The sequence below is a fragment of the Ohtaekwangia kribbensis genome, assembly GCF_042676245.1.
GTDB classification, from domain to species: domain Bacteria; phylum Bacteroidota; class Bacteroidia; order Cytophagales; family Cyclobacteriaceae; genus Ohtaekwangia; species Ohtaekwangia kribbensis.
Genome location: NZ_JBHTKA010000001.1, coordinates 1,672,470 through 1,903,155, shown reverse-complemented (window position 1 = coordinate 1,903,155; position 230,686 = coordinate 1,672,470). Strand labels below are relative to the sequence as shown.

The following is a 230,686-nucleotide window of genomic DNA, read 5'->3' as shown; positions in this document are numbered from 1 at the left end:
AAGAAATATAAAGAGTATATATCTTTTCATGTTAGGATTGTGTTGGAGTATGGCAGGTGTTTACTTCAGCGCGCGCTGTTCAAATTTTTCTTTCTCCTGGTCGAAGCGTTTCTGGTCAGGTTTCAGGTATCCGAAATCGTGTAGATCGTCCTGGCTGTTCTGGAGTATCCAGAGGAGAAACTTTAATGCCTCCGGACGTTCATTGATTTTACTGATCGAGATATGCAGATGACCGATTGGAACATTCTTTACATCTTCTTCCTCCAATGCCTTCAATGCTGTATCAAGGTCACTATATATTCTTTCGCGCTCGTTGATCTTGTTGTTGCCATCGAGATCAACCGGTATAACCGCTACACCCGGCACCAGGTGGCGTGTCTTTAGGTCGTATAATAAAGATGGTGTGCTATAGGATATAGCGGTAGAGTCTTTTTGCAATGCTTTGATCAGGTGTTCATCGGCTCCGGCAATGGCTTTCCCTTTAATATTCTGTTGCGTGTAATCAAAGTGTTGTGCAAAGGTGGTGGGAGCACCTGCTTTCTGTAAGCGGGTATATATCGTGAAAGGTGCTTTAATTGTTTTTGCATCTGATTTGTCGGCCAGAATATCGTGAAAGTATATCTGTTTGATCAGGTCGTTGGTAAGTCCTTTTTCACGATATGTTTTAGCGAAAGCGGAGTTAGCGTTGGCTATCGGTACAACGGCATAGCGGGCAAGGTATAAATACTCGCGAGTCTCTTTTACAGCAGGCTCCGGCTCGTATGCTTCAATAAGTAAATCATATTTAGCAGGATCGGTTGTAGTGCGAGACTCAATAATAATTTCGGTCTGTGGATTAACTTCTTTATAGTCTTTAATCCATTTTTCCACTAAAGGATATGCGAATCGTACACCCGTTACAACGACTTTGTTTGCAGGTGCTTGTTGTGCCCAGGCGGCACTGGCCGAAAGTATCAGAAAATAGAAAGCTATTACTGAAATGAATGATTTCATAATTGTGTAATTAGTAAGATGTAGTGAATGCGTAAAGGAAAATAGGCGGCTACGGAATGCACCTTTATCTACAGACGTACCACCAATATGCCTGCTGATATTCGTGCATCCGAAAGCCATGTATAGAGACTACACTGCACTCAGGACAGTATAGAATGATTTGAGAATCAACAACGGCAACAACAGCTGTAGCCGATAAATGTAGGCGAAGAAAAATTTTTGTGCAGCCTATAGCTGTCTTCCCGATGAATAAACATCTCTTTGGTTTTCATGTAATTCAAATTTTATAGTTCCAATTTTATATTGGTAGGAGTTAGCACCTTATCAGTGGTGGATGACAGGTTGCTAGAAGATCATCGAGCCTATTCTCTCCCTTCTTCTGTATAAAATCAATCTGGTGGGAATTGATTATCTACTAAATCGATAGACAAAATTAGTTTTAAAGTATTACCCCACAAACAAAACTTGCTTTTTTTTAAATTTTTTAAAAAATGTGATGATAATTGAATAGAATGAAAAAGCGGGTCGCATCATCCGGTGCGACCCGCTCATTATTATTATCTATACTATATAGTGTGTTGTACTGCTTGTGGATTAGACAGCAGTTGGTGATTGTCCCGAAAACGTTAGTGAATAACGAGTTTTCGGTTTGCTGACCAGGCTGCAGATGTAATTCTGACTATATATACTCCACTCAGCAATGCGCTTAGCCGGAGGGTTGCCGATCCGGATTGAGACACTTGCAACTTTGTTTGTGCTACCTGGATACCTTGCGGATCGAGAATAGTGATGGTATATGCGCCATCCGGAACATCAATCAGGTCGACTGTAACATCATCGTCCTGGTTAACAGGATTCGGATATACAGATGCAAATGGTTCTGCCGGTCCATCGAATTCAATCCGTATAACTTTGAAGCGGACTGTGGTGCCATCCAGATCGGTCTGCGAGAGTCGATAGTAATATACTCCCGCCTTTGCTCCGTCATCTGTAAATTGATATTTGTTTGTAAGTTGTGATGTTCCACTTCCTTTTACGGTGCCGATCGTTATAAATTCTTCACCATTGGCCGAGCGCTCCAGGGTAAAATAATCGTTGTTGATCTCCGTAGCCGTTGCCCAATGCAATTCAATGGCATGTGTTTGCTCATTGTTCAATCCTTTAAAATATAGTAATGAAACAGGTAGTGGTGTATTGCCTGCACTGCCTATAATGCCGGAGTTTGCTGTACCGCTGGCTGTGCTTGCGCGTGTAGTACAAGTGTTTTCATTGCAGCCACCTGTTCCACTGGCCGTGGTGGTCGTTATATTTGTTGTGGGCTGTGCTGACGAGTATATTACAACGCCCTGGCCACCACCACCGCCACCTCCGTGCGATCGGGAGTCGTTTACAGTTCCTCCGCTTCCTCCGTTGGCGGCTACGGTTAATGTACAGCCTGATGCTATATTAAAAGTCTTAACGGCAAGCACTATACTTCCTCCTGCACCTCCTCCTCCGGCTCCATCATTGCCAGAGGTATTTGCGGCTGTGCCACCACCACCGTTGGCGGATATTGTAACGGTTCCACACGCGCCAGTGGTAGTTATCTGTTTAGCGTTAATAAGAATAATGCCGCCTCCATCTGCACCGGCAGTTGCAGTACTGTTGTTTTGCTGGCCACCGCCACCGCCACCTCCCATAAAGACGCGACTGGCACTTATACTTGTGCTTAACGATATACCCCCCTGGCCTCCTACAGGAGTTGACTCACATAAATATCCAGGGCCACCGTCACCTCCCGTAGTATAGTTTCCGCCACCGCCACCTCCGGCATTATGCAAATTACCTCCACCGCCACCGTTAAGATCTTTAGCACGACCATAAATATAGCCTGTCGATGTTATCTTATATATACTTTCTCCTTTTCTACCGGACGCCGCATTGTTGCTGGTAATCCATGTGGATGCATCACATATTACACTATTACCTATTCCCGAGCGTGTGCCGCCAATAAACCCGGCCTCATTGGCGGTGAGGTTATGAGCCAGGGTGAGTGTGCCTGATACTTCCATAGCAAGCACGCCACCAACATTTCCATTCCAATCCATGGCAGTCATGTTTGCAGTTGTAGTATAATCCGGATTACCATAGAGTCTGAACGATATAATCTGTACAGAGGAATTTGTGCCTATATTAAACGTATTACTGAGAGTTGCATTAAGTGTTATTGTGCTGGGAAGCCCGGAGCTTTCAGTGTGTGATGCGATTGTAGCTACTTCATATATACCGGCAGATTTAATGGAGCCCAATGATCCGAAAGTAGATGCGTTGGTAACATCACCAATGACATCATCCTGCATTTGCATAATGATAATCCTGTTGCCATCTTCAAAAGTGTGAAAGGTTTCCGTTACATTCGATAAGGTTAGTACTTTGCCCGAGATAGCTGTGACTTTTGCATAGGCGTTTACTTGCGCTGATACTCTTGTGCCCGTAAAATATGCCAGGCAAAATATTAGCAGAAATATCCGGTACTCAATTCTCATACTTCTCAAACGATAGCGATTAATACTACTTATAGATATATACAATCGTCAAAATTATGTATTAATCGTTAGGGCAATTGTTAGATGTATGAATACAGTAAATTTTTATACAGTCTTGTGATGCGTAAATAATTAAGGATTAGTTATGAATGTTTTTGTATACCTTTTAATTAGGTATTATAATTATTTGGAATACTTTTGATAAGACCAGTCAGAACGAAAGAGAGGATTTGCAATAGCCCGTTATTGGGTATGTATATTAGGCTGGATGTGTTTGTTTGATCAGTAAGCCCCCTGGTCTCTATACCCTAAAATCAGACGCCTTGAGTAATTTGATGCAAACTATAAAAAGAGCGATTCATTCCAAATTTGAATTCGTCAGTCTATTGTTATCTTCAAAAACGAAGATCTCCTCTCTGTTTCGAAAGCAGCTTCTTACTCCTTCCTCCTTACTTCTGGATTCTTAATTCGCCATAGCGCGATTTTCGAGTATTCTGTATATCTTGAAAGTAACAACCCATACTCATCTCCACCTCAATGAAGTACCCTGTAGAAATCGGATTCGGCAATGTTCGTGTCAGTGCTCATTTTATATTAGAGACGCTGGCCTTTATTATCGGCTTCCGGTACTTCCTATACCTCAAGCGTAAACAGTCAGACCCGATTCCTGAATCGAATCGTATCTGGATCATTATCGGTGCTGCTTTCGGTGCCTTTCTTTTTTCGCGCCTCCTCGGTTCGCTCGAAGATCCGCAGGCATGGGCACGGGCCGACAACCCGTGGCTATATTTCTATGCGAACAAGACTATTGTGGGGGGCTTGCTGGGAGGTTTGCTGTTTGTGGAGATTACTAAAATGTTTTTAAAAGAAAAGTCATCATCGGGCGATATGTTTACATACCCGCTTATACTGGCGATGATTATAGGTCGTTTAGGATGCTTCTCGGCCGGTATATATGAACCAACATTTGGTATAGCATCATCACTTCCCTGGGCGATGGATCTGGGCGATGGTATATTGAGACACCCGGTGGCGCTGTATGAAATCTTATTTTTGATGTTGCTCTGGTTCTCCCTCTATAGCCTTGAGAAATATACCCTGCTGGCCATGGGTGTGCGATTTAAACTATTTATGATTGCGTACCTCATGTTTCGTTTCATACTTGAATTTATAAAGCCTGTCCACCCCCTGGTGTGGTCGCTGACAACGATACAACTGGCGTGCCTCGGTGGACTAGTGTATTACTATCGCACCCTTGCACTTTTGTTTTATAATCCCGGTAAACTTGCCATGCATGAACAATAAACGAAACTATATTTACTACGACTATACCGTTAGCCTTTGTACGGTGTGCCATCGGCAGATTGATGCCAAAATTATTTTCGAAGACGAAAAAGTATTCCTTACCAAGCGATGCCGTGAACATGGTTCGCAGAAAGTATTGATCGCAGATGATATTCAATACTATAAGCAGATTCGAAATTATAACAAGGCATCCGAATATCCGCTGCGTCCGCATACGGCAACACATTATGGATGTCCGTACGACTGTGGTATTTGTCCGGATCACGAGCAGCATTCCTGTCTCACACTAATTGAAATTACAGACCGGTGCAATCTTACCTGCCCTACATGCTATGCAAGTTCGTCACCTACACATGGAAGACACCGCACGCTGGAAGAGATTGAGTTTATGCTCGATGCTATTGTGAGGAGTGAAGGTGAGCCGGATGTTGTACAGATCAGCGGAGGTGAACCGACTATACATCCCGACTTCTTTACCATACTGGATATGGCCAAGGCACGCCCCATCAAACACCTGATGGTAAATACCAATGGAATTCGTATAGCATCCGATCCTGCCTTTGCAGCACGGCTTGCATCGTACATGCCCGACTTCGAAATATACCTGCAATTTGATTCTTTCGAAGAGCATGCCTTGCAGCAGCTGCGTGGTAAGGATATGCGTGCAGTTCGCGAGAAAGCTATAGCAACATTAAATGCACTGAACTTGTCAACCACGCTGGTGGTAACATTGCAGAAAGGGTTGAACGACCATGAGATTGGTAAGACAATCGACTATGCTTTGCAGCAACGTTGTGTAAGGGGTGTTACGTTTCAGCCTACGCAAGTGAGCGGAAGATTGGAACATTTCGATCCTGCAGTAAACCGTTTAACCAATACAGAGATCAGACGAAAGATACTGGAGCAGACTGCGGTGTTTCAACCCAATGATCTTATACCGGTGCCGTGCAATCCGGATGCGCTGGTAATGGGCTATGCACTGAAGACGGATGCAGGTGTACACGGACTTACCCGACTTATTGATCCGGAATTCTTGTTGAATAATTCGCGCAACACCATCGTATATGAACAGGATGAGAAGTTGCATGGTCATGTGACGAAAATGTTCAGCACCGCTAATTCCATTGATTCACTTGAAAATGATTTTCATCATTTACTATGTTGCCTGCCTGACATTATAGCACCGGAGTTCTCCTATAATAATTTGTTCAGAGTTATTATCATGAACTTTATGGATGCGTATGATTTTGATGTGAGGGCAATCAAGAAATCATGTGTTCATATTGTTGATACATCGGGTAAAATAATACCATTCGAAACCATGAATTTGTTTTACCGCCCCGAGTTTAATGAGAAACTGAAACTGCTTCGCGAAGAAATACTATAGCTATGAGCAATATTAAGAAAATTGTAGGCATTAACTTATGTATTATGTTGGCGTACATGGTATTAATCAATATTACGTCAGTAGGTCAGGAACGTCAACTTGCCGTGTTGGTGTTTTCGGCTTTTGCTGTAGGTGTTCATGTAGCGATCAGCGTATTGGTAGCTATTATCTTTTTCATTCAGAAAAATCCACAGGCACAAGCATTTCTGTTGAGCGCAGGTCTTGTTTTATTAATTGGCTTTTCAGCGTGCCTGGGTAGTACAGCGCTATAATACACAGTGGCATTTGTTTTCATAGCCGGCATGTATACCCGAAATATAGGGTATACTTTAGTGGTTGTATGAAGTATGATGACTATGAATGTTTAATCATTAGTAGACGTTTATCAGATATACTGTTACCTTAGCATAAGCTAAACCAAACAAGTGATCATGATAGAAGGAATATGGCAGGGCGAATACGTTTATGATGAATACTGTAAAGTTCCGTTCCAGCAAGTTACTATACCTTTTACCTTGAGTATCAGACAGTCGGGAGTGATGGGAATGAGCGGTGGGCTTGAGGGGGTGTGGCAAGACGATTCTGCTATCAGCAATATTACCATGCCAGCCAATGTGTACGGCCTTGCCAAAGACAACTCGTTATTCTTTGTAAAACTGTATCCGAAAACATTCGGCTATGATGAAAGCGGCAATCTCTTTGTTGGTGATGAAGCGCATCCGGAAATTTTCTATACCGGTATGTTATGGAAGGATGATATCTTTCACGGCACCTGGCGTATCGAACGAACCTTTAGAAAAGTAAACGGAAGGTTATATCAGATACTGGCAGGGTCAGGGATGTGGTGGATTAAAAAGGTATAGCGGCTATTATATTATTGATTAAGTATAGGATTTAACCTCCTTATAGACATTGGTCATCATTACAGGAAATCCTTCGGTGAATAGCCGGAGGATTTTTTATTTGAAAGATGAGTGATCACCCTCTATCTCTCCGGTATTTTCCTGCCAGGTTAAATCAATGATTTTTTACAATTCTGCGTTTTCACTGCCGGCTAATTTTGATAAAAAATAACAGGAACGATGAACGCAAATAACAATCCGAAAGCGGGGCTATGCCTGATGGCGGCTTTACTGCTAACCACCGTGCTGAGTGTAGCACAGGGAAAAATAAATCATAATCCGAAAACTAAAACAAACAATGCCATGTCTTCCATTCAGCATAACAAGGAGGTAGTTCGTAAAATTTATGAAGAGTCGTTGAACAAACGAAATATAGCATTGCTGCACGATTTTATTGCTGATACATATACCGGCATTGATGGCGCCAATGGTGCAGATAGTTTTAACGGCCCGGTAACAGCCGTGATCAAAGCATTTCCGGATGCGCAATGGCATATTGAAGAACTTATTGGTGAAGGCGATCGTGTGGTTGTCCGGTGGAGAATAGAAGGTACGCACAAGGGACCGTTTCAAAATATACCGCCTACCGGTAATAAAGTGTCAGTTAAGGGAATGGGTATTTATGAACTGGAAGATGGTAAAGTAACGGCAACGCAAATACAAACCGATCGCTTTACGTTTCTGCAACAGCTTGATGTATTACCGGCAGATATAGCGGTGCTCCAACGCAGACAATCAAAAGACCGCGTTAGCTTTATTGACAAGTTTCTGATACCTGCCCCTGCCCGGCAGGAATTCTATGAGCGAATGAATATAAACCGAAGCTTCATTAAAACGCTTCCAGGCTTTATTGAAGATGCAGCTTACGAGTATACAGATGATCAGGGTAATTTAATTTGTGTAACGGTAGCCCTATGGGAAAATCGTGAAGCCCTTGCCAAGGCAAAAGATGCCGTGCAGGCAGAATACAGAAAGCAGGGCTTTGATGCTGCAGAAATGTTAAGGCGATTGAATATTACTGCAGATCGTGGCATCTATACTCCGGTGGCAAATCCATGAGGGGGGTGTTATCCGTTGATAGTTATCCGTTAATCTTTAATTGCCGACACAAAACGATGATGGCGAAAAGGACTATACATGGATATATAAAAACAAAAAAACTCAGGCTATTCTGTCTGAGTTTTTTTGTACTTACTAATTTATAGCGTGCAACAGTTCTTTATACTCTTACTTTTGCACGCGTAAGACTTTCCTGGAAAGCTCCTACCTTTTCGTTCTGAAGTTTCAGAATGTGCTGCAGTATATTAGTGGAATACCCTCCGCTGCCTTTGCTGCGGTTGTGTTCTTCACCATGCGCATAAGCTTCTTCCGCGAGTTTCTTATGTGGCATGCGGAAGCTTTTTAATATCGTACACAGCTCGAGTACAGCCTGTGCAGCTCTGTAATTTTCAGAAGAAGGCCGTTCCTGTATATTTTGTTCAATTACTGAAAGGAGCGAAGGTTTACCTTTAAAGCGATTATATATATCGCGGATGAAGTGCAGGTTGTACGGTAAATACCCTTCTTTGAAAGAAGTATATTCAGCATCCGTTGAGTCGCTGCTCCAGAGTAAATGATCGAATACAAACATAGGCATCTCCACGGCACCAGGGCCGATGTAGTCTTTGTTGTAATCAACTTTTATCGGATCGTAATAAAAGCGCAGTTCATTGGCAAATATAGCAGGCGATACATTACGCTTGGCGTGAACGATTCCTTTCACCATGGCCTCCATCTTTTCGCGCACTTCGCTGCAAATACGTACAAACGATGCTATGTCTAGTTCACGGTTGTGGAGTATTTCCATTTGTGTAATGGCCTCCATCAACTGCGGCATGGCAATCTTTACACTTTCAATGAGACATCTTTCATCGCGCAGACCAGTATAGGTTCGCATGCGATCACCATCCGGGTTCCACACGGTATAATGAAGCAAAGTATCGCGTGGTGGTAAATCAGTTTTTACCATTAGCACCAACAATACATATTCCAGTTCAGGAATAACCGCTACCGGTTCTATACCATGTTTCTTCAGTATACCGATAAATATACCCAGATCGCGCATAGCTGCTATAGATTCATCGTACGAATAACGATCCAGCGTATCCGGTATAGGAAGCGACCGGTATAGCAACTGAATGATCTCGTTCGTGTCAGCTGCGCGGTTAAGTTCGTGTAACACGGGAAGCTTCTCGTCAAAATTCAACGGATCGAGTGCGAGAATGCTTTCGCTGTTTCTAAGCCATTGTTGTACTATAAGACTGGTGTTGTGCATGGGGCTCTCAGCTAAGAATCCATTTCACACAATCTGTTTCGGAGTTGAACATGTTAATGCTCAGGTTTCCTACTTGTCCTTCCTTGTTTACTTTGTTTACCGTGGCAGCAGCAAAAACATCTTCGGCAACCACGGCACCTACTTTGCGCAATCCGACTTTCTCTACTTCCGGAAACCACTCGCGGGTGAGATAATCCTGAACTTCTTTTGAAAGCACTTTCAACTGGCGGTGGTCGCTGAGGTGACCGGTAATATCATTTTCTTTGATATACTTGGTCATGTAAGAACAACCCGTGCGAACATCTTCCGGCTTCAGAAAACCGATCCACTTTGCTACGAGAATATTATTCGATTTATTCAAATAAATTTCTGCGTACGGCTGTTTAAATAAACTTATGTTGCTCATAATGATTAAAAGGGTTTGAGTGCAGCAAATGTGCATTTCTATCCTAAAAAATAAAAGTGCACGTAGTAAATGTTGTAACGTTATCGAAGAATGATCTCTATACAATATGCACAACAACCTATGATAATAAATCAATGAAAGATTCCATTGAGAAACAGCATATGTGAATATGCTGCATGCGGACTTCAATTTCGTGTAGCCATAACGTTGTATCAGCTTGCAGAACAGCTAGTTGTAAAGTAGATGTTTAATCATGTATTATTCAGCATGATGAAAAATGTGTGAAGCTTACATTTGTATTGATTTCAACAGATTAACAACCGGCTTATTAAATGTAAAATGTACAATCATGAATTGCCGGTAACGGAGAATTAATAAAAAATTAAACGGATCTGCGTTCCCTGTTCCGGCCAGTAGGTACTCCGTTGTAAAAGGATGCGGCCGTCTGGCTGCGTGTGAGGCGCAGCTTTTTCGATAAAGCACGCGCTTTACAAATTGTCCAGCATTTTTTTATCCAGTGATGAAACGTAGAGCGCAATGGTGAAGATAACATTCTTCAAGGCGTTGGACCCATTATGCAACCCCCACGATAGCAGGAACTGATTGTCGGCTTTCAGAATAAGCCGGTCTACCGTAACAAAGAGGAACAGATTCAGACCAAAGTATATAAACACAGCAGTGTTGATCCAGAACATATACATGCGCTCGATGAAGGGCTCAGGCAGTTCGCGAATGAGCCTGTAGAAATAGAATATCGAATAAAGTACAAACACAATGCTTGAAATCGTAAACAGGTTTGTGTTGAACCCTGTAACGCCTTGAATAAAAAACAGGTTGATCACCGCAAAGATTGCAAACAGCACACCTGTTACGGAGATGATCTTTTTATAGGACGGTACACTAAAGGCTGTACGATAAATACTGCTTAATAAAATGAATTGTACACACAGGTATATACTAACGATAGTATTGGGATTTATACCGAAGTACTTATAAAGCAACAGGCATAGCATGTCAGACAATCCGGATGCGAGCAGGAGTGCACCGAGCAGCCATATACCTGTTGGTAATTTTTTTCTGTTTCGCGCGAAGATAAATACAGCTAACGGTATCAGGATTGAGTATACCGATATATCGCGCAAAATTCGAAATGTTTCTAAGTCCATTTACAGAGGATCTTTTTTTGGTGTTATCAGTTTGTAGGACAGTACGGAGGGCACGGGCTCGATGCATCAGCGATCAACCCCTGTGCAGAGAGCAGCGTTGCTCCTTCGGCATCATCCGGCCAGATGTTACTTCCATCTTCACGTGCTCCAACCAGCAGCAATTGTTTTTCGCCTTCATCATTACTTGCATAGTAAATGCGAATGCCAACGCACTCGTGCTGTGACAGGATCTCATCTATTATATTTAAGCCAAAGAAGCGCGCGCGTATACCTCCGTGCTGCGGATGTTTTTCATGGTAATTTTTAATCCAGCGCATCGCGGTTTCTTTTGAAATTGCTTTTCCTACTGTCGGACTAAGTCTGTAACTCATAGTATGTAAAATTTAGGTTTAAGTGTCAGGTTGCTATTGTTTATCATTAATTCGTGATGCTCCATTTCAGGGTTCAAGTATATAGCAGCCCAGGAATAAAAAATCAAAAAGTTTAAGGAATACACTACAGCGCGCGGTATAGTAAAAAAGTACTATGACAACTAGTATGATTGTACTATGACAGATGAATATTGCGGGCTCTTTCAGCGTTTTGCCAATCGGTATGCGCGAATAAAACGACTGTATGCAAGTTGTACCTTACATGCGCGCAGGGGGAGAGAGCTATATATTTCAAGATGAAACTACGTATTTATACGGACTTTGTCACCAGTAGTTTTAAATATAGCACAAGGTTGCTCATAAAAAAGCCTCCGGTCGGGAGGCTCTTTGAGATTCAGGCGTATTGCTTTTGCCTTATCGCTCGACCAGACTTTCCTGGTATATATTCTTTGGTTTGTGATCAGTTTGCGCGAACTCTTCCGGTTTGGGTCTTATGATCAGGCGCAGCGTTGGGTCATCGGTGAGGAACGACCAGGTCCAGTTAAACGTGAGCTTCAGTTTATTCCGGAATCCGGCAATCGGTATCAGGTGTATAAATAACCAGATGATCCAAGCTATAAATCCTTTTACAAATGCTTTTGGTAAATCTACCACAGCTTTATACTTCGCGATAATAGCCATGCTGCCTTTGTCGTTATACCGGAAAGATTTCATCGCACGATTTTCATGAAGTCGTTTAAAATTATCTGCTAGTAATTTTCCCTGCTGTATAGCTACCTGCGCTAACTGCGGGTGGCCGGATGGAAATTTAGCTTCGTGCAGGGCCAGGCTTATATCACCAAGTGCATATACACCTTCTATATCTTTTACCTTACAATATTCATCGACAAGAATTCTGCGGCCGCGTCCTAATTTTTCCGGAGGCAGTCCACGTACTTCACGACCAATTACACCGGAGGTCCAGATCAACGCATTCGTCTGAATCACTTCACCATTACTCAAAATTACTTTACCATCTACATAATCTTTAACGGCTGTATTGAGTTTAATCGTGATGCCCAGTTTTTCTAAAACCGTGTGAGCTTCCTGTTGTGCTTTAGTACTCATCGGGCCCAGCAGTACTTTGCCGGCTTCAATTAAATATATAGGTAAATTTCCGCCCGGCATCTCCGGATATTCTACCGGGCCAATCTTGTGCGCCATTTCAGCCAGCATACCGGCAACTTCTACTCCCGTAGGCCCACCACCCGCGATCACTATATTTAGCAGGCGTTTACGTTCAGCGAGGTCCAAAGTCTTTACCGCCTTCTCCATGTTCAGCAGTAAATGGTTGCGCAGGTTGGTGGCATCATTTATACTCTTCAATGCCCACGAATTCTTCTTCACGTTTTCCATTCCGAAGTAATTCGTTTCAGTACCCAGCGCCAGCACGAGGTAATCGTAAGCGAGTATATCAGTTTCTGTCTCGATGGTTTTATCTTCCCAGTTAACACGAATGAGACAGCCCAGATGAAAGCGCAGGTTCTTTTTCATCTGGAACATCTTCCGGAAAGGATAGCTGATGTTAGAAGGTTCGATGAATGCCATGCCTACCTGGTAAAGCAGAGGCGGAAAGAAATGATAATTATTGTTATCAACTAATGTGATCTGAAAGCGCATGTCGTTAGCCATGCGTTTGATAAAGTTAAGACCGGCAAATCCCCCGCCTACAACTATAATTTTTTTTGGTGCAGTGTTCATACGTAAAAACCGTTAGACTATGTATTCATTACCCGCGCGAACGCTTGCAGAGACTGTAGTGCTTTAATTAAAGATATAGTAAACTATTATGCCGTAATGGGGTTTGTACGGTATACACGCCTCTGTATGTGTTGTTGCGTGACTCGTGAATATATACGTATCGTAAAGCCATAACGATGTTAAAATCGTAGAAAAGAATTTACAAATTATACCCGGCAGGCAATCCTTTTACCATGCTATAATACAAGCAACACCGAACACGATTGCCCTGGCATGTTACGATATAGAGATACTGGCTGCCCCTCTATTCTGGGATTGCGGCCAACCGGTGTTTAAAAATTGGCAGCAACACTTTTTGCCTTGTGGACTTGCTGAAGCCTTGCAGGTATATCGTCCGGTAAAGACTATTCCAACGCTCAATAATCTGTATAGTACAAAGCGTGATGCTGTAACACAGTGTCTCAGTAGTGATGCGCCCCGGCAATTTTCGGTTGCGTTGGGGTGTGAGGTGAAACAAACGATCCGACAAAAAAAAGGGTATAATTCTAAATCGCCTCATAGCCACCGGTAAAATAGACGGCACGACTGTGACTATCTTTAACCCGACATTGGACATCAGCGACAAGATGCGCATAACATCATGAGAACGTTATCACAAGCTTTCCGGTAATCTCATCCTATGTTTATAGAGTGTCCGCTTTCGGAAAAAGGTTCCGGTTAGTTTGATAAAAAGCACGGTAGGGGTACCGTTGTATGGTATGCGTTGATAAAGCTACACCTGCTGAGTTATTCGTTTGTGAGTAATGATTTGATAACCAATGCTGTAAATCAGTAGGCTGTCCGTTGTGTTTTGTTGGCTGTCTCAAATCGGTCATTTTAGTCATGTATGTTCCGTGTCAAATTATTCATCAACTGCTAACCCGTTGTTCATTATCATCGAATACCCCATGCGTTGTATAGTATATACGCACATCACTGTTCCAAGTGCTCACACCGTTTTTGGGTATACTTACACTCCCAAAAAAATTAACACTATCGAAAATGCAATTACCCTTTAAAAAAGTGCTCAGCACCAGCGTTGTGTTTGCACTATTTGCTTCGCTTGTTTTATTCAGTTCCTGCGGTGGTGATGACGATGCCACCCCGGATACCACTGCTCCTGAGGTTACGATCGAGGGACTTACCAATGATGCCGCTGTAAATGGTACAGTAGTCGTATCGTTGGATGCAGATCAGAATGATCTCGATAAAGTAGAGATATACGTTGATGGTACATTGGTTACTACGTTAACAGGAAGTCCTTTTCAATATACCTGGGACTCTAACACGGTACAGGACGGTACGCATACGATCAAAGTGGTTGCTTACGACAAATCAGGAAATAAAACTGAACAACAGGTTTCCGTTGCTGTCACTAATACCCTGGTGAGCTTTAGCATCGCAGCCAACCAGCTCGAAACAGAAGAAGGCTATGCTGAGCGTGGCTTTGTATTTCTCTCGGATGAAAACGGAAAAGTAATTGCTTCTACCGAATATGAGAATGGCAAGAGCTATACATTGAAGAATGCTGAATTTAAAGGTGAGAAATTCTATCTGTCTGAAGTGCTAGTACGAACAGGTACAGAGTCAAGCCGCAGTCGCGTTTTTACTTTCGCGCAAATTGAGCGTGGTAAAAGCTGGAAGCTGATGTACGAACATGACAGCGATGAGACTTTTGTTGGTGAGGCTACTCTGAACTTTACAAATTTCGCGAACGGATATGCCTACTATGTTGAATCAAATGGAGACCAGGCATTCCCGGATACATATCATCCGAGCCAGGTTGTAGGTTTGCGTAAAAATCCCAGCAGCCTGTACGTTGAACGCCAGGATGAGTGGGCTACCGAAACTCCTACCTATCGGTTATTCACGAATATTACTACTGGCGCTAGTCATACAATCAACCTGACTAATGTAAATATACCGGTAACGAAGACTACCGTTGATTTGCCTCAGGACGCGTATTATGCGGAAGTCGAGGTCAGAGCTTTTGCTGAGTCAGGTGTTTACGAAAATGCTTTTAAACTGGGTGCATTCAGCTCTTCAGGATCAAAACTTACGTATCACTATCCCGGAACAGCCTTCCCATCTTACTATACACAAATAGAGCTCGAGGCAGATCAGTTTTACTATAGCCGCGGAAGCAGCGAAAAAATGTTCGACGTTAAATACCTTGAAAATGAAGTTTCGTTTGATTACAGCAGTAATAAATTGAACTATAGCGCTGTTGGTGATTTTGATTTGATTGCCGTTATTCTGGGATATGAGGAGAATACGTGGACTCTCGTTCTGCCAGAAGGTACTAACCAGGCTGTTCCTGTTTTAGAGTTGCCGGCATCATTGAGCGGATTTCAATTTCCGGAGTTGGGCCTTCCTGCAGAATATTCCCTTGTTGATTTTGGTGAAATCAATAGCTACGATGATCTGAAGAATTTCATTCGCAACTCGGAATATAGTGTTGATGATTTATTCGAAGATGGCAAGAATTATATAGAGATGAATTATGAAGGCCCTTCTTCCGGTGGAAGAAAGGCTAAAAAAGAAGACCATTTCAGCGCATTAAACTTGCGTAGTGAATAATGAAGAGGTATAGCTATGTTGATAAAAGGAGATCGAAAGATCTCCTTTTTTATTTATAAGAAGTAGCAAAGTATATATTGCCGGAGTGCTAACCAGGTATATCTATTTATACAATGCCTGATCCTTGATATAATCAATATCATGTTTCTTCAGGTAATCGATTCCCCATGTGCTGAGAAAATCAAACAACGGTGCGAGTGTTTTACCTTGTTCTGTTAAAAAATATTCTACGCGATAGGGCTTTTGAGACAATACATCTTTATCGATCAGGTTATCGCGTTGCAGTTCTTTGAGTTGCTGCATCAGCATTTTCTCGGATACTCCGGGTAAGTTATTCCGGATCTCGCTAAAGCCTTTGCGATTGAATTGATGCAGGTGCGACAGGATGAGTATCTTCCACTTGCCGCCTACCAGTCCGAGCGTTACATCTACGGGGCACGTATAGGTCTTGTCGTGTAGTTGAATCATAAGGGCTTACTTATTGGTAAGTTATTGACTTCTGTATACGAATGCTTCACTTTTACCAAAAACAAAACTATGAAAATATTATATGCACTCGTATGGAGTATAGTAAGTTGCACCGCCTTCGCGCAAACACAAACCACCATGAATAAAGATCAATCCTATTCCACTGAAATTATACGCTATAAAATCAGTGCAGAACAGCAAGCAGACTTTGAGGCAGCGTATACCAAAGCTGGCGAATTTCTAAAAGCTTCTCCCTACTGTCTCAGTTATGAAATATTGCACGGAGTGGAAGAACCCCAGCACTATATTATCCGTATTCACTGGACATCGGTTGACGACCATTTGCAAAAGTTCAGAAGCAGTGCCGAGTTCAAATCATTCTTTGCATTGGTGCGACCGTTCTATACAAATATTGAGGAAATGAAACATTATACAAACACTGGTATAGTATGGACGAAAAACTAAGTAAATCTGTTCCTACTCTTTTTGAATGGGCGGGTGGACAACCTGCCTTTGAAAAACTATTTGCCACATTCTATCAACGTGTAGCAGATGATGCCATACTGTCGCCTGTGTTTCGCAACATGTCGGCAGCGCATGCGGATCATGTTGCAAAATTTGTAGCCGAAGTCTTTGGTGGTCCGAAACTATATACCGGTACCAGCGGAAGCCATGCTACTATGGTAGCACATCATATAGGCAAGCATCTTACTGACACACAACGGAAGCGCTGGATAACATTGTTACTGGAAACTGCCGATGAAATTGGACTGCCTGATGATCCGGAATTTCGCTCGGCACTCGTTGGCTATCTCGAGTGGGGAAGTCGCATAGCCGTTATTAACTCCAGTGCTGCTGAAAACCCGATTCAACCCGATGCACCCATGCCAGTGTGGGGCTGGGGCGAAGTAAAGGGGCCATACCAGCCGTAAGTACCGATATATACTTCTCTATTATACTTTGGATTTTTGCAGCGTACCGAAGAGGCGATCCCACAGCGTGGTATAAAATCCAAAATTGAACTGCACATCCTGGTGATGTTGGTGATGAAATGTAGAAGTGCCGAAGTATTTTAGAAAGGCATTGGCGCGTATCTTTTCCGGTAGCGGTTCAATACCTAAATGTCCCAACATGCCGAAGATTACATTCGCCGTAAGGTAAAGTATAATGGCATATATATTGAACGAATATAGCTGTAGCAGTAGCAGCCAGAGGCCACCAAAGCAGAGTGTTTCTATCGGGTGCAGTACAAAGAGATCGATCGGTTTCGGATCAACCGCCTCGTGATGCAGGCCGTGCATGGCCTTGTATAAAAATGTTTTGTGAATGATGTAATGAAACATATACATCAGCAGGTCCATCGCCAGGAAGAGAATCAAAAAGTCCACTATAATAAAGAAGGAGACAGACATGTCCATTACCACGTAGCCGCTCTTCCACAACCAGAAGCCCGCATACGTAACAAGTGTATTGAGTATGTTGGTAACGGCACAGATAATCCACTCACGCGAAGTATAGCGGTATACTTTAACCGGTAACGATGAAAATCGTTGCTGCAGCAAGTTCCCGATCACCAAGACGGATATTGTGATGATTATATTTTCTGCCAGGAAGAGTATTGCTATAGCATACTCCGGCAGTTGTAGCAACTGATTGAGTAAAGCCTGTATAGCAGATGTTTCCATACGTGACATTAAATTATTTTGTGAATTCACGAGCCAGTAAATCCTGCTCCTGCAAAATTTTCTTTTCAAACAGTTCAGTTTTCCTAGCTAAGGAATCCTGCAGCGATTGCTTCAGTTCGGCTTCTTTGATAAAGCTATAGGTAATGCTGTTTCGTATATATTCTTTTATTTCTGCGTACGACACCTGCGGATAGCGCTTGGCTAGTAAAACGTATTGATGTACGAGATTGCTTCGCAGTATACCGGCATCGTCTGTCGAGATTACAATCGGCACATGATACTTACGGTACAACGAAATGGGATGGCTGTCTTCTTTTACCTGTAGTATAAATTCGTTGCTATACAGGTTAATTTCGATCGCGATCTTCTTTTCTTCCATGTGTCTCAACAGGGTGGCGTTGTCGCTTTCGTAAGCCATGTCCACACCGTGCCCGATGCGATTCGCCCCGGCTATATATACAGCATCCTGGATGTGAAAGGTGAGGTCTTCGGGCTTAACGAGTCCGAGCGTAAGTTCACCGGCATGCATCGAGTATTTTACTGTATTGTATAATTGACTGCAGTAGCGAAACATATACATGTGCAGTTTGTAATCGCGCATTGATACATCGCCATGCTCGGGCGAGAGAATGTTCACACCTGTTACAAGCGTATTGGTTTGAGCCGCTTCAAAGGCTGCGAGTAAGTCACGGAAAAATTTAACCGGCTCGTTCCTGCGGTTTACATACGTCTGATAGCGTATAGTCACCGCGTTGTTATCGGGTACATACTGGTTGTGAATAGCCTGAAGCTTTTCATTAAATGCCTTCACATCAGCCGAAAGATCAATGCTTCGGAATGCGGCCACAAGTGAATCCAGCATGGCATGCAGGCGCACGGTGTCGGAGTAGTCTACAAGTTTTAGTGATGACGTATAGTGGGCTTCATCTGTTACCATCTTGTCAGATGGAACGCTTCGTAACATCAACTCCAGGTACTGTACATTTTCGCGTGCTGCGCGGTACTGTAGTTCCTGTAGTCCAACGCCTGTCTCTTTCCATCCACCTGAAGGTAATTTTCCAAACGTATCAAAGAAGTGCTTATGTGATGGTATGCCCAGGTCAACATAATCTTTTACAGACCATGCCTGCAGTATACGTTGTTTGATATCGGCCAGCTTTTTTGCAGCGATCAGCTGTGTTGCTGATTTATACCTTCGGTAATCTCCTTTTTTGTTAACCAGTTTAATGCTGTCGTATTCAAAAGCCAGTGTTACCGTATCGAACCATGGTCGCATGCGCAGCAGATAGTTCCAGTATGTTTCGGCATATACCGAACCGGAAAAATGATTATGCAGATCACCGCCCTTGGGCATCTCGGAAAAGAAGGCGGTAAGCAATGCTTCGTTGTTCCGGATGGATTCAAAATAAGTATGAAGCCGTTGAGAGGACTTTTCGTTTTCGGATATGCAACCTTGTATAACGAGGGTTGATGAAACGATCAGCACGGTAACGATCTTTCGGACAGGCAATGCAAACGGGATCAAAGCAGTTAAGGTTAATGTAGAATGAGTTGCTCAAAGGTACAATTTTCTTTTCAACGTGTATTGTCCAATTCCGGAATCAGGCGGTCAAAGTATTTCATCAAGTGCGCTGCGCCCATAGTCCAAACGTTGCAATTAAACCACACAAGTGTGGAAGAATACCTCACTGTATATTTTCGAATGCTGTTATGCATCTGATTGCTATAACATTCAAAAAACAGTTCGTAATAATTGTTTTAAAGCTTTTTGGGATGTATAGCACGGAATATATGCCGTGAAATTTGGTACATGGTACTATGCTTTATAGCTGCACCGGTGAAAAAGTAAAGCTAGAAGGCGTATGAATAAAATTTTTTACTGTGTTGTGCTATGTCTCATATTGATAGCGCAAGGAAAAGCCCAGACTATATCCCCGGATAGTAGTCAACAGGTGAAGGGGCTTGTTGCTTCTGCAAACGATACACTTCCACTACCGGGAGTAAAGGTACTGATTCAGAATACAGACAGAAGTACGGTTACTGATTCAACCGGGCGTTATCAACTGGCACTGGCATCTTCCAGTGATACACTGGTTTTCTCTAAAGATGGTTTTGTTGGTGTTATTGCTTCTGTAAACGGACGCGAGTCTGTTAATATATTGTTACGGCCCGACACTGCATCATCCAGGCCTGCTGTCACACCAACGGATAGCACTGCCGTTGCAACGGATAGTACTACAGTAGCGACCGACAGCACGGTAGTAGCAACGGATACCACCGCTGGTCAATTCAAAGTGAGTGGTGTAGTAACCGGGGAGGACAGCACAGCCTTACCCGGTGTAAGTGTCCTGGTAAAGAATACGAGTATAGGTACGGTTACAGATACACAAGGTAAATATACCATTGGTGTAAGTTCCCCCGGCGATGTGCTGGTGTTCTCATTCGTGGGGCTTAAAACGCAGGAGGTGCCGGTAAATAATCAACAGGCTATAGATGTAAAGTTGCGTGAAGAAGGTGGGCAGGTGTTGAAGGAAGTAGTGGTGATTGGCTACGGTACGATTGATCGTGCAACATTAACAAGTTCAGTCTCAACGATAGGTTCCGAGATGCTGGATAAAGATCCGCTCCCCAGTGTAACACAAGCTATACAAGGAAAGGCCGGTGGTGTGCAGGTAACACAAAAATCAGGGAGCCCGGGTGGAGGTGTGAACATTCGCGTTCGCGGTACAACCTCCATCAATGCAAGCTCTGATCCGCTCTATGTGGTTGATGGTATACCGGTAAACAGCAATACCAACTTTGTGGGAGGTAGTGATTTTAACTTCGGTGGTGGTACACAAGGTATAAATATACTTTCGTCTATCAACCCAAGTGATATTGAGTCTGTGGAGATTCTGAAAGACGCAGCATCGTCTGCTATTTATGGTGCGCGTGCTGCCAATGGTGTAGTACTGATCACAACCAAACGCGGAAGACCGAATGAGACCAACATCAGCCTGAATGCTTATGCCGGTGTTTCTGAAATGCCGCGCGAGCGTAAGTATGATATGATGAATACGGATGAGTATATAGCATACATGCAGGACTTCTATAAGTATAAAGGAACCGCTGTGCCGGAAAGTATATTACGCACCGATGTAAATACAGACTGGCAGGATGAGATCTTCCGCACGGCACCTATGCAGAACTATGAGCTCGCTGCATCCGGAGGATCTGATAAAACTCAATATTATACTTCCATCGGATACTATAACCAGGATGGTATCATTCTGAATTCAGATTTCAGTCGTCTTAGTGGTCGCGTAAACCTGGACTATAAACAAAGCGAGCGTCTTAAACTTTCTACGAATATAAACCTGACGCGTGCAATCAATCATCGCATACAGGAAGAAAACTCAAAAGAAGGCTCTACCAAAAATGGTATAGTAACACCGCCCAACGTGCCGGTATATAATCCTGACGGAACGTTTGCCTACGACCCGGTAAACAGTGCGCGCGAAAACCCGGTAGCCATGTTAACACTGCCGGTGAATGAAGCTGAGACATTCCGTATACTCGGTAACATCTCTGCCGATTACCAGATTACGAAGGGATTGATCTTTAAAACTACCTGGGGCATTGACATGAGCTATATAGATGAAAATTTCTTTATGCCGCCAAAAGGAATAAAATCTTTTGTGAGTCAGGGTGGTATAGGAGCAACCCGCAGTACCAAAGATCAACTCTGGATCAATGAGAACACGCTTACGTACGATAAAACGTTTGGCGATCACTCGCTCAATTTACTCGGTGGTATATCTTTTCAGGAGTCGAAGTATTCATTTGTAGAAGCACGTAGAAGTAATTTTGCCAGCAATGATATATCGCTGATCTCCGCTGGTGGAACTCTGTCTGGTGCCAATGCAACGGTGCAGGAGTGGGCTATCGCTTCGTACTTTGCACGCGTAAATTATGGTTATAAGAATCGTTACCTGCTTACAGCCAATATGCGTGTCGATGGTTCGTCACGTTTTGGTGCCGATAACCGGTATGGTACATTTCCTTCGGTGGCCGCTGCATGGCGTATCTCGGAAGAATCATTCCTGAAAGGTTCCAAGCAAGTGAGCAACCTGAAGCTGCGTGCCAGCTGGGGTATTACCGGTAATCAGAATATTCCGAATTATGCCAGCTATACTTTATACTCAGCCGGAAGTAACTATCTGAATACTCCCGGTTTCTATCCAACATCGTTAGGAGATCCGAATCTCGGCTGGGAAACTACGGAACAAATTGATATCGGTGCAGATATAGGATTGTTTGACGATCGTATTACCGTACTCGCAGATTACTACGTAAAAAATACGAGCGACCTGCTCATCAGTGTACAAGTGCCGCGCTCATCCGGTTTCCAGAGTGCTTTTAGAAATGTAGGGGAGATACAGAATAAAGGATTCGAGTTTGAGCTGATCACACGTAATATAGTGGGCGATGATTTCCGCTGGACAACTTCACTGAACATGACGTTTAACCGGAACAAGGTTGTGTCGTTGCCGGAAGGTGATATATATGGCGGACTCGGTAACCTGAATATAGCACGCGAAGGTTTGCCTCTCGGTACATTTTACGGATGGGAGATGGTGGGCGTAAATCCTGAGACAGGTATGATCGACTTTACCCGCGCAGACGGTACAGTTGGTCCTCCTGATTTTGCTTCCGATAAAAAAATCATCGGTGATCCGAATCCTGATTTCTTCGGGGGTATCACCAATACATTTTCATACAAAGGTTTTGATCTCAGCATTATGGGACAATACTCGTATGGTAATGATATATTCAACTATAATCTCTTTACGATCTTATCCGGAAGCGGTGACAGTAACAACGGTTCGGCTGACTGGAACAGACGCTGGAGAAATCCGGGTGATATAACCGATGTACCACGTCCAACCCCAGCTGACCTGGACAACGGTACAGTGTCCGATCGATTTGTTGAAGATGGATCTTTCTTCCGCATCCGGAATATTACACTAGGCTATACCTTGCCAACCACCGTGCTTGAGAAGTTGAAGCTGAAGAGCCTGCGTATATATGCTACGGTACAGAATGCGTATGTGTTTACCAACTACCGTGGATACGATCCGGAAGTAAGTTCTTCTCCGGGCGGTGCCAACCAGGGACTGGTATATGGATTTGACTACGGAAGCTATCCGCAGCCGCGCATCTTTACCGGTGGTGTTAACCTTACTTTTTAAGAATCATTCAGAGTATATTTTATGAAAACGATCATATATTATATAGTAATTATAGTGGTTGCGGCATCGGTGTTCTCGTGCAGCGACTTTCTTGATAAAACGCCAATCGACCAGATTGCCGCTGACGAATATTTTACCGATGAAGCCAGTGCTGAGTCCGCCGTGCGTGCGATATACCGTTCACTGGAGTCTTCAACCTATTATGGTCAGTCGATGATCCTGATACCGGAGTTTGCTGCCGGCCATGTGCAGAACGTATATAATTACCCGGAGTTCGTAAACTTTGAGCAAAACGATATTCGTATCGATAACCCATGGGTGCTTAACATCTGGACGGCTTCATACTCCAGCATCAATGCTGCCAACAATGTAATTGCACGTGTGCCTGATATGACAGGTCAGATAAGCGATGAAAAGAAACAGCAGTTTGTGAATGAAGCAAAATTTATTCGTGCCCTGGTATATTTCAACCTGGTGCGAAGCTGGGGAGATGTACCATTGATTACAAGTCCTACCGATGCTTCTACTTCATTGGGTGAGCTTCAGGTGTCGCGCACACCGGAAGCACAAATATATACCCACATTATAGCCGACTTAACGGATGCTGCTAATTTACCGATGACCTATACATCGCTCGATCAAACCAAAGGAAGAGCCACACAGAATGCTGCGAAAGCTTTACTCTCAAAAGTATATCTATACCAGGGTGATTACGAACAATCAGCTTCCTTTGCAAAAGAGGTGATTGATAGCGGTGATACGCTTACGGCAGATTATCCATCCATCTGGCTGACGGAGAACAGTGGTGAATCTATCTTTGAATTGCAGTTCGATGCGCAGGCAACCAATCCATTTGCAACGGTAAGTAATCCTACCAGTTCAGCTTTGTTCTTTGCCAAGGACACCGTATATAAATTCTATGAAGAAGGCGACAAGCGTAGAGACTTTACATTGAATTTCCAGAACAACCGGTATTATATAGGTAAGTATCGTAATTATAACCCGGCAACTCAAAATGTACCGGTGATTCGGATGTCGGAGATATACCTGATCTATGCGGAGGCGCAGGCGCGGGTTAGTAACTCGCCAGCCGGTGAGCCCTATCAATACTATAAAGCCGTTCGCGATCGAGCTGCTATAGAAACACCTGCGGGAGATACATTTGATCTGAACAGTTTTATAACCGCAGTGCAACGTGAGAAGCGACTGGAACTTATGTTTGAAGGAGAAGCTTGGTATGACTACGCGCGCACCGATTTAGCATTAACCGAGATGATGACGGTGCCGGATGAGAAACGTTACCTGTTCCCGATTCCGCAAACCGAGCGCGAAATAAATCAGAACCTCGGGCAGAACGATGCCTACCAGTAACAAGCATACCTGGATTTACTATATACGAGCCGGAGTAGCGATGATACACGAACGGAGTATGCCGGGTATAACTGGCAGAAAAGATATACGTGGTGCGGCCTGCTCCGGCTTCATTTTTTTAGAGAGGCTAAAATTAATCCTATGCCGTAAGAATGACTGTCCGAACACTTGTGCGTACAAAAAAGACCGGAGTATATATATATTGACTTTCTGTAACCGTTTTGAACAAAAAAGCTATAAGTTTGTTCTTCCAATTATAATGATGAATTACGTATGAAAACACTTTCACTGGTATTGCTTATGGTTCTTTCATCGGCTGCTTCTATTTATGACTTTAAGTTGAACTCAATCGATGGCGAGTTGATTGACTTTTCAAAGTATAAAGGTAAAACACTTCTGATTGTAAACGTGGCATCGCAATGCGGCTATACGCCACAGTATGCTGATCTGGAGAAATTGCACGAGCAGTTTGGCGATAAGGTAACTATACTGGGTTTCCCGGCTAACAACTTTGGTGCGCAGGAGCCCGGCTCTAATAAAGATATTGCATCGTTCTGTCAGAAGAACTACGGTGTTAAATTTCAGATGTTCGAGAAGATTTCCGTAAAGGGCGAAGATCAACATGCACTTTACAAATGGCTGAAGGAGAAAACCGGCAGCGAACCTTCCTGGAATTTCTGTAAATACCTGGTGAAGCCTGATGGTACCGTTAAGTTTTATGCATCAAAGGTAAATCCGCTGGACAAGGAAATTATAAATGAGATTAATTAAGGTAACGATTGTAATTGCGGGCACGATGGGACTAGTTGCTTTTCTTTCTTCGAAACTTATATCGGGTGGCCGGCCCAGGCAGGTAAGCGGTTCGATCTATGATTTCAAGATGAAAGCACTCGATGGGCAGGATATAGATTTCAATCAATACAGAGGTAAAAATCTGCTGATCGTAAACACAGCTTCCAAGTGCGGATATACACCACAGTATGCCGATCTTGAAAAACTGCACGAGCAGTACGGAGACAAAGTTGTTGTGCTGGGTTTTCCGGCTAATAATTTTTTGTGGCAAGAGCCAGGCTCAAATGAAGACATTGCATCATTTTGCGAAAGAAACTACGGAGTAAAGTTCCAGATGTTTGAAAAGATATCGGTGAAGGGCCGCGATCAGCATCCGCTATACCAATGGCTGGAAGCGAAAACGGGTAAGGCACCTTCATGGAACTTCTGCAAATATGTGGTTGACAAGAATGGTGAAGTAAAGGGATTTTACGGATCGAAAGTAAATCCGCTGGATGATCAGATCGTCAGCAAGATCATTCAATAATATATAACGGATACGAAAAAAGGGTCGTCTTTCTTCCGGCAGGAGGGAAGACGATTTTCTTTTACCGGTGAGCAGCTGATAAAAAAAATGCACGGATGCATGCCTTAGAAAAACTGAAAGTATACTTTTGCAGAGCATGAACACAAAAGTCTGGCTTCAGGCCTTCCGGTTACGTACACTGCCGCTGGCACTGTCATGTATAGCGATGGGTGGTTTTCTGGCATCGGCCGCAGGTGCATTTCAATGGAATATCTTTCTGTTGTGTGTATCCACCACCATCTTTTTGCAAATACTTTCCAACCTGGCAAACGACTATGGCGATTCGGTAAACGGTGCAGATCATGCGGGGCGTAAAGGTCCTTCGCGCGCTGTGCAGAGTGGAGCCATTACGGCACAACAGATGCGCGCTGCTGTGATTATCTTTGTTATACTCTGCCTCATCAGCGGTATATCATTGCTGCTGGTTTCATTTGGTGTAAACTGGAATGCTATTCTTTTCTTCTTTGGACTTGGTGTGTTGAGTATAGTAGCAGCCATTGCCTATACCGTAGGTCGCAAGCCGTATGGCTATATGGGCCTCGGTGACATTTCCGTGCTCATCTTTTTCGGACTGGTGGGTGTGATGGGGTCATACTATCTTTTTACAAAACAGGTTACAGCTTACCAGGTATTGCCTGCATTGAGCTGTGGTTTGTTTTCGATCGCAGTACTCAATGTTAATAACATCCGCGATATAGAATCCGACCGCATGGCCGGTAAGTTTTCTATACCCGTTCGTATTGGCAAAGACAAAGCAGTAACATATCACTGGTTTTTGCTGATCGGAGGTTTGTTAAGTGCCGTGCTATATTGTGTGTTAACGTATAATGCTCCCTGGCAATTTCTTTTTCTGCTAAGTGCCCCGCTCTTTATTAAAAACGGTTTGGCGGTTAGTCGCAAGCCTTCGCACGAACTTGATCCGTACCTCAAACAAATGGCACTTTCCACGCTTGTTTTTGTTTTATTGTTTGGTATAGGACAATTATTAAGCTGATAACACGCTTTAAACCTATTGCCTCCTTTCGGTGTCTAAGCATTACGGAATGATAATTTATCATGTTCCGCTATCGTTTAGAATAAAAACAACCGACACTCATGAGACAATTACTGGTATGCGCAACGGTACTGGTGGCATTATGGTCGTGCCACCCGGAGCCGGATGATTATGATCTTCTTGACCAAATGGTGGTTTCCACCAACTACGACACAACGGTATATATAGGGGGCAACAGTATAGGTACGTATAAAACATACGCGCTTCCAACCGATACCATCGGCTATGTTTCCAATACCGATCGTAACGATACCATTCGTACTTCACCGCAATATGATCTGCCCCGCAAAGTGTTGCAGACTGTTGAAGCAAATATGAATAAGCTGGGATATACTCGTGTAGGCTTTCATGAAAGCCCGGATATAGGTGTAAATGTATATGCTGTAAAGGACCTGAATCTTTTTCAGCAGGTGGTATATCCAAACTATTATTACTCGGGCTACTATGGATACGGTGGCTATTATTACTATCCGTATGTGCAGACGTATGCCTATAACACCGGCTCGCTGGTGGTGGAGTTTGTTGATTTGAAAAATGCGGCTGCCAACCAGAAATACGAAGTGATCTGGAATGCCTATATGGGCGATCTGTTCAACGCAGTAAATCAACTCGATCAATCTATAGAGGCGGTTAACCAGGCCTTTGTTCAATCACCTTACTTAAAAGTACAAGAATAGGTTATGAGATACCTGATATTCACAATAGCATTGTTCGGTGCACAGGTTCTATATGCACAGAACAATTACTTCTATATAGCGCTGGACGTTAACACGCCTTTGGGCAACAAAGATTTTGTAGACGAAACCAGTGCCAGGGGCGGTCGCATGGGCTATCGCGCTTTTGTTACGGAAGACAGTCGGGTTTCGCTGGGCATTGATGCAAGTTGGACAACCTTTGATAAGTATAAACCAACAGAGACCTTTGAAAGTCATGGAGGTGCTATCACCACCGATTACTTCAACTATGTTTATCAATATGGTTTGGCCGTGAGCGGCCTGTACCATTTCAAGGTTGGCGAAAGCGAACGTTTCTTTCCGTATGCCGGCATTGGTATTGGTGCAAACTATAATGAGTACGCGCAATACTATAATATTTATTCAAGCGTGGAGAAGAAGTGGGGTTTTCTGGCGCGACCTGAAGCCGGTGTGCTGTTCCGTTTTACCCGAAACCGCGGGCTGGGAGCGATGGCTGCCGTGCACTACGACTACTCTACCAACAAAAGTGAAACCTTCAATGTAGACAAGTTTTCGTCAGTGGGCTTTCAGATTGGCCTGATTATCATGAATCGATATTAGAAAATAGAAACCGACTTCAGCCCGGACGTTGTAAACATCCTCGTTCAGGCTGAGGTCTGGTTCATTTGACCGGCTCTTTACTTTAAAGTAGAGAGCTTTTCGCGGTTTATTCTATTTCCTTACTTCCACCAAAAAAATCTCGGGTTATCTTTGCACCCATGCCGCAACAGATACTCATTTTAGATTTCGGTTCTCAGTACACACAGCTTATTGCCCGCCGGGTACGCGAACTCAATGTTTACTGCGAAATCCACCCTTTTAACAAGATTCCAACCATAACACCTGATACAAAAGGCGTTATACTCTCCGGAAGTCCGTGCTCCGTACGTGACGAAGGTTCTCCTGATGTTGATCTTCAGCAATTCGGAAACCTGCCCGTGCTCGGAGTTTGCTACGGTGCCCAGCTCATCGCCCACAAAAGCGGTGGCCAGGTACTGCCGTCACACGCCCGCGAATACGGACGTGCCAAACTCACTACAGTAGATCATCACAACACTTTGTTGAAAGAGATAGCACTCGATGGCCAGGTGTGGATGTCGCATGCCGACACCATTGCTTCGGTGCCTGATTCTTTTGAAGTGATTGCTGCCACGCCTTCCGTAAAGGTGGCGGCCTATAAAGTAAAGGACAAAGAGGTATATGGTATACAGTTTCACCCGGAAGTAACGCATACGCTGCAAGGCAAAGAGCTGCTCCGGAATTTTGTAGTACATATCTGTAACTGCAAGCAGGATTGGACTCCCGATCAGTTTGTAGAAACATCGGTAGCGGATCTTAAGAAAAAGCTTGGCGATGATAAAGTAGTTATGGCGCTCTCCGGAGGAGTTGACTCTACTGTGGCGGCTATACTCATTCATAAAGCGATTGGCAAGAACCTGCATTGCATTTTTGTAGATAACGGTTTGTTACGCAAGAATGAATTTGAGCAGGTACTGGATTCATACAAACACATGGGTCTCAACATTAAAGGTGTTGATGCAAAAGATAAATTCTATACGGCATTAGCGGGGCTTACCGATCCGGAAGCAAAACGTAAGGCAATTGGTAAGACATTTATAGATGTATTTGACGAAGAGTCGCACCAGCTCAGCGATGTGAAGTGGTTGGGACAAGGCACTATATATCCGGATATCATTGAATCTGTTTCTGTAAAAGGTCCTTCCGTAACCATCAAGTCGCACCACAACGTAGGTGGTTTGCCTGCGAAAATGAAACTGAAAGTAGTGGAACCGCTCAATACGCTCTTTAAAGATGAAGTGCGCGTGGTAGGTAAAACACTCGGTATAGATCCTGCTATACTCGGTCGTCATCCGTTCCCGGGCCCTGGTCTTGGTATACGTATATTGGGCGATATCACAGCCGATAAGGTAAAGATCCTGCAGGAAGTAGACAGTATATTTATAGGAGGATTACGCGAGCATGGTCTCTATGATAAAGTATGGCAGGCAGGTGCTATGTTGCTGCCTGTACAATCCGTAGGGGTCATGGGCGATGAGCGTACCTACGAACGTGTAGTGAGTCTTCGTGCCGTAACCAGTACCGATGGTATGACAGCCGACTGGGCACACTTGCCGTACGAATTCCTGGCGAACGTCTCCAGCGATATTATTAATAAAGTGAAAGGTGTTAACCGCGTGGTATACGACATCAGCTCGAAACCTCCGGCTACCATCGAGTGGGAATAAAATTATATACTTCAGCAACAGTGCCTGCTATAGCGGGCACTGCTGAAATATACTCCCGGCCCCCAGTAACTTTAGAATTATGAAGCACACGAGCATGATCAATAAGAAGCTTATACTTTGTCTGTTATTCTTTATCCCCGCCCTGGCATTTGCCCAGGTAACTGATTATAACCGACAATACTTCAATGCCAAGCAACTTTTCAGAGAAGGAAAGTATAATCTGGCAATGGAGGCTTTCAAACCTTTAATACCCTACGCATCCAACAACCAGTTTTCAGAATACGCTGCGTTTTACTATGCACTGGCTGCGCACAATCAAGGGTATAATGCGGTTGCAAAAGATATGTTCAACCAGTTGAAAACGCTTCATCCGGATTGGGACAAGATGGATGAGGTAAATTTCTGGTTAGGCAAAGTATACCTGGACAATAAAGATTACTTCCAGGGAATCAAGATACTCGCTTCCATTAAAGACAAGAAGATGGAGAAGGAGATCGAGGCGCTGAAAACAAAAGCACTCGCCCCGGTAACAGATGTAGAAACGCTCAAAATGATGCGCGAAGAATATCCAAAAGATGAAGTGGTGGGTAAAGCACTGGTAAATGCACTTGCTAAAGATATGGCTGATAAAGACAGTCGTGCTTTACTGGAAACACTCATCAGCCAGTATAATTTAAAGCGCTCGGATTATTTCCCGGAAACTCCCAAGACTATACATAAAGATACCTATACCGTTTCGGTGTTGCTGCCTTTTATGGTAAGTACACTCGAACCAACTCCGGGCCGTAAACGCAACCAGATCGTACTTGATTTTTATGAAGGTATGAAACTGGCAGCAGATACATTGGCAAAACAAAATGTAAAGATCAGTCTGCGTGCCTATGATACGGATCGTAATACCGAAAAGATCAAAACGCTTTTAAAGACGGATGAACTGAAGAGTTCTGACTTGCTGGTAGGTCCGTTCTTCCCGGAAGAGAATAAAGCGATACAGGATTTCTCATTGGAGAATAAAATAAATGTGTTCAATCCATTCTCGAACAACAGCGATGTTATTGGCACAAACCCGTATGCATTTTTATACCAGCCGTCTGTAGAAACCATGGGGCGGAAGTCGGGCGAGTTTATGGCGGCAAGTGTGCGCAAGAAAAATTGTATCGTGTTCTATGGTACATCGCGCAGAGATTCGTTGCTGGCGGCTACGTTCGTAGATAAAGCACGCGAAAGAGGTTTGAAGGTTCTCGGTTCGCATCGTATTACAAAAGATAATCTGGGCAAAGTTGTAGGTACACTGGCAACGGCTACAGAATACGATGAGTATAAGTACGCGAAACAATTTACTCTGCGTAAAGATAGTCTAGGAGGTATATTTGTAGCATCAGATGATGCGTTGATCTATACCAAAGTACTCGGTGCCGTAGATACCCGTGGTGACTCGGCTCTGGTGCTGGGCTCGGAAGACTGGCTCGAACAAACGGCTCTTGAATTGGACAAGTATAGTTCATTGCCGGTTGCATTTATAGCGCCCAACGTTTCATTAACCAATAATCCTTACCTTATCGCTTTCAACCGGAAATTCATCAGAACGCACGGACGTACTCCTTCACTATATGCGCGCATGGGATATGAGTTTATGCTCTTTGCCGGAAATCAACTGCACAAGAACGGAGCATACTTCCAGGAGAGCATGAACAAAGAGAAATATATACCGGGCTACCTCACGCAAGGTTTTAACTACGAGTTCAGTCGCGATAACCAGTTGATACCCTTCATTCGCTTCCGCCACGGCAAAGCAGTTCTCTTGGATAAACGATAATAAACTCAAAGCTCGCAGCTCACAAGTTGCAGCTTTTATATAAACGAAGTTCTATGGCTAACGATAGAAGCAAATCACTTTTTGAAAAAGCGAAACAATTTATACCCGGTGGTGTAAATTCTCCGGTGCGTGCATTTCGTGCCGTAGGTGGTAATCCGCTGTTTATGAAGAGCGCGAAAGGTGCCTACCTGTATGATGAAGACGGTAATACATATATAGACCTGATCAACTCGTGGGGTCCTATGATTTTAGGACACGCGCATCCTTCCGTAGAAGAAGCCGTAAAGGCTGCGTTGGTGGGATCGCCATCATTCGGTGCGCCAACTGCGCGTGAAGTTGAAATGGCCGAGCTCATCTGCTCGATTATGCCTTCCGTTGAAAAAGTGCGCATGGTAAATTCAGGCACTGAAGCAACGATGTCGGCTATACGTGTTGCACGCGGATATACCGGTCGAGACAAGATTATTAAGATGGAAGGGTGCTATCACGGCCACGGTGATTCATTTCTGATCGCAGCCGGAAGTGGTGCCCTTACATTCGGAACACCGGATAGCCCGGGCGTTACCAAAGGCACTGCGAAAGATACCCTCATAGCACCCTTCAATAGTCTCGATGCTGTTGATAAGCTCATCACTGAAAATAAAAATGAAATAGCGGCTATCATTCTTGAACCTGTTGTCGGTAACATGGGCTGTGTGCCGCCTCAACCCGGCTATCTGCAAGGGCTTCGTTCGCTTTGCGATAAGCACAGTATTGTGTTGATATTCGATGAAGTAATGACAGGTTTCCGCCTCGCACCCGGTGGCGCGCAGGAACTATATGGCGTGAAACCGGATCTTTCTACCATGGGTAAAATTATAGGAGGAGGACTCCCGGTAGGTGCCTATGGCGGAAGAAAAGAAATCATGGACTATATATCTCCGGCAGGTCCTATATACCAGGCTGGTACACTTTCCGGCAACCCGCTCGCCATGGCGGCTGGTATGGCAATGCTGAAGCATCTGCAGGCAAACCCGGGTATATATCAACATATAAACCAGATCACCACCAAGCTGGTAGACGGCTTGCGTAGACAAATTGCCGCGGCAGGTTTGAAATATACCATCAACCAGGTTGGCTCAATGTTCACGCTGTTCTTCACCGAAACTGTTGTAACAGATTTTGACACCGCCAAAACATCCGATACGCAGAAGTTTGCAGCGTATTTCCAATCCATGCTGGCGCAAGGTATATATATGGCACCATCGCAATATGAGGCGATGTTTATATCCAACGCGATCAGCAATGACGAGGTAAATGCAATTTTAAAGGCCAGTGAGGAGGCGTTGAGACACACCCGGAACTGATTTTTCGGTAAACTGTCCATTTAACTCTACAAACACCGGGAAGCAGGCTTTTAATAAGCCTGCTTTTTTTGCTTCTTAAAGCAGGCATAAGAATGCATATATGATAAGCATAACCAAAACTGGAGATCAAATGGAAACGAGTAAGAAAATGAGTAAGACCGAGTGGTTGATCGAAATGATCACCTGGGTCTCGCTGGGTTTGATTATAGTATATGCTTAGAAAATGACTACTGGTAAATATACTTCTTGAGGATTTGATCGACCTCGCTATAGAACAGTTCATCATTACCTTCTGATAGCGAGGCTGAATTAGTCTCACGTATCAGGTCAACAATGGTCTTGTAGTGGTCGGTATTTACCGGGGCAATCAGAAATTCCTTCAGATCACGTTTAATGAATTCTATTTTTACAGCCGTCAGTTCTTTCATGCCATACTTGTTGGCGATATAGTCTTTCAGAAAGCGCTCATCCAGAAAATCCTTGATCAGGTCATTCCGGACTTTACGTACCAGGTCAATAATATTTTCGTCCGTCCACGGGGAGGTAATATTGGCGATGTTTTGCATAGTTAAAAAAGTAAGGTTGAGGGGTTTTGTTTCCTAACTAGATTAGCGATACAATTTTATCGAAACTAATATGATTAGTAAAGATAAAACCGTTAAATATTTTACTCCATGCGTCTGTTCCTATAAGATACGATCTAATCGGTCACGATAAAAGCAATAGCATGCTGATTTTCAGTGATTAACATCTGCAATCGTAATAACAACGATTTTATGGCGTGAGAATTTCAGAGGAGCACGTTGTTTTTATTGAGAATTTTTAGTGCTTCGTTTTTAAAGTTCCTCCCGATCGGTATGTCCATTGTTCCAACACGCGCTGTAGTGGCAGTAAAGGAAGTTACTTTGTCCACGGGTATAATGAAGGAGCGGTGTATGCGCACAAATTTACCCTCCGGTAATTTTTGCTCCAGGTAACTGATCTTCTGGTAAGTAACAACCTGCCGCTGTGTTGTCTTGACACGTACATAGTCGCGAAGACTTTCAATGTACAGGATGTCGTTCAAATATACCTTTACCATCTCGCGATCTTCCCGGAAGTATATATAGGCGTCTTCGAATGATTTTACGGGGGCAGTCTGATCGTTGTCGGTATACGATTCCACCGGATGCTTCAACTGGTATACTTTGCTGATGCCGCGCAGGAAACGCTCGAATGATATAGGCTTCAGCAGGTAATCGATCACATCCAGATCGTACGCGTCAAAGGCATAACCACGATATGCTGTTGTAAGCACAACCCGCGGCCGGTCTTTCAGCGAACGCAGCAGATCGATACCGGTAATCTGCGGCATTTGTATATCCAGAAACATCAGGTCTATATGTTTCTGTTGCAGCGTGGTAAATGCTTCGATGGCATTCTCACAACTTTTTACGAGGTGCAAACCGTTTACACGCTGCACGTGCGATTCAAGCAATTGCCGCGCAAGCGGTTCATCATCAACGATCATGCATTTGATCATACAGTAACAAGTTGATCCGGTATAGTTATCATTTCCTGTAGTTCACTTTCGGTAAGCGTGATCTTGAGGATCGACAGATACGTTTCGTCTTCATCCATAGATTGCAGTGAATAACGGTTCGGGTATATAAGATCAAGTCGCTTTCGTACATTCTGCAGCCCGATGCCTGATACAGATTTCTGCTCCGGTATAAGGGCTATATTTTTACTGTTCTCTACTTTCAGCACGAGTATATCCTCCTGCAGAAGTATATCCACCCGTACCCAGCCACCCGAAAGTTGATTGCTCACACCATGTTTGAAAGCATTTTCTACAAAGGGTAATATTAATAAGGGCGCTATGCGAATAGAGTCCGGTACATCGTACACATTCAGCGACACATCGAGGCTATCGTATCGTACCTTCTCCAAAGCGATATAGTTCTGTATATATTGTATCTCCTTTTGCAACGGTACATCGGGCTGATTGCTGTCGTATAACATATAGTTCATCAGCTGCGAAAGTTTATATACCATCTCCGGAGCTTTGTGCGAGTTTTGCAGGGTTAGTGCATACAGGTTGTTAAGCGTATTGAAGAGGAAGTGCGGGTTGATCTGCGACTTGAGTAATTTCAGTTCGGCTTCGAGTTTTTCTTTTTCCAGTTGCTGTGCCGTGCGTTGTAAATACTGCGAAGCCTGCTGGTGCCGGTACCAATGCTTCATAAGGTGAAACGAAGCTACAATAGCCACGACAGAATATATACTGAAAATGCCGATCAGTATTTTAGGGAAGAACAACAGCGGTACCATCGTTGCTTGCGGCCAGTATAGCGGGTAAATGGTATGATAAGCCATGGTGCGTGCCAGTATGCCGAACACGGCCATCGACAACAAAAACGACATCACGAACATACTATACTTTTTCCGGATCAGCAGTTTATCAATCAATACATAGAGCGTAAAGTAAGTCGCCATGATTTTCATCGGCAGCTCTATAAACGATATAGTGATGCGCTGCAGGTATTGATCATCTACCATGCCGGAGATGAGACCTTCATACGCAATGAGACATAACCAGAAGATTGCGTGAAAGGTAATGCGACTTTGCAACAACAGTGAAGGGCTGATGGCCGCTTCAAACGGATTTCGTTTTTGTCTGGTTGCTTCACCGGTGTACATATAGTCTGAAGTACGTTAATTTTTTGTTAAATACGTTTCTTTTTAGACAAACAACGCATGTACCTCACTAACAACCAATACCGACTGACAAAAACGTCTGATACGATTACAAAGACAAGTAGCTGCTGTTGAGAGCAGTGATCTAATAAACCGGCACCGTATTAAAAAAGTAATCATGTTTGATACATGATTAACAAATTTACCATCCCCCGAAATATATACCGTGGTGTTTTGCAGGTCGTGCTGCTGCTATCGGTATTGTGGTCATGCGCCCCGGTGCGAACTGTACAGCTTGAATCGTATGTGCGGTCTGTTAACTTTTATACCGTAGGCAAGATACCGGTGATCAGGACACGGCTCAACGGAAAGCTGGCGCATTTCATTGTTGATACAGGCGCATCGGTATCCATACTCAACGAAGCCGAAGCTTCTCATTATGGATTTACCGTGATGAATGCCGATGTATATGCCACAACAGAAGTGTTGGGCTTTAACGGAAGCGCACCTACCGGAAGAGTAAATACATGCACCATCGAGATTGGTGACATGGCCATCAAGTACGGCAATTTCAGAAGCAAGAACATGCAGGACTTCGCCTATATCTTACAAAAGAATGAAAATATAAGACTGGCCGGTATACTCGGTGCCGACCTGATGAACCGCTATAGTATGCGGATAAATTTTATGGATAAAACAATTTCTTTTTAACGCTGCAAAATGCCTATGAAGCTTGATAATCTGTCAGACCTCGATCGAGAAAATTTACTACTTATGATTGCTGTGTTGCAGGAGAAGCTGAAACGTAAGAACGATCAGCTTCACCGCACACAGATAAAACTTAATACTGCGAAGGGTAAACTTACCCGTATGAAAGATACTGTAGCCTATCAGCGAAAGCGCCTCCTGGAATTATACCAGTGAAGCAACTTTACAACATATAAAAATTATCCTTCACAACTTTCGTCTGGTTAGCATTGGCTTTTACATACTCATAGTCGCGTATCATTTCACGGAGATCCTTTTCAATGTTACGGGCCAACGTTGTCATCGGTGTATCCGTAGCTTTGTTCTCGAACGGATCCTGTAAATGAATGGCCATTTTTTCAACCAGCAGGAACGAAGCCGAGATGAGTATAACCAGCAGCACCAGTATACTGCCCAGGTGTTCCGTAAGACCAAATGGCAACAGCACAATAAACAGGTATAGGGCAAAATTTATATACAGGCTATAGGTAGTGGGGAACACTGTATTCTTGATACGTTCACATTTACCCATGGCATCGCACAAACGTGTTATAGTTCTGTCAATCTCCACCTGTTGAAAAGGATTGAGCAGACCTTCTTCCAGCATATACTTCAGGTCGCGGTTGTGCAGCATCAGCAACGCATTGGGCACATGCATGTGGTTGCGTACAAACTTCAGGTCTTCGCGCGAAAGATACTGATCTGCATTCTTCAGTGGATCTTGTCCGCGCAACATCTGTCCTAAACTATAATTCCAGAACATCTGCCGTTTGGTGAAGTTCTCGGTAATTCGGCTTACGTCCACCGAAAACTCCGGATCGTTAATAAACGCTTGCAACTGGCGGATCAGTGTTCGCGAGTCGTTCACAATAGCACCCCATATAATGCGCGCCTCCCACCAGCGATCGTATGCCTGATTCGAACGGAACGCGAGCAGTAATGAAATGATGGTACCGATAATAGCCGGTATACTGAGCGGAATGGTTATGTGATGCAGGTTCAGATCTTCATGCCACAACCCGAACGCTATAGCATATAGCGCTACAGCCGTAATTTCCCACTTGATCTTTCCCAATATATACGTCCAGGGTATATTCTTCTTCAATAACATAATCGTTCCTTTCGTTTAGCTATACTATATATTCAATTTCTTACACCGTTAGCACCGGCAACCCGAGGTGACTGACATCCACGTATTCACCCGCAGTCTCATCGTTTCGCTTGGCTTGTACAATAAGATCCACGTTCAGCTGATCAACCAGCGTGTTCAGCGGTTGATGTTTGTGTTCCTGTATCATAGACTGGTGGATAACATGAAACGGAAGTTGCTGGAGCGAAGCCGACAGTGGCTGCGTTCGTTCGTCCAGGAAAAGCGCACGCTGTATTGTTTCACTGGGCTGTTGTTTTTCAGGTAATAACAGGAGCGGACAATCACTTTTATGCAACAGTTTCAACAACAGTTTATGTATATACTGTTTGCTTTGTTGAATAGAAGGCGGAGCGATAATGATATCCGCTTCAAATCCTTCCAATAATTTTTGCATTACCGGGCGCGACATACCAAACTGGTGATGTTCTTCTGCTGCCATGGAAATGTTATTCTCAATTTTATATTCTTTCCACGCGGCACGTAATGCATCGCGTTTGGTGGTGTTGATATGATCTTTCGCGGAAAGAAACAGGAGCTCCGTAATGGAATCAGAAATTTCAGAACTGCTGATCAGTACAATGCGGCCTTTGTTCTCCGTCATGTACGCAGCCATCTTCATAGCCTGCAGCGTGTCGGCTTCGAAAGTTGTTGGAATCAGTATGTTTTTCATAACCGTGTTCTTTTAGGTACAATACAAAAGAACGGAGCGGTTATTAGGGGGCTTTTAAGGTGAGATTAAAATGTGATAAGAATTATTTTAATCCGTTCTTAATCTCATGTTCTGTGGAAATTGGACAAAGACTTTCGTTCCTTCGTTCGGGCGTGAGTGTACTTTCATTTTCCCACCATGCAAACGGATGATGCGTGAAGCCAACGGGAGGCCTATACCATACCCGGTATACTTGGAAGTATTACTCGCACGGAAGAACGGTTCATAAATATGCTCCAGGTCTTTTTCCGGAATACCAATGCCGTAATCGGAAATGTTGATAAAGAAGTCGCTCTTGTTGAACGACAGCGTAACCAGCACCTCTTTATTGTCCGAATACTTGATGCTGTTCTGAATGATATTGGTGAATGCCAGTTCCATCCATATATCCGAGCACATAAAAGTATATATATACGGATTGTCTTCGGAGGGCTGCACCATGACTTTTACCTGGTTGCCCGGCATACGTTTGTCCAAATTTATCTTGATGCTCATCAGCAGCTCATCCAGTTGCAGCGGCTCTATCTTCTGCTTTTTACCTTCGTAACTGATCTGCGAAAGCCGTAACAGACTTGAGGTAACTTCTTCCAGTTTCAACGCTTCGTGGTGCATGGTGCCGATCGACTTTAAGTAGTCTTCGTTTGAGCGTGGCGCCTGCTGTATCACTTCGGCTTCACCCAGAATAGAAGTAAGTGGTGTGCGAAGTTCATGCGAGGCATTGCTGATAAAATTACGCTGCAACTCAAATGTAGTTTCGAGCCGGTCGAGCATGGAGTTGAAAGTGTTGGCGATTTCGGAAAGTTCATCTTTGCCATTACCACCGGGCACACGTTCGCTGAGGTTGGATGTAGTTATATCGTGCACCTTGGAGACAATGGCAGATATAGGTAGCATAATGCGCGTAGCAAATATACGTCCGAGTGCAAAGACGATGATACAGCTGAATAAAAAGCCGCCCAGTAAAACATTACGCAAAAAGGTGATGTGATTTTCAAAAGTCTCATCGTAGGCGGAAGCAATTACGAAGTTGCGTCCGTTGGCCGATGTATAGGTGCTGCCGGAGAAGTGCAGGAAGCCGTGATTATATTCTGCGAAGCCGGTTTGCTTTAAGGTTTTTATAAACGACTCGGGTATATGAGGCACTTGCTGCTGGACGTGTTCGAGGTAAAGCGAGTCATCGTAAATGAAATATTCTCGCTCGCGCGGTAGTCGTTGTAAGTGTCGCTCGCGGATTTCCTTTACTACGCTGCTGTTGATTTCCGTTACACCAAAATGACTTTCAGCCGCCAGCGATGCCCGTACTTTCAGGCGTGTAAAAAAAATAGTATGGGCATGTTGTATGGAAAGTATATATACGCAGGCGATGAACAGCAGCAGGATGGTACCTGTCATCAAGGTAAAGACGAGGGATATTTTGGTGCGGATTGTCATGTGCCGGTACTGGGTCGGAAAATATACAGGTATAAATATATAACGCTATGCCTGTTCCTCGCGTAGCACGTAGCCCATTCCAACCACCGTTTGAATAAGTTTTCTGTCACGTTGCTTGTCTACTTTTCTGCGCAGGTAATTAATATATACATCGACCACGTTGGTATTCATGTCAAAGTTAATATCCCACACGCGTTCCAGTATTTCCACACGTGTAAAAACACGGCCTTTGTTACGCGCCAGAAATTCCAGGAGATTATATTCTTTAGCCGTAAGCGTAATGCGATCATCGCCACGCTTCACGGTTTTTCCGCGGGTGTCAATAACGAGGTCGTCAATGGTAATAACATCGGGTGCAGTCTGGCCTGCAGCTCTTCGGGTTACAGCAGTCATGCGCGCCAGCAGTTCAGAAAATTTGAACGGCTTGATCATATAGTCATCGGCACCAGATTCCAAACCGGTCACTACATTTTCAGAAGTTCCCAGGGCCGTTAACATAATGATAGACGTTGGTATCTGCTGGCTGCGGATCTTCCGGCACAACTCAATTCCGTTCATGGAAGGCAGCATGATGTCGAGTATGATCAGATCCGGAGTGTTAGCCTGAATCATCTGCCAGGCTGTAACGCCATCCATCGCTACGGAAACTTCATGATTGGCTTCAATCAATCCCCTGCGAATAAATGATACTACATTCGGCTCATCTTCTACCAAAAGAACTTTCATAGGAAAATCGTAACGTCAAACATACGTCATAAAACGCAAACAATTAAATCACCGGAATGTTTGAAAACATACCGTGATTAACTGCATAGCATTCTAATGTATATTTAATGTATACTATAGGAGATAAAAAATGGATGTTGCTAGTAGCTTAACGCACCAGGATCAGCTCTTCATTGATCTTGTCGATTACCTTTTCAAGTGCTTCGTTTAATACCTGTGGTTCTTCCAGCATGGGGAAATGGCTGGTGCCGTGAATGATGTGTAACTCGTATCCGGCACTGGCATATTTACGCAGCAACTCTTCATTGGTGGGTATATAATCAACGTTGATCAGGTATATCTTGAAAGGTAATGATTGTAACAATTCGCGTTCGCGTGTCGGGAAGCTGAATACATCTTGCACCGAACGTATACCCATGGGTTGATACGCGTTTCGATAATCATTTATGATCGTGTGTGTAATTTTAGGATCTGTATCTGGCGACAGTAAACCTTGTTGTGCATACGTCTCTACAGTATCAGCAAAATTTGTGTTGAGTTGTTCGAGAATGGAGTCTACCTGCTGTTGTACTTCTTCATTCAGTTCTTCACCGGCATTCTTTAATGCATCGATCACAACAACACCAATGATAGAATCTTTTCGCATGGAAGCAGCCTCCAGAATAATATCAGCACCCATTGAGTGTCCAATCAAAACTACATTTGATAATTTCAGTGAGTCGATAATGCTCACGATATCCTTACCAAACTCATGTATAGTCCAGTTAACGCGGTCTCTTCCGGACTGACCGTGGCCGGGTAAATCGACAGCCACTACGGAATAATTCGTTTTGAAATATTCGATCTGTTCACGCCAATACTCTTTGTTGATAAAAGCGCCATGAACAAAAAGAAGGGTGATTTCACCATCACCAGCTTGCACGTAATCAATTACGGTTTCATTCGCGAGGATTGTCATAGGTTATGGGGATTGGAGGGACCTAAATAATTTTGGTAATTGTCAAAAAATCGTGCCCACTGTGCCCGATAGCTATGAGTTTAGCGCGAGGTAATTCTGCAAGTCAGGGTACTGTTGAATGAAGCAACATTGTGCGGAAGTATATATACTTTGTGTGTTACACCTTTTGGTAAAAAAAGAATGCACCCGCAGAGCAAGTGCATTCTTTATATGTATATAGTGTGATGCTGTATAGATCAGGCAGGTACCGTGTTGAGTCCCAACACTTCGTTGGTTACAGACCGTGCTTCCTGCAGCAATGCAGGGTTATCTGCCAAAGTCTGCCCGTATGATGGAATCATTTGTTTGAGCTTGGATTGCCATGCCTGTGATTTAAGTTTATCACCATAGCAACGCTGCAACAACGTAAGCATAATCGATACAGCGGTAGATGCTCCGGGAGATGCGCCCAGCAAGGCAGCTATACTTCCATCGGCAGCGCTTACTACTTCTGTTCCGAACTCAAGAACACCCACATGCTCTTTATCTTTTTTAATTACCTGCACGCGCTGTCCGGCAACTTCCAGTTCCCAGTCTTCCATTTTGGCTTCCGGGTAAAATTCCTTCAGCGCTTCGAGGCGATCTTCCGGAGACTGACGTACCTGGTTGATGAGATACTTGGTGAGCGGTATATTGTCTATACCCGCAGCCAGCATCGGTATAATGTTATCGTGTTGTATGGATTTGATCAGATCGAAGTACGATCCTTCTTTTAAAAACTTGGTAGAGAAACCTGCGTAGGGTCCGAAGAGCAATGCGCGCTCACCATTGATAATGCGTGTATCCAGGTGAGGCACAGACATAGGAGGGGAGCCCACGGCAGCTTTACCATATACTTTTGCCTGGTGTTGTTCAATCACGGCAGGGTTTGTACACTTCAGCCATTGCCCGCTTACCGGGAAACCACCGAAGCCGCGCCCTTCCGGTATATCTGATTTTTCGAGCAGGCGAAGTGAACCACCACCGGCACCGATAAATATAAACTTCGAACGTATTTTTCTCTTCTCGCCTGTGGCGCGGTTCTTTACTTTGATCTTCCAGTTACCATTGTCTTCTTTTTTCAGATCGCGCACTTCATGGTTAAAGTGCATGGTAACGCCTGGCATTTCCTGTAGCATGCTGAACATGCTGCGGGTAAGCGCGCCAAAGTTTACGTCTGTTCCCTGGTCCATGCGCGTAGCCGCGATTTTCTCCTGGCGATCGCGTCCTTTCATGATCAACGGTATCCATTGATCCAGTAGATTGGGATCTTCCGAGTAAACCATGCCCTTGAATAAAGGATTCGTCTGCAGGGCATCATAACGCTTACGCAGATAGTTTACATTCTCCTCTCCCCACACAAAGCTCATGTGCGGAATTGGTGTTATAAAACTTTCGGGTAATTGTATATGATTCTTCTGGATCAGGTATGCCCAGAATTGTTTAGAGATCTCAAACGACTCGGCAATTTTTATAGCCTTCGAAATGTCGATTGAGCCATCGGCCTTTTCCGGTGTGTAATTTAATTCACAAAACGCGGAGTGCCCTGTACCGGCATTGTTCCAGGCATCAGAGCTTTCGGCAGCCGCTACATCCAATCGTTCGTAAATTTCAATGGTGAGTTCAGGTTCGAGTTCCTTCAATAAAACGCCAAGTGTGGCGCTCATAATTCCGGCACCGATCAACACTACATCACAATCTTTATTCTGGGAATTACTCTTCGTAGACATGGTATAAAAAAGACGTTGCGTAAACTTATGAAAGTATTAACTAAAAATATAGAGGAAAAGTTGTCTCAAAAATTCTGTCAACGTTTTCGGAACGCACAAAAATGAAAAAAAAGTACAGGCATTGTTTTTTCCTTTTTGATGATAGCAAAATAATGTCTATGAGTTATGAATACCGATCGATGGTTAGGAAGTATAATATTCTGTACAATAGTTGCGTTATCCGCAGCCTGCAGCGATATAGGGATAACGGGCACTGCTAAAGGCGGTGAAGATATACCTACCATTGGCGAATCGCAGGTTACTGTTGTTGCTACCTCTACCAAGCAATGGACGGGCGTGGCCGTTTCGCAGCAATTCAGATTACCACAATTGAAAGTGTTTGCCAATTACCCGAACTGGTCTGCCGATCATTCTGTATCGGTAGTAAATATGACAAATCCCACAACGGCCATACCGTATCCGGATGTAAACTGGAATACATGGGCTCCCGGCTTAAAACCCGAAGAACATTTTATTTGTGTACAATCAGTATACGTAGATCGTAATGATTACCTGTGGGTACTCGATGCTGCGAATCCAAAACGCGAAGACCGCTATACCGGAGTTGTGGATGGTGGGGCTAAACTGGTACAGATCGATCTGGAGACCGATCGTATCGTAAATGTTATCGTATTTAAAGATCCGGTTATCAAACCCAATAGTTACCTGAATGATATACGCATTGATGAACAACGTGAAATAGGGTATATAACTGATTCTAATGAAGGCGCTATTATAGTGGTTGATCTTGATTCCGGTAAATCCTGGCGATTGCTGGATGCCAGCAGTTCAACCAAGTCGGAAAACCTGGTGCTGACCATAGATGGTGAACAGTATACAGATGCAGAAGGTGGCTACCCGGTAGTTCACGCAGATGGTATAGCGCTGAGTCCGGATGGATTATATTTATACTGGCGACCGCTTACCGGTAAAAGCCTTTACCGTGTAGAGACATCGTTGCTGATATATCCAGAGTTTTATGCAGGCAAGCTGGACGTGGAAGTCGAGAACCTAGGCAATTTCCCTCCGTCTGACGGAATGATATTCGATAAGGAAGGAAATCTATATATGGCCTCCATCGAGGAAAATGCCATTCGGGTATTCGATGGTAAATCCAGTCGCATTGTAGCGCGGAGCAAAGATTTAAAATGGCCGGATTCTTTTTCAGTGGGAGCAGACGGTGCTGTATATGTTAGTACATCGCAGCAGAACATCAGCAATCCTGTTGAACCATATCGGATTTTGAAATTTCAACCGGAGTCATCAGACTAGGTTGCTTTTTTAATTCAGGTGATTCATGAAATGCTGGACAGGCTGCTCGGGTTTTTCATATCCCGAGTGGAAGGGGTTATTTTATCCTGAGAAATTATCATCACGAAAATGGTTTGAGTATTACTGCGAGAAGTTTAATACGGTAGAATTGAATAATACATTCTATCGCTTTCCACAGGTTGAACATTTAAAAGGATGGTATGAGCGCAGTCCTGCGCAATTCAGGTTTGCCATAAAGGCTCCCCGCATCATTACGCACTATAAACGATTTAAAAACGCAGATGACGAACTGCAGCGTTTTTACGACACCGTATACTCAGGCCTGTCTGAAAAACTGGGAAGTATATTATTTCAGCTTCACCCGGCAATGCAATACAACGAAGAGAACCTGGAGCGCATACTCAGTACGTTGCAAAGTAATTTTACCAATGTTGTGGAGTTCAGGCATGTGAGCTGGTGGAATAATGATGTGTTGAAACAACTGAAACATCATCGCGTTACATTCTGCAGCATCAGTTATCCTGGTCTGCCGGAAGATATATATCAAACGGCACCTGTGGTGTATTACCGTTTTCATGGTATACCGAAGCTATATTACTCCGATTATGATGCCGATGCATTGAAAGAAGCTCATCACGCAATAGCAGTGCTAAAGCACGTGAAGGAAGCGTATGTATATTTTAATAATACAGCGCACGGGCATGCTTTGAATAATGCGCTATACTTTAAATCTCTCTGAGTTTATTTTATTACATCTTGTCGTATTTCCCTTGAGCTATAGTTTGCGAAGGAGAGGAGGTCGGTTAATCGCGCAAGCTTGTATTAAAATATATTCTGCGTAAATCTGCCCGATAGTCATCGGGGGAAAAGGTATAAAATAAAAACAGGCCCGGTATGACTAGCATCATCCGGGCCTGTAAACCTAACCTACTCTACCCTTGCCAACTATATATAAATTGCCGTGCCATCGGTTTTTAGGCTGTGTACCGGCTTTTTCAGCGAAAATTGTGGAGCGTATGCCTCAATTCTGTTTATTAATATCAGCAATACAATGTTTATATTGCCTGTGCATAATTTTTAAATATGACCCGATTCCTTCATACTCTTTTTCTCATTTTGCTGGTATCTATAGCTGCCAGCGCACAAAAACAGGCTTCCAAAAAAGAATGGATTAAACTTTTCAACGGTAGGGATATACGCGACTGGATGGTAAAGATCCACCATCACGATGAAGGTGTAAACTTCGGAAATACCTTTCGTGTAAAAGATGGCGCTATACAAGTTCGCTACGATCAGTATGGCGATTTCAATGATCAGTTCGGACATCTATATTACAAGCAGCCGTTCTCGTATTATCACCTGGTAATTGAATATCGTTTTGTTGGCGACCTGCAAAAAGGAGCTCCTGATTATACATTGCGTAACAGCGGTGTAATGTTTCATTCACAGGATCCGCGTACCATGCCGAAAGAGCAGGACTGGCCTATATCTATCGAGATGCAATTTCTCGGTGGTCTGAGCGATGGCAAACCGCGAACCACTGGTAACATGTGTTCTCCAGGAACAATCATTACCTACAATGGTAAGGTTGATGATCGGCACTGCATCAACTCTTCTTCAAAAACATACGATGGCGATCAATGGGTACGTGCTGAATTGATTGTACTGGGCGATTCGCTGATCAAACACGTAATCAATGGTGAACTGGTAATGCAATATAGCGAGCCGCGCATCGCTGGAGGTGTTGTACATAACTACGATCCGACTGTATGGCAGGAAGGAAAATTACTGAGTGAAGGATATATAGCATTGCAAAGTGAAGGTCAGCCGATCGATTTCAGAAAAGTAGAATTACTACCACTGAAAGGATGCATGGACCCGAAGGCACTGAACTATAAAGATTACTATCTTAAATCCGATCCGTCTGCATGCCGGTATAAAAGTGCAAAGTGAGTTGAATGTTATAGCTGGAACAACAAAACTGTAGTTATAAAAAATGCTCCCGGTTGGGAGCATTTTTATTTCAGCCATCTTCTGCTCAATCTCACTATAGATCAGAAAGTATATTCCTTACCGTTAATGGAAGCCTTTACCAATTCCGAACTTATACCCCAGCCGGAAATTCTTTTCACGAAGCCTATTCCCGGGGCGAGCACCGTACTATATTCTTCATCTGCCCATTGCTCAATGTCATAGCTGAAACTCTTGCAATCGTCCAGCTCGGTTTGCCTTACTTCCAGATCATCAATTTCATCAACCGTAATCGTAGCTTCTGTATCGTAGCCGGTCTCATATTTCCATGAATCACCGTCATCCGCGTAAAGTCTCATTGGATTTTCTTCCACGGTCGAGCTTTTTCTCCAGGTATATACATACCCTTGACTCGTAATGCGATAGTACGTAGTGTCGCGTGAAGTATTGTCACCGGCCTTGTAGATGTTCACGAGCTCGAAATACTCATTATTATTGAACGATACTACCCGGGTTACTTCGGTTCGCTGTGTATACGTTGCGGGTGGATACTCGGGTATATTAACAAACTCCCAATAGTTCCCGATCTTAAGAGGCAGATACGAGTTGGTAATACCTCCGTTGGAATCATCATCATCGCAAGCGCTAAAGGCAAATGCCAGTAACGCTATACATGCTATAGCAGTATGTTTAAATTTCATACAAAGTTTAACATTAAGTGTTACAGCTGTTAGACCCACAACGCAACAGAAAGGTTGGGAGCGATTCGATTTTTCTGGGAGCTATGCCTTAAACGTCAGATAAAATGTTGTTTTCTCGTGCGGCACAGAAGTTACTTTTATACTGCCTCCGTGCAAATTCATGATTTGTTTCGACAGACTCAGCCCAATGCCGGTGCCCTCTTTTTTAGTGGAAAAGAAAGGTATAAATATATCCTGCATTTCCTTCTCGCGTATACCCGACCCATTGTCCGTTATTTCAATAATAACGCGGTTCTCGTGTAGATAGGCCCCCAGGTATATATGTTTATCAGAAACCTGCTGTAACGCATATATACTGTTCGTGATTAGATTAATGATAACCTGCTCGATTAAATTACTGTCCAATGACGCCTGCAGGTTTTCATCAGTCACGTGCCATTGCAGTGCGATGTTGTGTCGCTGCATTTCGGGTTCCATCAGGTTGGCCATGGTCTTCAGGAAAGAATGTAGCCTCACAGGTTGTATGGCCGGTTTGGGGACGCGCGTAAGTGCGCGGTATTTCTCTACAAAGTCAAGCAGGCCCTCGCTTCGTTTATGAATGGTGTTTAGCGAGAAGCGAATGTCGCCTAACGTGTCCGTTGTAAGCGCTTCAATGCTTTTTAACTGGCCGCTTTTATCCGTAAGCATGCCTTGAATTGTTTCGGTGAGCGATGCTACAGGCGTTACCGAGTTCATGATCTCATGCGTAAGAATGCGGATCAGTTTATGCCAGGCTTCAATTTCCTTTTGCTCAAGTTCGGTGTGAATGTCTTGTATGGTGATGAGGCGATACGATTTGTCGAGTATAAATGTAGTGCTCACTTCAATGGTGAGGTGTGCAGTATTTTCACTTGTCTTGAACTCGATCAGTTTTCTGCCATGATCACCAACCGAATCTAACGCCTGGGCTACAGTCGGGTGTCTCAATTTAAGCAAGCTCCAGTTGCGATAACCTTCTATGTTAAGGAGCTTCTCCGCCGTAGCATTTATAACCACGATATCTTCCTCTGCAATGGAAATGATACCGATGGGTAGTCTTGTTACGAGTGCCTGCAGAAACTGGTACTGCGCTTCCTTTTCAATCTTTACCTGTTTATACGCCTGCAATATAGCGTGCATGCTGTCTTCCAGTTCGCGGAACGATTTTCCGAGATGTGCCTGGTGAAAGGTAATTGTAAAGTCTGCATGTTTGATGCCGAGGAGGAATCGTGATAACTCGCGGTTGGTCTGGTTAACAAAACGGATCAGCTCCATCACCTGGAGTATAAATATAGCCGCGAGCGTTAGTTGGTTAAAGAACATCTCCGGTCGTTGTATAACCCAGGCAAAAGCCAGTATAGTACCACACAGGAGCATGATGCGCAGAATAACCAATATGCTGAACCGCTTCAGAACCATAAGCAATCGGTAAGATATATACTATAAACCATGACGTTTCATTCTTCGGTAGAGTGCTGTGCGGGTTAACCCGAGCGCGCGGGCCGTGTTGCTTACGTTGCCCTGGTTTTGTTGTAGCGATTGCTGGATAAATACTTTCTCCATTTCATCCAGTGTCTGCGGCAGCATTTCTTTTTTTACAACATGCTGTATGCCGCTGATGAACAGTTCAGGAGATTCAATCACTTTGCCTTCATTCAGAATTACGGCACGTTCAATGGCATGTTGCAGCTCGCGTATATTACCCGGCCAGTGATACTTCTTCAGTTTATTCATAACGGATTTATCGATCTTCATACCCGCGCGTTTATACTTTTGTGCATAGCGTGTCAGAAAATGTTCGGCCAGTAAAGGTATATCATCCACGCGCTCGCGCAGAGAAGGAACGCGAATCTCCACGGTGTTGATGCGGTAAAGAAGATCCTGCCGGAATGTTTTCTCAAATACCATTTCATGCAGAGGCATGTTGGTAGCACAAATCAAACGGAAGTCTACCGGTATAGCTTTCGCGGAGCCTACACGTTGTACACTGCGGTGTTGTAATACCGTCAATAATTTTGCCTGCAGCGCCAGTGAGAGATTGCCGATCTCATCGAGAAACAATGTACCACCGGAAGCAAGTTCAAAGCGCCCGGCTTTATCCTGGCGCGCATCCGTAAAAGCACCTTTCACGTGGCCGAAGAGTTCACTCTCAAACAACGTCTCACTGATCGCACCGAGGTCAACATTAATAAATACATTATTTCTTCGCGATGAACGCTGATGTATAGCCCGTGCTACCAGTTCTTTACCTGTACCATTCTCTCCGAGTATAAGTACATCGGCATCCGCATCTGCCACGCGGTTTATGAGTTCGTGTACACGCTGTATGGCAGGTGATTCACCAATGAAATCCGCGTACGCATGGTTGATATCATCGCTTAATTTCTCCTGCGTCTCTTTCAGTTTTTCAACTTCCTTCTTCGACTTGCGTAACTGCAGCGCAGCAAGAATAGTGGCCATCAGTTTTTGATTCTTCCACGGCTTCAATACAAAATCCGTAGCTCCTTTCTTGATCGCCTTTACAGCAAGGTCTATTTCACCATACGCAGTTATCAGGATTACAACGGCCTGGGTATCCGCTTTCAGAATTTGATCGAGCCAGTAAAAACCTTCTTCACCATCGTTAACTCCTCGCTTGAAATTCATGTCGAGCAGAATAACATCATACTCGGTAGTCTTTAGCACTGCCGGTATTTTTTCAGGAGACTCTTCAATGTGTACAAGCGAGAACTCCTGCTTTAAAAACATGCGGGCTGTTTCGAGTACATCGCGGTCGTCATCAATTATCAATACCTTCGCGGGAATCATGTCTGGGTGTACAGATTGGTATGCCGGCAAAAGTATGGAATTGTATCGGATACAAACAGCATAGTGTATCGAAAGCGATACACATTATCGGATCAATTTTTTGTAATGAGTGTCTTAATGTTTGAAAATCAATATGATACACGTCTGGCACCGTCTTTGGATAACGGATGATGAAAAATAATGCGGTTAACACATGATCAGAAACTATCTCATCCTTACGTTCCGGAATTTTCTACGTAACAAGAATTACACGCTCATCAACATTCTGGGCCTTACCATTGGTATCACGGCTTGCATTATCATCTTCCTGCTCGTTACGTACGACCTGGGCTTTGATAAATTTCATACGCGATACGACCAGATATACCGGGTCGTAATGGAAAGCAGAACTGCCTCCGGTGAGAGCAATGGTTCCACTACACCATACCCGTTTGTAAAAGCTTTTCGAAATGATTTTGCAGATATACCCCTCGTAACACAACTGCATTACCAGGATGAAGTCATGCTGAAAATAGGGGACGAAAAGGTGAAAACGGAAAATATAGTCTTTGCTGATTCACTGTTCTTTGATGTATTTGATTTTAAAGTTCTCTCCGGAAATCCGCGCGAAGAACTGGGGCAGCCCGGTAAGGTATTTCTGACGAAGTCTCTGGCGGATAAAATCATGAAAGGCCGCGACCACCTTACAATCAAAATTGATAACCGCGTGGAAGTTGAAGTGGCTGGTATTGTTCAGGACCCTCCGGCAACTTCGCATATAACTTTTTCGATGATCGTATCGATGCCTTCCTTTACCGGAGATTTTCTGGGCGGCATGCCGATTGATCAATGGGGATTGACGGCTTCCGGTTATGCTTATTTTTCACTACCTGAAAATATAGCAGCTACAGATGTCGAGAAACGTCTCGGTCCGTTTGTAGCGAAGTATCATTCGAATGAAGATGCCCAGCGTAAAATGTATAAGCTGCAACCCTTGAAAGCTATACATTTCGATCAGGCCTATACCGAGAATCCGGGGCCAGCCTTTAATGCATCGTATACCGATCTGCTGGTGATGGGCATACTCGGTGCGTTTATACTGTTCATTGCCTGTATAAATTTTGTAAACCTTGCTACCGCACTGGCTATACGCAAGTCTAAAGAAATTGGTATCCGCAAAACACTCGGAGCAAAACGCGGTCAGCTTACGGTGTATTTTTTGGGAGAGACACTTTTGTTAACGAGTGTGGCAATTCTGATTTCACTCTGTATTACCGAATGGATTTTACCATGGCTGAATAGTTTCCTGGAACGCAAGCTGGATCTGAACCTGTTAGCCAATCCGTTGCTACTCATTTTTTTGCTGGTACTCCTTATACTGGTAACGTTCCTTTCCGGGTTTTATCCTGCTATGATCTTGTCGGGCTATAATCCTGCCATTGTACTGAAGAATAAAATTACAGCGCAGGGAAGCTCCGGTGCCGTGGTGCGCAAGACACTGGTTGTATTTCAGTTTATGATCGCGCAAGTGCTGATCATTGGTACACTCATTATTGCCGAACAAATGCAATATTTCCGAAATAAACCACTGGGGTTTGATAAGAACGCAGTGATAAATATACCGGTGCCTGATATAAAGGCAGAGCTGATGGAATCGCTTCGTAACCGCCTGGAGCGGAACCCTGCCATACAAAGCCTTTCGTTCTCGCTGGGTGCTCCTACATCAGACAATAACTTTGGGACAAATTATTTTCTGTCAGAACGAGGCCCTTCTGAACTATATAGTATTGGAGTAAAGCCGGTTGATAGCCATTACCTCGATACGTATGGCGTAAAACTGAAAGCCGGTCGCTGGTTTACCGAGACCGATGAAAAACTCGCTGACATGAATCTGAAAGATGAAGAGCAACACCATGTATATATAGTGAATGAATCGGCAGTTAAACGACTGGGTTTTAGCAACCCGGAAGATATACTGGGAAAAAATATAACCACCGGTGTATCTAAAATTAATGCGGAGGTTGTAGGTGTGGTGGAGGACTTCCATTCGTCTTCGCTTCATAATTCGATCGAACCGGTGGTGCTGGTCAACTTTCCATATTTCTATTACGACCTCGGGGTAAAAGTAAATGCGGCCAACTTCAGCGAAACGATAGCGTTCATTGAAAAAGAATGGAGTGCTGTATTTCCGGATTATTATTTCGAATATGAGTTCCTCGATGAGAAACTTGCCGATCTGTACCGTCAGGATGAGCGCACGTTTACGCTGTTTAAGATCTTTGCCGGTATATCCATCTTTATCGGGTGTCTGGGACTATATGGATTGATCTCCTTTATGGCGAATCAAAAACTGAAGGAAGTAGGTATACGCAAAGTGCTGGGCGCATCGGTGGGCAGTATCGTAATGTTATTTTCGAAAGAGTTTATAAAGCTTATCGTGATGGCGTTTATTATAGCTGCGCCACTGGCATGGTATTTCATGAACGAATGGCTTTCCGGTTTTGCATATCGTACGGGGATACATTGGTGGGTATTTTTACTGGGCCTGGTAGCAACACTTGTTATTTCATTGCTCACGGTGAGTTACCGGTCTATACGTTCGGCTGTGTCCAATCCGGCGGATACGTTGCGAACTGAGTAAAAACATATAGTATAATTTATTGGTAAGGCCAGTGCGGGGTGACGTGCTGGCTTTACCTGTTTATACAGGTATATATAATTGGAGTAACGATAGCTAATCCCGATAATAATTGTCATATTAGGTGACCCTTAATGTTTAGCAGTGAACCCTAACCAGTCACCCCCTCTGCAATATGCTTTGCTTTTGCTCATCCTGATGTTGTCGGGGTGTTCTGAGAAGAAAGCTGATCCGCGAACAAAAGATTTTGCGCTGATAAAAAAACTCGTGCCGTATGATGTAACGATGGATGCGCCCATGCAGGGCGACTGGCTTTTTGAACATGAAGAGCATGGACAGAATTTTGAACAGTACCGAAAGTCTGCACCGGTGTCGCCCAGTGCTATGCAAAAATATATATACCTTCAGCCCATTGGCACCTTTGCTGCTGACGAGGATAATTTAATACGGTATACAGCAGAATACCTGGAAATATTCTTTCATTTGAAAACGATCGTGTTGCCAACCATCCGTGACAGTACTATACCAGCCACGGCACGAAGAACGCGTGAGGAGGGATATGAACAATTATTGACGAGCTATATACTGGATCACATGCTGGCAAAAGCTATTCCGGAAGATGCTATTGTGATTATGGGCATTACACAGAAAGATCTATACCCTGCTGAAGCATGGAATTTTGTTTTCGGGCAAGCCCGTTTAAAAAAGCGTGTAGGTGTATCATCTTTCATTCGCTTTCATGAAGGCGCCCTGAATGATTCTAATTTTGGTCTGTGCCTCGAGCGATTCATCAAAACATCCTCTCACGAAATAGGACATATGTTCTCATGCCAGCATTGTACGCATGCCGTATGTGTAATGAATGGTAGCAATAGTCTATATGAAACAGACGAACGTCCTAACCGACTATGCTCAGAATGTCTGAAAAAATTATACTGGAACCTGGGCTTCGATGTAAAGAACAGATCATTGGCCCTGCAAACCTATTTCAAGAATCACAATCTTACCGAAGACTATCATCTAATAACCCGTGACGTGGGGGAATTGGAGGATTAGCGTGATTGGAAAATTGTAAAATTGAAAATTACAAGATTGCCTGCCTTCAATTTTCGAATTTTGCAATCTTCCAATTTTTCAATTTCTAAAGCAACAACGGCAATCGGATGACGCACTTGGTGCCTTTCCCTTCCTCACTCGTGATTTCGAAGCGGCCGTGGTTTACAAGTATGATGCGATCTACAAGCGAGAGACCAAGACCTGCTCCGGGTATACTGCTGACATTCGAGGCACGAAAGAGTGGTGAACGAATTCTGTTCAGTTCGCTGGCCGGTATACCGATGCCGTAATCCTGAACGGCTATAATTACTTCTTTTTCGTTGGTGGCCAGTGAAACATTAATCTTGTCCGAAGAGTATTTATAGGCATTGTCCAGAATATTTAACAATGCTGTTTGTAACAACTGTGCATTGCCCTGTATATATAGTGATGATGTTTTTCCTTCCTTGATTACCGGGCGCTCGGGGTGATGCATACTGAAGGCTGCGAGTGTTCTGTCTAACAGTTCGGCTACATCCAGGGAATCAAGTTCGGCTTTGCTAGCACTTTCTTCGAGACGCGCCAGAAGCAGTAGCCCTTGCGTTGTACTGGCCAGTCGTTCGGTTTCCTGTAGCACTACCTGAAGCGTACGTTGGTATTCTTCAGAAGGACGTTCGCGTGTAAGCGCCAGCTCTACTTCTGCCATGATCGCGGTGAGTGGTGTTTTCAATTCGTGCGAAGCATTCTGCACAAAGCGTCTTTGCGTAATGAATGCGCGCTCGATGCGGGTAAGCAGTGCGTTGAACGTAAGTATCAGTTCATCGATCTCGTCAATCGCGCTTTCTTCTTTGTCGATCTTGAGACGGTAACTCAGATTATCATGTGTGATGTGATTTACCTCCTGCACTACACGCTTCACCGGTTGCAAGGCATTGCCGGAGAAATATAGTCCGGTGAGATAGGAGAGCACAAGACTGATCGCCCAACCCACTACAGTTGCTTTCAGTAGGAAAATTAATTCGCGCTCACCGGGCAGATCTTTGTCCGAAACAAAAACAAGGTATAAATGTCCGTTTACAACATGCTTGCGTCCTACAGTAGTATATACACCGCGCTCGGCATTGAAAAGATCGTTGTCTCGTAAGAATGTTATCCATGTTTTCGGTACAATAAAATCTCCCTGGCGGTGCAGTAATTCTCCTGTCTCAGAAAATATAGAGGTAGAAGGATTCACCAGGTTGAATGTACCCGAAGGCATAATGTCTTTTACCTGCGGTGTAGCATAGTGCAATACTTCAAGACTCGACTGTTGTGTTAAGCGATCAACAAAATCAGAGTGAACAAAACCTCTTGTAAAAAAATAGATAATGATAAGAATGGCACCGGTAACCAGTGCACTTACAATTGTAAACCGCAGGGCGAGTCGCTGTCGTATTTTCACGCCTCCGGAAGTTTTAATATATACCCGAAGCCGGTCACCGTGTGAATCAGTTTCGGACGAAACGGTTTATCTACTTTGTTGCGTACATAGTTAATATATACATCGATAAAGTTTGTGCCGGTCTCAAAATTCAATCCCCATACCGATTCTGCAATTTCCAGTCGTGAGCGAACCTTGCCGGCATTCTTGGCGAGATACTCGAGCAGGGCATATTCTTTAGCGGTAAGTTGAATTGCCTTACCGGATCGTTTTACTTCACGCGCATCGAAATCAATCTCCAGGTCAGCCAGTACAAATTTATCCTGCTCACCGGATTCCGGCTGTGTAAAATGATCGGCATATATTTTCTTTCTCCTCGTAAGCGCTTTGATGCGTGCATATAGCTCGTTGAAGCGAAACGGTTTGGGAAGATAATCATCCGCTCCGGCTTCCAGTCCGGCAACGATATCATCGCTCATGCCGAGTGCCGTCAGCATCAGTACCGGGGTAACTTCATCTGTTTCGCGAAGTTGCTTGCACAGCTCCAGTCCGTTCAGCAACGGCAGGTTAATATCGAGGAGCACAAGATCGTAGCTTCCGCTTTTTGCCAGACGCAATCCGATCTGTCCATCGTATGCAACATCGGTTTCATAACCTGCTTCTGTCAGGCCGCGCTTTAATACTTCCGCGACTTTTGTTTCATCTTCAACTACCAGTAGTTTCATAGCAAAGCATTATAAACGCATTTTGTCTATGAATGCAAGCACATGCTATACATTCTATAGGTATTCTAATTTCTTTCTAATGTCCTAATTAAATTCTAATTCCACTGTAAGTGTTTCCTAATATCATAAGGCGTGACCTGTACGTAAAATTGTATCAGAAACAAATTACAAAAACGCTATGAAAAAGTTAGGCTTAGTCGTCATCCTGATAACCGGTGTAGCGCTTGCAGCGCAGGCTCAGGACACAGGTAAGACCGATAACTATCCTTACTGGACAGTATCTAAAGAAGTACAACGTATCCAGTTCAGGGATATTCGTTTTGTACCTGCAAAAATTACAACCGGTGATGTTGCCTGGAATGTATCCAAGGGCGTACAACAGATGAACGCAAGACGTTCAGCAAGACAGACGGGTGTTGTAGCCATGACTGGTTATCCTTCATGGACTATTTCAAAAGGTGTTGCCCGCATGCAATACGAAAAGAGCAATTAATAAAGTTGACTATATATAGCAACAAAACGATACTGGTCGATGTTTAGGTAAAGGTAAGTCGATTAAGTAAAGAAAGATAGAGGGGTAGGTTAGGTTAAAAAGCCGCGTGAAGTCTTCACGTGGCTTTTTTCATTTCTGGCGTTCCGTGAAGCCGGTCGGTGTTTGACGAGTCAAAATACTCCATAATCATCCCTAAACCTCCCACTTTATACCACCGGCATTTTAAAACCCTCAAAACAAAGCAGAAATCCATTATTTCGTCCGCTTAAAAAATTTCCTCAACAGCTAAAAACAGCTTTTGAGAGGCCAGAAATGTGCTTTTTTCGAAGAAAATGGAAAAAAGTGGTTGAAAGTGGTTGAAAGTGGTTTAAAATTACCTATGTTTGCTTAGGAGAAAAAGACAACCACTACACGTCTATGACTTTCTTCACCAGTGAATATGAGAGCAAACTTGATGCGAAGGGCCGCCTGGTGCTGCCTGCGCGGATCAAGGCACAATTGCCTGAGAACGAAGGCAATGTGCTCATGATCCGTAAGTCGCTCGATCCATGCCTCATAATCTACCCGATGGTGGAGTTCAACAAGGTCTTCTCGAAGATTTCGGGATTGAATGAGTTTAATAAAGAAGCTGTACCGCTGCAGCGCAGTTTTTTCGCAGGAACCACGGAGGTCGAAATGGATAACAACGGCCGCATCCTGATTCCGAAGAAGTACTTAGCGCATGCCCAGATCGACAAGGACGTAATCCTGGTCGGCATGGGAAACAAAGTAGAAGTATGGAATCCAACTCTGTACGAGAAGCACCTGATTCAAGATCCAAGTGAATTGTCTGAGTTGGCGCAGAAATACCTGGGAGAGCAATAGCGCTTGTTGCACGTTGCAAACAAGTATATATATACTCCTGAAGTTGTGCTGTTTGAAGTTCGTTGCTGGCTGCTGGTTTCTTGCCGCTGGCAAAAAGTGTTAGGTATATATGAAGGATTTTAAGAAGTTATTGATCTGGCAGAAGGGAATGGAGTTGATGGAAGAGACTTACCGGCTTGCTACGCTACTCCCTCATGAAGAGAAGTATGGACTAAGAAGCCAGCTTACACGTGCAGCAGTATCAATAGTTCTAAACATTGCAGAAGGCAGTGCAAAGGCAAGCAAGAAAGAGTATAAATATTACCTGGAGACTTCTCTTGGTTCTGCTTTTGAGCTTGAAACAGTTTTACTGGTAACAGAAAGATTAGACTTAATGGAAGATAAAGTCATATCAAAAGTAATGTCGGAAGTATTGCGTGAGCAACGGAAGATCAATGGCTTTATTAATAAAATAAATTCAGATGTCTGAGTCCAGCAGCCAGCAGCCAGCAGCCAGCGGCTATCACAAACCTGTGATGCTACAGGAATGCATAGACGCACTGCAGATTCAGGCAGATGGTATATATGTAGATGTAACCTTCGGTGGAGGTGGGCATAGTGCGGAGATTCTTCGGTATATCAAGGGTGGTCGGTTGATTGCTTTTGATCAGGACGAAGATGCGAAGCGCGAAGCCGAAAAAATAAACAGTAGTTCTTTTACATTTTGTCAGGCCAACTTCATGTACATGAAAAAGTATCTGAAGTTGAATGGAGTAACAAAGGTCAACGGTATACTGGCTGATCTTGGAATTTCTTCACACCAGATTGATTCACCCGAACGTGGTTTCTCAACTCGCTTTGATGGACCTCTCGATATGCGGATGGATCAGACTATATCGCTCACAGCAGCAAAGGTGTTGAATGAATATAGCGAAGATCAGCTGCATAAACTCTTTGGTATGTACGGAGAGTTGAAGAATGCAAAGACCGTTGCCCGACTCATTACCCAACAGCGCGTTAACCATCCCTTTGATCGTACGGAAGATTTAAAAGCAGCTTTAAGAACAGTTGCTCCGCGCGGTAAAGAGAATAAATATTTCGCCCAGGTGTTTCAGGCGTTACGCATCGAAGTGAATGCTGAGATGAAAGCACTCGAAAATTTTTTGCACCAGTGTGGCGAAGTGATGGAAACCGGTGGACGCCTGGTAGTGATGTCGTATCACTCGCTCGAGGACAGAATGGTAAAGAACTACATCAACAAAGGGAAAGTCTTTGGGGAAGTAGACAAAGACTTTTTTGGTAATGAGCTCAAACCTTTCGAAGCCGTATATCGCAAACCGATAGAAGCAACGGAGGAGGAGATCAGCGGTAACAGCCGCGCACGCAGTGCGAAACTTCGTGTAGCAGCGAAACTGGCAGAAATTAACCGTTAATCGTTAACCGTAACTATGTATAGCGATTAGGTAACCATTAACGATTAACTGACAACGAATAACGAGTAACGAAGATGGAGAACAAATTCAAAATCAAACCCGGCAAACCTGAGGCTTCTTCCACAAGGGCAAGCACAGGCAGTACGGGTAGTGGTATGTTCTCAGCTAGCGAAAAGCGTTTGAAGCTTGAAAGTTATTTTGAAGAAGGTTTCCCGGTGCAGTACCTGCCCAAGATACTCTTCGTGTTATTGTTAGGTATACTATATATCAGCAACACGCACTACGCAGAAAAGACGGTACGCGACATTAACGCGATACAGGCTGAAGTGGAAGACCTGCGCGCTGATTATACTACTTTGAAAGCAGACCTGATGTTTGCCAGCAAGCAATCGGAAGTTGCTAGAAAAGTAAATGGTTACGGATTAAAAGAAAGCTTTACACCACCTTATAAAATTGTTGTAGAGAAAGGTGAATATTAAGAAGTCCATATTATTAAGAGCAAGGATTGCATTTCTGTTTGTTGTTCTGTTTGCTGTCGCGGTAGTGATAAAAACAGGACATATTCAGTTTGTAGAAGGGGAGAAGTGGGCCAAGATGGGCGAACGTATTTCATTTGACTATAAACGTGTAAAAGCAACCCGCGGAAATATATACTCCGACAACGGAAGCCTGCTGGCTACATCGCTGCCATTCTACAAGATCGCTTTCGATGCTTCGCTTCCGAAAGAAGAAGTGTTCAATAAAGGTGTGGATTCTCTCGCATACCACTTGTCACGATTTTTTAAGGACAAGTCGAGAGAGGATTACAGACGCATGTTGATCGATGCTCGCAGATCACACAAACAGTATATTATACTCAACCGCAAGCGCATCGATTATCAGGACAAGAAGATGATGATGGACTGGCCTATATTTCGTGAAGGCCGGCTTCGGGGCGGTGCTATATTTGAAAAGGTGGATGTGCGATATCATCCCTTCTCAAACCTGAGCAGCAGAACGATCGGATTCATCAATGAAAATGACAAAGGTGCCGGACTTGAATTCTCGTTCGATAAGCAGCTTGGCGGTCAGGACGGTTATGCGTACTATCAGAAAATATCAGGTGGTATATGGAAGCCGGTATACGATGCCAACAACGTAAAAGCGGTAGATGGTCTTGATCTGCAAACTACATTGGACATTAACCTGCAGGATGTAGCGGAGACAGCTCTACACAAAGCCATGGTACAGCACGATGCAGACGATGGACTGGTAGCGGTAATGGAAGTTGCCACCGGTGAGATCAAAGCTATATCAAACCTGAGCAGCGATGGTCACGGTGGGTTCTATGAGAAATTCAACTTTGCTGCGGCAGGATTGTTCGAGCCAGGTTCAACATTCAAGCTGGTTACCATGATTGCATTGTTGGAAGACACCAACATGGAATTAAGTGACAGTATTGATGTAGGTGACGGAGAATTCACGTTCTACAATAAAACGGTACGCGATCACGAAGACCATGGTCTTGGTACTGTAACCATTAAAGAAGCCTTCGAGCATTCGTCAAACGTAGCGATGGCTAAACTGGTTGATAAACATTTCGGTTTGCATCCGCAAAAGTTTGTAGACTATATCGATCAGCTTAAACTGTCTCAACCGCTGGGTATTCAGATTGTTGGTGAACCAACTCCTAAGATCAAGCGCCCCGGACAGAAAGGCTGGAGCGGTATAAGTTTACCCTGGATGGCCTACGGGTATGGTTTTGAAATCACACCACTGCATACACTCGCACTGTATAACGCAGTAGCGAACAATGGTAAAATGATCAAGCCGGTGTTTGTAAGAGCAATCAAGCATGCTGATGAAGACGAAACGAAGTTTGAGACAGAGGTAATCAACAACAGTATATGTTCTGATAAGACATTGGATCAATTGAGACTTCTATTGGAGGGTGTAGTAGAGAATGGAACGGCTAAGAATATAAAAGGAACACATTACCGTATAGCTGGTAAAACGGGTACAGCCCAGATATTGGACAAAGGTCGCTATACGAAAAAATATGTTACCTCATTTGTTGGATACTTTCCGGCACACGAACCTAAATATAGCGCGATGGTAATGATCAAGAATCCGAGAGGCTGGTATCAGTACGGAAGCAGTGTGGCAGCACCGGTGTTTAAAGAGATCGCCGATAATATATACGCGCGTGATATAAACCTGCATCAGCCGATGGACATCAAGAAGTTTACGAAGACTGATGTACTGCCGGTGATACGTGCGGGGAACCAGCAGGAGTTAACGATGTTGTGTAATGAGTTGGGAGTGTCCAATCATTCACTTACTGAAAATGAATGGGTACGTTCATCACGTTCAGGCAATGGTGTTAACTGGAAAAAAGCAATTGAAGGAAAAGGCGTAGTGCCTGATGTAAAGGGAATGACTTTCCGCGATGCGATATACTTATTGGAGAAATCCGGCCTCAATGTTTTCTACGAAGGAAAAGGACGCGTGCAGGATCAATCTATAGCAGCGGGTGCGCGTGTCTCAAAAGGCGATCGCATCTATATACGGTTGAATTAGTATAAATGTGGAATTGTGAATAAAAATTGTGGATAACTCTGAAGCGTAAAAGGACGTGGCTGAATTAAAAGATATACTATATAAAGTTTCTCTCACTTCGAGCTACGGTAACATGAGCGTTGCCGTAAACGGAGTGTGCTTTGATTCGCGCAAAGCAAAGCCAGGCTTTTTATTTGTTGCTGTAAAAGGTACACTTTCAGACGGGCATGATTATATAACAACAGCCATCAATGCGGGTGCCGCCTCCGTTGTGTGTGAAAAATTACCCGGAGTGATCAACGAGTCTGTTACCTATGTTACTGTAAAAGACAGTGCGCAGGCACTCGGTATAATTGCTTCGAACTTCTATGGCAATCCATCCGAGAAAGTAAAACTCACAGGTGTTACCGGTACCAATGGCAAGACCACAACGGCTACCCTACTGTACCAATTGTTTACCAAGCTTGGCTATACGGTCGGACTGATCTCTACCGTTGAAAACAGAATAGCAGAAAAAATAATTCCAGCTACGCATACAACACCCGATCCGATACAGCTGAACGACCTTCTTAAAAAAATGGTTGAACACGGATGTTCGCACGTTTTTATGGAAGTGAGCTCACATGCCGTAGACCAGGAGCGTATAGCCGGGATAAAATTCGTGGGTGCTATATTCACAAACATCACGCACGATCACCTCGATTATCACAAGACATTCGAGAACTATATAAAAGCAAAGAAAAAGTTCTTTGACGATCTGCCGACCGATGCATTTGCCGTGGTAAATGCCGATGACAAGCGCGGCATGGTGATGCTGCAGAATACAAAAGCTACTAAGTATAGCTTTGGCCTTAAGAAGATGGTTGACTTCAAAGGAAAGATCATCACCAATTCGATCGAAGGTCTCGAAATTGAGATCGGAGGTAAAAATGTATGGTTTCAGATGATCGGTGACTTCAACGCCTATAATTTACTCGGAGTATACGGTGCCGCTGTATTACTCGGAGAAGATGCCGATGAAGTGCTCACACAGCTTTCATCGTTACGCGGTGCACCCGGAAGATTTGAACTGGTAATGCCTGGTTCGAAGATCATTGCTATAGTGGACTACGCACATACTCCGGATGCATTGAAAAATGTATTGGAGACTATAGCACAGTTCCGCACCGGCAATGAACAGGTAATTACGGTGGTTGGCTGTGGTGGAAACAGAGACAAGACCAAGCGGCCGCTGATGGCATCCATCGCCTGTCGCTTAAGTGATAAAGTGGTACTCACGTCTGACAATCCGCGTGATGAAGATCCGATGGAGATCATCCGCGAGATGCAGACTGGTGTAACCCCTTCTGAAACGCGCAAGACACTGGTAATGGCAGACCGTGAAGAAGCAATCAAGACTGCCTGCATGATGGCGAAAGAAAATGACATCATTCTGGTGGCCGGCAAAGGCCATGAAGATTACCAGGAGATAAAAGGAGTAAAGTATCCTTTTGATGATCGCAAGGTAGTGGAGCGGATGTTGAAAATGTTTAATAACTAGCCGCGCTGCAAAAAAGATTGAAACTAAAAGATATATAGTATACGAAAAATTTAGACGACCGAGATGCTGTATTATTTGTTTGATTATTTGAATTCACTGGATATACCCGGAGCCGGGGTGTTTCAGTATATATCATTCCGCGCAGGAATGGCAGCATTCCTTTCGCTTTTGATAACGATAACGTTTGGTAAGAACCTGATCAATTTCCTGCGTAAAAAGCAGGTGGGTGAAGATATACGTGATCTCGGTCTGGAAGGACAGATCCAGAAAAAAGGAACGCCTACTATGGGCGGTCTTATCATCATTGCTGCGATACTTATACCAACGTTGCTGTTCGCCAAACTGGACAATGTATATGTAGTACTGCTTATCGTTGCAACATGCTGGCTGGGTATTATCGGTTTCCTTGATGACTATATCAAAGTATTCCGCAAGAATAAAGAAGGTCTTGCAGGCCGCTTTAAAATTGTAGGACAGGTAGGTCTCGGGGTGATTGTGGGACTCGTGCTATATTTCAATGAGTTTGTAGTAGTGCGCGAAGTAAGTCCGGCATCGCTGGCAAGCATTGAGACAGTTGCATTTCAGCAAGATCCTGATTCACAGATTGAGTATAAAGATGTGAAGTCTACCAAGACAACCGTTCCTTTCGCAAAGAACAATGAATTGGACTACGGCAAAATATTTCCGTTCATTCCTGCAGAATATACCTGGGTAATCTATGTACTGGTAGTGATCGTGATCATCACAGCCGTGTCCAATGGCGCAAACATAACGGATGGTATCGATGGACTTGCTGCAGGTACTTCGGGAATCATAGGATTGACACTGGCTATACTGGCGTACCTCTCTGGTCGTATTGACTTCAGTAGTTACCTCAACATCATGTATATACCAAACCTGGCAGAGCTGGTAATTTTCTGTACAGCGTTTGTAGGAGCGTGCCTTGGTTTCCTCTGGTACAATGCATACCCGGCACAGGTGTTCATGGGGGACACCGGAAGTTTGACTCTCGGTGGTGTAATTGCTGTGCTGGCGCTCGCGGTGCGTAAAGAATTGCTGATCCCTGCGCTCTGCGGAATTTTCCTCATCGAAAATCTCTCGGTAATTATACAGGTATCATACTTCAAATATACCAAGAAGAAATACGGTGAAGGCAGACGAATCTTTTTGATGTCGCCCCTGCACCACCACTATCAAAAGAAAAATATACATGAAGCGAAAATTGTAACACGCTTCTGGATTGTAGGGATACTGCTGGCGATTATAACGCTGGCAACATTGAAATTGAGATAATGAGCGAACGCATCGTCATATTGGGAGCAGGAGAGAGCGGAACGGGAGCAGCATTGCTCGCGAAGCAGAAGGGCTTTGATGTTTTTGTATCAGACCAGGGTCAGATCAAAGACAAGTATAAAGCCGAGCTGCAGCAGCATGCTATTGCTTTTGAAGACGGCACGCACACGGAAGCATCTATACTCAATGCGCAGCTGGTGATTAAAAGTCCGGGTATACCGGATAAAGCGGAGATCGTTAAAAAGATCAAAGCTGCCAATATACCGGTGATCGATGAGATTGAATTTGCGTCACGCTATATCAACGGGAAGATCATTGCTATAACCGGAACCAACGGCAAGACTACCACTACACTGCTCACCTATCATTTACTGAAGAGTGCAGGGTATAATGTAGCACTGGCCGGCAATGTTGGTTTCAGTATGGCACGTCAGATCACCGAAAGAAGTTTTGACTGGTATGTGCTTGAAATGAGCAGCTTCCAGTTAGATGGTACCAAGAAGTTTAAGCCGGAGATCGGTATACTCTTGAATATTACGCCTGATCACCTTGATCGGTACGAGTATACCATGCAGAAGTATATCGACTCCAAGTTCAGGCTCATTCAGCAGATGGATGCGAGCCAGCACTTTATATACTATACCGATGACGCTGTGATAGCAACAGAGGTAGCCAGGAAAAATATACTTCCCAATCAGGTGAAAGTATCGCTGAAGAGCGATGCCAACACCAGGGCATACTTCGATGGCGAGAAGATGCGTTTTAATCTGAAAGACAGCTTTGCCATAGCGCAATCAGAAACAACGCTGAAGGGGCCGCACAACCTGATCAATACCATGGCGGCTGTTTCGGCTGCGTACCTCGCAGGCGTAAAACTCGAAGCCATTCGCGAGGGACTGAAGACCTTTATAAATGCACCACACCGACTTGAGTCTGTGGCGGTGATTAAAGGTGTTGAGTTTGTAAATGACTCAAAAGCAACCAATGTAGACTCGGTGGTATATGCACTGGGCAGCTATGAAAAACCGTTGATATGGATTGCCGGTGGTGTGGATAAGGGTAACGACTATAACATTATAAAAGAAGACGTACGCAAGAAGGCACGCGCACTGATCTGTCTCGGTAAAGAGAATGACAAGCTGAAGAAAGCATTTGGCGATGTGGTTCCAGTGATACAGGAAACTCAAAGCGTGCAGGAGCTTGTGCGTATGGCCCTGGCGTTGGCAAAGGCTGGTGATGTGGTGTTGCTCTCTCCGGCATGTGCAAGTTTTGATCTCTTTAAGAATTATGAAGATCGCGGAGATCAGTTTAGAAAAGCAGTACTGGACTTAAAGAAAGAAGCGGAGGCATAGTATGGTTAAATTCAAAGAATGGGCTGACAAGAATCTGCAGGGTGACAAAGTTATCTGGGCAGTGGTGTTTGCATTGTCGATGATCAGTGTGCTTGTGGTATATAGTTCCATTGGTACGCTCGCCTATAAACATGCCAAGAGTCCGGAGTATCTGTTGATCAAACATACCATGACGGTGCTGGCTGGTTTAACTGCGATGTGGTTCGCCCACAAGATTGACTATAGATACTATTCGAAGATTTCCAAGTTTGCCCTGTGGATCAGTATACCGTTGCTGATATATACTTTCACCAACGGTGTTACATTGAATGATGCTGCACGCTGGATACAAGTGCCGATCGTAGGATCATTTCAGCCTTCAGACTTTGCGAGTTTAGCGTTGATCGTGAACCTGGCGAGCATGTTGTCTAAACGCCAGCAGAATATAGATGATATCAAGGAATCATTGATTCCTATATTGTTCTGGTGCGGAATGATCTGCGGATTGATCGCACTCACAAACTTGTCTACAGCCGTGTTGTTGCTCATCACGTGTATGTTGATCATGTTCATCGGTCGCGTGCCAACCAAATATTTAGCGATGCTGGTATTTGTTGGATTACTGTTCGGTGCACTGGCGATCAAGTTTGGTAGTCGCGGTGAGACAGCAAAGAACAGGATCACCAACTTCATCAATGGAACAGAGCTTCCATTCCAGGCCAAGCACGCGCGCATTGCCGTTGCAACGGGTGGAGTAGTGGGCAAAGGTCCGGGTAACAGCGATCAGCGAAATATACTTCCGCACCCGTACTCTGACTTTGTATATGCTATCGTGATTGAAGAGTATGGTATGCTGGGAGGTATCGTTGTATTAGCATTATATCTGTTGCTATTGCATCGGGGAATGAAAGCGTCCTATAACAGTGAGCGAGCCTTCGGAGGTTTACTCTCGGCAGGGTTGTGTTTCGATCTCGTCTGTCAGGCCATGGTAAATATGGGGGTTGTGGTAGGGCTCGGGCCAATCACCGGACAACCTTTACCCTTAATATCAATGGGTGGTACATCCATGGTATTTACCGGCTTGTCTATTGGAATTGTATTGAGCGTGAGCCGCGGTGAACAGGATCGTGCATGGGCTGAGCAGACTGGTGAGGTAAATGAGAAAGACAAAGAAAAAGAACCGAAAAATGTGCCGGCAGCAAAAGCTGCAGCATAATATATAGTATAGATAGAATAGAAATATAGCTTGAAGCAACAGCAACCATATAGATTAATCATTAGCGGAGGCGGTACCGGAGGACACATCTTTCCAGCCGTAGCGATTGCGAATACTTTTCGCGAGCGTTACCCCGATGCAGATATACTCTTTGTGGGTGCACAAGGCAGAATGGAAATGACACGTGTTCCGGAGGCGGGCTATAAAATCGTTGGACTTTGGATCAGCGGTTTGCAACGCAAGCTTACGTTGTCCAATCTGTTGTTCCCGGTCAAGATGATCGTAAGCTATATGAAAGCGCGCGCGATTGTAAAACAGTTCAAGCCGCATGCAGTTATCGGAACGGGTGGTTATGCCAGCGGCCCGATCATGATCGCAGCAACACGTGCTAATATACCTTCTCTTATACAAGAACAGAACTCATTCGCAGGTCTTGCCAATAAACAAGTAGCGAATAAAGTAAGCAGGGTATGTGTGGCGTATGACGGTATGGAAAAGTATTTCCCGAAAGAGAAGATCGTATTTACCGGCAACCCGGTGCGTAAAGATATACTGAGCACAGATACAAAACGTGAGAAGGGAATAAGTCACTTCGGTTTCAGCGGCAATGTAAAAACTCTGCTGATCATCGGGGGAAGTCTCGGGGCAAGAACGATCAACGAAAGTATACTCGCAGGTATCGGTAAACTGGGTGAAGCACAGATACAGGTGATCTGGCAAACCGGTAAAGGATATTTTGAAACTTATAAGAATCGGCTCGGCAGCTATGATACGAAGAAGATCCGCGTTCAGGATTTTGTTCGCGAGATGGACCTGGCCTATGCTGCTGCTGATGTGGTGATATCACGTTCCGGTGCACTGGCTGTATCCGAACTTTGCATCGCGAAGAAAGCATGTATACTGGTGCCGTCTCCCAATGTAGCGGAGGACCATCAGACCAAAAATGCAAAAGCATTGGCGGATAAAGATGCAGCGATACTGATTCCGGATAAGGATGCAAACACAAGACTGGTAGATGAAGCGCTTCAGCTTTTGTTTGATGATAGCCGTGCTGAAAAACTTCGGGCTAATATTGCAAAACTTGCCAAGCCGAATGCCACGGAAGATATAGTAAATGAAATAGAAAAATTAATAGCGCATACGTAAGTGAAGATCGAACAATACGATAATGTTTTTTTTCTCGGTATAGGTGGTATCGGCATGAGCGCCCTCGCACGGTGGTTTATGAAGAAAGGCCTGAAGGTTTCCGGCTACGATAAGACATCTACCAAGCTTACAGAAGCGTTGCAGCAGGAAGGTATGCAGATACACTTTGATGATAAAGTTGAACTGATACCAACCGAAGTGCGCGAACAAAAAGATAAAACGCTGGTAGTATTTACTCCGGCTATTCCGAAAGATCACCAGGAGCACGCGTATCTCAAGGAGAAAGGCTATACCATTCTGAAACGCTCGGAAGTTTTAGGCCTGATCACCAAAGGATATAAAACCATTGGTGTAGCGGGTACCCATGGCAAAACAACAACGTCCTCCATGGTAGCGCACATTTTGAAATCGGCCGGTAGGGATATGGTTGGATTTTTAGGAGGTATTACAACCAACTATAATTCGAACCTGGTCATGCAGGGCGATGTAAATCCGGATACACTGGTAGTGGTGGAAGCTGACGAGTTCGATCGTTCGTTCCTGCGGTTGTTCCCGCAGATCGCGGTGATCACCTCAGCCGATGCAGATCACCTGGATATATATGGTGATCATAACAGTCTGATCACTTCGTTTAAAGACTATATCAAACAGATCAACAACGGAGGTTCGTTAATCATTCACGAATCAGTGGCAGAACTGCTGGCCAGTGATGTGAGCCACGTAAGTAAAAGTATATATAGCATGAGCCGGGGACAATTTTTTGCCGGCAACATTACCGCGATGAGTGGATTTTTTGAGTTCGACCTCCACGGATTTGGCAAGGTCGAGCACGTCAAGCTCGGTGTCCCTGGTTTTCATAACATTGAAAATGCAATTGCAGCTTCCATAGCAACACACTTGTGTGGTATAGATATAGCAACAATTGTAAAGGCGCTTGAAACATTTACAGGCGTAAAACGTAGGTTTGAATTTATTGTGAAAGGAAAGAAAGTTATCTATGTGGATGACTACGCACATCATCCGACAGAGATAGAAGCTTTCTTACGTTCCATGAAATCGATGTATCCTTCGCGTAAGCTTACGGTTATATTCCAGCCGCACCTGTACTCACGCACGCGTGACTTTGCAGAAGGTTTTTCAAAGAGCCTGAGCCTGGCGGATGAATTATACCTGATGGATATATACCCGGCACGCGAACTGCCGATACCGGGTGTTGATTCCGATATGATCTTCCAGGATATAACAAGTCCGGTGAAGTATCGCTGTAACAAAAGCGACCTGATGGAGAAATTAGGACACAGCGACCTGGATGTTATCGTAACGGTAGGAGCAGGCGATATCGATACATTTATTGAGCCTATAAAGGAATTGGTGCTGAGGAAGTATGAAGTTTAAGTTTAACCTGAAGCGTGAAGTCAAGATCGGTGCCGCTATACTTATTGTACTGGCGATCATTGCTTTTACCGAACGCAGAAGAGGCGAGGTTTCGATAAAGGATATATCGGTAAAGATCGACAACGTTCATGAGAATCATTTCCTGGACGAAAGCGATGTAATGAAGCTGATGCAGCTGAACCAGGAAAATCTGAAAGGTGCTGAGATCACCACGGTAAACCTGAAAGAAGTTGAGAAGCGTGTAAAAGCAGAACCCTTTATAAAAGACGCGCAGTTATATAGCGACCTGAAGGGAAATGTAGTAGTGAATGTAGAGTTGCGCAGGCCGGTAGCCCGGATCGTTCGCAACGATGGTCCGGACGGATATATAGCAGAGGATGGAAGAGTGATGCCGGTATCCGACAGATTTACGTCACGTGTAGTGCTGATCAGTGGTCCCTATATCCGTCAACTGCTGAAACAGAAAACTGTAGATGAAACGGAGGAAGGCAAGCAACTGCTGGAATTGATCAAAGCGATACGGGACGATGAGTTCTGGAGTGCACAGATCGCTCAATTGGACATAGACAGTAAAGCACGCGTTACCATGTTCTCGCAGGTAGGTGATGAGCGCATCGAGTTCGGTAAACCCGATAACCTCGAAATGAAGTTCAAAAAGTTGAAGATATTCTATAAAGAAATTCTTCCGCGAATGGGCTGGAACAAATACAAGCGCGTGAACCTGGAGTACGAAGGGCAGATTGTAGCAGAATAGAATTGAGACAACAAGACTGGAAACAGTATAGATCCCGAAAGGGAGATTTAAGAAGAAAGAAAACAACCACTATAAAAAAAGTTTACAACCATGGGACAGGAAAAAATAGTAGTAGGGCTTGACATAGGCACAACCAAGATCTGTGCTATTGTTGGCCGTAAGAATGAATTCGGAAAACTCGAAGTGCTTGGCATGGGTAAAGCTGAGTCTGAGGGTGTGGTAAAGGGGATCGTTTTCAATATAGATAAGACTGTATATGCCATTGAGAAGGCGATTCGTGATGCCGGTGATCAGGCAGGGATTGATATAGGTGTGGTAAATGTAGGTATAGCTGGTCAGCACATCCGTTCATTCATACAACATGGTGGTATAACCCGTACTTCCAAGGAAGATGAAATTACTGTTGCCGATGTAGAACGCCTCACACAGGATATGTATCGCATGGTGGTTCCTCCCGGAAGTCAGATCATTCACGTAATGCCACAAGACTACATGGTTGATTATGAAGATGGTATTAAAGAACCGGTGGGTATGTCGGGTGTTCGTCTGGAAGCAGACTTCCACATCATTACAGCACAAACCAACGCGATCAATAATATAAATAAATGTGTACGCAGAACAGGTCTGGAAATAGACGACCTGATCCTGGAACCACTGGCGTCCAGCCTGGCCGTGTTGAACGATGAGGAGAAAGAAGCCGGTGTATGTCTCATCGACATCGGTGGTGGTACTACAGATATAGCTATATTCTATGATAACATTATTCGTCACACAGCGGTGATCCCGTTTGGCGGTAACATTATCACCAATGATATCAAACAGGGATTGATGGTTCTGCCACAACAGGCAGAGCAATTGAAGACGCGCTTCGGAAAAGCTATAGCGGAAGAGGCAAGTCCAAATGAGATCGTTTCAATTCCGGGTATACGAAACCGTGCAGCCAAGGAGATCTCGGTAAAGAATCTTTCCAACATTATCGAAGCGAGAATGGAAGAGATTATCGAGATGGCGCATGCAGAGATTATAAGCTCTGGTTTTGAGAACCGGTTGGCTGGCGGAATTGTGATCACGGGTGGAGGTTCGCAGCTTGCAAACCTCAAGCAACTGGTAGAGTATATGACCGGTATGGATACACGGATTGGATATCCGAACGAACATCTGGGCAAGAGTAAAATTGAAGCGATAAAGAGTCCTATGTATGCTACGGCAGTAGGACTGGTGCTCGCTGGATTCCGGTCCTTGGACGAACGTGAAGACCGATACAAGGAAGCGCGCGAAGTAATAGCAGTGAAGAATGCAGCTGCTGTGAAACCGAAGAAGCCCGTGTCATCGAAAAGTTTCTTCAACGACATCTTGAATAAGACCAAGAGTCTGTTGATCGATGATCTTGACGGAAAGAATGAATATTAAAATGCGATCAGATGTAGGGCATTGAATATATAGTATATATTTTGCGCGCTGATCCGAAAAAAAGAAAACAACCACTAAAAGTTTATAATCATGTTTGAAACAGGATCCTACAAATTTGAAGTTCCGAAGCACAGCCAGACTCGGTCGATCATCAAGGTGATCGGTGTTGGCGGTGGCGGAAGCAATGCTGTGAATCACATGTACAAACAAGGCATTAAAGATGTTGAGTTTATCGTGTGTAATACGGATAACCAGGCGCTGAATGGCAGCCCGGTGCCGAGTAAACTTCAGATCGGTACCAACCTGACCGAAGGGTTGGGCTGTGGTGCAAACCCGGAAGTTGGAAAGAATGCTGCGCTTGAAAGCAAAGAGCAGATACGCGAAATGCTGAACGGTACAAAAATGGTTTTTGTAACAGCAGGTATGGGCGGAGGTACAGGAACAGGTGCTGCTCCGGTAATCGCCAAGATCGCGAAAGATATGGACATCCTTACCGTAGGAATTGTTACAGCTCCGTTCGGTTTCGAAGGAAAGAAAAAAACTGCGCAAGCCGAGCAGGGTATAGAAGCGCTGCGTCAGAACTGCGATACCGTACTGGTAATTTTGAATGACAAACTGCGCGAGATCTATGGTAATCTTTCGATCAACCAGGCTTTTGCACAGGCTGATAATATATTAACGACTGCTGCGAAAGGTATAGCAGAGATCATTACACTGGCAGGTTATGTAAACGTAGACTTCCAGGATGTGCGCACGGTAATGTTAAATGCCGGTGCTGCTGTTATGGGATCTGTTGAGACACGTGGTGACAGCCGCGCGAAGAAAGCAGCTGAAGGTGCTCTAGCCTCTCCGTTGCTTGACAATCGCGACATCATGGGAGCGAAGAAAATATTGCTTTCCATTATCTCGGGTGTTGAAGCTGAGTTGCAGATGGATGAATTGTCTGAGATCACAGAGTATATACAGGAGCAGGCAGGTGAAGAAGCTGAGATGATCTTCGGTCACGGTGTTGATCCTGATCTGGGTGACAGAATCCGAGTGACTGTTATTGCTACCGGTTTTTTGTCAGATTCAAGAGTGACGCCTCCTGCTAAAAAACAGGAAGATGTAAAGAAGGTCCATGACCTCGATCGTTCACAAGGCTGGTTGTTCAACGGTAATGTTGACAGCTCGGTTAATAATTCTATGAACGAGAAAAAGGATGTTGAACTGAAGAGCAAACAGCAGGAGCCTAAGCCTGAACGAAACGATGATAAGCCGATGGAACGTGAAGTTACATTCACAGGTCCGTTCAACAACAGAATGGATCCTCCTGCACGCACCGATGATGATGGCGAAGACAGTCTCTTTCGTGATGACGACTTTGATGTAACCTCTGTGCAGTATGGCGACCAGGTTATCAATGATGATGGTATGATGGAGCTTCGTACTACGAAGCAACGTCTGGAGCAACAGGCGAAAGAGCGTCATGACAAGTTGAAGCAAGTGCGTAAGCCTGAAATGACGAAGGAAGAGTTCAATGAAAAGTGGTCGCTGCCGGCATACCTCCGCAGAGGTGTTAAGATGCAGGATGTGCCGCATTCATCAGAACCTTTCATTTCGAAGTATAACCTGAATGATGATAACAACATCTTGGGTAACAACAAGTTTTTGCACGATAATGTAGATTAAGTAAGAGTACATCTATACTAAATGTAGGTATAGGTGTCTTAGAAGATATGGCACTTCGGCACGACAGGTCATTTACTCCATTCGTAGTGGTTGTTGGTTGTAAATATTTTTTGCCGGTGTCGGGTGCCAATTTTTTAAAGTGTAGTGGCGCGAATTTTTTGTCCTGACCCGGTTGGGATCGCGCAAGGCAGTGCCGGACGTTGACCACGTCCGGCATTTGTTTTTTTAGGATGCTGGGTTCTGGCGGGCTGGCTGCAAGAGGGTGTACGCGTGGTTAGCGTGCATCGGATGTAATTACAGCAATGTTCATTTTTTTTTGTGCATAGTACATTGAAGATTAATATATTTTGTTTTGATACATCATAATTCTATGTATATTCGTTCTATGTATTCGAAAGAACTGCTGAAAGGTACGCTCACGGCTATAATTTTGAAATTACTGGCGGATCATGAGAAAATGTACGGCTATGAAATTTCGCAGCACGTAAAGGAATTGACGGGTGGTAAGATTCATCTGAAGGATGGTTCGCTATATCCGGCCTTGCAGAAGATGACGGCCGATGGATTGCTTTCCTATAAAGAAGAGTATATAGGGAAACGCGTTCGCAAGTACTATTTCTTAACAAAGAAAGGGCAGAAGGAAAAAATAGCTTACCTCGAAGAGCTTAAGGATTTTATTGGTACACTGAACAAGATTGTTTTTCCGCAATTGAAATCGATATGACGCTGTCCGAAGAACAGGTAGAGTATATACGAAGTCGCGTGAAACATGGCGGTATAGGTATAAGAGCGCTGCAGGACGATGTGCTGGATCATTTATGTTGTGTGGTAGAGTTGAAGATGGAAGAAGATATACCGTTTGATGTAGCGCTCACGAAGGCGATACAGGAATTCGCCCCGGAGGGATTGGCAGAGATTGAACAGGAAACGCTTTTATTGTTAAACGCTAAACTGATGAACATGAAAAAGATTATGTATGGCATCGGATTCGCCTCTACGAGCGGTATGAGTATGGGTGTTACGTTCAAACTTTTACATATGCCGGGTGGCGATCAATTGGTAACGTATGGCTTTCTGACCTTCGCACTTATTTTCTTGCCACTGGCAGTGATCAATCATTTTAAAGTAAATCTTCAGGCTCCGTGGACAGATCGTGCCCGCATCATTCTGGGTATCTTAAGCGCACTTGCTACAGGCATGGCTGTTGTATTCAAATTGTTTCACCTGCAATGGGCCGATGTGCTTTTACTTACGGGAGCCGGGCTGTTCAGCTTTGGTTTTCTACCATTTTTGTTTTTTACGATGTATAAGAGGTCGATATCGTGATTGTACGGGGAGAATTTTAAAAACGAAGCGTGTATATTGGAAGAACATTCTAAATACCCCACGAATGAATTTCCCAAAATACTTTTCGCTGATCGTGGCAACAGTTTTTTTATTGGGTTGCAAGGAGGATGATGAAGTTGTGCCGGGCGGTGATGACGCTCGCCTCGTTCATGTGAATGTGGCTGATGCTGTGGTCATGTTCTCCGAAGAAAATCCTCAAAAACCAATTGAGGTTAAAGGACATGTATACCTTCATGAAACTTTATATAAAGTCGGAGCGACTGGATCATTGATAGAAGCGGGGTTTACCATTGAAGGAAAATCAAAGGGTGGATTTGATACCTATGTAGTTAACGATATCGATGATCAGTACTTTTTGATTTCATTCTACAGACGTGAGGAGTCGTACTTCATTAACAAGAAGACTGGTGAAGCGATCGAAACAAAATATATTCTTACAGATGAATTATCTTCGGAATATGCAATCTTCCAGGATAAGTACTTTTACTATGGTGATCTTGATAACAGGGAACACGTCATCACCAGGTATTTGCGTGAAGAGGCAACCGATGATGAAATAGTAATGGATGCATTCGATAAACTATATGTTGATAGAGAAGGGGTTCTTTATTATACTTTGCAGGATGAACTGTATGCATATGTTGACGGTTGGCCCGCGAAAGTAGTTGATAATTGCAAGTTGGTTTATAACGATGTATACGGAAATCTATATGCAGTGGCGGAAGGCGGCATAATATACTTTATAGGTGACGGCACCATAAAGGGAAATACATACCTTACGATGAGTATGGATGTCGGGTTCAAGCCGCAATCATCAGCTGTTGTTGGTGGTGGGGTGACATTAGGACTGTTTAAAGACGAGGAGTTTGATTGCTACCTGTATAATTTTGAACGAAACAAAACGATGATGAAGATACGGGAGAACAGTCCAGGCTTTGAAGCAATAGCAATGGATTCCTCCGGTACCGTATTGTCAATCTTCTTCAGCGAAAACGATCAGAGAGCTATTATGCATGTAGATGTTTCTGATTCTACCAGGACTGAAACGGTTGTGCAAACGAGTCTTGATGACCCAATAGAAAATATATATACCATCAATGAAGATATGGTAATACTACCCGTTTGCGAACAGGTAGGTGACATTGAATGTCTCACCTATATAAAATATATGAAGCATGATGGTTCAGTTTATCTCTTGTCAGACAAGAAACGATATGGTACTATCATAAAGTTGTAAGCTATATGGCCGTGTGAAGCTGCTAAGTTTCCTCGCGGTTCACAGCTCAAAGCTCGCAACTAGCCTTTCAGCTAGTCGCGCAGTTCCTTCCGCATATACTTCGAACAAATCGGACACTCCATCCACTGGTGTCCCCGGGCGGGGCAAAACTTTCTGCCGAAGTATATAAATTGTAGGTGGACTTTATTCCATTTCTCTTTTGGAATCCGTCGCTTCAGGTCGTGCTCGGTTTGCTCTACACTTTTACCGTTGGTTAATGCCCAGCGATAGGCAAGACGATGTATATGTGTATCAACCGGGAAGGCAGGAATACCAAACCACTGCGTCATCACAACCGATGCTGTTTTATGTCCTACAGCCGGAAGTTCTTCGAGTGCTTCAAATGTATTAGGTACTTCACCGTTATACTTGTCGATTAATATCTGCGATAAACCATATATACCCTTCGATTTCATAGGAGAGAGTCCGCAGGGTCTGATGATGTCACGGATTTCCTCTACCGACATCTTTACCATGTCATACGGATTATCCGCACGTTTGAAAAGAGTCGGTGTTGTTTTGTTTACGCGCTCATCGGTGCATTGAGCCGAGAGTAAAACAGATACGAGTAATGTATAGGCGTCTTTATGATGCAACGGCACTTCCGGCTCCGGAAAGTAGTGGTCGAGTATAGCCAGAATGTCGTTTACTTTTTCAGCTTTCGTCATAGAATAATTACCGGTATAAATAACGATCGGTATAACCGCTTATGGATATAACAGGTACTTCTCTCTTTTCTTTTTATATTCTTCCAAACCGGCTTTCCACGTTTCGCGTATCTGCTCTTCGGTAAGTCCGTCTTTGATCTGCTGTTTCAATTCGGTAGTACCGGCAAGTGTATCGAAGTAAGGAACAAAGAATTTTTCCTTATCCGGATAGGCTTTATAGAGTTGGATTACATAGCTGAGATCAATTCTTCTCGCAACTGGTACATTTCGCAGATCAAGCCCGTAGCATAATTTGTTTTCGAGTGGTGGCGAAGTAGACATGCCTGGTATACTCACCGGTGTAAATTGAAAAGGCATGTTTTTTAACTCCGGATTTCCGAGTATCTGGAAAGGAATTTGTGTTCCGCGTCCTACACTGATCACAGTACCTTCAAACAAACAGATTGATGGATACAAGCGTATAGCCTGATCGTTGGGCAGGTTTGGTGACGGGCGTACCGGCAGCGAGTAATCATCCGTGTGTTTCCAGTTCTTCATCTGTATCACCTCGATGTCGCATTTAACATGATTGGTGAGCCAGCCTTCTCCGTTAATCATGTGCGCCAGCTCTCCAACGGTAAGTCCGTGTGTAATCGGTATAGTATGCATCGCCACCAACGACTTCAGCGGATATTGGTTGATCGGCCCATCCACATACGCATTCGGGTTGGGTCTGTCGAGAATAAACATTTTTTTATGCAACTCGGCACAAGCCTCCATCATATAGTGCATGGTGCTGATATAGGTATAGAATCGTGTGCCCACATCCTGAATGTCGAACACAACTATATCTACATTGCTGAGTTGCTCGGGTGTAGGTTTATAGTTTTTACCATAGAGCGATACTACGGGTAAACCTGTTTTGCTGTCAATACCATCTTTCACATGCTCTCCATCGGCAGCAGCACCGCGAAAGCCGTGCTCCGGACCGAAGATCTTCACGAGGTTTGCTCCCAGGCTTTTCAACGTATCGGCCAGGTGTCTCTTGCCGACTATGGAAGTCTGATTTACCACGAGTGCTACACGCTGGTTCTGCAATTTGCTCAATAGCACATCAAGCTGCTCGGCACCCAACGCAAGCTTGCCGGGTTTCGTAGCAGGTGCAGGCTGTTCTGCAACCGGAGGCTTCTCAATGGGAGGCGGTGTGGTGGTGGCGGTTGTATTTTTAGGACTGCGACAGGCAATACTGGCCAGCAACAGGAACAACAATTTTATTCTCATACACAGTTATTAAAAGATGATAGTCTTTGATGGCGGCTTTTCAAATCCTATTTTGCATCAATCATTGCGCTGAAAAGTTAGTAAGAAGAGTTGAACCTTTCGTATTTCATATCCAAAAGAATAAGCCGCGAACAAAAGCAAGGCTTCTCATCTACCATTCATCGCATCGCGATCTTCAGTATTGGTATTGGATTAGGTGCTGCTATTATTTCGTTTCTGATTATGAAAGGTTTTCAGGAAACGGTGAAGAACAAGATATATAGTTTCAGCGGCCACCTGATGATTACACGCTTTACAATGAACAACTCCACGGACGAACAACCGATGAAGTTTCATATAGATGTATATGATCACCCGGAGCGCTATCCGAATGTTCGCCACGTACAGGAGTTCTCACATAAAGCTGGGCTGGTAAAAACAGATGAAGAAGTATTGGGTGTAGTGATGAAAGGAGTGGGGAAAAGTTTTGACATAAAATCATTCGGGGAAAATTTACTCGAAGGAAAATTTATAGAGTTCCCGGACTCGGGCTATGCAAACCAGGTTGTTATCAGCAAGATCATCGCCGATAAACTTAATCTGAAAGTTGGTGATAACATCATTGTTCATTTCTTTCAGAATCCTCCACGCTTCCGAAAGCTTAAAGTGGCTGGTATCTATGAAACGAATCTCTCTGAATATTTTGATAGTAAAGTAATTATAGGAGATATACGATTGATCCAGCGATTGAATGACTGGTCCGATAGCCTCGCAGGAGGTATTGAAGTGTTTACCAACGATGTTGAGCACATCGATGACACCGGTCTCGCTATAGGGCAAAAGATGGATTTCGATCTGAACATTGAACGTGTCAGCGATCGGTATCAGCAAGTGTTTGAGTGGCTCAACCTGTTAAGCCGTCAGGTAAATATTCTGCTTGGCATTATTCTTACAGTAGTGTGCGTCAATATGATTTCTATTGTATTGATATTAGTAATGGAGCGAACCCAGATGATTGGTATGTTGAAAGCACTGGGTGGAGGTGATAAACTGATACGCTCGATCTTTGTTTACCAGGGTGTGAGTCTTATACTGAAAGGCCTGCTGTTAGGCAACGTAATTGGTTTGGGATTGTGTTATCTGCAATATCGGTTCAAATTCGTTAAATTGAATCCACACGATTATTATATGAGCGTTGTGCCCATTAGCTGGCATTGGGAAATCGTGGGATTATTAAACCTGACTACCTTCCTGGTCGTTACGGTGGTGCTGCTGGTACCAACGATGGTAATTACGCGCGTAAGCCCGATAAAGGCGATTCGTTTTGATTAATGTTAATCAATGTTAATAATCGTTTAAACTTCAAATAATTTCCTACTTTTGTTATTGTAAGGAGCCCACCTTATACAGAAATGTTTTAATGTCATGCAATTAAAATTCAAAAATCCTGTCAGGCCTGACCTGACATCAACAATCCAGAAGCGAAACCGCAGGCTTCAAGCGTTTTTTAATGCTAAAAACCTCGATGTGCGGTTGCACGGTGATGCACAGAATCCGCTCATGGTATTATGCGGATGTGTTGGTCTGTCTGCTTATGTTCACAACTTTGACTTGCGCATGTTGGACAAGCCCAACCAAGGCGAAGTAATGCGGATTTTCAAGCTGACGGAAATTGTACAAGGTACACGCGAAGATGTTGTAGAATGGCTGCAGAAATATCCGCAAATGCCACTTTACCGCATTCAGCATGCAAACAGCAAATTGTTTTTATGTGGTTTTAACTTTGTTGATCGTGAGCAGAAGTTGGGTCGCTACCCTGTTTTTGCAAGAGAAGATTATCACATCTACAAACAACGCGAAGCTGCGGAAGACATTCTCAACATGCTAAAGGAAGATGGCTACGAAGCCGAGATCACCGAACCGGATCTGGAGTTGGTGAAGTCGCACGTAGGACCTATCACTTTCGTAGGCTTGCAGGATTAGGCTTTCAAAACACTTTAATCTTAGTGGTTGATCTGAAAAAGGTCAACCATTTTTTTTTAGGGCTGTGCCGGTATATATTTCTTGAACCAGCTCTGGATCGTCATCTGTAAAACACCAAAAAATGCTTCCTTGAAAATGCCAGGCGACATTTTGGATTCTCCGCGGGTGCGATCAGTAAAAATGATAGGTACTTCTTTCAATACAAAGCCGAACTTCCAGGCTATAAATTTCATTTCGATCTGGAAAGCATACCCAACAAATCGGATCTGGTCGAGTGGTATAGTTTCCAATACTTTGCGGCTATAGCATACAAAGCCGGCCGTGGTATCGTGCACCGGTATACTGGTGATGAGGCGCACATAACTGCTCGCAAAATAGGAGAGCAGCACGCGGCCCATAGGCCAGTTCACTACATTAACTCCGGTGGCGTAACGCGACCCGATCGATACATCGCTTCCAAACTCAGCACACGACAGGTATAGATGTACCAGGTCTTTCGGATCGTGTGAAAAATCAGCATCCATTTCCAATATATAGTCATAGCCGCGTTCAAGCGCAAACTTGAAACCGGTAATATAGGCTGTACCCAGGCCAAGTTTACCGGGGCGCTTCAGTAAATGTAGCTTTGTTTCGGTGGGCGTGTTGTAAGCCTCCTGGAGTTGCTCCACGATTTGCGCGGTGCCATCCGGAGAATTATCATCAACAATCAGGATGTGAAATTCCTTGGGTAATGCAAATACAGTATCAATGATCGAGCGAATATTCTCCCGTTCCTTATAGGTAGGAATTATGACAATTGCATTACTCACGACTTCCTTTTGGTTACTGGCAAATCTATAAAAAGTAAAAAACTAAACAATCGATTTAAGATTTACCCATAGTAAATTTAATACGCACATGCATCCTTTTAATTTCTGTAAATGCTGAATATTTCTGAAGCAGCCTGAATTGCGTATACGGTAGTTGATTCGCAAATAAAAAAACGAAAGGCCGAATGTTACTTCAGCCTTTCGTTTTCTATTTGATTGCAAGACTTTCTGTCTAGTGTCCTTCGCCCGTTGAAACTGTTTCCTGGGAACCGAATGATGCCGCAAAGTAATCGCGGTTCATGCGGGCAATGTTGGTCAGCTTAATTTCTTTCGGACATTCAGCTTCGCAAGCTCCGATGTTAGTACAGTTACCAAAACCTTCTTCGTCCATTTGACTTACCATCGACATCGCTCTGCGGTCGCGTTCTGGTTGCCCTTGCGGTAACAAAGCCAGTTGCGAAATTTTAGCAGACACAAACAACATCGCTGAAGAGTTCGGGCAAGCCGCTACGCAGGCACCGCAGCCTATACATGCAGCAGCATCCATTGCTTTTTCAGCATCGTCTTTATTTACAGGAAGGTTGTTGGCATCTTGTGCCTGACCTGTATTTACACTCACAAAACCTCCGGATGCAATGATGCGGTCAAATGCATTACGATCCGTTACAAGATCTTTGATGATTGGAAATGCTTTCGATCTCCAGGGCTCTACATAGATTGTATCACCATCGTTGAACGTACGCATATATAGCTGGCATGTAGTGGCTGCATGGTGCGGGCCGTGTGCACGACCGTTGATATACATGCTGCACATACCACAGATACCTTCACGGCAATCATGATCAAACGCAATAGGCTCTTCACCTTTACGCACCAGGTTGTCGTTCAATATGTCAATCATTTCCAGGAACGACATGTCTGCATTGACGTTATCAATGCTATAGTCTACTAACTTACCTGGCGTATTAGCATTTTTCTGGCGCCAAACCTTTAAGTTAAATTTCATGATCCCTTATTATTTATAGCTTCTTGTTTGCATTTCAATGTTCTCGTAAACCAAAGCCTCCTTGTGAAGCACAGGATCTGAATCTACGGAAGTATGTTCCCATGCTGCTACGTAAGCGTACTTTTCGTCATCACGCTTCGCTTCGCCTTCTTCCTGGTATTCTTCACGGAAGTGACCACCGCATGATTCATTTCTGTTCAAGGCATCGACCACCATTAGCTCACCCAGTTCAATGAAGTCGGCCACACGACCGGCTTTGTCAAACTCAGGGTTAAATTCATTCAGTGAGCCCGGAATATTTACGTTGCTCCAGAACTCCTTGCGCAAATCCTGAATCATCTTTCTCGCTTTTGTCAGACCTTCTGCAGTGCGGGCCATACCGCAGTACTCCCACATGATCTTGCCCAACTGCTTATGCAGGTCATCAACTGTTTTCTTTCCTTTGATGCTGATGAGTTTTTCAGCACGAGCCTGAACTTCTTTCTCTGCTTCCACAAACGCAGGGTGATCAAGCGCTATAGGCTTTGTAAATATTTCCCCAGACAGATAGTTTCCTATAGTATATGGAATTACAAAGTACCCATCGGCAAGACCTTGCATCAAAGCAGAAGCACCGAGGCGGTTCGCACCGTGATCGCTGAAGTTTGCTTCACCTAAACAGTATAAACCTTTAATAGATGTCATCAGTTCATAGTCTACCCAAAGTCCACCCATCGTATAGTGAACGGCAGGGTATATTTTCATAGGAGTCTTCAGCGGATCTTCGTTGGTGATGTTCTGATACATCGGGAACAATTCACCGTAACGAGCCTTCACTACATCTACACCAAGGCGTTTAATAGCGTCTGCAAAATCCAGGAATACACCAAAGCCTGATGGAACAATACCGCGGCCATCATCGCATGCTTCTTTTGCTGCACGTGAGGCTATATCACGAGGACACAGGTTTCCGTAGGAAGGATATTTTCTTTCGAGGTAGTAATCGCGATCCTCCTCTCTGATGTCTTCCGGTTTCTTTTTGCCTTCGCGAATTGCTTTAGCATCTTCTCTTGTCTTCGGTACCCACACACGACCATCGTTACGCAACGATTCAGACATCAGCGTAAGCTTGGATTGATAGTCGCCGGTTACCGGTATACAAGTCGGGTGAATTTGAGTATAGCAAGGATTGGCAAAGTATGCACCCTTCTTGTGAGCTTTCCAGGCAGCCGTTACGTTGCTACCCATAGCGTTGGTAGAAAGGAAGAACACGTTACCGTATCCGCCCGTTGCCAGAATTACTGCGTGGCCAAAGTAGCGTTCCAGTTTACCGGTGATGAGGTTACGGGCAATGATACCACGTGCCTTACCATCGATGGTAACTACTTCCACCATCTCATGGCGGTTATACATCTTTACATTTCCTAAGCCCACCTGGCGCTCCAACGCACCGTATGCACCCAGCAACAATTGTTGTCCGGTTTGTCCGCGGGCATAGAACGTACGCGATACCTGCGCACCACCGAAAGAGCGGTTGTCAAGCAAGCCACCGTACTCACGTGCAAACGGTACACCTTGTGCTACGCACTGATCGATAATATTTCTGGATACATCAGCCAGTCGGTATACATTGGCTTCGCGTGCGCGGAAGTCGCCACCTTTTATAGTATCATAGAACAAACGGTAAACAGAGTCTCCATCGTTCTTATAGTTCTTTGCTGCGTTAATGCCACCTTGTGCTGCAATAGAGTGCGCACGTCTTGGTGAATCCTGAAAGCAAAATGCTTTTACTTTATATCCGAGTTCTGCCAGGGTTGCTGCGGCAGATGCACCGGCAAGTCCTGTACCTACTACTATTACTTCTACTTTACGTTTATTAGCCGGGTTAACCAGCTTTGCATGTTCTTTATAGTTACTCCACTTCTCGGCCAGCGGACCGGTTGGAATTTTAGAATCAAGTGCAGCCATATCTTTTTGTTTGAGAAACTATCAATCTGTTAATCTTCCGGAATACTTTATTGAATCCACTTGAAGTAAATGGATATCGGCATCATTGCGAAAATGAATGGCACCACAATAGAGAAGGCTGTGCCGACAAAAGTGATTGTCTTGTTATACTTCACGTGGTTCAGACCCAGTGACTGGAATGAACTTCTGAAACCGTGGAGCAAATGCCAGAAGAGTGAGAAACATCCAAGAAGATAGAGTACTACGATCAATGGATTCTGGAATATATCCAGCATCATTTGATAGAGTGGTAACTCTTCACCTTCAACAAACTGATGGGTACGGTTTGGAATCCAGAAGTGCGCTGTATGCATGATGAGGAACAACAGGATGAGTGTACCGAGTAAACCCATGCTTCTGCTATACCACTTGCTTTTCTCCGGGTGCTTTACATAGCTATATTTAACGGGACGCGCATCGCGGTTTTGTTTCCAGAGCAACAGCCCTTCGTAGATGTGCAGTAAAAATCCAATGATCAATCCGATTTCTAAAGTCCGGATAATGGTGTTTGTCCCCATAAAGTGCCCCCAGTGTGTAAAGGTGGCCCCGCCATCGTTAAAGAAAATCATCGCGTTAATGGTGCAATGAATTACCAGGAAACTGATCAGAAATAACCCGGTGAGCGCCATTACGAATTTCTTACCGAGTGAACTCGTAAGAATTTTGGTGAACCAATTCATAGTTAATTGTGCCTTGTAGAATTTTTGCGAAAAATAGTTCTCAAAGCCTATTTCACCAAAGACAAGTATACTTTATAAAAATTCTAAATAGAGAACAATCACAGGGGTGTCATTGTTACAGGAGCAGCTCGAACAAAAGTATAATGAGTGCAATAACAACCACTGCCAGGAGCAGAAACCATTCTTTGCGAGCAAAACGAGCAATAAGCTTCCATAAGTCTTTCATAGACCGTTAAATATGTTGCGACATGTGCCAACAATCAGGCCTGAAAAATTAAACTTCTGAAAAACAGGTTGTTGAATATATTCACAGATAAGGAAGCTTGAAATTTTTGATTCATTCCTGCATTAAAATTCCCAATACTGGATGCTGCTGATACGAAAAATGTACAGGAATATTCTCGTCAAGAAGAAACTTTTGAGCACGAAAAAGTACTTCTTAAAAAGTAACTTTGTGCTAAAACCACTAATCGGATAATCGCTGATGTATTTAATCTTTGATACGGAAACCACAGGTATTCCGCATAATAAGACCGCACCTATAACTGACCTCGACAACTGGCCCAGGCTCGTGCAGCTAGCCTGGCAACTTCACGATAGCAACGGTAAACTCATCTCCAACCACAATTATATAGTTAAGCCCGAAGGATTTGATATACCCTATAAGGCTGAGCAGATACACGGAGTTTCTACGAAACGCGCCCTGGCAGAAGGACACGATCTTTTTACCGTACTCAGTACATTTATACAGGATCTTTCGAAAACATCTTTACTGGTCGGACACAATATTGAATTCGATATCAATATTATAGGCGCCGAGTTTATTCGGAAGAGCCTGGCGCCCGAACAATTTACCAACCTCGACAGAATTGATACTGGTATAGCTTCGACAGAGTTTTGTCAATTGACCGGAGGTATAGGGGGGCGTTTAAAGATGCCACGCCTCATCGAGCTGCACCAAAAACTTTTTGGTAAAGACTTTGGCGATGCGCACGATGCTGCCTACGATGTTGCCGCAACGGCACGATGCTATTTCGGCTTGATCAAGCAAAAAGTAGTAAAGCCTTTTGATGATACACCGTTTGATGCTATCGTATATGAAGAACCTAATCTTGATGCAGCAAACTTTGCCAAGAAAGAGAAACGGAAAGATGCTTCATACTCGCTGAAGGATGAACCGGTTGTATTAACCGATAAACCTTTTGTACACCTGCATGCACATTCGCAATACTCCGTACTGCAGGCAACGCCCGATATAAAATCCATGGTGGCAAAAGCCAAGGCGTTGAATATGCCAGCGGTTGCACTTACTGATTTGGGTAATATGTATGGTGCGTTCAAGTTTGTGCGCGAAGCATTAAACCACGAATTGAAACCTATAGTAGGTTGCGAGTTCTATATAGCAGAGGAACGTAAGAAGTTAAAGTTTACAAAAGATAATCCAGACAAGCGCTATAACCAGGTGTTGATCGCCAAGAATAAAGATGGTTATCACAACCTGGCCAAGCTTAGCTCATACGGTTTCATTGAAGGATTGTATGGTATATTTCCGCGTATTGATAAAGCGCTGGTCGAAGAGTATAAAAATAATCTGATCGCTATCACGGGTGGCCTCTCCAGCGAAGTGCCGCACCTTATTCTGAACGTTGGTGAGAAGCAAGCTGAAGAAGCTTTCAAGTGGTGGCACAATCTGTTTGGCGAAGATTTCTATGTAGAGTTAAACCGACATGGTATACCGGAAGAAGATCACGTGAATGAAGTGCTGCTTCGCTTTGCAGAGAAGCATGGTGTAAAATATTTTGCAGCCAACGAATCATACTACCTCGATAAAGAAGAAGCCAATGCCCACGATGTATTGTTGTGTATAAAGGAAGGTGAATTCAAATCGACACCGATCGGGTATGGTCGTGGACATCGGTATGGTTTAGCGAATACAGAGTATTACTTCAAGTCGCAGGATGAAATGAAATCCATTTTCCGCGATTTACCACAAGCGATCGAAACAATCAGTGAGATACTCGATAAGATCGAAAGCTATAAACTCGATCGTAACGTACTGCTTCCGAAGTTCGATATACCGAAAGAGTTTAACACCGAAGATGAATACCTGCGCCACCTCACGTACGAAGGTGCGCGGAAGAAATACGAAGAGATTACACCAAATATACAGGAGCGTCTTGACTTCGAATTGGAAACCATTCAGAAGACAGGGTATCCTGGTTACTTCCTCATTGTACAAGACTTTACCTCGAAGGCGCGTGAGATGGGTGTATCCGTAGGGCCTGGTCGTGGTTCTGCTGCAGGTTCTGCGGTAGCGTATTGCATCGGTATAACTAACGTAGATCCGATCAAGTACGATTTGCTGTTCGAGCGTTTTCTTAACCCGGACCGTGTATCACTCCCCGATATTGATATTGACTTTGATGATGAAGGTCGCGATCGTGTATTGAAATATGTAATTGATAAATATGGCAAGACACAGGTAGCGCAAATCATTACCTACGGTACGATGGCTGCAAAGTCATCCATACGGGATTGCGCGCGTGTAATGGAACTCCCATTGGCAGATTCGAACTTGCTCGCGAAGATGATTCCGGAGAAACCGGGAACAACACTCGATGCTGCCTTTGAAGAAGTAAAAGAACTGGCCGATATAAAGAAGGGTACAGACTTGCGTGCCGATGTACTCAAGCAAGCTGTCGTGTTGGAAGGTTCTGTAAGAAGCACCGGTACACACGCCTGCGGTGTAATTATTACGCCGGATGATCTGACCAAGTTCGTACCGATGTCTGTTGCGAAAGACTCTGACATGCTGGTAACACAGTTCGATAACAGTGTGGTAGAGAGTGCGGGGTTGTTGAAAATGGACTTCCTCGGGTTAACAACGCTGTCGGTAATTAACACCGCGGTGCGTAACGTGAAGAAGAGCCGCGGTATAACCATAGTAGTAGATGATATACCCCTGGATGATGCCAAGACCTATCAACTCTTTCAGCGAGGCGAAACAGCTGGAACGTTCCAGTTTGAAAGTTTAGGGATGCAGAAATATCTGCGTCAGCTAAAGCCCGATAAATTTGAAGATCTCATCGCCATGAACGCCCTGTATCGTCCGGGCCCAATGGAATATATACCTGCCTTCGTAAATCGTAAACATGGTCGCGAACCGATCAAGTATGATTTACCGGAGATGGAAGAGTTCCTTGCCGAGACCTATGGTATCACAGTGTACCAGGAGCAGGTAATGTTGTTGTCGCAGAAGCTTGCCGGTTTCAGTAAAGGTGATGCCGATGTGCTTCGTAAAGCGATGGGTAAAAAGCAGAAGGCTGTCCTCGACAAGATGAAAGATAAGTTCATCAAAGGATGTGCTGAACGCGGACATGCCAAGGAGATATGTGAGAAGATATGGACCGACTGGGAGGCGTTTGCGCAGTATGCGTTTAATAAATCGCACTCTACGTGTTACTCACTTGTTGCATATCACACCGCATACCTCAAAGCAAATTACCCGGCAGAGTATATGGCCGCTGTATTAACACACTCCCAGAGCAACCTCGAGAGTGTTACGTTCCATATTGAAGAGTGCCGAAGCCTGGGTATAAAAGTATTAGGACCACACGTTAATGAATCCGGTGTATTCTTCGAAGTAAATAAGGATGGCGAGATCCGCTTTGGACTCGGTGCTATTAAAGGTGCCGGTGAAGCAGCCGTAGAAGCGATCATCCAGGAACGTGATGCACGCGGACCGTTCGAAGATATATTTGAGTTTGCCAAGCGTATGAACCAGCGCTCGGTAAATAAAAAGACATTTGAGTGTCTTGCGCTCTCCGGTGCATTTGATTGCTTCCAGGGTATACATCGCAGACAGTATGTATTTGCCAAAGATGGAGATATAAACCTGTTGGAGAAGTCGATTAAGTACGCGGCCAAAACACAACAGGAAGAGCAGAGTGCCCAGGCAAGTTTATTCGGAGGAAGTTCAGGCACAGTAATGCCTAAACCGAAAATAGAATATGTAGAACCGTTTAGTGAAATTGAAAAACTTAATCTCGAAAAAGAAGTGGTGGGTATATATATATCCGGTCACCCGCTTGATAACTTCAAGTTTGAGATGGAAAAGTTCTGTACCGTAACCTGCAGTCAGCTAGGAGAACTTGATCCGATGCTGGGGAGGGAACTGAAATTAGGTGGTATAGTTTCAGGCGTAGAGCACCGCACTACCAAAACGGGTAAGCCCTTTGGTAAATTTACCATGGAAGACTATAACGGTAACTATACCTTTACCCTGTTTGGAGAAGACTACCTGAAGTTTAAAAACTTTATGAACACCGGCTGGTTCCTGTTCATAGAAGGTGCCGTGGTGAAGAACACCTGGGGCCAGCAAAATATAGAGTTCAAGATCAGGAATATAGATTTGCTGAACGAGATAGGGGTGAAGCGAAGCAAGGGGGTTCAATTGAAAATAAACGCACGGGAAATAACCAAAGACCTGATTGGCAAGATAGAAGATGTGTGCATGGAGTTTTCCGGAAACACACCGTTGTACATGAAGATCCGCGATGACCAGGAGAATATTTATCTCGATGTAATGTCGAGGAGGTTCCGGGTTAACCCGATCAACGATATGGTTAAAAAGATGGAGAAGGCAGGGGAACTTGAGGTGGAAGTGGTGTTTTAACGTATGCGGTACCCGCCTTTGCGAACTTGTATACGCAAAGGCTGGAACCTTGAACTAATAAGATTACCTTTGCGTTTGGCTATTAACCACGGTAATAAAAGAATTAAAAATTTAAACTTTATAAACTAAAATGGGAAAAGCAATTGAACTCACAGATGCTAATTTCGATTCGATCATCAACTCCGATAAGCCTGTCCTGGTAGATTTCTGGGCAGAGTGGTGTGGCCCTTGTAAAATGATCGGTCCGGTTGTGGAAGAACTCGCTGGCGATTATGACGGCAAAGCTGTTATCGGCAAGCTGAATGTTGACGAAAATCCCAATGTTACGGCACGTTTCGGTGTTCGCAGCATCCCTACACTGCTGGTATTTAAAGGAGGACAGATCGTTGACAAACAAGTTGGTGCTGTACCTAAATCTGTATTGGCGCAGAAACTTGCTGCTCAGGTAGCTTAATTATATACAGTACTATATATACAAATGCCAGTGAGATGTCATGTCGCACTGGCATTTTTTTTGGAGAAAGTATAGTATATATACCGAAAGCAAATTTCTTCCGGTATATAGTATAGTTATTATTTATCGGTGCGGAAGCTTGGCACAGGAAGTCCTTCTTTGCTGAACAAATTAGGCATAGACGCATTGCTCCACCCAAAGCGAACCGCTACAGGAACCTTAACTTCTTTTGCCGATACAACTACGGTACTGCCTTCTATCGTTGCTTTGGCAGGATAGAATTTCCGGTCAGCTCCGGCAATCTGGAACTCGGTAAGTTCTTTGCCTTTGGCCATCAACCCGCCCGTTGCGTGATCGAACGTAATGCGAATCTTCCCTTTTTCAACTTTGTGCGATTTGTATATAGGACTTTGGTATGCTATACCTTTCTTGCCATAGGTATCTGCCAGCGCTACGTTAGCCAGGCGTTCGCCTACAGGTTTTTTATACTGCGGGTGTATATCTTTTACGTTGTCCACCAGGTCGGAAATTACCACCATACCCGACTTCGGTATCTGCAACATCTCAACCTGCTGTTCGCGAATCAGCACACCGCTATCGCCACCATATTCGGTATAAGGAGCAATCTGCACATAGTAAAATGGGAACTCATTCAGGAAAACTCTACGCCATTCACCCACCAATGTTTCCATCAGGTGTTTATAGGTCTCCGGGGCTGACGTGTTGCTTTCACCCTGATACCATAACGCACCGGCTATACGAAACGGAATGATGGGGTGAATCATGGAATTATATACTACTCCGGGATTGGACGGGCACCATGGACGATCGTCAATCTGTTTGGCTGCAGAAGCTTTTAACGCTGGGTCGGCGAGTATACGGCCTTCGGGTACCCATGTCTCAGCCGGTGTGCCGCCCCAGCTGGCGTTGATCAAACCGATCGGTACATTCAGGTCCTGGTTCAGTTTCTTGCCAAAGAAATAGGCAACCGCGCTGAAGTAACGTGCAGTTTCTGCGTTGCATACTTTCCATTGTCCTTCGCCATGCACTTGGGGAAAAGACGCGGCTGATTTATGGATTTGAAAGAGGCGTATGTTCGGATCGTTCACCTGTGGCAGAACTTGTTTACCATCGCCCGATGTTTCCATACCCCACTCCATATTCGATTGTCCGGAGCAAAGCCATACCTCACCAATCATCACATCCTGTATAATCCGCTTTTCTCCCCACGCGTTACTGATCGTTATGGTATAGGGACCACCGGCAGGCGGAGTATATAACGTTGTGCTCCAGTAAGTGGTGTTATCAGCTTTGGTACGAATGGTGGTTGTATCCCAGCTAACTTTAATAGTGATCTCTTGCGAGGGATGAGCCCATCCCCATATAGGCGTAGGTGATTGCTGCTGCAATACCATGTGGTCGTCAAATAAACTGGGGAGCCTAAGCTGGCCATACGAAACCGAAACTACTGCGAGGCTAAGCAGTAAAAAGAAAATCCTCTTCATGATGTTGTTTGTTTTGCGCACCGAAAGTATCTAAAAGACGTCAGATGCTAAAACGAAATATACTCTTAGAAAATTTTCTTCAGGCGTTCAACTATTTCCAAAACAGCCGGACAAACCAATGTATTCTTGAAGGTGAGCTCCATGATCTGCACCATCTTTTTGCGATCCGTATGCGGATATTCACGACAAGCCTTCGGGCGGTCTTCATATACCAGGCAGTAATTGTCGGCATCCAGAAAAGGACAGGGCGATGATTTCAACACGTAATCCTTGTCTTCGTCAATGCGCAGATATTTCTCAACAAAGTCTCCCGGCTTCATGCGCAACGACTTTGCTACACGCTCAATATCGGTCTGGTAAAAAATAGGACTCGTGGTCTTGCAGCAATTGGCGCAGGTAAGGCAATCAATCTCTTCAAAAACTTCTTCGTGGGTGGTATGAAATACATCGTCCACTTTGCGCGGATCTTTTTTCTTTATACCCTGCAAAAACTTTTTGTTCTCACTGCTTCGCTGCTGCGCACTATTTCTGAAACGCTGTAAATCCATGTACAAAATTAAGCATCCACTGTATTGGTAGCTACAATGGGAAACCGAAGTGTAAAGGTAGCGCCTTTTCCCCATTCACTCTCTACTGAAATTTCGCCTCGCGATTTTGTTACCAGTGCCTTTACAATGGACAGTCCTAAGCCGGTAGAGCCTTCACCCGCAGTAGGGCGTGCGGAAAGCTTTTTGAATTTTTTGAACAGATGCGGAAGATCATTCGGATGAAAGCCTGGACCCTGATCCTGTATGGCGATTGTAAAATTTTTGGTATCAGATGTTACGGTTATAAATATACTCTTGCCGATGGGAGAGAACTTGATGGAATTCGTTAAGAGGTTGTCGAGTATACGCACAAGGCAAACCGGGTCCATGGTAAGATATGCCTCCGGTTCAATCTCATAGTTGCATTTCAACGTAAGCTGTTTCTGTTTTAACGGAACGCTATAGTTGCTGATAGCCTCTTCAATAAAATTACGCACATCAATTTCTTCTACGCGTACTTCCTGGTTCGGATCTTCAATTTTGTTGATCTCCATCAAATCGCGTATCAACGCGTTGCCATCATCGCATACGCCACGCATGCGGCCGAGTAAATCTTTCTGCTCATCGTTCAACGGACCGGTAAGTTCGATAACGCTGGCAAGTCCAACCACTTTGCTTAACGGACTGCGCAGGTCGTGTGCCACTACCCCGATCATACCATCTTTTTCAAGATGCAGATCTTCGAGACTTTCATTTTTAGCAGCGAGTATCTGGTTTTGTTGTTCAATCTTTTCCAGTAACGCCTGCATCTCTTCGTTGGCCTTGGAGATCTCTTCCTTCTGAAGCATGAGCAGCGTACTGGTTTTTGTTTTATGTCGCAGCCAGTAGAGCATGCCGCTTACTACCAGCATAAATATACCTATAGCGGTGATGAGTAATTTTCTGTCGTTGGTATGTCGAAGTTCATCCAGTTTTTTAGCATCGTTCAGGCGCTGTATCTCTTTGTCTTTTTTCTCGGCCTCGTAGAGTCCACGAACAACCGCTACCTGCTGACTTTTGCGTTGATCGAATAAACTGTCTTTTAAAAACGCATAGCGCTTATACGATACATACGCATCTTTATAGTTACCGCGTGCAGAGTCCAGTCTTGAACGAACCAGGTAATTTTTTTCGAGCCAGCCTTTTGTTCCGAGCTTGTCGGTAACATCCTTCCATTGAGCCAGGTAACTTTCAGCTTCGTTAAAACGATGCTGCGCTATATATAGCTGACTCAGTCCACTGGTAGGATTTATGGTGAGCTCCTGGTCCTGAATTTCATTGGCGATCTGAAGTGCACGCATATAGTTCTTCTCTGCTTGCGCAGTTTTGTTCTGGGCACGGTATATATCTCCCAGAAAGCAAAGTGTAAATACGAGACCTCTGCGTTCGTTAATTTCTTGCTGAACCAGTAATGCTTTATCGAGATACTCCTGGGCTTCGGTATAGCGCTTTAATACAGTAAGTATACCGCCTACATTGGTGTTGGCAAATGCAATGGTGGCTTTGTTTTTGGAGCGTTGCATGTGCTCGAGGTAGCGCTTGTAATAATGCAAGGCTTCGTTCGGTTGTTCGAGTTGCTGGTATACTACGCCAATGTTGTTAAGCGTAGAGCCAATAAGCCGGTCGCTGTGAATGGCTTCGCTGATCTTGAGCGATTGGAAATAATAGTCCAGTGCAATTTCGTAACTGCCGCGATAGTAGTAATTTATACCCATGCTGTTGAGTACGGATGCTAGTCCTTCCTGCTCAGAAGTAGTTTTGAAAAGATCGACCGATATAGTATAATTTCGAAGCGCTTCATCGTAATCAGATTGCAACTCGTATGCCTGGCCGATAAAGTTATGCGTGCGTGCAAGACCAACGGTGTACCCGATTGTTTCAAAAATTTGTTTCGCGTGACTAAATTCCAATAGCGCACTATCGTATTCACTCTTGCGTATATAGGCATACCCCGACACGAGCCATGCACTACCCACCCCTTTTGTAAAATCAAGTTGCTCGGCCAGCAGTCTTGCTTCTTTGGCTTTTTGTAAAGAAGGTTGAAACGAACCGGCACGGTATAACTCACGCGCGAGGTCGATCAGTAAATTAACACGCGTAGTATCGGCAGGAGCATGTAGCAGGATTGCTTTTAAACTATCAGTTTTCGGTTGTTGTGCCTGCGTGTGCAGCAAACCGACGGATAAAACAAAGATTAAAAGTGCTGTGAAAGATGGCAGAACTTGCCCGACTCTTAGAATTCTCATGCTCCTCAGGGACCTTCTTGAAATTAGAACGAAAAATACACGGTGACGAAAATTTTTACGCTTTCAAAAAGCTTACTTCCTTACACGGACAAAACGATTGAATGTTTTGTATTTTAATCGCGATTTACGGTTATCGGTGTATTTTTACGGAGTATGAATACCTCATCTTTTATTACGAACATCAAGAAAACGGTTAACCTGAACGAGGAGGAAGAAAAATACATTGAATCTGTTTTTGTACCACTGCGCGTGAAACAGGGAGAGTTTGTAGAGCATAGCGGTGAGATTACACGATACTTTATTTATGTACAGTCAGGTTGCCTGATGACGTACTTTACCGATAGAGATGCCTTTGATCACGTTGCTCAATTTGCAACCGCTGGCTGGTGGACAGGCGATTTACACAGCATCACTAAAGGTGTTCCCTCCATCTATAGCACACGCGCGCTTGCAGACTCTGAAGTCTTATTATTACCAAAGAATAGTCAGGAAGAATTATTGAACAAGTATCCACAGATGGAGCGATACTTCCGCATATTATACCAGAACGCACTCGTTACGCACCTGCATCGCATCATACAAGGCCACGCAGCCGCAGCCGATGAACGCTATATATCCTTTCGCGAAAAATATCCATCCCTCGAACAATACGTACCGTTGAAATATATAGCATCCTATCTGGGCATCACACCCGAGTTCCTCAGCAAGATCCGGAGGAGGTTGATGGAGAACAGGTGAGATTATTCGTTAATCGTTAACTGTTAATGGTTGTCAACTCAGGCAAGTATATATTTACCCGTCACCAAACACGCCCAGTCCCACACTTCACACATCTAGCAGCTGGAAGCTGGCAGCCTGCAACTATTTCTTAACCTAGTTCAAGATACTTTCCCTTCTTTCTTAACCTAGTTCAACCCGTGCAGACCGGTGCGTGCTGTAGATTTGTATCATCAATTACAAATAATACAAACCGAAAATAACATGGCAACAACAAAATGGGCTATTGATACAACGCATAGCGAAGTACAATTCAAGGTGAAACACCTGGTGATTTCAACCGTAACCGGATCATTTAAAAAATTCTCGGGTGAAGTGTCCAGCGAAAGCGAAGACTTCAACAACGCAGCTGTTACACTTAATATTGATGTTGATAGCATTGATACAAATCAGGCAGATCGCGATGGTCACCTGAAGAGCGATGATTTCTTCTCGGCATCACAACACCCTACTATATCTTTTGCCGGTAAACTGGTAAAGAATGGTGGTGATTATAAACTGAATGGTGATCTGACGATCCGTGGTGTTAAGAAAACAGTTTCACTGGATGTAGACTTTGGTGGTGTAGTGAAAGATCCTTGGGGAAATACAAAGGCAGGTTTCGAACTGAATGGTAAAGTTAATCGTAAGGATTTTGGTCTGACATGGAATGCTTTAACAGAAGCAGGTGGTATGGTAGTAGGAGAGGATGTTAAGCTCCAGATGAACGTTGAGCTGGCGAAAGTGGCGTAAAGGGGTTACATGTTCATATTCTGTCAGCCGAAAGCTACCTGTTACGGGTAGCTTTTTTATTTTCATGCTATAGCTTGTAAACTTATTTGTTCCGTTCAGCAGAGTAGCAGATACGAACCCGTATCTTGGCAGTGCGTATAAGAATAGCTAACCCATACCCCTATGACTGCTACTGCTACGGTAAACGGAGTTTTGGTCGAGAAACCCCGAATATCTTCCATCGACCTTGTGCGAGGTATTATAATGATCATCATGGCGCTCGATCACACGCGTGATTTTTTTCATGCCGATGCCAACGTGTTTCAGCCTACCGATCTTACCAAGACAAACCCGATATTATTTTTTACGCGCTGGATCACACATTTCTGTGCACCAACTTTTGTATTTCTCTCGGGCACAGCCGCGCGGATCAGTCTGCAACGCAAGAGTAAGAAAGAGCTTTCCATGTTCCTGCTAACGCGCGGGCTCTGGCTTGTGATACTTGAATTTACGATTGTGCGTTTCGGTATACTGTTCAATCTATACTATGACTTTGTCATCATGCAGGTGATCTGGGTAATTGGTACTTCAATGATCGTGCTGTCGGCATTAGTCTTTCTGCCGGAAATGGTCATTGGTATACTTGGATTGATCTTTATACTTGGACACAACGCGTTTGATGCACATCCGCTGGATCCAACGGATAGCGGTTATACTATATGGGCAATCCTGCGACAAACAGGCGCTATACCACTTGATGCCAACCACCTGGTATTGGCATTTTATCCGTTAATTCCATGGCTGGGTATTATGCTTGCCGGCTATGCTATAGGCAAATGGTATACCCGTGAGTATGATGCTACGCAAAGAAGAAAGCAATTACTTACAGCCGGTATAATAGCCGTTCTGCTGTTCATCGTACTACGTTTTATAAATATATATGGCGACCCGGCTCTGTGGAGTACACAGAAAAATATAGTTTTTACTATTCTTAGTTTTATAAACTGCACCAAGTATCCGCCTTCGTTATTATATACATTGATGACGTTAGGACCTGTGTTGATCATCCTGTCGTGGATGGAAGGCAAAGAACTTAATTTCCTGAAGCCGGCATTGGTCTTTGGCAGAGTACCATTGTTTTATTATGTACTGCATTTCTATTTGATCCATACGATATCATTGATTTCCTACATGATCATAAATGACAAGTCGCTATCAGAAGTTGATTTTCATTTTGGCAACGCCTTCGGAGGCATCCCGACAGGCTGGGGCTATTCACTGGGCATAGTATATATAGCCTGGATCAGTGTTGTTGTGGCGCTTTACCCTGTCTGCAAATGGTACAACCGCTACAAGAGCACGCACAGCTATACCTGGCTCAGCTACGTGTAGAGCGATTGAAAAATTATAAGATTAAGAAGATTTTGAGATTGGAAGATTATAAGATTAAGAAGATTGAAAAATTATTAAGTATCCGTAATCTTTCAATCTTCTAATTTTTTCAATGTTGCAATTTTCTAATCTTTCAATTCGAAGTTTACATCCGCTCGGGTACTTCGATGCCGAGGAGTTTCATGGAGCGCTTGATGATGCGCGCTACGGTATACGATAATGCTACTCTGAATTTCAGTTTGGATGTATTCTCTTCACTGAAGATCGGAATGCTTTGATAGAATTGGTTGTAGGCTTTCGCCAACTCAAATGCATAGTTTGCTATAATTGCCGGTGAGTAATCTTTAGCAGCCTCCCTGATTTTATTTTCGAAGGAGCTTATCAGGTATAGGGCATCGCGCTCTGCTGGTTCGAGTGTCGTTACGGCTCTCAGGTCTTGCGGATTAACGTGTATGCGCAGACTCTCCGCTTTACGCACGATAGCTTTGATACGCGCATGGGTATATTGAATGAACGGCCCGGTGAAGCCTTGTAATTGAATAGACTCATTCGGATCGAACAACATACGTTTCTTCGGATCGACTTTCAGCAGGAAGAATTTCAATGCGCCAAGACCTATCATTTCGAATAATGCCTGTGCATCCGCTTCGCTTACGCCTTCAAGCTTGCCGAGTTCACGGGTTTGCTTTTCAGCTTCATCGTGCATCTCCTGCATCAGATCGTCAGCATCCACTACGGTGCCTTCGCGTGATTTCATTTTGCCGGTAGGAAGATCAACCATACCATACGACAAGTGGAAACAACGCTTCGCCCACTCGTATCCAAGTTTATTCAGAATGAGGAACAACACTTTGAAGTGATACTCCTGTTCGTTACCAACAGTATATACTTGTCCGGATATTTTAGGAAAATCTGTAAAGCGTAATATAGCTGTGCCGATGTCCTGCGTCATATATACGGAAGTGCCATCCGCGCGGAGTAATACTTTCTGATCGAGTCCGTCAGATGTAAGATCGACCCATACGGAGCCATCTTCTTTCTTGAAGAATATACCTTTCTCTAATCCCTGCATCACCAACTCTTTACCGAGGAGGTACGTGTCTGATTCAAAGTATAATTTTTCAAAATCAACGCCCATGCGTTTATAGGTAGCATCAAACCCTTCGTATACCCAGCTGTTCATCATCTTCCAGAGTTCAACTGTTTCGGTATCTTTTTGTTCCCACTTGCGCAGCATCTCGGATGCTAACACCATAATCGGTGCTTGCTTTCCGGCTTCATCTTCAGTAAGACCCTGCGCGATGAGTTCACTGATCTGTACCTTGTAAGTCTTATCAAAGATCACATAATACTTACCCACCAGGTGATCACCTTTTGTACCACTGCTTTGAGGTGTCTCTCCATTCCCAAAGAGTTTCCAAGCGGCCATGGATTTGCAGATGTGTATACCGCGATCGTTAATGATCTGTACCTTGTGTACGTTATAGCCGTTCGCTTTGTAGATTTCGCTTACACTATATCCCAGGAAGTTATTCCGTAAGTGTCCTAAGTGCAGTGGCTTGTTGGTATTCGGAGATGAATACTCGATCATGATCTCTTGTCCGTTGTAGGGTATCTGTCCGTAGTTCGGATCAGAAGCTATAGCATGCAGTGCTTCCACCCATATACTGTCGTGCAGCGAGAGATTCAGAAATCCTTTTACAACATTATACTTGCTGATAACACCCGAATTTGCCAGGAGATATTCGCCAACCATGCGCGCAGTTTCTTCAGGACCTTTTCGCGATAGCTTGGTTAACGGGAAACATACCAGTGTATGCGTTCCTTCAAACTCTGCGTTGGTGGCCTGTAGCTGCAGGTTCTCCACAGTTTGGTTGAATACGGCTGTAACCGCTTTCTGTATTTCAGACTGAAGTAAAAGATCGAGATTCATAGTAGACGTAAGACAAAAGTAGCAAGACGTAAGACGGAGTAGTCTTGTGCCTTGCTACTATATACTTTAATTTTTTAGCTTTTTATTTTACCACTCGAGTATATATGCAAAGATCAGCGGAGCCACAATGGTAGCATCTGATTCGATGATATATTTCGGAGTTTCAATGCTGAGTTTTCCCCAGGTAATTTTTTCGTTCGGTACGGCTCCGGAGTATGAACCGTAGCTAGTAGTAGAATCGCTGATCTGGCAGAAGTAGCTCCAGTATGGAACGTTGTCGCGTTCAAGATCCTGGTGCAGCATCGGTACAACGCATATCGGGAAATCGCCCGCTATACCACCACCAATCTGGAAGAACCCTATACCTTCTGTGCCGGAATTCTTGGTATACCACTCAGCCAACCAAACCATATACTCTATACCAGACTTCATCGTAGATGCTTTCAGTTCACCGGTTACACAGTAAGAAGCAAAGATGTTACCCATGGTAGAGTCTTCCCATCCAGGAACAACCATTGGTAAATTTCTTTCTGCCGCTGCGATCATCCATGAATTTTTAGGATCGATCTCGTAGTATTGTTTCAGGTCACCGCTGTTCAATAAGCGGAACATGAATTCATGCGGGAAGAGGCGCTCGCCTTTGTCCTCAGCATCCTTCCATACCTGGTATAAATGCTTCTGTAATCTTCTGAAAGCTTCTTCTTCCGGTATACATGTATCGGTTACACGGTTCAGGTGGTTCTCTAACAAGTCCCACTCTTGCTCCGGGGTAAGATCGCGGTAGTTCGGAATTCGTCTGTAGTGCGAGTGCGCTACCAGGTTCATGATGTCTTCTTCCAGGTTAGCACCGGTACAGGAAATAATTTGCACTTTATCCTGACGGATCATTTCTGCGAAGCTGATGCCGAGTTCACCTGTACTCATTGCACCGGCTAGCGTCACCATCATTTTTTTGCCTTCGGCAAGATGCTTCTTATAACCTTTTGCGGCATCTACCAACGCAGCCGCGTTGAAGTGCAGATAATGTTTCTCGATGAAAGAGGAAATCGGTCTGTTTTGGCTCATGACTGTTTTTAATTCGAATTCAGGGGCGAAATTAAGAAAATCGCAGAAGTTCGCTGACTTTTTTATAGAAGCGTGTAAACTTATCGTTATGATAGAATGCAACCTGGCAGTATTTTGTGCCGACTTTATAAAGCTATGATGTGCTCACGTATGAGAATCCTGTTTTGCTTGTTTGTTGGTTTTGTATATGGAAACGCAGAGGCGCAGTCGAAAGAAGAGTTTGAACTTGTAAAAAAAGATGGAACGATCTCGGTTTATGAGCGTTGGATCACCCTTCCCAACACCGACCCTCCGGTAAAAGCGCGCGAGGTTAAAGGCGAGTTTTATTTTCGAAACACGATTTACGCAGGGCTGCACCTGATTCAGAACGAGGAAAAAATTATGCAATGGCAGGACCACGTGAGCGAGTTCAAAGTATATAAACAACGCGACACTACTACCTGGCTTGAATATTCCTATCATGATATACCCTGGCCGGTAAGCGATCAGGATCATTTGCTGGTATATACTATGGCTGCGTCTGGCCCGGGTGTTATAACCCTTACGTTTAAATCCAAAGTAGATGATGGAATTGCCCCGGTTCGAAAAGGTGTAACACGCATGGAGCTTTCCGGCAGTTGGAAACTCGAGCAGATCGCTCCAGGAAAAGTAAAAGCTACCTATATAATTTCATCCAAACCCATTGGCATTCCCAAGTTTCTGACAGACCCGATTATCCGCAGTAATATTATGACTACGATCAAGGAGTATATTGCTTTGCTGGAGGGAAAAAAATAAAGCTGTCACTTGTATGCAACAGCTTTATCTATAATTTTTGAAATATTAAGTAGTCTACTCCGCCAGAACCGGTCTGTTTACAATAGACTTCGCGGTTGCTTCCAGAATTTCGAAGGCACTTTCGGCCATTCTGTTTTCCGTATCAAGTGTCGGATTTACTTCTACAATTTCCCACGCGCAAACTTTCGGATCTTTGCCGAGTTCGGAGTTCAGAATTTTAGCTTCTTCAACCGTAAGTCCGTTGGGTACGGGAGTTCCGGTTCCGGTAGATACACGACTGTCGATACTATCAACATCAAATGAGACATAGATCATGTCGCAATGATCGAGCATCTCCAATGCTTTTTTTGCAATCACGGCAGGTCCGAGTTTCTTCACATCTTCTGTCTCAATAAAATTGATGTTGTATTTGTTAAGAAGATAATTCTCAGGCTTCTCCAGGTCACGAACCGCTATATATACAATGTCCTCCGGATATATCTTGGGTCCTGGCATACCTACACTTTTAAGTTGCTCCCAATACTCCAGTGTCTCACCGCGCGGGTCGTTCACTTTGCATTCCAGGTTATCAATACCACACGCCATGGCGAGTGCCATACCGTGCATATTTCCCGAAGGTGTAGTAAACGGAGTGTGGATGTCGGCATGCGCGTCAATCCAGATAACACCAAGGCGTGCTTTCGGATGTGCTTTCTTTATACCGGATATAGTTCCGTAAGAAGTGCTGTGATCGCCCGCCATGATGAGCGGGAAGAACTCATCGAAGATGGTTTCATATACTTCCAGGCAAACACGCTCTTCCATGATCATCACACCATCAATGAACTTCGCGTAAGAATGCTTGGCACCATCGAATAGCAGCTCGTTTACATTCTCAACTTCAACGGATTCGTATTGTTTGAAAAAATCGGAATTCAGGTCTAAGCTGGCGATCTTCATCGCTTCTACCCCTAAGCTGGCACCGCGGGTTCCGGCACCGATTTCGGACTTCACTTCTATGATCTTTAGCTCTTTCACGACAAATAGTATTAAAGTTTTATGAATTAATGGTTAACCAGAAAAAATATAACAAAATCCCCTTCAGGATGCCTTTAGAAATCGGGCAAACCGGGCGCCTTGGCAAGCGCGATCGCGAAAAACGAACAGGGAAAATGATTAACCATGCGTTCTGTATGAGTTATTGCAAAGATGGCAAAATTATCCCAATATTGCACCCTTTGTTAGAGGACGATAATCGTTAACCGTTACTTGTAAATGGTGTGTGCCGGGTTTGGTGTGGTAAATTAAAAATTGTTCACATGGCATTAACTCATTTATGTTAACGATCACGCGTTTAACAGGCATTTCAAAAAAACGACTAACTATTAACCGATAACGGTATAAATGAAGAGCTACCGCGAGCTGATTGAACAAACCTTTGAGTTTCCTCAGAAAGAATTTAAGGTCCGCGACCATGAACTGTTGTTTAATGATGTACCCCTGATGGATATCATCAAACAGTACGGCACGCCTCTCAAACTAACATATCTTCCGCGCATCAGCGAAAATATCCGATCGGTACAGGCCATCTTCAACAACGCACTGACTAAATTCAAATACAACGGTAAGTATACGTATTGTTACTGTACCAAGTCATCGCACTTTTCCTTCGTGCTGGAAGAAGCATTGAAGAATGAAGATGTACACGTTGAGACATCGTCTGCATTTGATATTCCGATTGTGCGTTCCCTTTATGAAAAAGGAAAAGTAACAAAAGATACATATATACTTTGTAATGGCTTTAAAATGCCGTTGTATACAAAATATATATCGGAACTTCTCAACGATGGTTTCCATAACTGTGTGCCGATCCTGGATGAGATGGGCGAGTTCGAGGAGTACGAGAAGAATGTGAAGAATCCATACCGCGTAGGTATTCGTGTAGCGGCCGATGAAGAACCTAAATTTGAGTTCTATACTTCGCGTCTAGGCATCCGCTATAGCGACATCATTCCTTTCTATCGTGAGAACATTGAGAAGAGTAGCAAGGCATCGCTCAAGATGTTACACTTCTTCATCAATACCGGTATAAAAGACACGGCTTATTATTGGAGTGAACTGAGCCGCTTTGTTTTTAAATATTGCGACCTCAAAAAGATTTGCCCGACACTGGATTCTATTGATATCGGTGGAGGCTTTCCGATTAAAACATCGCTCACGTTCCAGTACGATTATAAATATATGATTGAGCAGATCGTGGAGAACATCAAATGGATCTGCGATAAGAACAACGTTCCTGTTCCGAATATCTTTACCGAGTTCGGTAGCTATACTGTAGGAGAGAGCGGAGCCGTGCTCTATAATGTAATCGACCAGAAACTGCAGAACGATAAAGAGCTGTGGTATATGATCGATGGATCATTCATTACACACTTACCGGATGCATGGGGCTTGAACCAGAAGTATGTACTGCTGGCGATCAACAAGTGGGACGATCCATACCATAAAGTGAATATGGGCGGACTGACTTGCGATAGTATGGATTACTATAACTCCGAAGCACACACCGGTGAAGTGTTCCTGCCGATGATTAACGATGATGAGCCGCTGTATATAGGCTTCTTCCATACCGGGGCTTACCAGGAATCGCTTGGCGGCTACGGAGGTATACAGCACTGCCTCGTGCCTGCACCACAACACGTACTCATCGATCGCAACGAAGATGGCGAGATAACAACTAAACTTTTCGCAGGCCAGCAAACCAGCGAGAGTATGTTGAAGTTGTTGGGGTACTGATTTTAAAAAGAAGAATTTATTTAGAGTGACTTCAGAATCTTAAGAATCTGAAGTCATTTATTTTTATGCCTAACCTGTATTATTCTCATATGAGAACACCTGTAATTTTGTTGGCAGTTTTGTGCTTTGCTATAAACGGTCATGCTCAGTCACTTGAAAATAAACCCCAATATTTCAACAAGCACTGGAGTCCTGTCTCGGATCCCAAAAAAGCTGTATTTTATAGAACGGTAGAGTACAAAGATTCTACAAGATTTGTTGTTCGTGATTACTTCATTTCGGGAAAAATTCAAAGAATTGCTGAATGCTCGCAAGTTGCTCCCAGGTTAATTTATGAAGGTAAAAATATTGTATACTATGAGAATGGAGCAATAAAAGAAGAGACTAACTATCGCAACGATGAAAAGATAGGGACTTATAAATCGTACTATATGGACGGTGGTTTAGAGTTTGAGTTGTACAATACACCGGGTAGAAAAACTAAATACATAACCTATATAAATTCAGCAGGAACAACACTGTTATCAAATGGAAATGGAATGATACCTGCACGATCTGTTAGAGGCGAAAAAAGTTTTACTTTGATAGAAGACTCTGTAGCGACAGGATTAGGTAATGTTGACGAACTTGAGCAGGATACTCAGTTTTATCGTGTTGATAAAGAGGCGCAATTCAAAGGTGGCCTGGAAGCACTCGCACGATATCTGCAACTAACCGTAAAGTACCCAAGTGAAGCCAGAAGACGTGGTATACAAGGTACTGTTTTTGTGACTTTCATGGTTGACGAGCGCGGAGCTGTCAGGGACTGGGAAGTAGTAAAAGGTCTCAGTGCTGATTGTGATGCGGCCGCCCTAAATGCAGTGGCATCGATGGACGAATGGATTCCAGCCGAGTATAAGGGAGTGCCAGTAAAATCTCGTTTTGTTCTTCCAATAAATTTTAAACTGCCTTCCAAAGATAAACCATAAGCGCAGTATGCACGAAAACTTAGATTAAATGAAATATACCGAAGGCATTGTGAAAACGATGCCTTTCTTTTTCATTGTATATATCGAGATTGTAGATAAAATTGGGTTGCCAGCTATCGTGCAGAAACGCGATTAGTTTATGGTAAAACTGAAGTATATATAGCGAACCTGGCGACCGGAATTTACATTGCTAACAGTGCTCCTTCCTGCGAAGGAGCACTGTTAGTATTGCAGTTATCGCACACTGCCGTATGGCATATCTACTTTTTTGAAATCGGAAGGTATTGTGAATTCTGATGCTGCTAAGGATTGCTTCTTGATCTCCTTGGCTTCCATTACCATATTACCTTGCTCCATGTGCATCTCAATCTTTAGAGGTGCTCCATCGATTTTGTCATAGTATATTTTTTGCGAACGGTTCATTTTGTTGCTGGCCATGTTTTTAAGGTCCAGTCCGGGTATATCTTTGGTAGCCCAAAGTATTTGCTGCATCTTGTGCTTCTCATCGGAATACTCAATTATATATTTGGTACAGCTATAGCCGAGTATCTTTGTTGTCTCAGAGGTCTTTGTAACTTTTACATTTTTCTCTTGCTCGGTTTGTTCGGTATTGTGTGGCATAACAAAGTAAGTTTTATTCTGCCGGTCGAGTTGGTACGATTCATTTTTACCTTTCAGCGAAAGTACTTCGTAGTTAGACATGATACCACCTTCCATAGAGAACAGCGTGTTGCCATCTTTTACTTTTGCCGTTGAGCCCGTTGGCATCATGGATGACAGGTTGCCACTCTTCATCATTTTCATAGCAGCGTCCATTTGCGCTTTCATTTGCGGGTTAGACTCCATCATGGCTTTAAACTGCGGGTCGTTCATCTTTTCTTCCATCTCTTTGATCTTAGCCTGGTTGGCAGGATCGTTCATGCGCTTCTGCGCTTCTTCCATTTCAGCCTTCATTTTCGGATCGGTGATATCCATTGTGATAGCCCACTTGATGATGCCTTCAAATGACTGAGCACGACTTTGCATGACGAGGATGATCAAGCTGAGGGTGAGGAGTACTTTTTTCATGTTCATGATTTTGTTTCGTTAAACGTTGGTACGTGTTATACCGTTATTCGTTACAAGATAATCATTATAGATGATGACACGATAACGATTAACGGATAACGATTAACGCGTCCGCACTTTCATCATTCCACTTTTTGCTGTAACTTCCATCACTCTTCCCCGTCCGCTGTATTTCTTACTCCTAAAAAACACCTGCCTATGAAAAACTTCATGGGGTCCGCATTCAGGGAACGTTATCAAAACGTACAGGTATACTTACGAATTCTTCCACCTAAAATTCTACAGCCATGATGAAAGTCTATGATGAAAAGCACCTGAAGAACATTGTTCTGCTGGGGGCGCCCAAGGCCGGCAAAACCATGCTGGCCGAAGACATGATCTACGAAGCCGGCATTGTACACCGGAGAGGCTCTATTGAAGGTAAGAACACTATATCCGATTATCATGAGATAGAACAGGAGCGAGGGAACTCGGTGTTCGCCACCACACTCCATAGCGAATGGCACGATTACAAGATCAACATCATTGATACTCCGGGCTTTGATGATTTTATAGGTGAGATAATTTCTTCTGTGCGTGTAGCCGATACCTGTGTGATGGTGGTTAACGCACAACATGGTGTAGAAGTAGGTACGGAACTCATCTGGAATTATATAGATCGTTTTCAAAAGCCAACCATTTTTGCTGTTAACCAGGTTGATCATCCCAAAGCCGATTTCGATGCTGCACTTGTCAGTCTGCGCGAGCGTTTTGGTAGTGCCGTTACGCAAATGCAATACCCCGTAACACAAGGTGAGAGTTTTCATGGCATCATCGATCTGCTGCGTATGGTCATGTATAAATTTCCGCCCGAAGGCGGCAGACCGCAGAAACTTCCTATACCTGCGGAAGAAAAAGAACGTGCTACCGTACTGCACAATGTTCTGGTAGAAAAGGCAGCCGAGAACGATGAGAAGCTGATGGAAAAATATTTTGAAAAGGGTACACTCGATGAAGACGAGATGCGTGAAGGACTAAAGCTGGGTATGATTCATCACGATGTATTCCCGGTGTTTGTCATGTCGGCCAAACGCAATATGGGCAGTGGCAGAATGATGGGCTTTATCGATAATGTAGCACCCTGCCCGTGCGAAGCTACACCCGAACGTACTACCGATGGCAAAGATCTTACGTTTGATCCGGCACAACCCACTGCATTGTTTATATTCAAGTCACATATCGAGCCTAACCTGGGCAAGCTGTCTTTCTTCAAAGTTATATCAGGAGAAGTAACAACAAACTCAGAACTTATCAATAGTCAGACCGGTGCAACAGAGCGTATACATCAGCTCTTTATTATGGATGGAAAGAGTAGAACACCGGTTGATAAGTTAGTAGCCGGAGATATAGGGGCTACTCTAAAATTGAAAGATACCTTTACCAATCAAACACTTCACGCGAAAGGATTTGATGTTACTATAGAGCCTATTGAATTTCCGGAGCCTCGTATTCGCACGGCTGTAATCGCGTTGAGTAAAAACGATGATGAGAAGATCGGTGAAGTATTGCAGAAGATACACCAGGAAGATCCAACCATTGAAGTAGCATATTCAAAAGAATTAAGACAGCTAATTGTATCCGGACAAGGTGAATTACACCTGGCGGTATGCAAATGGTTTTTAGAGAATGTATATAAGCTTCACGTTAATTTTGAAAGTCCACGTATATCATATCGCGAAACTATTCGCAAGAGTGCAACGGCCAGTTATCGTCATAAAAAACAGTCGGGAGGGGCAGGACAGTTTGGTGAAGTGCATCTCAAAATAGAGCCCTATATCGAAGGCATGCCCGACCCTACGGAATATAGCGTGCGTGGTAAAGAAGTGCTCGACCTGGAATGGGGCGGTAAACTTGTATTCTATAATTGTATCGTGGGTGGTGTGATTGATGCACGCTTTATACCTTCCATACTCAAAGGCGTTATGGAGAAAATGGAAGAAGGTCCGATTACCGGATCGTATGTTCGCAATGTGCGTGTGATGGTATACGATGGTAAAATGCACCCGGTTGATTCCAATGATATATCGTTTAAGATAGCGGGCATGATGGCGTTTAAAGATGCGTTTATGAGAGCAGAGCCTCAGTTACTCGAACCGGTATATGACGTTGAGATTATGTTACCGGAAGAAGTTATGGGCGAAGTTATGGGCGACCTGCAAACCCGCAGGGCGCTCATCATGGGTATGGACAGTAAAGGGAATTACCAGGTAATAAAAGCACGCGTGCCCCTGGCGGAGCTTGATAAATACTCCACTACATTACGCTCGCTTACGCAGGGTCGTGCAAGCTTTAAACAACGCTTCGCTGACTTTGTGCCAGTATCTTTCGAGTTACAACAGAAGCTGGCCAAGTCGTTGCAGGTATTGGAGGAAGTATAAATATATAGTTTGGAGGATTTATCCTGCAGGTTGTGCATTCCGTAAGTCGCAATCTGCGGGATAATATTTTTTGTCGCATCTTGCAGTAGTAACAAGAGAAGCGATATAAAACGATCATCGTATGCAATATGACTGGAGTACATTTACCAAGCGCATAAGCATCAAAGCCGATGCAAAGGCTATTTATAACAGTTGGGCAACACAGCAGGGCCTGGAAGAATGGTTTCTGCGATTGGCAGCATTTGTAAAACCCGATGGTACACCGCGTGATGCACAGAGCAACGTGCAGGCTGGTGATACCTATACATGGCTATGGTTTGGTTATGGCGATGAGACCGTAGAGTATGGAAAGGTATTGCAGGCTAACGGTATAGATTCGTTTCAATTTACATTCTCGGGCGGATGCATCGTAAATGTACATGTGAAAGAAGAACAGTACGAAACGGTATGTGTACTTACGCAGAGTAATATACCGCTTACCGAAGAAGGAAAAGTGAATTACCACCTCGGCTGTATGCAGGGCTGGACTTTCTACCTCGCTAATCTTAAATCTTTCCTGGAGGGCGGTATCGATCTTCGTAATAAAAATGATCAGTTGCACGATGTGATCAACGCCTGATGTAAAATAAAAAAGCCGCTCCATTGCGGAACGGCTCTTTATATAGCGAACTATATATCAGAAATTCACTCTATTCACTTTTGCATACTCCAAACGCAACGCGTCCGGAAGAAGAGGCTTTGGTTACAGCACTTCCAATGTTTCCGCCTGCCAGAATAATATCTTTACTTTCACCGGTGGCGGCCAGGTGTACTTTCATACAGGCATCCAGGGCTACCAGTTGCTGGTAGGTAATGGCAGACTCATCGGCTACTTTAGTAAGCGTTGTTTCGCTTGTACCAACACTCCCCACGACAGGATTGAGTAAAGCGTATACATCTGCGCCCGGAGCAGAGATATCGCCCAGGTGTATATGTACCGGGTGCTCCGCACTGCCCTCTGTTCCTGAAAGTGCAACAATTACCACGGTGCTGCCATCCGTCTTTTCTTTCAGTGTTACGGTTCCGTCTACATCATATTCCGAACCGGCAGTAAGTGCATAAACCGTTTCATTGCCGGTAAAATCCTTGTCGCCCGTTGTTTCGTTGTCCTGGCAGGCAACCAGACTCCCCACCAGCATAATTCCACCAATCACCTTTTTCATATATATCGGATTTACGATAAAGTTAAAAAAAATAGTATTCGCCAAACATTTCCGACCCCTTTCCCGTGTAGATTTGTCCGGACGAGAAATTGGCACGGATGTGGCAATAGCTCAAACGCTCAACTGCTTAAGGTTATTTTGTGAAACGACTTTTTACGCTACTCTTATTAATAATTTCAGCCTGTAGCCCTAAGGTGCAGCCGCCAGATCCTGAATCTTTAAAGCCAGCCTGGCTGCGTACGGAACCTTACCAGGATGGCTACTATACCGGCATTGGGCATAGTAAAAAAGACGGCTCCAACAACTATATACAGGCTGCCAAGAAGAGCGCGCTTGACGATCTGGTGTCTGATATAAAAGTAAATGTTTCAAGTACTTCAGTGCTTAGCCAGTTCGAGGCTGACAAGAAATTTACCGAACAGTATGAGCAGATCATCAAGACTACCACGGCCGATGAAATAGAAGAGTTTGAACTGGTAGATGCGTGGGAAGATGAAGCCAACTACTGGGTATACTATCGGTTGTCGATTGCACGATACCGCCAGATAAAGGAAGAGCAAAAACGCAACGCTACATTACTCGCTACCGACTATCTTCAGAAAGCAAGACAAGCCGAGAAAGATGGAGAGCGCTTGCAATCTGTAACGTATTACTTCCAGGCCTTTCGCAGCATTGAAAAATATTTAGGGGAAGCTATTCGTGTTACGGTAGAAGGTAAAGAAGTGCTGCTTGTAAATGAAATATATGCTTCCGTTCAGAATGTGCTCGATAAGATAAACGTTCGCGTTGATCCGGCTACGATAGAATTGAATCGGAGAATAAACCAAAGCACACAAACTGTTACTGCGAAAGCCACCTATAAAGATCTGAATAAACCCGCTATAAATCTGCCGCTGTATGCAGCGTTCGAAAAAGGAGCAGGCGATGTTTTTCCAAACTATAAAACAGACGAGAAAGGACAGAGCAAAATCCTGATGAACAAGATCAGCTCGAAGGAGTTGGAACAAACTGTAGGTATAAAGGTTGATGTAGATGCTATGAGTGGAACCAGCGGATCACCGGTATATAAACTCATTGCCGCTACCTTAAATGTGCCGCGTGCACAGGTAACGCTAAAGGTGCAACGCCCGGTTGTATTCATGACGGCCGATGAAAAGAGTTTTGGACAGAACAAGCCAAACTTCCAGATCAGCAATAAGCTCCGCAATCTCCTGGCGAACAATGGCTTTGAATTTACCGATGATAAACAGAATGCCGATCTTTGGTTTGATGTAAAGGCAGATTCTGAAAAAGGCTCAGTTACAGGCAGCATTTACGTTACGTATTTAACCAGCATCATTAAAGTAACGGCTGTTAAAGAAGGGAAGGAGATATATGCCGGAACACTGGATCGTATAAAAGGCTATGGTCTTGATTATGATAAATCCAGCATCGATGCCTATAACAAATCCATGGAGACCCTTGAAAAAGAGCGAATGAATGAATTATTGAATACTGTACTTCAATAGTACATCGTCATCTAAAGATTTACTTTACAATTTGGTATTTGATTTGCGTACTATAACTTGTCACTAAATTTCGATTGATTATGAAGAAAATTACCTATTCTGCTTTTGTATTCCTTGCCCTGGCTGGAGCATTTGTGGTTGGCTGCAAAAGCAAAGAGAAGAAAGCTCCAACGGGCGAGAAAGAAGTTATCGTTCCTTGCTCAGGTTCTGATTATTTCACTACGAATAAATTTTTCCGCGCCAACTCGATTGGTGAAAGCATGGACCAGGTAACGTCTAAAAAGAAAGCACTCGCCAATGCACGCGCTGAACTGGCTGCCAGTATTCAAACTACTGTAAAAGCAGTTACGGATAACTATACCAACTCTCGCGAATTGAATAACAAGGAAGAAGTGGAAGAACGCTTTGAGCAATTGAATCGCGAGATTGTAGATCAGAAACTCACCGGTCTTAAAACGATTTGCGAAAAACTGATGAAAACAGAAGCCGGAAACTACAAAACCTATATTGCGATTGAGCTTTCGGCTGATGAGTTGGTAGCAACCTACAACGAACGCATGTCGAAAGATGAACGTCTCAAAATCGATTATGATTACGAGAAGTTCAAAGAAACTTTCGAAAAGGAAATGGAGAAACTCGGTAACAACTAATTCCGTTACACATACGAACAAGGAGAGCCACCTCGAAGCAGGTGGCTTTTTTTTGCCGGTAACTCTGATTTGGATTTTTATCTGTATTTTATCAGGAATTATACAAAGGCAGATGGCTGGTTATTCCGCAACTCCGCTCGTAAAGAAGCTCGGCATAAAGCCTGGTTTTTGTATGTTTGTACAGAAGCAACCAGAGGGCTACTGGACGTGGCTCGAGCCATTGCCGGAACGTGTGGCGATAAGACAAACATTAACGGGAGAACTTGATTTCATTCACGTATTTGTTAAAGAGCGCAGCGTTTTTGAAAAAGAATTTGTGCGAAGCAAAAAGCATCTTAAAAAAGATGGAATGCTGTGGGTGTCGTGGCCAAAGAAATCTTCAGGAGTACAGACAGATCTTGATGAGAATATAATTCGTGCTGTAGGACTCGAAGCCGGACTGGTTGATGTTAAAGTGTGTGCTGTAGATGATGTGTGGTCTGGATTGAAATTCGTTTTTAGAATAAAAGACCGATGAAGGATTATTACCAAATACTGGGCGTGCATCACTCCGCTCAGGGGGCTGATATAAAACGTGCGTATCGCAGGCTCGCGGTTCAGTATCATCCTGATAAGAACCCTGATCCGAAAGCAGAAGCGTTGTTCAAAGAGATTGCAGAGGCATACGATGTATTGAGCGATCCGCATAAAAAAGTTGAGTATGATCTGAAACGCCAGACTCCTTTTACCGCATTGGTAGTTCGTGAACAGGCAGAGCCCGTACACCGTGATCCGGCTTACCGCAGAAGACGTCCACCGGTATACCACAAAAGCGAACGCCAGCGTATACTTGAGCTCATGCATACGTATTTGCCATACGTGCAATGGCTTTGCTGGGCAGGACTCGCAGTAACTATACTTTTTGCGACAGACTATATTTTACCCTATACAACCAAAACGGAAAAGATCGTGAACGGCTATAATGTACACGGCAGAAAGGGCGGCTATAGTCACAGCGTGATGATCATGGAGTCGGGTAAGAAGATACGGATATATGGTTTTGAAGTAGGTGGCCCGTTGGACATCGGGAAAGTTATTGAGTATAGAAAGACACTGGTATACGGAACTGTGATGTCCATCAAGAATGGCGATCGCACGGTCCCGCTCGGATATGTATACGGTGCGATGGCACTTTTTCCGGCCGTACTTTTTGCAACCGCATTAACAGGTTTGCTCAGACGCCATAACATCGAGTATTACTTCAATGCCAGTATTGTATGCGGCATTCTGCTGATCATTAATTTATACTTAATTTTGTGAGCTATGAGTAAAAAGAACGACTGGAAAAAGCGGGATGGCATTGTATACTCAACATCATCAGATTTTGAATATAGCTATCAATCGAATGAAGAATCAGAAACGCTTCCGGCACAACAACAGAACCTGAAAGTATCGCTCGATAAAAGCGGTCGTGCCGGCAAGCAGGTTACACTCGTTTCCGGTTTTGTAGGAAGCGCTTCCGATCTGGACACTCTCACCAAAACAATCAAGACTAAATGTGGCGTGGGTGGTTCTGCTAAAGACGGAGAGATTCTCATCCAGGGCGATGTTCGCGATAAAGTAGTGCAGATCCTTCAGAAAGAAGGGTATAAAGCCAAGCGTGTAGGCTAGGCAAGTCGGCCTGTCCAATCGGCCTTTTTTCATTTTACCATACTTGCTGTTTTTCCTTGAGCGGTTTGATCTTGCCGCAAAAACATATTTTATTGCCTGTAGTACCAAAACCTGAATTATACATGAAGAACTGCTCTTCTGGCAGAGTATATCTGCTATTAAGTTTGCTATTCGTGCCCCTGTTGCTTCGTGCACAGGACGAACGCGAGCTCCCACCGGTTACAAGAACGTATGCGTTTACCAACGTAAATATTATACAAGCCCCCGGCAGAAAAATTGATATGGCCACGCTTGTCATCAAAGACGGTTTGATCAAAGCTGTTGGAAAGAATATACCTATACCTGCCGAAGCTATCATTATCAAATCCGATAGTTTATATGTATATGCCGGATTCATCGATGGCTTGTCGCGCACCGGTGTTGTAAAGCCACGCGAAGAAAACCGAGATCGCGTAAAAGATCCCGGTAATCCTCCGGATGATCGTGCAGGCATTACACCACAGATCGATGTGCGTAACTATATAAATCCTTCCGAGAAAGCGATTGAAGAATTACGCACCATCGGTTTTACAACAGCGCATGTTGTACCATACGGAGGTATGCTTCCCGGAAGCGGTGCTATCGTGGAGCTTGCCGGTAAATCTGCTGATGATATGGTACTGTTGTCTCAATCATCATTATACTCAGAACTCACACCGGCCGAGCGCGTGTACCCGGCAACTACCATGGCCGTAATTGCCAAGTGGCGCGAACTATATCGACAAGCGTCTCAACAGAAAACTTATGCATCGGTATATGCATCGAACCGCGCAGGTATAGAACGTCCTGGTTCCAGTCGTTTGCTTGAGTCGTTTTACCCGGTAATTGATAAACGTATACCGGTGTTGTTCAAAGCCGAGAAAGTATGGGATATACACCGCATTCTTACACTGCAGAAAGATTTAGGATTCTCGCTCATCATTGGTGATGTAAAGGAAGGATGGGATGTTACCGGTAAACTTAAAACATCCGGAGCAAAAGTTTTTCTGAGTCTCGATTTACCGGAAGAGAAAAAAGAGGAGAAGAAAGATGATAAAAAAGATGTTCCTAAATCCATGACCGATGCCGAGAAAGAGGCACTCGATAAACGCAAAGCAGAGTTTGCTACAAAGTATGTAGGACAGGCACTAACCTTTCAGCAGGCCGGTATACCTTTCGGGTTCTCAACCCTGTCAGTTAAAACAAAAGATATACAGGCGAACCTGCGCAGAATGATAAAGGCAGGTTTAACGGAAGATCAGGCACTCGCTGCATTAACAACAACACCTGCGCAGTTATTAGGATTGAGCGATCGATTAGGTTCTGTTGATGCTGGTAAGATCGCAAACCTCGTTATCAGCCGTAAGCCATACTTCGATGAGAAATCAAAAGTCAAGTATGTATTTGTAGAAGGTATACTTTATAAGAATGAAACGCCTGAGCCAAAGAAAGATGCTAAGGTTGTAATAGAAGGTGAATGGGACATTACTTCGGAAACACCGCAGGGTAAAAGTGAATCGGTTATCACGATCAAAAAAGAAGGTGATAAATATACCGGTAAAATTTCGGGTAACCGTTTTCCGCAGGCCATCACATTTGATGAGATCTCACTCGATGGTAACAAGCTGAAGTTTGTATTTACCATGACCGAAGGTGGTAACGCGTTTAAAATTACAGTAGATGCTGTCGTGGAAGGAACCACCTTTAAAGGCAACGCTACCTTTGGACAGAACGAAAAGTTACCGGTAGAAGGGAAGAAGAAACCCCAGCTTAAAAATTAATATACCAGCAAGAATGAAAAAGATACTGTTAATTATAATGCTGGCTGTACAGGTTACACTGGCACAGGAACGAGGAAATATACTGATCAAGAATGCAACGGTGCTCACCATAACAAAAGGCACGCTGCAGAATACAGATGTACTTGTAAAGGATGGTAAGATCAGTCAGTTGGGGAATAATATAGCAGCACCTGCCGGCTATAAAGTTATTGATGCAACGGGCTTGTTTGTAATGCCGGGTATCATTGATGCACACTCGCACCAGGGTATAGATGATATTAACGAAGCTACCAACCCGGTAACAGCGGAAGTCTTTGTAGGAGACGTGATCAATCCATCTGAGATATCACTGTATAGAGCATTGGCCGGTGGCGTTACAACGATACATGCCATGCACGGTTCTGCCAATGCTATAGGAGGCCAATGCGAAACGATAAAGCTCCGCTATGGAGTCAAAGATCCGGAAGGACTACGCATGGAGGGCGCACCACGCACGATCAAATTTGCATTGGGTGAAAACCCGACACGCGTGCATGGTGGAGGTAATAACATTGTGCCGCGTACACGCATGGGCGTTGAGTTTGTGATGCGCGAAGCATTTTCGAAAGCAAAGGAATACACCGCGGCATGGGACAGCTATACGAAATCAAAATCACAAAAAGGATTTCGTGGTGCACCGCCTGCCTATAATTATAGACTTGAGACATTGGGCGAGATCCTGAAAGGAAACATCATCATTCACTGCCACAGCTATCGCGCCGATGAAATCTATATGATGTTGAAAGTGTGCAAGGATTTCGGAATCAATAAAATTGTATTCCAGCACGTGAATGAAGGATTTAAAGTTGCGCCTGAGCTTGCAGCACAAGGTGCTATGGCATCTGTGTTTTCTGACTGGTGGTCGTATAAATTTGAAGTATACTATTCAACGGCCTACAATGCTGCTATACTTACAAAGAACGGAGTAACAACATCGATCAATTCTGATGATGGCGAATTGATGAGGCACCTGTACCACGAAGCTGCCAAAACACAGAAGTACGGTGCATTAACCGATGATGAAGCATTGGCGCTGATCACCATCAATCCTGCTAAACAACTTGGTATTGAAAGTCGTGTCGGCTCGATCGAAGTGGGTAAAGATGCAGATATAGCCATCTTTAAAAGTCACCCATTGTCCAGTTATACTATACCGATGGTATCCATTGTAGATGGTATCGTACGATTTGATCGCGAGAAAGATCAGGACGACATGCGCCTCTATGTAGATCCGAAGCAGGAGATTGAGATCGCTACGTTTGAAGATCGCGATCACGAACATGAAAGCTGCATGGAAGGAACATTCTCCGAGTTTGAAACAATCTTTAATGTTAACTAAGCACACGATTATGAAACGAAAAATACATTTATACTTCAGTATACTCGTTATACTTTTCTGTGCTGCAACGTCAGTGCTATGGGCACAGTCACCGAAGGCCGTGTTCGGAACCTTTGCTCTTACCAATGCTACCATTGAGACTGTAACGAAAGGCGTTATTCAAAACGGAACGGTTATTATCACTAATGGAAAAATTGCAGCCGTTGGTACATCGGTAACCGTACCGGCCGGTGCACAGGTTATAGATTGTAAAGGTCTCTGGATATACCCGGGTATGATTGATAGCTTCACACAACTTGGATTGAGCGAAGTAGCATCGGATGCACGCACGCGTGATTTTGAAGAAGTAGGTGATATCATCCCGCAGGTACATGCTATTACTGCGGTGAATCCGAACTCTGCATTGATTCCGGTAACACGCATCAGCGGAGTAACAACGGTTATTGCTGCTCCGCGCGGCAGCCTTGTATCAGGTACTGCTGCTCTGATTGATCTTCATGGCTATACACCGGATCAAATGTTTGCCGGGTTTGAAGGTGTCGTATTACAATTCCCGGATGTAGGAAGAAGAAGTTTCTTCGATCGCAGAACGGATGACGAATTGAAGAAAGACTACGAAAAGAAATTGAACAAACTAAACGAAGCCTGGGACAGAGCAATCGAATATCACAAGATTGACTCAGCTTCAAAATCAAAAGGTATAGCATACTATCCAGAAATGGAGGCGTTGCTTCCTGTAATTCGTGGTGAACGTGCACTGATGATACAGGCTGATGCTGCGAAGGATATACTCAATGCATTGCAGTGGGTAAAAGAAAGAAAGGTGAAGAAAGTTATACTGGTGGGAGTATTGGAAGGCTGGCGTGTAGCGGCTGAAATCGCGAAAGCAAACATCCCGGTGATTACAGGTCCTATACAGGAATTGCCTTCACGTGACTACGATCGTTATGATAAAGCGTATGCCAATGCCGGTCTGATGAAGAAGGCAGGAGTAAAGGTAGCGCTCTGTACACAAGAAGCCCGCGGTAACGTACGTAACCTTCCGTATCACGCAGCCTTTGCAGCGAGCTATGGCCTCGGGCGCGAAGAAGCATTGAAAGCAGTGACCATCGTGCCTGCAGAAATTTTTGGTGTCGCTGATCGCATCGGTTCAATCGAGGCTGGTAAAGATGCAACCTTGTTTATCAGCGATGGCGATCCGTTTGAGACAAAGACAAACATTAAGCAGGTGTTTATTGATGGCTGGAAAATTCCGATGGTGAGCAGACAAACCGAGCTATACGAAGAGTTCCTGAAGCGCGAACCCGGTGTGAGTAAAAACTAACGTAAACTCAAAATAAATAGCATTGCGGAGGCCGTCCTGACTTTTCAGGGCGGCTTCTTTTTTATAACTTATGGAATATGTCATCACAGCAACGACTCATTCACTTACGCGAGCTTCGGTTGAAGAAGATCAGTATTGTGCGTGCTGTGAAAGACACGATCTTCATTTCGTTAGGAGTTCTTTCGGCTGCCTTTGGACTAAAGGGATTTTTACTGCCTAACTCTTTTCTGGACGGTGGGGTAATGGGTATATCACTGCTTACGAATGTACTTACCGATATAGATCTGGCTTACCTGGTGGTAATTATAAATATACCGTTTATTGTTACCGGGTATAAGCAGATCTCAAAGCTCTTTGCTATAAAGACACTTGTTGCAATAACAGCACTGGCACTTTGCCTTTCGTTTGTAGAGTTTCCTTTGATTACGGATGACAAGTTGCTGATCGCTTTCTTCGGTGGTTTCTTTTTAGGATGTGGTATAGGTTTGTCAATACGGGGAGGAAGTGTAATTGATGGCACGGAAGTGCTGGCGATTTATGTAAGTCGCAATACACCGTTAACAGTGGGCGATATAATCCTGCTATTCAACATCGCTATATTTGCCTTCGCTGCTTACCTCATCAATATTGAGACAGCGCTCTATGCAATCTTAACATACCTCATAGCCTCCAAGACTGTCGACTTTGTAGTGCATGGTATCGAAGAATATACCAGCGTGATGATTGTATCAGAGAGGAGCGTTGAGATCAAAGATGCGATCACAGAAAAGATGGGAGGAGGGGTAACGATTCTGAAAGGAAAAAGTGGCTTCGGTAAAACAGGACATCGTACGAAAGATCAGGATGTGATCTTCTCAGTCATTACACGACTCGAGCTTCAAAAACTGAAAACAGAAATTGCCAAGATCGATCCTGAAGCGTTCGTAGTAGAAAATAGTGTGAACGATATAAAGGGAGGTATGATCAAAAAGCGTCCGCTTGAATAAAAATGTTAAGCCCGCAGAGGGCGCAGATTTACGCAGAATATAATACATAAAACTTCTGCGTCTATCTGCGAAAATCTGCGGGCCCAAAAAGGTTAACGAATTACAAACGGAATTTCCACCTGTTGCTTCGAACTGTTCACACCATATATATAGCCCCGGCCTTTATACTTCGCAAAGAACTCGCTGATCTCTTCAGGTTCCTTTACGCGTTGGCGGTTAATGGCTACAATGGTAAAATTTTCTGGTAAGCCGATCTGTTTCAGAACGCTGTTGTCTTTTATCTTAAAGACTTTTACACCGTAGCGAGTGCCTTCCAACTGCGCACCCAGACTTGAATCGGTTAATATTTTACGCTTGATGATCTCGGTCGTGCCGTTCTGGTTGATCAGCGTAAGCGATGCTGTATTGGATTTACCTTCGCGTATATAGGTAAAGGTAATTTTATCGCCCGGGTTATGATAGCTTAGCTCTTCTTCAAATTCACTCTGACTGTTAACAGTTACATCGTTGATCTTGGTAATAACGTCACCGAGTTTAAGACCAGCCTGGAAAGCCGGACCTTCACGATCGAGTTGCTCCAGCAATACACCGTTGTAATTTTTTACGTTGGTTGGCAAGTCATACTTCTTGGCATGTTCATAGTCATACTCAACAACACTGCCTCCGAAGAAAGCTTTTTGAGACAGACCGTATTTCACAAGGTCGTTAAATACTTTCTTCGCTATATCGATCGGTATAGCAAATGCATATCCGGTATACGAACCTGTACGTGAAAGTATAGCAGAGTTTATACCTACCAATTCTCCCGTCTTGTTAACCAGCGCACCACCCGAGTTACCCGGGTTGATCGCAGCATCTGTCTGGATGAATGATTCGATCGGGAATTTATCTTCCAGTATACCAATGCGTCTTCCTTTCGCACTCACTATACCTGCCGTAACTGTAGAGGACAATGAGTACGGGTTTCCTACAGCAATAACCCATTCGCCAACCTGTACATTCTTTGAGCTTCCCAGTGTTATAGCGGGCAGGTTGTTGGCTTTGATCTTGATTACCGCGAGGTCTGTAGAAGGATCTGTTCCAACCAGTTCCGCAGGGTATACCTGCTTGTTATAGTTTACTTCGATGCGCTCGGCTGTCTCTACCACGTGGTTGTTGGTAACAATATAGCCGTCTTCGGTAAAGATCACACCGGAGCCGCTGCTTACCTGCGTACGATTACCTCCGCCACCTTCGCCAAAGAACCAGTCCCAGTACGAATAGGAAACACCTTGTGATATACTATTGATATATACCACGCTCTGTGTAGCTTTTGATGCAGCGTCACTGAAGTCAACAGCCGGTATGGATGTTACTGTTCTCGGAGCGGCACCACTGGCGCCACTTGACGATATATAGGGCACAGCCGAATCGTAACGAACGGTACTAAACTGTGTGTCAATATGCTGCTCATGGGCGAGCTCAGGTTTTACAACCAAACGGTAAAAAGTATACGATCCGCCAAAACCAGCCAAAAAGGCAAGAACGATTATCTTAATAGTATTCTTCATATAAAAAAACTTAGCATGCATTAATCATTCCAGACAGATGAAACAATCCTCTGAAAAGTTTGAAACTAATTCATTTTAACTCTAAAAAAGCAAAACAAGTTTAGATTTCAGGGCTCAATTTTAGGAAATTAAAAGATTGGAAGATTTGAAAAATTGAAACATTGAGAGGTTAGGACCTTTCTCAATCTTTCAATCTTAAAATCTTTCAATCTTCCAATTCTTATTAGTTTTGTGACCATGGGAATCCGCTCTTTTCTGGCAAAACCATTTGCCGCCTATATCGCTTCGCAAACCAGACAATGGTCTATGCAACCTGGAAAATTCCAGATGCAGATATTGCAGGCACTGGTAGAACAAGGTAAGTCTACAGCGTTTGGCCGCGATCATGATTTTGCATCGATCCGTACCTACGATGATTTTAAAAAACGTGTGCCCGTTCGCGATTACGAATTACTGAAATCATATTTCGACCGGGTAGTAAAAGGCGAGGCTGATGTACTCTGGAAAGGCAAACCGCTATATCTCGCCAAAACATCTGGTACAACATCGGGCACTAAATATATACCCATCACAAAAGATTCTGTTCCATATCACTTTAACAACTCGCGCAACGCGGTGTTAAGCTACGTGCATGAAACAGGCAACGCATCGTTTCTTGATGGTGGTCTTATATTTCTTTCGGGTAGTCCGGAACTCGATGAGAAGGCCGGTATAAAAGTAGGTCGCCTCTCCGGCATAGCGAATCACCACGTGCCTTCGTATCTGCGAACCAATCAGAAGCCAAGCTATAAAACCAATTGTATAGACGATTGGGAAGAAAAACTGGATCGCATTATCGATGAGACATTGAACGAAAACATGACGTTGATCTCGGGTATTCCGCCCTGGGCTCAGATGTACTTTGATCGCATTCAGGCACGCACCGGCAAAAAGATCAAAGATGTATTCCCGAACTTTTCGATGTTCGTATACGGTGGTGTAAACTTTGAACCTTATCGCGCGAAGTTGTTCGACTCGATCGGTAAGAAGGTTGATTCAATTGAGACGTACCCGGCTTCGGAAGGATTTATAGCGTATCAGGATTCGCAGGTTGAACCGGGATTATTACTGCAATTGAACAGTGGAATTTTCTACGAGTTTGTGCCGGCAGAAGAATACTTTAACGATAACCCGCGCAGGCTTAGTATTGAAGAAGTGGAGCTGGGCAAAAATTACGCACTCATCATTAACAGCAATGCAGGTTTGTGGGGATATTCCATTGGTGATACGGTAAAGTTTGTTTCCAAAAATCCGTACAGACTGATTGTCTCCGGAAGGATCAAACATTTTATCTCCGCGTTCGGTGAACACGTGATTGGCGAGGAGGTAGAGAAAGCCATGAAATATACCATGGAGAAGTTTCCGGAAGCAGAGTTGATTGAGTTTACGGTAGCACCTAATGTTGCACCGAAAGAAGGAATGCCGCACCACCAATGGCTTGTGGAATTTTCGCGCGCGCCACGCGACCTGCAAGCTTTTTCGCTGGAGCTTGATAACCAGATGCGCAAACTGAATGTTTATTACGATGATCTTATATCGGGTAACATTCTGCGAACGTTGATCACTACATCGCTGAAACGAAACGCATTTATAGATTACATGAAATCGCTTGGCAAACTCGGTGGACAGAATAAAGTGCCGCGCCTGTCGAACGACCGCAAAATTGCGGATGTGTTGCAGGATTATGCTGTTTAGGACATCGGTATTCGAATGGTGAAGAGTATAAAACTAATTGCTTATTTTTGTACAAACGTGCCGATACATAAATATAACAAACCGGAGCTGCATGGCTTGCCTGAACACGTTCTATGCCATCAGTTAAATCCGGAAACAATCATTCAATAATCACCGCATAACATTGGGTAAGAAAAAGAACATCGCGATACTTGGTTCCACTGGTTCTATTGGTACACAGGCATTAGAAGTTATCGCGGCACATCCGGAAGCTTTTGAAGTTGAAGTGCTCACCGCACAGAACAACGCTGCACTTTTAATTGAGCAGGCTATAAAGTTCAAGCCCAACGCAGTGGTAATTGTTAACGAAGATCACTACACGACTGTAAAGGATGCACTGGCAAAAGAACATGTGAAAGTATATGCCGGTGAAAAGGCGTTGGCAGATATAGTACAGATGGATACCATCGATCTGGTGCTTACGGCACTGGTAGGATACTCCGGTTTACGCCCAACCATAAAAGCAATTGAAGCCGGTAAAACTATAGCACTCGCCAATAAGGAAACGCTGGTTGTGGCGGGCGATCTGATTACGCGCCTGGCGCGAGAGAAGGGAGTAAATATATACCCGGTTGATTCAGAACACTCCGCTATCTTTCAATGTATCGTTGGCGAGTTTCATAATAAGATCGAGAAGATTATACTCACAGCTTCAGGCGGACCGTTCCGCGGAAGGAAAAAAGATGAACTGGTAGCAGTAACAAAAGCACAGGCCCTGAAGCACCCGAACTGGAGCATGGGCGCTAAAGTTACTATCGACTCGGCTACACTCATGAATAAAGGCCTTGAGGTGATTGAAGCCAAGTGGTTGTTTGGTCTTCGTACAAACCAGGTAGAAGTAGTGGTGCATCCGCAGTCGATTATACATTCGCTGGTACAGTTTGAGGACGGATCAATTAAAGCACAGATGGGATTGCCTGATATGAAGCTTCCCATTCAGTTTGCCATGACGTTTCCCGATCGTTTGAAATCAGATTTTCCTCGTTTCGATTTCAGCAATTACCCGTCATTAACGTTTGAAAAACCGGATACGGAAACTTTTCGTAATCTTGCACTCGCGTTTGACGCGTTAACGAGAGGCGGCAACATGCCATGCGTTCTGAATGCTGCCAATGAAGTGGCTGTGGCCGGATTTTTGAAGGATTCAGTAGGATTTCTTGAAATGTCGGATATTGTTGAACGATGCCTTTCAAAAATGGATTATGTCGTAAACCCTTCGTACGAAGATTACGTGAACACTGACAAAGAGACACGCGCCCGGGCACTTGAGATGATAAAATCGGTTTAGCGGTCTTTACACCGAGCACACACATCACACACAAATCAAATTGAGTAACAGATAACGATAAAGGATAAAGAATGGATTGGATGATTAGTTTGGCTCAGCTTCTGTTGAGCTTGTCATTTTTGGTAGCGGTGCATGAAATGGGGCACTTGTTAGCAGCAAAATATTTCGGAATGCGGGTTGAGCAGTTCTCCATTGGCTTCCCTCCAAAATTATGGTCTTTCCGGAAAGGCGAAACAGAATATGCGATCAGCGCTATACCACTGGGTGGCTATGTAAAGATCTCCGGTATGATTGATGAATCGCTCGACACGGAGACGATGAATCAACCTCCACAGCCGTGGGAGTTTCGCTCCAAGCCGGCATGGCAGCGCCTCATCGTAATGCTGGGCGGTATAGTTGTAAATGTTATTGTAGGTATCATCATCTTTATAGGTATAACATTCGCCTTTGGTGATACATACTTGTTGAAAGATGAGATCAATAATTTAGGTGGTATCAGTGCCGGACCAATTGGTAAACGCATCGGCTTACAGAGTGGTGATAAGATCGTAAAAATCAATGGTCACGACTTCAAATACTTTGATGATATCGTTCGTCCGCAGACGTTACTGGCTGACAATGCATATTATACTGTGGAGCGCAACGGTAAACTTGTTGACGTTCCTATTCCTGCAGATTTGATTCAGAAATTCAATAAGAAAGACAGTGCACTGAATTTTATTCAGTATCGTATACCTCCGATCGTAGGTAAAGTAGCAAAAGACTCCATAGCAGATAAAGTAGGTTTGAAAGAAGGAGACCTGTTCACCGAAATCAACGGTGTGCCTTTCAAGTATATGGATGAGCTTTATACTTATATCAAGACAGAAGCCGTTAAGCACGACTCTATATCTTTTAAAGTAATACGCGATGGCAAGGAACTTACCTTCAGGGAAAGTTTCGAAGGCAGAACAGCGATAGGATTTGCTCCGATGGTAACAAAAGATTACCTGAAGAAAGCAGAAGTAACCATTGAATACGGGTTCATCGAATCTATACCGTTGGGCACAGAACGTGCCTTCCAGACGTTGAATACACAGATACGCGCATTTGGTAAAGTAATTACCGGTGTACTCTCTCCGAAGGAATCATTGTCAGGTCCGATAGGCATCATGCAAGCCTATGGTGTAGAGTGGCAGTGGGAGCGCTTCTGGTCACTCACCGGAGTTCTTTCGTTGGTGCTTGCCTTTATGAACCTGCTTCCTATACCGGCACTGGATGGTGGCCACGTGATGTTCCTTTCATATGAAATTATATCACGCAGAAAACCTTCTGATAAATTTCTGGAAGCAGCACAGAAAGTAGGTATGGTATTCCTGTTGGCGCTGATGGTGTTCATCTTTGCTAACGACATTATCAAGTTGTTCTGATGTAACATTCAGATCATCACATAAAAAAGAAAGGTCGCTCCGTTATAGGGCGACCTTTCTTTTTTATACCTGCTGTATATAGCAGTAGCTTACTCTTCGGTTTTGCGTATTTCAAACTCAACGCGTCTGTTCAGTCCGCGATCCTCGTCTGTTTTCTCTTCTACAATGGGTTTTGAACTTCCGTAGCCGTGAGCTTCAATCCGCTTGGTGTTTATTTTATATTGATAAACGAGATATGCTTTAATCGCATCAGCACGTGCCTGTGAGAGTTTCAGGTTCGATATTTCATTGCCTTGTGAATCGGTATGGCCGGAGATACTTAATGATAATTTCGGATGATCGATCAGGAAGTTTGCAATCTTGTTCAGGTCATCGTGCATGGTAGGAAGTATATCGGCTTTACCATTTTCAAACTCCAGCGACTTGAAAGCCATTTTACTTTCAATCGGTTCAGTCTCCAGGTTCATTTCACGATCGCCTTCCATATAGAATATCTGTTCAATGCGGAAGAAGTCATCACCCTGAATAATGAGGAGGTAGTTACGCTTGTTGATCAGGCGAAAATCGAACGAACCATCTTCGCGTAAAAACTTCGGTGCTACTTCAACACCTTTATCCAGGTCAATAACCGAAACTATACCACGGAATGGTTTCTTGGTTTCCGAATTTATAAGTGTTCCTTTTAACCGTACAATCGCTTCAGGCTGTGCTTCCATGGGAACAGGGAAGGAGTAAAGATCAAGATTGTTCAGATCATCGGCAGCTGAGCGCGCATAGTATAAACGATTCGATTCGGAATCAATCGTAAAGTAATATTCACTACCGGGGCCATTGACCAACGGTCCTATATTTTTCGGCTCGCCCCAATTTTTACCCTGGCTGTATGATTTGTAAATATCGAAGTCACCAAAATTCAACGGTTGTCCATTCGAACTGAAGTACAATACTTTAAACCGGTGGTGATAAAACGGACTCACTTCAAACGCGCGCGTGTTGATGATCGGTCCTATATTTTGTGCCTTCTGCCAGTTACCCTTTGCATCTTTTACAGCAAAGTATATATCTGAAAAACCAAAACCACCAATACGGTCGGAAGAGAAATATAGTGTGTCACCAGAGTGCGAGAGAGAAGGCTGAGAATCCCATGAAGCTGTGTTGATGTTAGGACCAAGGTTACGCGGTGTGCCCCACGTGCTATCACCTTTCAGATCAGAGACAAATATATCGCAGTTACCATACGAGTCGGGTGAATTACAGCGCGCAAAGTATAAATGCTTGCCATCTTTACTCAGGCTTGCAGAGCCTTCGTTATAGCGTGTGTTCACTGTTTTGAATTCTTCCGCAAAACCCCAAACGGTATCTTGTTTTATAGTGTAGAACAGATCTTCGTTATACGTTTTGTTAAGCGGATCAATTTTAGAATTACGCTTCGAAGTAAACAGCAATACATTGTCGATGTTACCAATGGTCGGGCCATAATCTTCCTTCTCTGAGTTTACACCATAACCCATGTTTAGTAACACGCCCTGAGGAGGACGAAGTGTATCAATCTCTTTTCGGAACGCTACCAGTTCATAGTATTGTTGCAGCGGTACATATAGATCTTTTTCGTTGCGGGTAAGCGTATCGTACTCACGTTGTACCTGCTTTTCATCTATACTTTGTTTGTAGTGTTTCAACACAAGCTTGTATAGCAGCACAGCTTCACCGGGAGGTCCTTGTTTTTCCGACAGCTTAGCAAAGTCCCAGAGTAATTGTATATCGTGCGAAAAATTATCAACGCCAAAGTTCTTCACATACGCTTTTAACTCGGTATATTCCTGTTCGTAATCACCTGTTGCAGCTAATGCTTTTATTCTACCCAACTTGGTTGCATCTTTATAGTAGCGAACCTTGTTGAGATTCGGAAAATCGAAAATGTCAGATTGGCTGTAGCTTGTCAGGCTATCATTTAGTTGTACGATTCCTCCCTTTTTGAATTTCTGTTTAGGCTTTTGAGCCAGGGAAGGAACGTGAACCAACAACCAAAAGGCTGTTAATAAGATCAAAAAGTAGGTTTTCACAGAACCTTTGTTTGGTAAAAAATTCACGCCAGATGGATAAAGTTGATACAATTTTACTTCTTTTACAACTCTCTTGGCATTACTATTGTCCTTTAGGCGAACCTAGTATACAACCATCGCTGATACGAAACGCGTGTCAGTTTGGCACCTTATAAACGAAAGCATGTTCAAATCATTACCGATACAACTCGTTCAGGAAGATTCAGATGATCTTATTCAACTGATAAATCCCGAACAGGAATCTGATCTGAAGCCGGAAGATTTACCGGAAGAACTCTCGATTCTTCCTATAAAAAATACAGTACTCTTTCCGGGAGTTGTTATTCCTATAACGGTAGGAAGACAAAAATCTATCAAGCTTGTTAAAAAAGCTTACCAGGGAAATCGCATCATTGGTGTAATCGCTCAAAAAAATTCGCAGGCTGAAGAGCCTGCTATCGAAGAATTATACCGCACCGGTACTGTAGCAAAAATTATCAAAATGCTTGTTCTGCCGGATGGTAACACCACGATTATCATTCAGGGTAAAAATCGTTTTACCATAAAAGAGTTTGTTCAGGAAGAACCGTTCCTCACGGCACGCATTCAACTTCAACCGGAACCTGCGCTAAATGTTAACGGCAAAGAAGCCAAAGCATTGGTGCAGTCGTTGAAAGATGCAGCGTCTAAAATACTAAAGCTTAACCCTGAACTTCCGCAAGAGGCACAGGTGGCATTGGACAATATATCCAGCATGTCGTTCCTGGTACATTTTCTTTCTTCCAACCTCAATGCCGAGGTAGGCGAGAAACAAAAGATACTGGAGACACAGAATATAATTGAGCGCGGTACACTGCTGCTGCAGTATATGTTGAAGGATGTGCAGATGTTGGAGATCAAACACGAGATTCAGAAGAAAGTACATACCGATATAGACCAGCAGCAACGCGACTACTTCCTGCGTCAGCAGATAAAAGTATTGCAGGATGAGCTGGGTTATGATGGTCCGGATAAAGAAGTAGAAAAATTCCGCAAGCGTGCTGAAGGTAAAAAATGGTCGAAGCAGGCAGCGGATCATTTCAATCGCGAGCTCGATAAACTTTTGCGCATCAACCCCATGGCAGCGGAATATCCGGTAGCGATGAACTACGTGGAGTTTATGCTCGATCTTCCCTGGGAAGATTACACGATCGATGATTTCGATCTGAAGCGCGCCAGAAAAATATTGGATCAGGATCACTTCGGTCTTGAAAAAGTAAAGACACGTATACTCGAATATCTTGCTGTACTAAAGTTGAAGCAGGATATGAAAGGACCTATACTTTGCTTGTATGGTCCTCCCGGTGTTGGTAAAACTTCATTGGGCCGATCGATCGCGAAAGCACTGCAACGTAAGTATGTACGCATGTCGTTAGGAGGCGTGCATGATGAGGCTGAAATACGCGGACACCGCAAAACGTATGTAGGTGCTATGCCGGGTAAAATTTTGCAGAACATCAAGAAGTCTCAATCATCCAACCCGGTATTTATACTCGATGAGATCGATAAAGTAAAATCAGATTTTCGTGGCGACCCATCGTCTGCTTTACTCGAAGTGTTAGACCCGGAGCAGAACAATGCTTTCGGTGATAATTACCTGGAAGTAGATTACGATTTATCAAAAGTACTTTTCATTGCTACGGCCAACTCGCTTGATACCATTCATCCTGCATTGCGCGATCGTATGGAGATCATCGAAGTAACCGGCTATACACTTGAAGAGAAAGTAGAGATCGCTATAAAACACCTTATACCGAAGCAGCTTAAAGAGCACGGATTAAAAACTTCGGATGTAAAGTTTTCGAAAGATGCTGTTATCAAAACAGTAAATGCGTATACCCGCGAATCGGGAGTGCGTAACCTCGAGCGCAAGATCGGTACACTGGTGCGTAACATTGCCAAGTCGGTAGCAATGGAAGAACCATTCGACAAGGTGATCTCGGAAGAGACCGTTCGCAAAGTTTTAGGGGCCGAGATATTTGACGAAGAGCTATACCAGGGAAACGAAATAGCCGGTGTGGTAACAGGTTTAGCCTGGACACAAGTAGGCGGAGAAATACTTTTTGTTGAATCGAGCCTGAGCAGAGGTAAAGGTATACTTACTATTTCAGGACAGTTAGGTGATGTTATGAAAGAATCAGCCATGGCAGCACTTTCCTATCTCAAGTCGAACGCAGAAGCGCTGGATATAGATCATCGGTTGTTTCAACAATACGATCTGCATATACATGTACCTGCTGGTGCCGTTCCGAAAGACGGACCGTCAGCGGGTATTACGATGTTTACTTCACTCGCATCGATCTTTACCCAGCGTAAAGTTCGCGCGAAGCTTGCCATGACCGGTGAGATTACCCTGCGCGGTAAAGTATTGCCGGTAGGAGGTATCAAAGAAAAAATACTCGCGGCCAAGCGCAGTGGTATAAAAGAAATCGTTCTCAGTGCCAAGAACAAGCGTGACATCGATGAGATCGAGAAGCACTACCTCAAAGGACTTACCTTCCACTATGTAGACACGGTGGATGAAGTGTTGAAGGTTGCCCTGATGAAAGAGAAGGTAAAGGAGCCGATGAAGTTCATCTTTACCGATCCCAAGTCAATAGCACAGAACTAATTTCTTTTTCGAAGGAAGCTCTAAAAGATATAGTGTCTCAAAAACCGAGGTGTCTCAGGGTCGTGCGAACCCGTGTTCCTTTTCTCGTAATCAGCAAGCTTACTTACGAGGGCATGGCTTGAGACGAGAAGGTTTAAAAATGCCAGCATGTTTTACGATATTGCAGTTTAACTCCATTTTGTGAAGCAGATACTGCCGGCAATACTACTTCTTTCATCTCTGGTTTCGTTTGCCCAGACAGGCGGGCAGAAGTCTTTTGAGTTTTTGAATGTTGCCAATAGTGCAAGGCTCGCTGCGCTGGGTGGTGTTAACGCATCGTTGACGGATCGCGATGTGAATTTCTTTTACTCGAATCCTTCCCTAGTCTCAGATTCTCTGGCAGGATTTGCTTCGGCTACTTATCAGTTTTACGTGGCAGATGTTGGCCAATCAACTTTTTCATACGCGCATAAGTTTAAAAATATAGGTACACTGCTTTTTGGTGTGCAGCATCTGAGCTACGGCACCATTCAGGGGTACGATGCATCCGGAACTGAGATCGGTACATTTAAGTCTGGTGAAACAGCGATCGTGATAGGTAAAAGTCACCAGGTCTCAAACTTCAGAATTGGAGCGAACGTTAAGATGATCTTCTCCAATATTGCCGGTTATCACGCCAGTGCTGCCGCTATAGATTTTGGCGGGGTGTTTGTACATCCTCATTACGACTGGCGTATAGGACTGACGGTAAAAAATATGGGAATAGTTTTTTCTGAATACTCGGAGTCGAGCGAGTCAGAGCTTCCGTTCGATGTGCAGTTGGGAACTACCTTCAAGCCTGAACATATGCCGTTACGTTTTTCAATCACGGCATATAACCTGGCGCGAAAGCGTGTTACATACTACGATGCAGCCAGCGGGCAAGACGAACCGGGAGGATTGGATAAGGTACTGAGGCGCATTAACTTTGGCGCTGAAATTTTAATACATCGCAATGTAAATATATTGGCAGGCTATAATTACCTCACGCACCAGGAATTGAAACTGGAGAATGGCGGAGGTGGTGCCGGCTTATCGTTAGGCTTTTCTGCACGCATCCGTTCGTTTGAATTTATATTCAGCAGAAGTGGATATGTTGCGGGTAAGGCCGGGTATGGATTAACATTGTCATCAAATATAAATCGTGTGTTGAGAAGAGTATAAAATTATGATGGACGAAAAATATTTAACACCGAAACAGATTGTTGAGGAGCTTGATAAATACATTATAGGACAGAAGGAAGCTAAACGTAATGTAGCGATTGCGCTGCGTAACCGCTGGAGAAGAATGAACACGAAAGCGGATATACAGGGGGAAATTGTTCCGAATAATATACTCATGATCGGTGCTACCGGTGTTGGTAAAACCGAGATTGCGCGCAGACTTGCCAAACTTGCTGATGCTCCTTTTGTAAAAGTAGAGGCTTCCAAATTTACTGAAGTAGGCTATGTAGGCCGCGATGTGGAGAGCATGGTGCGCGACCTGGTGGAGCAATCGGTAAATATGGTGAAGGCTCGCAAGAAGGAAGAAGTAAAAGAGAAAGCAGCACAGGCAGTAGAAGATGCTATACTGGATGCCTTGATACCACCGCTGCGTCAGCAGCAACCGCGTTCAACGGGATTCTCTTCACAAACGGAAAATACCAATGATATACCTACGAGCGATGTAGAGTTGAACGAACGTACACGCAATCACTTCCGCGATAAGATACGCAATGGCGAACTTGAAGAACGCAAGATCGAGATCAACATTAAAGGAGGAAGCGGATCAAATGTAGGCATGATCGGTGCCGGCATGATGGACGAAGTATCCATGATGAACCTGCAAGAAATGCTGAATGGTATGATGCCGAAAAAAAGCAAGAAGCGTAAAGTTACCGTAGCAGAAGCCCGCAGAATTTTACTCGATGAAGAAGCTGCCAAGCTCATCGATATGGATGAAGTAAAGGAAGAAGCGATTCATCGTGCAGAGAATGCCGGTATCATTTTTATAGATGAGATCGACAAGATTGCTTCCGGTTCCAAGAAAGGTGGCAGTGGTCCCGATGTAAGTCGCGAAGGTGTACAGCGCGATCTGCTTCCTATAGTCGAAGGAAGTACCGTGAACACAAAGCATGGTGTTATAAAAACTGATCACGTATTGTTCATTGCTGCCGGAGCCTTTCATATTTCAAAACCATCGGATCTTATACCCGAATTGCAGGGACGTTTCCCGATTCGTGTTGAATTGAATAACCTGACGAAAGAAGACTTCATCCAGATATTGAAGGAGCCTAAGAACGCACTTACCAAACAATATCAGGCGTTGTTCGAAGCTGAAAGTGTTGAGATAAGTTTTGCTGATGATGCTATTGACGAAATTGCCAGTACAGCGTTTACCATCAATGCCGAAGTGGAAAATATAGGGGCGCGCAGGTTGCATACGGTGATGAGCAGATTGTTGAATGAATTTTTGTTTGATGTACCGGATAAGATTGGTCCGAATGCGCGACTGCTGATTACAGCAGATATGGTGCGCGAGCGAATGGCGGGCCTTGTAAAAAATAAAGACCTGAGCGAATACATTCTCTAAATGAAATATACAAGGCTTGCGATTTTTATACTCGGTATAGTAACGACTATAACTATACCGGCTATTGGTCAGGATGATGTTTCAGTCGGAGCCTTTCCGGAACCCGGATATGATTCCGTGCGGTCCAAGTATATAAAAACATTCCCCAATCATTTCTTTCTATGGCCAGTGTTGAAGCAACGCAGGCTGGGTTTTGAAATGCAGCGCGAAAAAGACAGCAAGACTTCTGTATCGTATCGTTCCAACAAACCCTATAGTTTGGGGCTCGGTATGTACTTGTTTGAGTTAGCGATAGAAGTAGCTTTTGCATTGCCACAAGACGAAGCCAACAGACGCATCTACGGTGAATCGGATGCCAGCGATCTGCAGTTAAATATTATCGGGCGCAAGTGGGGCATTGATGCCTATGTTCAAAATTACGATGGCTTTTATGTTGATGATCCTTCGGTAAAGATACCGGCCAACCAGCCGTACCCGCATCGAAGAGATATAGAAACAACAAACAATGGTGTAAGTGTAAATTATACTTTCGATAACAAGCGCTTTTCGTTCAGGTCAACCTATAATTTTATAGATCAGCAATTGCGCAGTGCCGGTTCGTTCTTGTTGTTTGGTTCATTAAGCAGCTTTAAAGCAGCAGGAGACTCTGCCATACTTGGGGACTCGTATGTTAATAAGTTCGGTTCGGCATCGTCTATAAAATCTTTTAAAGTTACTACCCTCGGTATAGCGCCCGGGTATACCTATAGTCTTATCTATAAAGGATTCTTCCTCAACGGAACGTTAGCCCTGGGGCCGGCACACAACTGGCTCTCATCCATGCGTGAAGATGGCGTTGAAAAGAATGACATCAAGTTCAATGCGTATGCCGCTGCCCGTATCGGGCTCGGTTATAATGGCGATCGTATCTTCGGAGGCTTCAGCTTCATCGCCCAGGGGCGCTCTGCCAAGTTTGACGAAGTTCAATTGTTAAGCTCCAACACCACGTTCAAGATGCTGATCGGTTATCGCTTTGGCGAAGTCGGTATTCTGAAAAAACGAATCTGGGATGTGCCCAAAGCGCTCATCAACTAGAGCGCCATCAGCTTTGTTACAAACTATAGATATAGTATAAAACTTACTCGGGCTGATTTTTAGGATAATCGAAGAACACCATCTTGCCCTTTCCCCACGTTACGTCTTTCCACGCATCAACATCGATCTGAAAAGCAACCACACCACAGGTAGGTATATTGTCGATGTCCAGCTCCACATTTTGAAACGAGTTAACAAACTCCGTCAGGCCCGGGTTGTGGCCAAAGAGCATCACCACATTGTATTTGTCCTTCAACCCCTGCAACGTAGAAAGGATAGTGTCTTCGCTGGCATGGTACAACGATTTTTCAGTTTTAATTTTCTCTTTCGGGTAGTTCAGAACCTTGGCAATTCGTTTGGCGGTTGAGTATGCGCGTTTCGCAGGGCTGCTAATGAGCCTGTCAGGGTGAATATCTTTCTCTTTCAGGCGTTTGCCCATGCGCGGAGCATCGTTCTTGCCACGATCGTTCAGCGGTCTGTCAAAATCATCCTGCAACGGATTGGCCCAACTTGATTTGGCATGGCGAATTATATACAAGGTTTTCATACAAGTAAAGATTGATGCTTTTAGCGAAGTTTTACAAATCAGCTTATTAACGCTTATCTTCGCGCCACATGCATGGTGCAAAGAAAATACGCAGAAAGATACGGTATACGCTCGTTTACCGGTTTGTACAATTCCTGATTTTTATTTCGCGTCTTATGCCTCGCGTGGCATGGCTCAAGTTCTGTGGCTTCCTGGGGAAAGTGGCCTATGTATTTGCTTCTCAAACCCGTAAGCTCACACAGCGACATTTGACGCTCGCATTTAAAAAAGAAAAAAGTGCAGCCGAGATAAAAAAGTTATCGCGACAAACATTCGAATACCTCGGTAAAAATGCGGGCGATATTCTGCGTGCTTCCGGCACTGTACACACGCTGGCCGACCTGGAAGAATTTCTGGTTGTGCATGGTTATGAAAATTATGAGGTCGCGCAGCAAAAAGGTAAAGGTGTGATTTTCCTCACGGCTCACCTTGGGGCTTTCGATTTGCAAGTAACAACCATGGCCTTGCGTGGTTTGAATCCTAACATCATCGGTACTCCGTTGAAAGATGAGCGCCTTAATGATTTGTTGTGGGACTATCGGAATAAACACGGAGCTATAGCCATCGAGCGCGGCCGCGAAACATTTCGAATGATCAAGATCTTGAAATCCGGTGGATCCGTTGCTTTGCTCATCGATCAGGATACAAAAGTGAAAAGCCGTTTTGTAAATTTCTTTGGTATGCCTGCTGCCACACCTGTAGGTGCCACCGTGCTGGCGATGAAGACTGGTGCTACTGTGGTACCTACCTATATATACTTAGGCAGCGACTGGAAACAGCACATGCATATACTGCCTGAAATAGCCATCAATGTTACAGGCGATGATGAATCGGATATGGTATATAATACGCAAATCCTGACAAGCTTTATTGAACAGCAGATACGCAAACACCCGGAGCAATGGGTGTGGATGCACGAACGCTGGAAGACAAAGCCAGGCGAAGAGATAGCATGATCAAATTCCCTATAGTTAAATTATTTTCGCTCGTACAGCACAAAGTCAAAAGCATACTTATGCTTTTCATCTGCGGGATGATGCTCGCGCGATACTTCTTTCCACTGCTCTTTGCTGAATTCCGGGAAGTATACATCGCCATCTATTACGGCTTGTATCTCGGTGAGGTAAAGCAAATCGGCTGAGGGTAAAGCCGAACGGTATATTTCAGCACCACCGATAATAAAAACTTCCTGCTCACCATTTTTACGGGCAAGCGCAATGCCTTCATCAATCGAGTTGAATACAATACATCCGGGCGCATCAAAATTTTTCTGACGCGTTACTACAATGTTGGTGCGTTTGGGGAGTGGTTTGAATTTGGCCGGAATTGAATCGTAATTCTTTCGGCCCATAATGCAGTAATGTCCTTGTGTTGTGGTCATGAAAAATTTCATGTCATCGGGCAGGTGCCAGGGCAGATCATTGTTTTTTCCGATGACCCTGTTTTGCGCGTGTGCAGCAATGAGTGATATTTTCATAAGCAGTGAACAGTCAATTATAGTTTGTTTCCACGGAAGAAATCCTGGATACTCATTCTTCGTTTTCCTTCCGGCTGAAGTTCGTCAATCGAAATCCATCCATCGGAGGTTCTGATGTAAAGATAATTTTTATTATCAGTGTCCGGTAGGCCTACCGTAGTTTCACCACTCTTCTTATCAGCAATAGATATTTTAAAAATCTTGAACGTCTTCTCGTTAATAATTCCCCACGCAGCCGGATAGGGACTAAGACCTCTCACAAAATTTCGTATCTGTTCACTGGTTTTGTTCCAATCGATCTGGCAAGTCTCCTTGAAAATTTTAGGAGCGTGTTTGATTTCAATATCAGTAGGTTGAGGCAGTGAAGGATAGTTACCGGCTTCAATGCTTCGCACAGTTTTCAGTACCAGTTGTCCTCCTTTATTCATCAATCTTTCATACAGTGTTCCAACTGTATCATCGCTATATATAGTTTCCTTCTCCTGGTAAATGATGCTGCCGGTATCAATTTCATGCTTCAGAAAAAATGTAGTGATGCCGGTTTCTTTCTCACCGTTAATCACAGCCCAGTTAATAGGCGCAGCACCGCGATACTGCGGCAGGAGTGAAGCATGAAGATTAAATGTACCCAACGATGGCATGGCCCATACAGCTTCGGGTAACATTCTGAAAGCAACAACAATCTGCAGGTTGGCATTGTAACTTTTCAGCTCCTGCAAAAACTCTGGCGATTTCAGATTTGTTGGTTGTAGTACAGGTACGTTGTATTGCAGGGCACATTCTTTTACAGGAGAATAAACGATCTTTTGTCCACGACCTTGTGGTTTGTCGGGTGCGGTAACAACCGCTACAACATTGATTTTATTCTCTAGGAGAATTTGAAGGCTGGGCACCGCAAATTCAGGTGTACCCATAAAAATGATTCGAAGTGCGTTCATAGTATGAACGCAAATATATTGAATCTCTGTTCAGTTCTTTCGTGGCTGAGCAATTCGTACCACACTCGTTAAGTTCACCTAACCCCTTGATTTATAGCGTCAACGAAAGGCTGCAAACGATTGGCCTTAAAGTTGCAATACACGGTATATATAAACACTTAGAGTTATGAAACGTTTATTAGTTGCGGTTTCTTTGTTAACAATACTTGCATCGTGCCAGGTAAATATTGTTGAGCCACGATACGATGAGCGCGATAAAGTAGTAGGGTATTATAGCATGGAAGAGTTTAGTGAAACCTTCAACGACTATACATACTATACCCTGATGATTACGAAGTATGGTGCGAACGGAAATGTACTATATCTCGATAACTTTTACGGAGCCGATATACAGATTCATGCATATTTGTCGGGTGATAAAATAACGATACCATTCCAGGTAGTTGATGACTACGAGATTGAAGGTGTAGGTACCCTGCACGGTATGGACATCAGTTTGAATTATACTGTTCGCGATGTTTACAATAACACACGTACCAACTTTTGTGAAACGTGGGGCGATCGTAAAGAATAAGAGTGGCGAAAGATAAAACCGAAAGGTTAGTCCTCTCTGAACAATTTCTTGTCAGCGTAGAATGTTCCGAATGGAACGAGCGAAGCTACAAAAGCAAGGAATGAGCGTGTAAGGGTCCAGTTGTAAGTAAATTTGGTCTGGACTAACAACACAATATAGGCAATAAAAAGTATTCCGTGTGCCATACCTACAATGCGCACGGGTTCGGGGTTAGACGCCATGTATTTCAGAGGCATGGCGATTCCCAGCAACACCAGAAAAGATATTCCCTCCAGGAAAGCGACTATACGAAGACGACCTAATACCGTTGTGATCAATTGTTGCATAATGTGTTTCTCTATGATTCCGCCAAAGGTATTTCGTTTTTGTCTGAAATACTTATCTTCCCAAAATTTTACGACCTAAACACATGAGTGAAACTAAGTTTAAGCCTGTGCTCGGTTTATGGGATGCTACCATGATCGTTGCCGGCTCTATGATAGGCTCGGGTATCTTTATCGTTGGTGCCGACATACTACGAAATGTAGGCGGCTCCGGTTGGCTGATAGCCGTATGGTTGATCACAGGGTTCATGACCATTACAGCAGCCGTGAGTTATGGCGAGCTAAGCGGCATGTTTCCGAAAGCCGGTGGCCAATATGTATACCTGAAAGAAGCTTACAATCCGCTGATAGCATTTCTCTATGGCTGGAGTTTCTTTGCTGTAATACAAACCGGTACCATTGCCGCTGTGGGTGTAGCCTTTTCGAAATTTACAGCGTACCTCATTCCGGCCGTGAGCGAAGACCTGGTACTGATCAATCTTGGCGTTATGACGATTTCTCCCGCACAGATACTATCCATTGTCATCATCGTGCTGCTTACCTATATAAATACACGAGGCGTAGAAGGAGGGAAGGTAATTCAAACAACATTTACAGTTGCCAAACTGCTTAGCTTGTTCGGCCTTATCGTTTTTGGTTTGATTATGATGAAGGGCGATGTATGGACTGCTAACTGGACGAACGCTTGGGATTTGCATAAACTGAATGCGGATGGAAGTATAGAAACCTATATGACCATTGCCGCTGTAGGTGCTATAGCCGCTGCGATGGTAGGCTCAATCTTCAGTAGCGATGCCTGGAACAACGTAACGTTCATTGCCGGTGAGATCAAGAACCCACAACGTAACATCGGATTGAGTTTATTTTTAGGAACGCTGATCGTTACCATTATCTATGTTACAGCGAACATCATGTATACGGCTGTACTTCCTTTACACGAGATTGCCTACGCTGAGAAAGATCGTGTTGCTGTAGCGGCATCGCATGTTATCTTCGGAGATATAGGTACAATCATTATCGCGTTGATGATCATGGTATCAACGTTCGGTTGTAACAACGGACTTATTCTTTCCGGTGCCCGGGTATACTATACCATGGCGAAAGATGGTTTATTCTTCCGTCAGGCGGGCGAGCTTAATAAATTTGCTGTGCCGCAACAATCGCTGTGGGTGCAATGTATACTGGCAAGTCTGTGGTGTTTGAGTGGTAAATATGGCGACTTGCTGGATATGGTTTCATTTGTAGTGGTGTTGTTCTATATGCTTACCATCATCGGTATATTTATACTTCGCCGGAAAAGACCGGATGCGCCACGACCTTACAAAGCATTCGGGTATCCTGTACTTCCGTTGATATATATAATGATGGGTATAACATTTTGTTCCCTGTTGATAATCTACAAGCCTAAATTTACCTGGCCAGGATTGATCATAACCCTGATTGGTATACCTATATATTACTTTGCTGTACAGCAAAAGAAAAAATAACACAGCATAAAAAAAGAGTCTTGTTCTATGCAAGACTCTTTTTTTATAGTCACAACTGCGATTCCAAAACAGCCAGGCCTTCAGCAAACGAACGTGGCTCATAGCTCAGATCCGTTCGCGCTTTCTCAATGATAAAGCCTGTTCTGGGAGGACGCTTCGCGGGTTGCGTGAATTTGGTTGAATCGGTAGCGTTGATCAGCGATTTGTCAAGCTTGAAATAATCGGCTGTAGCAACTGCTATATCGTAAGGGGTAAGGAAGTCTTTGCCAGATATATTGTAGATGCCCGTTGCTTTCTTCTTGGCTGCGAGGTAACACCCTTGTGCTAAATCTTCTGCCAGCGTTGGTGTTCTCCACTGGTCGTTTACAACCTGTATAGATTTACCTTGCTCCAGGCTATTCTTTACCCATAATACTATATTGGAGCGACTCATATCACGTGTAATGCCGAACACTAACACGGTGCGTAATATAGACCAGCCTGTTTTGCTTTTCTTTACAACTTCTTCAGCAGCCAGTTTGCTTTCGCCATAGTAATTTACCGGATTCGGTTTTTCATTTTCATCCAGCGGGCCGCGGGTGCCGTCAAAAATAAAATCAGTTGATACGTGCACCATGTGTACGTTGTGTTGTGCACAGGCTTTCATCAGGTTTTCAACGGAAGTTACGTTGGCTTTCCAGCACGCGTCACGGTCTGTTTCACATTGGTCTACCTGTGTCATGGCAGCCGTGTTGATAACAACATCCGGTTTGGTGCGCGCAAATACTTCATCAACAGCATTGCCATCGGTAATGTCAAGACTGTGAAATTCTCCTTTGGTAATTGGTAGTACGGATTTGCCTCTTGCTGTAGCAATGAGTGTTACGGATGGATCTTTCTCCAGTAGTTCTGTAAGCTTTTGCCCCAATAAACCATTGGAGCCGGTGACGAGGATCTTCATATATAGATAGTATAGAAAGTGAGCTTGGGTACTGTTACTTTTTAGACGTTACCTTCGGTGGATATTGATATCCGTATAGTTTGGTAATTTTCTTCTTCGACATTTCTTCAACCGTTACAATCATGCGCACATCTTCAGCCGGTCTGTCGAATTGACCTTTCGGTTGTGTTGCAATCTTATCGATTACGTCCAACCCTTTAATTATTTTGCCAAACACAGTATATTCTCCATCGAGTTGAGGAGCACCACCGAGAGTAGTATATGCTTTGAGTTTTTCAGGAGAAACTTCTTTTTCAGTTTTGATACCGGTTTGCTTTTCAACGCGCGGTTTCAGTTTTGTGATGAAGTCTTGCACACCTTTCATGTCACCGTTCTGATATAGTTTGGCGATGGTGTCATAGGCAGGTTGGTTGGCAGGATTCTGAAAGAACTGCTGCATAGCCTGGTTGAATTTAGCCGGGTCTGTTTTTATATCTTCTTCTGTAACTTTTGAGCCGTGCACGATATAAAACTGACTGCCACTGGAAGCCTTCGTTGGATTTTGTGCGTTGCCCAGCCGTGCAGCAGAGAGTGCTCCCTTTTCGTGGAAGTATTTTGAATTGATTTCTGCATCTACAGTATATCCCGGACCACCGCGACCAAGCATCTGCTCTTTACCGGCTTTCTTCGAATCCGGATCTCCGCCCTGAATCATAAACCCTTCGATCACCCGGTGGAAAAGTAAGCTGTCAAAGTAATGTTCTTTGGCCAGCTTGATGAAATTCTGTTTATGTTTGGGTGTCTCATCATAAAGAATAGCCACCATGTCACCGTATTGAGTCTTGATGGTAACAACAAAATCTTTTTCCTGCGCGCAGCCGGAAAATACAACGAGACACAACAGCAGGAGGGGAAGCGATTTGCGCATATATAGTCTATAATTCGTTCAGTATATATAGTTTACAGTTGTTGTCTGATCTCTTTCAGGATTTGTTCGCCACCGATATTCAATACTTCGTTGGCTACCATCTCACCGAGTTCTTTTACGTTTTCAAAAGAAGAAGAGCGTTTTACTTTGATCACGCGTTGCCCGTCTAATGAAATGATGCCGGCCTTCAGCGAAATAGAGTCTCCTTCTATATGAGCGTACCCAAAAGCTGGAATGCTGCAACCACCGTGCAATGTCTTTAAGAAAGATCGTTCTGCATGAAGGCATACTTCCGTAGCCGGATGATTAACCCAGTTCGCTATAATTTCTTTTTTCTTGAAGTCTAGTTTTTTATGACACTCGATCGCGATCGTTCCTTGTCCAACGGCCGGAACAAAATAACTGGTTTCAATTTTATCAACGATCATGTTATCATAACCCATGCGATGTACACCGGCATACGCGAGTAACAACGCATCACATTCGCCCGCTTTCATTTTGGAAATGCGTGTTTGTAAATTACCGCGAATGGAGACTGCTTCGGCATTCGGGTAGAAGTGTTTGAGGAAAGCAACTCTGCGTGTAGAAGAGGTACCGATCTTTAGTTTGTCGGATGTAATGTTAACCTGCCTGTCGCTGATCACCACATCATTCACCAGCTCCCGTTCTGTGAACGCAACGAGTTCAAGTTCTTCCGGTATATCAGACGAAAGATCTTTGGCACTGTGCACCGCTATATCGATCGAGCCGTCCAGTAACTTTGCTTCGATCTCTTCTGTGAACACACCTTTGCTGCCGATCTTGGCGATAGACACATCCAGTATCTTATCACCGCGTGTTTCAATCGGAACAATTTCGGTAGTATACCCTGAAGGTTTTATCAGACTGGCCACATATTCAGCTTGCCAGAGTGCAAGCTTGCTGCCGCGGGTGCCGATGCGTATTGTTTTTGTATAAGGCATGGTTGTGTTCGTATGTTAAAATATATACTTCAACACGTTGCGCATGTTGAAGAGAGAGTATATCAATTCGGATTCAATGTCTTGGACAACTTCAGCGACAGATCGAGGAAGATCATTTTTGCGCTGCCGTTACGCTCCAGGTGATAGCCCGCATCGTTTAGCAGTTTGAATGATTTCTCAACCTTATCGAGCGTTAATACTTTGCTGAAGTCCTGCACAAATTTCAATTCATCGCCACGCGTGCGATTCATATCAGCCGCTCCGGAAATATTCAACAACGATTCACGCATCATATTTATACTATAGCTGATCAGGCTCCGCTGATTGAGTTTGTCCAGTGAATGGTATTCATCAGCCATCGTTACGAGGGTGCCATAATTTTTACGGAAGCAGGCACGCATCCACTCGATAAAGCGTTGCGTGTTGTTATCTTCTTCACTATCGATAAGTTTGATGCCGAGGTTAAGTCTGCCTTCGGCAAGCTGTGCTAATTTTTCAGCTTTGCGTTCTTCTACTCCGTGTTTCTCCTGGAGATAAGATTGCACTTCGTTGTCGTGCAGTAGGGGTACCGTTACAATCTGCGTACGCGAAATGATCGTAGGCAATAATTTATCAGCAGCGTTTGTAACCAGTATAAAAAAAGTTTGTGGAGGTGGTTCTTCCAATATCTTCAGTATACCATTGGCAGCGGCCGAGTGCATGAGCTCGGGTTGCCAGATGATCATGATCTTGTGCGGACTTTCAAATGGCTTTAGTGAAAGTGTCTTGATGATCTCGCGACTTTCCTCGCGTGATATCAACGCAAGCTTATCCTCACCGCCATAATAATTTGTCCAGTCATCGAGTGAGCCATGCGGCTGTTCCAGTAAGAACGCTCGCCAGCTCTTCAGTATCTCCGCTTTAAAACGATCTTCATCTTTATCGTTCTTTACGTTGCTCAACGGAAATACAAAGTGTGTATCCGGGTGAATGAACTTTGCATTTTTGGAACAGGCCGGGCAGGTTCCGCAGGCATCCTCACCCTTGTTCTGGCAATGGAGGTATGTGGCATACGCCAAAGCAAGCGGCAGGTTCAACGCTCCTTCTGCGCCAACAAAGAGTTGTGCGTGCGCAGTGTGATTTGCTTTAACAGCATCAATAAGGAGTTCCTTAACGTCAGATAATCCTGGAATATCGGCAAACTTCATGTTATTTCTTTTCCCATCCGCGACTTCGCGCAGAGGTCTCAAAGATATGGGAGAGAATCTCTTTATCCACATCCGAAAAGATAACATTTCTTCGGCCCGTCACGCGCCCTGCAGTTTCGAGTGCTTTTGGTAATTGATAGGTATCAAAACCGGAAGCACCACCCCATGCGAAAGAAGGTACGTAGTTGGGAGGAAAGCCGTGGCCGAAAACATTCGCAGCTACATCTACAACGGTGCCGGTGTTGAACATCGTGTTGATGCTGCATTTGCTATGGTCGCCCATCATCAAACCACAAAATTGTAAACCGGTATTCTCAAAACTTTCAGAGTTGTGGCTCCACAGTTTTACAGTGTCGTAATTGTTTTTGAGATTCGATGTGTTGGTGTCTGCACCGAGGTTACACCACTCACCAAGCACCGAGCATCCCAGGAAACCATCGTGTGCTTTATTGCTGTAACCGAAAATTACCGAAGTGCTTACTTCGCCACCTACTTTTGAAAAGGGCCCGACAGTAACATCACCCCGTATCTTCGCACCCATATTAACATGCGCGCCTTCGCACAAGGCGACTGAGCCACGAATGATCGCGCCTTCCTGAACAATACTGTTTTTGCCGAGATAGATCGGTCCGGATTCTGCATTTAGTATAGCTGCGCGGATATATACTCCTTCTTCTACAAAGATGTCATTTTCAGAACCGTATACTACCGTGTGCTTATCCATGATACCGGCAGATTGTCTTCCTGCGGTGATCAGTTTGAAATCAACTTTTAACTGCGCAGCATTCTCCCGGAAGATCTTCCAGGTTTTGTCGATCACAGTTATAGCTTGGCTATACTCGATCGTGTTGGAAGCACTCATTTCACTCACCGGTTGAGACGCAGCTATGAGCAGCGAATCTTTGGTGAGGAAGTAATGTGGAGGTAAAGCTTTTATAGTATCAACCAAGACCTGATCAGGACAAACCGCTCCATTGATCAACAGATTTTCAGGAGAGGAGTGTACCGGGAATTTCTTCTGAAGGTATTCTTCGGTTTTGAAAGATGCTTTGGTGTTCAACCATCTTTCCCACTTTTCGCGAATGGTAAGAATTCCGACACGGATGTCGGCTACAGGGCGGGTATATGTAAAAGGAAAAAGTGACGTGCGTACAACCGGGTCGTCAAACAAAATAAGATTCATTCCTCAAAAATAGAATTCGGATGGCACGCTAAAAATGTGCGTTTCGCTGTGCGCGGACACAGGTTCGAGAATATTCTAAATATTTTTTCTAAATACTGCTAACAACAAAAAAGCCCTTGTTTTGCAAGGGCCTTTTCTCTCTCCATTTAAAAGAAGAAGTTATTATGCTTTCTTCTGATACTTGTTTTTGAATTTCTCCACACGTCCGGCTGTATCCACGAACAGCTTTTTACCAGTGAAGAAAGGATGCGAAGCAGAGCTTACTTCGACTTTAATTACAGGGTATTCTTTACCATCTTCCCACTTAATGGTCTCTTTTGGAGACTGAGTAGAACGGGTAATGAATTTATGATCGCTGGATGTATCCCAGAAAACCACGTCTTTGTACTCTGGATGAATGCCTTTTTTCATATCAATTTCTTGCGTTATTCCTCTAAAAGGACTGCAAAGATAAGCACAACAGCTTTATATACAAATGTATGCTGGTAAAATTCAAAAATCGTGCTTTCCTCTTTCAAATCAGCGTTTTTCGGGCTTTGTGAAGTGCAAAATTCTGTGATTTTAAGCCGTTGCAATTGAGCAGATATGGATATAATCATGCTCAGGCGGCACGGCTATCAGTTCATAGCGTTATCTTGCACAACTTTTTTTAATAGCTTATGCGATTAACTTTACTGATACTGCTGTCTTTTATTGCTGTGAGTGTAGCACAGGCACAAAGTCCGTATGCTCCGCTCAATGAAGATTACTATCATTGGATTGATCGATACGAGGTAAAGACAGGGAAGATACTCCCGCACTTTTTTACTTCTGTAAAACCGTATAAGCGTTCAGCGATTATTGCGTTTGTCGACTCTGTTAACGCACTGGAAGGTTTTCAATCACGCGCAGATAAATTCAATTATGACTACCTCCGTAACGATAGCTGGGAATGGTCGCGTGCGGAAACTGCTGATAGTAAAAGAGCTTTCCTGAAAACTTTTTACAAGAAGAAGTCAGACTTCTTTCATGTAGATGTTCCGGAATTTGATTTACACGTAAACCCCGTTCTATACCTCGGTATTGGTAACGATTCACGAAGAGACGATCGACTCTTCATTAACACGCGCGGTGTAGAAGTGCGCGGTATGGTTGATCGCAAGGTTGGCTTCTATACATACCTTACCGATAACCAAATGATATTGCCTTCGTATGTGTGGGACCAGATGTCGTTGAACCCGGTTATACCGCATGAAGGTTTCTGGAAGGAATTCAAAGACGGTAAAGGTGTAGACTTTCTGCAGGCACGTGGCTATATCACCGTAGATGCAACCAAGAGTATAAATCTGCAGGCTGGTTACGATCGTTTCTTTATAGGCAACGGCATGCGTTCGCTTATATACTCCGACTATGCGCCACCGGCCTCATTCTTTAAAGCGAACATAAAAGTATGGAAGCTTAACTATGTATACTCCATCAGCGAGATGACGGCCGATGTAGACGCAAGCCTGGGAGGCAACCGCTCGATGCAAAAAGGTTATCCTGATAAGTTTGTTACGTTCCATCACCTGAGTCTTAACATTGGTAAGAAGTTAAATATAGGTGTATTCGAGTCGGTGATCTTTAGTCCCGATGATACAACGGGCGCGGGTAAATTTGAGTGGGCATATCTTAATCCCATCATTTTCTTCCGCGCTATAGAACAGCAGAATGGCAGCAGCGATAACGTATTGCTGGGTCTTGACTTTAAATGGAATGCTTTACGTAAACTTTCTTTCTACGGACAATTCGTAATGGATGAGTTTGTACTGAACGAAATAAAAGCAGGAGATGGCTGGTGGGCTAACAAGTTTGCTATACAACTCGGTGGTAAATATATAGATGCATTTGGCGTGCCGAACCTGGATTTACAAGGAGAAATAAATCTGGCGCGACCCTATACATACTCGCACAATACACAATACTCAAACTATACCAGTTACCAGCAGCCGCTGGCACACCCGCTGGGAGCAAACTTCAACGAGGCTATTGGTATGATCCGGTATCAGCCACTTCCGCGTCTTAACCTGACTGCTAAATTATTTGTTACGCGTATTGGTCGTGATTCAACCGACTACAATTGGGGAGCATCCACAGCACAAAACCCGAAGTATGATTGGGGAAGCGATCTGCTGAAACCCAACACAGAGCGTGAATCAACTTACGGTAATAAGATCGGACAAGGCTTCAAGAACGATATAGTATACGGAAGCTTTACAGCTTCATGGCACCTCAAGCACAACCTGTTTATAGATGTTAATGTCGTGGTACGGAAGAGCGAGAGTGTACTCAATTTCTATAACAATAATACATCGATCACTTCCCTGGCCCTACGCTGGAATATAGCCCAGCGCCTGTACGAATTTTAAAAACAATATTTGAAGTGTTAAAAGCGTCAATACGATGATGGCTGGTATGCTTCGCGTTTATATTACAACCAGAAAATGAAAATATTCTTTCGCATTCTTAGATACGCACCGGGTATACGTTCGCAGCTTGCTAAATTTTTGCTGTATGCAGTATTGGCTTCGGGCTTTAGTGCGGTTTACCTTGGGCTTCTTCAGCCTATGCTGGATATACTATTCATTCAGAAACTGAATGATACTGTAACGAAACTCCCCGAGTTTTCACTTTCGGTAGAGTATGGAAAAGATGTTCTGATGTATTATTTCTCGGATACACTCAAGGCGCAAGGTCTGCAAACAACCTTAATGTATGTGTGTATTTTTATAGTCGGATTCGTTTTTCTATCAAACCTCTTCCGGTATATGGAGCGGATGGTGGCATCGCGCGTAAAGGCCGATGTAGTGAGGAATATACGTATACATATTTTTGAGAAAGTATCGTTGTTGCATATCGGGTTCTTTAACGATCAACGCAAAGGTGATCTGATCTCCCGCTTTACAAATGATGTGGGGGAGATGGAGAACACGGTAGTGAATGCATTCAAGGCTATCAAGGAGCCTATTACCCTTATTATATATATAGGTGTTCTTTTTAAAATATCGGCAGAGCTTACACTTTTTACGCTTATTGTTCTTCCCCTCATGGGCGGAGTTATATCCATTATCATTAAGCGTCTGAAGAAAAGAGCTGTGCAAAGCCAGGAGACGATGGGGCGTATCGTCAATATACTCGATGAGTCATTTAGCGGCATGCGTGTTATCAACGCATTCAATGCCCGTAATTTTATATTGAAGAAGATCGAGAAGGAAACTACATTTCACCGTAAGGTAAATCTTTCCATTTCGAGAAAGAACGAACTTGCATCTCCGCTTTCCGAATTTCTGGGAGTGGTAGTAGTAGCATTTATACTTTATTATGGCGGACAATGGGTATTATCGGGTACAGGTGAACTGAAGCCTTCCGCATTCATACTCTTTCTTACGTTTTATGCATCGATGATTCAGCCTGCCAAGAACTTCTCTAACGGCATTACATCGCTTCAAAAAGGTATAGCTTCTGCGCAGCGTATATTTGCAACTATCGATACAGAGTCTGCTATTCGAAATAAACCAGATGCTATACACCTTCAGGAATTTAAAACACAGATTGAGTTTAGGAATGTAAGTTTTGCGTACGAGACTGAACCTGTGCTTTCCAATCTCAACCTAACCATCGAAAAAGGAAAGACGATTGCCTTGGTTGGACCTTCCGGTGGAGGTAAATCTACACTGGCCGATCTCATTCCCCGGTTTTACGATCCTACACTTGGGGAAGTGTTGCTGGATGGTATTTCGCTGAAAGATTATGAGATCGACTCACTGCGCAAACAGATGGGTGTAGTTACCCAGGAATCTATACTCTTTAATGATACCATCTTCAATAACATTGCCTTTGGTATGGAGAATGTAAAAGAAGAAGATGTGATTCATGCAGCGCGAGTGGCGAATGCTCATGATTTTATTATGCAGCAGGAAAACGGCTACCAGACATTTATAGGTGAACGTGGTTCCAAACTTTCGGGCGGACAGCGCCAGCGTTTGAGTATTGCACGTGCGGTACTGAAGAATCCCCCTATACTTATCCTGGATGAAGCGACATCCGCACTCGATTCAGAATCGGAACGCTTGGTACAGGATGCCCTCAACAACCTGATGAAGAACCGTACCTCCATTGTTATTGCGCACCGGTTAAGTACTATTCAGCATGCTGATGAGATTCTCGTGATTCAGAAAGGACATATAGCTGAACGCGGTAGTCATGCGGAACTGATACAACGCAATGGCCTGTACCGAAAGCTGAAAGATATACAGCGGGTATAAATCAGAAACTGCGAATGTGCTGCCTATAGCGAATATCAATTAACGAATTACTGGAATTTCAGATTTTTCATTTACCTTTAGTAAGATTACCGTATTACATACGGTACGATTTAACGGGACTCACATGAGTAAGAACAGAATTATCTTCTACATTGTATTTGCAGCCTTTCATTTAGGAGCTTTCATCTTCACGGTTGCTTTGGATAATGATACCAACCTTCTTTTTAGTATGGTGAGCTGGGTCCCAACGTTTAAATGGATTACACTTTTTGGATTAACTCTTTTATTAGCAGACGTTATTTGGTCATGGATTATCAATCGCGATTCGAAGAAAGAAAAAGAAGCCCTCACACACGAACTCAACATGCTCAAAGCAAAACTCTTCGACCTCCAGGAAGAAGCACGCAAAACTCCGCAGACTCCCTCTCAACATTAATCATACTTAACTTCACCCGCCATGGTTGCTAAGACTTTTGGCGGAGCCGTACATGGTGTGGATGCACGCACCATTATGATTGAAGTAAGTGTAGGACAAGGTACTCGTTTTTTCATGAGTGGTTTGCCCGATAATGCTGTCAAGGAAAGTCAGCATCGGGTGGAATCAGCATTGAAAGCCGCGAGCTTTTTTATGCCGCGTAATAAAACCGTTGTCAACCTGGCTCCGGCCGATATCCGTAAGGAAGGTTCTGCATACGACTTGCCCATTGCGTTGTGTGTTTTAAAAGCATCCGGTCAGATCACTACCGATCGTCTTGGAGAGTATATAATTATGGGAGAGGTTGCACTCGATGGTAAACTTCGTCCTATAAAAGGGGTACTGCCCATTGCCATTCAGGCACGCAAAGAAAAATTCAAAGGTTTTATACTTCCTGCCGATAATGCCCGCGAAGCAGCGATCGTAAATGACCTGGATATACTTCCGGTAAATACGATTCGCGAAGCGGTAGATTTGCTCGAAGGAAAAATTTTCATCGAGCCGGTGCGTATCGATACGCGCGAAATGTTTGCAACCAAGTTGAATCACTACGATACAGACTTTAAAGATGTACAGGGCCAGGAGAACATCAAGCGTGCATTGGAGATCGCTGCTGCCGGTGGACACAATGTAATTATGATTGGTCCGCCCGGTGCCGGTAAAACCATGTTGGCAAAACGTTTACCCACTATACTTCCGCCTCTTACATTAAACGAAGCACTTGAGACAACGAAGATACATTCGGTTGCCGGCAAACTCGGGCGCGATGCTGCACTGATGACAACACGCCCGTTTCGAAGTCCGCATCATACTATATCCGATGTAGCCCTTGTTGGTGGAGGAGGAAATCCCCAACCGGGAGAGATCTCACTTTCCAACAACGGTGTTTTATTTTTGGATGAACTACCTGAGTTCAAGCGAACGGTATTGGAAGTAATGCGCCAGCCGATGGAAGAGCGGAGAGTAACTATATCCCGGGCAAAAGTATCGATCGATTACCCCGCTAACTTTATGTTGGTGGCGAGTATGAATCCTTGTCCGTGCGGATACTTCAATCACCCGGAGAAAGAGTGTGTATGCGGTCCGGGTATAGTACATCGTTACCTGAGCAAAATCAGCGGACCACTGCTGGATCGCATTGATCTGCACGTAGAAGTTGTGCCGGTAAGTTTTGATGAGATGACTGCCAACCGGAAAACTGAAAACAGTGAGCAGATACGAGAACGTGTAGTGCGGGCAAGAGCTATACAAGCCAATCGTTTCAAGGAACAGCAGAGTATATATTGTAATGCCATGATGCCCTCCAACATGGTAAAGGAAGTATGTGCCGTAGGTGATGCGGGTAAAGCGTTATTGAAAACTGCTATGGAACGGTTAGGACTTTCCGCCCGCGCGTATGATCGTATACTGAAAGTATCGCGCACGGTGGCTGACCTCGCGGCTTCAGAAGATATTACAGTAGAACATCTGGCAGAAGCTATTCAATACCGCAGCCTCGACCGCGATGGTTGGGCGGGATAATGGTATCGTATTTTGCGATACCATGAATATACATAGCAGAAACACTTATTAAGTGCTATAATTAAGTTGTTGTATAAAGATTATAAAGTAGAGATACCATTGGGTACCTCAAGTTGGGTAAAGAATAAATATTGTGTATTCTGATAAAAGTAAATGCAGCTGTTTTCGATCAGGTGCTGATCGAAAAAAATAGCAATCATCCGTGGTCAGAAAGTTATGTTCGACAGAGACCTGGCGAGCTATACGGTGTAAAACCGATATGACTGCGCGAACAGGTAAAGCGGAACATCAGCCGGCTTCCTGAAAATTTCATGTTTCAATCGTTACGCTTTTACCGAACAAGGTGTACTCATGTTTTCGAACTTTCTGAAAAGTGAGCGGGCACTGGTAATGAGCGTACGCATCATCGAAATATTTGTAAAGCTTCGCGAGGTGCTGCTGAGCAACAAAGATATTCTTCTGAAAGTTGAGCGCCTGGAACGAAAAGTGGTGACGAACGATGTAGACATAAAACTCATGTTCGAATACATCAAAGAACTGCTCGACCCGAAAAATAAAACCGATGCGAGAAATTGATTTCAGACAATCAAAATGTAGATCAAGTATAAAGTTGAATGCCGTATTTTAGCAGGCGTGAAGCGTATTATTCTCTGGTATAGTCTTGCCCTTTTTGCGCTGGTATTCCTGCTGAAGTTTATGGAGTACAGGTATATCATTCGCGATTTGTCGCTGGAGTTTTACCTGACGGTAGTGGCTGCACTTTTTACAACGGTAGGTATATGGCTCGGATTAAAGCTCACCCGTAAAAAAGTTGTTACGGTTCATGTGCCGGTAGCTTCACCTGTATTTGAGTTTAATGAACAGGCCATGTTGCAAACAGGCATCAGTAAGCGCGAACTGGAGGTGTTGACACTCATGGCGCAGGGACTAACGAACCAGGAGATTGCAGATAAGTTGTTCGTGTCGCTCAATACCGTTAAGACCCACTCCTCAAATTTATTTTTAAAGCTCGAAGTAAAGCGAAGAACACAGGCTATTGAACGCGCCAAACAATTGCGGCTCATACCGTGAAGCGTGATGAAAAAGTTCATGCTTTCGGGTGAAAACATCGTTTGGAAGCGAAATCATCCTTTCGGGTGAGTGGATTTTAGCAGTCTGATCTTTGATTTGAAGGAAAATAAAACACGTATGAAAAGAATAATTATCATCAATGGACTGATCGCAGGGGCGATCGTTTCCCTCATGTTTGCCATCTCATATCCATTAACACACAACGGAACGCTGAGTAACGAAAGTTCGATGGTGGTCGGGTATATATCGATGGTCATTGCGCTGTCGCTGGTATTTGTCGGTATTAAATCATACCGCGATCAGCACCAGAAAGGTGTTATCACATTCGCGAAAGGTTTTGTTGTGGGGATACTGATCACACTCATTGCTTCGGTGATGTATGCCGGCACGTGGGAGATATACTACAACACGGTTGCTTCGGATTTTATGGAAAAGTATACCACCAGCTACCTCGATGAAATGAAAAAAGAAGGCGCAAGCGATGCCGAGATCGCCCAACAGCGCACGGAGATGGAGGAGTTTGGTGAAATGTATAAGAATCCGGTGATCCGCTTCGGTGTAACGCTTAGCGAGATTTTACCTGTAGGCATCATCATAACATTAATCAGCTCGGCATTGCTTCGCAGAAAAGAATTCCTGCCATCGGCACCTGCCAATGGATAATGCTGGCTATACCAGAATAGATGGTTCGCCATATATATAGTTGAAGCTCGGGCTGCCATGTTTATGTGAAGGGACTTAGTTGATCAAACCGAAATTTTTGATTTTCTTTCCCTTTACAATTTTGGAAATGACTTACGAAGAAAGACTAGAGAACGCGAAGATCGATTATCCATTCGATAAGTGGCATGAAGCTTACAACAATGGACTCGATCAATATACCGATGAGAATTGTGAGCGCGCCATTATTATCATGGATAATCTCATCGATAAATTAATTAGCCTGGAGGAAACTGCTCCGGAAAATGAAAAAGTCGAATTGTTCAGGGAAGCCGTGGAGATGTTGAATGCGTTGAATCGCGAAAACGATGAGTCCCTCATCGAAACGGAAGAGCGGGAAGATCTTTGTTTGTTATTTGACAATATCGCGTCTGCTGCGGGACTCGAACCGAAAAAATATGGCGGAGGAGACGGGATTGCATCTGAGTGGCGAGACTGGTAAATCCGAACCACAAAGAGGCTGTCATAGATATGCAACTTTTCCATGCTCAAGATCATCCAGTAAATATCCGCTAATCACTTTCAGCTATGCTTAAAAATCTGTTCGTCATTGCCATGCGTAATATCCGGAAGGATAAAACGTACAGTGCCATCAATATTCTCGGTCTTACCATCGGGATAACCTGCAGTATGTTTTTGCTGCTCTATATTCTGGATGAATTAAGCTACGATCGCTATCATACCAACGCTCCCAATATATACCGTGTTGTCTCAAATATTAAAGAACCGGATAACGCCTTTACCTGGGCTATCGCACAGATACCACTTACTGAAGAATTACAAGATAATTACCCGGAAGTAAAAAATGCAGTACGTTTCTTTGGTATAGGCCGTAGCCTGTACAAGAATGGTGATAAACAATTTTATGAAGGTGATTTTTTTCTCGCTGATTCCACCACGTTTGATATGTTCAGTTACAAGATCATCGATGGTGACGCGAATACAGCACTGGATGAACCGTTCTCCATTGTACTTACCAGGAAAATAGCGATAAAATATTTCGGTACGGCTGATGCTGTCGGACAAACGCTTCAAAACCAGCAGAACGAAACGTTCAAGGTTACTGCGGTAATGGAAGATGTTCCGCTGAACTCGCATTTTATTTTCGATGCACTCATCTCACGCAGTACACAACCTAAATATCAGGGAAACTGGGGCAGCTTCGGGGTATATACCTATATACAATTACCGGAAGGATATAGCCTTGATAATATGTATGCCAGCCTGGATAAAGTTATCAAAGAGAAAGTAGACCCTATTTTCGCGCAGTTCGGCATCACCATCAAATATGAACTGCAGCGCATAACCGATATACACCTTCACTCCAAAATACAAGACGAAGCTGAGGCCGGGGGTGATATATCCTATATCTATATATTTGGAGCAGTGGCCGCGTTCATGCTCATTATTGCATGCATTAACTATATGAACCTGGCCACTGCGCGATCTGCGAACCGGGCGAAGGAAGTTGGTATTCGTAAAGTGATGGGCTCGCAACGCGCACAGTTGATCGCCCAGTTTATCACGGAGTCTGTAGTGATTGCGCTTATTGCATTGGTGGCAAGTCTTGTATTGATATATGCCTTGCTGCCTTCGTTCAATGACCTCTCCAATAAACAACTTCCGTTTTCTTATGTATTGCAAACACCGGTCATACTGAGTTTGCTGGGTGTCATCGTATTTGTGGGTATAGTAGGTGGTAGCTACCCGGCTTTTTACCTGTCGGGGTTTAATCCGGTAAGCGTGTTAAAGGGCAAGCTTTCAGTTAAAGGTGGTAATGCGTTCTTCCGTAAGTCGCTGGTGGTGGCGCAATTCTCAATTTCTATTTTCATGCTCATCAGTACGTTGATAGTATATGATCAGCTGCAGTATATGCGTAACAAAGACCTGGGCTTTACGAAAGAACGCGTAGTGCGTATAGGATTGTCCAGTGAGGATCAGGTAAGGAAGTCTGATGTGTTGGCAGAACGCATGCGCCAGACGAAAGGTGTTGCATCTGCCGGTACAGCAAACTCGTCACCGGGACAGGGCATCAGTAAAAATTTGCTGAAGGTAGAAGACAATGACGGTAAATTATCCGAGCGTGGTATAGATCTGTATAATGCCGATTATGATTTTGTGAAAACTATGGGCATGACCATTGTGCAAGGCCGTGATTTTTCGCGCGATATACCTTCTGATACACTGTATGCTGTACTGGTAAATGAAGCCATGGTAAAGCGCATGGCTTGGAAAGAACCGTTGGGCAAGAGGTTTATCTTTAATGGCCCAAACAATACTGAGATAGAGCGAAAAGTAGTAGGTATTGTTAAAGACTATAATCAGAATTCACTATACGATGTTATTGAACCGTTGATGATCATCATGAACAGTTATAATAACTATGTATTTGTAAAGACAGAAGGAGATGTGCGCGAATCAATCGCAGGAATTGAAAGTACTTGGAAGACTATATATCCTGATCTTCCGTTTGAATATGAGTTCCTCGACCAGGACTTCAACTCGCAGTATAAATCCGATGAGAAGAGAAGTCAGATCTTCACAGCTTTCTCCGGACTTACCATCGCTATAGCATGTTTGGGTTTACTGGGCCTAGCAGCCTTTACCACACAGCAGCGCTATAAGGAAATAGGCGTACGCAAAGTGATCGGTGCGAGTATAAACAGCCTGGTAATATTGGTCTCTAAAGAATTCTTCTTACTGGTTGGTATAGGTATGCTCATCGCGTTTCCGGTAGCATGGTACTTTACCAACAGCTGGCTTCAGAAATTTGCTTATCGCATCGAGCTCACAGGAGAATGGTTAACGTTTATAGTGTCAGCTCTGCTTGCGTTTACTATTACGCTTATAACTGTAGGATACCACGTACTGCGAGCAGCATCAACAAACCCGGTGAAGGCACTTCGGGACGAATGAGAAAAATAGCCGCGAGCTTTGAGCTACGGCTGTGGGAGGAAAGAGCTACACGCTGCTACCTGCGAGAAAGGCTCTGGTTACAGGAAGTTTAGGGTAAACGAACTCGTGTCACACCTCGTGGCTATAAATAGAAACCTCCTGCAACTTACAGGAGCCAGCGGTCTTTCTTCCTTTCTCGCAGCTCACAGCTAATTCACCACGGCATCAAACGCGCTGTTCAAAATCTTGCCGTTGCGTTTCATCTGGATCCAGATGCGATAGTTGCCGGGTGAGGGGAAGGCATACGGAAATTTTACGACTGAATGTTCTGCGTGTAGACTATCAGTTGTGTGAGTCATGGATGACATCAGGATCTTGTTGCGTTCTCCTTCTGTCATGGCATCTAGATCGGATACGAGTCGGTCAACGCTGTCCATGAAGATTTGTGGTGGCAGAATTTCTCCCCATTGCACCGGGCCTGTCTCTTGTTCAAAACGTGTCAGCATGGTTTGTTGTGATGCCATGGAATAATTACCAACCGGGTGTAAATGTATATAGGTGCTGCCGTCATCTTTCATCACAACCGCGTGTCCCATCATACCCAGGTAAGGTTCCAGTTTGGCAGGTTCACCTTTCTCATCCTGTATCGCAAATGTTAATTCATATAGTTTACCGGATACGAAAGTTTCGTTTCGTGCATGCTCCCATATAGCGGATGCTCCGTCTGCCAGTATTGTTTTTACTCCCGGTTTTCCACACACAAGAATGTTGTCGTTTACAGCTATATTTTCGGATGCTGGTGTAATAGCATTTGTAGTGAAGTAAGTATCATCTCTGTTAAAGAAAGATGAATCCACGGAAGTGAGTATAGCCGGAGTTTTACTTTCGATCTCAAGGGTATCCGGTATAGTTTCTGCGAAACCGGTAAGACGTGTAATATCAGCAAACACCAGGTATTTACCGGCAGGCAATGCTGGTAGTGGTGTGATATAGGTTACAGAATCTTTTCGTTGTGGATGGAGATGAGCGAACACATCCATGCTGCCGGCACGTACCAGGAACATGTGCATCAGTTTGCCATGATCGGGAATGACATACGACAGTCTGCGTGTATACACCAGGTTGTGAAGTCTTGTCTTATCGATCCGGAACTCCAGTACGGTTTTATTTGGCTGTTGTGTGATAGTAGATGTAGCCTGAAGCGGTTTATAGGTAAAGCGTTTATAGCGATCAGACCAGTTGTTCCACCACGACTTTCCTCCCCAGAGTATAAGTATTAACAATACGGCACTGATTCCTGCTCCGATCCAGCGCTTGCGTATGATTTTTGAACTTATACTTTCAGATGGCTTTACGAGGCCATCGCTTACGCTGGCGCTGATGATGGTGATCATTAATCCCACCAGCAGAATACAGAGCGCTAATAAAATCCATCCTAAAGATGCAGGCATTTCCTTTTGCGCAGTTGAGACAGCCATTACCGGAACAATTACTTTTCCATTACCGCTGTCGCCATTTACTTCGAGTTCAATGCCCGATGTTCCGGCACTCATCAGCCATACAATTCCACGAAAGTGTCCGGGTTCACCAGGTACAGGTAGAATTTCATCAGCAGTAGGTGTGCCTTCATCGCCTGCAAACCAGTATACCGGTTTGGCTCCTATAGCATGTATACCGGAAGCTTTGGTATATATATCGATTGTAGCCGTTCCGGGAATTACATCCGGAGGCGTGATCAATACCATTACGGCATAAGCACCGGCTTTACCTTCAAACGTTACTCCTGGACTTCCAATGTGCGCATCGGAAAAAACGGATATACCGATCGCAAGGATGAAAAGAAAAATCTTTTTCATAAGAGAATCGTTAGCGCATAATTTTTTTCATCCAATGTCCCCACGACAAACCAACGCGGGCCGAGACTATAGCAATTACCAGTGCAATGGCTATACCTTTTACAAGATTGATACCGGACGAAACCATCCAGTCGCCAAACTCATAGCGATACGCCCAGTTTGGATCAGTGCCGAAATACCATTTTGAAGTTCCGAAGAACCAGTGTCCGTGAGAGGCCATCAGTACATTGGCGAACGGCCATTGTACAATGAGAAATATAACCAGGAAGCTACAGCCATATACCATGGCGCGAAGCCAGCGATTTTGTTTTTCGAAACGATGCGTAATCATATCGATCATTATTGATGGTATAATGATGAGCAACGGAAACTCAAACGGCTGAAAAGTTGTCACCGGATTCAACACCGGTCCTAAGCGTGGTGTTGCCGGAAATAGCGGCAAGATCCAGTTCATCACCATCAGGAATATAGTATATACTAGTGCAGCTTGTGTAGCGCCCCATTTTGATCGTGAAGAAACGGAGAAGGCTGTCAGAAATAACGGAAAGAGTAAAGATGCTACCTGGTAAAACAGTACACCATGCATGTCGTGTCTCGACAGGTATTCAGATGCGACCGTAAAGATCATGATCAGCACAAATCCGCCTGACAAAGCGAAAAGTATAGTAAAGCCTCTGTTACCGAGATGATCATGCAGTATATGTTCGGCATTCAGGTTTTGATAGGCCAGTACACTAATGATGGCACCAAACTGAATGGTGATCATACCCAGCAGCAATACCGTGTGTGGAGGTGAAAGAATTGTTACATCGAGACCGTACGTATTGTGCCACCAGTCATCGAAAGGAGCGGAGGTTAGCATCGCTATCGCTCCCCATACGCAAAACAGATTGCCGAGCGATCCATAAAATATACCCCAGAACTTGATCGCTTTTCTCCGTTCAAAAGGAGATCCCGCAAAGGTTAATTTCAGGATGCGATAGCCTGAAAATATGCCGGCTGTTACACCGCCTATATATATAGCGAGGTGAGGCGCTGAGAACAAACCATCGCGGCCAATACTCATGTGCCACGATATATCCCAGATCAAACCAATAATAATACTCAGTGAAGAAAGCACTGTAGCATACAGGTAGAAGGGAACCGATGTTTTGGTTGCGGCCGCAGAAGTTTCAGGGGCTGCTGGCGATTGAAGGGTAATAGTATTCATAGTAACGATCTTGAAAATGAATATACGGTAAATATAGACGGATCGGATTGTAAATTCTATCCGGATAAAGAACTAATCCGGTTACTTAAAAACGGATGATAAAGGTAGTGCCTTTATCTACTTCGCTTTCTGCGGCTACGGTGCCGCCCATGGCTTCTGCCTGTGTTTTGGTTAAGAACAACCCTACACCACGCGCTTCCTTGTTATCGTGAAATGTTTTATGCAGACCAAATAGTTTTTCTCCGAAGCGCTCCATGTCTATGCCGAGACCATTATCGCCTACACGTAATTCTGTTTTGTTATTAACAACATGAGAGGAAATGTGAAGCTGTAATTGTCGTGCCGGTGAACGATACTTGATGGCATTGGACAGTAGATTCTGAAGTATACTTTCCAGGTATGTTTTCGGATAAACTATTTTAGGCGCTTCGTTGAAATCATAGGTAACGCTGGCGGCACATTGAATGAGCTCACCCTCGAGTGACTGAATTACCTTATCCAGTATATCTTTAAAGCGTATCTCTACTTTCTCAATCTCGGTGTCATTTTTTACTTTCAGTGTCTCCATGAGTTCGTTCATGGTTTCACCGAGGTTGTTGGCAACGTTCTTTATCTTTTCAAAAATGATACGGTAATCTTCAACGGAACTGTCGTGGTTGACGAAGTTGATCAGCGCTTTTATATTCCCGACAGGGGAACGAAGGTTGTGCGAAATGATGTGTGCGAACTCATCAAGCTGCCGGTTCTGTTCCTGCAGGTGCAAGGCCAGTGTCTCCAGGTTTTGCTTGGAGAGTAATAATTCTTCTTCCGACTTTTTACGTTCGGTAATGTCGATAGCAGAAGCGTAGATCGAAGTATTCTTGACATCAACCCCCGATCCCCATAATAACCATCGGTACGAACCATCGCTGCAACGATAGCGATTTTCGAAAGTCGACAGATTATTTCCCTGCAGTATATATTCGAATGCATCCTTCGTTGCCGCTATATCATCCGGATGTATAAAATCCAGGAAGTGTTTTGAACGCAATGCTTCTTCTGTCCAGCCCAGTAAATGACTCCACGCAGGGTTCAGCTTCTGGAAGTATCCGTCAAATGAAAGTATAGCACTCAGGTTTACAGCGTTGTTGAACAGTCGGTAATTTTCTTCTGCTACCTTTTGCAGTTCTATTTCAGCGTTCTTCTGTGTCGTTACATCAATAATAACGCCTTCAATCAGTAAGAGTTTATCGTCATCGTAAATGCCGGCACCTACTTCTTTGATCCATCGTATGTCTCCGTCCCGATGGAAGATCCGGTATTCAAGCTGGAAGTTTTTCCGTTGGGCCAGTGCCTCTTCAACCGTCTTGAAAATATAGTCTGCATCTTCAGGATGATACAGCATGGTGAAATTTACTTCGCCACCAATGAATTCTTCCGCTATATATCCGGTGATCTGGTTTACCTTTTCATTCAGATAAACCATGGAATAAATTTCGTCATTACGGCACAGGTATATAGCACCTGGCATATTTTCGGCCATGAGCCTGAATTTCTTTTCACTCTCGCGCAACAGAAATTCAGTTTGCTTTTGTGCGGTTATATCACGAACCAATATTATTACCCGCTCGTGGTTGATGAACGAAATTTTTGCCGCACTCCAGCGGTTGCCGCTATCAATATAGTACTCTATATATTGCGATATCTTCGTGTGAAATACCCTGGTTATATTCTCGCTATAAAGGGTAGCGAGCGGCTCCGGCAGTACTTCCTTCAACGGAAGCCCCAGGTAATTTTCCTTACTCTTCATCAGCAGTAAGTCATGCCGCTTGGTCCACAGGTTGGTAAATACACCGTAACGATCAACCTCGAAAACTATATCATCGATTGAATGAAGCAGTGCCTGCAGGTGTGTTTCTGACGACCGGATTTTCTCTTCGATATTTTTCTGCTCGGTTATATCCGTAGCTATACCGGCATACCCGATCAACCGATCTTTCTCATCATGTAAACATGAAATAGAAAGCATTACCGGAAAGCGATTGCCGCTTTTGCTGATATAGGTCCACTCGTATCGGTCAGTTGTTTTGCGTGCGCGTGCTTTGGCTACAAAAACATCAAAGCCTGGTATTACGGTATCGTTGAGTTCTTCCGAAAGTTCTTTGGCGCGTAATACAACCTCATCCGGATCATGGAAGAGTATAGGAGTTTGTTTGCCGATCATATCTTCGGCCTTGAACCCGAGCAACTGTTCAGCTGCTACATTGAAGCTTGTGATGATACCTTCAGGATTGGTAGAAATAATGGCAAGGTCGGTCGCGTTTATGATTGCCTCCTGCAGACGATAGGCATCGGCAAGGGCATTCAGAAACTTATCTTCTTGAATATATTTGTGAGAAAGCGGTGAATTCTCCATCGAAGGTATGGGCTCGACTACGAATTTACTGCATTTCGGGGAGCTATCAGTATAAACTCATAAAAATAAACTCAGGAGAATCCGCGCTGCCGCTTGGCTTCGAAAATAACCACGGCAGCCGCGGTGGAAACGTTCATGGAGTCAATTTTACCCTGCATCGGGATGATGATATTTGCATCCGAATGCTTCACCCACACATCCGATAGTCCGGTGGCCTCCGTGCCCATAACAATGGCACTTGGACGGGTAAAATCAGTCAGGTGATATTGCTTCGATGCCTGCAGGTAGGTGCAGTAAATCGTAATGTTATTTTTTTTCAGCCACTGGATTGTCTCATCCGAAGTTGCCGATGCAAGTTGGTTGGTAAACACACACCCTACACTGGAACGTATAACGTTTGGATTGTAGAAGTCAGTTTGCGGGTCGCAGATGATCACGGCATCAACACCTGCGGCATCGGCCGTGCGTAACAATGCTCCCAAGTTCCCCGGTTTTTCAACGGCTTCTACAATGAGCAGCAATGGATTTTTACTTAGCGTCAGTTGGTCGAGTCGATGCGTTTTTTGTTCCGCTACCGCGATGAGTCCACCAGTGCCTTCGCGTACGGCTATCTTTTCAAACACTTCGCGTGATACTGGTATAAGTTGCTGATCTGACTTGGCGAATGCCTTTACTTCTTGCAGACTGATGATGTCTTCACAGAAAAAAAGATTGCCGATTTTATAGCCGGCTTCCAGCGCCAGACCAATTTCCTTTTTGCCCTCGATAGTAAAGAGACACTGCTTTCTTCGCTCGCGAGGTTTTTCAAGCGCAATCAGATTCTTGACTTTCGGATTTTGTGTACTGGTGATCAGGAAATGCATAACGGCAAAGCTAATACGGCAAGGGTAAAGCTGAAAGCACCCGGTTGAAAGCTTCTGTTTTTTGCAAAGCATGCTTTTCACTTTCTGCATTAAACTTAAAAAGCTTTAGTTTTACGGCTTTATGAAACTATTGCATCCTTCTTCCTGGAAAGACTACGAGTTGATTGACTCCGGTGATTGTGAAAAACTGGAACGTTTTGGAAAATATACTTTGATTCGTCCGGAGCCACAGGCCATCTGGAGTAAATCGTTGAGCGACCAGGAATGGAAGAAAGTTGCCGATGCTAAATTTGTTCGAGAACAAAAGGACAAGTTTCGATTTTCAGATGATGTAAAGGGCGGATGGTCGCGCAACCAGGGCATGCCCGAAACCTGGAACGTGCAATATCAATACAATGATTTAAACCTCACCTTACGACTGGCCCTTACAAGTTTCGGACACGTGGGTATTTTCCCGGAGCAGGGTAGTAACTGGAATTTTATTTACGATACAGTTTCGGGCTGGAGTATAAATAAACCCCGCGTACTAAATCTTTTCGCTTATACCGGGGCAGCCTCGGTAGTAGCGCGTTCGGCAGGAGCAGAAGTGATACATTGTGATGCTTCGCGTCCTGGTATAAATTGGGCAAACCAGAATATGCAATTGAATAACTTGAATGATATCCGCTGGGTATACGAAGATGCATTCAAGTTTGTGAGACGCGAAGTAAAGCGAGGCAATACCTACAACGGTATCATTATGGACCCGCCACCGTATGGCCGTGGTCCGGAAGGAGAGAAGTGGACACTGCAGGAACAGTTGAACGAACTGATCGAGATGAGCAGTAAATTACTCGAAAGGAAAAATTACTTCTTTATACTCAGCATGTACGCTGTGGGCCTGTCGCCAATCGTTGGACTAAATGTTGCGAAGACTCATTTCGATATTACAGATGCCGAGTACGGTGAGTTCTTCCTGAAATCCAAACAAGGTAAAGATTTGCCGATGGGGACGTTTCTGCGATTTAGAAAATAAATTGATTCCCGCAGAGGGCGCAGATTTACACAGCTAAAGACAGAAAATATATAGTATATATTCCGCGTATATTTGCGCAAATCTGCGGGCTGAAAATTGCATTTAGTCTAAGCCGATCATCATAAAAGCCCCCCAATATATAGGCTCCGGGTAATCGGTGCGAAGTTCTTTTTTTGCATCGATAAAGCTCTGACGCAGGTTGCCCGTGTTAAGCCACTTCTGGTAAAATTTCAGCATGAGTTGCTGGGTTGCTTCGTCATCCACTTTGAACATACTCATGATCAAAACTTTTGCTCCTGCTACGAGGAAAGCACGTTGCAAACCATATACACCTTCACCGGCTTCAAGATCACCAAGTCCTGTTTCGCAGGCGCTTAATACAACCAGGTCTGTTTTATCCAGGTTGAGACTCATCGCTTCGTAAGCCGTGAGTATACCGTTCTCCATATTGAAGTTATAGCTTGTCTTATCCATCAGGTCTCCGGCACCTTTCAGTAAAAGACCAGTACGCATTAACGGGTTCTGCGCCATCACCGCTTCATTGCCTTCTATTTGCTGCTCCAGTGTAACCTGCGCAGTAGGTCTGTAGAAACCATGAGTAGCAATGTGGAATATCTTTGGATTACTCATCTCTTTGATCTTTTCTTCCGAAGCGAGATTTTCTACGTACTCGGCCGTTAACCATCCTTTTTGCTTCAGCATGAATTGCACTTGTGTTACTTCTTTTTCCGTTCCCGGAAGCGGTGCTATAAGCTGATCGGTGGAAGCCGTGAGGTAAAATTTAGGATTGCCAAACATCGTTGCTGTGTTCTCCGATGTAGTAGCTCTTGATTTTATATTGCGCAGGTAAAGATCTTTGGTATTGCTTACCAGTACAATGTTGGAGTTGTCGATTACATAGCGGCCATCCGGTGTAGGTATAGCTTCCAGGTTTATCTGGTTATAGACACCGTCTGCGGATAGATATACCGTTGCAACCTGTCCGATTTCATTCACGATGGGTTGCCAGAATATATTGTATGAGTATGTATCAGGAATTTTTCCGGTAATGGCATTGCGATAGAATTTGAAATATCGGTTCTCCATCTTCTTACCGTCTTTCAGAATAATAACTTTCGGTTTGGAAAACTCTTTCTTGATATATAGCGCTGCGTAAATTACCGAATCGGTGAGCGTATGATTGAAATAACGGTAACGCACCATTTCAATAGCAACGTCATTTGGCTTTAATACTTTTTTCACGTCATCATACGTGATGCGCTTGTTATCGAATGATTGTCCGAAGAGTTCAGATTTCTGACTGAGCTCTTTTTCCAAACGCTCAACCTCCTGTTGCAAAGCAGATGGATCAATCTGACTTTCCAACAACTGTGCAGGACTCAATGATAATGCCAGGGTAAGTTGTTCTTTCTTCTGTATCCAGGTATTGTACTGCGATTTCAGTTGTTCATCCGTACTGTTCAGAATGCGCTCACGGATTTTGATCGAAGAGCTAAGCAACAATGCCTTCGTGAGTAATTGATAGTTATATACTTTACCTGTTAAGTCGCGGAAGTCTTCGAGGTTACTAAAAGCAAGCGTGTTATAAAACTCAAAGTCGCCTTTGATAGTATTCCAGTATTTAGCTTTTTCACGTTCACTCAAAGCCGGGAAGAAGTCTTTAATGAAGCCTTCGTAGTTGTTGAGTGCTTCTTCAACAAGTTTCTTCGAGCGCTTATAGTCTTTCTGCATGTAGTATACCTTGCTGAGCTTCGATAGTACTTTTACATACTCCGGATGTGACGCGCTGAAGAATTGTTCGTACAAGTCTTTGGACTTTGTATAAAACTCTTCTGCCTTTTTGTAGTTTTTCTGCTGGTAGTATACATCTCCCGTCAATGTATAAATACTGGCCGTGTTGATGTTGTTCTTTTTGCCAGTCTTAGTGCGCCAGATATTTTCGGCTACCGTGAGCGAGTTGAACGCTATATCGAATTTCTTTTCAGAGATATAGAGTACAGCAACGTTTTTTAATATTTCGGCATACTGCGGATTGTCTTTACCAAGTTTACTCGCCATAATATCGCGCGACTCGATCATCAGTTTTTCAACTTCCTTGCGGTTGTCACCTTTGTAGAATTTGATCAGCGCCAGCTGTGAAATTGATTTGGCTACTTCGATGTGATTGCGACCAAATTGTTTCTCCTGGCTGGTAATTGCTTTTATCACATTGTCCTGTGCCTTTTCATAATCCCCAAGGGTATAGTATATATCGCTGAGTAATTTTTGAGTCGGAGCTGTTTTGGTAGAAGTTTCTCCATACGTTTTTACAGCGATCTGGTTGGCACGTTGCGCAGTTCGCTCGGCTTCTGTATAATCACCTTTTGCCAGAAGAATTCTTCCTTTGTTTACCAGGGGTTCTATCAGACGAAGCGAGTTCTTGCCATACAGTTTTTCGTACTCCGGTATCTGCGTATTCAGCATATTATCGGCTTCGTAAAAATCTCCGAGCTGAATAAAGAGCGCAGTGAGTTCTTCGGCTGTGGCAAGCTCGTTTCCGAATTCTACATTGGCTTTCGAGATGAGACGATTGGAACGATCGAGGTTCGCTTCGGCTTCATCGAACATCCCTTTTATACCATAGAGTTTAGCTTGTGTATCGATAGCGTGAACATAATCTGCTATACGCGAATCATCTTTGCGATATTCTTCCAGGATCTTCAATGCCTTGGCGATATCCGCTTCAGCTTTTTCATATTTACCGATCTTTAGCGCCAGACCAGCAATGCGATCAAGCTCTTTGCCATACTCCGGATCTTCGTTGCTATATTTTAACACGGCTTTATCAGAAGCATCGTTCAATGTTTTTAAGGCGAGATCATATTGATCGGTCAGTTCATACCACGTTGCAATGTGGTTGAGTATATTCAACAGATCTTTGTGTTGTTCGCCAATCTGTTTTTCAACCACTCCAAAATAGCTTTCCTTATATATTTTGCCGGCTTCATCAATTTTGTTAGTGTAATCGAGATAGAAGTCGGCAAGGTATATTTTGGAAAGGTGGTACTCCGGAGAATTTTCGCCATAGAGTTCTTTCTTGATTTCGGTCAGTTGATTGAGATATGCTTCGGCAGCCGCATAACGTTTTTCACGAAGCGATACATCATACAAGAATGCAACGGTACGAGCAGATGTAATATAGTTCTTAGGTAATTTCTTCAATACTTCCAAAGCATCGGCTTCCAGGTTACGCGTTTTATCGCGACTCAGTTTCGAGTTGAATTCAACTGCTTTTTCGTTTTCGCGATGGATACTGGTCTTCGGAAAAGATTTGTCAAGCACCTTCTCATATTCGAGTTTGGTGTTTACATAGCGCGCACGATTTTCGCGGTTCAGTAATACTTCCAGGTAGTCGAGGTATATATCATGGGCGAGTGAATTGGTAGGATTGATTTTCTTTTTCAGATCACTCAGAATGTTGTCGAAGTCAAGTTCATTCTCATGTCGCGTGCCGTTTTCTTCCAAAGCCTTGGCAAATATATAGCGCGCCTCTACTTCCGCGAGACTGGTCTCTCCGAGAAAACGTGATTTACCTTTCAGCCACGAACGAACTGTGGAGTAAGCGTTGTCTGCAGTCTCGGTGTCACCACCGATAATGGAGATACGACCTTTCTTCGTATAGGCTTTCAAACGAAGATTTAGCAATCGTGCGTAATCACCATAGCGCTGTGGAATTTCTTCAATCGGTACACGTTGTGTTTTGATGGAAGTACCATCAACGATCGATTCTTTTTCAATCGCACGCGAAGCAAAGTATTTTTCTGCTGTTTCGAGTATATCCAGTGCATCGTTACAGAAACCTTGTCCAATCATTGCATCGGCTTCTGCCAGAGCAATCTTGCCATTGAGTGCATCGGTCATCTGGTTTGTTTTGGTAAGCAGATCCTTGGCTTTATCAAGGTACTCGCGACTGAGGCGATAGTTACCATAGTCATTATATATTTCAGCTACATCAACCAATGTACTGGCATAACTGCCGCTGTTATCACCATACATCGCCTGGCTGCTGCTCAGGGCATTGGTTAGCGTATTTTCAAATCCGCTGAATACACCCAAAGCCATGTTGATACGTGCTTCACGCAGGTATAGGCCCGGCATATAGGCATTCTGTTGTCCCATTTTAGACGTGACAGATTTCTTTAATTTTTGCAGCGAACTGTTTGCTTTCGAGAGATTGCCACCAGCGAAATAAGAGTCAATTTTCTGAAGCGACTTATCAATTTTTTTGTTTTGGCTGAATACAGGGGTAACTCCGATGGCAATAATCAATGCCAGCACCACGGGCCAGGTTTTCTTCATAACTACAGACGTTTATCCAATTGGACTTCTAAGCTACTAAATTCGGTTGGATTTTCAGGGTCACATAAGTATGCGAGATAAAAAGCTGCCGTATACCTGAAAAAAATAATGTTTATGCACTCCTGTTGCAGCCCCTTTGTGCACAAATTGGATCGGTTTTTAAAGCGTTAGTATTATGCACGATCATAATCATGATCACGATCATCACGACCATAGCCATAGCCACGGTCATCACCACCATCACCACGGTGGCAATATACGCGTGGCATTCTGGCTTAATACGTGCTTTGCTTTGCTGGAATTGATCGGTGGTTTTTATACCAATTCCGTAGCCATTCTTTCGGATGCATTGCACGATCTGGGGGATAGCCTTTCATTGGGTACAGCGTGGTACTTTGAACGCAAATCGAAGCAGAAACGCGATGCTATATATACTTACGGCTATCAGCGGTTTTCGCTTCTGGGTGCCTTCATCAATTCAATTGTATTGATCGTTGGTTCGGTGTTGATTTTAAAGGAGGCGTTCGCGCGACTCTTTAATCCGGAGCAACCGGATACAACGGGCATGCTCATTTTCGCGATCGTAGGTATAGTCGTTAACGGTGCAGCTATGCTACGCCTGAAGAAAGGCGAATCCATTAACGAAAAAGTTATATCGCTTCATTTTCTTGAAGATGTATTAGGCTGGGCTGCCGTGTTGATAGGAAGCATCATCATGAAATTTGTGGATGCCCCGATCATCGATCCGTTACTCTCCCTGATTATAGCTATTATTATCCTGGTGAATGTATACAAGAATATGCGGGGAGCATTTCAAATCATTTTGCAGGGAGTTCCTGTGGCTGTATCGGAAGAGAGGGTGCGGGAAATGTTCAGTAAATTTGGCGAGATAGAAGATACACACGATCTCCACATCTGGACCATGGATGGCAGCTATAATATTCTGACTACACATGCCGTACTGAAGCAACCACTCGAAGCAGAAGCACTGGAGTTATTGAAATCGAAGATTAAAAGCGAGCTTAAAAAGATTAGCGTTCATCACGTTACGATTGAATTTGAAAATAAAGGAATGGCTTGCGAGCATGAGTCCCATTAGCTGCAACGGATATGAGCTACTGGTGAATTCGTTAATTGTCAGGTGAAAGACAAACATGAATAAACCAAAATCAAGGTGTTGGCGTTTGTCGTATATAGCAGAAAATAATGAACGGTATGCACAGAGTTATTTTGATCGTGCTGGTAGCCTTCCAGCTTTATTCCTGCACAGGAAACAGTCAGCCGACTGAAAAACAAAAAAGCGCTAAAGCAAAGATTGTATCGGATACAGGTAAGGTGATCAATCGGTCCGAAGCGGAGTGGAAAGCTGTATTGACTCCGGAACAGTATTATATACTTCGCGAAAAGGGAACCGATCGTCCGTTTACAGGCAAGTATTATTTACACAAAGAAAAAGGAATGTATACCTGTGCCGCCTGCGGCAACGAACTCTTCACTTCCGACATGAAGTTTGAATCCGAGTGTGGCTGGCCAAGCTTTGACAAAGAGATTGCCGGTGACAAAATCAAGAAAGTAGTAGACCGTTCTCACGGTATGGTTCGCACCGAAATACTTTGTGCCCGCTGCGGCTCCCACTTAGGACACTTATTCGATGACGGCCCAACGTTAACAGGACAACGCTACTGCGTGAACTCCACTTCGATCGATTTTAAGAAAGAAGGAAAGGAAGAGAAGCCAGAAGCCAGAAGCAAGCAGTAGGGGGACGTGCCTACGTGTGTAGGTGTGCACGTGTTTACGTGTTTAAGTGTGTTGGTTTTTAGGTGTATAAGTTATTAGCCGGAGGAAACCTAAATACATTCACACTTAAACACGTGCATACGTAAACACTTAAACACGTAATCTGCCGTTGAAAGTAATTTATTTAGACTAAAGCAACGCATAGGGTATATTAAGCTACAACCCCTGATGTATGCGCATTTTATTCATTGTTATTTTTTTGCTGGCATTTCAGGTTCAGGCTCAGCAATATGATTTACTGTTGATCAATGGGAAGATTGTAGATGGTACCGGTAACCCGTGGTACTATGGTGATGTTGCTGTTAAAGATGGTAAGATCGCGGCTATCGGAAAGATTGCAGCAACAGAGGCGCTGAAGGTTGTCGATGTAAAAGGTCTCATCGTTGCTCCCGGGTTTATTGATGTGCATACGCATATAGAAGGTAACGATCTGAAAATACCTACAGCCGGTAATTTTATTCATGATGGCGTTACCTCCGTTGTTACCGGTAATTGTGGTTCTTCCAATACAGATATAGCGCGATACTTTTACAGACTTGATAGCGTAAAGATGTCTGTAAATATAGCGACACTCGTTGGTCATAACAGTGTGCGCAGAGCGGTGATGGGAGAGGGTCAGCGTGATCCTACTGCGGAAGAACAAAAACAAATGGAAGATCTTGTAGAAGAGGCAATGATGCAGGGAGCTGTCGGACTTTCTACCGGGCTAATCTATGTGCCGGGTACATATTCCAAAACTCCGGAAGTGATTGGTTTGGCCCAGGCAGCTTCACGACATCAGGGTATATATGCATCGCATATTCGTGATGAAGGCGATCATGTTACAGAAGCTATTGAAGAAGCCATCAACATCGGTCGCGTAGCAAGTATACCGGTGGAGATATCGCATTTTAAAGTAACGTATAAACCTAACTGGGGGCGTTCTGTCAGTACACTGGCGCAAGTTGAAAAGGCAAGGCTCGAAGGTATAGATGTAACCATCGATCAATACCCGTATGTAGCGAGCAGTACATCGCTCAATACAACCTTGCCGAGCTGGGTATTTTCGGGTGGTCGCGACTCGGTTTTGTTTCGCCTGCGTGATAAATCGATTCGCAATACGATCAAAGATGAAATGCTGGCTACACTAAAGCGTAAACAGCTTAAGAACTATAGTTACGCGCTGGTAGCTCGCTATGGTGCTGACACTACGTTGAATGGTAAAAGCATTACCGAGATCAATGCTATAAAAGAGCGAAAGAAAAAAGCTGCTGCTGAAGCAGAGACCATATTGGATATGGTTGAGAATGGCGGAGCACAAATGGTTTTCTTTAGTATGAACGAAGATGACCTGAGGCGCATCATGCAATATCCATACAATATGTTTGCGTCTGATGCCGGTATAGCGCGCTATGGATCGGGTGTACCACATCCGAGATCGTATGGTACAAATGCACGGGTATTAGGACAATATGTACGAACGTTGAAAGTAATTCGCCTCGAAGAAGCAATCCGGAGAATGACATCTTTACCCGCACAGAAATTTCAATTGCGTGACAGAGGTTTGATCAGGAAAGGAATGGCGGCAGATATAGTTGTATTTGATGAAGCGCGGGTTGGCGATCAGAGTACATTCAGCAGTCCGCATGCGTACTCGAGTGGTTTTCAGTATATCATCGTCAATGGTGCCATTACTGCGGAGGGAGGGACGCATACGGGTGTACGAAATGGTGTTGTGCTTCGCGGGGCCGGGAGTCGAGATGTGCTTGCAGAGTGAGTATAAATCCAATGGCACTAAGAACATGGAGGAGACGCAAAGGAACCTTTAGATTTGAATCACTATTATAACCTTATATATAGTTATAGTAGTGATTCAAATCTAAAGGTCCTCTGTGCAATGGGATTTTAATTATCGATAAGCTTCTTCAAAACTTCTTTCGCAGCATCTGTAATAACCGTTCCCGGCCCGAAGATGAAAGATACTCCGGACTTATAGAGGAAGTCATAATCCTGCTGTGGTATAACACCTCCTGCTACAACCATAATATCCGGTCTGCCGATTTTCTTTAACGCTTCAATAAGCTCCGGCACCAGCGTCTTATGTCCACCGGCAAGACTCGATGCTCCTACAATGTGTACATCATTTTCGGCAGCCTGCATAGCTACTTCATCCGGAGTCTGAAAGAGCGGCCCTATATCTACATCGAAGCCGAGATCAGCGAAGCTCGTAGCAATTACTTTGGCACCGCGATCGTGACCATCTTGTCCCATCTTGGCCACTAGTATACGCGGCCTGCGTCCATCAAGCTCAGCAAAGCGATCAGAGAGGGCGCGTGCTTCTTCAAATTCTTTCTGACTTTTCATTTCTCCTGAATATACTCCTGAAACAGATCGTATCGTTGCTTTATACCGGCCAAATATAGTCTCCAATGCAGATGATATCTCACCCAGTGTTGCGCGCTTCCGGGCGGCATCAACAGCAAGTTCGAGTAAATTTCCGTTGCCACTTTCTGCACAGCGTGTAAGGGCTTGCAGGGCAGCTTCTACATCGTGGTTGTTGCGTTCAGTGCGCAGCGTTTGCAGGCGTGTAACCTGCTCGTTGCGTACGGCAGTGTTGTCAACTTCCAGTATATCGAGTATAACCTTTTCGTCTGTCTGGTACTTATTCACACCAACAATTGCATCTTTACCCGAATCGATGCGAGCCTGCTTGGCAGCAGCAGCTTGTTCGATGCGCATCTTCGGTATACCGCTTTCAATCGCTTTGGTCATGCCGCCTAACTTTTCAACTTCTTCAATCAGCTCCCACGCTTTTTCAGCAAGCTCTGCGGTGAGACTTTCTATATAATATGAACCACCGGCCGGATCAACCACTTTGGTTACATCGGTTTCTTTCTCAATAAAGAGTTGGGTGTTACGCGCTATGCGTGCAGAGAAATCGGTTGGTAATGCAATCGCTTCATCCAGCGAATTGGTGTGGAGAGATTGTGTGCCACCTAATATAGCGGCAAGCGCTTCTATATAGGTACGCGTTACGTTATTATAGGGATCTTGTTCAGTCAAGCTCCATCCGGAAGTCTGGCAATGCGTACGCAACGCCATCGACTTCGGATTCTTCGGGTTGAATTGTTTTACTACATAGGCCCAGAGTAATCGGCCGGCACGCAGCTTGGCAATCTCCATGCAGAAATTCATACCAATGCCCCAGAAGAAGGAGAGGCGCGGTGCAAAGTCATCGATCGCTATACCCGCTTTTAACCCGGTACGAATATACTCGAGTCCATCCGCGATCGTATAGGCCAGTTCAATGTGCGCAGGTGCTCCCGCTTCGTGCATGTGATAGCCGCTGATACTAATGGAATTGAACTTCGGCATATATTTAGAAGTATACTCAAATATATCGGCTACGATTTTCATGGAAGGAGCAGGCGGGTATATATAGGTATTCCGCACCATGAATTCCTTGAGTATGTCATTCTGAATAGTTCCGCTCAGTAATTGAGGTTTTACTCCCTGCTCTTCGGCCGCTACGATATAAAATGCCATGATGGGAAGAACAGCACCGTTCATCGTCATCGATACAGACATTTTATCCAACGGTATCTGGTCGAATAGAATTTTCATGTCCAGTACCGAGTCAATAGCAACACCGGCTTTCCCTACATCGCCAACAACACGCGCATGGTCAGAATCATAACCGCGGTGCGTAGCTAAGTCAAAAGCAACCGAAAGACCACGTTGTCCGGCTGCTAAATTTCGTCTGTAAAAAGCATTTGATTCTGTAGCAGTCGAGAACCCTGCATACTGGCGGATCGTCCACGGTTTTATAGTATACATGGATGCATACGGTCCGCGGAGATAAGGCGGTATACCCGCTGTATATGACAGATGCGTAACGTTATCTAAATCATTCTTTGTATATGATGGTTTGATCTCAATCTTCTCCGGACTGGTCCAACCTTCGTTGGTTCGCTTCAGGGGTTCTGGTTCTTTACCGAATGGCGATTGGCTGGGTATATGTTTGCTTTGTGCTGTAAATTGTTTCCATGCTTCTTCCGCGAAAGCATGTATCATATCTTCCAATATATAGGCACCGGCAAACGCATCGCTTACTTTGTCCAGATGAGACTCTTCGCGCAGTATAGTGGATACGTTGCGACTCACTCTGCTCATCATCGAATTGTCTTCATCCTCCGGAAGTATAGTCAGTGCATCGCAGCCACCCAGTACAGCACTCATGGCTGCTGATGTTGCTTTGAGCATATTTCCATGCGGCTGAAATTTCTCTTCGGTAAATATCTCGGAGCGCGTATGTATATACAGGTCTGCAGCACCGAATCCTTCTATCGAGTGGATCTGACTTACCCGATGCCATAATAAACGGAGTGTTTTAAGTTTGGCGATCTGCTGCAGGAAATCTTTACCAACCGGTATAAAAAATGCGATCTGATGTATACCTACGGAATTGTGTACACCAGCGCCTTTTAATGTATCCAGCGTTTTTGCACCTTGTAAAAGTAAATGGGTTATTTCTTCTACAGGTGTTGTCTCGGAAACGCTCAGCCCAAAGGGGTGAATTTTTTTTTGCAACGCGAATGCGTTCGAGATAATACTATAATCAACAGGATAATTTTTCCAGTATATCGCTCCTGTTAGTGAATCAGCAGGGTAATTCTTTTGGGAAATATACTCTGCTAATTGTACGGCTTGTTGTTGTGTGTTCAGTATAAATGAAACCGAACAATATGGCCAGTCGATATTCTGCAGCAGTAAATCAAATTGAGTAATTGTATCAGCAGAAACATCAAATACAATTCCATCGGCTCCGTTCGCTAAATGATGCAGCGCTGATGTGTTGGCTGTCGCTACATTGGTTACACGAATGTTGGGAGTATTAAGCCAGTAACGCGGACCGGCAAACAACGTACAAGATGGAGCAAGACTAAATGATTCAACAGGTGTAGTGTCTGAAGTATAGTATGGCTTGAATATCAAACCATTAGGATTGTTCCACGCAAGTGTGCTACTATCTTTGCCTTCGTTTTCCTGTGCGGCAGCGCGTTGCCAGTCTTGAATTGTTGATTTTGGAAAAGTTTCCTGTAATAAATCCCTGAATTTTTTTTCGGCCATATTTAAAGCAATTCAACCCAATTTAGTTTAAGATTTTACCTAGTTCTTGCGATTTAATTTTAATTTTTTGGAAGCAAATATTTTTCTGAAAAATCAAGGACAACCCGACTTGTTTTCTTTACCTCTTTTTTTACATCTTTGTCTCCCTTTCTAAAAAAGGAAACTGAAATCCTAACAAATTCAGAGCTTAAATGGAAGTCAGCAGCGGTACTACAGTATGGAACGATTGTCTTGAAGTTATTCGCGAGAATGTCGGCGAAGAAAACTTCAATACATGGTTCAAGCCAATAGCGCCTCTGCGTGTTGATGGCGATGTTCTCACCATCCAGGTTCCTTCTCAATTTTTCTATGAGTGGCTGGAAGATAATTATGTTCCGGTTCTTAAAAAAGCAATTCATACCGTGCTAGGCCCCACTGGTCGCCTCGAATATTCGGTGGTTGTAGACAGTGGAGATAAACAGACTCCTCCGGTATCGGTAAGTTACCCGGTAAATGGAGCCGGTAACAGACGAAGCGCTGTCAATGGAAGCTTCGGTAATGACGATTATTCTCCTTTTACTTATAAAGCTCTTAACCCGCAGACGGTTAACTCGCGATTAAATACAACCTATACTTTCGATAATTTTGTTGAAGGTGATTGTAATCGCCTGGCACGTTCAGCAGGTTTGGCTGTTGCTAAAAAACCTGGCGTTACTTCTTTCAACCCGCTGATGTTATACGGTGGTGTTGGTGTAGGTAAAACCCACCTGGTGCAGGCGATCGGTAACGAGATCAAGAACAACATGCCAAGCAAGGTTGTGCTTTATATCGATCAGAATGATTTTACTACGCAATTCCTCAATGCACTTCAAAATCATAAAGTGCAGGAGTTTCAGAATTTTTACCTGCAGGTTGATTTATTGATCCTGGATGATGTGCAATTTCTTGCCGGTCGTGAAAAGACACAAGAGATGTTTTTCCATATCTTCAATCAGTTGCATCAATCCGGTAAGCAGATTATCATGACGAGCGATTGCCCGCCTCGTGATATGAAAGGTTTCCAGGAAAGATTGTTGTCGCGCTTCAAATGGGGTTTGACTGCAGATTTACAGGAACCTGATTTTGAAACGAAACTTGCCATCATCAATCGTAAAATGCTGGCTGATGGTATTCAGATACCAACGGAAGTTTCTGAATATTTAGCGTATAGCGTTGATACAAACCTTCGTGATATGGAAGGTGTATTAAACTCGCTGATCTTCCACGCTACATTGTTGAAGAAAGAGATCGATCTTGATCTCGCGAAAGAAGTACTCAAGAATATCATTAAAGAAATACAGTCTGACGTTAGCGTTGATTTTATACAAAAGACTGTTGCCGAATATTTCAAAGTAGATCTCGAAGCCATGAAAGGCAAAGTAAAAAAACGCGAGATCGTAATTCCACGACAGGTAGCCATGTACTTCTGTAAGCGCTATACACAACTTACCCTGGCGCTGATCGGAGAGAACTTCGGAGGTCGTGATCACAGTACCGTAATTCACGCACTCGAGTCCGTAGAAGATATGATGAAAACAGACCCCAACTTCAAAGCATCGGTTGAAGAACTTGGGAAGAAGTTGAAGCTTCGCGTTAGTTAATCGTTATCCGTTAATTGTTATTGGTCAATCGTGTTTGAAATTGACGATTGGCTGGCGTGACGAGACGATATATACTATAGCAACGATTATTTAAATCCATTGCACTAAGAAACACAAAGAAGACATAGCCTTACGCGAAGTAATTATGTGTCTTCTTTGTGTGTTTACCGGTGAAATCTGCGGCATTAAACACGCGTGAGTACTTCTCTCAGCCAGGCTCTGGCAGACTCCTGGTCTTTGAAGTGATTAAGTGCCAATCCTCCTGCTTCTTGCGACAGATCTATATATTCGGTTACATTCATTTCTGTAAATACATTCTCGGGCATTACAAAAGCTATATAGCGCAGTCCTGCTTCATAAGCCTTCGGATTCCAGTACTCAACAATCCATTGCGTGTCCTGCGGCTCAAATACTTCTACAAAGCGCGTATCTACCAACCAGCCGATCTTGCCTGCCTCTGCAATTTTTTCGTGAATCAATTCGAGACCGCGTTCCATAAACGTTCTAAATTCAGGTGATGTCATAAAGCCAGAGCCTTCAGAAAGAATGCAAGGGACTGACGGATCAAAATCAAACGTTCTGTTCTCAACAGCATGTAAACGGATTAACTTGTTACGCTCCATATAAAATGATTTATAAAACGCAGCAAGTATAGGACTATAATGTAGAGTATAGCAGCGACATCGGTAGACAAAAACAGGGACTTAACAATCCGCTACCATAGTATGTAAAATCGTCTCTGTGGAAGCTATGTTCTAACTGATACTAACGATTAACGGATAACGCCTCACTTCCCCTCGATCCAAAGCCGGAACTCAGGCGCAGTCTCTTTACTCACGAAAATCTCCTCTTTCATCTCCGGTTGTAGAAAAACTCTGATCTTCCCGTTATCGGGTTTAAAACGTTCAATAGACTTCATGTTTGCGATGAACTTGCGATTGAGTCGGAAGAAATTTTTAGGATCGATATCCGCTTCAAGCTCTGCCAGATTTTTATCGAGTATCAACTGGCGACCACTAAAATCTTTAACAAATACAATTTTGTGCTCGGTATAGAAGTAGGCGATATCGCAGAGATCAAGCGCTACATACTCGGTTCCTTTCTTGGCAACAATACGGTTACGCGCAGGTGCCTGTGCCTGTTCAATGAGTTTTAACAGATTGCCTTGAAGAAAATGCGAGCGCAGTGTTTTTACTTTCTCCAGCGAACGTTTCAGTTTCTCTTCGGTAATTGGCTTCAGTAAATAATCAATTGAGTTGAACTCAAAACTCTCCAGTAAATATTTGTCATACGCAGTGGTGAAAATTACCGGGAACTTTACAGGATGTTTTCGGAAGATCTCGAACGAGTGATCATCGGAAAGTTGTATATCTACGAAGACGAGATCAGGAGTGGGGTTTGTCATTAACCACTGAATGGAATCTTTAACGCTGCTGAGTTTCGTCAGGATGTTGATAGAACCATCCAGTGAAAGCAGCATGGCTTCAAGCTTGGCTTGTGCAAGAAGTTCGTCTTCAATGATAATGACATTCATAGGGTAAATATATAGGTAAAATTAACGTGCAAGCGGAATGAGTGGAAGTGTAACGTTGAAGGTGCTGTTGTTGTTTTCGGTATATATACCTCTTCCGGTAATGATCCTGAAACGCTCATCCAGGTTTTTCAGTCCGATCTTGGATGAATGCTGTATACTTCGTTTCGGCTGAATTTTATTGCTGATGGTAAGCTGATCGCGATCAATCGAAAGCGAAACCTGCAGCGGAATACGTTCTGAGATTTCGTTGTGTTTAACGGCATTCTCCAGCGCGACAAAGGCAGATATAGGCGGAACCAGGTATTCTTTGGAAGTAGTTCCGTTGAAGTTCTTCTGTATATCCAGCGCCTGTCCGAAACGAAGGCGTAGTAATTCCGCATACTTCTCCATGAAACTGAATTCATCTTCCAGCACCACCAATGTCCGTTCTTTTTGCGCCAATATATACCGGTATATATCTGCCAGGTTTTCGGTGAATAATGTTGCTTTAGCGGGATCAGTGCTGATGAGGTATGATAAACTGTTTAGCGAGTTGAACATGAAGTGCGGGTCGATCTGATTCTTTAGCGCTTCGAGTTCGGCTTCCGCTTTGGCGCGTGAAAGTTCTGCGTTCTTTACCTGCTCACTTTGCTGCTCCTTTACCATGAATACCGTTTCGTATACATGGATTACAAACAAGACACAACTAACATTTACCAGGGCCACAATTAGTATAGTGTCCCAGTTTATAAAATCGAAATCAGCCCATCTATACCATAGGCAAATCCATGCGATGGTAAGGGGCGTTGTGTAAAAGATGTTGTTCATGAAAAGCAGGATGAGCTTTTCGATGGGTTTATCGAACCACGTAAATCGCTTGCGCGTACGAAACATCAGATACCGATTGCCCTGCCAGATCATCGCAGCGAGCGCGATAAAGAATATATAGCCTACCCAGTATTTGTAATCACGATAGGTAAGTGTGCCAAATAGTCCCGTAACGTGAGGTATAACAATTCCGAAGAAAGGAATGCCAATCAACCGTATAGTCTTATCATTCAGTTGCACTTCCTGCATATCCGACTGTTCAGAATGTATATCTTTTCCGGTTGAGTCCATAGTTCTTCCGCTTCAGCAATTCATTTCAGTTTTGTATGTATAAAGTTCACAAATTCATACCATACTTACAGCATAATCACAAAAACAAACTAGCAACGAATACCTAAATCGCGGTAAAAACATAAAATTATAGCAACAGCATTAATATATACCTTAATGCAGCACCCACAACATCAACACCTCAACACACCAGCACACCAACACTTAAACACATACCAACCTAAACACGAAAACACATGGAACTCAACTACTGGGCCATCCTCGCAGCCGCTCTCTCAACCTTCCTCATCGGAGGAGTATGGTATTCACCCGCAGTCTTTGGCAAAGCCTGGATGCGCGAAAACGGATTTACTGAAGAAAGCATGAAGAACGCTAACATGGTGAAGATCTTCGGACTCGCCTTTGTACTCGGACTTATTGCTGCCGTCAATCTTGCCATGTTCATGGGACCGGAAGATAAACCCGAGATGGGTGCGCTCTGGGGTTTTCTCGCAGGCTTCGGATGGGTCGCTACATTTGTCGGTACGCATTATCTCTTTGAACGTAAATCATTCAAGCTGTTTCTGATCAATGCAGGCTATAGCGTAGTGGCTTTAACGGTTATGGGCGTAATTATTGCCGCCTGGAAATAGTATGCGAAGTGTAGAGGCTTCCTGTATCATAAACAAACCTCCGGCTCTTGTGCTTGCTGCATTTACCGAACAGCAACATCTTCACAACTGGTGGCATGTAAGCAAGTCGTTGATCGAATTGCGAAAGGGAGGCCTCTACTCACTCACGTGGCAAGCAGGCGATACAGGTCTTAGCTTTGTGTCTAGCGGTACCGTTGGCGAGTACCTGCCGTCCTGCCAATTGCGCATTGATAACCTCGTATACATCAACCCGGAGCGATCTATACTCGGTCCGATGCAACTGCTGATCATGACAACACCGGAAAAAGGCAAAACGGTGTTGAATATCATTCAGTCAGGATATCAGCACGGCCACGATTGGGACTGGTACTACGAAGCTGTAAAAACTGCCTGGCCAGCGGTTGTGTTGCAGATTCGCGATTATCTGGAAAAGCGCTGACAACCTTCCCGTTACATGGTGGCAAAATGAAAAGCAGGAAGAATAAACTTCTTGTTATATATTTGGTTCGTTAAGTATGAACCAGCAATACCTTTCAGCTTTTGGAGAAGTGCTCCTGTACATCGTAGCAGGCATTGTGTTTATTCTCGTTACGTTCCTGGTTTCAAGATTGGTTCGTCCTGACAGACCTAATCCTGAAAAGCTTTCGACATACGAAAGTGGAGAGGAACCTATTTCTGCTGCGTGGACACAATTCAACATTCGCTTTTATATTGTAGCGCTTATCTTTTTACTGTTTGAAGTAGAGATTGTATTTCTTTTTCCCTGGTCAACCATTTTTGCCAATGAAGAGTTGATTCGTGAAACCAATGGCGCGTGGGGATGGTTTACCTTAACAGAGATGGTAATCTTTATCGTGGTGCTTGCGTTAGGGCTTGCCTATGCATGGGTAAACGGGCATCTTGACTGGATCAAACCTGATCCGAAGCCAACGGAAGTAAAATCCGTTGTGCCGAAGGAATTGTATGACGCCATCAACACCAAGTATAAATCTAAAAACAGCAGTATATAATCTGCGGAAAGGAACCATGAAGGGGCTACTCGATCAGCGATTTGAACAGGGCGGAGTAATTGTAACAAAGCTGGATGACTTGCTTAACTGGGCACGTTTATCTTCGATGTTCCCCATGACGTTTGGTATAGCCTGCTGTGCGATCGAGTTTATGAGTACCGGTACAACGGTATATGATATGGATCGCTTTGGCATGGCACCGCGTTCTTCACCGCGGCAAGCTGATGTGATGATTGTTGCCGGCACGGTAACGTTCAAGATGGCTGACCGTATCAAACGTCTTTACGAACAGATGGCGGAACCTCGCTATGTTATCTCGATGGGATCATGCTCCAACTGTGGAGGTCCATACTGGCAGCATGGTTATCACGTTGTGAAAGGCGTTGATCGCATAGTACCAGTAGATGTATATGTACCGGGTTGTCCGCCAAGACCCGAAGCACTTATTGGCGGCTTTCTGAAGCTTCAGGAAAAAATCCGTAACGAAAGCCTTGCCGCACCAACCGCTATTGAGAGATTGATGGCGAAGGAAACTGTAGTGTAATAGTTCCGCTGAATGTTACTGGTAACAAGTTTCCCGGATTGTTACGAGCAGTTCTTCAGCAACTTTGATATCGGGTGCATCCGGAAGATCCGATTGCTTAAAAAGTTCATCGATCAAGATTATCTTCTCTTCTGCTTGCTTTAGCAAATCTTCGTATAAAAATTCTCCTGCTCGTACACGCAGCAACCACTCGCGTTCTTTTCTTCGCACGTTCACTTGTTTATAGCGTGCAATCTCTTCGGCCATGTTGAGCAAACGAAAAACATGCATCATATTCTTGGAGTCGTAATTCTTGCCATGGCTGATGGTGTTGCTATACCGCTCTTTATTTCGCTTGTTTACCCAATCCCAGTATTCTTTATACTCACGACAGTATACGGTGTAGCCATCTTTGTTAAAGCTTAAGATGGAGCATGGTGCAATGCCTTTGGGTATAGAGCTTAATGACACTTCGTTCGCATCTTCTCCGGAAGATATACCTTGCAGCGATACAGTCTCCTGGAATTGTGACGTGTGAAATATGGCATATACATCGCGCATGTGATCAATTCGAACCAGTCCGCAATCTTTCTGGTTGTATTGATGGATTTCCAGCCAATGCTGTAACGGTATAGAACCTTGTCCATACACTACATAACAGAAGTCAAGTATGGACTTACGCTGTTGATCAGTCGGGTTCAGTATTTTCTTGTTCAGTCCGCGTGCTTTCTTGATCTGAGCATACGCGTAGCCTGCAAAGCTGTGATTGCAAAGGCGTGACAAGAACAGTTCTCCTTTTACCTCGTTCATCACCGGATGCTTGTGGAGTATACAATCTTCCGGTGTGTTTAATAGCTCCAGTATATTCGGATTGTTCTTTGATAGAAGATCAATGAATTTCTTTAGCTCGAAGTATACTTCATCGTTCGTTTCATTATTAACCTGGTCGGTAAACGTGAGACCATAGAATTCTTTGCGCGGCAGAATATAGACGCCTTTTATATCCGTATCAGAATGCGGCAAAGCCAGTCCGTACGACTGGCTGCCGCTGATACATTTTAATAAAAGTAATGACGAATCGTTATGTAATTGTTGAAGTGTCATTGTAAAAACTTTCTAAAAATAGTGTTCAATGAATCAGAGCTTTCGCCTGTTTGAATTCGCTGCGGCACCGCTTGTTCACAGTAACGAATCTGATCTGCAATAAAGCGATTCAAAGCATCGATGGGTTTTATAGTATATCGTTCATCAACCTGGGCCTTTGTGTTCAAAAGCTCGTTTGTGACGGATGTAAAACTACTATCCATAAAAATACGAAGCTTGCTGAATTCCATAGGAGGCACTGTTCCTGTATCGGCAATCCATCGACATGCCAGTATAGGTCGCAGTGCATAGAAGTATTTCTTTAGTCTTACTTCGCTTCCCGATAGTTCATTTTCAAATACGGTTTTCGCCATGCTGATGTAGTGGTGCATCATTGCTCTGGATGAAAAACATTCGGCAAATAGTGATCGCATCGAAGTCAGAAAATCGTCATTCACCTGATATACAATGGGTGACTGAAGCCACTCATATATAGGTGCATTTGATTTTCGGAAGAGACGAAGCGCTTTGCGAAGTTCCCAACCATTTATATCCAGCAGCTCGTTAATGGGTAGTTCGATAACATCACGTTGCTCATCAATACTAAGATAGAAATCTTTGGTGTGTGTGTAGATAAAGCGAACGTCATAATCACTGTCCGGTGATGCAAACCCCCAGGCTCTGCTTCCCGACTCACACGCGTACAGAATAGTAACCTGATGTGTTTGCTCTATCTCTTTAATTTTTTGCAGGATGATATTGTTCATATGAAGTAAAGATAATGCCGGTATACCTATAATTATACTACAGATATACCAGTGTTTGTACTATGGAAGAATGCTTTTAATCTTGTCATTGATTACAAACTTCTTCCCGATGAAAGCCTTCTCAACGCGGATGCCGTTAACAATGGCATCGTTGAACTCGTCAAGTTGGGTAGCCGGAACCCACAGCTCCTGGTGATGCACGAGTCCTACTGTTTGAATTTGAAACTGCTTGAAGTAATGTTCCGGTATTTCGAATGCAGTAACAAAGCCTACACCATCAGAATCTTCATCACCCATATTCCAGCGCTCTGCAATCTCTGCTGCATACTGAAAATTGAGTACAGGATAAAATATAGGTTGCCAATATAGTCTCGGAGGATAACGCTTCATACCAGAGTCGATGATCAACTCCAGTTCGTTAGCGCCAGTCGGTCTGTATAGTGTGATGTTAGTATTCATTTCTAATTTTTTCTTTCAAAAGTATTTCTGCCAGGAGGCTGCTATAGCTAGCATCCATTGGAAGTTCCGTGTCGCATATTAAAACTCTTCGGTCTGTCTCAACTTCCTTTTGCTTTACAGGATCATACGATTTCTTTGTCGTTGTTGTATAATAAATACCTATACCTCTTTTCTGCCAAGAAGGCAGATCATTGTAATTGATATTTTGTTGATATAGTAATTCATTTTTGTTGCCAATGGATAACCCGCTGAGTTTACTGGTAACAGCAGATGATGACAAACCCTGATCGCGAAGCTTCCAATAGCAGTACGCATTCAAGGCATTTCGATTGGCGTCTTCAGCTCGCCATCGGAAGTAGTCGATTACCAGTTTTTCATTTGGCAATGGAATAATCCGGCAATCAAATGCTGCCATTGTATTTAATGCCAATGAAAAACACGAACTCGCTTCACCAGCCAGTACAGAAATGAGTTTTCGTGTCTTTCTGCCGAAGCTGTTGTCAGCAGGTTGAAAGAGTAACGAAATTTCATCACTCTGCGCATAACCGTATATAATCTTGAAACCACAATTCATCAAGTGTTTTGTGGTTTGAACCATAGCATCCCTGAATCGTACATCAAAAGGACGTTCGAAGTCCAGAAGTTCTTTTGTTAATTTAGTAAATCCGCGACCATCCAGCCGTGCCACTATATATAGTTCGGGTAATATAAACTGATCCATGCTCGTTTCAAACGAACGCATCTTTTTGTCCAACATTTCAAATTTCATTTGTCCAGTCCTTAATGGTGAAACTTTCATTTTCCATGACTACATAGTATAGTCGATTAAAGCCCTCTTCAAGCTGTGGTAATTGCAGGTTTTTATACTTTGAGATAACACCTGCCGTACTAATGCACTCTTTGCCCTGCCGTTGGACATTTCGTTCAATGCATTGCGACAGTTGTGACTTAAAGTAATACCCCTCAACCGAATAGCCTCTTTCTTTTGCCATGGAAATATAGGTTGCCCGATCCGCGCGGGTTACGTTCGTGTTGTCAATAGCGATGCATTGCTGAAGCGATAAGGCAAGTGTTAAAAACTGCATCTCCCTGTTTCTGTTCTTATACAAATCCAGGCTTATGCGCATATACTTTCGGAATAGATGCGTTTTGTAGAAGCTACTTTTTCCACTGGCCGGTATACCGATCAATAATATCATTTCCATGTTGAGAGAATTTGTAAATAAAAAAAAAGGCCCCGTTTGAAACGGGGCCCTGTATTCTTAATAATTATATCAGTATAACCTTAAGGCAGCATATAACCCCATTCACAGGCGTGATGTTCGCCTGCCAAAGCTTGTGTTTCGATATGGAGCTGTTTCTGAATCATGATACAAATATATTCTTAAATTTTTAAAGTATAGATATACTCTCGATTTTTAAATTTTAACTAATCCACTTCCTGAAATTTCTCATCACCGCACATTCTCACAATCTTCGGCATGAAGGAACCTAATACTTCCACCAGGTCTTTCTGCGAATCCATTACCTGATGTATATTTTTATAGGCCATCGGCGCTTCATCCAGTCCGGAGCCGATCAACTCAACGCCAGCTTCTTTCAATACCTTGTTTACCTGTCCGGGTAAAATAGTTTGCTTCGCTTTTGTACGCGACATCTGTCGGCCGGCACCATGCGATGCAGAATTGATAGATGCTGCCAAACCTTTACCGCGTACTATAAAACCGGGGGTTGCCATCGATCCGGGTATAATACCCAGTACATCTTTACCGGCAGGTGTTGCGCCCTTTCGGTGAACGATGATCTCGTTGCCAAGTATATCTTTCTCTTTCCACGCAAAGTTATGGTGGTTCTCAATCATCGCTAAGGGAGTCTCACGCAACCCGATGGCCATACGCTCGTGTATTTGATGATGACATGCAGAAGCATAGTCACCGGCCAGGTTCATCGCCATCCAGTATTCCTGCCCGGCTTCCGTATCCAGGTCCAGCCATGCGAGATGTTTCGCTTCCTGTGGAAGTTTACACACATCCATCGCTATATCTGTATAATGACGTGCAATGTTTGCACCCAGTCCACGTGAACCGGAATGTGATAGCAAAGCCACATATTGTCCTACCTGCAAGTTGAACTCGTTGATCGGGTTTAATATCTCTACAATACCAAATTCAACAAAGTGATTTCCGCCACCGGAAGAGCCGATCTGTTGCCACGCACGGTCTTTCAATTCACGCACGATGTTAAGCTCGCTGAATTCTTTTCGCTCAAAGATCGGGTGATCTTTCGGCTTTTTGAATGTTGCTGTCCCGAACATGGTATTTTGCATCAGCATCTTCTTCAGCTCTTCGCGCTTGGCTTCCAGTGTAGCAGGAGCTATGTCATATATAGTCATGCACATTCTGCAACCTATATCAACGCCAACACCGTAAGGTATAACGGCATTTTTGGTAGCCAGTACACCACCGATCGGCAAGCCATAGCCTTGATGCGCATCCGGCATCAACGCACCAGCTACTGTAACCGGAAGACGCATGGCTGTAGCCATCTGGTTCAATGCACCTTGTTCGATGGCATCCGCGCCATATATCTCGTATGATTTTCCTGAATCAGCTAATGCAATGGTATTGTCCAAAGGTTTTAGTAATTCAATAGCCAATGCAGATAATTTATCGTGCGTTATAAAAGCGGAAGGATTTTCAAGCACCGGTTTAAAAAGCGATAGTTGTTTTTCGCTTTCCTGTGTAGCGTAATCTTTCGCAAGGATGTCCAATGCAATGCCAATAGCTTTGCCGGGTTTAAAACCTATCGCGATCAGATCGTTTCCTGTTAGGTTCATAATCAATGTTCTGTTTTAACGAAACAAAATTGATAAATCAGTACGCAGTCTTTTTGCGTACTGAAAATTTATTTGATTTTTTTTAGGGAGAATACAATTGTACTCTCTAAAGTATATCATTCCTTACCGGGTACGAAGATATTCCGCAGTTGATCGATTATCTGGTTTCCACCCGATAACGAGATGCTGTTGATCTTGTCGGCAATCTTTTCTACGTACTCCATTTCTTTCAATTTGAATAACATCGTGTTTTCTTCCATCAGTTTTGCTGTGTTCAGTAAACTTCTGGTTGAAGCCGTTTCTTCTCTTCGTGTAATCACGTTCGCTTCAGCTTTCTTCTGCGCAATCAATACCTGGTTCATGATATCTTTTACTTCACCGGGTAAAATGATGTCACGCACACCACAGTCTTTAATCACCATACCAAGTGCATCAGCTTTATCTTTCATACTCGATAATACATACGCTGCGATGGTATCTTTTTTCTCCAGCAATTCATCCAAAGAAAGTGTACCAACAATCTCGCGCAAGGCTAACTGTACCAGGATGTAAAGCTGTTTCTCATGATCCTTGGTTTCGATCAGCGCTTTTACCACATCCATCACTCTATACTGTGTGTAAAAATTTACTCTTAAAGCAGCTTTGTCTTTAGTCAGGATTTCCTGTCCTGAAATCTCCAGTTGCAACTGACGTAAGTCTGCTTTTAAAACCGAGATGACAGTCGGGTTCTTCCAGAAATAGTAAACTCCTGTCTCTAGTATTTTTACAAATTTACCATCAATCAGTAAAATTCCTTTCTCATACGAATCCACTGCAAACACACGGATATAGGGCATTACTTCTTTTCGTAAAAGTGTAGGCTTATCAATATCCTCAGTGATCTCGATCTTACTCAGATCAACGCGTACAAAAGAATAATCTATTAATCCCTTCCAGTATGCATACCGGCCTGCAATCAATACGCTTTTGAAAATTCCGTTTTCGTAATGTAATACGATCTCCTGATCTTTTACATCAATTACGGTTAATCGTTCTGCCAGTGTCGTGTCGCGTAAGAGTATATTCAGTTCTATTGATGCATGAAAAGGTTTGGCCATATCGTATACCAGTACATCTTCATTGGGGAGTAACCAATATACTCCCTCGGCGATCACGCGCTTGTAATTGCCACTTCTGAATACCAATCCAATCTTTCCGGTGTTAATTCTAACCCTTTTCATTGTTGTATAAATTATAGTTACTAAAAGTTTTTTTGAAAAGCAGCGCCAGACGAACCATCCCCCGAACGCGGAAGTGCAAGTGAAGTGTAACGTGGTTCATTTAGTTTTCAGAAAGTGATGGCGATGTTGCCAGGTATATATACCGGGCATAATGGCTGATGCGATCAGAAAAGTAAATGTCGTTGTTAAACGCTCTTGCATTTTCAAAGCATTCGGCAGATTGTGTAATTACCACGAGGGTAATTATACGGGCCAGCCTCTTGCTGCTTTTGTTTTGACCTTTTTAGAAGCGGTCGACTTCATTGTTATGGATTTTGAGTCCATTGCTCTACCAATTGAGCGTTCACATTAAAAGTGTGATGGGATTCGAACCCGGTTTATTTGTTGCTCTACCCAGACTGAGCTATCCGTTTGGTAACGGAGAAGGAGTTGAACCTTCGACCCACAAATTGGAGGAAGACAACATCCGGTAAAGCAGCATGTTCACGATGCAAGGCAGCGCAACACTATGGAGCTATACAGAAACTCTCATCAGGTCTTTGATCCTTTGTCTCTTCCACGTTTTGATGCATCATTACGATCACATCAAAAATCTTTATATATAGTATAGATCTGTAACCTCGCCCGGATTCGAACCGGGATTCCCTCTCAGGCCGCAAGGCTATAAATGCGCTTCCTTACTTTACTTCTCTAGAGTGGTATTTCAGTGCAACTGCAAACTCTGTCCTTTACCGCGCGTGGCTGTACCGGAATAATCCCTGCATTCTACGGGACGTGCTTTTACCGTAGGCTTTTCCTTTTAAGCTACGAGGCTGTATTTACTTGATCACTCCGCCTGAATGATGATTCAAATTTTTTTAAACAGGGCAACAGACGAAAAACGTACATGTTTTGGTGCTCTACCAACTGAGCTATCTGTTAGGTTAGGTTAACAGAGCAGGATTCGAACCTGCGACCGCCAGGGTGACATCCGAAGTAACGCTATTCTACGGCACCTGTTATTTTCTTATTATCAAAAAGGGCAACAAACCACAAGAGACTATTAGATTTTCAAGATCGAAGTAACTCTTATGTACGGCACCTTTTATGAGAGAGCTATAGCTGAATGGAAATGTATTTCATCCTCGAAGTATTTCCACTCTACGGCATCTTTCATAAGATCAATAAATATTTAAGGAGTAAAAAACGAAGCGGGTAATTGGGCATTGCTAGCCGGGAGTTGAACCCGGAACACTTTTCCGCACGTGACGGATATGTGATTCCTCCCATTGTCGAGCGAAGTAACCCACCTCTACGACATCCTTATTTATTTTCAATTTCTTTATAAACCTCTCCTTCAAAATGAAGGAGAGGTACAGCTTACAATTCTATATTCTCAATCTGGGCAAGTGCACGCTCACCATCTTCCAGTGATGCCAACACATCGAAGATTTTATCAGACCAGCCTGCGATCAGGTATACATCGTCTTGTTGTACATCGATCGGAGTATTTCCATACCCGGCCAGGTCGAATAAATATAGCTTTGCCCGTGGTGCTATTTTTTTATACTGCTTCCACAACCATGGTATACTTGATCCAAATGTATCGATCGCACCATTGCTGTTCCATAGCTGGCAGTCAGTGAACATCATTACTTTATCTACTGCTTTGCCACGATTGATCAGGTCTTTTATCACTAAGTATCCATTGGTTGAATAACCAACTTCACCTTCGCGGTTGTAAAATTCCTGAACGTTAGCCAGTATATTTTTTCGGGATACCTGTATAGTTTTCCAGGTATCTCCAAACATACCGGTTTGCACGCGTTCACAACGAGACTGTAACAACATAGCCAGCATTAAACCTATATCATAGTTCAATACTTTGCTTTTGGCAGAGATTGGTTTTTGCATAGAGCCGGATACATCGCAGGCGATCAATACCGAAGTCTCGCTATTAAATTCACGTATGTTCACAGCGCTATAGGAAACCGCTGTCTCAAGTGCGCCCAATATTTTTGGAGCAAAGTCAGATTGTACTTCCTTTATCTCGCGGTATGCCGCCAGAAACCGGAATGGCAACTGTTTTGATTTTGCAACGGCATGGATATTGGACAGTGTAGCACATACCTGTTCGATAGACTGCGCTGATACCTCAGCTTCGAGTATATTTCGAAGGTTACGCAACAAGGCCATGTATCCTAATTTTCCGCTCGCGATCAATGCCTCCCATGTTATACGGAATGCAGCACGTTTCTCTTTTTCATCGGCAAACTTTTGTTGTCCTAAAGCAGACAACTCGGTTTCCCAGGTATAGGGTGTCTCCAGTGTTCCTGTGGCGATCTTGTTGAAAAGCTCTTGTTGTCCTTCGTTCTCCGCTTTTGGGTGGACGATGAATAAAGCATCTTTCAATTTGATCTCCGCAGCACGATCATATTTAGCGAACTGATATTCATCGAAGCGATTGAATGCATCGGATAAACCATACTGTATCTGCTTGGAAAGCTTGTTCAGTTTTTTAGTGCCGGTACGCTGGTTTGCTAACTGGTAGTACGCTAACAATTCGGTGATTTCATCAGCACGTTGTATAACGCCCTTTACTGCCTTGCGAACTATACCATTACCGGATCGAGTCTTTGCCAATTCAACCGCTAACACCAAGGGTATGCTTCGCATATACATTTTGTTCCGTGTATAGATAGCAAGGCGTGCAACAAACGCAGGGTCGTTCTTGGCGATCAATGCACGGATGCGATCTACGCGGTTATCGGTAGCCTCATAAAATTTATCGCTCAGCGAAGTGGTAACTACAGCACTATACAGCTCGGTACGTTCATCCAGTATATAGGCTTTTGTCTGGTGGTAGTTTACAGTTTCCTTTGCTTTACGAAATACATTGAATTTCATAACTCTTGCGTTTAATTGACGATTCAAAATTGAAAGGCAACTGCGCAGTCTTTTTGCGTAGTGGAAATTTTTTACTTCTTTTCTGAAAATATTTTCAAATGCCTGTTAATCGAAACGCCCTTATTCGTTACCGTACTATTGATAATTGTCTGAGAAACAGACACAGACGGTGGACGCTGGAAGATCTTGTAGAAGCTTGTTCGGAAACACTATATGAATATGAAGGTATAGATAAAGGTGTAAGCAAGCGCACGGTGCAGATGGACATCCAGATGATGCGCAGCGACAAGTTAGGGTATAATGCTCCGATAATAGTAGAGGAGAAGAAATACTATAGCTATGAAGATTCGGAATATTCCATTACCAACATTCCGTTAACCGATCAGGACCTGGGCAAACTTACAGAGGTAGTAGAGATACTTCGCCAGTTTAAAGGCTTCAGCCATTTCCAGGAATTGAGCGGTATGGTGCAGCGTCTTGAGAATAAGATATATGCAGCCAAAACAAACCAGGAGCCTGTTATTGATTTTGAAAAGAACGACAATCTGAAAGGACTGGAGCATATTGAGACACTATATCAGGCTATCATTAAAAAATGTACAGTAGAGTTGTGTTACCAGTCGTTTAAGGCTCGCAGTGCAAATACATTTCATTTTCATCCGTACTATTTAAAAGAGTATAGGAATCGCTGGTTTGTGATCGGCATCAAGAAAAAGAATACGCCTATATTAACGCTGGCACTTGATCGTATTATCAGTATAAAAGATTGTGAGGTACGCTATGTACCCAAAGACTCTTTCAGCTTGCCGACATTCCTTCATGATGTGGTGGGGGTAAGCGTGAATCCGAATGGTCCGGTGGAGAAAGTTTTGATACAGGCTGATCATGAAACAGCTCCGTATATAATTACCAAGCCGCTGCATCATTCGCAACAAACTATAGAGAGTGGATCAGGTGGCGTAGTGATTTCATTGAACGTCCAGATTAATTTTGAGTTAGAACGTGAAATATTAGGGTTTGGCGACCGTGTAAAAGTACTAGCCCCGGAAAGATTGAAACGTAGAATAAAAACAATCCTGGAGCAGGCACTCAATCTTTACCAGTTCGAATTCAATAATGCAGCGCTTCAAAGTACGGTAGAGAAATTAACACATAAGGGCTTTATGATTCTGCGTCATGTGTATGGTCGTAAGGAAGTAAATGCTATGAAGATGGAGATTGCGCGGTATTTAAAAGATAAGGGATTGGATGAAAATACACATGCCATCCGTAACCTGCTACAGGAAATTCCGATATTGAAGGAGACTATATTTAATAGTAACCTGTTGCAGGTACTGAAAAAAATAAATCCTGATCTGTTCCTGACAAAAGCGATATTCTTTGACAAGACACCGGATGCCAACTGGTATGTTACCTGGCACCAGGATATTGTGATTAATGTGGCGGAGAAAATAGAGCATGACGGTTTTTCGGGTTGGACAAAGAAATTTGGTGTACATGGTGTTTGCCCTCCGGATGAAATTTTAAAAAATACATTTACCATACGTATTCATCTGGATGATACAGATGAGACAAACGGAGCTTTGAAAGTTATACCCGGTTCTCACAACAAGCGATTGTCTGATGAGGAGATCAATCTGATAGCGCAGAATAGTATACCGTATATATGTGAAGTTGAAGCTTGCGGTATTCAGATTATGAAACCCTTGCTGCTACATGCATCATCAAAGGCTACGAGCCAGAAGCACAGACGGGTTATACACTTGGAATTTAACACGATGAAATTGCCGGGCGGCTTAGCGTGGGCTGAGAAGTGGGATATAGCTATTTGATAGTCTTAACAGTTTTAGGGATCAGGCTTTTTATTTTAATACCGCCTGACTCTTTATAACCCTTTGCCAGATCGAAGTGAAGTTGCGCCTGAAGCCAGAATTCTGGTGTGGTGTCAAACGCTTTGCTGAGCTTAAAGGCCATCTCTACTGAAATAGCATACTCACCTTTTAATATAGCGTATAGATTTTTACGAGCAATGCCCAGCGCTTCCGCTACATCTGTGATGGCCAGTCGATGAGGTTTGATGTATAACTCTTCAAGGATCTGACCGGGGTGAGCGGGACTGTGCATTCGTAACATACTTATTATTTGGGTTCCTGCTTATAATTTAATTGGCGTATCTCTCCGTCAACGAACCGGAATGTAAATATACCCGCACCGTGAACGGTAAGGCGATAGCTATCGCTGTCTTCTTCAAGAACACTCACGTGGGCGATCGAAAGATCCCGAATATCTTGAGCAGCGTGGATCACCGAAAGCCATAACAATAAAAAGCCTTTCAACTCCCGTGATATGCCGGAAGCTGTTCCTTTTTCAAAGAGACTTTTTAAAACGTTATGACGAATTGAAACAATCATGTAAGTGTCAACGTTTTTACGTTGGGCGACAAAAATAAAAAAAATATTGTTACCCGTGGGGTGACAATTTAAAAGTAATTATATATTTGCATCATAATACAGAATAATAATATGAAACCCGGTATTAACATATTCAATCTAAACGCTTCGCATAGCATATGCTTTGTGCCGAAGAATTATTGGATTTTCCCGGGGAGGGTTGACTATATATAGTATTAGTGATAGATATAGTATTAACAGAAACCCCGGGAAATAGAATATCCCGGGGTTTTTTGTTTTGTTTCGGGGTTTTTTGTTTTGTTTTTTACGGACATATAGCTCAGTTGGTAGAGCAAGGCGCTGTTAACGCCTGGGTCGGTGGATCGTGCCCATCTATGTCCGCAGATATCCGGCAGTTGAGGTATATATCTCAAAAGTTTATGCATGCGCGTAAATGATCTGCCGGATTGCGTAATCAACACCCGCATGTTCCAGGGAGGCGGACAAGTATATACAAGTATATACTTTGTCGGGGCAGGTTCAATTCCAGGCCGGGTGAGTTTTTAAAGCTAGTAATTTTTTTACGAGGTGTATCGGCTCATGCTTATACCATGTCGAAACCGTAGTTGGTAGCACGCAGGTTCAACTCCTGCCACCTCGACAAAATATGAAGTATATATACGTGATAATTGCATGATTTTGGAATCTAATAAGGTAGCCGGAGGTAAAGATATTCCGGCCAAAGCATTAAGGTGATGCTTCCCACTTTTAATGGGAAGAACGCGGATCAATACCGTGTGGCCGGACAACGGAGATTAAGCTAACTAAGTAGAAGCGTGGTTCTGAAAAAGCTAAGGACCTGGAGCGTTACCAGGAATCTCCACAGGGTATGCAGATCAGAGAGGAGAGTATATCTCTCCGAATCGTGTGCTGCAAGGCCGGTGGCGTGATAGCATAGTCGCAGATAAATGCGTTTTGTTGTGGTATACATCGCAATGAAAAGATCGAGGTTAAAGCCCTCCGCGCCACAATTTTTTATATAGTATAAAAATAAATATATAAATGTTACCCGATAGGTAACAAAAGTAAAGTCAAATCGTATATTTGCATCATGAATCAGATAAATACATATAGCTCATATCACCCGCATCACCCCGAAGCAAAATCGGGTCGGAGGACAGACTATATAAGTCTGATTGATTCATAGATGGTGTAACTATACATAAGGAATCATAAAGCCTCCCGAACACGGAGGCTTTTTTTGTTTGAATAAATATAGGGGTAATGGAGGAGTCTGGTCATCCTCGCCTGCATTGGAAGCATCCCGATAGTTATCGGGACTACAATTTAGTTGAATCGGAGAGTAGACCGTAAGTGGAAGCGGGCCGCTCTGTAAAAGCGGTGTCATAGACCTTGGATGTTCGATTCATCCCTCTCCGACTTTGTATATGGTGGTGTCCCGACAATTGTCGGGATGAGTTCGAGCCTCATGCATCACCCGTGATGTTCATTGTTGTTGACTATATTTTTTAATGAGCGTACATAATCCATTTCCGGATGTTTCGTTGTGTATTAATCAACAGTAAAGGCTTCCCATAACCACAGGAAGCCTTTTTCTTTTTTTGTATCAGTATAGATCACTAATCAGGGTGCTGCAATACAATACTCCACATCGTGCGCTTCAAATATACAGGGTACCTCCAATTTAGGGAGCATACGAAATATAGCGGCTTGTGGAACCGCATGTTCACGATTGCTATTTTGTGCCAGCCATGTTTTGAACGGAACTTCAATGTATACCAGTTTGACGTGTGCTTTGTAGGTTACAAACAGATCGATCCATTGCGATCGCATTTGCCGGGTAATATTCGTTGCGTTCCATACAAAAGGTTGTCGCTTTCGAAGAAATTCTTTGGCTTGTTCTTTCGCGAGTTGTACAGCCCAACCGGTGGCAGAAGTGTCATCGGGTTTGAGCTTGTATTCTCTTCGAATCGCATCGAGGCTTACCATAGGCCAATCGTTGTAATGCTTTTTTATATACCGGTCCTTGCCCATACCAGGTAAACCTGAGAGCATAACAACATTTGTTTTCAGATCGGCAAATGGAATATAGTCGGGATGTGCATCGTCTTTGTGAAAGTATGTGAATTGTGCCAGCGGTGTAGCAAAAGATTTTCGGGAATGCCAACACGCTTGTTCTTCACAATACGCATCAAAAAAATTGATACGATCCAGCAGTTCCTGCTGATCCTGACAAATTCGTCCCAATACATCAGCACGCGCAAGAGCCGATAATAATTTCATATCAACACGTAACGATGCTTCCAGTAAGGCTTTCACCGGATTAGATTTTTCCATTAGCCAGAGCGGTAGTCCGTGGTAACGCACCAGGGCTGCAATGTGTTCGCGTTGCTGAAATGGTATACCGAATTCGTATAGTAGCCTTCGCGTTGTAAATTCACCTTTACGGGCATGACCATGCGAGGTGATGCGGCCGTTGTCTTCCACAACCGTTGTAGAACGTTTCTCAACATCGTGAAGCAATGCTGCTGTCCAAAGTATCTCCTGTTCCTCTCGGTTCAATCTTTGAAAAGATGTTGCATCCGTTAACGCCTTCAATACCATTTGCGTATGTATAGCAACATCGCCTTCAGCATGATGAATAGAATCCTGCGGTACATTTCGCATGTCGACAACCCAATCGAATCGCTCCTCCAGGTGTTCCCAATCTTTATTTATCGATAATGACCAGTTCATATTTTTATAGTTAAAATTATACGTGTGGGTATTCCCACAACAACTTCGCTCTTCGCCAGTGGCGTGTCCAATGCTCGTCTGTCTTTACATGTCCTTTGCGGACATATTTAAAAACGTTATGCATGAAATCATTCACGGCATATTCTTCTGTATTCCTGCTTACGATACCTTCACACGTGCAGGGCGCTCCGCTTTGTATATCCTGCGAATTCAGTATACTGCTTTGACGCGTAAGCGCCAGTACGTTTTCTCGAAACGTTGCTTCGGTGGTAGGCTGAACAATCTTTAATTCAGGTACCGTGGGGAAATCAAACATGGCTGCATAGAATTTTACTTCTTCCCAGCTCAACCACACATCGTGCATGCGAACAGCGAAAACATAGTAGTGATGTTCCAGTTTCCGGTATTCGATCGAATGTATAGCGTACAGATTCTCACCAAAGATTTCAATGTCACCGAGATCATTCCTGATCAACTCCCATCGCTGGCGGATTTCTTTTGTCCACGCAGATACCGTTGGCGAGGCATGCGACCGTGCAAAGACACCATAGCGACTGAGACAGTTGTTCTCACCATCCAGTTTTTCGGTGTGCACAATAGTTTTCAATTTATTTACATCCGACCAATAGTCATGATGAATGCGATCGTCACTGGTTGTACCCGGTGAAAAGGGATAGTGATAGGTTCGTCCATATTTTCTGGAGATACTCATAGTCTTGTAATTTGAATTTGGAAATAAACAGAATCGTCCGGACGTGATGAATTATATATAGCGCATCGCTATAGGTATAGCACGATCAAGACTGATTGAATACGGTAATACCATTCTTTCCCGCGGGAACACGGGATGTTGTGATGGATGGTATAGTATTACAAGACGAGCATGTTAAAGTCCCTCGTTTTAAAGGGTTGAACTGTTTAAAAGTGTGCTACAAAGATAGAACAAACTTTTGGATGAAAACGTCAAACACTATAAGAAGTTGCAATCAGGATATATTTATTCCTGCACAATAGGGAAGTACCATGGTGTTCCGAAAAAACCTTTCATTTCGGCTATAGCGATCTCATCACCTATAGACGTCAGGTTATACTCTTCTGAATTGATGGTTACCTTTTCAATCTTTTCAGCATCGTGCCATGATGTAACAATGATATAGTACGTAGTACTTCGACCTTTGCTTATTTCTTTTTGAATAATGCTAGTCTTATAATATTGAGGAGAAGAACTATCGAACAGGCAGTTTGATACTGTATACGCGCCAAAGCTGTAGGAGTACGAGAGAATCATTAAGGTAAAGATGACAAAGTAATCCTGGGCACTTTTGAACGTTGGAAGTTTGGTGGCAATCAGAATGAGTATAATTAACAGGACAGCAATTGTGCCTGTGGTGATCCAGAGTTGGCTATATTCCAATATATTGTAATCGAATAATGCCCGAAGAGTAAGGCTCAGCCCTGCCATAATAAAACCCGTTGCGACCGATGGGGACGCGTTATTCTTTCGTTCATCCACACGAAGCAGCCCGCGGTATAGATATAGCAGGATAATGATAACAACCGGGTAGGCTATACCAATGATTAGTACGATCGTATAAAATATAGGGTAGAATGTCATCCAGAAAAACAATACAAAGCCGACAGCGTTGGTGATCCTGGCTATCCGTCTTGCCTCAGCCAGCCTATGCTCTCTTGCTTGTTGTGAAAGCCCCAGGGCATCATCGTTCAGAATACTTTTCTCCTGGTCGGCAAATTCCTGCTTATTCAGGTCGGTGAATGTTGAGGCTAGCCATGCTGTGATCTGGTCTGCTTTTTCGAGGTATGTACTTGTTTTAATTTTTTTGTGCTGTGCATTTTTAGGGATAATATATATACCGTTGCGTTCAATCTTGTAGCCAAGAACATCTTCAAACTTCAGGGTTCGTGAGGCGATCGGATTTATACTGGTGACGTGATCGTTGCCAATAATAAACCTGCCCTGTATGGTATCGATAAGACCATACGCAAACAGGCACGTCATAACCAGTGCGCCCATGGCCAGCAGGGGTGCTATAAACGGACTGACGCCTTCGGCAGTAAAGATAAAGAAAATGGTAGATAGAAATGATACCATTAAGATAGGAGCGAAGATATATATAAATATTCTCCAGCCTTTCGCGATTCGGTAAGTGCCTTGCATGATTGGATAGATCGTCTTTCAAAACTAGTAAATAGCGTGCATTTTTGTATAGAAGAAGTGAAGGCAAGGAAGTTCTATACTTTCTTGCCTTCTGCTTTAACTAAGTTCAAGCTCGACAGCTTCCGAAGCTACTTTAACAGCTTCCTGTATTTGCAGCTCTATAACCTCATGGAAATTATAGTACTGGTCTTTGCCGATAAAGCCCTCTGTGCGAACCCACTCTTCGGTGCTATAGCGTTTAATAAAATCGCCGATCATGGTTTCTTCCATGCGTGCATGCGTAGTGAGGTAAGAGCCCATTTTGAGCAAAAGAAGTTTATTCCTCAACAGAATACTTTCAGCCTCCTGCATGCAGGATTTGATGACACGGATTGCCTCCTGTGAATATATTTCAGTATGATAAAAGCTGTCCTCATTGCTGGAGTTTGCTGCAACTACGTGGATCGGATCGCTTCCCATAGCGTACTGTCTCACGGCACGGTTTGCCAGTTCGCTGGCATTTTCAATATCATGTCGTACACCAGACGAAGTATGGTCATCACCAAAGATCAGCTTCTCTGCCGCGTATCCTCCAAGTGTGAGGATTATATCTTTCCGGATAGAATCCTTCGTCATCGGACCATTAGGAAAATTGATCATGCAAAATCCCTCACCGTCATCAGACGCAGTCTTTGATACTGCAACAGATGGAAGTATACGCAACGTAAGTGCTGCAAGAATAGCATGTCCGGCTTCATGGATGCCGGTGTGAGCTTGCGTACTCTTGCTGGTGGTCTTGCGAAGATTGTCAATCTTCAGGTTTACTTCATCCAGCAAAGAATATATATACTTGCCGTTCGCATCACAGATTTCAAACAGAAAATGTTCCTCGGCATAGTACCAGTGGACCGTGGCGGTTGTTATGTTCTTATCTATGATCTCCATAACAAGTTTACCAATACGGGATTCGATCAAATTCTTGATCGTAGTAAATACGGGGCGTGTTCCTTGTGAAGGGAAAACACCTTCTGCATATACTATATCAATTATGGAATCGTCAAAATCCATGCTCCATCCAAAAGAAACTTTTACGAATTTGCCGATGCGCTCCAACTCTCGTGCGATCAATTGGCGGAAGTGTATATTCTTGAAAGATTTATAGATAACATGGTTGTTACCCAATCGCGCAATTTGTTCGCTGCGAAATCTTTTACGAAGTGCACTTTTAATCGTTGCAATGGTAATATGCGTTGTTGCTTCGTAAAATTCATCAGCACTTATATCCGGATTCATACTATGACTCATCGGATATGCTTCGTCCAGATTACCAAGCACGAAAATAAGCGCTTGCGATAAATCGAGTTCCTTCGTGGCCGGGCGAGTCTTCATAGCTTCCAGTATAAATTTCTTCAGTTCCGGAAGAGACAATGTTTTGATATGTTCCCGTATATAGTCTTTGGAGAAATCATCGTGCTCGAACAGGTCGTAAACACCTCCTATGAAATCTTTTGATAAAAAATACTTTTTACTCAGGGGTTCGTTGTAGCGGTCATGATGATCAAAGAAGAATGGTTCAAACAGTTTCAGAAAAACTTCTTCTTCTGCAACAACCTCTCCATTCTCTAAAATAACTCCACTTTTGATGGCTTTGTCCAATCTCTTGATGCAGCTGTCGGCCCTGAAAAGCATATAGGTACTATTGCTGGGTATATATTCAATCTTCCCGGAATCCAGTAAATCCCAGATCACACGAAGTTTGTCTTTGCCCAATTCACGTTGGCCGTTGTCTAACGTTCTGGCGAATTGAAATTCATCGAGACAAATAACAGCAGGTTTCTGGTGAAAGAACTCCAGGTCGTCTGTGAATATATTTTTAATCCATGTTGCTGAATCGGATTCAAACTCACCCATATCAATATGAGTATATAGTTTACGATGTTCCAGTAATTCAACAATGCATTGTATCAATGCCGTTTTTCCAGAGCCGGTCAATCCCCACAAGTTTACAACGGTAGGCCTGAGCTGTGCTTCCGGAAAAAGATACCACGGCATCATCAGCGATATTACTTCATCAATAACACTGTCCAGTCCGATGAAGCGTTCTTTCAACTGACTCGTAATAATCTCCAGATTTTTCTTCTTCTCTTTTAGTTCCTTATGTGTAATGATTGTATCCATACGTTTAATCTTTAGCCATCCGAACTATCTTCGGATGAAATTTACCTTCAACATCCACCAGGGTATGTTGACTTTTCATGATCAACTCAATGTCTTTATAGGCACCGGGTGATTCTTCTGTGCTGCCTCCCATTAAGGTTACCTTCTCCGCTTGCAGCATTTTTTTCATGCTGCTCATGGTAGTAGTTTCCCGCGCTTTTTGTCGCGACATCTTTCGGCCGGCACCGTGTGAAGCTGAGTTTAATGATGCTTCGTTACCGAGACCCCGCACAATAAATCCCGGAGTCACCATACTGCCCGGTATAATTCCATATATACCCGGAGCTGCCGGCGTTGCGCCTTTACGGTGTACGATATACTCGTTACCATCGGCCAGTGTTTCGCGCCAGGCAAAGTTGTGATGGTTTTCTACCGTGCTCAGAACTTTTGCACCCAGTGCTTTGCACAGGTTACGGTGTATACGTTCGTGACAAGCCTTAGCATATTCACCGGCAAGATTCATCGATAGCCAATACTCTTCGCCTTCGGCACTGTCCAATGTAAGCCAGGCAAGTTGTTTTGCCTCGCGCGGAAGCTTGCAACGATTCATTGCTATCGCGGTATAATGTTGTGCTATATTTGCTCCGAGACTTCTGGAACCAGAGTGCGATAGTATAGCCATATAGTTACCCGGTGGCAATCCGAGTGTGTTGGTTTCGTATAGTGCTACGGTACCAAATTCCACAAAGTGATTTCCGGAGCCCGAACTTCCCAGCTGCTTAACGGCTTTACCATGCAGGCGTTTCAGAAGATCGGTCAATTGAAAGTCTGCGTGATCAAGTATAGCATGCTCTTGTACTTGCTCCAGTCCGCCATCATTACCGAAGTGTGTTTCCCGCTCAAGCACTTTCTTTAACTCGTGCGTACGGTGTTCGGTATAGCTGGCCGGCAGATCAAGAATGCTGAGTGCCATGCGACAGCCAATGTCCATACCTACTCCATAAGGTATAATAGCGTTGTGCGTTGCCAGTACACCGCCAATCGGCAGGCCATAGCCATGGTGTGCATCCGGCATCAGTGCGCCTTTTACTGCTATAGGAAGTCGCATGGCAAGTTCCATTTGCTGAATGGCATTGGTGTCGATGTGCTTGCTGCCAAACATATCAAAGTGCCGCGGTTCATCTTCCAGCAAATAGGTCTCGCTCACGGGTGTCTCATCGGGAGCGTTTATAAGTTTGTGTGCCAATATGCTGAGGGTTGCATGCTGCGTGTAGCGATGCGGTTGCTCCAGTATATCAGTCAGTAATGTTAGTTTTTCCTCGTTGGGTGTATGCTTGAAGTGCCGGTTCATTAAGTTTAAGGCGAGGCTTCGTGCTACATCCGTAGGGAAAGAAATGACCTGAAGGTCTTTTATTGTTAATTTTTGTTTGCCCATAAAGGTTTTACAATAGAGCATAGGTATGCGCACAGGAGCAGCGTTCCTTTGTTGATAAACAAAGTATATCTGTTTCGAAACGGTATACACGAACGCGTATAGCGCTACGAACGCAATCCTTGCAAGACTATGCCTGAAGTTTTACTTGTTTTGATTTTTGTTGGCAAGAAAATGCCGAACCACATCCGGTAAATGTTACCGTAGCGGGTTATTTGAAGATATGTAAAGTCAGTACCAGCATAAAATTTTCTCCCTCGCTTAAAATAAAACATGGATGAGGTGAAATGCTTTTGCAAAGGTAATGCGTTTTACGATACGGCAATGTGAAGGTTGAAAAAATAATTACAACTGCTTGTATCAGCGTACGGAAAACTATTGCAGGAGGGTGCCATACTTTCGGATTCAATTCTTTAATTTTGACTCAGAACGAAATGTATTTTAATCTCGTTCTGTAGAACTAACCCAGGCGCCATCATGACCATCGATGATATAGTTTCGTTGCTTTCGGATATAGTTACCCCTGATCAGATCAAAGCTGATCGTATGGTGACACCTCACGCAATCATAGTCGACAGGGCTAAACTCGTTGAGGTCTGTAGCAAGCTTCAGCAAAATGCTTCGACCTATTTTGATATGCTGTCGTGTGTAACCGGTATAGATAACGGTGTGCAGGCTGCTACCATGGAAGTAGTATATAATCTATACTCCATTCCCTATAATTTTCAATTGATGGTTAAAGTAATTCTGCCGCGCGAAAATCCGGTGATCGATACGGTAACCCATCTCTGGAAATCTGCAGACTGGATGGAGCGCGAAGTGTTTGATATGTATGGTATAGTATTTACCAATCACCCGGATCTTCGCAGAATTCTGATGCCTGCCGATTGGGAAGGATACCCGCTACGCAAAGACTACACGCATCAGGAATACTATCGCGATATAAAAGTTGAATACTAAAAACTCCAAGCTAACAGCTCGCAGCTCATAGCTAAAAACACCATGCCCACAGATCGTATACAGTATAAATATAAAGAAGGAAGTTTAGCACTATCAGAGCCAAACAAACTGAACCCGGAGAATCTGCGGTCGGAGGAGATGATTATCAACCTCGGCCCACAGCACCCTTCCACGCACGGTGTGTTGCGCCTGGAAGTGTTGATGGATGGCGAGATAGTAAAGGATGTAGTGCCGCACATCGGGTACCTGCACCGTTGCTTTGAGAAGCATGCCGAGAATCTTCCCTATAACCAGGTTATACCGTTTGTTGACCGGCTCGATTATGTTGCCGCCATGAGCAACGAACATGTATACGCTATGGGTGTAGAGCGCATGCTGGGAATTGAAAATCAGATTCCGAAACGTGTAGAGTATATACGGGTGATGATGGCGGAGTTGAATCGTATAGCTTCTCACTTTATAGCAATCGGTACGTATGGGATGGACATTGGTGCATTTACTCCGTTCTTCTGGATCATGCGCGATCGCGAACATATACTGCGTTTACTGGAGTGGGCCTCGGGTGCCCGCTTGCTATATAACTATATCTGGATTGGTGGTTTGTTCTATGATGTGCCGGTAGGTTTCGAAGATCGTTGCCGCGAGTTTATAAACTATATCAAGCCGAAACTGCAGGAGCTTGAGACAGTGTTGATCGAAAATAAAATCTTTATCGATCGTACGGCAAACGTAGGCGTACTGCCGCTTGATCTTGCTATAAATGCCGGTGTAACCGGACCAGTGCTGCGTGCCTCAGGTTTGCGTTTTGATCTGCGCAGGGTAGATGGTTACTCGGTATACCCGGAGCTTGATTTTGATATACCGATCGGTGAGGGGAAGGTGGGACAGGTTGGTGATTGCTGGGACAGAACCCATGTGCGTTATCAGGAATTACACGAGTCGATCAAGATCATTGAGCAATGTCTTGATAAACTCACCAAAGAGCATATACGTACGCGTGACTTTGATCCACAGGCCTTAGTGCCGAAAAAGATCAGACCGAAGGCGCAGGATTTTTATATCCGTGGCGAAATTCCAAAAGGTGAGTTGGGCTTTTTCTTTCGTGCTGATGGTCGCAGTGATATACCGTTCCGGTGCAAATGCAGGTCATGCAGCTTCGTGAATCTTTCTGTACTGCCGGATATATCGAAAGGTATATTGGTGGCTGACCTGATCGCTATTATCGGTTCGATCGATGTGGTGATGGGCGAGGTTGACCGGTAATTAATACGGGCTGAAGATGGTAGCCATGTTTATACTAAAGCCCGGAAGTATATCTTCGCCATCTAACAATTCTTTAAATGGTTTTATAATCACATCACCGTTACTCCGGTATATGGTGGTTGTTCTTTTCTTCGGATTGACCATCCATGCCAACTGGCAGCCGTTGTCGATCCACTCTTTCATTTTCGATTCTACAGAGAATGGAGAGTCAGAGGGCGATATAATTTCAATAACAAAATCCGGACAGATGTGCGTGAATTTCTGGCGCTCGCTCGTTGGTATTTGATTCCATCGTTCCTTCTTTATAAAGGCAGCATCAGCAGCGCGTATGGCACTGTTGGGCAATGTAAAACCTGCGCTCGAATCGAATGCGTATCCTGATTTCTTTTGCTTATTCCATATACCCAGTTCGGTAGCGATATCAAAATTACAACGGCCCGTTTCTGACCATGTGGGTTCCATTACAATAATCTCTCCCAATGAATTTCGCTCAATTTGGTATGGCTCGTTTTTTCGGCAGAAATGGAAGAATTGATCATCAGACATATTGCATAACTTTAATCATAAAGATACTTCTGTAGCCGTGGTTTTATATGGTTGATATGAATATATTTTCATCCTGTATTGCCCACAGTGATAAGAGTATATATTACCTTTAGGTGGTACAATATTTTACGGTAGAATATTTCAATAAGGAAATTATTTTCCTGAGATAATACATAATGCGATGATCCGGATACTCTCATCTCAACAGATAAAGGCGCTTGATGCTTATACAATCCAGCATGAACCGATAGCATCGATCGATCTTATGGAGCGCGCGTGTCGTGCATTTGTAAACTGGTTCACGGAAAGATTTGATGGGAGGAATACAATCGCCATAGTATGCGGCACAGGCAATAATGGTGGCGATGGCCTAGGTATAGCACGCATGCTGCAGGAGTGGAGTTATTCTGTAAAAGTGTTCGTGATCCGCGGATCGTCTGAAACAGAAGATTTTAAAGTAAATCTCGAACGACTGCGGGGTAAGGTTGAGGTCGTGGAAATAACTTCGCTGGATGAGACTATATTTTCAGAATATGACGTGCTGATTGACGCTATATTTGGCTCCGGACTTACGCGACCGCCGGAAGGACTCTTTGCGCAGGCTATACATCTTATGAACAAGTCTGTTGCCGTACGCATTGCTGTAGATATACCCTCCGGTTTACTGGCCGATAAAGTTTCCAAAGGCGAAATTTTCAAGGCTGACTTTACGGTCACCTTTCAAATGCCAAAGCTCGCTTTTCTTTTTCCTTCGAACCATTCGTTTACAGGTACATGGTGTACGGTAGATATAGGTTTGAACAAATCATTTATAAAAGAACAACAGACTTCGTATTACTATATCGCAGCAAAGGATATTAGGAAGATACTGAAGCCGAGATCGAAGTTTGATCATAAAGGAACGTACGGTCATGCGTTGCTTATGGCTGGTAGTTATGGTAAAATGGGAGCCGCATTGCTTTCCGGCCGAGCCGTATTGCGTGCAGGTGTAGGGTTGCTTACCATGCATGTGCCGGAATGTGGCTATGTCATTCTGCAAAGTTCCATACCGGAAGCAATGGCGAGTATAGATGAACATATACATTTCATTACTGCCATCCCGGAATTGGATAAATATACTGTTGTGGGTACAGGCCCAGGATTAGGCCAGGATAAATTAACCGTAAAAGCATTTCGTAAACTGCTCGAAGATTTCAGGAAACCTGTTGTGTTGGATGCTGATGCGCTAAATATACTTTCTGATAATCGCGAGTTGCTGTTATTGATACCGGCAGGAAGTATACTTACTCCGCATCCCAAAGAATTTGAACGATTGGTTGGCAAATGGTCTGACGATTTTGAGCGACTCGACAAACAGAAGTCGCTGGCAAAGCAGTTAAAGTCGGTAGTGGTGTTAAAAGGAGCGAACACATCGATCGCATCACCGGAAGGTGCAGTGTATTTCAACTCTACCGGAAATCCCGGAATGGCTACAGGCGGAACGGGCGATGTACTCACGGGGATCTTAACAGGACTACTGGCGCAGGGATATTCGTCTCTGGATACGGCTATAGCAGGCGTTTACCTTCATGGATTGTCGGGTGATATTGCTGCCCGTGAGCGCAGCATGGTATCGCTCATCGCTTCAGACATCATTGAGTTTTTGCCGGCTGCATTCAAAAAGATCATGCACGAGCAAAAAGTTTAGCCGGTCGGTGCTTTTGTAGTTGAACTGTACCGTTGGAATTTTACTTTTGATACTTTAAAACATTTGCATGCAGCTCTCAGACAAGATCAAACACACCATTCGTGATGTTCATGATTATCCCAAGCCGGGTATAATTTTCAAAGATATAACGCCTGTGTTGTCTGATCCGGTGCTGATGCATGAAATAGCCGGGCAACTGAAGCAGGATTTTCAGGGCCAAAAGCTGGATGCTATTGCTGCAGTTGAGGCGCGCGGATTTATCTTCGGATCGATTCTGGCGCACGAGCTTGGCTGCCGGTTTATACCCATCCGCAAGGCCGGCAAGCTTCCGTATAAAGTGAGAAGAAAAGAATACGACCTGGAGTATGGTACTGCGTGCATTGAAGTACACGAAGATGCCATTCAATCCGGCTGGCGAGTACTGGTGCAGGATGATCTGCTTGCTACCGGAGGAACGGCAGGGGCTGCCGCTGCCTTGATTGAAAGTTTTGGAGCCACCGTTGCCGGATTTTCTTTCATTATAAACCTGAGCTTTTTGCCGGGATATAGTCTTTTGAAGGAACGTTTCGGAGTAGACCCACATTTTTTAACTGAATATTAACCTTATTGCTGTCAAGTTTGTTTGAGAGGTATGGATGAGACCGTTCATATTCCGATGTTCCCGCTGGCCATATTGCCATTACCGGGTGAACTTGTACCCCTTCATATTTTTGAGCCTCGTTATCGGCAGTTGTTACAGGATGCCGAGACTAATGATGTAACGTTTGGTATTTACTTTAGTCATGAGATCAACCAGGTAAAGCTCGGTTCACTCATGCGCCTGGATAGTATAATTAAACGCTATGCAGGAGGAGAGTCTGATATCATTGTGAAGTGCGAAGATGTTTTTAATATGGACAAGCTCGCGCTTACCTATAAGTCAAAAATGTATCCGGGCGCTGATGTGCGTTTTCACCAGGTGGATCTTAACAGGATGCCATCGCTCACGTTGTATGAATTGTTCCTGGAATACCTGAAGAACCGTAACATCAATCAGTACAGCACGCATTTCACGGTATACCAGATTGCCTGTGAACTAAGTCTTGATCTAAACGACCGCTATAAATTTCTACGCTTACCACACGATAAACACGACCAGTTCTTATTGAACAGAATTCGCTATCAATTGCATTTGCTGAGCAGTGAAGCACGCAGTAAAGATGTATATCATCTCAACTGATTGTTCTGTCGGCAATCTGTATCCTTCCGGTTTAGTTTTCGTTACAGGTGTCTTTTCGGTTATATAGTCTGTTACCTTTTAGGTGACGTGCGTTAACAAACAATTAACGTTTGCATGGCAACATTATACTGTAAAGAGGCGTCTTTGAGGTATATATTTAATCAAGACCCTTATGAAAAAGACCCTTTCAGTTTTAATGCTGCTGGTTGCTATAGGCAGTACAGCATTGGCTTTGCCTACGGAGAATCCTGCGCCCGCGAGCGGTGTTGGTATTATGAAGAAAGGAAAGACCTTCCATGTATTTTACAAAGCCGCAAAATTATCGGATGTGAAGATCTTCATTCGCAACGAACGAAATGATCTTGTATTTGCAGAAACTATCCGCAAGACAGACGGCTTTGTTCGTCCCTATAATTTTACGCAACTCGAAGATGGCGAGTATACCGTGGAAGTAATTGACTGTACACATCGCCAGGTTCAGAAGATAACGCATGGATTAAAGCCATCGGATAAACTCGCGCATGTGGTTCGTGTGTCACCTACCGAGAATAAATTTTTATTAACACTCCCGAATAAAGTACATAACATCATTTCGGTGAAGATTTACGGATACAAACACCAGTTAGTATACGAAGAATTGCTGGAGATAACGGATGACTTCGCCAAGCTGTATAACCTGAACCAGATCAACGATGAATTTTCGTTTGAGATCACAGATGAAGAAGGAAATGTTAAAGTTCTGTCGTATTAACGAATAACATTTTTAGAAGGAGTGCTCTGGTAGAATAATATAGCAAGGGCAGTCATGCAAATGACTGCTTTTTTCATTGACAAGGAACTATAGCGGCCAGTAGTGCAAACGTTGTATTAAAATGAATCATACCGAGAGCGTTTGCAGCAAGTATATATACCCTCTTTTGATTGATTTCTACTTCGAAATTTCTGCAAACGTTATTTATAGTTAAAAAAAATGTTTCCTTACAACAGTCGGCCTTGAGTAATGCTGCCACGTTACATTTGTATCGTAAACAAAAAACAAACAAAGTCGATTATGAAAATTAAATCACTTTTCATTGCAGCGCTCGTAGTAGTAAGTGCAAACGTGATGGCTCTTGGAAAGGAAGAGCCTGCTAACAACAAAGGTCTGGCTGTGGTACCTGTTAAAGGTGCAGATGTATTCAAGGTAATTTACAAAGCTGAAAATGCAGGTAAAATCAAATTGAATATCTACAACACAAAATCTGAATTGGTGTTTACTGAAACATTTACTGGTACAGATGGTTTCATCTGCCCATTGAACTTCTCAGGTCTTCAATTCGGTGAGTATACAATCGAGTTAATCGATGCTACGGGTAAGAGAACTGAAAAAGTAAACTATAAGCCTGTTAGTGCATCTCCTAAAAATGTACACATTGCAAAATTAGCGAATGAGAATGGCAAATTCCTCGTGTCTGTATCTTCTACAGGTAGCGAGCAGATCAATGTAAAGATCTACGATGCTGCTAACAATCTTGTTCATAGCGAAAACAAAACAGTTGATGGTAACTTCGCTCAACTTTATACAGTAAAGAATGTAACAGGTTCACTGACATTCGAAGTAACTGACAAATCTGGTAACACGAAAACCGTTCGGTTCTAAGAATTAACATAATTCATTAACCGTACGAAAGCCTTCCCTCACCGGAAGGCTTTTGTATTTATAGCCCTATATATAAATACAACAATAAATAATGATGTTTGTCTATATGGAATGCTGATAGATTGCATTTTGAATTTTAACTGAAATCGCTACTTTTACCTTATCGCAAACGATTAACGTAAACTATCCTTATGAAAAAAATTCTTGTCCCGACAGACTTTTCCAAACCGGCTGCTATTGCAGCAGATGTAGCTGCTGACATTGCCAGACGCTCCGGTAGTGAAATCACATTGCTTCATGTAATTGAAGAAGCTACAGAGGGTTCTATCAACATCGAAGGAGAAGCTACTTATGGCGGTAACTGGGAAGAGAAACTGTTCACGGCAAAGCTGATTGAGAAAGCCCAGAAGCAGATGGAGAAGTTCGCTTCCGAGTCAAGATTTGAAGGTTTGAAAGTGCGCCAGAAACTCAGAATAGGAACACCTTTTCATGGTATGAATGCTATCATCACCGAGAATAAAGTTGATCTTGTTGTGATGGGAACATCAGGCCGCAGTGCACTGGAGCAAATGATCATTGGTTCCAATACTGAAAAGGTTGTACGCCATTCGCATTGCCCTGTATTAACGGTACAGAACAAACCGGCTACCAAGGAGTTTAAGAACATCGTGTATGCAACATCCATGGATAAGGATGAAGAAGTATTCTCAAAAATAGTAAGAAGAACACAACAGGTTTATGATTCAACCATTCACCTGGTACGCATCAATACACCTTCTAACTTCCAGCGCGATGCTGTGGTGAAGAAGTATATGGAGAGCTTCGCCAAGAAATTGCAGTTGAAGAACTATACCATCAACGTATTCAACGACATTAGCGAAGAGGAGGGCATCATCTATTTTGCTGACAGCATTAACGCAGATATGATTGCCATGGCTACACACGGACGCACAGGTTTTGCGCACGTACTGGCCGGAAGCATCGCTGAAGATGTGGTGAGCCACTCCAAACGCCCGGTACTTACATTCGTGACGAAAGCAAGAAAGTAAAAGTCATAACTCATTGGCATAAAGGCCGTTTCATGTCTGTGGAACGGCCTTTTTTCTTTTTTGTTATCTTTAGATTGATTTTTCGTGAACAAGGGCTTTTGGCATCGCCTCTCAGGGCTTGCATTGGCAATGTTTACCTGAAACCGTTAAAGAACTCACTAACCTCCTTATCCAGTTACACATGGAGTACCTGCTGTTTGTCCTTCTCTTGATCAGTTTCATTATTCTGATCACGATCAAGAACAATTTTTCATCTCAACTGCTACTGCTTCAAAAGAAAATGGATGATCTCGCTCGAGAGATCACACGCCTGCAAAGCAAAATGATTGAGCAACCCATCATTGTAAAACCTGAAGAGCAAACACAGGTGGTTGAGAAGCCGGTTGCGCATACCGCTCCCGTAATAACGCCTTTTGTTGAAGAGAAGAAAGAGGTTGAGAAACCAATCGAACAGGTTGTAGTGCCAACTCCTCCGAAAGAAGAACCTGTACAGACTCCGGTTCTGGAAGAGAAGGAGGAAGTGGAAGAAGCATTGCCGCCTATTGAATTGAATGCGCCACGTGTAACGCCTCCGTTGCCTCCCGAAAAGCCCGGCTTCTTCGAGCGCAATCCCGACCTGGAAAAATTCATTGGAGAGAACCTCGCCAACAAGATTGGTATTGGTATACTCGTGCTCGGTATAGGTTTCTTTGTTAAGTATGCGATTGATCAGGACTGGATCAACGAGATCGGTCGTGTACTCATAGGTATAGCTTGTGGTGGTATATTGATTGGGGTGGCCCATTGGATGCGTAAAACATTTGCTGCGTTCAGCTCGGTGTTGGTTGGCGGTGGTATAGCGGTGCTCTATTTTACCATTGCTATTGCATTTCATGAATATGCACTATTCAGTCAGACGGCTGCATTTATACTCATGGTGATCATCACCGGGTTTACCATTGTATTGTCGCTTGCCTATAATCGCATTGAACTTGCTGTGGTGGGTATATTGGGTGGTTTTGCATCGCCATTCATGGTAAGTACAGGTGAAGGTAACTATGTCGTTTTATTTACCTATATATTGATACTCGATGTAGGTATGCTCGTGCTGGCATACTATAAGAAGTGGAACCTGGTTAACATCATCGCCTATGTGTTTACGTTGATCTTGTTCGGCTCGTGGCTCGGTGCAAAATACGATGGTACCAATGTAGGTATGATGCGCGGTGGTATTGTGTTCGCCACGTTGTTCTACCTGGTGTTCTTTGCTATGAATATCATCAACAACATTCGTAATCGTGTAACCTTTCAGTCGATTGAAATAACGCTTTTGCTTAGCAATACATTCTGCTACTATGCAGCCGGTATGTATATACTTGATAACGCTGCCGGTGAGAACTTCAAAGGATTATTCACGGCTTTGCTCGGTATATTTAACTTCATTTTTGCGTATTCGCTCTATAAGAATGAACGTGTAGATCGCAACCTGGTATTTCTGCTCATCGGACTTGTGCTTACGTTTATAAGTCTGGCAGCACCAGTACAGTTGGAAGGAAACTATATAACATTGTTCTGGGCAGCCGAAGCCGTATTGTTGTTATGGCTCTCGCAGAAGTCGGGTATCAGGTTGATGAAGCTTGCTTCCGTGCTTGTTATGGCGCTCATGATCATCAGTCTCGTGATGGATTGGGAACAGCTATACTTTAGCGATGCAACGGAGCTCACCGTAATTGTCAATAAAGCCTATATTACAAGTATTGCTGTGTTACTTTCGATTGCCGGTACACTTCACTTCCTCAAGTTTGAGACAGACGAGTACCAGGAATATGTAAAGCCTTATCGATTACTGTTGAACCTCGGTGGTATTCTGTTGCTGTATGCTTCACAGTTCCTCGAGTTGCAGTATCAGCTTCCGAGATTTGTAGATGATTTTACTGCGGTGCTGATCATCATCGGTTGCTATAATTTACTTTTTATAACGGCATTGTTACTGGCTGAATCGAAGCTTGGTTTACCGGAGCAACTTCGCCAGGCATTTTCGGGATGGGGAGCAGTGGCTATACTGTCTTTCCTGTTATTCTACCACGGCCAGACAATTGAAGCACGTGATAATTACCTGACCGGAAATGCTACGTTTACCGGGTTCGGTTTCCATTATGTATATATAGCTTTGTTGCTGGTAATTTCAGTGCTTACTCTCAGGCGTGTACAGCAACTCACCAGCTTCAACGAAGCGAGCCATAATATTTATTCGTGGGTTTATATATCATTCTTTGTATTCCTGGCGAGTGCCGAGCTTGATCACACTGTATTGCTGATTGGTTATTCGGGTATTGAATCGATGGATCACATCCTCACGCAAAATCACAAGATCGGCTTCCCGATCCTGTGGGGTATAGCATCGTTCCTGCTCATTGCGATTGGGTTGAAAACCAAGAAAAAACATTTGCGTATCATCTCATTAACCCTGTTGCTGATTACACTGGTGAAACTTTTCGTGGTGGACATCCGTGGTATTTCAGAAGGAGGGAAGATTGCAGCATTTATATCACTGGGTATATTGTTGCTGGTGGTGTCGTTCATGTATCAACGCCTCAAGAAATTGTTACTCGCAGATGAACCGGTGCAAAACAGCGACCAAACCGAAGGGAAATGATGAAACGATATATAGGTATAGCAATTTTAAGTATCGGATTTATTCCTGCCGTTGCACAGCAGTTTAAAGCAGAGGCAACGCTGCCTTTAACTGATGCGGATGGTTTCTATCGGGTATTGATTACGCCTGAAGTTGCAGCGTACCCTAACCAGACTTTCAGCAACGTGCGCCTATATGACGCACAACAAAAAGAGGTCCCCTATATACTGGAACAAGAGCAGCCGGTTTACCAGAAAGAACAATTTCGTGAGTATACTATCGTAGAAAAGAAACAGGAGCCGGGTTGCTGTACAATGCTTATCCTGGAAAATCCGGAGAAGGCCGCTATCAACAATATAAACCTGCTCATTCGCAATGCCGAGGTGATAAAGGAAGCAACACTTTCAGGAAGTGACGATCAGAAGAGCTGGTTTGTCATCAAGGAGAAGTTTACGCTTCAGTCCATCGATAATCCGAATGAAGCGGCTGCGATGAAAACGGTGAACTTCCCGTTGAGCAATTATACCTACTACCAGTTGCGTATCAATGACTCTACACAAGCTCCGTTGAATATCATCAAAGCCGGGTATTACAACGCGCTTACGTCAATAGGTGCGTACACAGAAGTGTCACCGCGAAGCATAGCAACGGCCGATAGCATCAAACAGAAAAAGACTTATATACATGTATTCTTTGATACGTTGCGTTTACTTGATAAAGTAGAGTTGTCGTTAACGGGTACTCCTTACTTTATGAGACAGGTAGATGTATACGAGCGCCAGGCACGGAACACGAAGAAAGGTGTAAAAGATTATTATGAGTTCGTTACATCATTCGGCATCAGCTCAGCGGGTGCAGCCATTGTACATTTACCCATGGTAAAAAGTCGCGAGCTTATGCTGGTAGTGGACAACCAGGATAATCCATCACTTACGGTATCATCTCTCAAAGTACACCAGCTTAACCGTTACCTGGTGGCGTGGTTGAAGAAAGGAGAGAAATATACTTTGCGCTTTGGCAACGAGCAACTCGCTGAACCATCGTACGATCTCGCGTTTTTTAAAGACAGCCTTTCGTATCAGTCAACGGTGCTGAAAGTACAGAATGTGCGGGCTATACAAGAGGCTGGTAAAAAGGAAGAGTCACCAACATTCTTTACTGACAAACGGGTTATCTGGGTAGCGATTATACTCGTGATTGGTATACTCGGCTTTATGTCCGTACGACTTATTCGGGAAACGAATACACAGAAGAAGGTATAACAACTGCTATACCTTCTTCTGAATTAATGTATACCTACTGTGGAAACTTGAACGATTGCCGTGCAATCATCTTCCAACTGCCGGCCTGTTTCTGCCAAACAATCAATACACCAAGTTTTACGTTCCCCGGTTTACCGCCATCATTTGTTTTAGCAGTGAGTGTGTGGCGCACAAGCGCTACATTTCCAGCAATGCTGATGGTTTGATCGGTGAGATCAATCGTAACAAAATCTGAGTTGCCATTGGTGAGATTATCAACAAAGGCAGCCTTGTCTTCAATCTTGCCAGCGGAGTGTCCATACGTCAATTCATTGGCAGCGAGTTTTTCCAGCGTAGCTTTATCGCTATCGACCATCGCTTTGCGCAGGGCTTCAACAGCGTTTGCTACTTCTTTTTCTTCGGCAGTTTGTGCCTGGGTTGTGGTTGCTATACTCATGAGTAATACGAAGAGGGTTAAGATAATTTTCATAACTATATAGGTTAACGAAGTGACCTTTTTATACAAATGCACTTTGTCCGGTAATGGCGCGACCTACAATCAATGTGTTGATCTCTTTCGTGCCTTCATACGAATAGATCGCTTCCGAGTCGGCCACGAAGCGTGCTATATCATACTCGATCAATATACCATTGCCGCCAAACAGTTCACGGGCATGACTTACAATATCGCGTGTGCGCAACGTACAGAATACCTTGGCAAGCGAAGCCTGTTCATCGGTAAGTTTACCAACGTCTTGTAACTGCGAAAGCCTGCATACCATGGTTTGCATAGCCGTAAGGTTGCTCAACATTTCCACGAGTAAATCCTGTACCATCTGGAAACTGCTGATGGTTCTGCCAAACTGTTTGCGTTCGTTGGTATAGCGCAGCGCACTTTCATACGCACCACGTGCACAGCCTACAGCCTGCCACGCTACACCGGCACGTGTCATGCGCAATACTTTCGCTGTGTCTTTAAACGATGTGGCATTTTGCAGTCGGTTGCTTTCATGTACTTCACAATTGGTAAGTGTAATGAGTGCATTTTGTACAATGCGCAACGCCATCTTCCCTTTGATCTTATCGGCCTGAAAACCTTTTGTGCCTTTCTCTACAATGAAGCCTTTTACATTGCCATCGTCAAGATCGCGCGCCCAGATTACAACCAGGTCGGCAAAGGTAGCATTGCCGATCCATTTCTTTTGCCCGTTCAGAACCCACGTATCCCCTACACGCTTGCAGGTACAGGTCAATCCACCGGCAGCACCAGAGCCAACTTCAGGCTCTGTTAATCCGAAGGCGCCAATCAATTCCATCTTCTGCATGCGCGGCAGCCATTGCTGTTTCTGTTCTTCACTGCCGCAGTAATATATACTGCCCATAGCGAGTCCGCTTTGTACACCGAAGAATGTAGAGGTAGAGCAATCAACACGCGCCATCTCCATCGCGAGGAAACCTTCGAGTAAACTCGACATCCCCGGACAACCATAACCCTGATATGTAAGCCCGCATATATTCAGCTTCGCCATCTCGGGAATGATCTGATGCGGAAATTCATCCTTAAGCCAATACTCATTTGCTATAGGCTTGATGTGCTCCTGCATGAAAGCGCGTACCTGTAATTGTATAGCACGCTCTTCCGGAGTAAGCCATTGGTGCAGATCATAGAAGTCTCCGTCTATCTCCGGAAACTCATGCTTCTTCTTTCCACCCTCCATATACTTCATCAGCTTTTGCAAGTCTTCACCTTTCATGCTGCTGACGAGGCTTACCATTTTTGAAATATCTACTTTCTCGGAAAGTTTGCCGATCTGATCGAGATCGAGTTGCTGCAGTAATCCTACAGTTGATTTTATCTTCTTGAATATCGACATGCCTGTATCGTTGTTGAAAAACGAAGATAGAAGAAAGTAGGCAGCAGGCAAAAGTGGTTCGGGCAGAGCGGTAATTACCGAGGGAGAGATGTATAGATATTATGTATCCGGAGATATACTTTTGGACTTGGCTGTTTTGGGAGCGGTTTCCTGCCACGATAAATTAAGCGCATCTTCGAACATGGATTTGCGCACACGCTTCAGTTCAATGCATGTCCAGCCGCGCTTGCCCCACGCACCTTTTACCGGGTAAAATATAGTATTGTTGTATTTGCAGAACACGGATTGATCGACCGGGGATAATTTTACAACGGCACGCTTCTCCGAAGGCCATAACGTAAGGAATATACGTTTCTTGACGCGATAGGATGGACGACCCCAATGATCATGCTCATCGGTGTCGGGAAGAGACAAGGCCAGTTTATGTACGGTTTCAAGATCGACCATATATAAAATACAATTTATAGCGCAAGATATATAGTATGCGGCATTTTGAGATTGTATGAACGCGACATCTCGGTTACAGGTTTTGTCTTTTTAGCTCATTAACGGCATAACGTGCTGCACGTGCCGTTAAGGCCATGTATAAAATCGATGGACTCTGGTTGCCGGTGCTCGTCATGCAGGCACCATCGGTTACAAATACATTCTTGCAGGCGTGCAACTGGTTCCAGGCATTGAGCAGTGAAGTCTTGGGATCTTTACCCATGCGACAACCGCCCATCTCGTGAATGTCCAATCCGGGAGCTTGTTGGGTATCATACGCATCTATATTTTTACACCCGGCCTTCTCCAGCATCTCCGAGCTTTGGGTAATGAAGTCTTTGATCATCTTTTCATCATTGTCATCATACCCAACCGATGTTACCAGCAACGGTATACCCCATTGATCTTTTTCTGTATCACTCAGCCGCACGTGGTTGGTTTCTTTCGGTATCGTTTCACCTTGCATATACATATAGGCCCGCCAGTTACCGGACGATGCCACAGCGTCTTTCAATGCAGAACCACACGCAGCATCCACAGCTTCCTGTTTACCACGGGTACGGTATGCGCCCGTGAACGTGGTAAAGCCTCCCATGTAGTCGGTGTCCTGTTTGCCAAGATTACGGTAATTGGCAAGGATAGGCTCGGTAGGATTTCTGCCGTAGTAATACTGATCGTCAAAGCCATCCATATCAGCACTCACGGATGCGCGGTAATTATGGAAGGCTATATATTTACCGAGTAATCCATTGTCATTGCCAAGTCCGGCCGGGAAACGATTGGAGGTTGAGTTAAGCAGTATAAGATTACTGTTCAGTGCCGATGCATTCACAAAGATTACTTTTGCAAAATACTCGGTTGCTTCATGGGTATTGGCATCGATGATGCGCACACCTTTGGCTTTACCCTTTTGGTCATCATATAGTATAGAATGAACAACAGCATGCGGACGTATGGTAAGATTACCGGTCTTCTGTGCCCACGGTAATGTAGATGAGACAGAACTGAAGTATCCGCCAAACGGACAACCGCGCATACACAGGTTGCGTGCCTGGCATTTACCGCGACCTTGCTGCAAATGTATATCCTGCGGTTGTGTTATGTGCGCCCAACGCGCCTGCACAAGAAAGCGATCTTTATAGTGCTGCTGTATACTTTTCTGAACATGCGCTTCAACACAATTGAAGTCGAACGGAGGGAGGAACTCGCCATCGGGCATCGCTTCTATACCATCGTTATTGCCACATACACCAATGAACTTCTCTACGTGCGAGTACCATGGAGCAATATCATTATACCCGATAGGCCATTCTATACCATAACCAAATTTAGCAGGTGCTATAAATTCATGTTTACTCCATCGCTGACAGGCGCGTCCCCAGATGATGGATTTACCACCCACCTGGTATCCGCGAATCCAATCGAAAGGCTTGTCTTGTATATAGGGATGATCTTTATCCTGTATAAAGAAATGCTGTGTGTCTTCACCGAATCCAGCAGCTTTGCTGATAAGCGGGTTAGCGTCTCTATATTCCTGCGTCACTCTTCCTCGATGTGTGAATTCCCACGGATGTTTGGTCGCGGTAGGGTAATCTTTGTTGTGAACTATATTTCGTCCGCGCTCCAGTACCAATGTCCGTAATCCATGCTCGCATAATTCTTTGGCGGCCCATCCTCCGGAAATTCCGGAGCCGATCACAATTGCATCGAATGTGTTTTGGTCGATGCCTGTGCTGTTAACGTTGATTGGTGAAATCATAGAGAGGGTTTGGTGTAATGGAGATGGTGCTTCTAAGCATCAGAGTCCCCGGAGACCGGTGACTCTGATTGGGTTCATGTCTTTATATGTTTCCTTATAGTATAGTTCTGTCTCTAAATTATCAAAGTCCGGAAACCGGTGACTCTGATGGCGGCTCATAAATGCTACTCGTATATTACGCGCTTCAGGTAAAACACTTCCGGGTCAATAACCGGTGTTGTTGAACTGGTTATTGTTGTCCCTTCTTTATCCAGTGTTACACGTTTTGTTCCGGCATCAGTCTGTATATCGATTGGAAACGGAGTGTCAAAATTTAACGGTTCAATTTTGTATTTATTGTCAGCCGTCTGTTTAACGAGTATCTCCAGTTTATTGGTAGTATACAGGAACAGGTCAAAATAAGGTTTCAGATTTTGTCCTGAAGCTTTGCTGAACAACTGCTCTACATCCTCGGTGCTCACGAGGTGATCGTAGGTATACTGCGGATCGGTAGCAAGCTTCTTCAGGGTTGGGAAGAATATATCATCACCAATTACATAGCGTATGGTGTGCAAGAAGAACGCTCCCTTACCGTAAATGTCTCCGTGATATACTACATCCGTGTCCAGGTTCTTTCCCTGTACAATCGCTTTTTGATTTTGCGTAGCACGCGCGGTTTGCTGCATTCGCTTTCGGTAGGCAGCTTCTCCGTCCAGCTCGCGCGTATATAGATGATCGCCAAACGTGCAGATACCTTCCTGTATCCACATATCAGCCCAATCTATACCGGTAACTTTGTTACCCCACCATTCGTGTCCGAGTTCGTGGTGTAACAGCCAGTCGAAATCTTTACCACCGGCTTTTGCATACCGGAATTTGTTACCGTATGCATTAAGAGATTGATGCTCCATGCCGAGGTGTGGTGTTTCGCAGATCGCGATCTTCTCTTTTACCCAGGGATATTCGCCAAAGTATTTTTCCTGCACCCGTACACTTTGTTCAAATATATCCAGCAGGTGTTTTGCGCGATGTTTGTGTTCTTCCAATATATAGATCTGCAGCGGCACGTTATTGCCATTCACGGTAGTATAGTCGCGGGATACGATAACATACTTCCCGATGTTGAAAAGTATACTATAGTTGTTAATGGTATAGCTGGTCTTCCAGTGATAGGTGCTCTTGTTGCCTTTGGTAGAAACGTTTTTGAGTAGACCAGGACCAGCTACATATAGTCCTTTTGGTACCGTGATGATGAGGTCCGCACCTTCGTTTGGTTCATCGCTGGGATGATCTTTACACGGATAGTATATCTTGGCGCCTTCACTCTGACACGTAATGGCTACCCACGGATTGCCGAGTGAATCTTTCGCCCACTGAAAACCTCCGATCCACGGTGCGCGTTCGGCTATACCGGGCTTGCCTCCGTACGCAATCTTTACTTTAACTTTTCCGGCTGCCACGGGTGTAGCAGGAGTAATGCGTATCAGGTCATCGTCTTGTGTAAAGGGTTGTTCTTTTTTGTTTACCCATACTTTCTTTACGGTTAACAAATGTACCAGGTCGAATAATAAAACATCCGTTGCTTTTGATGTGATCAGATCGATCTCGGCATAGCCATCTATACTTTGTTGTGCCGGATCAACATCCAGTGCGATGGTATAATGCCGGATGTCCATCAAGGCCTGCTCAGGTTTTAAGATACCACCTGATTTCAGGTTCTGTGCCTGAACACTGCTGATAAAAATGATTGATACAAGTAGAAGGAGACTTCGCATACGTAGTTTAAGTTTTTTTTCAAGTTAAGGTTTTAGCAATCAATATAGAAGACTACAAGGAAACACTACATGAGAGGATGGGATAGGGGAGAATTGGTTTGGAAATTCGAAAATTTGAAGATTGGAATATTAAGAAGTTCTGTGCCCAGAAGACTTTCCGACTTCCCGGACTTCCCGGACTTCCCGACTTCCCGGACTTCCCGACTCTTCCTACTCCTGCTTTCCAAAAAAAAATCTTCCAACCACATGGGGGTACCACCCAACTCCATTGTCATAAAGGCGATTAAACACAAAACGGTTATGAAAAAGAATCTTACGAGTATGACATTATTCCTGCTGCTGATCGCTGGCTGCGCGTACGCTCAGGATGAGATGCAAACAGTTTTTAAAAGCGGAGGACGTATAACAGGTTATGGTGCACTTACCAATAAGTTTACTGGTATACGTGGCAAGTATGCAAATATATCCGGTGTATATGGTGGAGTATATTTGAATCAGCGCTTGTTTTTAGGGTTAGGTGGGGCTGCATCTACCAATGATATAGCAGTGCCTGCGGAATATAGCGCTATACCGGGTGCTGACCTCACGTATCAATACGGGCAATGTGGTTTGGTAACGGAGTATGTATTGAATTCCAATAAACTTTTTCACGTAACGTTCAGCCTCTTTTCGGGTGCAGGGTTTACGCTTCAATATGATCGCCATGACTGGGACGACTGGGATGATTGGGATGATGATGACGATTTTGATGATCGTTGGGACCGCGATAACTCGCACGATGAAAACTGGTTCACGGTAGTGGAGCCCGGTGTACAGGTTGAGGTAAATGTTTTCAAGTGGATGCGTTTCAGCCCGGGTGTAAGTTACCGTGCTGCGTTTGGTAGTGATGGAAAAGGTTTATCCGACAGTGACCTGAGTGATATATCCTACAACGTTACTTTGAAGTTTGGACGATTCTAAACATCAGGGAAAAAGGTCGCGGATGTAGTATTACTCCGCGACCTTTTTCTGTTTAAATATATAGTTGTCGATGGATTCACAACCGGAGTCGTGGTTGTGCTTCATGATCCAGGCAACATTCTTGCCGTTCTTCTGCAATTGCTTTTGATGCTCGGCACGTCTCACCAGCATATAGAGTAGTATCATCAGTATAATAATCAGTACATATACCAAAGCAATGATGGAGCGTTTCATTTTTATGTAACGCGAATGCCTTGCCATAAGCTTGTTATAGTTCCGGTGCCGTGCTATCTGCCCGGGACTGATCGTACGCCTCAATCGTATTTCATTCCTTGACATCGTACTTAATGCGTATGTTAAAGTTTTTTCGTAATCGGTCTAATGCCCTGTAGGTTCGCATCTTTGCTCCGCTCTCGGTTATATCGAGGATGAAAGCAATTTCCTTAAAATCTTTGTCTTCAAAAAAGCGAAGCTCCAATACTTGCAGCATATCGGTGGGTAATTCTTTGAAGTACCGCAGCAATTGCTCCATCATCTCTTCATCCCAGCCGTCATTTGCCTGCTCGAACAACTCGCGTACGCGCACTTCTTCAATGCTGAATACTTTGTCGTTCTTCTTTTTGCGATAGTGTTTGTTCACTTCATTGCTGGCAATCTTGTATAGCCAGGCGGAGAAAGGCACCCCGCGAAATTCATAACGGCCTATATTTTTAAGCACACTTAAAAAAGTCTGCGAACAAAGATCATCCGTCAGTTCTTCATCATCGGTTTGGCGGTAAATGAAGTTGAAAATGCGGTCAAAGTATTTTTCGTAAAGCTCTCCGAAAGCCTTAGGATTCCGCTTGGCCCGTTCCAGGATGGCGTACTCGTGTTGTATCTCGGCTTCTGTCATGCTGCGCTGCAACTACAACACTATAATCCGAAGGAATAAACAAAGTCACAAGTGGCGGGTAATTTTAGTTATACTCATAGCCGATCGTGCGCTATTCACACGCAACGATCGGCTAAGAGATGATATTTATTCACTTCGCAATGTGTCAACGGGGTTGATAAGTGCTGCACGGACGGCCTGGAAGCTGGCTGTGCCAAATGCAATGACAATGGAAAGTAAAGCGGCCATAACAAATGGCCATACACTTAAATCAGTGCGATATGCAAAATCGTTCAGCCATTGCTGCATTAACCAATAAGCCACGGGTATGGCAATACCAATGGCGATGATAACAAGCTTGGTGAAATCTTTGGTAATAAGAAGTACGATGCCTGACGCTGTGGCGCCCATAACTTTTCGAATGCCGATCTCTTTTGTTTTTTGTGCCGCAGAAAATGAAACGAGACCGAACAATCCGAGGCAGGCAATTATAATCGTTAAGGTTGCAAACGTAGTGCTCACCATGCTCATGCGTTCTTCGTTGGCATACATCGCATTATACTCCTGATCCAGAAATGTATACTCAAACGGCCGATGAGGTGTAACGGTAGTACAGATTGATTTCAGCCCGGCAATTTGTTCGTGTGTATTGCCTTCTTTCAATTTTATAAATATAGCGCTCAGCTGATACGACTCTGTAAAGAGTATAAGCGGTGCTATCTTCTGTTGCAGTGGTGCAAAGTGAAAATCTTTTACAATGCCTACAATTTCACCTTTACGGTTATTCATATCGATCGTAGTGCCAATGGCATGCTCGTTGGTTAGTCCGAGTTCTTTAATAGTGGATTCATTCAATACAAATGAGTATATAGTATCCTTCTCCATGCGTATATAGTCATTCTCGGTAAAGTTGCGTCCCGCTACAATCTCCATGTTCAGTGCCGGTATAAAATCAGGATCTACAGCGTTGGCTGTAACCATCATGCCGATCTGGTTTGCAGACCCGGGCAACGTTAAGGAGTAACCACCATTAATCTGTGTGGGCGATTCGATAGCACGTGCAACATGCGTGGCAATGCCACTGCGCAGTATCTCGGTTTTTAATTCATTGTATACCTTTTTCGTTTGTGCATCCATCGGTATAATCACAACATTGTCTTTGCTATAGCCCAGTTTTTTGCTCTGAATAAAAGAAAGCTGATTGAGCACGACAATCGTACCGATGATGAGTATAATGGAAATACTGAACTGTGTTACCACGAGGCTTTGCCGTAACCAGATGCCTTTGCCCGAAGTTTTAAAATTACCTTTCAATACGCGTACCGGTTTAAAACCTGTAATGGCAAATGCCGGGTATGCGCCCGCGAGTATAGCAATGGTAACGGCTGCGCCAACCGATGCCAGTATAAACTGCGGATGAAAGAGTAACGAAGAATCGAATTGCTTGCCGGTGATCTGGTTGAAGAGCGGTAAATTAATCTTTGCGATAATAAACGCGACCACCAGTGCTATAAACGTAATAACAACAGATTCGCTGATGAACTGAAGGAAGAGTTGCTGGCGCAACGCACCCACTACCTTGCGGATGCCAACTTCCTTCGCGCGGTCGGCAGCACGTGCTGTTGCCAGGTTAATGTAGTTGATGCAGGCTATAAGTAAAACCAGTAAAGCAATGGAGCCAAATATATAGATATACTGCACATCACTCGCCAGGCCGGAGTGCAAGTATATATCTTTCAACTGGAAGAAATTATACTTTACATAATCGCCCGGGTTGGTCAGGTCAGAGGCTACTTCTTTTTTTACAAGCTCATTGGTCTTGCTTACCAGTGATGCTACGTTCGTTTGGGGAGCCAGCACTATATAGGTTTCGTAATTGGCCGTCCACCAAATGGCTTCGCGCGAAGCAGGTAATGAAGAGAACGAAGCTATAAAATCAAGTTTCAATGTAGAGTTTGTCGGAACATCTTCCATTAACCCGGTAATGGTATACGCTGCATCGTTATTAACCTTTATCGTTTTACCAATGATATCTTCACTGTCAAAATACTTCTTGGCCATCGAGCGCGTCAGTATAACAGAGTTGGGTTCTGTTAAAGCCTTGTCGGGATTGCCTTTGAGCAGTGGGAAGGAGAATACATGGAAGAACGTACTATCTGCATAGCTAAAGCCATGCTCCTGGAATAACTTATCATCATGTTGAAGAATAAAGCCGTTGTAAGCCGAAGCGTTATAGATACGCACGCCTGTCTCAACTTCCGCAAAGTTCTTTTGCATGGCAGGCAGTAGCGCTGTTGGTGATACCGGTGTTTTGGAGGTCTGGCCACCGAAGCTATATTCGAGACAACCGCGGTAAATACGATCAGCCTTTTCGTGAAACTTATCGTAACTTAGTTCGTGTTTGATCCACATTACCAGCAACAGGCAGGTGGCGAGGCCAAGACTCAGGCCGAACACGTTGATAAGGGAATACGACAAGTGTTTGCGCAGGCTTCGAAAAGCAATGAGGAAATAGTTTTTGATCATAGATTCCGGGTTTAAAAAACACCAATAAGACTTAATTTACCGTGCCGGGGTTGCAGCAAGCTGTATTTTTTTGCAGATAGACTGTAAAGAAGTTAAATACCGAAATATGCGTGATAACAGTTCATTCCGGATACTCGTTCTTTGTAAGAATATTTGTATGAGCCGGTGCCGTTTTTTCTGTATCATTTTCCTTCTTTTAACACAAGCAGGCTGGGCTCAGAATTATCCATACTCAACGCGCAATTATACTGCCGTTGACGGATTACCCCAGTCGCAGGTCACTTCGGTTGTTGAAGACAGCAACGGATATTTATGGATCGCCACACAGGGAGGAGGACTTGCCCGCTTCGATGGCAAGGAGTTCAAAGTATATACTACCAAAGATGGTTTGTTCTCCAACAACATCACATCACTACTCATCGATCGTCATCATAATATATGGATACTCCATGCACATGGCGTTACGCGCTTTAACGGGCATACCTTCAAGCGCTTTCAAAATAAAAAGGGACAACATGTTATGTATAGGAGGATATATGAGTTGGGAGACTCTATATTTTTTCTGGCCGGCAATGGTATAGGAAAGATATACCAGGACTCGCTGCACTACTGGAATAAAACACTGGTAGAAGGAAAGTTTATCTGGCGCGCTATACAAACACCGCAGGGTGTACATTGCTTTTTTCTGGATGATGGCTCATACTATGTAAAGACACCCAACGAGTCGTTCTCATTTTCTTCTGATGTTGAGACGGGTAAAACGTATTATCCCTTTATATACAAGAGCAACATCGCATTTCGAAGTTCAGTCGGGTATTTCATTGTAAATTATAAAGAGCGCAAAGTAGAACCCTTGCAGTTGCCGTTAAAGCACATGATTCTGCTATACGATGAAAAGGAAGATGTTTTCTGGACACGCGATGGCGCGAACCTGCTGCGTGAGAAGGTAACAGGCAATGAAGTAAAGCGTGATACGATATTAAAAGATGTCTCGGTTTTGCAGGTGCTGAAAGATTCCGAAGGCAACACGTGGTTTGCATCAGACGGTCGCGGGCTCTATAAATATTTCATTCAGGATTTTAATCGCTGCAGCTCCGAGAATCTGCGCGGTGTCATGTCTATACTAAACGACAGGCGCGGGGCAAAATGGATTGGGACACTGAATAAAGGACTGCATCGCATCAAGAACGGAAAGACAACTTCGTTTGTCGATCCGCACGAATCCTATCGAAACAGCATCGGTGTTGTGAAGCAGGCTCCCGATGGTACTATATGGGTGGGCACAACGTTCGGGCTAGGCAAATACGATGAAGCACACAACAAATTTATCTGGTATACACGGGAAAATGGGCTCTCCGGTAATCTGATATCCGCGATCGAGTTTGATGAAAATGGCGATCTGTGGGCCGGCACCGGTGGCGGACTGTCTCATTACGATGGCAAGGAGTTTCATAACTATAATACAACAAACGGATTGCTGAGTAACGGTATATGGCACCTGCATTATTCGAAGCGGTATAAAACTTTGTTTGTAGCCACGGATCTGAATATACAAACGATGCGTGATGGGAAACTCGATGTGGTACAAATTGCCGGGCTGAGCAATACATCGATCATGAGTATTCTTCCGTACCAGGATTCATTACTGACGCTGGGTACCGGTGGAGCAGGTGTTGTTATCTTCAATCCGAAAACACGTACGCGCAAGTTTGTAACAACGGAACAAGGCCTTGCTTCTGACTTTATATATTTTGCTGCTGCAGATGATAAAGACAACCTGTGGATTGGTACGGAGAAAGGTATAAATCGTGTTAAGCTCGATCGTAAACTCGAAATACAGGAGAATTTATACTATGGTTATGACAACGGACTTACCGGAGTAGAAACCAATCTCAATGCGTTTGATCTGTCAGGAGGCCACAAGTATTTTGGTTTGGTGGATGGGTTGTATGAATTCAACGATCTGAGTGATGAGCCGGGTAAATCATTTGATCTGCACCTTACTGACGTAGATATATTTTACGGTGAGTATGAACCACGCGAATACTCAGATACAACAGATGGCTTCTTCAAGATACCCGTAAATCCTCAACTTCCACCGGATCGGAATCACGTTACATTTTACTTTAACCGTGTAGACAAGCGCTATCCTAAATCAGTCAAGTTTAAATATTACCTCGAGAACTTTGATAAGAAATGGTCGCAGCCTTCTTCCATGAGCGAAGTTACCTATAGCAATCTTCCTCCGGGTAATTACGTGTTTCATGTGATGAGTACCGATAAGGAAGGAAGCTGGAGTCATAAAAAAATAGCGTATGCATTTTCCGTGAAGGCTCCGTTTTATCAGACTACATCATTTGTTGTGGGGCTGTTGATTTTGATAGCCGGTATCATCACGCTCATCATGTACCTGCGCGTGCGGCAAAAAGTAAACAAGATGCTGATGATGGAACGCATCCGCGCGAAAGAACAGGAAACGCTGCGAAAAGAAATTGCGCGCGACTTCCACGATGAAATGGGGAACCAGCTTACACGCATCATTAACTATATAAGTCTGCTGAAGCTCAACGGCTATACCAATGGTAATGGCAATGGCAACGGTACGGGTATTGGCAGCAGCGACCTGTATACCAAAGTGGAAGACTCTGCGAAGTATCTCTATACCGGTACGCGCGACTTTATCTGGTCTATCGACCCGGTGAATGATGAACTGTCCAAACTGTTTATACACATCCGTGATTTTGGTGAGAAACTTTTTGAGGAGAAGAATATTCAGTTCCGCGCTTTCAATGAAGTAAAAGAGAAGATCAAACTTCCATACGGTTTCAGTCGCGAGGCGAACCTGATCTTTAAGGAAGCTATGACCAACGCATTCAAATATTCGGAAGCCCGTAACGTAGCCTTGCAGTTGAGGAGGACAGACGATCAGGGTTTTGAGATGAGTTTCGAAGACGATGGTATTGGCTTTTTGACCGGTGATATAGAAAAATCAAACGGTCTTCAAAATATTCGTGAAAGAGCCGACAGGATTCACGGTGTTTTACGTATAACCAGTGTGAAGCATCACGGAACCAAGATTACCTTAAACTTCAAACTAACCAAAACGCTCAAGTATGGCCTTGCCCTTTAAGAAGCGCGTTATGATCGTGGAAGACGATCAGGAAATACGCAACAGTTTTAATCTGATCGTAAACAGCTCGCAGAAGTTCATGGTGGTAAATGCCTATGGAAGCTGCGAAGAAGCCATCGACAATCTGAATCGCGACAAGCCTGAAATTGTTTTGATGGATGTAGAGTTGCCCGGCATGAACGGTATACAAGGTACGAAGGTGATTAAAGACAAGAGTCCGCATACCGATATCGTGATGGTTACCGTTTATGAAGATAGCGAGCTTGTATTTGAAGCACTCAAAGCCGGGGCATCCGGGTATATAACCAAGAGTGCCAACTACATGGAGTTGCTCGCAGCATTGGAAGAAATAGTAAAAGGAGGAGCACCTATGAGTAGCCGTATAGCACGCATGGTTATCGACAACTTTCACGTCAACCCAAACTCACCGCTTACCAAGCGTGAGACAGAGATTCTGCAGCTCATTTCAGAGGGCAAAACCTATACGCAGATATCAGAAGAGTTGTTCATCTCCAAAGAAACCGCGAAGACACACATCAAAAATATTTACTCGAAGTTGCAGGTTAACAGTAAATCAGAAGCTATCGCGAAAGCGAACCTCGAAAAATTAATCTAACGTTAACCGACACGGCACACATTTTTAATAGTAAATGCAAAACACTGCATCAGGAAAAGTCCGGTGAATGAAAATTACCGGACTTTTCTGTTGTTGTGAGTGAAACATATTATAAAATCAACCGTATTGGGTGATAGAATTTAACTAGTAACATTGAAACTTTACGACACAATCCTTCCTCATACAAGTAGAAATTTCTTCATAAGTTTAGGTTAATGAAAAAAATTTCAGAAGGATTTGCCCCTCAGACGGAGGGGCTTTTTTATTTCTGTCCAATCGTGTTTCGTGTTGATTTTCATTTGTAGAAAAATATCCCCTGGGCTACACGCAGAACTGTCTCATTCACGATAAGCAACATTATGCATCATTTATACTAACAAACGTTTATATATATACTTAGGACACGGAAGCTTCACGGATGCACGGAGCGGTGATGTATAATTTCTAATCATCATGTAATGTCGGTATAGCAAAATGTTGTGCGTTTAGTGTCTTATTCGTCAGCCTGCAGGCACAGCTATATATAGTATGTAGCGTGATTCTACCTTCAATCGCCTGCTCACGCCATTCGCAATAAAATATAACCCTCCATACGTTATTTATTGATATCCAATATACCGACTCGGTAGTCATTTATTTCGCATTTCCTTTTGTGAGTTTTGGTATAACATCGCTGCCAACCGCTTGCGGCTTGGGGGGTGGAGTCGATTTTTATAACAAACCCAACTTGTATGAGGAAGATTTTACTAGCATGCTGCTTTTGCCTCTTGCATATAACTGTTGCATGGGCACAAGAGCGAACCGTTACCGGTAAGGTAACAGCGAAAGAAGACGGGACAGCCTTGCCCGGAGTGAATGTGGTGGTGAAAGGCACTACTACGGGTACTGTAACCGATGTGGAAGGTAATTATACCTTGCGCGCACCGGCATCCGGTGGTACATTGATTTTTTCGTTCATCGGATTAATAACACAGGAAGTTGAGATCGGAGAACGCACCACGGTTGATTTGCAGATGTCGCAGGACATCACACAACTCGGTGAAGTAATTGTAACGGCTGTTGGTATCGAGCGTGAGAAAAAAGCTCTTGGCTACTCCGTTGAGACAGTGGGCGGTAACAAAGTGCAGCAGGTATCAGAACCTGATCCGTTGCGCGCACTTACCGGAAAAGTGCCGGGGGTAAATATTATATCTTCCAGCGGTGCTCCCGGAAGTTCTACGCGCATTACTATACGCGGTAACTCTTCGATGCTGAACAGCAATCAGCCGTTGTTTGTAGTAGATGGTATACCCTATAACAACGATTATGTTACTACCGAAGGAACGAACACCAACACCGGTGGTCTTACATCCGGTGGTGCATTCTCCAGTCGTATATCCGATCTCGATCCGAATGATATCAAGTCTATATCCATTCTGAAAGGTGCTACAGCTGCAGCGTTGTATGGTGCACGTGCTGCAAATGGTGTGATCGTTATCACAACAAAATCAGGTTCTGCTACCGCGAGTAAAAAGGGACTCGAAGTTACGTATAGCGGAACATACGGCATCGAGAAAATTGCCAACCTGCCAAACTTCCAGAATACATACGGAACCGGTTCTAACTTTTCGTATGCACAGGCCAACGGATCGTGGGGAGCTCCGTTCATCGGTACACGGCCGTATGCTACTCTGGACTCTATACCGCACTGGTATGCCGGACGAAATGGTATGAGTAATTACGATGGTGTAAAAGTTCCATACCGCGCATACCCCAATAACGTAAAAGATTTTTTTGAGACAGGACAGATCTTTGAAAACTCAATCTCTATATCCGGTGGTAACGAGAAGTCCGCTATATCTGTAACATTGTCTCAACTCAATCAAAAAGGTTTTGTTCCCGAAACAGAGTTCCTTCGCCACAACATCAGTCTCGGTGGTAAAACTACATTGGCTAACGGTCTCATTATAGGAGCTAATCTTGCCTATACCCGTTCATTGCAGGATGGTGTGTTGAGTGGCGCACCGAGTGCTACATCAGGCGATCCGTCAGCTTTTGCACGTACGCTATATTTCGGTCGTAACTGGGATGTCCAGGGACAGCCTTATCAAAATCCGGTTGATAACGGAAGTGAGTTCATGGTAGGAAGAGACCAGGTAAACAACCCGTACTGGTCTGTGAAGAATACCGGTATACGCGGAAAGGTAGATCGGTATGTAGCTTCCGTGAATGCATCGTATGATATACTCGACTGGTTGAATGTATCGTATCGCATTGGTATGAATGCATTCTCACAACGCCAGGTAGAATTTCAGCGACCGAACGGTGCAGGTAGTCCGCTTGGTACTATTACAGAGTTAAACGTAACACACGATGAGATAAACTCCGATCTGATTGCTACAGCAACAAAAGATATAGGGGAGAATCTGAATATACGTGCCCTCGTGGGATGGAACGTAAACCAGCGCACCAGCCAGACACAATCGGTTAATGGTGTAGGGTATGTTGTATTTAATATAGATGATATCGATAATACAAATGATGTTACACCGAACGGAGGAAGTTACTCGCGCAGAAGACTATATGGTTTTTATGGTGATGTAAGTTTAGGCTATAAAGACTGGGCGTTCCTGACATTAACAGGTCGGAACGATTGGTCTTCTACGTTGCCTGTAAAAAACAGAAGCTTCTTCTATCCGGCCGCCAATGCGTCTATTATACTCAATGAAGCGTTGGGTATGCAACCCGGTTTAATCAACAGTATAAAGATCCGCGGAGGTTGGGCTAACGTAGGTAATGATACCGATCCATACCTGCTCAACACAGTATATATAGTTAACGACTACGATAATGTTACTGGCAATGCAGCCGGCAGACCTTTTACACCTGCAGGTGGCGCTACTATACCTACTGCCGGGCAAAGTGCTGTGTTGTCTGATCCGAACCTGAAACCGGAAAAAACACGCGAAGTAGAAGCAGGTTTTGATCTTGCTCTGTGGAACGATCGCATCGGTATAAATTTCACATACTATGATAAAAAATCAAGCGATCAGATTGCACAGATATCATTACCGGAAGAAACCGGATTCCAGGCGCAGCTTACCAACTTTGGTACTGTTACCAATAAAGGTATAGAGCTTGGTGTTTCTGTAACACCGGTACAACTGAGCAATGGTTTATCGTGGACTATATTAGGTTCATTTACCCGTAACCGTAACGAGATCCTTGAACTGCGCCAGGGGGTAAGTGAAATACAATTCGGTTCAGGATTTACCGGTTCCGTAATTTCCGTTCACAGACCAGGCGAACAATATGGACAGTTACTCGGCACAGTAGATGCGCGTGATGATGAAGGTAATCTGTTGATTGATCCGTCCAGCGGACAGTTTATACGCAAACTCAATCCGGAGCTTATCGGTAACCCAAACCCTGATTTCATTCTCGGTATAACCAATACAGTAACGTTCAAAGGATTGACTATATCTGCACTATGGGATTTACGCCAGGGTGGCGATCTGTTCTCAACAACCGCTAACTCTATATTAGGTCGTGGAGTACTGGCATACCAGGCCGATCGTGAAGGCAATGCTATACTCAAAGGAGTATATGGTAACCCGGAAACATTCGAGCCTTACCTGGATGATGCAGGAAACAAAATTCCGAATGAGACCATGATCGAAGTGAACTCGCTATATTTTGGTGAGACCTTCGCAGTGAACGCAGCTGATGAATGGTCTGTGTTCGATGCTACAACATACAGGCTACGTGAAGCATCCATTACCTATGCATTTCCGAAATCACTTTTACAACGCACACCATTCGGTGCAGTAAGTATTGGTGTAACCGGTCGCAACTTGTGGAATTACTCACCGCACATGCCGAAAGATCTTAACTACGATCCGGAAACAAACCAGTTCGGTGCCCGCAATGTACAGGGTATAGAATATAGCACGACTCCTTCCGCAAGAAGATTTGCTGTAACACTGCGCGCTACTTTTTAATCATTAACAAGCAATCTTATGAGTTTCAGATTTCACAAAATAATAGCAGCCTTCGCTTGTCTCACCTTGCTGAGCTGCGAAAAAGATTTTCTGGATATAAACGATGATCCGAGCAACCCGCTCGATGTATCGCTCGAACTGTTGTTGCCTTCTGTACAACTTGATATGGCAGGTTCACTTGGTACAAGTACGGCAGGTCTCTCGCAGATAACCAGCACCTATATGCACCAGCTTGTACAACGCAGCAACCAGAATGATTATGGTGTGCAGGGTACGGATAGTGGTGTGCAATCGCCCTGGCTTGTACTCTATACACGTGCACTTGCTGATAATGAGAATATCATCAAAAAAGCAACCGAGCAGGAAGCATGGCCTTACCTGGGTATGGCCCAGGCGATGAAAGCCTATACCTATAGCATCATGGTTGACTTATGGGGTGATGTTCCGTATTCAGAAGCACATCAGGCTCCACAGAATCTTTTACCGAAATATGATCAGGGTGAAGCTATATATCCACAGTTGCTCACGTTGCTTGACGAAGCAAAAGCGAACCTGGAGAAGGAGTCTATATTTGAAGTAGGCGATGAAGATCTCTTCTACGGTGGTGATACCGATCTCTGGATCAAGTTTATCAACTCGGTAAAACTTAAACTATATAACCAGATCAGACTGGTGGATGACGTAACGGCTGAAGTAGATGCATTGATCACCGAAGATAACTTCATCAGCAGCGAAGCAGAAGATTTCGAAATGGAGTATGGCACCAGCGTAGGTCCTGATAACCGTAACCCCGGCTATGTACAAGAGTGGGCGCCCGGCACAGCAAACTACTATATCAGTCCGTACTTCTACGAGATTATGGCGAACCTCAACACCTTCAATCATCCTGACTATGGAGGAAAGATCGATGTAACTGATCCGCGTATACCATACTATTTCTATAATCAGATAGGAGAGGTAAGTCAGTCCAGTTCACCGGAGAATCCATGCTCATACTGCTATGGATATATAGATCCAAACACAGAAGAGTTCGTTATCAAAGTGCCTGCTTTACAAGGTACCGGCATGGTGTCTGTATTTGCATTCTCACTGAATATAGATCCGAATGAAGGATATGGACAGGGATCTTCTCAAACCGTTGCCGGCCTGTATCCGCTGGGTGGTAAATATGATGATGGCGAAGGTGGTACATCCAACTTCAATGGTTATCCGCAAACACCACAACGTCTTCTGAATTACTATGCTGTGAAATTTATACAGGCTGAGTTATTCCTGAGTAACACAGCAACCGGCGATGCACGACTTACATTTCGCGATGCCATGCGTGCGTCATTTGCCAAAGTAAATGAGATAGCCGAAACAGCCGGTGCACCGGTAATTACCACAACAGCACGCGATAACTATATAAATGCTGTACTCGCTGCATACGATGCTGCCGATGATGCCGGTAAACTCGAACACATCATGACGCAGAAATGGATAGCAAGTTTCGGATGGGGTGTTGATATGTATACTGATTTCAGAAGAACCGGTTTCCCATTGTTGTTTGATGGCAACACCGATAACCTCAGCTTCACCATTCGCACCAAAGAGTTTCCATTTGCATACCCATGGCCAACCAATAACCTGGCCGTGAACAGCAATGCTCCGGCACAGAAAGTAGTAACCAGCAATGAGGCTAAACCATTCTGGATGAAGTAATGAACTTAAAAGAAATGATTATGAAGAAGATACTATATTCATGGATGTTGCTTGGCCTCGTGGTTTTGTTTGCCTGTGAAGAGCAGGGCAGACTG

General features: G+C 43.9%; 194 protein-coding genes, 2 tRNA genes, 2 pseudogenes and 1 riboswitch (2 of these 199 only partly in view). Of the genes and pseudogenes, 112 read left to right on the top strand and 86 right to left on the bottom strand.

The annotated features are described in order from the left end of the window. From ACFQ21_RS07625 to ACFQ21_RS07615, 3 genes are all read right to left on the bottom strand, one after another. On the bottom strand, positions 1 to 30 hold the start of the coding sequence (locus ACFQ21_RS07625) for a SusC/RagA family TonB-linked outer membrane protein (RefSeq protein WP_377577139.1). It extends 2,991 nt beyond the left edge of the window; only the first 30 of its 3,021 coding nucleotides appear in the window; it begins with the start codon at positions 28 to 30; the stop codon falls past the left edge of the window. A 30-nt stretch (positions 31 to 60) separates the two neighbouring features. Further along, complete coding sequence (locus tag ACFQ21_RS07620; RefSeq protein ID WP_377577136.1) at positions 61 to 993, bottom strand: hypothetical protein; 933 nt, start codon at positions 991 to 993, stop codon at positions 61 to 63. A 281-nt stretch (positions 994 to 1,274) separates the two neighbouring features. Continuing rightward, positions 1,275 to 1,383, bottom strand: a riboswitch (SAM riboswitch). A 236-nt stretch (positions 1,384 to 1,619) separates the two neighbouring features. After that, on the bottom strand, positions 1,620 to 3,518 hold the full coding sequence (locus ACFQ21_RS07615; protein WP_377577134.1) for a T9SS type A sorting domain-containing protein: 1,899 nt from the start codon (positions 3,516 to 3,518) through the stop codon (positions 1,620 to 1,622). Positions 3,519 to 4,055: 537 nt separating this feature from the next. Between ACFQ21_RS07615 and ACFQ21_RS07610 the strand changes: the two genes are divergently transcribed. From ACFQ21_RS07610 to ACFQ21_RS07590, 5 genes are all read left to right on the top strand, one after another. After that, a complete protein-coding gene (locus ACFQ21_RS07610; protein WP_377577131.1) occupies positions 4,056 to 4,823 on the top strand; it encodes a prolipoprotein diacylglyceryl transferase in 768 nt (255 codons plus the stop codon). Further along, entirely contained in the window at positions 4,813 to 6,210 is a 1,398-nt protein-coding gene (locus ACFQ21_RS07605; RefSeq protein WP_377577129.1) for a radical SAM protein, read from the top strand. Before ACFQ21_RS07610 ends, ACFQ21_RS07605 begins: the two co-directional genes overlap by 11 nt. A gap of 2 nt (positions 6,211 to 6,212) precedes the next feature. Next, positions 6,213 to 6,482: a hypothetical protein gene (locus ACFQ21_RS07600; protein ID WP_377577127.1), complete on the top strand. Its 270-nt coding sequence runs from the start codon at positions 6,213 to 6,215 to the stop codon at positions 6,480 to 6,482. Positions 6,483 to 6,641: 159 nt separating this feature from the next. After that, positions 6,642 to 7,073 carry a hypothetical protein gene (locus ACFQ21_RS07595; protein WP_377577125.1) on the top strand — a complete coding sequence of 144 codons (432 nt, stop codon included), beginning with the start codon at positions 6,642 to 6,644 and terminating at the stop codon, positions 7,071 to 7,073. Positions 7,074 to 7,292: 219 nt separating this feature from the next. Continuing rightward, positions 7,293 to 8,171, top strand: a complete 879-nt coding sequence (locus ACFQ21_RS07590) for an ester cyclase (RefSeq protein ID WP_377577122.1) — start codon at positions 7,293 to 7,295, stop codon at positions 8,169 to 8,171. A gap of 160 nt (positions 8,172 to 8,331) precedes the next feature. Here the strand turns inward: ACFQ21_RS07590 and ACFQ21_RS07585 are convergent, their stop codons facing one another. The 5 genes from ACFQ21_RS07585 to ACFQ21_RS07565 form a co-directional block, all read right to left on the bottom strand. Next, complete coding sequence (locus ACFQ21_RS07585) at positions 8,332 to 9,426, bottom strand: monodechloroaminopyrrolnitrin synthase PrnB family protein (RefSeq protein ID WP_377577119.1); 1,095 nt, start codon at positions 9,424 to 9,426, stop codon at positions 8,332 to 8,334. 7 nt (positions 9,427 to 9,433) lie between these two features. Further along, entirely contained in the window at positions 9,434 to 9,832 is a 399-nt protein-coding gene (locus ACFQ21_RS07580) for a hypothetical protein (protein WP_377577116.1), read from the bottom strand. A 488-nt stretch (positions 9,833 to 10,320) separates the two neighbouring features. Then, a complete protein-coding gene (locus ACFQ21_RS07575) occupies positions 10,321 to 10,998 on the bottom strand; it encodes a hypothetical protein (RefSeq protein ID WP_377577113.1) in 678 nt (225 codons plus the stop codon). A 26-nt stretch (positions 10,999 to 11,024) separates the two neighbouring features. Further along, positions 11,025 to 11,369: a hypothetical protein gene (locus ACFQ21_RS30540; RefSeq protein ID WP_449290173.1), complete on the bottom strand. Its 345-nt coding sequence runs from the start codon at positions 11,367 to 11,369 to the stop codon at positions 11,025 to 11,027. Between the two features lie 414 nt (positions 11,370 to 11,783). Then, positions 11,784 to 13,109, bottom strand: a complete 1,326-nt coding sequence (locus tag ACFQ21_RS07565; RefSeq protein ID WP_377577108.1) for an NAD(P)/FAD-dependent oxidoreductase — start codon at positions 13,107 to 13,109, stop codon at positions 11,784 to 11,786. Positions 13,110 to 14,150: 1,041 nt separating this feature from the next. Here ACFQ21_RS07565 and ACFQ21_RS07560 point away from each other — a divergent pair. Next, a complete protein-coding gene (locus tag ACFQ21_RS07560; RefSeq protein ID WP_377577105.1) occupies positions 14,151 to 15,728 on the top strand; it encodes an Ig-like domain-containing protein in 1,578 nt (525 codons plus the stop codon). Positions 15,729 to 15,830: 102 nt separating this feature from the next. Here the strand turns inward: ACFQ21_RS07560 and ACFQ21_RS07555 are convergent, their stop codons facing one another. After that, positions 15,831 to 16,196, bottom strand: coding sequence for a winged helix-turn-helix transcriptional regulator (locus tag ACFQ21_RS07555; protein ID WP_377577102.1), 366 nt, complete (start codon positions 16,194 to 16,196; stop codon positions 15,831 to 15,833). Between the two features lie 69 nt (positions 16,197 to 16,265). Between ACFQ21_RS07555 and ACFQ21_RS07550 the strand changes: the two genes are divergently transcribed. Then, entirely contained in the window at positions 16,266 to 16,661 is a 396-nt protein-coding gene (locus ACFQ21_RS07550; RefSeq protein WP_377577099.1) for an antibiotic biosynthesis monooxygenase family protein, read from the top strand. Beyond that, complete coding sequence (locus ACFQ21_RS07545; RefSeq protein ID WP_377577096.1) at positions 16,646 to 17,128, top strand: group II truncated hemoglobin; 483 nt, start codon at positions 16,646 to 16,648, stop codon at positions 17,126 to 17,128. Before ACFQ21_RS07550 ends, ACFQ21_RS07545 begins: the two co-directional genes overlap by 16 nt. Before the next feature lie 21 nt (positions 17,129 to 17,149). Here the strand turns inward: ACFQ21_RS07545 and ACFQ21_RS07540 are convergent, their stop codons facing one another. Together ACFQ21_RS07540 and ACFQ21_RS07535 are read right to left on the bottom strand one after the other, a co-directional pair. Continuing rightward, entirely contained in the window at positions 17,150 to 17,881 is a 732-nt protein-coding gene (locus ACFQ21_RS07540) for a sterol desaturase family protein (protein WP_377577093.1), read from the bottom strand. Between the two features lie 13 nt (positions 17,882 to 17,894). Then, entirely contained in the window at positions 17,895 to 19,367 is a 1,473-nt protein-coding gene (locus ACFQ21_RS07535; protein ID WP_377577090.1) for an adenosine deaminase, read from the bottom strand. Between the two features lie 376 nt (positions 19,368 to 19,743). Here ACFQ21_RS07535 and ACFQ21_RS07530 point away from each other — a divergent pair, with 376 nt between their 5' ends. The 10 genes from ACFQ21_RS07530 (at position 19,744) to hemL (ending at position 33,036) form a co-directional block, all read left to right on the top strand. Then, positions 19,744 to 23,112, top strand: a complete 3,369-nt coding sequence (locus ACFQ21_RS07530; protein WP_377577087.1) for a SusC/RagA family TonB-linked outer membrane protein — start codon at positions 19,744 to 19,746, stop codon at positions 23,110 to 23,112. Positions 23,113 to 23,133: 21 nt separating this feature from the next. Continuing rightward, a complete protein-coding gene (locus tag ACFQ21_RS07525; RefSeq protein ID WP_377577084.1) occupies positions 23,134 to 24,483 on the top strand; it encodes a RagB/SusD family nutrient uptake outer membrane protein in 1,350 nt (449 codons plus the stop codon). 273 nt (positions 24,484 to 24,756) lie between these two features. After that, a complete protein-coding gene (locus tag ACFQ21_RS07520) occupies positions 24,757 to 25,254 on the top strand; it encodes a glutathione peroxidase (protein ID WP_377577081.1) in 498 nt (165 codons plus the stop codon). Next, on the top strand, positions 25,241 to 25,801 hold the full coding sequence (locus ACFQ21_RS07515) for a glutathione peroxidase (RefSeq protein ID WP_377577078.1): 561 nt from the start codon (positions 25,241 to 25,243) through the stop codon (positions 25,799 to 25,801). The genes ACFQ21_RS07520 and ACFQ21_RS07515 overlap by 14 nt, the downstream gene beginning before the upstream one ends. A 136-nt stretch (positions 25,802 to 25,937) precedes the next feature. Further along, a complete protein-coding gene (locus tag ACFQ21_RS07510; RefSeq protein ID WP_377577075.1) occupies positions 25,938 to 26,834 on the top strand; it encodes a 1,4-dihydroxy-2-naphthoate polyprenyltransferase in 897 nt (298 codons plus the stop codon). 101 nt (positions 26,835 to 26,935) lie between these two features. Beyond that, positions 26,936 to 27,571, top strand: coding sequence for a DUF4136 domain-containing protein (locus tag ACFQ21_RS07505; RefSeq protein WP_377577072.1), 636 nt, complete (start codon positions 26,936 to 26,938; stop codon positions 27,569 to 27,571). Positions 27,572 to 27,574: 3 nt separating this feature from the next. Then, positions 27,575 to 28,189, top strand: a complete 615-nt coding sequence (locus ACFQ21_RS07500) for an opacity family porin (RefSeq protein ID WP_377577069.1) — start codon at positions 27,575 to 27,577, stop codon at positions 28,187 to 28,189. A 158-nt stretch (positions 28,190 to 28,347) separates the two neighbouring features. Then, positions 28,348 to 29,874 carry a glutamine-hydrolyzing GMP synthase gene (guaA, locus tag ACFQ21_RS07495; protein WP_377577066.1) on the top strand — a complete coding sequence of 509 codons (1,527 nt, stop codon included), beginning with the start codon at positions 28,348 to 28,350 and terminating at the stop codon, positions 29,872 to 29,874. A gap of 94 nt (positions 29,875 to 29,968) precedes the next feature. Then, positions 29,969 to 31,690, top strand: a complete 1,722-nt coding sequence (locus tag ACFQ21_RS07490; RefSeq protein ID WP_377577064.1) for a hypothetical protein — start codon at positions 29,969 to 29,971, stop codon at positions 31,688 to 31,690. A gap of 53 nt (positions 31,691 to 31,743) precedes the next feature. After that, positions 31,744 to 33,036 (top strand): glutamate-1-semialdehyde 2,1-aminomutase, encoded by a 1,293-nt coding sequence (gene hemL, locus ACFQ21_RS07485; protein ID WP_377577061.1) that lies wholly within the window; start codon positions 31,744 to 31,746, stop codon positions 33,034 to 33,036. A 227-nt stretch (positions 33,037 to 33,263) separates the two neighbouring features. Here the strand turns inward: hemL and ACFQ21_RS07480 are convergent, their stop codons facing one another. From ACFQ21_RS07480 to ACFQ21_RS07470, 3 genes are all read right to left on the bottom strand, one after another. Continuing rightward, the gene (locus ACFQ21_RS07480) at positions 33,264 to 33,602 is read right to left on the bottom strand and encodes a hypothetical protein (RefSeq protein ID WP_377577058.1); all 339 of its coding nucleotides are present in this window, start codon (positions 33,600 to 33,602) and stop codon (positions 33,264 to 33,266) included. 224 nt (positions 33,603 to 33,826) lie between these two features. Next, entirely contained in the window at positions 33,827 to 34,558 is a 732-nt protein-coding gene (locus ACFQ21_RS07475) for a LytR/AlgR family response regulator transcription factor (RefSeq protein ID WP_377577055.1), read from the bottom strand. Then, complete coding sequence (locus ACFQ21_RS07470; RefSeq protein ID WP_377577052.1) at positions 34,555 to 35,715, bottom strand: sensor histidine kinase; 1,161 nt, start codon at positions 35,713 to 35,715, stop codon at positions 34,555 to 34,557. Before ACFQ21_RS07470 ends, ACFQ21_RS07475 begins: the two co-directional genes overlap by 4 nt. Positions 35,716 to 35,901: 186 nt before the next feature. Here ACFQ21_RS07470 and ACFQ21_RS07465 point away from each other — a divergent pair, with 186 nt between their 5' ends. Both ACFQ21_RS07465 and ACFQ21_RS07460 read left to right on the top strand, forming a co-directional pair. Then, positions 35,902 to 36,423, top strand: coding sequence for an aspartyl protease family protein (locus ACFQ21_RS07465; protein WP_377577049.1), 522 nt, complete (start codon positions 35,902 to 35,904; stop codon positions 36,421 to 36,423). 15 nt (positions 36,424 to 36,438) lie between these two features. After that, positions 36,439 to 36,636 carry a hypothetical protein gene (locus ACFQ21_RS07460; RefSeq protein WP_377577046.1) on the top strand — a complete coding sequence of 66 codons (198 nt, stop codon included), beginning with the start codon at positions 36,439 to 36,441 and terminating at the stop codon, positions 36,634 to 36,636. A 7-nt stretch (positions 36,637 to 36,643) separates the two neighbouring features. On the opposite strand, the gene ACFQ21_RS07455 is transcribed toward ACFQ21_RS07460, so the two are convergent. The 6 genes from ACFQ21_RS07455 to ACFQ21_RS07430 all read right to left on the bottom strand — a co-directional run bounded on the left by ACFQ21_RS07455 (position 36,644) and on the right by ACFQ21_RS07430 (position 43,181). Further along, positions 36,644 to 37,570 (bottom strand): bestrophin family protein, encoded by a 927-nt coding sequence (locus ACFQ21_RS07455; RefSeq protein WP_377577043.1) that lies wholly within the window; start codon positions 37,568 to 37,570, stop codon positions 36,644 to 36,646. A 40-nt stretch (positions 37,571 to 37,610) separates the two neighbouring features. Beyond that, a complete protein-coding gene (locus tag ACFQ21_RS07450; RefSeq protein WP_377577040.1) occupies positions 37,611 to 38,279 on the bottom strand; it encodes a hypothetical protein in 669 nt (222 codons plus the stop codon). 87 nt (positions 38,280 to 38,366) lie between these two features. After that, positions 38,367 to 39,749: a HAMP domain-containing sensor histidine kinase gene (locus ACFQ21_RS07445; protein ID WP_377577037.1), complete on the bottom strand. Its 1,383-nt coding sequence runs from the start codon at positions 39,747 to 39,749 to the stop codon at positions 38,367 to 38,369. Positions 39,750 to 39,794: 45 nt separating this feature from the next. Next, entirely contained in the window at positions 39,795 to 40,475 is a 681-nt protein-coding gene (locus ACFQ21_RS07440; RefSeq protein ID WP_377577035.1) for a response regulator transcription factor, read from the bottom strand. 148 nt (positions 40,476 to 40,623) lie between these two features. Further along, positions 40,624 to 41,433, bottom strand: coding sequence for an alpha/beta fold hydrolase (locus tag ACFQ21_RS07435; protein ID WP_377577032.1), 810 nt, complete (start codon positions 41,431 to 41,433; stop codon positions 40,624 to 40,626). A gap of 236 nt (positions 41,434 to 41,669) precedes the next feature. Then, entirely contained in the window at positions 41,670 to 43,181 is a 1,512-nt protein-coding gene (locus ACFQ21_RS07430) for a malate:quinone oxidoreductase (protein WP_377577029.1), read from the bottom strand. A 165-nt stretch (positions 43,182 to 43,346) separates the two neighbouring features. On the opposite strand from ACFQ21_RS07430, the gene ACFQ21_RS07425 reads away from it, so the two are divergent. The 3 genes from ACFQ21_RS07425 (at position 43,347) to ACFQ21_RS07415 (ending at position 46,445) form a co-directional block, all read left to right on the top strand. Next, the gene (locus tag ACFQ21_RS07425; RefSeq protein WP_377577026.1) at positions 43,347 to 44,492 is read left to right on the top strand and encodes an L-dopachrome tautomerase-related protein; all 1,146 of its coding nucleotides are present in this window, start codon (positions 43,347 to 43,349) and stop codon (positions 44,490 to 44,492) included. 25 nt (positions 44,493 to 44,517) lie between these two features. Further along, positions 44,518 to 45,231, top strand: a complete 714-nt coding sequence (locus ACFQ21_RS07420) for a DUF72 domain-containing protein (protein ID WP_377577023.1) — start codon at positions 44,518 to 44,520, stop codon at positions 45,229 to 45,231. Positions 45,232 to 45,575: 344 nt separating this feature from the next. Further along, on the top strand, positions 45,576 to 46,445 hold the full coding sequence (locus tag ACFQ21_RS07415) for a 3-keto-disaccharide hydrolase (RefSeq protein ID WP_377577020.1): 870 nt from the start codon (positions 45,576 to 45,578) through the stop codon (positions 46,443 to 46,445). A gap of 101 nt (positions 46,446 to 46,546) precedes the next feature. Here the strand turns inward: ACFQ21_RS07415 and ACFQ21_RS07410 are convergent, their stop codons facing one another. From ACFQ21_RS07410 to ACFQ21_RS07400, 3 genes are all read right to left on the bottom strand, one after another. Beyond that, a complete protein-coding gene (locus ACFQ21_RS07410; RefSeq protein WP_377577017.1) occupies positions 46,547 to 47,164 on the bottom strand; it encodes a hypothetical protein in 618 nt (205 codons plus the stop codon). Between the two features lie 81 nt (positions 47,165 to 47,245). Next, entirely contained in the window at positions 47,246 to 48,601 is a 1,356-nt protein-coding gene (locus ACFQ21_RS07405; protein WP_377577014.1) for a sensor histidine kinase, read from the bottom strand. 21 nt (positions 48,602 to 48,622) lie between these two features. Next, entirely contained in the window at positions 48,623 to 49,990 is a 1,368-nt protein-coding gene (locus ACFQ21_RS07400) for a sigma-54-dependent transcriptional regulator (RefSeq protein ID WP_377577012.1), read from the bottom strand. A gap of 193 nt (positions 49,991 to 50,183) precedes the next feature. On the opposite strand from ACFQ21_RS07400, the gene ACFQ21_RS07395 reads away from it, so the two are divergent. Beyond that, positions 50,184 to 52,610, top strand: a complete 2,427-nt coding sequence (locus tag ACFQ21_RS07395; RefSeq protein ID WP_377577010.1) for an ABC transporter permease — start codon at positions 50,184 to 50,186, stop codon at positions 52,608 to 52,610. 183 nt (positions 52,611 to 52,793) lie between these two features. Continuing rightward, positions 52,794 to 53,663: an archaemetzincin gene (locus ACFQ21_RS07390; RefSeq protein ID WP_377577007.1), complete on the top strand. Its 870-nt coding sequence runs from the start codon at positions 52,794 to 52,796 to the stop codon at positions 53,661 to 53,663. 85 nt (positions 53,664 to 53,748) lie between these two features. On the opposite strand, the gene ACFQ21_RS07385 is transcribed toward ACFQ21_RS07390, so the two are convergent. Further along, positions 53,749 to 55,083 carry a sensor histidine kinase gene (locus tag ACFQ21_RS07385; RefSeq protein WP_377577004.1) on the bottom strand — a complete coding sequence of 445 codons (1,335 nt, stop codon included), beginning with the start codon at positions 55,081 to 55,083 and terminating at the stop codon, positions 53,749 to 53,751. Continuing rightward, the gene (locus ACFQ21_RS07380) at positions 55,080 to 55,787 is read right to left on the bottom strand and encodes a response regulator transcription factor (protein WP_377577001.1); all 708 of its coding nucleotides are present in this window, start codon (positions 55,785 to 55,787) and stop codon (positions 55,080 to 55,082) included. Before ACFQ21_RS07380 ends, ACFQ21_RS07385 begins: the two co-directional genes overlap by 4 nt. A 178-nt stretch (positions 55,788 to 55,965) precedes the next feature. Here ACFQ21_RS07380 and ACFQ21_RS07375 point away from each other — a divergent pair, with 178 nt between their 5' ends. The 18 genes from ACFQ21_RS07375 (at position 55,966) to ACFQ21_RS07290 (ending at position 75,434) form a co-directional block, all read left to right on the top strand. Further along, positions 55,966 to 56,280: a hypothetical protein gene (locus ACFQ21_RS07375; protein ID WP_377576998.1), complete on the top strand. Its 315-nt coding sequence runs from the start codon at positions 55,966 to 55,968 to the stop codon at positions 56,278 to 56,280. Between the two features lie 417 nt (positions 56,281 to 56,697). After that, positions 56,698 to 57,144, top strand: a complete 447-nt coding sequence (gene mraZ, locus ACFQ21_RS07370) for a division/cell wall cluster transcriptional repressor MraZ (RefSeq protein ID WP_377576995.1) — start codon at positions 56,698 to 56,700, stop codon at positions 57,142 to 57,144. A 109-nt stretch (positions 57,145 to 57,253) separates the two neighbouring features. Beyond that, positions 57,254 to 57,613 (top strand): four helix bundle protein, encoded by a 360-nt coding sequence (locus ACFQ21_RS07365; protein WP_377576992.1) that lies wholly within the window; start codon positions 57,254 to 57,256, stop codon positions 57,611 to 57,613. After that, positions 57,606 to 58,556, top strand: coding sequence for a 16S rRNA (cytosine(1402)-N(4))-methyltransferase RsmH (gene rsmH / locus ACFQ21_RS07360; RefSeq protein ID WP_377576989.1), 951 nt, complete (start codon positions 57,606 to 57,608; stop codon positions 58,554 to 58,556). Before ACFQ21_RS07365 ends, rsmH begins: the two co-directional genes overlap by 8 nt. A gap of 74 nt (positions 58,557 to 58,630) precedes the next feature. Continuing rightward, entirely contained in the window at positions 58,631 to 59,035 is a 405-nt protein-coding gene (locus ACFQ21_RS07355; protein WP_377576986.1) for an FtsL-like putative cell division protein, read from the top strand. Next, entirely contained in the window at positions 59,025 to 61,115 is a 2,091-nt protein-coding gene (locus ACFQ21_RS07350; protein WP_377576983.1) for a penicillin-binding protein, read from the top strand. The genes ACFQ21_RS07355 and ACFQ21_RS07350 overlap by 11 nt, the downstream gene beginning before the upstream one ends. A gap of 55 nt (positions 61,116 to 61,170) precedes the next feature. Continuing rightward, positions 61,171 to 62,634, top strand: coding sequence for a UDP-N-acetylmuramoyl-L-alanyl-D-glutamate--2,6-diaminopimelate ligase (locus ACFQ21_RS07345; RefSeq protein ID WP_377576980.1), 1,464 nt, complete (start codon positions 61,171 to 61,173; stop codon positions 62,632 to 62,634). Between the two features lie 63 nt (positions 62,635 to 62,697). Then, positions 62,698 to 63,927: a phospho-N-acetylmuramoyl-pentapeptide-transferase gene (gene mraY, locus ACFQ21_RS07340; protein WP_377576977.1), complete on the top strand. Its 1,230-nt coding sequence runs from the start codon at positions 62,698 to 62,700 to the stop codon at positions 63,925 to 63,927. Further along, positions 63,927 to 65,279 carry a UDP-N-acetylmuramoyl-L-alanine--D-glutamate ligase gene (gene murD, locus ACFQ21_RS07335; protein WP_377576974.1) on the top strand — a complete coding sequence of 451 codons (1,353 nt, stop codon included), beginning with the start codon at positions 63,927 to 63,929 and terminating at the stop codon, positions 65,277 to 65,279. Before mraY ends, murD begins: the two co-directional genes overlap by 1 nt. A 1-nt stretch (position 65,280) precedes the next feature. Continuing rightward, complete coding sequence (locus ACFQ21_RS07330) at positions 65,281 to 66,474, top strand: FtsW/RodA/SpoVE family cell cycle protein (protein ID WP_377576971.1); 1,194 nt, start codon at positions 65,281 to 65,283, stop codon at positions 66,472 to 66,474. Positions 66,475 to 66,504: 30 nt separating this feature from the next. Continuing rightward, entirely contained in the window at positions 66,505 to 67,620 is a 1,116-nt protein-coding gene (gene murG / locus ACFQ21_RS07325; protein ID WP_377576968.1) for an undecaprenyldiphospho-muramoylpentapeptide beta-N-acetylglucosaminyltransferase, read from the top strand. Next, positions 67,621 to 69,015 carry a UDP-N-acetylmuramate--L-alanine ligase gene (gene murC / locus ACFQ21_RS07320; RefSeq protein WP_377576965.1) on the top strand — a complete coding sequence of 465 codons (1,395 nt, stop codon included), beginning with the start codon at positions 67,621 to 67,623 and terminating at the stop codon, positions 69,013 to 69,015. It abuts the gene before it with no gap. Further along, the gene (locus tag ACFQ21_RS07315; RefSeq protein WP_377576963.1) at positions 69,005 to 69,769 is read left to right on the top strand and encodes a cell division protein FtsQ/DivIB; all 765 of its coding nucleotides are present in this window, start codon (positions 69,005 to 69,007) and stop codon (positions 69,767 to 69,769) included. The genes murC and ACFQ21_RS07315 overlap by 11 nt, the downstream gene beginning before the upstream one ends. A gap of 90 nt (positions 69,770 to 69,859) precedes the next feature. Continuing rightward, complete coding sequence (gene ftsA, locus ACFQ21_RS07310; RefSeq protein WP_377576960.1) at positions 69,860 to 71,179, top strand: cell division protein FtsA; 1,320 nt, start codon at positions 69,860 to 69,862, stop codon at positions 71,177 to 71,179. A 90-nt stretch (positions 71,180 to 71,269) separates the two neighbouring features. Continuing rightward, positions 71,270 to 72,850 (top strand): cell division protein FtsZ, encoded by a 1,581-nt coding sequence (ftsZ, locus tag ACFQ21_RS07305; protein ID WP_377576957.1) that lies wholly within the window; start codon positions 71,270 to 71,272, stop codon positions 72,848 to 72,850. A gap of 385 nt (positions 72,851 to 73,235) precedes the next feature. Continuing rightward, the gene (locus ACFQ21_RS07300; RefSeq protein ID WP_377576954.1) at positions 73,236 to 73,574 is read left to right on the top strand and encodes a PadR family transcriptional regulator; all 339 of its coding nucleotides are present in this window, start codon (positions 73,236 to 73,238) and stop codon (positions 73,572 to 73,574) included. Beyond that, positions 73,571 to 74,176 (top strand): hypothetical protein, encoded by a 606-nt coding sequence (locus ACFQ21_RS07295; protein ID WP_377576951.1) that lies wholly within the window; start codon positions 73,571 to 73,573, stop codon positions 74,174 to 74,176. The genes ACFQ21_RS07300 and ACFQ21_RS07295 overlap by 4 nt, the downstream gene beginning before the upstream one ends. A 64-nt stretch (positions 74,177 to 74,240) precedes the next feature. Next, positions 74,241 to 75,434, top strand: coding sequence for a hypothetical protein (locus ACFQ21_RS07290; RefSeq protein ID WP_377576948.1), 1,194 nt, complete (start codon positions 74,241 to 74,243; stop codon positions 75,432 to 75,434). A gap of 71 nt (positions 75,435 to 75,505) precedes the next feature. On the opposite strand, the gene nth is transcribed toward ACFQ21_RS07290, so the two are convergent. After that, the gene (gene nth, locus ACFQ21_RS07285) at positions 75,506 to 76,141 is read right to left on the bottom strand and encodes an endonuclease III (protein WP_377576945.1); all 636 of its coding nucleotides are present in this window, start codon (positions 76,139 to 76,141) and stop codon (positions 75,506 to 75,508) included. A 39-nt stretch (positions 76,142 to 76,180) separates the two neighbouring features. Then, positions 76,181 to 77,401 (bottom strand): exo-beta-N-acetylmuramidase NamZ family protein, encoded by a 1,221-nt coding sequence (locus tag ACFQ21_RS07280; protein ID WP_377576942.1) that lies wholly within the window; start codon positions 77,399 to 77,401, stop codon positions 76,181 to 76,183. 90 nt (positions 77,402 to 77,491) lie between these two features. Here ACFQ21_RS07280 and ACFQ21_RS07275 point away from each other — a divergent pair, with 90 nt between their 5' ends. Beyond that, positions 77,492 to 78,712: an ABC transporter permease gene (locus ACFQ21_RS07275; RefSeq protein ID WP_377576939.1), complete on the top strand. Its 1,221-nt coding sequence runs from the start codon at positions 77,492 to 77,494 to the stop codon at positions 78,710 to 78,712. A 93-nt stretch (positions 78,713 to 78,805) separates the two neighbouring features. Further along, entirely contained in the window at positions 78,806 to 79,363 is a 558-nt protein-coding gene (locus tag ACFQ21_RS07270) for a hypothetical protein (protein ID WP_331966117.1), read from the top strand. 56 nt (positions 79,364 to 79,419) lie between these two features. Here ACFQ21_RS07270 and ACFQ21_RS07265 read toward each other — a convergent pair whose 3' ends face one another. From ACFQ21_RS07265 to ACFQ21_RS07250, 4 genes are all read right to left on the bottom strand, one after another. After that, entirely contained in the window at positions 79,420 to 80,172 is a 753-nt protein-coding gene (locus ACFQ21_RS07265; RefSeq protein ID WP_377576936.1) for a polyprenol monophosphomannose synthase, read from the bottom strand. Between the two features lie 232 nt (positions 80,173 to 80,404). Continuing rightward, entirely contained in the window at positions 80,405 to 81,178 is a 774-nt protein-coding gene (locus tag ACFQ21_RS07260) for a succinate dehydrogenase/fumarate reductase iron-sulfur subunit (RefSeq protein WP_377576933.1), read from the bottom strand. A 9-nt stretch (positions 81,179 to 81,187) separates the two neighbouring features. Beyond that, positions 81,188 to 83,125 carry a fumarate reductase/succinate dehydrogenase flavoprotein subunit gene (locus ACFQ21_RS07255; protein ID WP_377576930.1) on the bottom strand — a complete coding sequence of 646 codons (1,938 nt, stop codon included), beginning with the start codon at positions 83,123 to 83,125 and terminating at the stop codon, positions 81,188 to 81,190. Positions 83,126 to 83,172: 47 nt separating this feature from the next. Next, positions 83,173 to 83,844 (bottom strand): succinate dehydrogenase cytochrome b subunit, encoded by a 672-nt coding sequence (locus ACFQ21_RS07250; RefSeq protein ID WP_377576927.1) that lies wholly within the window; start codon positions 83,842 to 83,844, stop codon positions 83,173 to 83,175. Between the two features lie 484 nt (positions 83,845 to 84,328). On the opposite strand from ACFQ21_RS07250, the gene dnaE reads away from it, so the two are divergent. Together dnaE and trxA are read left to right on the top strand one after the other, a co-directional pair. After that, positions 84,329 to 88,519, top strand: a complete 4,191-nt coding sequence (gene dnaE, locus ACFQ21_RS07245) for a DNA polymerase III subunit alpha (protein WP_377576924.1) — start codon at positions 84,329 to 84,331, stop codon at positions 88,517 to 88,519. Between the two features lie 130 nt (positions 88,520 to 88,649). Then, positions 88,650 to 88,973 carry a thioredoxin gene (gene trxA, locus ACFQ21_RS07240; RefSeq protein WP_377576921.1) on the top strand — a complete coding sequence of 108 codons (324 nt, stop codon included), beginning with the start codon at positions 88,650 to 88,652 and terminating at the stop codon, positions 88,971 to 88,973. 119 nt (positions 88,974 to 89,092) lie between these two features. Here the strand turns inward: trxA and ACFQ21_RS07235 are convergent, their stop codons facing one another. The 3 genes from ACFQ21_RS07235 to ACFQ21_RS07225 all read right to left on the bottom strand — a co-directional run bounded on the left by ACFQ21_RS07235 (position 89,093) and on the right by ACFQ21_RS07225 (position 93,218). Next, a complete protein-coding gene (locus ACFQ21_RS07235) occupies positions 89,093 to 90,478 on the bottom strand; it encodes a sialate O-acetylesterase (RefSeq protein ID WP_377576918.1) in 1,386 nt (461 codons plus the stop codon). Positions 90,479 to 90,543: 65 nt separating this feature from the next. Next, positions 90,544 to 91,026: a YkgJ family cysteine cluster protein gene (locus ACFQ21_RS07230; protein WP_377576915.1), complete on the bottom strand. Its 483-nt coding sequence runs from the start codon at positions 91,024 to 91,026 to the stop codon at positions 90,544 to 90,546. Positions 91,027 to 91,034: 8 nt separating this feature from the next. Next, positions 91,035 to 93,218, bottom strand: coding sequence for a tetratricopeptide repeat-containing sensor histidine kinase (locus ACFQ21_RS07225; RefSeq protein ID WP_377576912.1), 2,184 nt, complete (start codon positions 93,216 to 93,218; stop codon positions 91,035 to 91,037). A gap of 225 nt (positions 93,219 to 93,443) precedes the next feature. Here ACFQ21_RS07225 and ACFQ21_RS07220 point away from each other — a divergent pair, with 225 nt between their 5' ends. The 3 genes from ACFQ21_RS07220 (at position 93,444) to ACFQ21_RS07210 (ending at position 96,170) form a co-directional block, all read left to right on the top strand. Continuing rightward, on the top strand, positions 93,444 to 94,028 hold the full coding sequence (locus tag ACFQ21_RS07220) for a Crp/Fnr family transcriptional regulator (RefSeq protein WP_377576909.1): 585 nt from the start codon (positions 93,444 to 93,446) through the stop codon (positions 94,026 to 94,028). Positions 94,029 to 94,271: 243 nt separating this feature from the next. Continuing rightward, positions 94,272 to 94,799: a YceI family protein gene (locus tag ACFQ21_RS07215; RefSeq protein ID WP_377576906.1), complete on the top strand. Its 528-nt coding sequence runs from the start codon at positions 94,272 to 94,274 to the stop codon at positions 94,797 to 94,799. Positions 94,800 to 94,961: 162 nt separating this feature from the next. Continuing rightward, on the top strand, positions 94,962 to 96,170 hold the full coding sequence (locus ACFQ21_RS07210; RefSeq protein ID WP_377576904.1) for a DUF1624 domain-containing protein: 1,209 nt from the start codon (positions 94,962 to 94,964) through the stop codon (positions 96,168 to 96,170). A gap of 145 nt (positions 96,171 to 96,315) precedes the next feature. On the opposite strand, the gene argS is transcribed toward ACFQ21_RS07210, so the two are convergent. Continuing rightward, positions 96,316 to 98,103 carry an arginine--tRNA ligase gene (argS, locus tag ACFQ21_RS07205; protein ID WP_377576901.1) on the bottom strand — a complete coding sequence of 596 codons (1,788 nt, stop codon included), beginning with the start codon at positions 98,101 to 98,103 and terminating at the stop codon, positions 96,316 to 96,318. Between the two features lie 87 nt (positions 98,104 to 98,190). After that, positions 98,191 to 99,168 (bottom strand): deoxyhypusine synthase family protein, encoded by a 978-nt coding sequence (locus tag ACFQ21_RS07200; protein ID WP_377576898.1) that lies wholly within the window; start codon positions 99,166 to 99,168, stop codon positions 98,191 to 98,193. A 150-nt stretch (positions 99,169 to 99,318) separates the two neighbouring features. Between ACFQ21_RS07200 and ACFQ21_RS07195 the strand changes: the two genes are divergently transcribed. Further along, positions 99,319 to 99,945 (top strand): hypothetical protein, encoded by a 627-nt coding sequence (locus tag ACFQ21_RS07195; RefSeq protein ID WP_377576895.1) that lies wholly within the window; start codon positions 99,319 to 99,321, stop codon positions 99,943 to 99,945. A 54-nt stretch (positions 99,946 to 99,999) separates the two neighbouring features. Here ACFQ21_RS07195 and ACFQ21_RS07190 read toward each other — a convergent pair whose 3' ends face one another. Continuing rightward, complete coding sequence (locus tag ACFQ21_RS07190) at positions 100,000 to 100,962, bottom strand: arginase (protein ID WP_377576892.1); 963 nt, start codon at positions 100,960 to 100,962, stop codon at positions 100,000 to 100,002. A gap of 366 nt (positions 100,963 to 101,328) precedes the next feature. Between ACFQ21_RS07190 and ACFQ21_RS07185 the strand changes: the two genes are divergently transcribed. Together ACFQ21_RS07185 and ACFQ21_RS07180 are read left to right on the top strand one after the other, a co-directional pair. Continuing rightward, on the top strand, positions 101,329 to 102,720 hold the full coding sequence (locus tag ACFQ21_RS07185) for an arginine decarboxylase (RefSeq protein ID WP_377576890.1): 1,392 nt from the start codon (positions 101,329 to 101,331) through the stop codon (positions 102,718 to 102,720). Positions 102,721 to 102,785: 65 nt separating this feature from the next. Beyond that, on the top strand, positions 102,786 to 103,688 hold the full coding sequence (locus tag ACFQ21_RS07180; RefSeq protein WP_377576887.1) for a TonB family protein: 903 nt from the start codon (positions 102,786 to 102,788) through the stop codon (positions 103,686 to 103,688). Between the two features lie 234 nt (positions 103,689 to 103,922). Here the strand turns inward: ACFQ21_RS07180 and ACFQ21_RS07175 are convergent, their stop codons facing one another. Continuing rightward, on the bottom strand, positions 103,923 to 104,756 hold the full coding sequence (locus tag ACFQ21_RS07175) for a DUF4412 domain-containing protein (protein WP_377576885.1): 834 nt from the start codon (positions 104,754 to 104,756) through the stop codon (positions 103,923 to 103,925). Between the two features lie 287 nt (positions 104,757 to 105,043). On the opposite strand from ACFQ21_RS07175, the gene ACFQ21_RS07170 reads away from it, so the two are divergent. Together ACFQ21_RS07170 and ACFQ21_RS07165 are read left to right on the top strand one after the other, a co-directional pair. Beyond that, entirely contained in the window at positions 105,044 to 107,173 is a 2,130-nt protein-coding gene (locus tag ACFQ21_RS07170) for an elongation factor G (protein WP_377576882.1), read from the top strand. A 121-nt stretch (positions 107,174 to 107,294) separates the two neighbouring features. Further along, complete coding sequence (locus ACFQ21_RS07165; RefSeq protein WP_377576879.1) at positions 107,295 to 107,792, top strand: SRPBCC family protein; 498 nt, start codon at positions 107,295 to 107,297, stop codon at positions 107,790 to 107,792. Positions 107,793 to 107,862: 70 nt separating this feature from the next. Here ACFQ21_RS07165 and ACFQ21_RS07160 read toward each other — a convergent pair whose 3' ends face one another. Next, the gene (locus ACFQ21_RS07160; protein WP_377576876.1) at positions 107,863 to 108,375 is read right to left on the bottom strand and encodes a hypothetical protein; all 513 of its coding nucleotides are present in this window, start codon (positions 108,373 to 108,375) and stop codon (positions 107,863 to 107,865) included. A 140-nt stretch (positions 108,376 to 108,515) separates the two neighbouring features. Between ACFQ21_RS07160 and ACFQ21_RS07155 the strand changes: the two genes are divergently transcribed. The 9 genes and pseudogenes from ACFQ21_RS07155 (at position 108,516) to ACFQ21_RS07115 (ending at position 117,670) form a co-directional block, all read left to right on the top strand. Further along, positions 108,516 to 109,883 carry an LPP20 family lipoprotein gene (locus tag ACFQ21_RS07155; RefSeq protein ID WP_377576873.1) on the top strand — a complete coding sequence of 456 codons (1,368 nt, stop codon included), beginning with the start codon at positions 108,516 to 108,518 and terminating at the stop codon, positions 109,881 to 109,883. Between the two features lie 80 nt (positions 109,884 to 109,963). Beyond that, complete coding sequence (locus tag ACFQ21_RS07150) at positions 109,964 to 110,533, top strand: hypothetical protein (RefSeq protein WP_377576870.1); 570 nt, start codon at positions 109,964 to 109,966, stop codon at positions 110,531 to 110,533. A gap of 112 nt (positions 110,534 to 110,645) precedes the next feature. Continuing rightward, positions 110,646 to 111,050, top strand: coding sequence for a DUF3052 domain-containing protein (locus ACFQ21_RS07145; RefSeq protein ID WP_377576867.1), 405 nt, complete (start codon positions 110,646 to 110,648; stop codon positions 111,048 to 111,050). Beyond that, positions 111,047 to 111,238 (top strand): annotated as a pseudogene (locus ACFQ21_RS07140) (DnaJ domain-containing protein); the annotation flags it as partial. The gene ACFQ21_RS07145 and the pseudogene ACFQ21_RS07140, both read left to right, overlap by 4 nt. Before the next feature lie 597 nt (positions 111,239 to 111,835). Then, entirely contained in the window at positions 111,836 to 112,183 is a 348-nt protein-coding gene (locus ACFQ21_RS07135) for a translation initiation factor (protein WP_377576863.1), read from the top strand. A 122-nt stretch (positions 112,184 to 112,305) separates the two neighbouring features. Continuing rightward, positions 112,306 to 113,982, top strand: a complete 1,677-nt coding sequence (locus tag ACFQ21_RS07130; RefSeq protein ID WP_377576860.1) for an amidohydrolase family protein — start codon at positions 112,306 to 112,308, stop codon at positions 113,980 to 113,982. A 13-nt stretch (positions 113,983 to 113,995) separates the two neighbouring features. After that, positions 113,996 to 115,360: an amidohydrolase gene (locus ACFQ21_RS07125; protein ID WP_377576857.1), complete on the top strand. Its 1,365-nt coding sequence runs from the start codon at positions 113,996 to 113,998 to the stop codon at positions 115,358 to 115,360. A 10-nt stretch (positions 115,361 to 115,370) separates the two neighbouring features. Then, complete coding sequence (locus ACFQ21_RS07120) at positions 115,371 to 116,684, top strand: amidohydrolase family protein (protein ID WP_377576854.1); 1,314 nt, start codon at positions 115,371 to 115,373, stop codon at positions 116,682 to 116,684. A gap of 77 nt (positions 116,685 to 116,761) precedes the next feature. Then, positions 116,762 to 117,670, top strand: a complete 909-nt coding sequence (locus ACFQ21_RS07115) for a YitT family protein (RefSeq protein WP_377576851.1) — start codon at positions 116,762 to 116,764, stop codon at positions 117,668 to 117,670. 92 nt (positions 117,671 to 117,762) lie between these two features. Here the strand turns inward: ACFQ21_RS07115 and ACFQ21_RS07110 are convergent, their stop codons facing one another. After that, complete coding sequence (locus ACFQ21_RS07110; RefSeq protein WP_377576849.1) at positions 117,763 to 119,220, bottom strand: S1C family serine protease; 1,458 nt, start codon at positions 119,218 to 119,220, stop codon at positions 117,763 to 117,765. Positions 119,221 to 119,457: 237 nt separating this feature from the next. Between ACFQ21_RS07110 and ACFQ21_RS07105 the strand changes: the two genes are divergently transcribed. The 3 genes from ACFQ21_RS07105 to rseP all read left to right on the top strand — a co-directional run bounded on the left by ACFQ21_RS07105 (position 119,458) and on the right by rseP (position 123,690). Then, positions 119,458 to 120,954, top strand: coding sequence for a GH3 auxin-responsive promoter family protein (locus ACFQ21_RS07105; RefSeq protein WP_377576846.1), 1,497 nt, complete (start codon positions 119,458 to 119,460; stop codon positions 120,952 to 120,954). Positions 120,955 to 121,117: 163 nt separating this feature from the next. After that, positions 121,118 to 122,281 carry a 1-deoxy-D-xylulose-5-phosphate reductoisomerase gene (locus ACFQ21_RS07100; RefSeq protein ID WP_377576843.1) on the top strand — a complete coding sequence of 388 codons (1,164 nt, stop codon included), beginning with the start codon at positions 121,118 to 121,120 and terminating at the stop codon, positions 122,279 to 122,281. Positions 122,282 to 122,352: 71 nt separating this feature from the next. After that, positions 122,353 to 123,690, top strand: coding sequence for an RIP metalloprotease RseP (gene rseP / locus ACFQ21_RS07095; protein ID WP_377576840.1), 1,338 nt, complete (start codon positions 122,353 to 122,355; stop codon positions 123,688 to 123,690). Positions 123,691 to 123,779: 89 nt separating this feature from the next. Here the strand turns inward: rseP and ACFQ21_RS07090 are convergent, their stop codons facing one another. Further along, positions 123,780 to 125,753 carry an OmpA family protein gene (locus ACFQ21_RS07090; RefSeq protein WP_377576837.1) on the bottom strand — a complete coding sequence of 658 codons (1,974 nt, stop codon included), beginning with the start codon at positions 125,751 to 125,753 and terminating at the stop codon, positions 123,780 to 123,782. A 163-nt stretch (positions 125,754 to 125,916) separates the two neighbouring features. Here ACFQ21_RS07090 and lon point away from each other — a divergent pair, with 163 nt between their 5' ends. The 4 genes from lon to ACFQ21_RS07070 all read left to right on the top strand — a co-directional run bounded on the left by lon (position 125,917) and on the right by ACFQ21_RS07070 (position 132,046). Further along, complete coding sequence (gene lon, locus ACFQ21_RS07085; RefSeq protein ID WP_377576834.1) at positions 125,917 to 128,382, top strand: endopeptidase La; 2,466 nt, start codon at positions 125,917 to 125,919, stop codon at positions 128,380 to 128,382. Between the two features lie 180 nt (positions 128,383 to 128,562). After that, positions 128,563 to 129,564: a type IX secretion system protein PorQ gene (gene porQ / locus ACFQ21_RS07080; RefSeq protein WP_377576830.1), complete on the top strand. Its 1,002-nt coding sequence runs from the start codon at positions 128,563 to 128,565 to the stop codon at positions 129,562 to 129,564. Positions 129,565 to 129,568: 4 nt separating this feature from the next. Continuing rightward, the gene (gene hslU, locus ACFQ21_RS07075) at positions 129,569 to 130,972 is read left to right on the top strand and encodes an ATP-dependent protease ATPase subunit HslU (RefSeq protein ID WP_377576827.1); all 1,404 of its coding nucleotides are present in this window, start codon (positions 129,569 to 129,571) and stop codon (positions 130,970 to 130,972) included. Then, positions 130,973 to 132,046 (top strand): DUF4421 family protein, encoded by a 1,074-nt coding sequence (locus ACFQ21_RS07070; RefSeq protein WP_377576824.1) that lies wholly within the window; start codon positions 130,973 to 130,975, stop codon positions 132,044 to 132,046. Between the two features lie 43 nt (positions 132,047 to 132,089). Here ACFQ21_RS07070 and ACFQ21_RS07065 read toward each other — a convergent pair whose 3' ends face one another. Further along, entirely contained in the window at positions 132,090 to 132,593 is a 504-nt protein-coding gene (locus ACFQ21_RS07065; RefSeq protein WP_377576821.1) for a SixA phosphatase family protein, read from the bottom strand. Between the two features lie 68 nt (positions 132,594 to 132,661). On the opposite strand from ACFQ21_RS07065, the gene ACFQ21_RS07060 reads away from it, so the two are divergent. Continuing rightward, positions 132,662 to 133,588 carry a lysophospholipid acyltransferase family protein gene (locus ACFQ21_RS07060; RefSeq protein WP_377576819.1) on the top strand — a complete coding sequence of 309 codons (927 nt, stop codon included), beginning with the start codon at positions 132,662 to 132,664 and terminating at the stop codon, positions 133,586 to 133,588. Between the two features lie 20 nt (positions 133,589 to 133,608). On the opposite strand, the gene ACFQ21_RS07055 is transcribed toward ACFQ21_RS07060, so the two are convergent. Both ACFQ21_RS07055 and fmt read right to left on the bottom strand, forming a co-directional pair. Then, complete coding sequence (locus ACFQ21_RS07055; RefSeq protein WP_377576817.1) at positions 133,609 to 134,109, bottom strand: dihydrofolate reductase; 501 nt, start codon at positions 134,107 to 134,109, stop codon at positions 133,609 to 133,611. Between the two features lie 17 nt (positions 134,110 to 134,126). Beyond that, positions 134,127 to 135,047 (bottom strand): methionyl-tRNA formyltransferase, encoded by a 921-nt coding sequence (gene fmt / locus ACFQ21_RS07050; protein WP_377576814.1) that lies wholly within the window; start codon positions 135,045 to 135,047, stop codon positions 134,127 to 134,129. A 166-nt stretch (positions 135,048 to 135,213) separates the two neighbouring features. Between fmt and ACFQ21_RS07045 the strand changes: the two genes are divergently transcribed. Then, complete coding sequence (locus tag ACFQ21_RS07045) at positions 135,214 to 135,621, top strand: hypothetical protein (RefSeq protein ID WP_377576811.1); 408 nt, start codon at positions 135,214 to 135,216, stop codon at positions 135,619 to 135,621. A gap of 26 nt (positions 135,622 to 135,647) precedes the next feature. Here the strand turns inward: ACFQ21_RS07045 and ACFQ21_RS07040 are convergent, their stop codons facing one another. Beyond that, on the bottom strand, positions 135,648 to 135,947 hold the full coding sequence (locus tag ACFQ21_RS07040) for a DUF3817 domain-containing protein (protein ID WP_377576808.1): 300 nt from the start codon (positions 135,945 to 135,947) through the stop codon (positions 135,648 to 135,650). A gap of 83 nt (positions 135,948 to 136,030) precedes the next feature. Here ACFQ21_RS07040 and ACFQ21_RS07035 point away from each other — a divergent pair, with 83 nt between their 5' ends. Then, positions 136,031 to 137,431, top strand: a complete 1,401-nt coding sequence (locus ACFQ21_RS07035; protein WP_377576805.1) for an APC family permease — start codon at positions 136,031 to 136,033, stop codon at positions 137,429 to 137,431. A 49-nt stretch (positions 137,432 to 137,480) separates the two neighbouring features. On the opposite strand, the gene ACFQ21_RS07030 is transcribed toward ACFQ21_RS07035, so the two are convergent. The 6 genes from ACFQ21_RS07030 to ACFQ21_RS07005 all read right to left on the bottom strand — a co-directional run bounded on the left by ACFQ21_RS07030 (position 137,481) and on the right by ACFQ21_RS07005 (position 143,021). Continuing rightward, on the bottom strand, positions 137,481 to 138,371 hold the full coding sequence (locus tag ACFQ21_RS07030; RefSeq protein WP_377576802.1) for an SDR family oxidoreductase: 891 nt from the start codon (positions 138,369 to 138,371) through the stop codon (positions 137,481 to 137,483). Positions 138,372 to 138,405: 34 nt separating this feature from the next. Continuing rightward, positions 138,406 to 139,278 (bottom strand): peptidylprolyl isomerase, encoded by an 873-nt coding sequence (locus tag ACFQ21_RS07025; protein WP_377576799.1) that lies wholly within the window; start codon positions 139,276 to 139,278, stop codon positions 138,406 to 138,408. A gap of 32 nt (positions 139,279 to 139,310) precedes the next feature. Then, a complete protein-coding gene (gene hemC, locus ACFQ21_RS07020; protein ID WP_377576796.1) occupies positions 139,311 to 140,240 on the bottom strand; it encodes a hydroxymethylbilane synthase in 930 nt (309 codons plus the stop codon). Between the two features lie 62 nt (positions 140,241 to 140,302). After that, the gene (locus tag ACFQ21_RS07015) at positions 140,303 to 141,427 is read right to left on the bottom strand and encodes a DNA polymerase III subunit (protein WP_377576793.1); all 1,125 of its coding nucleotides are present in this window, start codon (positions 141,425 to 141,427) and stop codon (positions 140,303 to 140,305) included. A gap of 1 nt (position 141,428) precedes the next feature. Next, a complete protein-coding gene (locus ACFQ21_RS07010; RefSeq protein ID WP_377576790.1) occupies positions 141,429 to 142,610 on the bottom strand; it encodes a GlmU family protein in 1,182 nt (393 codons plus the stop codon). Between the two features lie 162 nt (positions 142,611 to 142,772). Then, the gene (locus ACFQ21_RS07005) at positions 142,773 to 143,021 is read right to left on the bottom strand and encodes a type B 50S ribosomal protein L31 (RefSeq protein WP_254168550.1); all 249 of its coding nucleotides are present in this window, start codon (positions 143,019 to 143,021) and stop codon (positions 142,773 to 142,775) included. A gap of 248 nt (positions 143,022 to 143,269) precedes the next feature. Here ACFQ21_RS07005 and ACFQ21_RS07000 point away from each other — a divergent pair, with 248 nt between their 5' ends. The 9 genes from ACFQ21_RS07000 (at position 143,270) to ACFQ21_RS06960 (ending at position 153,596) form a co-directional block, all read left to right on the top strand. Then, positions 143,270 to 144,997: a hypothetical protein gene (locus tag ACFQ21_RS07000; RefSeq protein WP_377576785.1), complete on the top strand. Its 1,728-nt coding sequence runs from the start codon at positions 143,270 to 143,272 to the stop codon at positions 144,995 to 144,997. A 75-nt stretch (positions 144,998 to 145,072) separates the two neighbouring features. Next, positions 145,073 to 146,893, top strand: coding sequence for an ABC transporter ATP-binding protein (locus ACFQ21_RS06995; RefSeq protein ID WP_377576782.1), 1,821 nt, complete (start codon positions 145,073 to 145,075; stop codon positions 146,891 to 146,893). Between the two features lie 124 nt (positions 146,894 to 147,017). Continuing rightward, positions 147,018 to 147,329, top strand: a complete 312-nt coding sequence (locus ACFQ21_RS06990) for a hypothetical protein (protein WP_377576778.1) — start codon at positions 147,018 to 147,020, stop codon at positions 147,327 to 147,329. A 21-nt stretch (positions 147,330 to 147,350) separates the two neighbouring features. After that, complete coding sequence (locus ACFQ21_RS06985) at positions 147,351 to 148,889, top strand: YifB family Mg chelatase-like AAA ATPase (protein WP_377576775.1); 1,539 nt, start codon at positions 147,351 to 147,353, stop codon at positions 148,887 to 148,889. Positions 148,890 to 149,240: 351 nt separating this feature from the next. Beyond that, entirely contained in the window at positions 149,241 to 149,465 is a 225-nt protein-coding gene (locus ACFQ21_RS06980) for a hypothetical protein (RefSeq protein WP_377576771.1), read from the top strand. Positions 149,466 to 149,522: 57 nt separating this feature from the next. Then, positions 149,523 to 149,960, top strand: coding sequence for a response regulator transcription factor (locus ACFQ21_RS06975; RefSeq protein ID WP_377576768.1), 438 nt, complete (start codon positions 149,523 to 149,525; stop codon positions 149,958 to 149,960). A gap of 117 nt (positions 149,961 to 150,077) precedes the next feature. Continuing rightward, positions 150,078 to 150,623, top strand: coding sequence for a DUF4199 domain-containing protein (locus ACFQ21_RS06970; protein ID WP_377576765.1), 546 nt, complete (start codon positions 150,078 to 150,080; stop codon positions 150,621 to 150,623). A 127-nt stretch (positions 150,624 to 150,750) separates the two neighbouring features. Continuing rightward, entirely contained in the window at positions 150,751 to 151,122 is a 372-nt protein-coding gene (locus tag ACFQ21_RS06965; RefSeq protein ID WP_377576762.1) for a hypothetical protein, read from the top strand. Between the two features lie 86 nt (positions 151,123 to 151,208). After that, positions 151,209 to 153,596 carry an ABC transporter permease gene (locus ACFQ21_RS06960; protein WP_377576760.1) on the top strand — a complete coding sequence of 796 codons (2,388 nt, stop codon included), beginning with the start codon at positions 151,209 to 151,211 and terminating at the stop codon, positions 153,594 to 153,596. A 188-nt stretch (positions 153,597 to 153,784) separates the two neighbouring features. On the opposite strand, the gene ACFQ21_RS06955 is transcribed toward ACFQ21_RS06960, so the two are convergent. The 4 genes from ACFQ21_RS06955 to ACFQ21_RS06940 form a co-directional block, all read right to left on the bottom strand. After that, a complete protein-coding gene (locus ACFQ21_RS06955; protein WP_377576757.1) occupies positions 153,785 to 155,431 on the bottom strand; it encodes a hypothetical protein in 1,647 nt (548 codons plus the stop codon). A gap of 10 nt (positions 155,432 to 155,441) precedes the next feature. After that, positions 155,442 to 156,641 (bottom strand): hypothetical protein, encoded by a 1,200-nt coding sequence (locus ACFQ21_RS06950; RefSeq protein WP_377576754.1) that lies wholly within the window; start codon positions 156,639 to 156,641, stop codon positions 155,442 to 155,444. 85 nt (positions 156,642 to 156,726) lie between these two features. After that, positions 156,727 to 159,036, bottom strand: a complete 2,310-nt coding sequence (locus ACFQ21_RS06945) for a PAS domain-containing sensor histidine kinase (protein ID WP_377576751.1) — start codon at positions 159,034 to 159,036, stop codon at positions 156,727 to 156,729. 71 nt (positions 159,037 to 159,107) lie between these two features. Then, positions 159,108 to 159,899, bottom strand: coding sequence for a TrmH family RNA methyltransferase (locus ACFQ21_RS06940; RefSeq protein ID WP_377576748.1), 792 nt, complete (start codon positions 159,897 to 159,899; stop codon positions 159,108 to 159,110). 121 nt (positions 159,900 to 160,020) lie between these two features. Between ACFQ21_RS06940 and ACFQ21_RS06935 the strand changes: the two genes are divergently transcribed. Next, entirely contained in the window at positions 160,021 to 160,914 is an 894-nt protein-coding gene (locus ACFQ21_RS06935) for a class I SAM-dependent methyltransferase (RefSeq protein ID WP_377576745.1), read from the top strand. Between the two features lie 102 nt (positions 160,915 to 161,016). Here the strand turns inward: ACFQ21_RS06935 and ACFQ21_RS06930 are convergent, their stop codons facing one another. Next, positions 161,017 to 165,252, bottom strand: a complete 4,236-nt coding sequence (locus ACFQ21_RS06930; RefSeq protein ID WP_377576742.1) for a CHAT domain-containing protein — start codon at positions 165,250 to 165,252, stop codon at positions 161,017 to 161,019. A 175-nt stretch (positions 165,253 to 165,427) separates the two neighbouring features. Between ACFQ21_RS06930 and ACFQ21_RS06925 the strand changes: the two genes are divergently transcribed. The 3 genes from ACFQ21_RS06925 (at position 165,428) to ACFQ21_RS06915 (ending at position 168,805) form a co-directional block, all read left to right on the top strand. After that, positions 165,428 to 166,351: a cation diffusion facilitator family transporter gene (locus tag ACFQ21_RS06925; protein WP_377576739.1), complete on the top strand. Its 924-nt coding sequence runs from the start codon at positions 165,428 to 165,430 to the stop codon at positions 166,349 to 166,351. A gap of 116 nt (positions 166,352 to 166,467) precedes the next feature. Further along, a complete protein-coding gene (gene msrB / locus ACFQ21_RS06920) occupies positions 166,468 to 167,010 on the top strand; it encodes a peptide-methionine (R)-S-oxide reductase MsrB (protein ID WP_377576736.1) in 543 nt (180 codons plus the stop codon). Between the two features lie 211 nt (positions 167,011 to 167,221). Further along, positions 167,222 to 168,805 (top strand): N-acyl-D-amino-acid deacylase family protein, encoded by a 1,584-nt coding sequence (locus ACFQ21_RS06915; RefSeq protein ID WP_377576733.1) that lies wholly within the window; start codon positions 167,222 to 167,224, stop codon positions 168,803 to 168,805. 128 nt (positions 168,806 to 168,933) lie between these two features. On the opposite strand, the gene scpA is transcribed toward ACFQ21_RS06915, so the two are convergent. Both scpA and ACFQ21_RS30530 read right to left on the bottom strand, forming a co-directional pair. Next, positions 168,934 to 171,006 carry a methylmalonyl-CoA mutase gene (gene scpA / locus ACFQ21_RS30535; RefSeq protein ID WP_449290174.1) on the bottom strand — a complete coding sequence of 691 codons (2,073 nt, stop codon included), beginning with the start codon at positions 171,004 to 171,006 and terminating at the stop codon, positions 168,934 to 168,936. 66 nt (positions 171,007 to 171,072) lie between these two features. After that, positions 171,073 to 172,158: pseudogene (locus ACFQ21_RS30530) on the bottom strand (methylmalonyl-CoA mutase family protein); the annotation flags it as partial. Positions 172,159 to 172,349: 191 nt separating this feature from the next. Between ACFQ21_RS30530 and dnaA the strand changes: the two are divergent. Continuing rightward, a complete protein-coding gene (gene dnaA / locus ACFQ21_RS06905) occupies positions 172,350 to 173,777 on the top strand; it encodes a chromosomal replication initiator protein DnaA (protein WP_377576727.1) in 1,428 nt (475 codons plus the stop codon). Positions 173,778 to 173,962: 185 nt separating this feature from the next. Here dnaA and ACFQ21_RS06900 read toward each other — a convergent pair whose 3' ends face one another. The 3 genes from ACFQ21_RS06900 to ACFQ21_RS06890 form a co-directional block, all read right to left on the bottom strand. Continuing rightward, complete coding sequence (locus tag ACFQ21_RS06900; RefSeq protein ID WP_377576724.1) at positions 173,963 to 174,400, bottom strand: hypothetical protein; 438 nt, start codon at positions 174,398 to 174,400, stop codon at positions 173,963 to 173,965. A 164-nt stretch (positions 174,401 to 174,564) separates the two neighbouring features. Next, positions 174,565 to 175,311, bottom strand: a complete 747-nt coding sequence (locus ACFQ21_RS06895) for a LytR/AlgR family response regulator transcription factor (RefSeq protein WP_377576721.1) — start codon at positions 175,309 to 175,311, stop codon at positions 174,565 to 174,567. Between the two features lie 21 nt (positions 175,312 to 175,332). Continuing rightward, positions 175,333 to 176,409 carry a sensor histidine kinase gene (locus ACFQ21_RS06890; protein ID WP_377576718.1) on the bottom strand — a complete coding sequence of 359 codons (1,077 nt, stop codon included), beginning with the start codon at positions 176,407 to 176,409 and terminating at the stop codon, positions 175,333 to 175,335. A 236-nt stretch (positions 176,410 to 176,645) separates the two neighbouring features. On the opposite strand from ACFQ21_RS06890, the gene ACFQ21_RS06885 reads away from it, so the two are divergent. The 4 genes from ACFQ21_RS06885 to ACFQ21_RS06870 all read left to right on the top strand — a co-directional run bounded on the left by ACFQ21_RS06885 (position 176,646) and on the right by ACFQ21_RS06870 (position 178,595). Next, positions 176,646 to 177,041 carry a DUF1761 domain-containing protein gene (locus tag ACFQ21_RS06885; RefSeq protein WP_377576715.1) on the top strand — a complete coding sequence of 132 codons (396 nt, stop codon included), beginning with the start codon at positions 176,646 to 176,648 and terminating at the stop codon, positions 177,039 to 177,041. Between the two features lies 1 nt (position 177,042). After that, positions 177,043 to 177,480, top strand: a complete 438-nt coding sequence (locus tag ACFQ21_RS06880) for an SRPBCC family protein (protein WP_377576713.1) — start codon at positions 177,043 to 177,045, stop codon at positions 177,478 to 177,480. 76 nt (positions 177,481 to 177,556) lie between these two features. After that, positions 177,557 to 178,051: an NADH-quinone oxidoreductase subunit A gene (locus ACFQ21_RS06875; RefSeq protein ID WP_377576711.1), complete on the top strand. Its 495-nt coding sequence runs from the start codon at positions 177,557 to 177,559 to the stop codon at positions 178,049 to 178,051. A gap of 16 nt (positions 178,052 to 178,067) precedes the next feature. Beyond that, positions 178,068 to 178,595 carry an NADH-quinone oxidoreductase subunit B gene (locus ACFQ21_RS06870; RefSeq protein ID WP_377578281.1) on the top strand — a complete coding sequence of 176 codons (528 nt, stop codon included), beginning with the start codon at positions 178,068 to 178,070 and terminating at the stop codon, positions 178,593 to 178,595. Positions 178,596 to 178,610: 15 nt separating this feature from the next. Here ACFQ21_RS06870 and ACFQ21_RS06865 read toward each other — a convergent pair whose 3' ends face one another. From ACFQ21_RS06865 to ACFQ21_RS06825, 9 genes are all read right to left on the bottom strand, one after another. Next, positions 178,611 to 179,678, bottom strand: coding sequence for a DNA polymerase beta superfamily protein (locus ACFQ21_RS06865; protein ID WP_377576709.1), 1,068 nt, complete (start codon positions 179,676 to 179,678; stop codon positions 178,611 to 178,613). After that, positions 179,675 to 180,424, bottom strand: coding sequence for a nucleotidyltransferase domain-containing protein (locus ACFQ21_RS06860; RefSeq protein WP_377576705.1), 750 nt, complete (start codon positions 180,422 to 180,424; stop codon positions 179,675 to 179,677). The genes ACFQ21_RS06865 and ACFQ21_RS06860 overlap by 4 nt, the downstream gene beginning before the upstream one ends. Positions 180,425 to 180,484: 60 nt before the next feature. Next, positions 180,485 to 180,883 carry a hypothetical protein gene (locus tag ACFQ21_RS06855; protein ID WP_377576702.1) on the bottom strand — a complete coding sequence of 133 codons (399 nt, stop codon included), beginning with the start codon at positions 180,881 to 180,883 and terminating at the stop codon, positions 180,485 to 180,487. Then, positions 180,873 to 181,652: a tRNA(His) guanylyltransferase Thg1 family protein gene (locus tag ACFQ21_RS06850; RefSeq protein ID WP_377576699.1), complete on the bottom strand. Its 780-nt coding sequence runs from the start codon at positions 181,650 to 181,652 to the stop codon at positions 180,873 to 180,875. The genes ACFQ21_RS06855 and ACFQ21_RS06850 overlap by 11 nt, the downstream gene beginning before the upstream one ends. Then, complete coding sequence (locus ACFQ21_RS06845; RefSeq protein WP_377576696.1) at positions 181,642 to 182,088, bottom strand: AAA family ATPase; 447 nt, start codon at positions 182,086 to 182,088, stop codon at positions 181,642 to 181,644. Before ACFQ21_RS06845 ends, ACFQ21_RS06850 begins: the two co-directional genes overlap by 11 nt. A 224-nt stretch (positions 182,089 to 182,312) precedes the next feature. Then, positions 182,313 to 183,719, bottom strand: coding sequence for an RtcB family protein (locus ACFQ21_RS06840; RefSeq protein WP_377576693.1), 1,407 nt, complete (start codon positions 183,717 to 183,719; stop codon positions 182,313 to 182,315). A 116-nt stretch (positions 183,720 to 183,835) separates the two neighbouring features. After that, positions 183,836 to 184,939 carry a slipin family protein gene (locus ACFQ21_RS06835; protein WP_377576690.1) on the bottom strand — a complete coding sequence of 368 codons (1,104 nt, stop codon included), beginning with the start codon at positions 184,937 to 184,939 and terminating at the stop codon, positions 183,836 to 183,838. 100 nt (positions 184,940 to 185,039) lie between these two features. Next, positions 185,040 to 185,174: a hypothetical protein gene (locus tag ACFQ21_RS06830; RefSeq protein WP_377576687.1), complete on the bottom strand. Its 135-nt coding sequence runs from the start codon at positions 185,172 to 185,174 to the stop codon at positions 185,040 to 185,042. A 1,124-nt stretch (positions 185,175 to 186,298) separates the two neighbouring features. Next, a complete protein-coding gene (locus ACFQ21_RS06825) occupies positions 186,299 to 187,825 on the bottom strand; it encodes a TROVE domain-containing protein (protein WP_377576684.1) in 1,527 nt (508 codons plus the stop codon). Between the two features lie 98 nt (positions 187,826 to 187,923). Between ACFQ21_RS06825 and ACFQ21_RS06820 the strand changes: the two genes are divergently transcribed. After that, entirely contained in the window at positions 187,924 to 189,657 is a 1,734-nt protein-coding gene (locus ACFQ21_RS06820) for a WYL domain-containing protein (RefSeq protein WP_377576682.1), read from the top strand. Here ACFQ21_RS06820 and ACFQ21_RS06815 read toward each other — a convergent pair. Both ACFQ21_RS06815 and ACFQ21_RS06810 read right to left on the bottom strand, forming a co-directional pair. Further along, positions 189,650 to 189,949 (bottom strand): HigA family addiction module antitoxin, encoded by a 300-nt coding sequence (locus ACFQ21_RS06815; RefSeq protein ID WP_377576679.1) that lies wholly within the window; start codon positions 189,947 to 189,949, stop codon positions 189,650 to 189,652. The genes ACFQ21_RS06820 and ACFQ21_RS06815 overlap by 8 nt on opposite strands. Before the next feature lie 14 nt (positions 189,950 to 189,963). Then, positions 189,964 to 190,236 (bottom strand): hypothetical protein, encoded by a 273-nt coding sequence (locus ACFQ21_RS06810; RefSeq protein WP_377576676.1) that lies wholly within the window; start codon positions 190,234 to 190,236, stop codon positions 189,964 to 189,966. A gap of 308 nt (positions 190,237 to 190,544) precedes the next feature. Between ACFQ21_RS06810 and ACFQ21_RS06805 the strand changes: the two genes are divergently transcribed. The 3 genes from ACFQ21_RS06805 (at position 190,545) to ACFQ21_RS06795 (ending at position 191,655) form a co-directional block, all read left to right on the top strand. After that, positions 190,545 to 190,617 (top strand) — tRNA-Asn (locus ACFQ21_RS06805). Positions 190,618 to 190,659: 42 nt separating this feature from the next. After that, the gene (locus ACFQ21_RS06800; RefSeq protein WP_377576673.1) at positions 190,660 to 190,782 is read left to right on the top strand and encodes a hypothetical protein; all 123 of its coding nucleotides are present in this window, start codon (positions 190,660 to 190,662) and stop codon (positions 190,780 to 190,782) included. Between the two features lie 790 nt (positions 190,783 to 191,572). Further along, positions 191,573 to 191,655, top strand: a tRNA-Tyr gene (locus tag ACFQ21_RS06795). Between the two features lie 204 nt (positions 191,656 to 191,859). Here ACFQ21_RS06795 and ACFQ21_RS06790 read toward each other — a convergent pair. From ACFQ21_RS06790 to ACFQ21_RS06770, 5 genes are all read right to left on the bottom strand, one after another. Beyond that, positions 191,860 to 192,972 carry an AAA family ATPase gene (locus tag ACFQ21_RS06790; RefSeq protein ID WP_377576670.1) on the bottom strand — a complete coding sequence of 371 codons (1,113 nt, stop codon included), beginning with the start codon at positions 192,970 to 192,972 and terminating at the stop codon, positions 191,860 to 191,862. Between the two features lie 16 nt (positions 192,973 to 192,988). Further along, positions 192,989 to 193,684 (bottom strand): RNA ligase family protein, encoded by a 696-nt coding sequence (locus ACFQ21_RS06785; RefSeq protein WP_377576668.1) that lies wholly within the window; start codon positions 193,682 to 193,684, stop codon positions 192,989 to 192,991. A 285-nt stretch (positions 193,685 to 193,969) separates the two neighbouring features. Further along, positions 193,970 to 195,148: a hypothetical protein gene (locus tag ACFQ21_RS06780; RefSeq protein WP_377576665.1), complete on the bottom strand. Its 1,179-nt coding sequence runs from the start codon at positions 195,146 to 195,148 to the stop codon at positions 193,970 to 193,972. A gap of 96 nt (positions 195,149 to 195,244) precedes the next feature. Then, entirely contained in the window at positions 195,245 to 197,305 is a 2,061-nt protein-coding gene (locus ACFQ21_RS06775) for a hypothetical protein (RefSeq protein WP_377576663.1), read from the bottom strand. Between the two features lie 4 nt (positions 197,306 to 197,309). Further along, a complete protein-coding gene (locus tag ACFQ21_RS06770; RefSeq protein WP_377576660.1) occupies positions 197,310 to 198,719 on the bottom strand; it encodes an RtcB family protein in 1,410 nt (469 codons plus the stop codon). Positions 198,720 to 199,193: 474 nt separating this feature from the next. Between ACFQ21_RS06770 and ACFQ21_RS06765 the strand changes: the two genes are divergently transcribed. Together ACFQ21_RS06765 and ACFQ21_RS06760 are read left to right on the top strand one after the other, a co-directional pair. After that, positions 199,194 to 199,676: an NADH-quinone oxidoreductase subunit C gene (locus ACFQ21_RS06765; protein ID WP_377576657.1), complete on the top strand. Its 483-nt coding sequence runs from the start codon at positions 199,194 to 199,196 to the stop codon at positions 199,674 to 199,676. Positions 199,677 to 199,718: 42 nt separating this feature from the next. Continuing rightward, positions 199,719 to 200,939 carry an NADH-quinone oxidoreductase subunit D gene (locus tag ACFQ21_RS06760; protein ID WP_377576654.1) on the top strand — a complete coding sequence of 407 codons (1,221 nt, stop codon included), beginning with the start codon at positions 199,719 to 199,721 and terminating at the stop codon, positions 200,937 to 200,939. Here ACFQ21_RS06760 and ACFQ21_RS06755 read toward each other — a convergent pair whose 3' ends face one another. Then, positions 200,940 to 201,485 (bottom strand): Uma2 family endonuclease, encoded by a 546-nt coding sequence (locus ACFQ21_RS06755; RefSeq protein WP_377576651.1) that lies wholly within the window; start codon positions 201,483 to 201,485, stop codon positions 200,940 to 200,942. It abuts the gene before it with no gap. 181 nt (positions 201,486 to 201,666) lie between these two features. Between ACFQ21_RS06755 and ACFQ21_RS06750 the strand changes: the two genes are divergently transcribed. The 8 genes from ACFQ21_RS06750 to ACFQ21_RS06715 all read left to right on the top strand — a co-directional run bounded on the left by ACFQ21_RS06750 (position 201,667) and on the right by ACFQ21_RS06715 (position 210,955). Further along, entirely contained in the window at positions 201,667 to 203,172 is a 1,506-nt protein-coding gene (locus ACFQ21_RS06750; RefSeq protein ID WP_377576648.1) for an NAD(P)H-hydrate dehydratase, read from the top strand. Positions 203,173 to 203,239: 67 nt separating this feature from the next. After that, a complete protein-coding gene (locus ACFQ21_RS06745) occupies positions 203,240 to 203,773 on the top strand; it encodes an adenine phosphoribosyltransferase (protein WP_377576645.1) in 534 nt (177 codons plus the stop codon). 30 nt (positions 203,774 to 203,803) lie between these two features. Beyond that, positions 203,804 to 204,391, top strand: a complete 588-nt coding sequence (locus ACFQ21_RS06740) for an LON peptidase substrate-binding domain-containing protein (protein ID WP_377576642.1) — start codon at positions 203,804 to 203,806, stop codon at positions 204,389 to 204,391. A 172-nt stretch (positions 204,392 to 204,563) separates the two neighbouring features. Further along, entirely contained in the window at positions 204,564 to 205,142 is a 579-nt protein-coding gene (locus ACFQ21_RS06735) for a hypothetical protein (protein ID WP_377576639.1), read from the top strand. A gap of 300 nt (positions 205,143 to 205,442) precedes the next feature. Then, positions 205,443 to 206,030, top strand: a complete 588-nt coding sequence (locus ACFQ21_RS06730; RefSeq protein ID WP_377576636.1) for a hypothetical protein — start codon at positions 205,443 to 205,445, stop codon at positions 206,028 to 206,030. Between the two features lie 191 nt (positions 206,031 to 206,221). Further along, entirely contained in the window at positions 206,222 to 207,079 is an 858-nt protein-coding gene (locus ACFQ21_RS06725) for a universal stress protein (RefSeq protein WP_377576634.1), read from the top strand. 181 nt (positions 207,080 to 207,260) lie between these two features. Then, positions 207,261 to 209,714 carry a DUF2339 domain-containing protein gene (locus ACFQ21_RS06720; protein ID WP_377576631.1) on the top strand — a complete coding sequence of 818 codons (2,454 nt, stop codon included), beginning with the start codon at positions 207,261 to 207,263 and terminating at the stop codon, positions 209,712 to 209,714. Then, positions 209,711 to 210,955, top strand: coding sequence for a DUF3999 family protein (locus ACFQ21_RS06715; protein WP_377576628.1), 1,245 nt, complete (start codon positions 209,711 to 209,713; stop codon positions 210,953 to 210,955). Before ACFQ21_RS06720 ends, ACFQ21_RS06715 begins: the two co-directional genes overlap by 4 nt. Positions 210,956 to 210,989: 34 nt before the next feature. On the opposite strand, the gene ACFQ21_RS06710 is transcribed toward ACFQ21_RS06715, so the two are convergent. The 5 genes from ACFQ21_RS06710 to ACFQ21_RS06690 all read right to left on the bottom strand — a co-directional run bounded on the left by ACFQ21_RS06710 (position 210,990) and on the right by ACFQ21_RS06690 (position 216,807). Beyond that, positions 210,990 to 211,424, bottom strand: coding sequence for a nuclear transport factor 2 family protein (locus ACFQ21_RS06710; protein WP_377576625.1), 435 nt, complete (start codon positions 211,422 to 211,424; stop codon positions 210,990 to 210,992). 28 nt (positions 211,425 to 211,452) lie between these two features. Beyond that, the gene (locus tag ACFQ21_RS06705) at positions 211,453 to 212,808 is read right to left on the bottom strand and encodes an acyl-CoA dehydrogenase family protein (protein WP_377576622.1); all 1,356 of its coding nucleotides are present in this window, start codon (positions 212,806 to 212,808) and stop codon (positions 211,453 to 211,455) included. A 99-nt stretch (positions 212,809 to 212,907) separates the two neighbouring features. Next, entirely contained in the window at positions 212,908 to 213,255 is a 348-nt protein-coding gene (locus tag ACFQ21_RS06700; RefSeq protein WP_377576619.1) for an MmcQ/YjbR family DNA-binding protein, read from the bottom strand. Between the two features lie 73 nt (positions 213,256 to 213,328). Continuing rightward, the gene (locus tag ACFQ21_RS06695) at positions 213,329 to 215,053 is read right to left on the bottom strand and encodes a GMC oxidoreductase (RefSeq protein ID WP_377576617.1); all 1,725 of its coding nucleotides are present in this window, start codon (positions 215,051 to 215,053) and stop codon (positions 213,329 to 213,331) included. Between the two features lie 164 nt (positions 215,054 to 215,217). Continuing rightward, positions 215,218 to 216,807, bottom strand: coding sequence for a M1 family metallopeptidase (locus tag ACFQ21_RS06690; protein WP_377576614.1), 1,590 nt, complete (start codon positions 216,805 to 216,807; stop codon positions 215,218 to 215,220). A gap of 300 nt (positions 216,808 to 217,107) precedes the next feature. Between ACFQ21_RS06690 and ACFQ21_RS06685 the strand changes: the two genes are divergently transcribed. Beyond that, a complete protein-coding gene (locus tag ACFQ21_RS06685) occupies positions 217,108 to 217,767 on the top strand; it encodes a hypothetical protein (RefSeq protein ID WP_377576611.1) in 660 nt (219 codons plus the stop codon). A 30-nt stretch (positions 217,768 to 217,797) separates the two neighbouring features. Here the strand turns inward: ACFQ21_RS06685 and ACFQ21_RS06680 are convergent, their stop codons facing one another. From ACFQ21_RS06680 to ACFQ21_RS06670, 3 genes are all read right to left on the bottom strand, one after another. Next, entirely contained in the window at positions 217,798 to 218,106 is a 309-nt protein-coding gene (locus tag ACFQ21_RS06680) for a hypothetical protein (protein WP_377576608.1), read from the bottom strand. Continuing rightward, positions 218,093 to 218,659 (bottom strand): RNA polymerase sigma factor, encoded by a 567-nt coding sequence (locus ACFQ21_RS06675; RefSeq protein WP_377576606.1) that lies wholly within the window; start codon positions 218,657 to 218,659, stop codon positions 218,093 to 218,095. The genes ACFQ21_RS06680 and ACFQ21_RS06675 overlap by 14 nt, the downstream gene beginning before the upstream one ends. Positions 218,660 to 218,785: 126 nt before the next feature. Next, positions 218,786 to 221,164 carry an ABC transporter permease gene (locus ACFQ21_RS06670; protein WP_377576603.1) on the bottom strand — a complete coding sequence of 793 codons (2,379 nt, stop codon included), beginning with the start codon at positions 221,162 to 221,164 and terminating at the stop codon, positions 218,786 to 218,788. A 157-nt stretch (positions 221,165 to 221,321) separates the two neighbouring features. On the opposite strand from ACFQ21_RS06670, the gene ACFQ21_RS06665 reads away from it, so the two are divergent. From ACFQ21_RS06665 to ACFQ21_RS06645, 5 genes are all read left to right on the top strand, one after another. Next, positions 221,322 to 224,294 (top strand): ligand-binding sensor domain-containing protein, encoded by a 2,973-nt coding sequence (locus ACFQ21_RS06665; RefSeq protein ID WP_377576600.1) that lies wholly within the window; start codon positions 221,322 to 221,324, stop codon positions 224,292 to 224,294. Continuing rightward, the gene (locus ACFQ21_RS06660) at positions 224,278 to 224,910 is read left to right on the top strand and encodes a response regulator (RefSeq protein WP_377576597.1); all 633 of its coding nucleotides are present in this window, start codon (positions 224,278 to 224,280) and stop codon (positions 224,908 to 224,910) included. Before ACFQ21_RS06665 ends, ACFQ21_RS06660 begins: the two co-directional genes overlap by 17 nt. A 731-nt stretch (positions 224,911 to 225,641) precedes the next feature. Further along, positions 225,642 to 228,890, top strand: a complete 3,249-nt coding sequence (locus tag ACFQ21_RS06655; protein ID WP_377576594.1) for a SusC/RagA family TonB-linked outer membrane protein — start codon at positions 225,642 to 225,644, stop codon at positions 228,888 to 228,890. A gap of 18 nt (positions 228,891 to 228,908) precedes the next feature. Continuing rightward, positions 228,909 to 230,591 (top strand): SusD/RagB family nutrient-binding outer membrane lipoprotein, encoded by a 1,683-nt coding sequence (locus ACFQ21_RS06650; RefSeq protein WP_377576590.1) that lies wholly within the window; start codon positions 228,909 to 228,911, stop codon positions 230,589 to 230,591. A gap of 20 nt (positions 230,592 to 230,611) precedes the next feature. Next, positions 230,612 to 230,686, top strand: the 5' end (the start) of a protein-coding gene (locus ACFQ21_RS06645; RefSeq protein ID WP_377576588.1) for a hypothetical protein. The gene runs 846 nt beyond the window's last position; the window shows 75 of its 921 coding nt (coding positions 1-75); it begins with the start codon at positions 230,612 to 230,614; its stop codon lies off the right edge, out of view.

Excerpts from the sequence above, each read along its gene's own strand:
- ACFQ21_RS07620 (WP_377577136.1), bottom strand. The coding sequence starts at position 993 with ATGAAATCATTCATTTCAGTAATAGCTTTCTATTTTCTGATACTTTCG.
- ACFQ21_RS07615 (WP_377577134.1), bottom strand. The coding sequence starts at position 3,518 with ATGAGAATTGAGTACCGGATATTTCTGCTAATATTTTGCCTGGCATAT.
- ACFQ21_RS07610 (WP_377577131.1), top strand. The coding sequence starts at position 4,056 with ATGAAGTACCCTGTAGAAATCGGATTCGGCAATGTTCGTGTCAGTGCT.
- ACFQ21_RS07605 (WP_377577129.1), top strand. The coding sequence starts at position 4,813 with ATGAACAATAAACGAAACTATATTTACTACGACTATACCGTTAGCCTT.
- ACFQ21_RS07600 (WP_377577127.1), top strand. The coding sequence starts at position 6,213 with ATGAGCAATATTAAGAAAATTGTAGGCATTAACTTATGTATTATGTTG.
- ACFQ21_RS07595 (WP_377577125.1), top strand. The coding sequence starts at position 6,642 with ATGATAGAAGGAATATGGCAGGGCGAATACGTTTATGATGAATACTGT.
- ACFQ21_RS07590 (WP_377577122.1), top strand. The coding sequence starts at position 7,293 with ATGAACGCAAATAACAATCCGAAAGCGGGGCTATGCCTGATGGCGGCT.
- ACFQ21_RS07585 (WP_377577119.1), bottom strand. The coding sequence starts at position 9,426 with ATGCACAACACCAGTCTTATAGTACAACAATGGCTTAGAAACAGCGAA.
- ACFQ21_RS07580 (WP_377577116.1), bottom strand. The coding sequence starts at position 9,832 with ATGAGCAACATAAGTTTATTTAAACAGCCGTACGCAGAAATTTATTTG.
- ACFQ21_RS07575 (WP_377577113.1), bottom strand. The coding sequence starts at position 10,998 with ATGGACTTAGAAACATTTCGAATTTTGCGCGATATATCGGTATACTCA.
- ACFQ21_RS30540 (WP_449290173.1), bottom strand. The coding sequence starts at position 11,369 with ATGAGTTACAGACTTAGTCCGACAGTAGGAAAAGCAATTTCAAAAGAA.
- ACFQ21_RS07565 (WP_377577108.1), bottom strand. The coding sequence starts at position 13,109 with ATGAACACTGCACCAAAAAAAATTATAGTTGTAGGCGGGGGATTTGCC.
- ACFQ21_RS07560 (WP_377577105.1), top strand. The coding sequence starts at position 14,151 with ATGCAATTACCCTTTAAAAAAGTGCTCAGCACCAGCGTTGTGTTTGCA.
- ACFQ21_RS07555 (WP_377577102.1), bottom strand. The coding sequence starts at position 16,196 with ATGATTCAACTACACGACAAGACCTATACGTGCCCCGTAGATGTAACG.
- ACFQ21_RS07550 (WP_377577099.1), top strand. The coding sequence starts at position 16,266 with ATGAAAATATTATATGCACTCGTATGGAGTATAGTAAGTTGCACCGCC.
- ACFQ21_RS07545 (WP_377577096.1), top strand. The coding sequence starts at position 16,646 with ATGGACGAAAAACTAAGTAAATCTGTTCCTACTCTTTTTGAATGGGCG.
- ACFQ21_RS07540 (WP_377577093.1), bottom strand. The coding sequence starts at position 17,881 with ATGGAAACATCTGCTATACAGGCTTTACTCAATCAGTTGCTACAACTG.
- ACFQ21_RS07530 (WP_377577087.1), top strand. The coding sequence starts at position 19,744 with ATGAATAAAATTTTTTACTGTGTTGTGCTATGTCTCATATTGATAGCG.
- ACFQ21_RS07525 (WP_377577084.1), top strand. The coding sequence starts at position 23,134 with ATGAAAACGATCATATATTATATAGTAATTATAGTGGTTGCGGCATCG.
- ACFQ21_RS07520 (WP_377577081.1), top strand. The coding sequence starts at position 24,757 with ATGAAAACACTTTCACTGGTATTGCTTATGGTTCTTTCATCGGCTGCT.
- ACFQ21_RS07515 (WP_377577078.1), top strand. The coding sequence starts at position 25,241 with ATGAGATTAATTAAGGTAACGATTGTAATTGCGGGCACGATGGGACTA.
- ACFQ21_RS07510 (WP_377577075.1), top strand. The coding sequence starts at position 25,938 with ATGAACACAAAAGTCTGGCTTCAGGCCTTCCGGTTACGTACACTGCCG.
- ACFQ21_RS07505 (WP_377577072.1), top strand. The coding sequence starts at position 26,936 with ATGAGACAATTACTGGTATGCGCAACGGTACTGGTGGCATTATGGTCG.
- ACFQ21_RS07500 (WP_377577069.1), top strand. The coding sequence starts at position 27,575 with ATGAGATACCTGATATTCACAATAGCATTGTTCGGTGCACAGGTTCTA.
- guaA (WP_377577066.1), top strand. The coding sequence starts at position 28,348 with ATGCCGCAACAGATACTCATTTTAGATTTCGGTTCTCAGTACACACAG.
- ACFQ21_RS07490 (WP_377577064.1), top strand. The coding sequence starts at position 29,969 with ATGATCAATAAGAAGCTTATACTTTGTCTGTTATTCTTTATCCCCGCC.
- hemL (WP_377577061.1), top strand. The coding sequence starts at position 31,744 with ATGGCTAACGATAGAAGCAAATCACTTTTTGAAAAAGCGAAACAATTT.
- ACFQ21_RS07480 (WP_377577058.1), bottom strand. The coding sequence starts at position 33,602 with ATGCAAAACATCGCCAATATTACCTCCCCGTGGACGGACGAAAATATT.
- ACFQ21_RS07475 (WP_377577055.1), bottom strand. The coding sequence starts at position 34,558 with ATGATCAAATGCATGATCGTTGATGATGAACCGCTTGCGCGGCAATTG.
- ACFQ21_RS07470 (WP_377577052.1), bottom strand. The coding sequence starts at position 35,715 with ATGTACACCGGTGAAGCAACCAGACAAAAACGAAATCCGTTTGAAGCG.
- ACFQ21_RS07465 (WP_377577049.1), top strand. The coding sequence starts at position 35,902 with ATGATTAACAAATTTACCATCCCCCGAAATATATACCGTGGTGTTTTG.
- ACFQ21_RS07460 (WP_377577046.1), top strand. The coding sequence starts at position 36,439 with ATGAAGCTTGATAATCTGTCAGACCTCGATCGAGAAAATTTACTACTT.
- ACFQ21_RS07455 (WP_377577043.1), bottom strand. The coding sequence starts at position 37,570 with ATGTTATTGAAGAAGAATATACCCTGGACGTATATATTGGGAAAGATC.
- ACFQ21_RS07450 (WP_377577040.1), bottom strand. The coding sequence starts at position 38,279 with ATGAAAAACATACTGATTCCAACAACTTTCGAAGCCGACACGCTGCAG.
- ACFQ21_RS07445 (WP_377577037.1), bottom strand. The coding sequence starts at position 39,749 with ATGACAATCCGCACCAAAATATCCCTCGTCTTTACCTTGATGACAGGT.
- ACFQ21_RS07440 (WP_377577035.1), bottom strand. The coding sequence starts at position 40,475 with ATGAAAGTTCTTTTGGTAGAAGATGAGCCGAATGTAGTATCATTTATT.
- ACFQ21_RS07435 (WP_377577032.1), bottom strand. The coding sequence starts at position 41,433 with ATGACAATCCTCGCGAATGAAACCGTAATTGATTACGTGCAAGCTGGT.
- ACFQ21_RS07430 (WP_377577029.1), bottom strand. The coding sequence starts at position 43,181 with ATGTCTACGAAGAGTAATTCCCAGAATAAAGATTGTGATGTAGTGTTG.
- ACFQ21_RS07425 (WP_377577026.1), top strand. The coding sequence starts at position 43,347 with ATGAATACCGATCGATGGTTAGGAAGTATAATATTCTGTACAATAGTT.
- ACFQ21_RS07420 (WP_377577023.1), top strand. The coding sequence starts at position 44,518 with ATGAAATGCTGGACAGGCTGCTCGGGTTTTTCATATCCCGAGTGGAAG.
- ACFQ21_RS07415 (WP_377577020.1), top strand. The coding sequence starts at position 45,576 with ATGACCCGATTCCTTCATACTCTTTTTCTCATTTTGCTGGTATCTATA.
- ACFQ21_RS07410 (WP_377577017.1), bottom strand. The coding sequence starts at position 47,164 with ATGAAATTTAAACATACTGCTATAGCATGTATAGCGTTACTGGCATTT.
- ACFQ21_RS07405 (WP_377577014.1), bottom strand. The coding sequence starts at position 48,601 with ATGGTTCTGAAGCGGTTCAGCATATTGGTTATTCTGCGCATCATGCTC.
- ACFQ21_RS07400 (WP_377577012.1), bottom strand. The coding sequence starts at position 49,990 with ATGATTCCCGCGAAGGTATTGATAATTGATGACGACCGCGATGTACTC.
- ACFQ21_RS07395 (WP_377577010.1), top strand. The coding sequence starts at position 50,184 with ATGATCAGAAACTATCTCATCCTTACGTTCCGGAATTTTCTACGTAAC.
- ACFQ21_RS07380 (WP_377577001.1), bottom strand. The coding sequence starts at position 55,787 with ATGAAACTACTGGTAGTTGAAGATGAAACAAAAGTCGCGGAAGTATTA.
- ACFQ21_RS07375 (WP_377576998.1), top strand. The coding sequence starts at position 55,966 with ATGAAAAAGTTAGGCTTAGTCGTCATCCTGATAACCGGTGTAGCGCTT.
- mraZ (WP_377576995.1), top strand. The coding sequence starts at position 56,698 with ATGACTTTCTTCACCAGTGAATATGAGAGCAAACTTGATGCGAAGGGC.
- ACFQ21_RS07365 (WP_377576992.1), top strand. The coding sequence starts at position 57,254 with ATGAAGGATTTTAAGAAGTTATTGATCTGGCAGAAGGGAATGGAGTTG.
- rsmH (WP_377576989.1), top strand. The coding sequence starts at position 57,606 with ATGTCTGAGTCCAGCAGCCAGCAGCCAGCAGCCAGCGGCTATCACAAA.
- ACFQ21_RS07355 (WP_377576986.1), top strand. The coding sequence starts at position 58,631 with ATGGAGAACAAATTCAAAATCAAACCCGGCAAACCTGAGGCTTCTTCC.
- mraY (WP_377576977.1), top strand. The coding sequence starts at position 62,698 with ATGCTGTATTATTTGTTTGATTATTTGAATTCACTGGATATACCCGGA.
- murD (WP_377576974.1), top strand. The coding sequence starts at position 63,927 with ATGAGCGAACGCATCGTCATATTGGGAGCAGGAGAGAGCGGAACGGGA.
- ACFQ21_RS07330 (WP_377576971.1), top strand. The coding sequence starts at position 65,281 with ATGGTTAAATTCAAAGAATGGGCTGACAAGAATCTGCAGGGTGACAAA.
- ACFQ21_RS07315 (WP_377576963.1), top strand. The coding sequence starts at position 69,005 with ATGAAGTTTAAGTTTAACCTGAAGCGTGAAGTCAAGATCGGTGCCGCT.
- ftsA (WP_377576960.1), top strand. The coding sequence starts at position 69,860 with ATGGGACAGGAAAAAATAGTAGTAGGGCTTGACATAGGCACAACCAAG.
- ftsZ (WP_377576957.1), top strand. The coding sequence starts at position 71,270 with ATGTTTGAAACAGGATCCTACAAATTTGAAGTTCCGAAGCACAGCCAG.
- ACFQ21_RS07300 (WP_377576954.1), top strand. The coding sequence starts at position 73,236 with ATGTATTCGAAAGAACTGCTGAAAGGTACGCTCACGGCTATAATTTTG.
- ACFQ21_RS07295 (WP_377576951.1), top strand. The coding sequence starts at position 73,571 with ATGACGCTGTCCGAAGAACAGGTAGAGTATATACGAAGTCGCGTGAAA.
- ACFQ21_RS07290 (WP_377576948.1), top strand. The coding sequence starts at position 74,241 with ATGAATTTCCCAAAATACTTTTCGCTGATCGTGGCAACAGTTTTTTTA.
- nth (WP_377576945.1), bottom strand. The coding sequence starts at position 76,141 with ATGACGAAAGCTGAAAAAGTAAACGACATTCTGGCTATACTCGACCAC.
- ACFQ21_RS07280 (WP_377576942.1), bottom strand. The coding sequence starts at position 77,401 with ATGAGAATAAAATTGTTGTTCCTGTTGCTGGCCAGTATTGCCTGTCGC.
- ACFQ21_RS07270 (WP_331966117.1), top strand. The coding sequence starts at position 78,806 with ATGCAATTAAAATTCAAAAATCCTGTCAGGCCTGACCTGACATCAACA.
- ACFQ21_RS07260 (WP_377576933.1), bottom strand. The coding sequence starts at position 81,178 with ATGAAATTTAACTTAAAGGTTTGGCGCCAGAAAAATGCTAATACGCCA.
- ACFQ21_RS07255 (WP_377576930.1), bottom strand. The coding sequence starts at position 83,125 with ATGGCTGCACTTGATTCTAAAATTCCAACCGGTCCGCTGGCCGAGAAG.
- ACFQ21_RS07250 (WP_377576927.1), bottom strand. The coding sequence starts at position 83,844 with ATGAATTGGTTCACCAAAATTCTTACGAGTTCACTCGGTAAGAAATTC.
- dnaE (WP_377576924.1), top strand. The coding sequence starts at position 84,329 with ATGTATTTAATCTTTGATACGGAAACCACAGGTATTCCGCATAATAAG.
- trxA (WP_377576921.1), top strand. The coding sequence starts at position 88,650 with ATGGGAAAAGCAATTGAACTCACAGATGCTAATTTCGATTCGATCATC.
- ACFQ21_RS07235 (WP_377576918.1), bottom strand. The coding sequence starts at position 90,478 with ATGAAGAGGATTTTCTTTTTACTGCTTAGCCTCGCAGTAGTTTCGGTT.
- ACFQ21_RS07230 (WP_377576915.1), bottom strand. The coding sequence starts at position 91,026 with ATGGATTTACAGCGTTTCAGAAATAGTGCGCAGCAGCGAAGCAGTGAG.
- ACFQ21_RS07220 (WP_377576909.1), top strand. The coding sequence starts at position 93,444 with ATGAATACCTCATCTTTTATTACGAACATCAAGAAAACGGTTAACCTG.
- ACFQ21_RS07215 (WP_377576906.1), top strand. The coding sequence starts at position 94,272 with ATGGCAACAACAAAATGGGCTATTGATACAACGCATAGCGAAGTACAA.
- ACFQ21_RS07210 (WP_377576904.1), top strand. The coding sequence starts at position 94,962 with ATGACTGCTACTGCTACGGTAAACGGAGTTTTGGTCGAGAAACCCCGA.
- argS (WP_377576901.1), bottom strand. The coding sequence starts at position 98,103 with ATGAATCTCGATCTTTTACTTCAGTCTGAAATACAGAAAGCGGTTACA.
- ACFQ21_RS07200 (WP_377576898.1), bottom strand. The coding sequence starts at position 99,168 with ATGAGCCAAAACAGACCGATTTCCTCTTTCATCGAGAAACATTATCTG.
- ACFQ21_RS07195 (WP_377576895.1), top strand. The coding sequence starts at position 99,319 with ATGAGAATCCTGTTTTGCTTGTTTGTTGGTTTTGTATATGGAAACGCA.
- ACFQ21_RS07185 (WP_377576890.1), top strand. The coding sequence starts at position 101,329 with ATGAAGAGCTACCGCGAGCTGATTGAACAAACCTTTGAGTTTCCTCAG.
- ACFQ21_RS07180 (WP_377576887.1), top strand. The coding sequence starts at position 102,786 with ATGCCTAACCTGTATTATTCTCATATGAGAACACCTGTAATTTTGTTG.
- ACFQ21_RS07175 (WP_377576885.1), bottom strand. The coding sequence starts at position 104,756 with ATGAAAAAAGTACTCCTCACCCTCAGCTTGATCATCCTCGTCATGCAA.
- ACFQ21_RS07170 (WP_377576882.1), top strand. The coding sequence starts at position 105,044 with ATGATGAAAGTCTATGATGAAAAGCACCTGAAGAACATTGTTCTGCTG.
- ACFQ21_RS07165 (WP_377576879.1), top strand. The coding sequence starts at position 107,295 with ATGCAATATGACTGGAGTACATTTACCAAGCGCATAAGCATCAAAGCC.
- ACFQ21_RS07160 (WP_377576876.1), bottom strand. The coding sequence starts at position 108,375 with ATGAAAAAGGTGATTGGTGGAATTATGCTGGTGGGGAGTCTGGTTGCC.
- ACFQ21_RS07150 (WP_377576870.1), top strand. The coding sequence starts at position 109,964 with ATGAAGAAAATTACCTATTCTGCTTTTGTATTCCTTGCCCTGGCTGGA.
- ACFQ21_RS07145 (WP_377576867.1), top strand. The coding sequence starts at position 110,646 with ATGGCTGGTTATTCCGCAACTCCGCTCGTAAAGAAGCTCGGCATAAAG.
- ACFQ21_RS07135 (WP_377576863.1), top strand. The coding sequence starts at position 111,836 with ATGAGTAAAAAGAACGACTGGAAAAAGCGGGATGGCATTGTATACTCA.
- ACFQ21_RS07130 (WP_377576860.1), top strand. The coding sequence starts at position 112,306 with ATGAAGAACTGCTCTTCTGGCAGAGTATATCTGCTATTAAGTTTGCTA.
- ACFQ21_RS07125 (WP_377576857.1), top strand. The coding sequence starts at position 113,996 with ATGAAAAAGATACTGTTAATTATAATGCTGGCTGTACAGGTTACACTG.
- ACFQ21_RS07120 (WP_377576854.1), top strand. The coding sequence starts at position 115,371 with ATGAAACGAAAAATACATTTATACTTCAGTATACTCGTTATACTTTTC.
- ACFQ21_RS07115 (WP_377576851.1), top strand. The coding sequence starts at position 116,762 with ATGTCATCACAGCAACGACTCATTCACTTACGCGAGCTTCGGTTGAAG.
- ACFQ21_RS07110 (WP_377576849.1), bottom strand. The coding sequence starts at position 119,220 with ATGAAGAATACTATTAAGATAATCGTTCTTGCCTTTTTGGCTGGTTTT.
- ACFQ21_RS07105 (WP_377576846.1), top strand. The coding sequence starts at position 119,458 with ATGGGAATCCGCTCTTTTCTGGCAAAACCATTTGCCGCCTATATCGCT.
- rseP (WP_377576840.1), top strand. The coding sequence starts at position 122,353 with ATGGATTGGATGATTAGTTTGGCTCAGCTTCTGTTGAGCTTGTCATTT.
- lon (WP_377576834.1), top strand. The coding sequence starts at position 125,917 with ATGTTCAAATCATTACCGATACAACTCGTTCAGGAAGATTCAGATGAT.
- hslU (WP_377576827.1), top strand. The coding sequence starts at position 129,569 with ATGATGGACGAAAAATATTTAACACCGAAACAGATTGTTGAGGAGCTT.
- ACFQ21_RS07070 (WP_377576824.1), top strand. The coding sequence starts at position 130,973 with ATGAAATATACAAGGCTTGCGATTTTTATACTCGGTATAGTAACGACT.
- ACFQ21_RS07065 (WP_377576821.1), bottom strand. The coding sequence starts at position 132,593 with ATGAAAACCTTGTATATAATTCGCCATGCCAAATCAAGTTGGGCCAAT.
- ACFQ21_RS07060 (WP_377576819.1), top strand. The coding sequence starts at position 132,662 with ATGCATGGTGCAAAGAAAATACGCAGAAAGATACGGTATACGCTCGTT.
- ACFQ21_RS07055 (WP_377576817.1), bottom strand. The coding sequence starts at position 134,109 with ATGAAAATATCACTCATTGCTGCACACGCGCAAAACAGGGTCATCGGA.
- fmt (WP_377576814.1), bottom strand. The coding sequence starts at position 135,047 with ATGAACGCACTTCGAATCATTTTTATGGGTACACCTGAATTTGCGGTG.
- ACFQ21_RS07045 (WP_377576811.1), top strand. The coding sequence starts at position 135,214 with ATGAAACGTTTATTAGTTGCGGTTTCTTTGTTAACAATACTTGCATCG.
- ACFQ21_RS07040 (WP_377576808.1), bottom strand. The coding sequence starts at position 135,947 with ATGCAACAATTGATCACAACGGTATTAGGTCGTCTTCGTATAGTCGCT.
- ACFQ21_RS07035 (WP_377576805.1), top strand. The coding sequence starts at position 136,031 with ATGAGTGAAACTAAGTTTAAGCCTGTGCTCGGTTTATGGGATGCTACC.
- ACFQ21_RS07030 (WP_377576802.1), bottom strand. The coding sequence starts at position 138,371 with ATGAAGATCCTCGTCACCGGCTCCAATGGTTTATTGGGGCAAAAGCTT.
- ACFQ21_RS07025 (WP_377576799.1), bottom strand. The coding sequence starts at position 139,278 with ATGCGCAAATCGCTTCCCCTCCTGCTGTTGTGTCTCGTTGTATTTTCC.
- hemC (WP_377576796.1), bottom strand. The coding sequence starts at position 140,240 with ATGCCTTATACAAAAACAATACGCATCGGCACCCGCGGCAGCAAGCTT.
- ACFQ21_RS07015 (WP_377576793.1), bottom strand. The coding sequence starts at position 141,427 with ATGAAGTTTGCCGATATTCCAGGATTATCTGACGTTAAGGAACTCCTT.
- ACFQ21_RS07010 (WP_377576790.1), bottom strand. The coding sequence starts at position 142,610 with ATGAATCTTATTTTGTTTGACGACCCGGTTGTACGCACGTCACTTTTT.
- ACFQ21_RS07005 (WP_254168550.1), bottom strand. The coding sequence starts at position 143,021 with ATGAAAAAAGGCATTCATCCAGAGTACAAAGACGTGGTTTTCTGGGAT.
- ACFQ21_RS07000 (WP_377576785.1), top strand. The coding sequence starts at position 143,270 with ATGCGATTAACTTTACTGATACTGCTGTCTTTTATTGCTGTGAGTGTA.
- ACFQ21_RS06995 (WP_377576782.1), top strand. The coding sequence starts at position 145,073 with ATGAAAATATTCTTTCGCATTCTTAGATACGCACCGGGTATACGTTCG.
- ACFQ21_RS06990 (WP_377576778.1), top strand. The coding sequence starts at position 147,018 with ATGAGTAAGAACAGAATTATCTTCTACATTGTATTTGCAGCCTTTCAT.
- ACFQ21_RS06985 (WP_377576775.1), top strand. The coding sequence starts at position 147,351 with ATGGTTGCTAAGACTTTTGGCGGAGCCGTACATGGTGTGGATGCACGC.
- ACFQ21_RS06980 (WP_377576771.1), top strand. The coding sequence starts at position 149,241 with ATGTTTTCGAACTTTCTGAAAAGTGAGCGGGCACTGGTAATGAGCGTA.
- ACFQ21_RS06970 (WP_377576765.1), top strand. The coding sequence starts at position 150,078 with ATGAAAAGAATAATTATCATCAATGGACTGATCGCAGGGGCGATCGTT.
- ACFQ21_RS06965 (WP_377576762.1), top strand. The coding sequence starts at position 150,751 with ATGACTTACGAAGAAAGACTAGAGAACGCGAAGATCGATTATCCATTC.
- ACFQ21_RS06960 (WP_377576760.1), top strand. The coding sequence starts at position 151,209 with ATGCTTAAAAATCTGTTCGTCATTGCCATGCGTAATATCCGGAAGGAT.
- ACFQ21_RS06955 (WP_377576757.1), bottom strand. The coding sequence starts at position 155,431 with ATGAAAAAGATTTTTCTTTTCATCCTTGCGATCGGTATATCCGTTTTT.
- ACFQ21_RS06950 (WP_377576754.1), bottom strand. The coding sequence starts at position 156,641 with ATGAATACTATTACCCTTCAATCGCCAGCAGCCCCTGAAACTTCTGCG.
- ACFQ21_RS06945 (WP_377576751.1), bottom strand. The coding sequence starts at position 159,036 with ATGGAGAATTCACCGCTTTCTCACAAATATATTCAAGAAGATAAGTTT.
- ACFQ21_RS06940 (WP_377576748.1), bottom strand. The coding sequence starts at position 159,899 with ATGCATTTCCTGATCACCAGTACACAAAATCCGAAAGTCAAGAATCTG.
- ACFQ21_RS06935 (WP_377576745.1), top strand. The coding sequence starts at position 160,021 with ATGAAACTATTGCATCCTTCTTCCTGGAAAGACTACGAGTTGATTGAC.
- ACFQ21_RS06930 (WP_377576742.1), bottom strand. The coding sequence starts at position 165,252 with ATGAAGAAAACCTGGCCCGTGGTGCTGGCATTGATTATTGCCATCGGA.
- ACFQ21_RS06925 (WP_377576739.1), top strand. The coding sequence starts at position 165,428 with ATGCACGATCATAATCATGATCACGATCATCACGACCATAGCCATAGC.
- msrB (WP_377576736.1), top strand. The coding sequence starts at position 166,468 with ATGCACAGAGTTATTTTGATCGTGCTGGTAGCCTTCCAGCTTTATTCC.
- ACFQ21_RS06915 (WP_377576733.1), top strand. The coding sequence starts at position 167,222 with ATGCGCATTTTATTCATTGTTATTTTTTTGCTGGCATTTCAGGTTCAG.
- dnaA (WP_377576727.1), top strand. The coding sequence starts at position 172,350 with ATGGAAGTCAGCAGCGGTACTACAGTATGGAACGATTGTCTTGAAGTT.
- ACFQ21_RS06900 (WP_377576724.1), bottom strand. The coding sequence starts at position 174,400 with ATGGAGCGTAACAAGTTAATCCGTTTACATGCTGTTGAGAACAGAACG.
- ACFQ21_RS06895 (WP_377576721.1), bottom strand. The coding sequence starts at position 175,311 with ATGAATGTCATTATCATTGAAGACGAACTTCTTGCACAAGCCAAGCTT.
- ACFQ21_RS06890 (WP_377576718.1), bottom strand. The coding sequence starts at position 176,409 with ATGGACTCAACCGGAAAAGATATACATTCTGAACAGTCGGATATGCAG.
- ACFQ21_RS06885 (WP_377576715.1), top strand. The coding sequence starts at position 176,646 with ATGGAACTCAACTACTGGGCCATCCTCGCAGCCGCTCTCTCAACCTTC.
- ACFQ21_RS06880 (WP_377576713.1), top strand. The coding sequence starts at position 177,043 with ATGCGAAGTGTAGAGGCTTCCTGTATCATAAACAAACCTCCGGCTCTT.
- ACFQ21_RS06875 (WP_377576711.1), top strand. The coding sequence starts at position 177,557 with ATGAACCAGCAATACCTTTCAGCTTTTGGAGAAGTGCTCCTGTACATC.
- ACFQ21_RS06870 (WP_377578281.1), top strand. The coding sequence starts at position 178,068 with ATGAAGGGGCTACTCGATCAGCGATTTGAACAGGGCGGAGTAATTGTA.
- ACFQ21_RS06865 (WP_377576709.1), bottom strand. The coding sequence starts at position 179,678 with ATGACACTTCAACAATTACATAACGATTCGTCATTACTTTTATTAAAA.
- ACFQ21_RS06860 (WP_377576705.1), bottom strand. The coding sequence starts at position 180,424 with ATGAACAATATCATCCTGCAAAAAATTAAAGAGATAGAGCAAACACAT.
- ACFQ21_RS06855 (WP_377576702.1), bottom strand. The coding sequence starts at position 180,883 with ATGAATACTAACATCACACTATACAGACCGACTGGCGCTAACGAACTG.
- ACFQ21_RS06850 (WP_377576699.1), bottom strand. The coding sequence starts at position 181,652 with ATGAAATTTGAAATGTTGGACAAAAAGATGCGTTCGTTTGAAACGAGC.
- ACFQ21_RS06845 (WP_377576696.1), bottom strand. The coding sequence starts at position 182,088 with ATGGAAATGATATTATTGATCGGTATACCGGCCAGTGGAAAAAGTAGC.
- ACFQ21_RS06840 (WP_377576693.1), bottom strand. The coding sequence starts at position 183,719 with ATGAACCTAACAGGAAACGATCTGATCGCGATAGGTTTTAAACCCGGC.
- ACFQ21_RS06835 (WP_377576690.1), bottom strand. The coding sequence starts at position 184,939 with ATGAAAAGGGTTAGAATTAACACCGGAAAGATTGGATTGGTATTCAGA.
- ACFQ21_RS06825 (WP_377576684.1), bottom strand. The coding sequence starts at position 187,825 with ATGAAATTCAATGTATTTCGTAAAGCAAAGGAAACTGTAAACTACCAC.
- ACFQ21_RS06820 (WP_377576682.1), top strand. The coding sequence starts at position 187,924 with ATGCCTGTTAATCGAAACGCCCTTATTCGTTACCGTACTATTGATAAT.
- ACFQ21_RS06815 (WP_377576679.1), bottom strand. The coding sequence starts at position 189,949 with ATGCACAGTCCCGCTCACCCCGGTCAGATCCTTGAAGAGTTATACATC.
- ACFQ21_RS06810 (WP_377576676.1), bottom strand. The coding sequence starts at position 190,236 with ATGATTGTTTCAATTCGTCATAACGTTTTAAAAAGTCTCTTTGAAAAA.
- ACFQ21_RS06800 (WP_377576673.1), top strand. The coding sequence starts at position 190,660 with ATGCGCGTAAATGATCTGCCGGATTGCGTAATCAACACCCGCATGTTC.
- ACFQ21_RS06790 (WP_377576670.1), bottom strand. The coding sequence starts at position 192,972 with ATGAACTGGTCATTATCGATAAATAAAGATTGGGAACACCTGGAGGAG.
- ACFQ21_RS06785 (WP_377576668.1), bottom strand. The coding sequence starts at position 193,684 with ATGAGTATCTCCAGAAAATATGGACGAACCTATCACTATCCCTTTTCA.
- ACFQ21_RS06780 (WP_377576665.1), bottom strand. The coding sequence starts at position 195,148 with ATGCAAGGCACTTACCGAATCGCGAAAGGCTGGAGAATATTTATATAT.
- ACFQ21_RS06775 (WP_377576663.1), bottom strand. The coding sequence starts at position 197,305 with ATGGATACAATCATTACACATAAGGAACTAAAAGAGAAGAAGAAAAAT.
- ACFQ21_RS06770 (WP_377576660.1), bottom strand. The coding sequence starts at position 198,719 with ATGGGCAAACAAAAATTAACAATAAAAGACCTTCAGGTCATTTCTTTC.
- ACFQ21_RS06765 (WP_377576657.1), top strand. The coding sequence starts at position 199,194 with ATGACCATCGATGATATAGTTTCGTTGCTTTCGGATATAGTTACCCCT.
- ACFQ21_RS06760 (WP_377576654.1), top strand. The coding sequence starts at position 199,719 with ATGCCCACAGATCGTATACAGTATAAATATAAAGAAGGAAGTTTAGCA.
- ACFQ21_RS06755 (WP_377576651.1), bottom strand. The coding sequence starts at position 201,485 with ATGTCTGATGATCAATTCTTCCATTTCTGCCGAAAAAACGAGCCATAC.
- ACFQ21_RS06750 (WP_377576648.1), top strand. The coding sequence starts at position 201,667 with ATGATCCGGATACTCTCATCTCAACAGATAAAGGCGCTTGATGCTTAT.
- ACFQ21_RS06745 (WP_377576645.1), top strand. The coding sequence starts at position 203,240 with ATGCAGCTCTCAGACAAGATCAAACACACCATTCGTGATGTTCATGAT.
- ACFQ21_RS06740 (WP_377576642.1), top strand. The coding sequence starts at position 203,804 with ATGGATGAGACCGTTCATATTCCGATGTTCCCGCTGGCCATATTGCCA.
- ACFQ21_RS06735 (WP_377576639.1), top strand. The coding sequence starts at position 204,564 with ATGAAAAAGACCCTTTCAGTTTTAATGCTGCTGGTTGCTATAGGCAGT.
- ACFQ21_RS06730 (WP_377576636.1), top strand. The coding sequence starts at position 205,443 with ATGAAAATTAAATCACTTTTCATTGCAGCGCTCGTAGTAGTAAGTGCA.
- ACFQ21_RS06725 (WP_377576634.1), top strand. The coding sequence starts at position 206,222 with ATGAAAAAAATTCTTGTCCCGACAGACTTTTCCAAACCGGCTGCTATT.
- ACFQ21_RS06720 (WP_377576631.1), top strand. The coding sequence starts at position 207,261 with ATGGAGTACCTGCTGTTTGTCCTTCTCTTGATCAGTTTCATTATTCTG.
- ACFQ21_RS06715 (WP_377576628.1), top strand. The coding sequence starts at position 209,711 with ATGATGAAACGATATATAGGTATAGCAATTTTAAGTATCGGATTTATT.
- ACFQ21_RS06710 (WP_377576625.1), bottom strand. The coding sequence starts at position 211,424 with ATGAAAATTATCTTAACCCTCTTCGTATTACTCATGAGTATAGCAACC.
- ACFQ21_RS06705 (WP_377576622.1), bottom strand. The coding sequence starts at position 212,808 with ATGTCGATATTCAAGAAGATAAAATCAACTGTAGGATTACTGCAGCAA.
- ACFQ21_RS06700 (WP_377576619.1), bottom strand. The coding sequence starts at position 213,255 with ATGGTCGATCTTGAAACCGTACATAAACTGGCCTTGTCTCTTCCCGAC.
- ACFQ21_RS06695 (WP_377576617.1), bottom strand. The coding sequence starts at position 215,053 with ATGATTTCACCAATCAACGTTAACAGCACAGGCATCGACCAAAACACA.
- ACFQ21_RS06690 (WP_377576614.1), bottom strand. The coding sequence starts at position 216,807 with ATGCGAAGTCTCCTTCTACTTGTATCAATCATTTTTATCAGCAGTGTT.
- ACFQ21_RS06685 (WP_377576611.1), top strand. The coding sequence starts at position 217,108 with ATGAAAAAGAATCTTACGAGTATGACATTATTCCTGCTGCTGATCGCT.
- ACFQ21_RS06680 (WP_377576608.1), bottom strand. The coding sequence starts at position 218,106 with ATGTCAAGGAATGAAATACGATTGAGGCGTACGATCAGTCCCGGGCAG.
- ACFQ21_RS06675 (WP_377576606.1), bottom strand. The coding sequence starts at position 218,659 with ATGACAGAAGCCGAGATACAACACGAGTACGCCATCCTGGAACGGGCC.
- ACFQ21_RS06670 (WP_377576603.1), bottom strand. The coding sequence starts at position 221,164 with ATGATCAAAAACTATTTCCTCATTGCTTTTCGAAGCCTGCGCAAACAC.
- ACFQ21_RS06665 (WP_377576600.1), top strand. The coding sequence starts at position 221,322 with ATGAGCCGGTGCCGTTTTTTCTGTATCATTTTCCTTCTTTTAACACAA.
- ACFQ21_RS06660 (WP_377576597.1), top strand. The coding sequence starts at position 224,278 with ATGGCCTTGCCCTTTAAGAAGCGCGTTATGATCGTGGAAGACGATCAG.
- ACFQ21_RS06655 (WP_377576594.1), top strand. The coding sequence starts at position 225,642 with ATGAGGAAGATTTTACTAGCATGCTGCTTTTGCCTCTTGCATATAACT.
- ACFQ21_RS06650 (WP_377576590.1), top strand. The coding sequence starts at position 228,909 with ATGAGTTTCAGATTTCACAAAATAATAGCAGCCTTCGCTTGTCTCACC.